The organism is Actinomadura fulvescens, from assembly GCF_039533225.1.
Taxonomy (GTDB): Bacteria; Actinomycetota; Actinomycetes; order Streptosporangiales; family Streptosporangiaceae; genus Spirillospora; species Spirillospora fulvescens.
Genome location: NZ_BAAATD010000001.1, coordinates 57,462 through 283,215 on the forward strand (window position 1 = coordinate 57,462; position 225,754 = coordinate 283,215).

The 225,754-nt window shown below is 71.5% G+C and carries 213 protein-coding genes, 5 tRNA genes, 2 pseudogenes and 1 riboswitch (2 of these 221 only partly in view); of the genes and pseudogenes, 138 read left to right on the forward strand and 82 right to left on the reverse strand.

Going from position 1 to position 225,754, the window contains the following annotated elements:
• The 3 genes in view from egtB to egtD are tightly spaced (at most 56 nt apart) and all read left to right on the forward strand, a layout consistent with a single transcriptional unit that may run on beyond the window.
• Positions 1–885: the 3' portion of an ergothioneine biosynthesis protein EgtB gene (egtB, locus tag ABD333_RS00255; protein WP_344538773.1), read on the forward strand. It extends 450 nt beyond the left edge of the window; the window shows 885 of its 1,335 coding nt (coding positions 451–1,335); its start codon lies beyond the left edge, outside the window; the stop codon is at positions 883–885.
• Positions 885–1,625: an ergothioneine biosynthesis protein EgtC gene (gene egtC, locus ABD333_RS00260; protein ID WP_344536509.1), complete on the forward strand. Its 741-nt coding sequence runs from the start codon at positions 885–887 to the stop codon at positions 1,623–1,625. The genes egtB and egtC overlap by 1 nt, the downstream gene beginning before the upstream one ends.
• A 56-nt stretch (positions 1,626–1,681) precedes the next feature.
• Complete coding sequence (egtD, locus tag ABD333_RS00265; protein ID WP_344536511.1) at positions 1,682–2,632, forward strand: L-histidine N(alpha)-methyltransferase; 951 nt, start codon at positions 1,682–1,684, stop codon at positions 2,630–2,632.
• A 14-nt stretch (positions 2,633–2,646) separates the two neighbouring features.
• On the opposite strand, the gene ABD333_RS00270 is transcribed toward egtD, so the two are convergent.
• Positions 2,647–3,444 carry an SGNH/GDSL hydrolase family protein gene (locus ABD333_RS00270; RefSeq protein WP_344536513.1) on the reverse strand — a complete coding sequence of 266 codons (798 nt, stop codon included), beginning with the start codon at positions 3,442–3,444 and terminating at the stop codon, positions 2,647–2,649.
• 174 nt (positions 3,445–3,618) lie between these two features.
• Between ABD333_RS00270 and ABD333_RS00275 the strand changes: the two genes are divergently transcribed.
• Both ABD333_RS00275 and ABD333_RS00280 read left to right on the forward strand, forming a co-directional pair.
• Positions 3,619–4,050 carry an SRPBCC family protein gene (locus tag ABD333_RS00275; protein WP_344536514.1) on the forward strand — a complete coding sequence of 144 codons (432 nt, stop codon included), beginning with the start codon at positions 3,619–3,621 and terminating at the stop codon, positions 4,048–4,050.
• A 183-nt stretch (positions 4,051–4,233) separates the two neighbouring features.
• Positions 4,234–4,911: a TetR/AcrR family transcriptional regulator gene (locus tag ABD333_RS00280; RefSeq protein WP_344536515.1), complete on the forward strand. Its 678-nt coding sequence runs from the start codon at positions 4,234–4,236 to the stop codon at positions 4,909–4,911.
• On the opposite strand, the gene ABD333_RS00285 is transcribed toward ABD333_RS00280, so the two are convergent.
• From ABD333_RS00285 to ABD333_RS00295, 3 genes are all read right to left on the reverse strand, one after another.
• Positions 4,832–5,473 carry a TetR/AcrR family transcriptional regulator gene (locus ABD333_RS00285; RefSeq protein ID WP_344536517.1) on the reverse strand — a complete coding sequence of 214 codons (642 nt, stop codon included), beginning with the start codon at positions 5,471–5,473 and terminating at the stop codon, positions 4,832–4,834. The genes ABD333_RS00280 and ABD333_RS00285 overlap by 80 nt on opposite strands.
• Before the next feature lie 96 nt (positions 5,474–5,569).
• Positions 5,570–6,145, reverse strand: a complete 576-nt coding sequence (locus ABD333_RS00290) for a cysteine dioxygenase (RefSeq protein ID WP_344536518.1) — start codon at positions 6,143–6,145, stop codon at positions 5,570–5,572.
• Entirely contained in the window at positions 6,135–7,040 is a 906-nt protein-coding gene (locus ABD333_RS00295; RefSeq protein ID WP_344536520.1) for an amidohydrolase family protein, read from the reverse strand. Before ABD333_RS00295 ends, ABD333_RS00290 begins: the two co-directional genes overlap by 11 nt.
• Positions 7,041–7,158: 118 nt before the next feature.
• Between ABD333_RS00295 and ABD333_RS00300 the strand changes: the two genes are divergently transcribed.
• On the forward strand, positions 7,159–8,172 hold the full coding sequence (locus tag ABD333_RS00300; protein WP_344536521.1) for a LacI family DNA-binding transcriptional regulator: 1,014 nt from the start codon (positions 7,159–7,161) through the stop codon (positions 8,170–8,172).
• On the opposite strand, the gene ABD333_RS00305 is transcribed toward ABD333_RS00300, so the two are convergent.
• The gene (locus ABD333_RS00305; RefSeq protein WP_344536523.1) at positions 8,169–9,641 is read right to left on the reverse strand and encodes an aromatic amino acid ammonia-lyase; all 1,473 of its coding nucleotides are present in this window, start codon (positions 9,639–9,641) and stop codon (positions 8,169–8,171) included. The genes ABD333_RS00300 and ABD333_RS00305 overlap by 4 nt on opposite strands.
• 180 nt (positions 9,642–9,821) lie before the next feature.
• On the opposite strand from ABD333_RS00305, the pseudogene ABD333_RS00310 reads away from it, so the two are divergent.
• The 4 genes and pseudogenes from ABD333_RS00310 to ABD333_RS00325 form a co-directional block, all read left to right on the forward strand.
• Positions 9,822–10,568 (forward strand): annotated as a pseudogene (locus ABD333_RS00310) (ABC transporter ATP-binding protein); the annotation flags it as partial.
• Positions 10,569–10,639: 71 nt separating this feature from the next.
• Positions 10,640–11,368, forward strand: coding sequence for an ABC transporter permease (locus ABD333_RS00315; RefSeq protein WP_344536525.1), 729 nt, complete (start codon positions 10,640–10,642; stop codon positions 11,366–11,368).
• Positions 11,365–12,063: an ABC transporter permease gene (locus ABD333_RS00320; protein ID WP_344536527.1), complete on the forward strand. Its 699-nt coding sequence runs from the start codon at positions 11,365–11,367 to the stop codon at positions 12,061–12,063. Before ABD333_RS00315 ends, ABD333_RS00320 begins: the two co-directional genes overlap by 4 nt.
• Before the next feature lie 48 nt (positions 12,064–12,111).
• Positions 12,112–13,026: an ABC transporter substrate-binding protein gene (locus ABD333_RS00325; protein WP_344536529.1), complete on the forward strand. Its 915-nt coding sequence runs from the start codon at positions 12,112–12,114 to the stop codon at positions 13,024–13,026.
• 116 nt (positions 13,027–13,142) lie between these two features.
• Here ABD333_RS00325 and ABD333_RS00330 read toward each other — a convergent pair whose 3' ends face one another.
• Positions 13,143–13,937, reverse strand: a complete 795-nt coding sequence (locus tag ABD333_RS00330; RefSeq protein WP_344536531.1) for an IclR family transcriptional regulator — start codon at positions 13,935–13,937, stop codon at positions 13,143–13,145.
• Positions 13,938–14,029: 92 nt separating this feature from the next.
• Between ABD333_RS00330 and hutH the strand changes: the two genes are divergently transcribed.
• The 4 genes from hutH to ABD333_RS00350 are packed head-to-tail and all read left to right on the forward strand — an operon-like array spanning position 14,030 to position 19,859.
• Positions 14,030–15,574, forward strand: coding sequence for a histidine ammonia-lyase (gene hutH, locus ABD333_RS00335; protein WP_344536533.1), 1,545 nt, complete (start codon positions 14,030–14,032; stop codon positions 15,572–15,574).
• 29 nt (positions 15,575–15,603) lie between these two features.
• Positions 15,604–17,262, forward strand: coding sequence for a urocanate hydratase (hutU, locus tag ABD333_RS00340; RefSeq protein ID WP_344536535.1), 1,659 nt, complete (start codon positions 15,604–15,606; stop codon positions 17,260–17,262).
• A gap of 16 nt (positions 17,263–17,278) precedes the next feature.
• Positions 17,279–18,481: an allantoate amidohydrolase gene (locus ABD333_RS00345; RefSeq protein WP_344536537.1), complete on the forward strand. Its 1,203-nt coding sequence runs from the start codon at positions 17,279–17,281 to the stop codon at positions 18,479–18,481.
• 10 nt (positions 18,482–18,491) lie between these two features.
• Positions 18,492–19,859: a formimidoylglutamate deiminase gene (locus tag ABD333_RS00350; protein WP_344536539.1), complete on the forward strand. Its 1,368-nt coding sequence runs from the start codon at positions 18,492–18,494 to the stop codon at positions 19,857–19,859.
• Here the strand turns inward: ABD333_RS00350 and aztA are convergent, their stop codons facing one another.
• The gene (gene aztA, locus ABD333_RS00355; RefSeq protein WP_344536541.1) at positions 19,860–20,552 is read right to left on the reverse strand and encodes a zinc ABC transporter ATP-binding protein AztA; all 693 of its coding nucleotides are present in this window, start codon (positions 20,550–20,552) and stop codon (positions 19,860–19,862) included.
• Between the two features lie 38 nt (positions 20,553–20,590).
• Between aztA and aztB the strand changes: the two genes are divergently transcribed.
• Genes aztB through ABD333_RS00380 form a run of 5 tightly spaced genes read left to right on the forward strand, consistent with a single transcriptional unit; the run spans position 20,591 to position 27,018 of the window.
• Positions 20,591–21,430: a zinc ABC transporter permease AztB gene (aztB, locus tag ABD333_RS00360; RefSeq protein WP_344536543.1), complete on the forward strand. Its 840-nt coding sequence runs from the start codon at positions 20,591–20,593 to the stop codon at positions 21,428–21,430.
• Positions 21,427–22,575 carry a WD40 repeat domain-containing protein gene (locus ABD333_RS00365; protein WP_344536545.1) on the forward strand — a complete coding sequence of 383 codons (1,149 nt, stop codon included), beginning with the start codon at positions 21,427–21,429 and terminating at the stop codon, positions 22,573–22,575. Before aztB ends, ABD333_RS00365 begins: the two co-directional genes overlap by 4 nt.
• Entirely contained in the window at positions 22,569–23,486 is a 918-nt protein-coding gene (gene aztC / locus ABD333_RS00370) for a zinc ABC transporter substrate-binding protein AztC (protein WP_344536547.1), read from the forward strand. Before ABD333_RS00365 ends, aztC begins: the two co-directional genes overlap by 7 nt.
• Positions 23,483–24,631 carry a zinc metallochaperone AztD gene (aztD, locus tag ABD333_RS00375; protein WP_344536549.1) on the forward strand — a complete coding sequence of 383 codons (1,149 nt, stop codon included), beginning with the start codon at positions 23,483–23,485 and terminating at the stop codon, positions 24,629–24,631. Before aztC ends, aztD begins: the two co-directional genes overlap by 4 nt.
• Positions 24,632–24,657: 26 nt before the next feature.
• On the forward strand, positions 24,658–27,018 hold the full coding sequence (locus ABD333_RS00380; RefSeq protein WP_344536551.1) for a DUF6042 family protein: 2,361 nt from the start codon (positions 24,658–24,660) through the stop codon (positions 27,016–27,018).
• Between the two features lie 34 nt (positions 27,019–27,052).
• Here ABD333_RS00380 and ABD333_RS00385 read toward each other — a convergent pair.
• Positions 27,053–27,149 (reverse strand) — tRNA-Sec (locus ABD333_RS00385).
• 97 nt (positions 27,150–27,246) lie between these two features.
• Between ABD333_RS00385 and hutI the strand changes: the two genes are divergently transcribed.
• Positions 27,247–28,410 (forward strand): imidazolonepropionase, encoded by a 1,164-nt coding sequence (gene hutI / locus ABD333_RS00390; protein ID WP_344536553.1) that lies wholly within the window; start codon positions 27,247–27,249, stop codon positions 28,408–28,410.
• Positions 28,411–28,425: 15 nt separating this feature from the next.
• Here hutI and ABD333_RS00395 read toward each other — a convergent pair whose 3' ends face one another.
• From ABD333_RS00395 to ABD333_RS00415, 5 genes are read right to left on the reverse strand one after another with little or no spacing between them, the layout of a single operon-like run.
• Entirely contained in the window at positions 28,426–29,040 is a 615-nt protein-coding gene (locus ABD333_RS00395; protein WP_344536555.1) for a Uma2 family endonuclease, read from the reverse strand.
• Between the two features lie 31 nt (positions 29,041–29,071).
• Positions 29,072–29,554 (reverse strand): flavin reductase family protein, encoded by a 483-nt coding sequence (locus tag ABD333_RS00400; protein ID WP_410557793.1) that lies wholly within the window; start codon positions 29,552–29,554, stop codon positions 29,072–29,074.
• An 8-nt stretch (positions 29,555–29,562) separates the two neighbouring features.
• Positions 29,563–31,266 (reverse strand): signal peptide peptidase SppA, encoded by a 1,704-nt coding sequence (sppA, locus tag ABD333_RS00405; protein WP_344536559.1) that lies wholly within the window; start codon positions 31,264–31,266, stop codon positions 29,563–29,565.
• A gap of 17 nt (positions 31,267–31,283) precedes the next feature.
• Complete coding sequence (locus ABD333_RS00410) at positions 31,284–31,754, reverse strand: PaaI family thioesterase (protein WP_344536560.1); 471 nt, start codon at positions 31,752–31,754, stop codon at positions 31,284–31,286.
• A gap of 48 nt (positions 31,755–31,802) precedes the next feature.
• A complete protein-coding gene (locus ABD333_RS00415) occupies positions 31,803–33,275 on the reverse strand; it encodes a serine/threonine-protein kinase (RefSeq protein ID WP_344536561.1) in 1,473 nt (490 codons plus the stop codon).
• Positions 33,276–33,362: 87 nt separating this feature from the next.
• Between ABD333_RS00415 and ABD333_RS00420 the strand changes: the two genes are divergently transcribed.
• On the forward strand, positions 33,363–34,238 hold the full coding sequence (locus ABD333_RS00420) for an NUDIX domain-containing protein (RefSeq protein WP_344536563.1): 876 nt from the start codon (positions 33,363–33,365) through the stop codon (positions 34,236–34,238).
• Here ABD333_RS00420 and ABD333_RS00425 read toward each other — a convergent pair.
• Both ABD333_RS00425 and glgB read right to left on the reverse strand, forming a co-directional pair.
• Positions 34,219–34,599 (reverse strand): ACT domain-containing protein, encoded by a 381-nt coding sequence (locus tag ABD333_RS00425; RefSeq protein ID WP_344536565.1) that lies wholly within the window; start codon positions 34,597–34,599, stop codon positions 34,219–34,221. The genes ABD333_RS00420 and ABD333_RS00425 overlap by 20 nt on opposite strands.
• Positions 34,596–37,070, reverse strand: a complete 2,475-nt coding sequence (glgB, locus tag ABD333_RS00430) for a 1,4-alpha-glucan branching protein GlgB (RefSeq protein WP_344536566.1) — start codon at positions 37,068–37,070, stop codon at positions 34,596–34,598. Before glgB ends, ABD333_RS00425 begins: the two co-directional genes overlap by 4 nt.
• Positions 37,071–37,236: 166 nt before the next feature.
• Between glgB and ABD333_RS00435 the strand changes: the two genes are divergently transcribed.
• Positions 37,237–37,734: a SigE family RNA polymerase sigma factor gene (locus ABD333_RS00435; RefSeq protein WP_344536567.1), complete on the forward strand. Its 498-nt coding sequence runs from the start codon at positions 37,237–37,239 to the stop codon at positions 37,732–37,734.
• Complete coding sequence (locus ABD333_RS00440; protein WP_344536568.1) at positions 37,731–38,972, forward strand: hypothetical protein; 1,242 nt, start codon at positions 37,731–37,733, stop codon at positions 38,970–38,972. Before ABD333_RS00435 ends, ABD333_RS00440 begins: the two co-directional genes overlap by 4 nt.
• A 12-nt stretch (positions 38,973–38,984) precedes the next feature.
• Here the strand turns inward: ABD333_RS00440 and ABD333_RS00445 are convergent, their stop codons facing one another.
• From ABD333_RS00445 to ABD333_RS00460, 4 genes are all read right to left on the reverse strand, one after another.
• On the reverse strand, positions 38,985–40,079 hold the full coding sequence (locus ABD333_RS00445; RefSeq protein WP_344536569.1) for a GNAT family N-acetyltransferase: 1,095 nt from the start codon (positions 40,077–40,079) through the stop codon (positions 38,985–38,987).
• A gap of 50 nt (positions 40,080–40,129) precedes the next feature.
• Positions 40,130–41,410: a cytochrome P450 gene (locus tag ABD333_RS00450; protein ID WP_344536571.1), complete on the reverse strand. Its 1,281-nt coding sequence runs from the start codon at positions 41,408–41,410 to the stop codon at positions 40,130–40,132.
• Complete coding sequence (locus ABD333_RS00455) at positions 41,407–42,792, reverse strand: xylan 1,4-beta-xylosidase (RefSeq protein ID WP_344536573.1); 1,386 nt, start codon at positions 42,790–42,792, stop codon at positions 41,407–41,409. The genes ABD333_RS00450 and ABD333_RS00455 overlap by 4 nt, the downstream gene beginning before the upstream one ends.
• 402 nt (positions 42,793–43,194) lie before the next feature.
• A complete protein-coding gene (locus ABD333_RS00460; RefSeq protein WP_344536574.1) occupies positions 43,195–43,413 on the reverse strand; it encodes a hypothetical protein in 219 nt (72 codons plus the stop codon).
• 147 nt (positions 43,414–43,560) lie between these two features.
• Between ABD333_RS00460 and ABD333_RS00465 the strand changes: the two genes are divergently transcribed.
• Entirely contained in the window at positions 43,561–44,319 is a 759-nt protein-coding gene (locus ABD333_RS00465; RefSeq protein ID WP_344536575.1) for a GntR family transcriptional regulator, read from the forward strand.
• 34 nt (positions 44,320–44,353) lie between these two features.
• On the opposite strand, the gene ABD333_RS00470 is transcribed toward ABD333_RS00465, so the two are convergent.
• The 10 genes from ABD333_RS00470 to ABD333_RS00515 form a co-directional block, all read right to left on the reverse strand.
• The gene (locus ABD333_RS00470) at positions 44,354–44,713 is read right to left on the reverse strand and encodes a hypothetical protein (protein ID WP_344536577.1); all 360 of its coding nucleotides are present in this window, start codon (positions 44,711–44,713) and stop codon (positions 44,354–44,356) included.
• Positions 44,710–46,908: a hypothetical protein gene (locus ABD333_RS00475; protein WP_344536579.1), complete on the reverse strand. Its 2,199-nt coding sequence runs from the start codon at positions 46,906–46,908 to the stop codon at positions 44,710–44,712. Before ABD333_RS00475 ends, ABD333_RS00470 begins: the two co-directional genes overlap by 4 nt.
• Before the next feature lie 7 nt (positions 46,909–46,915).
• Positions 46,916–48,271 carry a lipopolysaccharide biosynthesis protein gene (locus tag ABD333_RS00480; RefSeq protein WP_344536581.1) on the reverse strand — a complete coding sequence of 452 codons (1,356 nt, stop codon included), beginning with the start codon at positions 48,269–48,271 and terminating at the stop codon, positions 46,916–46,918.
• On the reverse strand, positions 48,264–49,076 hold the full coding sequence (locus ABD333_RS00485) for a polysaccharide deacetylase family protein (RefSeq protein WP_344536583.1): 813 nt from the start codon (positions 49,074–49,076) through the stop codon (positions 48,264–48,266). The genes ABD333_RS00480 and ABD333_RS00485 overlap by 8 nt, the downstream gene beginning before the upstream one ends.
• Positions 49,076–50,131 (reverse strand): glycosyltransferase family 2 protein, encoded by a 1,056-nt coding sequence (locus tag ABD333_RS00490; RefSeq protein ID WP_344536584.1) that lies wholly within the window; start codon positions 50,129–50,131, stop codon positions 49,076–49,078. Before ABD333_RS00490 ends, ABD333_RS00485 begins: the two co-directional genes overlap by 1 nt.
• Positions 50,128–51,204, reverse strand: coding sequence for a GNAT family N-acetyltransferase (locus ABD333_RS00495; RefSeq protein WP_344536586.1), 1,077 nt, complete (start codon positions 51,202–51,204; stop codon positions 50,128–50,130). The genes ABD333_RS00490 and ABD333_RS00495 overlap by 4 nt, the downstream gene beginning before the upstream one ends.
• Before the next feature lie 13 nt (positions 51,205–51,217).
• Positions 51,218–51,994, reverse strand: a complete 777-nt coding sequence (locus ABD333_RS00500; protein ID WP_344536587.1) for a glycosyltransferase family 2 protein — start codon at positions 51,992–51,994, stop codon at positions 51,218–51,220.
• 411 nt (positions 51,995–52,405) lie between these two features.
• Positions 52,406–53,818: a maltokinase N-terminal cap-like domain-containing protein gene (locus ABD333_RS00505; protein ID WP_344536589.1), complete on the reverse strand. Its 1,413-nt coding sequence runs from the start codon at positions 53,816–53,818 to the stop codon at positions 52,406–52,408.
• Positions 53,819–53,820: 2 nt separating this feature from the next.
• Positions 53,821–55,605 carry a maltose alpha-D-glucosyltransferase gene (treS, locus tag ABD333_RS00510; RefSeq protein WP_344538775.1) on the reverse strand — a complete coding sequence of 595 codons (1,785 nt, stop codon included), beginning with the start codon at positions 55,603–55,605 and terminating at the stop codon, positions 53,821–53,823.
• 71 nt (positions 55,606–55,676) lie between these two features.
• Entirely contained in the window at positions 55,677–57,761 is a 2,085-nt protein-coding gene (locus ABD333_RS00515; RefSeq protein WP_344536591.1) for an alpha-1,4-glucan--maltose-1-phosphate maltosyltransferase, read from the reverse strand.
• A 236-nt stretch (positions 57,762–57,997) separates the two neighbouring features.
• On the opposite strand from ABD333_RS00515, the gene glgP reads away from it, so the two are divergent.
• Entirely contained in the window at positions 57,998–60,592 is a 2,595-nt protein-coding gene (gene glgP / locus ABD333_RS00520) for an alpha-glucan family phosphorylase (protein ID WP_344536592.1), read from the forward strand.
• Here glgP and ABD333_RS00525 read toward each other — a convergent pair.
• Positions 60,589–61,200 (reverse strand): hypothetical protein, encoded by a 612-nt coding sequence (locus tag ABD333_RS00525; RefSeq protein ID WP_344536593.1) that lies wholly within the window; start codon positions 61,198–61,200, stop codon positions 60,589–60,591. The two genes, glgP and ABD333_RS00525, sit on opposite strands and share 4 nt — an antisense overlap.
• A complete protein-coding gene (locus ABD333_RS00530) occupies positions 61,197–61,448 on the reverse strand; it encodes a helix-turn-helix transcriptional regulator (protein WP_344536594.1) in 252 nt (83 codons plus the stop codon). Before ABD333_RS00530 ends, ABD333_RS00525 begins: the two co-directional genes overlap by 4 nt.
• A 137-nt stretch (positions 61,449–61,585) precedes the next feature.
• On the opposite strand from ABD333_RS00530, the gene ABD333_RS00535 reads away from it, so the two are divergent.
• The gene (locus ABD333_RS00535) at positions 61,586–62,722 is read left to right on the forward strand and encodes a sensor histidine kinase (protein ID WP_344536596.1); all 1,137 of its coding nucleotides are present in this window, start codon (positions 61,586–61,588) and stop codon (positions 62,720–62,722) included.
• Between the two features lie 139 nt (positions 62,723–62,861).
• Complete coding sequence (locus ABD333_RS00540) at positions 62,862–63,083, forward strand: DUF5957 family protein (protein ID WP_344536598.1); 222 nt, start codon at positions 62,862–62,864, stop codon at positions 63,081–63,083.
• 13 nt (positions 63,084–63,096) lie between these two features.
• On the opposite strand, the gene ABD333_RS00545 is transcribed toward ABD333_RS00540, so the two are convergent.
• Positions 63,097–64,254: a lipase family protein gene (locus tag ABD333_RS00545; RefSeq protein ID WP_344536599.1), complete on the reverse strand. Its 1,158-nt coding sequence runs from the start codon at positions 64,252–64,254 to the stop codon at positions 63,097–63,099.
• A 246-nt stretch (positions 64,255–64,500) separates the two neighbouring features.
• On the opposite strand from ABD333_RS00545, the gene ABD333_RS00550 reads away from it, so the two are divergent.
• The 4 genes from ABD333_RS00550 to ABD333_RS00565 all read left to right on the forward strand — a co-directional run bounded on the left by ABD333_RS00550 (position 64,501) and on the right by ABD333_RS00565 (position 66,559).
• Complete coding sequence (locus ABD333_RS00550) at positions 64,501–64,641, forward strand: hypothetical protein (RefSeq protein ID WP_344536600.1); 141 nt, start codon at positions 64,501–64,503, stop codon at positions 64,639–64,641.
• 64 nt (positions 64,642–64,705) lie between these two features.
• On the forward strand, positions 64,706–65,236 hold the full coding sequence (locus ABD333_RS00555) for a TlpA family protein disulfide reductase (protein ID WP_344536601.1): 531 nt from the start codon (positions 64,706–64,708) through the stop codon (positions 65,234–65,236).
• A gap of 4 nt (positions 65,237–65,240) precedes the next feature.
• Complete coding sequence (locus tag ABD333_RS00560) at positions 65,241–65,720, forward strand: S26 family signal peptidase (protein ID WP_344536602.1); 480 nt, start codon at positions 65,241–65,243, stop codon at positions 65,718–65,720.
• Positions 65,717–66,559: a M55 family metallopeptidase gene (locus ABD333_RS00565; protein WP_344536604.1), complete on the forward strand. Its 843-nt coding sequence runs from the start codon at positions 65,717–65,719 to the stop codon at positions 66,557–66,559. The genes ABD333_RS00560 and ABD333_RS00565 overlap by 4 nt, the downstream gene beginning before the upstream one ends.
• On the opposite strand, the gene ABD333_RS00570 is transcribed toward ABD333_RS00565, so the two are convergent.
• Entirely contained in the window at positions 66,550–67,368 is an 819-nt protein-coding gene (locus tag ABD333_RS00570; protein WP_344536606.1) for an SWIM zinc finger family protein, read from the reverse strand. The two genes, ABD333_RS00565 and ABD333_RS00570, sit on opposite strands and share 10 nt — an antisense overlap.
• Positions 67,368–70,388, reverse strand: coding sequence for a DEAD/DEAH box helicase (locus ABD333_RS00575; RefSeq protein WP_344536608.1), 3,021 nt, complete (start codon positions 70,386–70,388; stop codon positions 67,368–67,370). The genes ABD333_RS00570 and ABD333_RS00575 overlap by 1 nt, the downstream gene beginning before the upstream one ends.
• Positions 70,389–70,505: 117 nt before the next feature.
• On the opposite strand from ABD333_RS00575, the gene ABD333_RS00580 reads away from it, so the two are divergent.
• The 8 genes from ABD333_RS00580 (at position 70,506) to ABD333_RS00615 (ending at position 79,632) form a co-directional block, all read left to right on the forward strand.
• A complete protein-coding gene (locus tag ABD333_RS00580) occupies positions 70,506–71,288 on the forward strand; it encodes an enoyl-CoA hydratase/isomerase family protein (protein ID WP_344536610.1) in 783 nt (260 codons plus the stop codon).
• A 69-nt stretch (positions 71,289–71,357) separates the two neighbouring features.
• A complete protein-coding gene (locus ABD333_RS00585) occupies positions 71,358–72,152 on the forward strand; it encodes an SDR family NAD(P)-dependent oxidoreductase (RefSeq protein WP_344536611.1) in 795 nt (264 codons plus the stop codon).
• Positions 72,153–72,400: 248 nt separating this feature from the next.
• Positions 72,401–73,360, forward strand: a complete 960-nt coding sequence (locus ABD333_RS00590) for an acyl-ACP desaturase (RefSeq protein ID WP_344536613.1) — start codon at positions 72,401–72,403, stop codon at positions 73,358–73,360.
• Between the two features lie 94 nt (positions 73,361–73,454).
• A complete protein-coding gene (locus ABD333_RS00595) occupies positions 73,455–74,327 on the forward strand; it encodes a serine/threonine-protein kinase (RefSeq protein WP_344536614.1) in 873 nt (290 codons plus the stop codon).
• Positions 74,328–74,378: 51 nt separating this feature from the next.
• Entirely contained in the window at positions 74,379–76,277 is a 1,899-nt protein-coding gene (locus ABD333_RS00600) for a serine/threonine-protein kinase (protein ID WP_344536616.1), read from the forward strand.
• 26 nt (positions 76,278–76,303) lie between these two features.
• A complete protein-coding gene (locus ABD333_RS00605; protein WP_344536618.1) occupies positions 76,304–77,620 on the forward strand; it encodes a protein kinase domain-containing protein in 1,317 nt (438 codons plus the stop codon).
• A 260-nt stretch (positions 77,621–77,880) separates the two neighbouring features.
• The gene (locus ABD333_RS00610; RefSeq protein WP_344536620.1) at positions 77,881–78,660 is read left to right on the forward strand and encodes an electron transfer flavoprotein subunit beta/FixA family protein; all 780 of its coding nucleotides are present in this window, start codon (positions 77,881–77,883) and stop codon (positions 78,658–78,660) included.
• A 21-nt stretch (positions 78,661–78,681) separates the two neighbouring features.
• Positions 78,682–79,632, forward strand: a complete 951-nt coding sequence (locus ABD333_RS00615) for an electron transfer flavoprotein subunit alpha/FixB family protein (RefSeq protein WP_344536623.1) — start codon at positions 78,682–78,684, stop codon at positions 79,630–79,632.
• A gap of 123 nt (positions 79,633–79,755) precedes the next feature.
• On the opposite strand, the gene ABD333_RS00620 is transcribed toward ABD333_RS00615, so the two are convergent.
• Both ABD333_RS00620 and ABD333_RS00625 read right to left on the reverse strand, forming a co-directional pair.
• On the reverse strand, positions 79,756–81,000 hold the full coding sequence (locus tag ABD333_RS00620; protein WP_344536625.1) for an MFS transporter: 1,245 nt from the start codon (positions 80,998–81,000) through the stop codon (positions 79,756–79,758).
• A 170-nt stretch (positions 81,001–81,170) separates the two neighbouring features.
• Entirely contained in the window at positions 81,171–81,692 is a 522-nt protein-coding gene (locus ABD333_RS00625; RefSeq protein ID WP_344536626.1) for a TetR/AcrR family transcriptional regulator, read from the reverse strand.
• A 109-nt stretch (positions 81,693–81,801) separates the two neighbouring features.
• Here ABD333_RS00625 and ABD333_RS00630 point away from each other — a divergent pair, with 109 nt between their 5' ends.
• Positions 81,802–82,965, forward strand: a complete 1,164-nt coding sequence (locus ABD333_RS00630) for a cysteine desulfurase family protein (RefSeq protein ID WP_344538777.1) — start codon at positions 81,802–81,804, stop codon at positions 82,963–82,965.
• Positions 82,966–83,042: 77 nt separating this feature from the next.
• On the opposite strand, the gene ABD333_RS00635 is transcribed toward ABD333_RS00630, so the two are convergent.
• The gene (locus tag ABD333_RS00635; RefSeq protein WP_344536628.1) at positions 83,043–83,951 is read right to left on the reverse strand and encodes a phytanoyl-CoA dioxygenase family protein; all 909 of its coding nucleotides are present in this window, start codon (positions 83,949–83,951) and stop codon (positions 83,043–83,045) included.
• A gap of 154 nt (positions 83,952–84,105) precedes the next feature.
• Here ABD333_RS00635 and ABD333_RS00640 point away from each other — a divergent pair, with 154 nt between their 5' ends.
• The 3 genes from ABD333_RS00640 to ABD333_RS00650 all read left to right on the forward strand — a co-directional run bounded on the left by ABD333_RS00640 (position 84,106) and on the right by ABD333_RS00650 (position 87,628).
• A complete protein-coding gene (locus tag ABD333_RS00640) occupies positions 84,106–84,819 on the forward strand; it encodes a response regulator transcription factor (protein WP_344536630.1) in 714 nt (237 codons plus the stop codon).
• A gap of 12 nt (positions 84,820–84,831) precedes the next feature.
• Positions 84,832–86,667 (forward strand): sensor histidine kinase, encoded by a 1,836-nt coding sequence (locus ABD333_RS00645; RefSeq protein ID WP_344536631.1) that lies wholly within the window; start codon positions 84,832–84,834, stop codon positions 86,665–86,667.
• A gap of 112 nt (positions 86,668–86,779) precedes the next feature.
• The gene (locus ABD333_RS00650) at positions 86,780–87,628 is read left to right on the forward strand and encodes a DUF1206 domain-containing protein (protein WP_344536632.1); all 849 of its coding nucleotides are present in this window, start codon (positions 86,780–86,782) and stop codon (positions 87,626–87,628) included.
• Positions 87,629–87,793: 165 nt separating this feature from the next.
• Here the strand turns inward: ABD333_RS00650 and ABD333_RS00655 are convergent, their stop codons facing one another.
• Complete coding sequence (locus tag ABD333_RS00655; protein WP_344536634.1) at positions 87,794–88,828, reverse strand: DUF695 domain-containing protein; 1,035 nt, start codon at positions 88,826–88,828, stop codon at positions 87,794–87,796.
• Positions 88,829–88,891: 63 nt separating this feature from the next.
• On the opposite strand from ABD333_RS00655, the gene mnmA reads away from it, so the two are divergent.
• The 4 genes from mnmA (at position 88,892) to ABD333_RS00675 (ending at position 95,960) form a co-directional block, all read left to right on the forward strand.
• Complete coding sequence (gene mnmA / locus ABD333_RS00660) at positions 88,892–89,968, forward strand: tRNA 2-thiouridine(34) synthase MnmA (protein WP_344536635.1); 1,077 nt, start codon at positions 88,892–88,894, stop codon at positions 89,966–89,968.
• A 58-nt stretch (positions 89,969–90,026) separates the two neighbouring features.
• A complete protein-coding gene (locus tag ABD333_RS00665) occupies positions 90,027–91,028 on the forward strand; it encodes a methionine synthase (RefSeq protein WP_344536637.1) in 1,002 nt (333 codons plus the stop codon).
• A 108-nt stretch (positions 91,029–91,136) separates the two neighbouring features.
• Positions 91,137–93,311, forward strand: coding sequence for an NAD-dependent DNA ligase LigA (ligA, locus tag ABD333_RS00670; RefSeq protein WP_344536639.1), 2,175 nt, complete (start codon positions 91,137–91,139; stop codon positions 93,309–93,311).
• 495 nt (positions 93,312–93,806) lie between these two features.
• Positions 93,807–95,960, forward strand: a complete 2,154-nt coding sequence (locus ABD333_RS00675; protein WP_344536641.1) for a putative bifunctional diguanylate cyclase/phosphodiesterase — start codon at positions 93,807–93,809, stop codon at positions 95,958–95,960.
• Positions 95,961–96,187: 227 nt separating this feature from the next.
• On the opposite strand, the gene ABD333_RS00680 is transcribed toward ABD333_RS00675, so the two are convergent.
• Complete coding sequence (locus ABD333_RS00680) at positions 96,188–96,448, reverse strand: DUF6458 family protein (RefSeq protein WP_344536643.1); 261 nt, start codon at positions 96,446–96,448, stop codon at positions 96,188–96,190.
• 165 nt (positions 96,449–96,613) lie between these two features.
• On the opposite strand from ABD333_RS00680, the gene gatC reads away from it, so the two are divergent.
• From gatC to ABD333_RS00700, 4 genes are all read left to right on the forward strand, one after another.
• The gene (gatC, locus tag ABD333_RS00685) at positions 96,614–96,913 is read left to right on the forward strand and encodes an Asp-tRNA(Asn)/Glu-tRNA(Gln) amidotransferase subunit GatC (protein WP_344536644.1); all 300 of its coding nucleotides are present in this window, start codon (positions 96,614–96,616) and stop codon (positions 96,911–96,913) included.
• Positions 96,913–98,421 carry an Asp-tRNA(Asn)/Glu-tRNA(Gln) amidotransferase subunit GatA gene (gatA, locus tag ABD333_RS00690; protein WP_344536646.1) on the forward strand — a complete coding sequence of 503 codons (1,509 nt, stop codon included), beginning with the start codon at positions 96,913–96,915 and terminating at the stop codon, positions 98,419–98,421. Before gatC ends, gatA begins: the two co-directional genes overlap by 1 nt.
• Before the next feature lie 14 nt (positions 98,422–98,435).
• Complete coding sequence (gatB, locus tag ABD333_RS00695; protein WP_344538779.1) at positions 98,436–99,920, forward strand: Asp-tRNA(Asn)/Glu-tRNA(Gln) amidotransferase subunit GatB; 1,485 nt, start codon at positions 98,436–98,438, stop codon at positions 99,918–99,920.
• Between the two features lie 102 nt (positions 99,921–100,022).
• Entirely contained in the window at positions 100,023–100,646 is a 624-nt protein-coding gene (locus ABD333_RS00700; protein WP_344536647.1) for a Uma2 family endonuclease, read from the forward strand.
• Positions 100,647–100,649: 3 nt separating this feature from the next.
• On the opposite strand, the gene ABD333_RS00705 is transcribed toward ABD333_RS00700, so the two are convergent.
• The gene (locus ABD333_RS00705) at positions 100,650–101,723 is read right to left on the reverse strand and encodes a PQQ-dependent sugar dehydrogenase (protein ID WP_344536648.1); all 1,074 of its coding nucleotides are present in this window, start codon (positions 101,721–101,723) and stop codon (positions 100,650–100,652) included.
• Positions 101,724–101,733: 10 nt separating this feature from the next.
• Positions 101,734–102,801, reverse strand: a complete 1,068-nt coding sequence (locus ABD333_RS00710; protein WP_344536650.1) for a PQQ-dependent sugar dehydrogenase — start codon at positions 102,799–102,801, stop codon at positions 101,734–101,736.
• Between the two features lie 492 nt (positions 102,802–103,293).
• Here ABD333_RS00710 and ABD333_RS00715 point away from each other — a divergent pair, with 492 nt between their 5' ends.
• From ABD333_RS00715 to ilvC, 4 genes are all read left to right on the forward strand, one after another.
• On the forward strand, positions 103,294–106,392 hold the full coding sequence (locus ABD333_RS00715) for a putative bifunctional diguanylate cyclase/phosphodiesterase (protein WP_344536652.1): 3,099 nt from the start codon (positions 103,294–103,296) through the stop codon (positions 106,390–106,392).
• Positions 106,393–106,458: 66 nt separating this feature from the next.
• On the forward strand, positions 106,459–108,435 hold the full coding sequence (locus ABD333_RS00720) for an acetolactate synthase large subunit (protein ID WP_344536654.1): 1,977 nt from the start codon (positions 106,459–106,461) through the stop codon (positions 108,433–108,435).
• Between the two features lie 5 nt (positions 108,436–108,440).
• Positions 108,441–108,965 carry an acetolactate synthase small subunit gene (ilvN, locus tag ABD333_RS00725; protein WP_344536656.1) on the forward strand — a complete coding sequence of 175 codons (525 nt, stop codon included), beginning with the start codon at positions 108,441–108,443 and terminating at the stop codon, positions 108,963–108,965.
• Positions 108,966–109,048: 83 nt separating this feature from the next.
• Entirely contained in the window at positions 109,049–110,032 is a 984-nt protein-coding gene (gene ilvC / locus ABD333_RS00730; protein ID WP_344536657.1) for a ketol-acid reductoisomerase, read from the forward strand.
• 183 nt (positions 110,033–110,215) lie between these two features.
• Here ilvC and ABD333_RS00735 read toward each other — a convergent pair whose 3' ends face one another.
• A complete protein-coding gene (locus tag ABD333_RS00735) occupies positions 110,216–111,046 on the reverse strand; it encodes a hypothetical protein (protein WP_344536659.1) in 831 nt (276 codons plus the stop codon).
• 137 nt (positions 111,047–111,183) lie between these two features.
• On the opposite strand from ABD333_RS00735, the gene ABD333_RS00740 reads away from it, so the two are divergent.
• From ABD333_RS00740 to ABD333_RS00770, 7 genes are all read left to right on the forward strand, one after another.
• Positions 111,184–111,783, forward strand: coding sequence for a PadR family transcriptional regulator (locus ABD333_RS00740; protein ID WP_344536661.1), 600 nt, complete (start codon positions 111,184–111,186; stop codon positions 111,781–111,783).
• Positions 111,780–112,541: an ABC transporter ATP-binding protein gene (locus ABD333_RS00745; protein ID WP_344536662.1), complete on the forward strand. Its 762-nt coding sequence runs from the start codon at positions 111,780–111,782 to the stop codon at positions 112,539–112,541. Before ABD333_RS00740 ends, ABD333_RS00745 begins: the two co-directional genes overlap by 4 nt.
• Positions 112,538–115,237, forward strand: coding sequence for an FtsX-like permease family protein (locus ABD333_RS00750; RefSeq protein WP_344536664.1), 2,700 nt, complete (start codon positions 112,538–112,540; stop codon positions 115,235–115,237). The genes ABD333_RS00745 and ABD333_RS00750 overlap by 4 nt, the downstream gene beginning before the upstream one ends.
• Before the next feature lie 185 nt (positions 115,238–115,422).
• The gene (locus tag ABD333_RS00755) at positions 115,423–116,949 is read left to right on the forward strand and encodes a DUF2079 domain-containing protein (RefSeq protein WP_344536666.1); all 1,527 of its coding nucleotides are present in this window, start codon (positions 115,423–115,425) and stop codon (positions 116,947–116,949) included.
• A gap of 322 nt (positions 116,950–117,271) precedes the next feature.
• Positions 117,272–117,904, forward strand: a complete 633-nt coding sequence (locus ABD333_RS00760; protein ID WP_344536668.1) for a thymidylate synthase family protein — start codon at positions 117,272–117,274, stop codon at positions 117,902–117,904.
• A 375-nt stretch (positions 117,905–118,279) separates the two neighbouring features.
• Positions 118,280–119,869, forward strand: a complete 1,590-nt coding sequence (gene serA / locus ABD333_RS00765) for a phosphoglycerate dehydrogenase (RefSeq protein WP_344536670.1) — start codon at positions 118,280–118,282, stop codon at positions 119,867–119,869.
• 886 nt (positions 119,870–120,755) lie between these two features.
• Complete coding sequence (locus ABD333_RS00770; RefSeq protein WP_344536671.1) at positions 120,756–121,424, forward strand: (2Fe-2S)-binding protein; 669 nt, start codon at positions 120,756–120,758, stop codon at positions 121,422–121,424.
• Here the strand turns inward: ABD333_RS00770 and ABD333_RS00775 are convergent.
• Both ABD333_RS00775 and ABD333_RS00780 read right to left on the reverse strand, forming a co-directional pair.
• Positions 121,370–122,119 (reverse strand): CbtA family protein, encoded by a 750-nt coding sequence (locus ABD333_RS00775; protein ID WP_344536672.1) that lies wholly within the window; start codon positions 122,117–122,119, stop codon positions 121,370–121,372. The genes ABD333_RS00770 and ABD333_RS00775 overlap by 55 nt on opposite strands.
• Positions 122,119–122,343 carry a CbtB domain-containing protein gene (locus ABD333_RS00780; protein ID WP_344536674.1) on the reverse strand — a complete coding sequence of 75 codons (225 nt, stop codon included), beginning with the start codon at positions 122,341–122,343 and terminating at the stop codon, positions 122,119–122,121. Before ABD333_RS00780 ends, ABD333_RS00775 begins: the two co-directional genes overlap by 1 nt.
• 30 nt (positions 122,344–122,373) lie before the next feature.
• Positions 122,374–122,519, reverse strand: a riboswitch (cobalamin riboswitch).
• Between the two features lie 123 nt (positions 122,520–122,642).
• On the opposite strand from ABD333_RS00780, the gene ABD333_RS00785 reads away from it, so the two are divergent.
• The 4 genes from ABD333_RS00785 to ABD333_RS00800 all read left to right on the forward strand — a co-directional run bounded on the left by ABD333_RS00785 (position 122,643) and on the right by ABD333_RS00800 (position 127,362).
• Positions 122,643–123,698, forward strand: a complete 1,056-nt coding sequence (locus ABD333_RS00785) for a 3-isopropylmalate dehydrogenase (RefSeq protein WP_344536676.1) — start codon at positions 122,643–122,645, stop codon at positions 123,696–123,698.
• Positions 123,699–123,873: 175 nt separating this feature from the next.
• Positions 123,874–124,977, forward strand: a complete 1,104-nt coding sequence (locus tag ABD333_RS00790) for a branched-chain amino acid aminotransferase (RefSeq protein ID WP_344536678.1) — start codon at positions 123,874–123,876, stop codon at positions 124,975–124,977.
• A 481-nt stretch (positions 124,978–125,458) separates the two neighbouring features.
• The gene (cimA, locus tag ABD333_RS00795) at positions 125,459–127,036 is read left to right on the forward strand and encodes a citramalate synthase (protein WP_344536679.1); all 1,578 of its coding nucleotides are present in this window, start codon (positions 125,459–125,461) and stop codon (positions 127,034–127,036) included.
• A 44-nt stretch (positions 127,037–127,080) separates the two neighbouring features.
• Complete coding sequence (locus ABD333_RS00800) at positions 127,081–127,362, forward strand: GNAT family N-acetyltransferase (RefSeq protein WP_344536681.1); 282 nt, start codon at positions 127,081–127,083, stop codon at positions 127,360–127,362.
• A gap of 3 nt (positions 127,363–127,365) precedes the next feature.
• On the opposite strand, the gene ABD333_RS00805 is transcribed toward ABD333_RS00800, so the two are convergent.
• Together ABD333_RS00805 and ABD333_RS00810 are read right to left on the reverse strand one after the other, a co-directional pair.
• A complete protein-coding gene (locus ABD333_RS00805) occupies positions 127,366–127,725 on the reverse strand; it encodes an antibiotic biosynthesis monooxygenase family protein (RefSeq protein WP_344536683.1) in 360 nt (119 codons plus the stop codon).
• Positions 127,726–127,805: 80 nt separating this feature from the next.
• The gene (locus ABD333_RS00810; protein WP_344536684.1) at positions 127,806–129,560 is read right to left on the reverse strand and encodes a cyclic nucleotide-binding domain-containing protein; all 1,755 of its coding nucleotides are present in this window, start codon (positions 129,558–129,560) and stop codon (positions 127,806–127,808) included.
• Positions 129,561–129,884: 324 nt separating this feature from the next.
• Here ABD333_RS00810 and ABD333_RS00815 point away from each other — a divergent pair, with 324 nt between their 5' ends.
• Positions 129,885–130,205 carry a ribbon-helix-helix domain-containing protein gene (locus ABD333_RS00815; protein ID WP_344536686.1) on the forward strand — a complete coding sequence of 107 codons (321 nt, stop codon included), beginning with the start codon at positions 129,885–129,887 and terminating at the stop codon, positions 130,203–130,205.
• Between the two features lie 15 nt (positions 130,206–130,220).
• On the opposite strand, the gene ABD333_RS00820 is transcribed toward ABD333_RS00815, so the two are convergent.
• Both ABD333_RS00820 and ABD333_RS00825 read right to left on the reverse strand, forming a co-directional pair.
• Positions 130,221–130,961: a GNAT family N-acetyltransferase gene (locus tag ABD333_RS00820; RefSeq protein ID WP_344536687.1), complete on the reverse strand. Its 741-nt coding sequence runs from the start codon at positions 130,959–130,961 to the stop codon at positions 130,221–130,223.
• A 172-nt stretch (positions 130,962–131,133) separates the two neighbouring features.
• Positions 131,134–131,991 (reverse strand): GntR family transcriptional regulator, encoded by an 858-nt coding sequence (locus tag ABD333_RS00825; protein ID WP_344536689.1) that lies wholly within the window; start codon positions 131,989–131,991, stop codon positions 131,134–131,136.
• Between the two features lie 316 nt (positions 131,992–132,307).
• On the opposite strand from ABD333_RS00825, the gene ABD333_RS00830 reads away from it, so the two are divergent.
• The 4 genes from ABD333_RS00830 (at position 132,308) to ABD333_RS00845 (ending at position 135,603) form a co-directional block, all read left to right on the forward strand.
• Positions 132,308–132,625: a hypothetical protein gene (locus tag ABD333_RS00830; protein ID WP_344536691.1), complete on the forward strand. Its 318-nt coding sequence runs from the start codon at positions 132,308–132,310 to the stop codon at positions 132,623–132,625.
• Between the two features lie 334 nt (positions 132,626–132,959).
• Positions 132,960–133,352: a hypothetical protein gene (locus ABD333_RS00835; RefSeq protein ID WP_344536693.1), complete on the forward strand. Its 393-nt coding sequence runs from the start codon at positions 132,960–132,962 to the stop codon at positions 133,350–133,352.
• 202 nt (positions 133,353–133,554) lie between these two features.
• The gene (locus tag ABD333_RS00840; RefSeq protein ID WP_344536695.1) at positions 133,555–133,893 is read left to right on the forward strand and encodes a hypothetical protein; all 339 of its coding nucleotides are present in this window, start codon (positions 133,555–133,557) and stop codon (positions 133,891–133,893) included.
• A gap of 942 nt (positions 133,894–134,835) precedes the next feature.
• Positions 134,836–135,603, forward strand: coding sequence for a cellulose binding domain-containing protein (locus ABD333_RS00845; RefSeq protein ID WP_344536697.1), 768 nt, complete (start codon positions 134,836–134,838; stop codon positions 135,601–135,603).
• Positions 135,604–135,606: 3 nt separating this feature from the next.
• Here ABD333_RS00845 and ABD333_RS00850 read toward each other — a convergent pair whose 3' ends face one another.
• Positions 135,607–136,074 carry an SRPBCC domain-containing protein gene (locus ABD333_RS00850; protein WP_344536698.1) on the reverse strand — a complete coding sequence of 156 codons (468 nt, stop codon included), beginning with the start codon at positions 136,072–136,074 and terminating at the stop codon, positions 135,607–135,609.
• A 160-nt stretch (positions 136,075–136,234) separates the two neighbouring features.
• Here ABD333_RS00850 and ABD333_RS00855 point away from each other — a divergent pair, with 160 nt between their 5' ends.
• The 4 genes from ABD333_RS00855 to ABD333_RS00870 all read left to right on the forward strand — a co-directional run bounded on the left by ABD333_RS00855 (position 136,235) and on the right by ABD333_RS00870 (position 138,027).
• On the forward strand, positions 136,235–136,999 hold the full coding sequence (locus ABD333_RS00855) for a fumarylacetoacetate hydrolase family protein (protein ID WP_344536700.1): 765 nt from the start codon (positions 136,235–136,237) through the stop codon (positions 136,997–136,999).
• Between the two features lie 16 nt (positions 137,000–137,015).
• Positions 137,016–137,651, forward strand: a complete 636-nt coding sequence (locus ABD333_RS00860) for a DUF2461 domain-containing protein (protein ID WP_344536702.1) — start codon at positions 137,016–137,018, stop codon at positions 137,649–137,651.
• A gap of 117 nt (positions 137,652–137,768) precedes the next feature.
• Positions 137,769–137,840 (forward strand) — tRNA-Gln (locus tag ABD333_RS00865).
• A gap of 114 nt (positions 137,841–137,954) precedes the next feature.
• Positions 137,955–138,027: transfer RNA gene (locus tag ABD333_RS00870), tRNA-Glu, on the forward strand.
• Between the two features lie 120 nt (positions 138,028–138,147).
• On the opposite strand, the gene ABD333_RS00875 is transcribed toward ABD333_RS00870, so the two are convergent.
• Positions 138,148–139,389 carry a PucR family transcriptional regulator gene (locus ABD333_RS00875; RefSeq protein WP_344536704.1) on the reverse strand — a complete coding sequence of 414 codons (1,242 nt, stop codon included), beginning with the start codon at positions 139,387–139,389 and terminating at the stop codon, positions 138,148–138,150.
• Between the two features lie 349 nt (positions 139,390–139,738).
• Here ABD333_RS00875 and ABD333_RS00880 point away from each other — a divergent pair, with 349 nt between their 5' ends.
• Positions 139,739–140,761, forward strand: coding sequence for an AraC family transcriptional regulator (locus tag ABD333_RS00880; RefSeq protein ID WP_344536706.1), 1,023 nt, complete (start codon positions 139,739–139,741; stop codon positions 140,759–140,761).
• Between the two features lie 81 nt (positions 140,762–140,842).
• Here ABD333_RS00880 and ABD333_RS00885 read toward each other — a convergent pair.
• From ABD333_RS00885 to ABD333_RS00895, 3 genes and pseudogenes are all read right to left on the reverse strand, one after another.
• Positions 140,843–142,228 (reverse strand): annotated as a pseudogene (locus ABD333_RS00885) (cation:proton antiporter domain-containing protein); the annotation flags it as partial.
• Positions 142,225–143,574, reverse strand: coding sequence for an aspartate aminotransferase family protein (locus ABD333_RS00890; RefSeq protein WP_344536707.1), 1,350 nt, complete (start codon positions 143,572–143,574; stop codon positions 142,225–142,227). The pseudogene ABD333_RS00885 and the gene ABD333_RS00890, both read right to left, overlap by 4 nt.
• Positions 143,575–143,590: 16 nt before the next feature.
• The gene (locus ABD333_RS00895) at positions 143,591–144,667 is read right to left on the reverse strand and encodes a zinc-binding dehydrogenase (protein WP_410558344.1); all 1,077 of its coding nucleotides are present in this window, start codon (positions 144,665–144,667) and stop codon (positions 143,591–143,593) included.
• Between the two features lie 360 nt (positions 144,668–145,027).
• Here ABD333_RS00895 and ABD333_RS00900 point away from each other — a divergent pair, with 360 nt between their 5' ends.
• The 13 genes from ABD333_RS00900 to ABD333_RS00960 are packed head-to-tail and all read left to right on the forward strand — an operon-like array spanning position 145,028 to position 156,122.
• Positions 145,028–146,821: an AMP-binding protein gene (locus ABD333_RS00900; protein WP_344536711.1), complete on the forward strand. Its 1,794-nt coding sequence runs from the start codon at positions 145,028–145,030 to the stop codon at positions 146,819–146,821.
• Entirely contained in the window at positions 146,818–147,678 is an 861-nt protein-coding gene (locus ABD333_RS00905; protein WP_344536713.1) for a PaaI family thioesterase, read from the forward strand. Before ABD333_RS00900 ends, ABD333_RS00905 begins: the two co-directional genes overlap by 4 nt.
• Positions 147,675–148,697 carry a ribonucleotide-diphosphate reductase subunit beta gene (locus ABD333_RS00910; RefSeq protein WP_344536715.1) on the forward strand — a complete coding sequence of 341 codons (1,023 nt, stop codon included), beginning with the start codon at positions 147,675–147,677 and terminating at the stop codon, positions 148,695–148,697. The genes ABD333_RS00905 and ABD333_RS00910 overlap by 4 nt, the downstream gene beginning before the upstream one ends.
• A gap of 55 nt (positions 148,698–148,752) precedes the next feature.
• A complete protein-coding gene (locus ABD333_RS00915; protein WP_344536717.1) occupies positions 148,753–149,019 on the forward strand; it encodes an acyl carrier protein in 267 nt (88 codons plus the stop codon).
• Positions 149,020–149,042: 23 nt separating this feature from the next.
• Positions 149,043–150,122: a hypothetical protein gene (locus ABD333_RS00920; protein ID WP_344536718.1), complete on the forward strand. Its 1,080-nt coding sequence runs from the start codon at positions 149,043–149,045 to the stop codon at positions 150,120–150,122.
• A gap of 17 nt (positions 150,123–150,139) precedes the next feature.
• On the forward strand, positions 150,140–151,033 hold the full coding sequence (locus tag ABD333_RS00925; protein ID WP_344536719.1) for a diiron oxygenase: 894 nt from the start codon (positions 150,140–150,142) through the stop codon (positions 151,031–151,033).
• Complete coding sequence (locus ABD333_RS00930; RefSeq protein ID WP_344536720.1) at positions 151,021–151,302, forward strand: acyl carrier protein; 282 nt, start codon at positions 151,021–151,023, stop codon at positions 151,300–151,302. Before ABD333_RS00925 ends, ABD333_RS00930 begins: the two co-directional genes overlap by 13 nt.
• Positions 151,283–152,170 (forward strand): class-II aminoacyl-tRNA synthetase family protein, encoded by an 888-nt coding sequence (locus ABD333_RS00935; protein ID WP_344536721.1) that lies wholly within the window; start codon positions 151,283–151,285, stop codon positions 152,168–152,170. The genes ABD333_RS00930 and ABD333_RS00935 overlap by 20 nt, the downstream gene beginning before the upstream one ends.
• Positions 152,160–152,981: a class I SAM-dependent methyltransferase gene (locus ABD333_RS00940; protein WP_344536723.1), complete on the forward strand. Its 822-nt coding sequence runs from the start codon at positions 152,160–152,162 to the stop codon at positions 152,979–152,981. Before ABD333_RS00935 ends, ABD333_RS00940 begins: the two co-directional genes overlap by 11 nt.
• 26 nt (positions 152,982–153,007) lie before the next feature.
• Positions 153,008–154,402, forward strand: a complete 1,395-nt coding sequence (locus tag ABD333_RS00945) for an NAD(P)/FAD-dependent oxidoreductase (protein ID WP_344536725.1) — start codon at positions 153,008–153,010, stop codon at positions 154,400–154,402.
• A 40-nt stretch (positions 154,403–154,442) separates the two neighbouring features.
• Positions 154,443–154,715 (forward strand): ferredoxin family protein, encoded by a 273-nt coding sequence (locus tag ABD333_RS00950; protein WP_344536727.1) that lies wholly within the window; start codon positions 154,443–154,445, stop codon positions 154,713–154,715.
• Complete coding sequence (locus ABD333_RS00955) at positions 154,712–155,410, forward strand: SGNH/GDSL hydrolase family protein (RefSeq protein WP_344536729.1); 699 nt, start codon at positions 154,712–154,714, stop codon at positions 155,408–155,410. Before ABD333_RS00950 ends, ABD333_RS00955 begins: the two co-directional genes overlap by 4 nt.
• Before the next feature lie 16 nt (positions 155,411–155,426).
• Entirely contained in the window at positions 155,427–156,122 is a 696-nt protein-coding gene (locus ABD333_RS00960; protein ID WP_344536731.1) for a class I SAM-dependent methyltransferase, read from the forward strand.
• 168 nt (positions 156,123–156,290) lie between these two features.
• On the opposite strand, the gene ABD333_RS00965 is transcribed toward ABD333_RS00960, so the two are convergent.
• The gene (locus tag ABD333_RS00965) at positions 156,291–157,439 is read right to left on the reverse strand and encodes an acetyl-CoA C-acetyltransferase (RefSeq protein ID WP_344536733.1); all 1,149 of its coding nucleotides are present in this window, start codon (positions 157,437–157,439) and stop codon (positions 156,291–156,293) included.
• 203 nt (positions 157,440–157,642) lie between these two features.
• Here ABD333_RS00965 and ABD333_RS00970 point away from each other — a divergent pair, with 203 nt between their 5' ends.
• The 3 genes from ABD333_RS00970 to ABD333_RS00980 are packed head-to-tail and all read left to right on the forward strand — an operon-like array spanning position 157,643 to position 160,350.
• A complete protein-coding gene (locus ABD333_RS00970; RefSeq protein WP_344536735.1) occupies positions 157,643–158,314 on the forward strand; it encodes an MOSC domain-containing protein in 672 nt (223 codons plus the stop codon).
• Positions 158,311–158,919 carry a TetR/AcrR family transcriptional regulator gene (locus tag ABD333_RS00975; RefSeq protein ID WP_344536737.1) on the forward strand — a complete coding sequence of 203 codons (609 nt, stop codon included), beginning with the start codon at positions 158,311–158,313 and terminating at the stop codon, positions 158,917–158,919. The genes ABD333_RS00970 and ABD333_RS00975 overlap by 4 nt, the downstream gene beginning before the upstream one ends.
• Before the next feature lie 21 nt (positions 158,920–158,940).
• On the forward strand, positions 158,941–160,350 hold the full coding sequence (locus ABD333_RS00980; RefSeq protein ID WP_344536739.1) for an MFS transporter: 1,410 nt from the start codon (positions 158,941–158,943) through the stop codon (positions 160,348–160,350).
• A 1,547-nt stretch (positions 160,351–161,897) separates the two neighbouring features.
• Here the strand turns inward: ABD333_RS00980 and ABD333_RS00985 are convergent.
• The gene (locus ABD333_RS00985; RefSeq protein ID WP_344536740.1) at positions 161,898–162,146 is read right to left on the reverse strand and encodes a hypothetical protein; all 249 of its coding nucleotides are present in this window, start codon (positions 162,144–162,146) and stop codon (positions 161,898–161,900) included.
• A 116-nt stretch (positions 162,147–162,262) separates the two neighbouring features.
• A complete protein-coding gene (locus tag ABD333_RS00990) occupies positions 162,263–163,273 on the reverse strand; it encodes a hypothetical protein (protein WP_344536742.1) in 1,011 nt (336 codons plus the stop codon).
• Positions 163,274–163,459: 186 nt separating this feature from the next.
• On the opposite strand from ABD333_RS00990, the gene ABD333_RS00995 reads away from it, so the two are divergent.
• The gene (locus ABD333_RS00995) at positions 163,460–163,924 is read left to right on the forward strand and encodes a hypothetical protein (protein WP_344536744.1); all 465 of its coding nucleotides are present in this window, start codon (positions 163,460–163,462) and stop codon (positions 163,922–163,924) included.
• Between the two features lie 5 nt (positions 163,925–163,929).
• Here the strand turns inward: ABD333_RS00995 and ABD333_RS01000 are convergent, their stop codons facing one another.
• The 7 genes from ABD333_RS01000 to ABD333_RS01030 all read right to left on the reverse strand — a co-directional run bounded on the left by ABD333_RS01000 (position 163,930) and on the right by ABD333_RS01030 (position 168,105).
• Positions 163,930–164,292, reverse strand: a complete 363-nt coding sequence (locus ABD333_RS01000) for a hypothetical protein (protein ID WP_344536745.1) — start codon at positions 164,290–164,292, stop codon at positions 163,930–163,932.
• Between the two features lie 158 nt (positions 164,293–164,450).
• The gene (locus ABD333_RS01005) at positions 164,451–165,182 is read right to left on the reverse strand and encodes an alternative oxidase (protein ID WP_344536747.1); all 732 of its coding nucleotides are present in this window, start codon (positions 165,180–165,182) and stop codon (positions 164,451–164,453) included.
• 152 nt (positions 165,183–165,334) lie between these two features.
• Entirely contained in the window at positions 165,335–165,733 is a 399-nt protein-coding gene (locus ABD333_RS01010) for an NUDIX hydrolase (protein WP_344536749.1), read from the reverse strand.
• 41 nt (positions 165,734–165,774) lie between these two features.
• A complete protein-coding gene (locus tag ABD333_RS01015; protein WP_344536751.1) occupies positions 165,775–166,086 on the reverse strand; it encodes a DUF202 domain-containing protein in 312 nt (103 codons plus the stop codon).
• A complete protein-coding gene (locus ABD333_RS01020) occupies positions 166,083–166,469 on the reverse strand; it encodes a YidH family protein (RefSeq protein ID WP_344536752.1) in 387 nt (128 codons plus the stop codon). The genes ABD333_RS01015 and ABD333_RS01020 overlap by 4 nt, the downstream gene beginning before the upstream one ends.
• 131 nt (positions 166,470–166,600) lie before the next feature.
• Complete coding sequence (locus ABD333_RS01025) at positions 166,601–167,230, reverse strand: MerR family transcriptional regulator (protein WP_344536754.1); 630 nt, start codon at positions 167,228–167,230, stop codon at positions 166,601–166,603.
• 155 nt (positions 167,231–167,385) lie between these two features.
• Positions 167,386–168,105, reverse strand: a complete 720-nt coding sequence (locus tag ABD333_RS01030) for an IclR family transcriptional regulator (protein ID WP_344536755.1) — start codon at positions 168,103–168,105, stop codon at positions 167,386–167,388.
• 97 nt (positions 168,106–168,202) lie between these two features.
• Here ABD333_RS01030 and leuC point away from each other — a divergent pair, with 97 nt between their 5' ends.
• From leuC to ABD333_RS01050, 4 genes are all read left to right on the forward strand, one after another.
• Positions 168,203–169,600: a 3-isopropylmalate dehydratase large subunit gene (gene leuC / locus ABD333_RS01035; protein WP_344536756.1), complete on the forward strand. Its 1,398-nt coding sequence runs from the start codon at positions 168,203–168,205 to the stop codon at positions 169,598–169,600.
• A 14-nt stretch (positions 169,601–169,614) separates the two neighbouring features.
• On the forward strand, positions 169,615–170,202 hold the full coding sequence (gene leuD / locus ABD333_RS01040) for a 3-isopropylmalate dehydratase small subunit (RefSeq protein ID WP_344536757.1): 588 nt from the start codon (positions 169,615–169,617) through the stop codon (positions 170,200–170,202).
• Positions 170,203–170,285: 83 nt separating this feature from the next.
• Complete coding sequence (locus tag ABD333_RS01045) at positions 170,286–170,519, forward strand: SCO5555 family protein (protein ID WP_344536758.1); 234 nt, start codon at positions 170,286–170,288, stop codon at positions 170,517–170,519.
• 155 nt (positions 170,520–170,674) lie between these two features.
• The gene (locus ABD333_RS01050) at positions 170,675–170,953 is read left to right on the forward strand and encodes an HU family DNA-binding protein (protein ID WP_344536760.1); all 279 of its coding nucleotides are present in this window, start codon (positions 170,675–170,677) and stop codon (positions 170,951–170,953) included.
• Between the two features lie 289 nt (positions 170,954–171,242).
• On the opposite strand, the gene ABD333_RS01055 is transcribed toward ABD333_RS01050, so the two are convergent.
• Complete coding sequence (locus ABD333_RS01055) at positions 171,243–171,449, reverse strand: cold-shock protein (RefSeq protein ID WP_344536762.1); 207 nt, start codon at positions 171,447–171,449, stop codon at positions 171,243–171,245.
• A 9-nt stretch (positions 171,450–171,458) separates the two neighbouring features.
• Positions 171,459–172,142, reverse strand: a complete 684-nt coding sequence (gene cofC / locus ABD333_RS01060; RefSeq protein ID WP_344536764.1) for a 2-phospho-L-lactate guanylyltransferase — start codon at positions 172,140–172,142, stop codon at positions 171,459–171,461.
• A gap of 83 nt (positions 172,143–172,225) precedes the next feature.
• On the opposite strand from cofC, the gene ABD333_RS01065 reads away from it, so the two are divergent.
• The 4 genes from ABD333_RS01065 to ABD333_RS01080 all read left to right on the forward strand — a co-directional run bounded on the left by ABD333_RS01065 (position 172,226) and on the right by ABD333_RS01080 (position 176,576).
• Complete coding sequence (locus ABD333_RS01065; protein ID WP_344536766.1) at positions 172,226–173,122, forward strand: lysophospholipid acyltransferase family protein; 897 nt, start codon at positions 172,226–172,228, stop codon at positions 173,120–173,122.
• Between the two features lie 17 nt (positions 173,123–173,139).
• Entirely contained in the window at positions 173,140–174,129 is a 990-nt protein-coding gene (locus tag ABD333_RS01070) for an NAD(P)H-dependent glycerol-3-phosphate dehydrogenase (RefSeq protein ID WP_344538781.1), read from the forward strand.
• A gap of 13 nt (positions 174,130–174,142) precedes the next feature.
• Positions 174,143–175,387 carry a trans-sulfuration enzyme family protein gene (locus tag ABD333_RS01075; RefSeq protein ID WP_344536768.1) on the forward strand — a complete coding sequence of 415 codons (1,245 nt, stop codon included), beginning with the start codon at positions 174,143–174,145 and terminating at the stop codon, positions 175,385–175,387.
• Positions 175,388–175,460: 73 nt separating this feature from the next.
• The gene (locus ABD333_RS01080) at positions 175,461–176,576 is read left to right on the forward strand and encodes a D-alanine--D-alanine ligase family protein (protein WP_344536770.1); all 1,116 of its coding nucleotides are present in this window, start codon (positions 175,461–175,463) and stop codon (positions 176,574–176,576) included.
• A 122-nt stretch (positions 176,577–176,698) separates the two neighbouring features.
• Here the strand turns inward: ABD333_RS01080 and ABD333_RS01085 are convergent, their stop codons facing one another.
• A complete protein-coding gene (locus ABD333_RS01085; protein WP_344536771.1) occupies positions 176,699–178,534 on the reverse strand; it encodes a beta-propeller domain-containing protein in 1,836 nt (611 codons plus the stop codon).
• 253 nt (positions 178,535–178,787) lie between these two features.
• Between ABD333_RS01085 and ABD333_RS01090 the strand changes: the two genes are divergently transcribed.
• Positions 178,788–179,252, forward strand: a complete 465-nt coding sequence (locus ABD333_RS01090) for a GNAT family N-acetyltransferase (RefSeq protein ID WP_344536772.1) — start codon at positions 178,788–178,790, stop codon at positions 179,250–179,252.
• On the opposite strand, the gene ABD333_RS01095 is transcribed toward ABD333_RS01090, so the two are convergent.
• From ABD333_RS01095 to ABD333_RS01110, 4 genes are read right to left on the reverse strand one after another with little or no spacing between them, the layout of a single operon-like run.
• Positions 179,203–179,589, reverse strand: a complete 387-nt coding sequence (locus ABD333_RS01095; RefSeq protein ID WP_344536774.1) for a carboxymuconolactone decarboxylase family protein — start codon at positions 179,587–179,589, stop codon at positions 179,203–179,205. The genes ABD333_RS01090 and ABD333_RS01095 overlap by 50 nt on opposite strands.
• Positions 179,582–180,418 (reverse strand): NAD(P)-dependent oxidoreductase, encoded by an 837-nt coding sequence (locus ABD333_RS01100; RefSeq protein WP_344536775.1) that lies wholly within the window; start codon positions 180,416–180,418, stop codon positions 179,582–179,584. The genes ABD333_RS01095 and ABD333_RS01100 overlap by 8 nt, the downstream gene beginning before the upstream one ends.
• Positions 180,415–181,149: an SDR family oxidoreductase gene (locus ABD333_RS01105; protein WP_344536777.1), complete on the reverse strand. Its 735-nt coding sequence runs from the start codon at positions 181,147–181,149 to the stop codon at positions 180,415–180,417. The genes ABD333_RS01100 and ABD333_RS01105 overlap by 4 nt, the downstream gene beginning before the upstream one ends.
• 10 nt (positions 181,150–181,159) lie before the next feature.
• Entirely contained in the window at positions 181,160–182,635 is a 1,476-nt protein-coding gene (locus ABD333_RS01110) for an aldehyde dehydrogenase (protein WP_344536779.1), read from the reverse strand.
• A gap of 23 nt (positions 182,636–182,658) precedes the next feature.
• Between ABD333_RS01110 and ABD333_RS01115 the strand changes: the two genes are divergently transcribed.
• The 4 genes from ABD333_RS01115 to ABD333_RS01130 all read left to right on the forward strand — a co-directional run bounded on the left by ABD333_RS01115 (position 182,659) and on the right by ABD333_RS01130 (position 187,022).
• Positions 182,659–183,339: a hypothetical protein gene (locus ABD333_RS01115; protein WP_344536780.1), complete on the forward strand. Its 681-nt coding sequence runs from the start codon at positions 182,659–182,661 to the stop codon at positions 183,337–183,339.
• Between the two features lie 145 nt (positions 183,340–183,484).
• Complete coding sequence (locus tag ABD333_RS01120; protein ID WP_344536782.1) at positions 183,485–184,363, forward strand: metal-dependent hydrolase; 879 nt, start codon at positions 183,485–183,487, stop codon at positions 184,361–184,363.
• Positions 184,360–185,475, forward strand: coding sequence for a PDR/VanB family oxidoreductase (locus ABD333_RS01125; RefSeq protein ID WP_344536783.1), 1,116 nt, complete (start codon positions 184,360–184,362; stop codon positions 185,473–185,475). The genes ABD333_RS01120 and ABD333_RS01125 overlap by 4 nt, the downstream gene beginning before the upstream one ends.
• A gap of 71 nt (positions 185,476–185,546) precedes the next feature.
• Positions 185,547–187,022, forward strand: a complete 1,476-nt coding sequence (locus ABD333_RS01130; RefSeq protein WP_344536784.1) for a protein kinase domain-containing protein — start codon at positions 185,547–185,549, stop codon at positions 187,020–187,022.
• A 66-nt stretch (positions 187,023–187,088) separates the two neighbouring features.
• Here ABD333_RS01130 and ABD333_RS01135 read toward each other — a convergent pair whose 3' ends face one another.
• The gene (locus ABD333_RS01135; RefSeq protein ID WP_344536785.1) at positions 187,089–187,538 is read right to left on the reverse strand and encodes a hypothetical protein; all 450 of its coding nucleotides are present in this window, start codon (positions 187,536–187,538) and stop codon (positions 187,089–187,091) included.
• A gap of 367 nt (positions 187,539–187,905) precedes the next feature.
• On the opposite strand from ABD333_RS01135, the gene ABD333_RS01140 reads away from it, so the two are divergent.
• Both ABD333_RS01140 and ABD333_RS01145 read left to right on the forward strand, forming a co-directional pair.
• Positions 187,906–187,979, forward strand: a tRNA-Leu gene (locus tag ABD333_RS01140).
• Positions 187,980–187,995: 16 nt separating this feature from the next.
• Positions 187,996–188,079, forward strand: a tRNA-Tyr gene (locus ABD333_RS01145).
• 20 nt (positions 188,080–188,099) lie between these two features.
• Here ABD333_RS01145 and ABD333_RS01150 read toward each other — a convergent pair.
• Positions 188,100–188,624, reverse strand: coding sequence for a hypothetical protein (locus ABD333_RS01150; protein WP_344536786.1), 525 nt, complete (start codon positions 188,622–188,624; stop codon positions 188,100–188,102).
• A gap of 135 nt (positions 188,625–188,759) precedes the next feature.
• Here ABD333_RS01150 and ABD333_RS01155 point away from each other — a divergent pair, with 135 nt between their 5' ends.
• Together ABD333_RS01155 and ABD333_RS01160 are read left to right on the forward strand one after the other, a co-directional pair.
• Positions 188,760–189,419: a response regulator transcription factor gene (locus ABD333_RS01155; RefSeq protein WP_344536787.1), complete on the forward strand. Its 660-nt coding sequence runs from the start codon at positions 188,760–188,762 to the stop codon at positions 189,417–189,419.
• Positions 189,419–190,615: a sensor histidine kinase gene (locus tag ABD333_RS01160; RefSeq protein ID WP_344536788.1), complete on the forward strand. Its 1,197-nt coding sequence runs from the start codon at positions 189,419–189,421 to the stop codon at positions 190,613–190,615. Before ABD333_RS01155 ends, ABD333_RS01160 begins: the two co-directional genes overlap by 1 nt.
• Positions 190,616–190,644: 29 nt before the next feature.
• On the opposite strand, the gene ABD333_RS01165 is transcribed toward ABD333_RS01160, so the two are convergent.
• Complete coding sequence (locus tag ABD333_RS01165) at positions 190,645–191,583, reverse strand: hypothetical protein (RefSeq protein ID WP_344536789.1); 939 nt, start codon at positions 191,581–191,583, stop codon at positions 190,645–190,647.
• 96 nt (positions 191,584–191,679) lie between these two features.
• Here ABD333_RS01165 and ABD333_RS01170 point away from each other — a divergent pair, with 96 nt between their 5' ends.
• From ABD333_RS01170 to ABD333_RS01180, 3 genes are all read left to right on the forward strand, one after another.
• The gene (locus tag ABD333_RS01170) at positions 191,680–191,862 is read left to right on the forward strand and encodes a hypothetical protein (protein ID WP_344536790.1); all 183 of its coding nucleotides are present in this window, start codon (positions 191,680–191,682) and stop codon (positions 191,860–191,862) included.
• A gap of 246 nt (positions 191,863–192,108) precedes the next feature.
• Positions 192,109–192,738: an HNH endonuclease family protein gene (locus ABD333_RS01175; protein ID WP_344536791.1), complete on the forward strand. Its 630-nt coding sequence runs from the start codon at positions 192,109–192,111 to the stop codon at positions 192,736–192,738.
• A 127-nt stretch (positions 192,739–192,865) separates the two neighbouring features.
• Positions 192,866–194,134: an MFS transporter gene (locus ABD333_RS01180; protein ID WP_344536793.1), complete on the forward strand. Its 1,269-nt coding sequence runs from the start codon at positions 192,866–192,868 to the stop codon at positions 194,132–194,134.
• Here ABD333_RS01180 and ABD333_RS01185 read toward each other — a convergent pair.
• From ABD333_RS01185 to ABD333_RS01200, 4 genes are all read right to left on the reverse strand, one after another.
• Complete coding sequence (locus tag ABD333_RS01185) at positions 194,131–195,651, reverse strand: beta-N-acetylhexosaminidase (protein ID WP_344536795.1); 1,521 nt, start codon at positions 195,649–195,651, stop codon at positions 194,131–194,133. The genes ABD333_RS01180 and ABD333_RS01185 overlap by 4 nt on opposite strands.
• A gap of 10 nt (positions 195,652–195,661) precedes the next feature.
• A complete protein-coding gene (locus tag ABD333_RS01190; RefSeq protein WP_344536797.1) occupies positions 195,662–196,630 on the reverse strand; it encodes an MBL fold metallo-hydrolase in 969 nt (322 codons plus the stop codon).
• 67 nt (positions 196,631–196,697) lie between these two features.
• Positions 196,698–197,141 carry an SRPBCC family protein gene (locus ABD333_RS01195; protein WP_344536799.1) on the reverse strand — a complete coding sequence of 148 codons (444 nt, stop codon included), beginning with the start codon at positions 197,139–197,141 and terminating at the stop codon, positions 196,698–196,700.
• Entirely contained in the window at positions 197,138–197,485 is a 348-nt protein-coding gene (locus ABD333_RS01200; protein WP_344536801.1) for an ArsR/SmtB family transcription factor, read from the reverse strand. The genes ABD333_RS01195 and ABD333_RS01200 overlap by 4 nt, the downstream gene beginning before the upstream one ends.
• A 70-nt stretch (positions 197,486–197,555) precedes the next feature.
• Between ABD333_RS01200 and ABD333_RS01205 the strand changes: the two genes are divergently transcribed.
• The 7 genes from ABD333_RS01205 (at position 197,556) to ABD333_RS01235 (ending at position 202,739) form a co-directional block, all read left to right on the forward strand.
• Positions 197,556–198,002: a DUF1579 family protein gene (locus ABD333_RS01205; RefSeq protein ID WP_344536803.1), complete on the forward strand. Its 447-nt coding sequence runs from the start codon at positions 197,556–197,558 to the stop codon at positions 198,000–198,002.
• Positions 198,003–198,101: 99 nt separating this feature from the next.
• A complete protein-coding gene (locus ABD333_RS01210; RefSeq protein ID WP_344536805.1) occupies positions 198,102–198,665 on the forward strand; it encodes a TetR/AcrR family transcriptional regulator in 564 nt (187 codons plus the stop codon).
• Between the two features lie 10 nt (positions 198,666–198,675).
• Positions 198,676–199,890, forward strand: a complete 1,215-nt coding sequence (locus ABD333_RS01215; RefSeq protein ID WP_344536806.1) for a cytochrome P450 — start codon at positions 198,676–198,678, stop codon at positions 199,888–199,890.
• A complete protein-coding gene (locus ABD333_RS01220) occupies positions 199,890–200,669 on the forward strand; it encodes an SDR family oxidoreductase (protein ID WP_344536807.1) in 780 nt (259 codons plus the stop codon). The genes ABD333_RS01215 and ABD333_RS01220 overlap by 1 nt, the downstream gene beginning before the upstream one ends.
• Positions 200,666–201,997, forward strand: coding sequence for a cytochrome P450 (locus tag ABD333_RS01225; protein WP_344536809.1), 1,332 nt, complete (start codon positions 200,666–200,668; stop codon positions 201,995–201,997). Before ABD333_RS01220 ends, ABD333_RS01225 begins: the two co-directional genes overlap by 4 nt.
• Positions 201,994–202,191 (forward strand): ferredoxin, encoded by a 198-nt coding sequence (locus ABD333_RS01230; RefSeq protein WP_344536811.1) that lies wholly within the window; start codon positions 201,994–201,996, stop codon positions 202,189–202,191. The genes ABD333_RS01225 and ABD333_RS01230 overlap by 4 nt, the downstream gene beginning before the upstream one ends.
• On the forward strand, positions 202,188–202,739 hold the full coding sequence (locus ABD333_RS01235; protein ID WP_344536813.1) for a nuclear transport factor 2 family protein: 552 nt from the start codon (positions 202,188–202,190) through the stop codon (positions 202,737–202,739). The genes ABD333_RS01230 and ABD333_RS01235 overlap by 4 nt, the downstream gene beginning before the upstream one ends.
• A 10-nt stretch (positions 202,740–202,749) precedes the next feature.
• On the opposite strand, the gene ABD333_RS01240 is transcribed toward ABD333_RS01235, so the two are convergent.
• Together ABD333_RS01240 and ABD333_RS01245 are read right to left on the reverse strand one after the other, a co-directional pair.
• On the reverse strand, positions 202,750–203,229 hold the full coding sequence (locus tag ABD333_RS01240) for a DUF3515 domain-containing protein (protein ID WP_344536815.1): 480 nt from the start codon (positions 203,227–203,229) through the stop codon (positions 202,750–202,752).
• Positions 203,230–203,242: 13 nt separating this feature from the next.
• A complete protein-coding gene (locus ABD333_RS01245) occupies positions 203,243–203,476 on the reverse strand; it encodes an Lrp/AsnC ligand binding domain-containing protein (RefSeq protein ID WP_344536817.1) in 234 nt (77 codons plus the stop codon).
• 87 nt (positions 203,477–203,563) lie between these two features.
• Between ABD333_RS01245 and ABD333_RS01250 the strand changes: the two genes are divergently transcribed.
• The 3 genes from ABD333_RS01250 (at position 203,564) to thiD (ending at position 206,256) form a co-directional block, all read left to right on the forward strand.
• Positions 203,564–204,505: a thiamine-phosphate kinase gene (locus ABD333_RS01250; protein WP_344536818.1), complete on the forward strand. Its 942-nt coding sequence runs from the start codon at positions 203,564–203,566 to the stop codon at positions 204,503–204,505.
• Positions 204,506–204,606: 101 nt separating this feature from the next.
• A complete protein-coding gene (locus tag ABD333_RS01255; protein ID WP_344536820.1) occupies positions 204,607–205,434 on the forward strand; it encodes a cellulose binding domain-containing protein in 828 nt (275 codons plus the stop codon).
• A gap of 30 nt (positions 205,435–205,464) precedes the next feature.
• Positions 205,465–206,256, forward strand: a complete 792-nt coding sequence (gene thiD, locus ABD333_RS01260) for a bifunctional hydroxymethylpyrimidine kinase/phosphomethylpyrimidine kinase (protein WP_344536822.1) — start codon at positions 205,465–205,467, stop codon at positions 206,254–206,256.
• A 220-nt stretch (positions 206,257–206,476) separates the two neighbouring features.
• Here the strand turns inward: thiD and rpmB are convergent, their stop codons facing one another.
• Positions 206,477–206,671: a 50S ribosomal protein L28 gene (rpmB, locus tag ABD333_RS01265; RefSeq protein ID WP_208263556.1), complete on the reverse strand. Its 195-nt coding sequence runs from the start codon at positions 206,669–206,671 to the stop codon at positions 206,477–206,479.
• 208 nt (positions 206,672–206,879) lie between these two features.
• On the opposite strand from rpmB, the gene ABD333_RS01270 reads away from it, so the two are divergent.
• The 15 genes from ABD333_RS01270 (at position 206,880) to smc (ending at position 224,361) form a co-directional block, all read left to right on the forward strand.
• On the forward strand, positions 206,880–208,466 hold the full coding sequence (locus tag ABD333_RS01270; protein ID WP_344536826.1) for a DAK2 domain-containing protein: 1,587 nt from the start codon (positions 206,880–206,882) through the stop codon (positions 208,464–208,466).
• Positions 208,467–208,491: 25 nt separating this feature from the next.
• The gene (gene recG / locus ABD333_RS01275; protein ID WP_344536828.1) at positions 208,492–210,678 is read left to right on the forward strand and encodes an ATP-dependent DNA helicase RecG; all 2,187 of its coding nucleotides are present in this window, start codon (positions 208,492–208,494) and stop codon (positions 210,676–210,678) included.
• Between the two features lie 177 nt (positions 210,679–210,855).
• Positions 210,856–212,295, forward strand: coding sequence for an MFS transporter (locus ABD333_RS01280; RefSeq protein ID WP_344536830.1), 1,440 nt, complete (start codon positions 210,856–210,858; stop codon positions 212,293–212,295).
• Positions 212,296–212,432: 137 nt separating this feature from the next.
• On the forward strand, positions 212,433–213,350 hold the full coding sequence (locus ABD333_RS01285; RefSeq protein ID WP_344536832.1) for a HEAT repeat domain-containing protein: 918 nt from the start codon (positions 212,433–212,435) through the stop codon (positions 213,348–213,350).
• Between the two features lie 116 nt (positions 213,351–213,466).
• Entirely contained in the window at positions 213,467–214,030 is a 564-nt protein-coding gene (rsmD, locus tag ABD333_RS01290; RefSeq protein WP_344536834.1) for a 16S rRNA (guanine(966)-N(2))-methyltransferase RsmD, read from the forward strand.
• Positions 214,031–214,168: 138 nt separating this feature from the next.
• Positions 214,169–215,611: a penicillin-binding transpeptidase domain-containing protein gene (locus ABD333_RS01295; protein ID WP_344536836.1), complete on the forward strand. Its 1,443-nt coding sequence runs from the start codon at positions 214,169–214,171 to the stop codon at positions 215,609–215,611.
• Between the two features lie 156 nt (positions 215,612–215,767).
• Entirely contained in the window at positions 215,768–216,247 is a 480-nt protein-coding gene (gene coaD, locus ABD333_RS01300) for a pantetheine-phosphate adenylyltransferase (protein ID WP_344536838.1), read from the forward strand.
• Positions 216,248–216,346: 99 nt separating this feature from the next.
• Entirely contained in the window at positions 216,347–216,931 is a 585-nt protein-coding gene (locus ABD333_RS01305; RefSeq protein ID WP_344536840.1) for a YceD family protein, read from the forward strand.
• A gap of 3 nt (positions 216,932–216,934) precedes the next feature.
• Positions 216,935–217,114, forward strand: coding sequence for a 50S ribosomal protein L32 (rpmF, locus tag ABD333_RS01310; protein ID WP_344536842.1), 180 nt, complete (start codon positions 216,935–216,937; stop codon positions 217,112–217,114).
• A 330-nt stretch (positions 217,115–217,444) separates the two neighbouring features.
• Positions 217,445–218,260, forward strand: a complete 816-nt coding sequence (gene rnc / locus ABD333_RS01315; RefSeq protein ID WP_425546896.1) for a ribonuclease III — start codon at positions 217,445–217,447, stop codon at positions 218,258–218,260.
• A gap of 10 nt (positions 218,261–218,270) precedes the next feature.
• Complete coding sequence (locus ABD333_RS01320) at positions 218,271–218,471, forward strand: DUF1737 domain-containing protein (protein ID WP_344536846.1); 201 nt, start codon at positions 218,271–218,273, stop codon at positions 218,469–218,471.
• Positions 218,464–219,363, forward strand: coding sequence for a bifunctional DNA-formamidopyrimidine glycosylase/DNA-(apurinic or apyrimidinic site) lyase (gene mutM, locus ABD333_RS01325; protein ID WP_344536848.1), 900 nt, complete (start codon positions 218,464–218,466; stop codon positions 219,361–219,363). Before ABD333_RS01320 ends, mutM begins: the two co-directional genes overlap by 8 nt.
• Positions 219,364–219,415: 52 nt before the next feature.
• The gene (locus tag ABD333_RS01330; RefSeq protein WP_344536850.1) at positions 219,416–219,697 is read left to right on the forward strand and encodes an acylphosphatase; all 282 of its coding nucleotides are present in this window, start codon (positions 219,416–219,418) and stop codon (positions 219,695–219,697) included.
• Positions 219,698–219,875: 178 nt separating this feature from the next.
• Entirely contained in the window at positions 219,876–220,073 is a 198-nt protein-coding gene (locus ABD333_RS01335; protein ID WP_151571373.1) for a hypothetical protein, read from the forward strand.
• Positions 220,074–220,692: 619 nt separating this feature from the next.
• On the forward strand, positions 220,693–224,361 hold the full coding sequence (smc, locus tag ABD333_RS01340) for a chromosome segregation protein SMC (RefSeq protein WP_344536854.1): 3,669 nt from the start codon (positions 220,693–220,695) through the stop codon (positions 224,359–224,361).
• Positions 224,362–224,371: 10 nt separating this feature from the next.
• On the opposite strand, the gene ABD333_RS01345 is transcribed toward smc, so the two are convergent.
• Together ABD333_RS01345 and ABD333_RS01350 are read right to left on the reverse strand one after the other, a co-directional pair.
• A complete protein-coding gene (locus ABD333_RS01345) occupies positions 224,372–225,058 on the reverse strand; it encodes a hypothetical protein (protein ID WP_344536856.1) in 687 nt (228 codons plus the stop codon).
• A gap of 25 nt (positions 225,059–225,083) precedes the next feature.
• Positions 225,084–225,754 carry the 3' portion of a hypothetical protein gene (locus ABD333_RS01350; RefSeq protein ID WP_344536858.1) on the reverse strand. 472 nt of this gene lie beyond the right edge of the window, so only the last 671 of its 1,143 coding nucleotides appear in the window; its start codon lies off the right edge, out of view — the gene reads right to left on this strand; the stop codon is at positions 225,084–225,086.

Consider the following 225,754-nt stretch of genomic DNA (forward strand, 5'->3'; position numbering starts at 1 on the left):
ACCATGCTCGCCACCCACCAGCTGCGCAAGGGCGCCCCGGCTCTGCTGGAGCCGCCCGGCGAAGCGCCGCCGGTGTCGCCCGCCGGGGGCGCTGGGGGCGAGGTGCTGGTCGAGGCCGGGCCGTTCCAGATGGGCACCTCCGACGATCCGTGGGCGTACGACAACGAACGCCCAGGCCACATCGTCGATCTGCCGTCGTACTACATCGACGCGGAACCGGTGACCAACGCCGCGTACCTCGCCTTCATGGAGGCGGGCGGCTATGACGACCCGCGCTGGTGGGACGCGAAGGGCTGGGAATGGCGGACCGCCGGAAACAAACGCGCCCCCGCCTTCTGGACGCGTGAGGAGACGGGATGGGTGCGGCGCCGCTTCGGCCGCGTCGAGCCGGTGCCGCCTACTGAGCCGGTTCAGCACGTCTCCTGGTACGAGGCCGACGCGTACGCCCGGTGGGCGGGCAAACGCCTGCCGACCGAGGCCGAATGGGAGAAGGCGGCGTGCTGGGACCCGGTCGCCGGGCGTTCCCGCCGCTACCCGTGGGGTGACGTGTACGAGGACGACCGGGCCAACCTCGGGCAGCGCATGCTCAGGCCGTCGGAGGCCGGGTCGTACGAGAAGGGCGCCTCCGCGTACGGCGTGCGGCAGATGGTCGGGGACGTGTGGGAGTGGACGTCTTCGGACTTCCACGGCTACCCGGGGTTCCGCTCGTTCCCGTACAAGGAGTACTCGGAGGTCTTCTTCGGCCCGGACTACAAGGTGCTACGCGGCGGGTCGTGGGCGACGCATCCGCTGGCCGTCCGGGGCACGTTCCGTAACTGGGACTATCCGATCCGGCGGCAGATCTTCACCGGGTTCCGCTGCGCGAGGTCGGCGGTGGCCGCCTGATGTGCCGTCACCTCGGTTACCTGGGACCGGCACGCACGCTCAGCTCGCTGCTCTACGAGGGCGAGCACTCGATGGAGCAGCAGTCGTACGCGCCGCGCATGACCCAGGGCAACCTGCTCAACGCCGACGGCTACGGCATCGGCTGGTACGACATCGATGGTGGGGCGGCCAGGCGTTTCCGGCGGTCCCAGCCGATCTGGACCGACGTCTCGTTCCGCGAGGTGGCCGGCGCCGTGCGCGCGGGCTGCGCGGTGGCCGCGCTCCGGTCGGCGACCTCGGGATTCCCGGTGGACGAGTCGTGCGCCCAGCCGTTCCGGGCGGGGACGCGGCTGTTCAGCCACAACGGCAAGGTCGAGGGATTCGCCGGGGTCGAGGCCAAGCTCCGCGAACTGGCCGGCGACCTCGCCGAGGTGCCCGACGCGCGGGCGCCGGTCGACTCGGCGCTGCTGTTCGCCTTCGCCGCCCGGCGGTGGCGCGAGGGCGCGGCGCTCGGCGAAGGCTTGGCCGAAGTGACCCGTGCGGTGTCCGGGCTCGCCCCGGGCCGCTACAACCTGCTCGCCGCCGACGGTGCCGCGCTGGCCGCCACCACCTGGGGCGACTCGCTCTTCGTCCGGACGACCGGGGAGGCGATCTGGCTCGCCTCCGAACCCGTCACCGAGGAGGCCGGCTGGGAGACCGTGCCCGAACGTTCGCTCGTGACCGCCGACCTCGCGTCCGGCGTGCGCATCGACCCGCTTTGAACTTCTAGCCCCGTTCGGGGGGCGTGGGGGTGTCTCCCCCACAAGGAAAGGGATTCGTGGATCAGTATCTGACCGCAGACGACCTTGCCAAGACGCTTCGCCAGGACGTTCGCGAGGGGCTCACCGGCACACCGAAGACGCTGCCGCCCAAGTGGTTCTACGACGAGCGGGGCAGCGCGCTCTTCGAGGAGATCACCCGGCTCGCGGAGTACTACCCGACCCGGCGCGAACGCGAGATCCTCGTCGCGCGGGCACCCGAGATCGCCGCGGTGACGGGCGCGGAGACCCTGCTCGAACTCGGCGCGGGCTCGGGGGAGAAGACGCGGCTGCTGCTGGCCGCCCTGAGCCCCACGCTCCGCTCGTACGTGCCGGTGGACGTGAGCGGCGACTTCCTGGCCGAGGCCGCCGGGCAGATCGCCGCCGACCACCCGGGGCTGGCCGTGCGGCCCGTCGTCGCCGACTACGAGCAGCACCTGCGGCTGCTGCCCGCCGGCGAGCGGCGCCTGGTCGCGTTCCTCGGCGGCACGATCGGCAACATGCCGCCCGCGACCCGCGTCGGCTTCCTCGGCGGCGTGCGCGCGACGATGGGCGCCGACGACGCGCTGCTGCTGGGCGCCGACCTGGTCAAGGACGAGGAACGGCTCGTCCGGGCCTACGACGACGCGTCCGGGGTGACGGCGGAGTTCAACCGCAACGTGCTGCGCGTGATCAACCGTGAGCTCGGCGCCGACTTCGTGCCCGAGGCGTTCGAGCACGTCGCGCGGTGGGACGCCGGCGAGGAGTGGATCGAGATGCGGCTGCGCTCCACGCGCGACCAGACCGTCCGGGTGGGCGACCTCGACCTGGAGGTCGCGTTCGCCGCCGGGGAGGAGATGCGGACCGAGATCTCCGCCAAGTTCCGGCCCGAACGGCTGGAGGCCGAGCTGGACGCGGCCGGGCTCAAGCTCGCCGAGTTCTGGACCGACGAGGCGGGGGACTTCTCGCTCTCCCTCGCACGTCCCGCCTAGCTACTGCTTGCGGGTTACTGCTTGCGGCCGGGGTGCGCCAGGCCGAGGCGCTTGATGTCGTTCACCAGCCTGGTGGCCAGGTAGCGATGGCCCTCGATGGTCGGGTGCACCCCGTCCGCCTGGATGTACCCGGCCGCGTTGCCGGTGCCGGTGGCGCGGTTGCCGGTGATCCACTGTTCGGCGATCGGGTCGATGAACGGGACCTTGAGCTCCCGCGCCACGGCGCTGAGGGCGTCGCGGACCGCGAGCGCGGTCGTCGGCGGCGTGTCGTTCCCCCAGATCGGGCCGATCACCACCACCTGGGTGCCCGGCCAGCGCTGCTTGGCGCGGGCCAGCAGCTCCCGGGCGGCCTGCCCGGACTGCTCGGCGGGATACTTGCGGTCGTTGTGGCCGCCGGAAATGATCAGCAGGTCCGGGGCCGGGCGCCAGCCGAGCTGGCTCTCGAAGAGGGTCAGGAACGGCTGTCCGACCGACCGGGCCGTGCCCGAGCCGTTGGTGTGGCCGCCCTTCTGGCGGCGTGTGCCGTTGGCGACGAAGCCGGTGCCGGCCTTGCCCGCCGTGACCACCTGCCAGCCCAGCAGCCGTGCCGCCGCCGGCGCGTAGGTGGCCTCCGGCCTGCTGCCGCGTTCGCCCACCGTGTAGCTGTCGCCGAGGACCATCACGACCGGCGCGCCGCCGCCGGACCCGCCCCGCGCCTGGGACGCCTCGCGCCGGACGGAGTCGCCGCTGAACTCACCGCACGCGGTCGCCGGTAGGAGACCGAGGCACAGCGACATGAGCGCCGCGCCGCGGCGGGCGCGGCGAGATGACATGAAGGGACCACCAAAGTGTCTACGGGAAGGCGTCGCCGCATCTTATCGAGGAGCGGCATAACGCGGACCTAACGTTATGAGCATGGCGCTGGTGTGGTCTACGTCACCTCGTCACATACCTCGCGCGCGGTCCGTCATGTCGGTGACGAGACTCCGTCCCGGCGAGGAGGAATCATGGCGCCGTTCGTGTCCCAGATCGAGATCGCCCGTCCGGCGGACGAGGTGTTCGCCTACGTCACCGACCCCGCGCGGTTCCCCGAATGGCAGCACGACGTCGTGGACGTGCGGCTAGGCGCGGGGGAGACGTTCACGACCAGGCGCAGGATCGGGCGCCCGGAACGCACGATGACGCAGCGGGTCACGGTCAACGACCCGCCCCGCCGCTGGGCCGTGCGCGCTCTCGACGGCCCCGTCCGGCCGAACGCGGAGATCACCGTGGAGCCGCTCGGTGACCGTTCGCGCGTCACGTTCAGCCTCGACTTCGAGGGCCGCGGCATCGGCAGGCTGCTCGTGCCCCTCGTCGTCCGCCGCGGCGCCCGCAAAGGCGCCCCGGTCAGCTACAGGCGCCTGAAGGAACGGCTGGAGGGCGTCCGTCATACCCGGTGACGCTGAGTGCGCCGCTTCGGCGGCGCGGGCCGAGCCCGGTGTGCCAATCTGGTGTCCGGCCTGGTGTCCGTGACCGGTGGCCTGGATCGGTCGCGGACGGACGGCGTGCCGTCAGGTCCACGTCATAGGCTGGATTTCGAGGCTCAGCGACGGACCGCTCACCGGAGGCGAATCATTTCGGACGTGGTGCTGCCCGGGTCCCGTTCGGCACGCGAGCCCGACCGGGGCATCAAACGAGGCCGTCATGGCCTGACCCCGGAGACGGTGGCGGAAAACCAGCGTGACCGGCTGGTCGACGCCTTCGTGGAGGTGGTGGCCGAGCACGGCTACCCGCAGGCCACGATCAGCCGGATCACCTACGCGGCGGGCGTGACCAAGAAGGCGTTCTACGAGCATTTCGATGGCCGCGACGACTGTTTCCGCGTCGCCTACGAGCAGGGCACCGACCTGATCGTGGCTCGCGTGGAGGAGGCCCGCAAGCGGGCCGGGTCCTGGCCGGAGGGCGTGCTGGCGGCGATGCGGACGCTGCTGGAGACGCTGGCCGGGCAGCCGCGGTTCGCGCGGGTGGCGGTGGTCGAGATCAACTCGGCGTCGCCCGCCGTGCGGCGCGCGCGGACCCGCTGGCTGGAGGGTTTCCGGACCCTGCTGACCGATCCCGAGGCCGGTGTGGCGGGCGTCCCCGAGGCGGTGGCCGACGCGGTGATCGGCGGCGTCTACAGCGCCATCTACCTGAAGGTCGACGCCGACCGTGCGGCCGAGCTGCCGGAGCTGGTCTCCTCGCTCACGTATTTCGTGTTGCTTCCCCTGCTGGGTAAGGAGGGCGCCGCCCAGGAGCTGGCGCGGATGGGCCAAGCTCCCTGAGGGCGTCGCCGATGTCGGTGTAGGGCAGCAGCGTGAAGCACGTCATCGCCGGGAGCAGGCCGGGCAGCTCGGTCGTGCGGCCGGTGTCCACGTAGTCGTAGATCGTGCCGTAGATGCCGCCGATGATCGCGTCGCGGATGGCGTCCGGGATGCCCGGATGGCCGGGACACGCCAGGAACGCCCGGTATCCGGACATCGCCCGCAGCCGGGCGCGGCGGACCCGCGGCCCGGCCGAGGTGGCCTCGACGACCGACATCCGGGTGAACGCCGGAGCGCTCGCCATGACCTCGAACATGACCCGCAGCCCGGCCCGGATCCCGTCGTGCCAGGTCGGCTCCGCACGGTAGGCGTCGCTCACCCGGCCGTAGAGGACGCCGCAGCCGTACTCGTACGCGGCGAGGAAACAGTCCTCCAGGTCGCTGAAGCAGGCGTGGAAGGCCTGCTCGGGCAGCCGGGCCTCGGCGGCCACGGCGGCGGCGCTCGTCCGGGCGAAGCCCCGGTCGGCGGCCACCCTGACGAAGGCGTTGATGAGGCGAACGCGCCGGTCCGGCTCTTCCGGCATCCGGGCCTCCCGTCTGGCCGACCCCGTCCGATCACCCCGCCCACCCAAGCTAGCCCTCGGTGCTCGGTTGTGGCCAGGCTCGGTTGCGGGCCGGCGTCAGGCGGGCTCCGGCTGCGCCATTGGTCGCGGCTCGTCCAGGGGGCGCAGTTCGTCCGCGTAGCTCACCGAGACGCGGCGCATCACGCCGTCGTCGTCGATCGAGTACTGCCCGAGCCGCCAGAGCGGCGGCGAATAGGCGTGGATCGAGACGCTCGCCGCGTCCACGCCGACGAGCCGGTGGATGTGGTCTGCGCTGAACGAGAACGACGCTCCCTCGGGAATGACCGTCCTGACGTGGGCTCCGCCGATCCGCGGGTTGCACTCCTCCAGGGCGCCCGCGACCACCCGTACGGCTCCGGAGGAGACGTCGTGGTCGTGCCAGCCGGTGTCGTTCTCCGGGGTCCAGCACAGCAGCCAGACGTCCACGTACTCGTCGCGATGCAGTGAGGCGTAGTGCCGCTCCCCGTCGGAGAAGGCGACGTGCTGCCGCCAGAGTTCGGGCCGTTCGGCCAGATCGTCCACCAGCGCGCGCAGTTCGCGGCGGTCGAGCGGCCGGTCGGGCAGGTTCTCCAGACGCTGGTCTCCGAGACGCGTGGTGGTGCTCCGGACGCAGGTCGAGACCTCAGGCGGCATTGGTCGGCTCCTTTCCTAGCAATAGGCGGTGCGGGTTGGTCACGCGGAACGCGTGGTGCGCGGCCTCGCCAAGGGCGAGGTCGGCGGGTCCGGCGTACGGCCGGTCGGTGCCGTGCACGATCACGTCGACGCCGAGCGCGCGGACGGCGGCGTCGGCGGCGCGCGGCCCGTACGACGAGGTCTCGACGAACGCGCCGGGGTCGACCTCGCCCCGGCCGCCGCCCCGGGCGGCCAGCCGCTCGCCGTGCAGGGGCGCGAGGCCCGCGAGCATGGCGAAGCACACGCGCAGGCGGGGATGGCGCGGCCGGCCGAACGCGCGGAACGCGAACCAGGCGGCGTGCATCTGCTGGACGTACGGCACCAGCGCGGGCCACCACGCCGGTCCGGCGGCGGCGTCAGGCGCGGGACCGGGGTGGACGAGGAGGGGCAGGCCGCGCTCCTCCAGGACGTCGAGCAGCGGGCCGCAACGCTGGTATCCGGCGGCGTCGGCCAGCGCCGTGGCGGGCAGCTGGAGCCCGGCGAAGCCATGATCGAGATCGTCTGCGAGCCGTCCGGCGTCGATCTCCCGTACGGAGGCGGCGGCCCAGGAGCCGAACGGGTCGGGGAGCTCGGCGGCCCCTTCGTGGTAGGCGTCCAGCAGCGGCCGGGCCTCGCCCGCCGGAAGCCATTCGACGCCGAGCGGCGACGAGAGCGAGACCAGCGCGAGGTCGATCCCGTCGGCCTCGGCTTGGCCGGCCCGCACGGCCACGTCATGATCGGCCGGATTCACCTCGTAGGGCGGCTCGCCCGTCAGGTGCAGGGTCCACCCGTCCAGATACGGGGGCGTGCGACGCTCGCGGAGGGCCTCGACGAAGGGGGCGCTCCACAGATGCTGGTGCACGTCGATGTGTCGCATAGCTCCTGGAAGGGGTTACTGAACCGCATCAGTTAACCGTTTCAGTGAACCGGTTCAGTACCGATGTCGTCAAGTCGGATGCCCTGGAAACGACGGCCCGACCCCATAGGGTTGAGAGGTGCCGAGCAGGCGCAAGCGCGCGACGATCAGGGAAGTGGCGCAGGCGACCGGGTTGTCGCCTGCCGCCGTGTCGTACGCGCTGCGCGGCATCCAGACCTCCGAGGAGACCCAGGAACGCGTCCGCGCGGCGGCCCAGGAGCTCGGCTACGAGGCCCATCCGATCGCCCGTGCCCTGGCCAGCGGCCGCACCGGCATGGTCGGGCTGCTCTGCGGCTCGCTCGGCGACTACTGGCAGCAATCGCTCGCCGTCGGCATCGGCCGCGAGCTGCTCGCCCGCGACCGCTACGCCCTGATCGTCGACGCGGGCAACGACCCCGACCGCGAGCGGGTCCTCGCCCGCCAGCTGCGCGACCAGCGGGTGGACGGGCTGATCGTCCAGCCGCTCGACCCGTCCGCCGAGCTGTGGGCCGAGCTGGCCGAGACGATCCCGGTCGTGTCGATCGGCGACGCGCTGCGCGGCGACCACTCCCAGGGCGAGGTCGTCTTCGACAACCGGCGCGGCGTCACGCTCGCCCTGGAGCACCTGCACGCCCTCGGCCACCGCCGCGTGGCCGTCTTCAGCCCCACCCTCGCCAGCACCCCCGACCGGCCCGCCGACGTGCACGTCAACGCCGAGGCCGAGCGGCTGGGCCTGACCGTCGACCTCATCGTCGCCCCGCAGAGCCTGCCGGAGGCGACGGAGGTGGCGATCCGAGTCCTCGCCGGCCGCGACCGGCCCTCCGCCGTCTTCTGCTTCTCCGACTCGATCGCCTACGGGGTCTACGCGGCGACCCGCGAGCTCGGGCTCGCCGTCCCCGGCGACGTGGCCGTCTGCGGCTACGACAGCCATCCGATGTCGGCGCTGCTCACCCCGCCGCTGACCACCGTCGACTGGGACATCGACGGCATCGTGGCCGCCGCCGTCCGGCTGATCGTCGAGGTCATCGACGGCACCCCGCGCCACCGCCGCGTCGTCCGCGAGCCGGCCCTCCGCGTCCGCGCCTCCACCGGCCGGGGCGCGCCGGACCGCTAGGGACCTTGGGGAAGGAGCCTGGCGAGGTGCGGGAGCAGGTCGGCGGCCACGGCGATGTCGGCGTCCAGTGGGCGGTCCTCCATCCGCGGGTCGAGGACCCCGGTGGCCAGGTCGTGCGCCGCCTTCAACGGCCCGCCCGAGGGGATGCGGCCCTGCATGCGCAGCGCCCGGGTCGCCGCGACCAGCTCGCAGCCGAGGCCGATGCGGTACGCGGCGAGCGCGTCGGTCGTGGCCCGCGCCGACTGCGTGGAGAAGCCCGCGTGCTCCTCCACACCGCGCGACAACACCGCTCCGCCCAGGGCGGCCGGGGTCGCGAAGCGGCGGACGTCGGCCAGCGCGGAGTGCGCCACGTACTCCAGGACCATGATCCCGGAGGACGCCTCGGTGGCCGCCTGGAACGGCGGCAGCCCCGTGAACGACGGCTCGGTGAGCGTGCCGAGGCGCGCCGTGGAGAGGGCCATGGTCTGGAAGAGCGCCGCCCGGCACGCGTCGAGCGCCAGCCCGACGTAGGCCGTGTGGAAGTTGCCGTTGTGCCAGACCGTGCCGGCCGCCCGGTCGATCAGCGGATTCTCGGCCGCCGCGTTGATCTCCCGGGTGACCACGTTCTCGGCGTACGCGGCGCTCTCCACAGCGGGGCCGTGGACCTGCGGGAACGCGCGATATCCGTACGGGTCCTGGATGCGGCCTGGCGCGGGATGGTCGAACGCCAGCAGCGCGCGCATCGCCGTGGCGACCTCGGCCTGGCCCGGATGGGGGCATGCCTCGTGCACGCACGGCGCGTACGGCTCCTCCGACCCGCGTACCGCGAAGAGGGACAGGGCCGCGACGACCGTCGAGGCGCCGAGCAGCATGCGCAGGTCGGTCGCCGCCAGCGCCGCCTCGCCCAGCGTGGCCGCGTTCGAGCTGATGAACGCCAGCGCGTCGGCCGACCGCAGCCGGAAACCCGGCCCGCGCTCCTGCCCGCCGTCCGCGCCGGAGAGCCACGACCGCTCGCCGAGCAGGCACAGCGCGGTGGAGGCGAGCGCGGTGAGGTCGCCGGTGCCGATCGCCCCGTAGAGCGGCACGGGCGGCAGCAGCCCCAGATTGAGGACGTCGGCCAGCGGCTGCAGGACGCCGGGGTCCACGCCGGAGCCGCCGGCCGCGACCTGGTTGAGCCGGACGAGCAGCATCGCCCGGACGATCTCCGGGCTGACCAGCGGTCCCGCGCCCGCGGCATGGCTGCGCAGCAGGCGCAGGCCGTGCGCGTCGGCGTCCTCCCACTCGACGTCGACGACGCGGTTGGCCCCGACGCCGGTCGTACGGCCGTACACCGGGCGCACCGCGGCCACCTGGCGGGCGACCCGCCAGGCCTCCCCGGCGCGCTTGACCCCTTCGGCCGCCATGGAGACCGTCACGTCGCCGCGGGCCACCCGGGCCACCGTGCGACAGGTCAGCGTGGCGCCGTCGATAACGATTCGGCTGTCGTCCACGGACAAACGTTACTTTCCGTAGTATTCAGATCGGTATGCTTTGAAAGCGATGACCGGCCAGGCCGGGACATTGGGCCGAGGATAACGATTGACTACTGTGGGGTAGAGGCCGAGTCCGATCTTCATCATCCACACCACGAGCTGAACGACGGCGTTGTACAGGCGCCCGACGAGGACGTGATGATCACCTTTGAGGGCGTGACCAAGCGCTATCCGGACGGCACCGTCGCCGTCGACCATCTCGATCTTGAGATCGCCGCCGGGCGGATCACCGTGCTGGTCGGGCCGTCCGGCTGCGGCAAGACCACCTCGCTCCGCATGATCAACCGCATGGTCGACGCCACCGAGGGCGTCGTCGCGGTGGACGGCAGGAACGTGCGCGAGATCGACCCGCCCACGCTGCGCCGCGGCATCGGCTACGTGATCCAGCAGGCGGGCCTCTTCCCGCACCGCACGATCATCGACAACATCGCGACCGTGCCGTTCCTGCTCGGCTGGGACAAGAAGAAGGCCCGCGCCAGGTCGCAGGAGCTGATGGACCGCGTGGGGCTCGATCCCAAGCTGGCCCGGCGCTACCCGGCCCAGCTGTCGGGCGGGCAGCAGCAGCGCGTGGGCGTGGCCCGGGCACTCGCCGCCGACCCGCCGATCATGCTGATGGACGAGCCGTTCAGCGCGGTCGACCCGATCGTGCGGGCGGGCCTGCAGGACGAGTTCCTCCGGCTGCAGAACGAGCTGGAGAAGACGATCGTCTTCGTCACCCACGACATCGACGAGGCGATCAAACTCGGGCACAAGATCGCGGTCTTCCAGGTCGGCGGCAGGCTCGCGCAGTACGCCACGCCCCAGGAGCTCCTCGACGCCCCGGCCGACGACTTCGTCCGCGACTTCCTCGGCGGTGAGCGCGGCATCAAGCGGCTGCGCTTCTTCCAGGAGCTCGACGCCGAGGAGGCCGCCGAGCGGCGCGCCGAGACCCGCCCGGCGGCGGAGCGGTGAGCCCGATGGACGCGCCGCTGGCGATCGGCGACGGCGAGCCCCTGATCCGCTGGGACTGGATCACGCGCAACTGGAACGACGACATCATGGAGGGGCTCAAGGAGCACCTGATCCTGTCGTTCACCCCCATCCTCCTGGGCTTTGTGATCGCGCTGCCGCTGGGCATCGCGTGCGCCCGGTGGCGGCGGTTCTACCCGCCGGTGCTGGCGGTCACCAGCGTGCTGTACGCGCTGCCCGCCATCGCGCTCTTCGTGGTGCTGGTCGCCTTCACCGGGCTGACCTACACCACGGTGATCATCCCGTTGACCCTCTACACGCTCTCGGTGCTCGTGCCGAGCGTCGTGGACGGCCTCGGCTCGGTGCCCGACCACGTGCGCAAGTCCGCCACCGCCATGGGCTTCGGCGATACCCGGCGGATGGTGCAGGTCGAGCTGCCGATCGCCATCCCGGTCGTGATGGCCGGGCTGCGGGTCGCCACGGTCTCCAACATCAGCCTGGTCAGCGTCGGCGCGATGATCGGCATCGGCGGGCTGGGCGAGCTGTTCACCGACGGCCTGCGGCGCGACTTCCCGACCCCGCTCGTCGTGGGGATCGTCCTCATCATCGCGCTGGCGTTCGTCTCCGACCTGGTGCTCCTGGTGATCCAGCGGCTCCTCACCCCGTGGGAACGCACCCAGGGCATCCGGCGCAAGACGCAGGACCAGGCCCTGATGCCCGGTGGAGGTACGGCGTGAACGCGATCCTCAACGCGCTGAAGTGGTTCGGCGAGTCCGAGCAGTGGACCGGCGTCGACGGCATCCCGCACCGGCTGCTCGAACACCTGTGGTACTCGCTGCTCGCGTTCGCCCTCACCGTCCTGATCGCGCTGCCGCTCGGCCTGCTGCTGGGGCACGTGCGCCAGGGGCGGTTCGCGGTGGTCAGCGGCTTCCTGGTGACCTCCTCGGCCAACGCGGCGCGGGCCCTGCCGACGCTCGGCCTGCTCATCCTGGCGGTGATCCTCACCTCCGCGGGCGACCTGGTCCCCATCCTCATCCCGCTGATCGTCCTCGCGGTCCCGCCCGTCCTGGTCAACGCCTACGCGGGCGTCCAGCAGGTCGAGCCGGGCCTGCGCGACGCGGCGGAGGGCATGGGCATGACCGCCCGGCAGGTCATCCTGCGGCTGGAGCTGCCGGTGGCGCTCCCGCTGGTCCTGCTGGGCCTGCGCACGGCCGCGATCCAGATCGTGTCCACCGCCACGCTGGCGGCCTACGTCGGCCTGGGCGGCTTCGGTCGCTACATCGTCGACGGCTACGCCCGCCAGGAGTACGACCGGATGGCGGGCGGAGCCATCCTGGTCGCCGTGCTCGCGGTGCTCATCCAGGTCGTCTTCACGGCGCTGCGCCGCTTCGTCGTCTCGCCGGGGACCCGGCTCCAGTACGCCGGGTCCTGATCACGGCATCGAACGGGCTCTGTGAGGCCCTTGAGGAAGGAACGAGATATGTCCCGGTTCATTCGAGGCGCCGCGGTCGCCCTGGCCGCCACGCTCGCGCTCGCCGCGTGCGGCGACAGCGGTGGCGACGACCCGCTCAAGGGCGGTGACAAGGGCGGCGCCGGAGGGACCATCACGGTCGGCTCCGCCGACTTCGGCGAGAGCGAGCTCATCGGCGAGCTCTACGCGCAGGCCATGGAGGCCAAGGGCGTCAAGGTCGAGCGCAAGTTCAAGATCGGTGCCCGTGAGGTCTACTACGGCCAGGTCGAGAGCGGCGCGATCCAGGTGTTCCCTGAGTACAACGGCGCGCTCCTGGCGCGGGTCGACAAGAGCAACCCCGCGTCCACGACCGAGGAGGTGGACGCCGCGCTCAAGGCCAAGCTGCCGGCCACGCTGGAGATCCTCAACCCCTCCAAGGCCGAGGACAAGGACGCCCTCGTGGTGACCGCCGACACCGCGAGCAAGAACAAGCTCAAGACCATCGAGGACCTCAAGCCGGTCGCGACGAACATGGTCGTCGGCGGCCCGCCGGAGTTCAAGACCCGCCAGCAGGGCATGGTCGGGCTGGAGAAGGTCTACGGCCTGAAGTTCAAGCAGTTCAAGTCCCTGGACACCGGGCCGATCACCCTGTCCAACCTCACCAAGGGACAGATCCAGGCCGCCAACCTCTTCACCACCAACCCGTCCATCGCCAAGCAGAAGCTGGTCGTGCTGGAGGACCCCAAGAACGTCTTCGGCGCCCAGAACGTCCTGCCGCTCGTCTACAAGTCCAAGGTGAACGAGACCGCCCGGGCCGCGCTCAACGCGGTCTCGGCCAAGCTCACCACCCAGGACCTGCTCGACATGAACGGCAAGATGGAGACCGAGAAGGCCGACCCCGAGGACGTCGCCAAGGACTGGCTCCAGAAGTCGGGCCTCATTTAATTGCTTTCACGACTTCAGCCCCGAGCCTGGCGGCTCGGGGCTGAATCGTGCAAGCGGCGAGCGCGACATCGCTTCGCGATCTTCGCGTGAAGCTTCGCCTGGCGGCTCGCTCCAGCTCAGTCAGCGCGCTCGCGGTGGCTGGTGTTCATACCCGCCGGGGCATGGCCGCCCAGGCGGGCCGTGAGGTCGGCGGCGGTGGTGCGGATGCGGGTTGCTAGCTGCGGCCAGGTGTCCTCGGGGCGCTTCTCCCGGCGGAACGTGACGGTGATCGCCGCGGTGGGGTGGCCGGTGTGGTCGAACGAGCAGGCGGCGATGCTCGCGAAGCCCTCGGTGACGTAGCCGTCCTCGACCGACCAGCCGCGCCGGGCCTCCTCGGCGAGCTCGCGGCGGAGCTCTCGGAGGGACGACGGGCCTTGGCCCGTGCGGTCGACGAACGGGCCGGGGAAGAGGGCACGGACCTGGGCGGCGGGCAGGTGGGCCAGCATTGACCGGCCGCTGGCGGTCAGCTGTGCTGGGATTCGCACGCCTACGTCGGTGACGAGGGTCGCGTGCCGTCGTGGTTGTTCTTTCAGCAGGTAGAGGGTCTCGGCGCCGTGCAGGACGCCGAGCTGGGCGATCTCGCCGAGGCTGTCGACCAGCCGGCGCAGCAGCGGGCGGGCCAGGCGTTCGAGCGGGCCGTGGCGCAGGTAGGCCGAGCCGACCTCGAACGCGCCGACGCCCAGCCCCCAGCGGCGTTCCTCGGGCAGGTAGGAGACGAAACCGTCCTCGGCCATGGCTGTGAGCAGGTGATACGTGCTCGATCGGGGCAGGCCGAGGGAACGGGCGATCGTTGAGGCCGGGAGGGGGCCGGCGGAACCGGCGAGCAGGCGCAGCACGGCCAGGGCGCGGCGAGCGGCGGGCACCTGAGACATGGGCCCATTGTCTCGCATTTCAGACACATCGGCCCAAGGGGCCCTAGGGGGGCGGCGATCCACGCGATCCAATGGTGGGTATGAGTTTCGGCATGGGGGACACGAACATCGAGGTCGGACCGGAACCTCTGGCCTTCGATCAGGTCGTGGCGGTGGCCCGCGACGGCGCACCGGTCACGCTCACCGGCGACGCGCTCAAGGGCATGGCGGCCACCCGGTCGCACATCGACGAGCTTTCGGCGCGGCCCACGCCCGTCTACGGCGTCTCCACCGGCTTCGGCGCGCTGGCCACCCGGCACATCGCGCCCGAACTGCGGGCGAAGCTCCAGCTCAACATCGTGCGTTCACACGCGGCCGGGTCGGGCCCGGAGGTCGAGCGCGAGGTCGTCCGGGCGATGATGCTGCTGAGGCTGCGCACGCTGGCGTCCGGCCGGACCGGCGTGCGGCCGGCCACCGCCCAGGCGCTGGCGGCGCTGCTGAACGCGGGCATCACGCCGATCGTGCACGAGCACGGCAGCCTGGGCTGTTCCGGAGACCTTGCCCCGCTCGCCCATGTCGCGCTGGCCCTGATCGGCGAGGGCATGGTGCGGGACGCCCAAGGCGAGCTGCGGCCCGCCGCCGACGCGCTGGCCGAGGCCGGGATCTCCCCGGTCGCGCTCGGTGAGAAGGAGGGCCTCGCGCTGCTCAACGGCACCGACGGCATGCTCGGCATGCTGGTGCTCGCGATCCGCGACCTGCACCGCCTGCTCACCGCCGCCGACGTGGCCGCCGCGATGACCGTCGAGGCACTGCTCGGCACCGACCGCGTCTTCGCCGCCGATCTGCAGGACCTGCGCCCCCACCCGGGCCAGGCCGTCTCGGCCGCCAACCTGCGCGCCCTGCTCGACGACTCGGAGATCATGGAGTCGCACCGCGGCCCGGACTGCACCCGCGTCCAGGACGCGTACTCGCTGCGCTGCTCCCCGCAGGTCCACGGCGCCGCCCGCGACACCCTCGCGCACGCCGAGCTGGTCGCCTCGCGCGAGCTGGCCTCCGCCGTGGACAACCCGGTGGTCCTGCCCGACGGCCGCGTGGAGTCCAACGGCAACTTCCACGGCGCCCCCGTCGCGTATGTACTGGACTTCCTGGCCATCCCGTCGGCCGACGTCGCCTCGATGTCCGAGCGCCGCACCGACCGCATGCTCGACAAGGCCCGCTCGTTCGGCCTGCCGCCGTTCCTGGCCGATGACCCCGGCGTCGACTCCGGCCACATGATCGCCCAGTACACGCAGGCCGCGATCGTCTCGGAGCTGAAGCGGCTGGCCGCCCCCGCCAGCGCCGACTCGATCCCCAGCTCTGCGATGCAGGAGGACCACGTCTCGATGGGCTGGAACTCGGCGCGCAAGCTGCGCCGGGTCGTCGACGGGCTCGCCCAGGTCGTCGCCGTCGAGATCCTCACCGCCGCCCGCGCCCTCGACCTGCGCACACCGCTGCGGCCCGGTCCCGCGACCGGCGCCGTGGTCGCCCGGCTGCGCGAACGGGTCCCCGGCCCCGGCCCCGACCGGTACCTGGCACCCGAGATCGCGGCCGCCACCGAACTCGTCCGCGACGGCGCCATCGTCGCCGCCGCCGAAACCGTCACCGGCCCGCTCTCCTGAGCTTCCCCACCTGGAATAGGAGCACCCGCATGTCTGGTCCTCGCCCTGTGCGCGCACCGCGCGGCACCTCACTGACCGCCGCGAAGGGGTGGCCGCAGGAGGCCGCGCTGCGCATGATCCAGAACAACCTCGATCCCGAGGTGGCCGAGCACCCCGATGAGCTCGTCGTCTACGGCGGGACCGGGAAGGCCGCGCGCGACTGGAACTCCTTCGACGGCATCGTCCGCTCGCTGAGCGGGCTGGAGGGCGACGAGACGCTGCTCGTCCAGTCCGGGAAGCCGGTCGGGATCTTCCGTACGCACGAGTGGGCGCCGCGGGTGCTCATCGCCAACTCCAACCTGGTGCCGCAGTGGGCGACGTGGGAGGAGTTCCGGCGGCTGGAGTCGCTCGGGCTCACGATGTACGGCCAGATGACCGCCGGATCGTGGATCTACATCGGCACCCAGGGCATCCTGCAGGGCACGTACGAGACGTTCGCCGCCGTGGCCGCCAAGCGCTTCGGCGGCTCGCTGGCCGGGACGATCACGCTGACCGCCGGGCTCGGCGGCATGGGCGGCGCCCAGCCGCTGGCCGTCACCATGAACGGCGGTGTCGCCATCTGCGTCGAGTGCGACCCGTCCCGCATCGACCGCCGTGTGGCGCACCGCTACTGCGACGTGCGGGCCGACTCGCTGGACGAGGCGCTCCGGCTCGCGGAGGAGGCCAAGGCGGCCCGCCGCCCGCTGTCGATCGGCGTGCTCGGCAACGCCGCCGACCTCGTGCCCGAGCTGCTGCGCCGCGGCGCCCCGATCGACATCGTCACCGACCAGACCAGCGCGCACGACCCGCTGATGTACCTGCCGCGCGGCGTGGCGTTCGAGGACATGGTCGCCGCCCGCGACAAGGACCCCGAGGGCTTCATCGCCAAGGCCCGCGAGTCGATGGCCGTGCACGTGGAGGCCATGGTCGGCTTCCAGGACGCGGGCGCCGAGGTGTTCGACTACGGCAACTCGATCCGCGGCGAGGCGCAGCTGCACGGCTACGCCAGGGCCTTCGACTTCCCGGGCTTCGTGCCCGCCTACATCCGGCCGCTGTTCTGCGAGGGCAAGGGCCCGTTCCGCTGGGCCGCGCTGTCCGGTGACCCCAAGGACATCGCCCGCACCGACCGGGCGATCCTGGAGCTGTTCCCCGACAACGAGCCGCTGACCCGGTGGATCAAGATGGCGGGGGAGAAGGTGCACTTCCAGGGCCTGCCGTCCCGCATCTGCTGGCTCGGCTACGGCGAACGCGACAAGGCGGGCGAGGTCTTCAACGACCTCGTCGCGCGCGGCGAGATCAGCGCGCCGATCGTGCTCGGCCGCGACCACCTCGACACCGGCTCGGTCGCCTCGCCCTACCGCGAGACCGAGGGCATGCTCGACGGCTCCGACGCGATCGCCGACTGGCCGCTGCTGAACGCGATGCTCAACACCTCGTCGGGCGCCACCTGGGTCTCGATCCACCACGGCGGCGGCGTGGGCATCGGCCGTTCGATCCACTCCGGGCAGGTCTGCGTGGCCGACGGCACGGCGCTGGCGGGCGAGAAGCTCCAGCGCGTCCTGACCAACGACCCGGGCTCGGGCGTGATGCGGCACGCGGACGCGGGCTACGACCGCGCCAAGGAGGTCGCCGCCGAACAGGGCATCCGCGTCCCGATGTCCGAGATCTGATCAACCGGGGAGAACCGTGAGCTTCGAGGAGATGTGGGCGGCACTGCTGCCGGTCGGGCGCGATCCCGAGGGCGGTGGTTACCGGCGGTTCGTGTGGACCGCGCCCGAGCTGGAGTGCCGTGCATGGTTCCTCGACGAGGCGCGCGGGCGTGATCTGGAGGTCGAACGCGACCGCAACGGCAACCTCTTCGCCTGGTGGTATCCCGACGGCGTCGACCGCTCTGCCAAGGGCGTGCTGACGGGCAGTCACCTGGACTCGGTGCCCGGCGGCGGCGCGTTCGACGGCCCGCTCGGCGTCGTGTCCGCGTTCGCCGCCGTCGACCGGCTGCGCGAACGCGGCGCACGGCCGGACCGGCCGATCGGGATCGGCGTCTTCGCCGAGGAGGAGGGCGCGCGGTTCGGCGTCGCCTGCCTGGGCTCGCGGCTGCTCAGCGGTGCCATCGACCCCGCCCGGGCCAGGGGCCTCACCGACGCGGACGGCCGGTCGTTCGCCGAGGTGGCCGCCGAGCACGGCATCGACCCCGACACGATCGGCCCGGACGAGGAGCTGCTCGGCCGGATCGGCTGCTACGTCGAGCTCCACGTAGAGCAGGGGCGTGCGTTGGCCGATCCGGTCGGGGCTGCCAGCTCGATCGTCCCGCACGGGCGGTGGCGGTTCGACTTCGCCGGGGAGGGCAACCACGCGGGCACCACCCGGCTGGCCGACCGGCACGACCCGATGCTCGCGTTCGCCTGGATGGTGCTCGCCGCCCGCAGCGCTGCCGAACGCCACGGGACCGTCGCCACGGTCGGCAAGGTGGACGTGACGCCCGGCGGGGTCAACGCCATCCCGTCCCACGTCGCCGCCTGGCTCGACAGCCGAGGCCCGTTCGAGGACGTCGTCCGGCGCACGGTGGCGGAGGTCCACGAGGCGGCGCGGGCCCGGGCCGCGGCGCACGGGGTGACCGTGGAGCTGGCCGAGGAGTCCTACACCGAGGTCGTCGACTTCAACCTCGACCTGCGTGACCGGGTGGTCAAGGCACTCGGCGGCGTGCCCGTCCTGCCGACGGGCGCCGGGCACGACGCGGGCATCCTGGCGGCGCGCGTACCGACCGCGATGTTGTTCGTGCGCAATCCGACCGGTGTGTCCCACGCGCCCTCGGAGTACGCCGAGGAGGACGACTGCCTGGCCGGAGTTGAGGCCCTCGCGACCGTACTCAACGACCTTGCTTGCGGGTAGAGGTCCCAGTATGCGATGGCATGCCGAGTACGCCTGGCTCGGAGACGGAGTGGCCGCCGATGTGCTCATCGAGGCCGACGGAGAACGTTTCACCAGCGTCATGCCCGGTGTCCCGGCCCCGCCGGACGCCGCCCGGCTCCCCGGCCTGACCCTTCCGGGCCTGGCCAACGCCCATTCCCACGCCTTCCACCGCGCTCTCCGCGGCCGCGTCCAGGCCGGCCGCGGCACGTTCTGGACGTGGCGCGAGCAGATGTACAAGGTCGCCGAACGGCTCGATCCCGTCTCGTACCGCGCCCTGGCCACCGCCGTGTACGCGGAGATGGCCCTCGCCGGGATCAGCTGCGTCGGTGAGTTCCACTACCTGCACCACGGTCCGGACGGCGAACCCTACGGCGAGCCGAACGCCATGGGGGAGGCGCTGATCGCCGCCGCCGCCGACGCGGGCATCCGGATCACGCTCCTGGACGCCTGCTACCTGACGGGCGGGATCGGGCAGCCTCTCAAGGGGCCGCAGCTGCGCTTCGGCGACGGGACCGCCGGCAACTGGGCGCGCCGCGTCGACAGCCTCTACGAGGCGACCGGCAAGACCGCCCGCCCGCACGCCCGGGTGGGCGCCGCGATCCACTCCGTGCGCGCCGTGCCGCGCGAGCAACTCGCCTCGGTCGCGAGCTGGGCCAAGCAACACCGGGCGCCGCTGCACGTCCACCTCTCCGAGCAGCCCGCCGAGAACGAGGCGTGCGAGGCCGAGTACGGGGTGACGCCGACCCGCCTCCTCGCCGACTGCGGCGCGCTCGGCGCCCTCACCGTCGCAGTGCACGCCACCCATCTGACCGAGGAGGACATCGGGCTGCTCGGCACCACGACGACGGGCGTGTGCATGTGCCCGACGACCGAGCGCGACCTCGCCGACGGCATCGGGCCCGCCCGCGACCTGTGCGACGCCGGTGCGCCGATCTGCCTCGGCTCGGACCAGCACGCGGTGATCGACCTGTTCGAGGAGGCGCGCGCGGTCGAGCTGGACGAACGGCTGCGCACCCGGCAGCGCGGGCACTGGAGTTCCGGTGAGCTGCTCGCCGCCGCCACGTCCACCGGCCACTACGGCCTGGGCTGGCCGGAGGCGGGGCGCCTGGAGCCGGGCTCGTACGCCGACCTGGTCACGATCGCGCTCGACTCGGTGCGCACGGCGGGCGCGGGGGCGGAGTTCGCGGCCGAGGCCGCCGTGTTCGCCGCCACGGCCGCCGACGTCCGCAATGTCGTGGTCTCGGGCCGCGAGATCGTCCGCGACGGCCGTCATCTCCTGGTGGCGGACGTCCCGGCGGCACTGGCGGCCGCGATCGCCGAGGTGACCGCTGAACCCGAAACCGAGCCCGAGGACTGATCACTTTCCGCTGGAGGGTGCCGCCAGCACCTCCTCGGGACGTCCTTCGGCCCGGACCCGCCCGTCCCGCAGGAGCAGGCAGTGATCGGCGCGGCGGGCCGCGTCGCCGTCGTGGGTGGCGTGCACCACGGTCGTGCCCGCCGCCGTGATCTCATCGATGAGGTCGAGGACGCGTTCGCGCGCGGCGGCGTCCAGTCCGGCGCCGGGCTCGTCGAGCAGCAGCACGTCCGACTCCTGCGCCAAGCCCTGCGCGATGAGGACGCGCTGACGCTGCCCTCCTGACAGGTCGGCGAACCGGCGGCGGGCCAGGTCGGCGGCGCCCACCCGTTCCAGGCAATCCCGGACGACGGCGCGGTCGCGGGCGGTCGTCCGGCGCCACCAGCCGCGGCGTTCCCACCGTCCCACCATGACCGCGTCACGGACCGACAAGGGCAGGGCGACGCTGGCGGCCGTGTGCTGGAGGACGAGTGCCGGACGCCGTTCGCCGTCGCAGTGCACGGTGCCTGCCCACGGCGCGTGCAGGCCCGCCAGGACGCCGAGCAGCGTCGACTTCCCTGACCCGTTGTGCCCGAGCAGGGCGGTGGCCCGTCCGCGGGGCAACTCGGCGGAGACGCCCGTCAGTGCCCGTTTCCCGCCGTAGCCCGCGTCGACTCCGCGCAGCTCGATCGCCGTTCCCACCCATCCACCACCCATGTTGCAAACGATAACGGTTTTCATTATAGGGTGCCGCCATGGATTGGCTGTTCGCACCTTTTGGTGTGTCATTCGTTGAACGTGCGCTGTGGGGCGGTTTGTTGGTCTCCGGCATCTGCGCCCTCGCCGGGACGTGGGTCGTCCTGCGCGGCATGGCCTTCCTCGGCGACGCGATGTCCCACGGGATGCTGCCGGGAGTGGCCGTGGCCTCGCTGCTGGGCGGCGACCTGCTCGCCGGTGCCCTCGCCAGCGCGGTCGCGATGGCGTTCGGCGTCACCGCGCTGTCGCGGTCACGCCGGTTGTCGCAGGACACCGCCATCGGGCTGCTGTTCGCCGGGATGCTCGCGCTCGGCGTGATCCTCGTCTCGCGGTCGGACGACTTCGCCGTCGACCTCACCGCCTTCCTCTTCGGCGACGTGCTCGCCGTCCGGACCCGTGACCTGGTGCTGCTGGCCGTGGCCCTCGGCATCGCGGCCGTCCTCGCCCTCGTGGGGCACCGCGCGTTCCTCGCCCTGGCCTTCGACCCGCGCAAGGCCGCCACTCTCGGGCTGCGCCCCCGGCTGGCGCACGGCCTGCTGCTCGCCCTGCTGACACTCGCGCTCACCGCGTCCTTCCACGTGGTGGGCACGCTCCTCGTCTTCGGCCTGTTGATCGCGCCGCCTGCCGCCGCCGTGCTGTGGGCGCGCAGCGTTCCCCTCGTCATGGCCGGAGCCGCGCTGGCCGGGTCCGCCGCCACGGTCATCGGGCTGCTGGTCTCGTGGCACCTGCGCACGGCGGCCGGGGCGACCATCGCGGCGACGGCCGTGGGCATCTTCTTCCTGTCCGCCTCGCTGTCCGCCACGGTGGCGCGGCTACGCGGCGCGGAGCACGCCTCATGAGCGCGCACCGCATGGCCATCACTCTCGCGGCGGCCGGACTGCTGGCCACCGCGTGCGGCTCCGGAGCGGCCCAGGCCCCGGCGGAGAAGCCGCACGGCTACGTGGAGGGAGCCGAGGAGACCTCCGAAGCGCAGTGGCGGCTCGTTCTGACCGGTGACGACGGCCGCGTCCGCCTCCTGGACCCCGCCACCGAGAAGGTCACCGAGGCGGCCACGGCTCCCGGTGTCACCGGGGCGGGCAGCGACGGGCGCTTCGCCTACGTGACCGTGCCGGGCGGGATTCGCGTGATCGACACCGGGGTCTGGACCGTCGACCACGGAGACCACGTCCACTACTACAAGACCGCCGTCCGCGACGTCGGAACCCTTCCGGGCGCTGCCGCCGCCATCACCGGAGACCCGTCGGTCACCGCGATCTCGGACGGGACCACCGTCCGCGTCCTCGACCGCAAGGCACTGGAGAGCGGCAAGCTCCCGGCCGCCCGCGAGCTCCCGGGCAGCGCCGCCGTCGCGTACGCCGAGCATCTCGTCATCGCCGGGCGTGACGGGACCGTACGGGTGCACGACCGTCAGGGCGCGGAGAGATCCCGCCTCACCGAACGGTGCCCGCAAGCGCGAGGCCACGCGGTGACCAGGCGCGGAGCCGTGCTGGGCTGCGCGGACGGCGCCCTGCTGGTGACCGGGCGGGGCGGCCGCCTGACCGGAACCAAGATCCCCTACCCCGGCCGCGTCCCCGAGACGGAACGGGCGACCGGCTTCCACCACCGGCCGGACACCCCGATCCTGGCCGCCAAGGCGGGCGATCGCGGACTGTGGATGCTCGATCTGGCCGCCCGATCGTGGAAACGCGCGGGCTCGGCTCCCATGGTCGCCGTGAGCGGTACCGGCGAGGATTCTCCCGTCCTGGCGCTCGACGCCGACGGCACGCTGCGCTCCTATGACGCGACCACCGGCAAGGAACGCGACCGCACCGCCGTGCTGAAGAACCCCGCCACGCCGGTGATCCAGGTCGACACGGCACGCGCCTACGTCAACGACTCCGCAGGCCGCCGGGTCATAGAGATCGACTATCGCGACGGGCTCCGCCGTGCCCGCACGTTCGACCTGCCGTCCGCCCCCGCGCACCTGGTGGAGACAGGATGGTGACCCGCGCCGCCGCCGCGTTCCTGCTGCTCCTCGCCCTCACCGGGTGCTCGGCGCTCGGCCCCGACCGTACGGGCATCGTCGTCACCACCAACATCCTCGGTGACGTCACCCGAGCCATCGCCGGCACGGAGAGCACGGTCACGGTGCTGATGAAGCCGGGCGCCGACCCCCACTCGTTCGGCGTCTCCGCCCAGGACGCCGCGCGGATGGAGAACGCGGCGCTGCTGATCCACAACGGGCTCGGCCTGGAGGAGGGCGTGGCCCGCAACGTCGAGGCCGCCCGCGAGTCCGGCGTCCCGGCCCTCGACGTCGGCGCGGGCATCGGCCCGCTGCCCTACCGGACCGGCGCGAACGCGCGGCGGCCCGACCCGCACTTCTGGACCGATCCCGGCCGGATGCTCAAGGCCGTCGACCTGATCACCGCCCGGATCGTCGAGCACGTGCCCGATGCCGACACGGCCAAGATCCGCGCGAACGCCGCCGCGTACCGCGCCCGGCTGACCGACCTGGACCGCTGGATGACGGAACGCTTCGCGACGCTCCCCGCCGACCGCCGCAACCTGGTCACCAACCACCACGTCTTCGGCTACCTGGCCGAACGGTTCGGCTTCACCGTGATCGGCGCGGTCATCCCGAGCGGCACGACCCTCGCCTCACCCTCCGGCGCGGACCTGAAGTCGCTGGCCGACGCCGTCCGCCGCGCGGGCGTCCCGACGGTCTTCGCCGACTCGTCCCAGACCGACCGGCTCGTCCGCGTCATGGCGGCCGAGACGGGCCTGCGCATCCGGGTCGCCTCGCTCTACTCCGAATCGCTCACCGCCGCCGACGGCGGCGCCCCCACCTACCTGCGGATGATGCGCGCCAACACGGGCGCCATCGTCTCCGGCCTCACACAGGAAAGAGAACAATGAAGCGCCTGCTCCTGGCCCTCCCGATCACCCTTGCCCTCGCCAGTTGCGGCGGCGGCTCCGACACCAAGACGTCCACGGCCGCCGCCGCGAAGGCACCGGTGAAGGTCGCCGACCCGCTCGTCACGACCTACGAGGGCGGCCTCCAGATCCTGGACCGCGCGACGCTCAAGGTCGTGCACGACATCCCGCTGCCGGGCTTCAACCGCGTCAACGCGGCCGGTGACGGCCGCCACGTGCTGGTCTCGACGGCCACCGGGTTCCGGGTGCTCGACGCGGCCGGCGCGACTCTGCGAGCCGAGGAGTTCGCCGCTCCCAAGCCCGGCCACGTGGTCCGGCACGCGGGCAGGACCGTGCTGTTCTCCGACGGCACCGGCAAGATCATGACGTTCGACCCCCGCGAGCTCGGCACCGCCCTGCCGAAGGTCACCACCCACACCAGCGAGCATCCCCACCACGGCGTCGCCATCCAGCTCAAGAACGGCGAGCTGGTCTCCACCCTCGGCACCGAGGACAAGCGCACCGGCATCCGCGTCCTGAACCCCCAGGGCACCGAGATCACCCGCAACGAGCAGTGCCCCGGCGTGCACGGCGAGACCACGGCCAAGGACGAGACCGTGGTCATCGGCTGCGAGAACGGAGTACTCATCTACGCCGACGGCAAGATCACCAAGGTCGCGTCCCCGGACGAGTACGGCCGCATCGGCAACCAGGCGGGCCACGAGGAGTCCCCGATCGTCCTCGGCGACTACAAGACCGACCCCGACGCCGAACTCGAACGCCCGGAACGCATCTCCCTCATCGACACCACCACGAACCAGCTCCGCCTGCTCGACCTGGGCGCCAGCTACACCTTCCGCTCCCTCGGCCGAGGCCCGCACGGAGAGGCCCTCGTCCTCGGCACCGACGGCGCGCTGCGCGTCATCGACCCCGAAAAGGCCAAGGTCACCAAGACCATCAAGCTCCTCGCCCCGTGGAAGGAGCCCACCGACTGGCAGGACGCCCGCCCGGCCCTCCACGTCCGCGACCACACCGCCTACGTCACCGACCCGTCCACCAAGAGGCTCCACGCGGTGAACATCGAGACCGGCAAGATCGAAGCCACCGCCGACCTCCCCCAGGCCCCCAACGAGATCACCGGCACCTGACGGCGGGATTGGTATCTTCGGGCGGTATGTCTCTCTTGCGGGTGCACGAGACCGATGACTACTGGCCCGAGTACTCGACCCTGATGATTCGTGATCATTGGGATCACGACCTCGAGGTCGAATCGCGGCCGGAGCTGGAAGCGCTCAGCGAATTTCTTGATCACGCTCAGCCCTGCGGGTCGGTCGCGCGGGCCGGGGACGGCTGGCTGCGGGCCGGCGCCCGGGACGCCGACCGGCAGGTGCGGCTGGAGGTCCACGACCAGGCACCACCCGACGATCTCAGCGACTGGGACGACGTCGTGGAGACCCCTTATCACTGCGGCGTCGGCTCGGTCGTGCTGGACACGGTGATCCCAGGGGACGGGTACGACCATCCCCTGGAGCTCGGTCCACCGGGTTTCTACCGGGCCAGGGTCTCACGCAAGTGCACACCGTCGCAGGTCCCTGGCTTCCAGGCCGAGGAAGGCGATATCTGGCGGGTGCAGTTCTGGCCCGCGCCCGGTGCACCGCAGCCGCCCCGCTGGCTGGCGCGCAGCGAACCGGCTCTAGCCGACGATGGCGACGGCTGGGCCGACATCCTCGCGTGCGTGGGCGGTGACGTCCTCTATGCCGCTCGGGCCGCCACCGCGGTGCGTCCAAGCGGAGCGACCGCGGAGGAGATCGACGCTGCCTTCTTCGCGGGGGAAAGGCCGACCGGGCGACTGGACGAACCCATCTGGCAGGTTCCACCGGAACCGCTGCCGACCGGCCATGCGGATCTGGATCAGAACGAGGCCGACATCTATCAGACCGTGCTGGCGGACACCGAAGCCGAACGGGCCGAGCTTGCGGAATGGGCCGGCCAGCTCAGCGCTCCAACGCCCGCCACTCGGCGAGACCTGCTGTCGTTCCTGGTGGCCGCCGGAGTCCTCACTGCCAGCGAGACCAGCGGCACCATCCGATACCAGGTCGTCCCCGAACCGCCCCGGCCTGAGAACGTCCTGCGGCTGCCAGAAGACCGGCTGTTTGAGATGCGGCAGCAGAACGTCTTCTACCGCTACGCCGAACTGGCCGCCGACATCGTGTCGGTAGCTCAATGGTCCCCGGACTGCACCGCCACCGTCGATGTGCCGGCCCTGGCAGAACGGCTGCTCGCCTCGCCCGAGCTGGTCCAAAGTGCGCTGCAGTACGCGCAGGATGAAAGCCTCCTACTCGTCGACGGCACGCGAATGACCGCGTTGCCACAAGAAGAAGACCAGAACGACAGCGAGCCACTGCCCTTGGCCGCACCCGCCGGACCTCCCTGGACAGCCGGAGACGGACTCGACTCCGAGGACGCAGATGAACTTGGTCTCAAGGATGGCTGGGAGGAGCCCGATTGGAACGAGTCGTTCGCGCTGGAGCAGATCTCCGACTCGGGTGACACGATCGTCCTCACCGACGGTGTGGCGACCACGGAGTTCTTGGTCGTGGGGACGTCAGGGCCGACGGCACGCTCGGGCTATCGGCCACCGCTCGGTGAACCCGCACGGGCGGGCTTCGTCAGCGAGGACGGTGAGCTGGTGGTGTGGCGCGGCGGCCGCCCGGTCACTCTGGCTCGACTCCCCGGCGAGTGCGTGGACCATGCGCTCGAGACCGCGTACGGGATCGTCCTCCACCAGGCGGGCCACAGGGCGATCCTGGTCCGGCCGGACGGCCATGTCCAGCACCTGGCCGACGAACCCGACCACGCGTTCGCGCTCGCCGAAGACGGCCGCCACCTCGCGGTCAGCCGATCGCACGACGGCCGCCGCTCCTCCACCCATCGCCTGCTGCTGATCGATCTGGCCGACGGATCGACCACCACGCTGCCCTGGCCGCGAGCCCGCCAGATCCGGCTCGCGGCGTTCCACCGGGGAGCCCTTTACCTCACCGCCGACGACGAGGACAGTCTGCGCTTGGTCCCCGGGGCCGAGCCCGAGCGGCTGCCCTACACCCCCATCCAGCTCGACCCGCTGAGCGGCACTCTTCTCGCCCACTCCGAGGAACCCGGCCAGCTGGTGATCCTCCCGGACGGCACCCGCCGGCAGATCCGTGTGCACTCCGCCGAGGGTCTCGCGCCAGGCGGAAGCGCCCTTTACGAGTTCCGGTACGAGCCGTCGGCGGTCACCCTCTTCGGCTTGGAGACCGGAGCCTCGGATCCACACGTCTTCTGGCTCCCGCCGGGCACGGAGACCAGCACCCTCGTTCCCGGCCGCCCCGTCTGGGAAGACCGCGACACCTTGCTCTTCACCGTCCCGGACGGAAACTTCGGCGCCGTACGCCTCGACATTCGCACCGGCGAGTTCCAAGAGGTCCCGCTGGTCGGCGGCGCCGACCAGCGGCCGGCTCTGGTCCAACCCCTGCTCACCAAGCACGAGTCCAACTGACGCCCACTGACGGCCGTCCTCAGAAGCTGCGGCGTGGCGGAGGCGAACGGGAATCGAACCCGCCGACCCGAGCTACTCGGATCCCATCGGTTTTGAAGACCGGGAGGGCCACCAGGCACCCAATCGCCTCCGTCGCGGACGATACACGGTCCCGATCTGTCTCGGATGCGAGACGGATCGAGCCGGGGCGGCGTCCGGAACGGAGGGCGCGGATGCGATCCTGGCCGGGTGAGCACTCTGATCCACAACATCGGCGAACTGGTCACCAACGAGCCGGAGCTGGGCGAGGGACCGCTCGGGCTGCTCCGCGACGCGGCGCTGGTCATCGAGGACGGCCAGGTCGCCTGGGTGGGACCCGCGTCGGCGGCGCCCGCCGCCGACGAGTCCCACGACGCGGGCGGCCGGGCGGCGCTGCCGGGATTCGTCGACTCCCACGCGCATCTGGTGTTCGCGGGGGAGCGCGCGGAGGAGTTCGCCGCCCGGATGAGCGGGCAGCCGTACAAGGCGGGCGGCATCCGGACGACGGTGGCGCGGACACGGGAGGCCTCCGACGACGAGCTGCGGGCGAACGTGCGGCGGCTCGTGGACGAGATGGCGCGGCAGGGCACCACGACCGTGGAGTGCAAGTCGGGGTACGGGCTGACGGTCGACCAAGAGGAACGCGCCGTGCGGATCGCGGGGGAGTTCGCCGACGAGGTGACCTTCCTCGGCGCGCACGTGGTCCCCTCGGAGTACGGCGACGACACGCAGGGGTACGTGCGGCTGGTGTCGGGCGAGATGATGGCCGCCTGCGCTCCGCACGCCCGCTGGGTCGACGCCTTCTGCGAACGCGGCGCGTTCGACGCCGACCAGACCCGCGAGGTGCTGGAGGCCGGGATCAAGGCCGGGCTCACGCCGCGACTGCACGCCAACCAGCTGGGCCACGGCCCCGGCGTGCGGCTGGCGGTGGAGCTGGGCGCCGCTGCGGCCGATCACTGCACGTTCCTCAGCGACGACGACGTGGCCGCCCTCGCGGACTCGGAGACGGTGGCGACGTTGCTGCCGGGCGTGGAGTTCTCGACGAGGCAGCCCTACCCCGACGCGCGGAGGCTCATCGACGCCGGGGCCACGGTCGCCTTGGCGACGGACTGCAACCCCGGCTCCTGCTACAGCTCCAGCATGGCGTTCTGTATCGCGGTCGGCGTGCGGGACATGAAGCTGACCCCGGCCGAGGCCGTGTGGAGCGCGACGGCCGGAGGCGCGAAAGCCTTGCGGCGGACCGACGTGGGTCACCTGGCCGTAGGAGCGCGCGGGGACGTGCTGGTGCTCGATGCCCCCTCGTACATCCACCTGGCCTACCGTCCCGGCGTCCCGCAGGTGGCAGCGGTCTTCAAAGCAGGACACCGAGTCTGACCCGTGGCCATCGGCTCAGATCGGCAGACCGATATCCAGCTCCGGCCAGCCGACCTGAATGTCGAAGGGCACGGTCACGTTCAGTGCCCAAATATCACGGTCCCGATGGGTGATGCCGATTTTGGAGTAGCCCGGCTGGGCGCCCAGGAGACCGTAATGCTCGACGATCGTCGCACCCGCCTCATCGAATTGGACGATCAGGTAGTGCGGAATGCCTGCCTTGGCATATTCGCCCATTTTATGAATGCGGTCGCGTGACTCCGACCAGCGCGAGATCACCTCGGCCACGACAAGGGCGTCGGCCGCTTCGAGCGTCTCGAATTGGTTTCGGCAGCGGTGCACGATGACGTCCGGTTTGCGCGTCGCGGGTGGGACGTTCCAGAGGACGACGTTCACCTCGGTGTTGACCTCGTAGCAGGGCGGATTGCCGGTGGAGTACGACTGGCGGTGCTTGCGGACGGCCGCCTCCAGGGCGTTCGCCAGACGGAACGCCGTCTTCTGGTGCGCTCTTCCGCGCTGCTCTCGCTGGACGCGGATGCCGTCGACCAGCTCGGTCTCGCGCTGGATCTCTTCGTCGAGAGCCAGATATTCGTCGAGGGTCAGCGGATCTGGGTGTTCCGGCCAGTTCATTGTCATTGGCCTATCGTGTCGGCTGGATCGTTTAGGGGCCGAGGTAACGGCGGTTTACGCGGATTAGGGGTTTTTCGCGGCGGGCTATGTAGTCGGCGGAGAGGACCTCGGCGACGAAGAGGTGGTGGTCGCCCGCCTCGATGCGCTGGCGGGTCTCGCATTCGAGGGCGGCCAGCCCGTTGTCGAGGATCAGTGCCTCGGACAGCGGGCCGCGGTGGTGGGGCTCGCTGGCGAGCAGAAGGCGGGCGCTCGGGCGGCCCTCGGCGGCGAAGCGGCCTGCCAGGGCGCGCTGGCCGGTGCTGAGGACGGTCGCGGCCCAGCGGTCCTGGCGGCTCAGCACCTCGCTGAGGTAGGAGGTGGACGAGACGCCCGCCAGGACCATCGGCGGCTCCATCGACACCGACATGAACGAGGTGACGGTGGTGCCGAGGTCGTCGCGGCCGTCGCGTATGGTCAGCACGACCACGCCCGTCGCGAATCCGGCGACGGCCTCGGTGTAGTCCGTGGCGTTCAGCTCCACCGTCAGCGGATCTCCCAGCTGCCGGGCAGGGTGAGCGGGCCGGCGGCGGGCAGGCCGAGACGGGCGGCCATGCCGCCGAGCGAGCCCCAGCCGTCGAAGCGGGCGGTCGCCGCGGTGCGGTCCTCGCTGGACTCCGGCGGGCGCAGCCGTTCGAGCGGCGAGGTGTGCGGGTACGGGCGGACCGGCGCGTCGGCGGCCAGCCCGCCCTTCTTGCGGGCCAGGTCGAGCGCCAGGTCGAGGCCGCCCAGCTCGTCCACCAGGCCGTGCTCCTTGGCGTCGGCGCCGGTCCAGACACGGCCGCGCGCCAGCTCGTGCACGCGTTCCTGGGACAGGCCGCGGCCCTCGGCCACCTTGCCGGTGAAGTCGGCGTAGATCTGGTCGAGCGAGGCGTTGACGCGTTCCCACTCCGAGTCGCTGAAGTCCTTGGTCGAGCTGAACATGCGGGCGTGCTCGCCCTCGGCGACGGTGCCGAGCCCCACCCCGACCCGGTCGAGCAGGCCGTTGACGACGGCCTTGCCGACGACCACGCCGATCGAGCCGGTGATGGTGCCGGGCTGCGCGACGATCGTGTCGGCGGCCATCGCCACGTAGTAGCCGCCCGAGGCCGCCACGTTGCCCATCGAGACGATGACCGGCTTGCCCGCCTTGCGGGCCAGGACGACCTCGCGCCAGATCGCGTCGGAGGCCACCGCCGAACCGCCGGGGCTGTTGACGCGGAACACGATCGCCTTGACCCGGTCGTCCTTCACTGCGGCGCGCAGCGCGGCGCCGATGGTGTCAGAGCCCATCGCCACGCCCTGCGTAGGAAGCGGCCCGCCTCGGCCGCTGCGCCCGAGCCTGATCGGGCCGTGCCCGTTGATCAGCGCGACGACGTCCTGCCGTCCGGGCTGGGGCAGCCGCCGGGAGAGCCCGTGCGTGCGGTTGTAGCGCGCCACGTACCGCAGCAGCGCCTGGTCGCCGACCTCCTCGCGCAGGTCGGCGTAGACCTCGTCGCGGTAGCCGAGCCGGTCGACCAGCCCCGCCTCCAGGGCCTCGGCGGCCAGCAGCGGACCCCGGTCGGTCAGCTCGCGGACCCGGTCGGCCGGCAGTCCGCGGGCCGCCGCGATGCCCTCGGTGATCTGCTCGCCGAGCGAGGTGACCAGACGCCGGGACGACTCTTCGTGCTCGGGGGTGTAGGCCTTCTCCATGAAGGTGTTGGCCATCGTCTTGTATTCGTGGCGCTTGGCGAACCGTGGCTGGACGCCGAGCTTCTCCAGAGCGCCCGCGAAGAACGGCTCCTCCAGCGCGATGCCGGTCATGCCCAGCTCGCCGGTCGGCTGCAGGTAGACCCGGTCGAACGCGCTGGCCAGGTAGTAGGGGACGGTGCCCCGGCCGCCCTCGCCGAACGTCTCGGCCCACGCGACGGTGTGCTTGCCCGCCTCGCGCACGGCCGTCACGGCCTCGCGCAGCTCCTGCACCATGGCCAGCCCGAGACCGCCGGTGATCTTGACGACGAGCGCCCGCACCCGGGTGTCGGAGCGGGCACGGCGCAGGCCTTCGAGCACGTCCCGCAGATGCGTGCGCCGCATGGACAGGAGCGCTGCCAGCGGGTCGGCCGGCGGCGTCTCCACGATGCCGTCGGTGAGGTCGAGCTCCAGGACCAGCGGTGCCGTCCGCCGGTCCCGGGCCTGCTTGATCGCGCTGACGACTGAACCCGGATCCACCATGGACCCACCTTATGCGCTCAGCGCGCGAAGGCCTGGTTGGGCACGGTGCTGCCGCTCGCCTGAGCCACCGGACGGCCCTGGACGTCGGTGATGAGGGCGGTGGAGACCAGGCGGGTGCGGCCCGGCTTCACGCAGGTGCCGACGACCGTGTACGTCTCGCCCGCCTGGACGCCGCGCAGGTAGTCGATGGTGAGGTTGAGCGTGAGCTGCGGGACGAAGTGCGCGCCGGTGCTCGCGCCCGCGAAGCAGACCGTGTTGTCGAGGATCATCGCGATGTAGCCGCCGTGCACGCCGCCCGCCGGGTTGCACAGGTGCTCGCCGGGCGTCCAGGCGAGCTCGACGCGGCCGGGCTCGGCGGCCACGATCCGCTGGCCGAGGTGCTCGTCGACGTTGCTCAGCTCCGGGAACCGGCCGTCCCCCATGGCCTGGATGAGCTCCGCCCCGCTCAGGGAATTCCACAGGTCGGCGCTCGCCTGGTCGATGCTCAACGGGTCAACTCCAAATGATCAGTTACCTCTCGTTCGCAAGGGTAACGGTCACCCGGATCTGCTCAGCGTCCCGGTGCTCGTGCCCGTCGCGCCGCCCCCGGCGGTGTACTTGAGCGAGCCCGACTGGAGCGTCAGCGTCAACGCGCCGCCGAAGCAGAAGCCCGTCGTGCCCTGGCTGTCCTTGGGCGTCTCCTGGAACTCCAGCCTGCTCCCGGACGCCTTCATGACCTTCAGGGTGAAATGGCAACCCCAGGTCTCGTAGTCAGCGGTGCCGTCGCTCTTGCCCGCCGCCAGCCGCACCGTGACGCCCGTGGAGGAGCTCCCTTCGACGGTGATCCCGCCGGTCTGGGTGATCGTGCCCTTCCACGTTCCCGCGAACTCCGCCGGAACGGTGTCACCGCCCGTCTGCGCGGGACTCCCGGACGTCGACGGTGGCGGGGACTCGTTCTTGGGCGTCCCGCTCGTGGACGTCGTGCCTCCGGCGCCGGGACGGCCGCCCTTGCCGTCGTCGTCGCCGACCCCGAGGAGATACGCGATGACGCCGACGAGCACGACGATGACCGTTCCGGCGCCCGCGATCGCGAGTGCGGCCCGGCGCGAGCGGCGCGGGGGCTGGTCGACGGGTGACGTCGGCATGGCGGGCGAGTAGACGCCCGGCGCGGGCTGCGGCGAAGGGGCCTGCGGCGGCGCGGCCTGCGGTTGAACGGCCTGCGGCGGAACGCTGTGGCCCGCCGGATCCACCAAGCGGACCATCAGATCGCGTGCCGACGGGCGAGCGGCCGGATCTTTACGGAAGCACTCCGCCAGCAGGCCGGACAGGGACGGCGGGACTCCGGTCAGATCCGGCTCGCCGTTGGCGATCCGGTGCATCACCGCCGGGATGCTGGCGGCCTTGCCGAACGGCGGGCGCCCCGTCGCCGCGAAGACCATCGTCCCCGCCCAGGCGAAGACGTCGGAGGCGGGCGTCGGCGCGTGCCCGGCCAGCCATTCGGGCGCGAAGTACGCGGGCGTGCCGACGAGCTGTGTGTGCGTCTCGGCGTCGATGGCACGGGCGATGCCGAAGTCCACGACGCGCGGCCCGTCCGGCCCCAGCAGCACGTTCGCGGGCTTCAGGTCGCGGTGCACGATCCCCGCGCCGTGGATGGCCGCGAGCGCGCTGGCGGTGTTGACCGCGAGCCGCTGGAGGTCGCCGTGGAGCAACGGGCCCCGCTCGTCGACCCGTTGCTGGAGCGACGGCCCGTCCACGTACTCGCTCACCACGTACGGATGCGCCCCGTCGGCGGCGGAGCCCAGGACCGCGGCCGTGCAGAACGGCGCGACGCGCCGGGCCGCCTCCATCTCCCGCGCGAAGCGCGCCCGCGCCGCCGCGTCGGTGGTCTTGAGCATCTTGACGGCGACGCGTTCCCCGGACGGCCCTTCGCCGAGGTAGACCACGCCCTGGCCGCCCTCGCCGAGCCGTCCCGTCAGGCGGTAGCGGCCCGTCTCACGCGGGTCGTCGGGTTCGAGGGGCAGGACCGCCATCGGGATTCCTCCAGGGCATGCCTAACTGGCCACCCCCCGAGTGACGACACCACCGTACTTTGATCGGTCAGCGGATATCGTCCCCATATGGGAGACGGCGATGGCTGGGGCCGCTGCGAACTGGGGCACACGCACTGGGGGCGGTTCGGGGCGGCGGGGCTGCTGCCGTTCCACCGCGGCACCGACGGCGTGGTCCGGGTGCTGCTCCAGCAGCGTGCGTGGTGGGGCCTCGGCGGCGGTACGTGGGGCATGTTCGGCGGCGCCCGGCACAGCCACGAGGACCCGGTGGCGGCCGCGCTGCGTGAGACGTCCGAGGAGTGCACGCTGGACACCCGGGTAGTACGGGTACATGGCGTCAGCACCGAGGACCACGGCGGCTGGGACTTCGTGTCCGTGGTCGGCTCCGTTCCCCGCATGGTCGCCGTCCGGCCCGCCTCGATGGAGACCCGCAGGGCCGCCTGGGTGCCCGTCGACGAGGTCACCGGCAAGCGCCTCTTCGAGCCGTTCGCCCGCTCCTGGCCCCGGCTGCGGTACGCCATGAGCCGGCTCGTGCTGGTCGTGGACGGCGCCAACGTCGTGGGCTCGCGGCCCGACGGATGGTGGAAGGACCGGGCCGGCGCCAACAGCCGGCTCCGCGACGAGCTGGTGGCGCTGAACGAGGGCGTCTCGGGCCTGCCGGAGAGCCTGGCCGATCTCCTGCCGTTCGACCGGGTCTTCCCCGACGTCGTCCTGGTGGTCGAGGGTGCCGCCAGCGGTGTCGAGAGCGTCGAGGGCGTCGAGGTCGTGGCCGCCCCGCGCAGCGGCGATGACCAGATCGTCGAGCTCGTGCGCGATCCCGAGCCGGACACCAGCTATCTGGTGGTGACCGCCGACCGGGAGTTGCGCAGCCGCGTCGCCGAGCAGGGCGCGGCCGTCACCGGCCCCGGCTGGCTGCTCGACCGGATCAGGCCGTCGCGGAACTGACCTCGTGGCCGGCCTCTTTCAGGACGGCCGTCGCCTCCGCGAGCCGGCGCTCGGGCACCAGCACCAGGTCGGCGTGGTACGTCGAGGCCACGAAGACCGAGATCCCGGCGTCGCCCAGCGGTCCCACGATCGCCGCCAGCATCCCCGGCACGTCCAGCCCGTGCGCGCTCGCGCCGCCGTAGAAGCCGACCCAGCGTGCGGCGTCCGAGTACGGCGCCGCCTCACGGATCACGGTCAGCCCCTCCGGCGCCCGCACCAAGGCGATCCACTCGTCGTCCTCGGGAAACGTCGCGTTCGGCACGTGCTCCACCATGAACTGTGAGGGCACGACTTGGAGCTTCTGCGCGGCAGGAGAGGTCACTCGGGCAGTCTAGGCGGCTCCTTCGGCTCGGCCAGGCCCCCGGCGAGTGAGCCGGACGAGCTGCCGGGCGGCATGTCGATCGGTCCGCCCGCCGTTCCACCCGCCGGGACTCCGGCGGGTGGGCTGTCGGGGGCCTCGGCCGGGGCGTTGGCATGGACGCCGGAGGGGGCGGCGGGAAGGTCGTTCTCGACGGTCGCGGTGACGGCCTCGGGGAGGTCGTCCACGATGCCCTCCGCGGGGTCGTCCGGGACGAGCCAGACGGCGCCCATCGGGGGAACGCGGAGCAGGGCCGACGCAGGCTGGGCGTGCCAAGGTTCGTCGGTGGCCTCGACCAGGCCCATGTTGCCGACGCCGCTGCCGCCGTACTCGAAGGCGTCGGTGTTGAGCACCTCGCGCCACGGGCCCGCGTGCGGCAGGCCGAGCCGGTAGTCCTCGTGCGGGTTGCCGGAGAAGTTGATCACGCAGGCCACGACCGGTGCGCGTTCACCCCCGGCGTCCGTCCCGCGGCGCAGGAACGACAGCACGTTGCCCGCCGCGTCGTTGGCGTCGATCCACTCGAAGCCCTCGGGCTCGTTGTCCCTGGTCCACAGCGCGGGATGGGTCCGGTAGTCGCGGTTGAGGTCGCGGACGAGCCGCCGCACGCCGATGTGGGCGGCGCCGTCGGCGGCGTCGTCCAGCAGCCACCAGTCGAGCGGGCGCTCCTCGGCCCATTCGGCGCCCTGGCCGAACTCGCCGCCCATGAAGACCAGCTGCTTGCCGGGGTGCGACCACTGGTAGGCCAGCAGCACCCGCAGCCCGGCGAACTTCTGCCAGCTGTCCCCGGGCATCTTGCCGAGCAGCGACCCCTTCAGGTGCACGACCTCGTCATGGGAGAGCGGGAGCACGTAGTTCTCGGAGAACGCGTACACCATCGAGAACGTGATCTCGCCGTGGTGGTAGTGCCGGAAGACCGGCTCGTGCCGCAGGTACTCCAGCGTGTCGTGCATCCAGCCCATGTTCCACTTGAAGCCGAAGCCGAGCCCGCCGAGGTGGGTGGGCCGGGTGACGCCGGGCCAGGCGGTCGACTCCTCGGCGATCGTCATGATCCCCGGATTGCGCTTGTAGGCCGTCGCGTTCATCTCCTGGAGGAACGAGATGGCCTCCAGGTTCTCCCGGCCGCCGTAGACGTTGGGCGTCCACTGGCCCTCCTCGCGCGAGTAGTCGAGGTAGAGCATCGAGGCCACGGCGTCGACCCGCAGCCCGTCGATGTGGAACTCCTCCAGCCAGTAGCACGCGTTGGCCACCAGGAAGTTGCGCACCTCGGCTCGCCCGAAGTTGAAGACCAGCGTCCCCCAGTCGGGGTGCTCGCCGCGCGCCGGGTCCTCGTGCTCGTAGAGCGCCGTACCGTCGAAACGGGCCAGCGCCCACTCGTCCTTGGGGAAGTGCGCGGGCACCCAGTCGACGATGACGCCGATGCCCGCCTGGTGCAGCCGGTCGACCAGGTGCCGGAAGTCGTCCGGGTCTCCGAACCGCGAGGTGGGGGCGTAGTACGACGTCACCTGGTAACCCCAGGACGGGCCGTACGGATGTTCGGCGACCGGCAGCAACTCCACGTGCGTGAAGTTCATGTCGTGGACGTACTCGGTGAGCTCGTCGGCCAGTTCGCGGTAGCCGAGGCCGGGACGCCACGAGCCTAGGTGCACCTCGTACACGCTCATCGGCTCGGAGACCCACGACCGCTCCTTGCGCCGGTCCATCCAGTCGCCGTCGCCCCACTCGTACCGTGAGGTGAAGACGCGGGAGCCGGTCTTGGGCGGAGTCTCGGTCGCCTGCGCCATGGGGTCGGCCTTGGCCCGCCAGACCCCGTCCGCGCCGAAGACCTCGAACTTGTAGACGGCGCCGTCGGTGACCTCGGGGACGAAGACCTCCCACACTCCGGTCGAGCCCAGCGACCGCATCGGATGGGTGCGCCCGTCCCAGTGGTTGAAGTCGCCCAGCACCCGGACGCCCCGCGCGGTGGGCGCCCAGACCGAGAAGCCGGTGCCCGTCACGGGTCCGAACGCGGAGGCGTACGTACGGACCCGCGCGCCCAGCGCCCGCCACAGCTCCTCGTGCCGTCCCTCGCTGATCAGGTGCAGGTCCAGCTCGCCGAGGGTGGGCACGTGGCGGTACGGATCGTCCTGGACGACCTCGTGCCCGCCCGCGTACCGGACGGCGAGCCGGTAGTCGGGGACGGCGAGCGGCGGCTCCTTCTGCCCGGATCCGGACAGCGACGCCTCCGGGGGGAGGGTGACGGTGAACACACCCTCGTGGAAATGGCGCATCCGGTGCCGGTCGCCGTTGGGCAGGACCACCTCGACGTTCTCCGCCATCGGGCGCAACGCCCGCACCGTGACGCCGTCCCGACCGGGATGGGCACCCAGGATGCCGTGGGGGTCGTGGTGGTCTCCGCCGACGAGCCGGTCGATCTCAGCGCGCGTCACCCGTGCCATGGATTCATGGCCTCCTCACCGCAGGGGGTCGGACTTCAAGGTAGGACTGCCCGTAGATCGGCATATCTCACTTCTCCGGACCGGTCAGGTTTCGGGGCAACCCGTATGTGCTCTCATGTGTCCTTGAGTGGGTGAGGCCGCCGACGGCCTCGTTGGGAGCTGACGGTTGGACGCGGATTTCCGGGACTGGGCGGCGGCGCGCGTGCCCGCCCTGCTGCGCTACGCGCACCTGCTCACCGGGGACGCCCACCGGGCCGAGGACATCGTGCAGACGGCCCTCACCAGGACGTTGCTGGCGTGGCCGCGGGTCCAGCGCAAGGACGACCCCGAGGGCTACGTGCGGCGGACGATCGCGCGGCTGGTGATCAACGACAGGCGGCGGGCCTGGCGCGAGCTGCTCACCGCCGCTCCGCCCGAGCCGCCGCCGCACCGCGCCGAACCGGAGGAGGGCTGGGCCATGCGAGACGCGCTGGCGGCGCTGCCTCCCCGGCAGCGTGCCGTGATGGTGCTGCGCTACTACGAGGACATGACGGAGGCCCAGATCGCCGACACGCTCGGGTGCTCCCAGGGAACGGTCAAGAGCCAGGCCAGCAAGGCGCTCGCCAAGCTGCGGGCCCGGCTGGCGGCCGCCGAGGCCGCCGAGGCCGCGGAGGTGACACAGTGACCGGTGACCGGACGACCGATCTTGACGGGCGGCTCCGCGCGGCCCTGCGCGACGAACGCTGGGCGTTGCCCGCCCCACCGGACGTGCTCGACGAGATCGAGACGGGCGCCCGGCGCCTGCGCCGCCGCCGGACCTCGCGCACCGCGGCGGGGGCGGTCGCGGTGGCCGCCGCGATCATCGTGGCCGTCGCGCTGACCGGGATGCCCGGCGGCGGGGACGGCGCCCGGCCGCCCCGCCCGATGACCTCGGTCACGCTGCCGCTGCCGGTTCCCGGCGGCCACGCCGACCAGCTGATCGCCACGTCCGACTCGCTCTACGTGCGGGGCGGCGGACGCGTGTACCGCCTCGACCGGGCCGCCGGCCGGTTCGTGGCGGTGTCACCGCCGTCGACCGCGTCGCCGAAGGATCAGCTGCTGGTGGCGGACGGGCGCCTGTGGGTCGCCCCGCGCATCACGACCCCCGGCCGACCCCACAACCTCGATCGGCTCGACCCGTACAGCCTCAAGCGCGGCAACCGGACCCGGCTCGACGCCGGCGACCGGACGACCGGCACGACAGAGGCGACCGGGCCGACCTGGACGACCGGTACGACCGGTACGACCGGGACGGCCGATGGCAGCCTGTGGACGGCCGGGTCGGCGAGCGCGGCGTCGGCCCCGCGACGCCGGGTCTTCACCCTGCGTGATCCCGCCAGCGGACTTCCCCGCCGCGTCGTCCACACTCCCTGGGGGTGCTTGGGGATCGGTGGCGTCGTCGACGTCGACGCGGAGGCCGACAGGGCCGTGGTGTGGTGTGTCATACGGCCCAGCGAGAGCCGCATGGCACTGCTCAGCATGACGGCCGACAGCGCCATCCAGCAGCTGCCGTGGCCGGCGACCCTTGACGTCGTCCCCGCCTGGAACCGCCATCTGTGGCGCGTCGAGCACGCGGGCTGGGGGCTGCGCTTCGTGCATCTCGTCGTCGGCGACAAGGTGGCGGAGGCTCCGGGCGGGGATCTCGGCGCCCTGCCCGCGCCGCCGGACGTCCAGGCCCATGGGCTGGGCTCCAGGCTCTGGATCTACTCGCCGGAGCAGCACCGGCTGAGCTGCTTCGACCGGCGGACCGGCGCGAGGCTGGCGACCTATCCCGCGCCGTACGGCAGCGGGAAGCTCGCGCTCGCGGGCGATGAGAAGGGGGTGTACTTCGCGCACGACGGCAAGCTCACGATGTTGGACGGACCGGACGCCTGTCTCTCCTGAGCGGCCCGTGTGTCAGTTCTGCTCACCCGACCGTGCCCGCCACCGGCCGTAGCGGCGCATGGTGCGGTCGGCCAGGCCGTAGAGGGTCTTGTTGTTGAGGATCAGGTCGCGGGTGCGGGCGACGGGCTCGCGGCGGAGCCAGTGCGCCGCGCCCGCGGCCGTCGGGCGCCGGACGACGCCTTCGGCGACCTCGTGGGAACGGGTCTGGAGCTCCTGCTTGTAGCGCCAGCCGACGGACGGGCCCATGTCGATGTCCTGGACGCCGAGCGCGGCGGCCTGCTCGGCCATGTGCAGGTGCAGCGCGAGCCCGGGGGAGTACTTGGCGAACTGCGGGTCGTACACCGGGAACCACGTGACGAGCGTGCGGTCGCTGCGCAGCCCGAAGTGCCCCGCGACGGGACGTCCGTCGGCGTACAGCATGGACAACGATCCGGCGAAGTGCTCGCCGTGGGTGTGGTGCAGGCGTTCGACGAGTTCGGCCACCCACGGTTTGGCGAAGCGGTCGGCGCGGCCCATCGCGCGGTACTGGTCGGACTTCCACGCGCGGACGAGCGCCAGGGACGTGTCGTCGCGCACGTCGAAGGCGAACGTGACCTCGCCGACGTCACGGCCGAGCTTGCGCTCCTTGTACCGCGTCTGCTTGACGACCTTGGAGCCCTTCGCCTTGAGCCGGCCTGTGAAGCCCTCGAAGCCGCCGCGCAGGTCCATCACGGCCGAGTCGAGCCGTTTGGTGGCGTACGGAGCGAACCACGGCTGGTCGCCGACGAGCGTGCCGAACTCCCAGGCGGCGAGGCCGCAGCTGCGCAGCAGCCACCGGGCGTCCAGCTCCAGCCCGGAGGCGTGCACGAGGCCCTGGCCGAGCGACAGCCACCCGCCGATCGCGCCCGCGGTGGCGCGGCCGTGCTTCTCGAACGGGAAGAAGCCCACGATGTCGGCGCCCTCGGTGAGCACGGCGACGCGGGCGCCGTCGATGACGTGGTCGACCGCGATCGAGTAGCCGGCCGACAGGAACGGGTTGGCCAGGTGGGGCTGATCGGCTTGCATCTTGCGCCAGGCGGTCAGCTCGGTGTCACCGAGTTCGCGCGGACGGACGACGGACACGTGCATTGGGCGTCTCCTGTTGGCGGCGCGGGGAGGGCCGTTCGGGAAGGGACGGGCTAGCGGGAGTAGGTGAAGGGCAGGCGCGTTATGCCGTTGTCGAAGTTCGAGAGCAGGTAGGCGGGCTCTCCGCTCGCGCGCAGGCCGGGCAGCCGCGTGAACAGCTCCCGGAACATGATCTTCAGCTCCATGCGGGCGAGGTTGGCGCCCAGGCACAGGTGCGGTCCCGGTCCGCCGAACGCCACGTGCCTGCCCGGCTCGCGGGTGATGTCGAAGCTGTCGGGGTCCTTGAACGCCTCCGGGTCGCGGTTGGCGGCCGGGTAGAACAGCACGACCTTGTCACCGGGCCGGAACGTGTGCCCGCCGAGCTCGTACTCCGTGGTCACCGTCCGCCGGAACTGGATGATCGGCGACACGTACCGCACCAGCTCCTCGATCGCGCCGCCGATGTGCGCGTCGTAGTCCGACAGCAGGAGGTCACGCTGGTCCGGATGGTCGGTGAACAGCTTCAGCCCGTGCGTGAGCGTGTTGCGGGTCGTCTCGTTGCCCGCGACCAGCAGCAGGTCGAAGAACGAGCCGAGCTCGCGGATCGACAGCCGTTCGCCGTCGGGGTTGGCGTTGACCAGCGCCGACACCAGGTCGTCCGCGGGCCGCTCGCGCCGGACGCGGCCGAGCCTGGCCACCAGCCGGTGCAGGTCGACGATGGCTCTGAGATTGCCGTAGAGCAACCGCAGCGTGCGGGGGCTGGCCAGCGAGCCGCGGACGCCCGAGTACTCGGTCATGGCGTCCACCCGCGACAGGACGTAGGGCCTGGCCTTCTCGGGGATGCCCATCATCGCGCAGATGACGGCGAGCTGGAACGGCGCGGCGACCTGCGCGACGAAGTCACGCGGACCCTCCTCGACCACCGTGTCGACGACGCGGCTCGCGATCGCCTGGACCTCGTCCTCGATCCTGGCCAGCATCTTGGGGGTGAACGCGCGGAACACGATGCGCCGCAGCCGGGCGTGCGCCGGGTCGTCCATGTTGACCATCGGCGTGCCGAACAGCTTGGCCAGCCACGGCGGCGGCTCGGGCGACGTGGCCGCCGGCTCGCTGGAGAAGACCTTGGCGTTGCGGCTGGCCTCGACGACGTCGGCGTGCCTGACCAGCGCGTGGAAGCCCTTGCCCGCCCGGACGAGCGGCACGCGCGGCTCGGCGAAGTAGACCGGTGCGCCGAGCGCCCGGAGCCGGGCGAAGTCGGCGAGCCGGGCCTCGTGCGGACGGTCCCAGAACGCGATGTCGACCAGGTCGATGCCGAGCTCGCGCGCCCGGGCGGCGGAGTAGGGGGCGACGGTCATCTGCTGATCCACTTCACCTCGTACGGGCCGAGGGTGAGCGGGGCTCCCTCAAGCTCGGTCTGCGCGGGCCGGTCGGCAGTGTTGACCACGACGAGCTGCCGCCGCTGCGCCAGGACCCGTACCGCCGGGTTGGACGACCGGACATCGGCGAGCGGGGTGCCGGGCGGGAACCAGCGGGCGAAGTTCTGCAGCATCCCGAGGGTCGGGGTCGCGCCGCCGCCCGCGCTGCCCGACCACAGGCAGCCCGCGCAGCCGGCGGTGGCCGCGGTCTGCGCGTTCCAGGGCGTCTGCGGGCTCCAGTAGTAGGCGCCGGCCGCGCCGCCGCGGACGAACTCCATCATCGCGGCGGTGTGCACGGCCCCCCGGCGCTCGTCGGTCCAGTCCGACGGCACCGGCTCGACGTACCACTCGGCCCACCACACGGGCAGGCCGCCGCCGAGGGCGCGCAGCCACCGGGTCAGGTCGGAGAACTTCGACAGCACCTGGAACTCGTTGAGCCGGACCTCCTTCTGGACGGGCATGCTGTGCCCGTCGACCACGAGGAAGTCGGCGCCCTTCTTGTGCTTCATCCAGTATTTGATCGCGTCGAGATCACGTTGGTCCATCCGTCCCCAGGGGCCGGTCAGCTCGGAGGGACGGTTCTGGCGGCCGGGGGCGTCGCTGTTCAGGACCATGTACGGACCGCCCACCTTGATATCCTTGTTGACCTTTTTAAGGGTGGTATAGACCTTGTTGTAGAGCTTGGTGTAACCCGCGTAGTCCCAGCGATTGCGGGGCGGATACCAGAATCCCTTGAACTCGTTCCACACCGTGTAGTAGCGCACATCCGGATAACGCTTCGCGACCGCCCCGGCGAGTGCGGCGAAGTCGTCGAAATGATCGGGTTCCACCGCCAGTTCGAGCCGGCTCCAGTCGGTGTCGCCCGCCGGACCGCCCTTCATCCAGTCGGGGGCGCAGCACAGCGTGATGACGGGGGCGCCCTTCGTCTGCCGGATGGTCGCCATCCGCCGGTCGAGCGAGCTCCAGTTGAACTCGCCCGGCCGTGGTTGCGGGTTGTCGACGCCCCAGCCCATGATCGGCGTGACCTGCGGCATCGGCTGCGCGGACAGGTCGGTGAGCGCCTGCTGCGGCCCCTGCTGGAGATCCACGGAGTTCTGCGTGTGGGTGAAGCCCCAGGCAGGCCACCCGCCCGGCACCCCGGCGCCCACCCTGGTCGCGGGCGCGGCCGGCGCGGTCACCCCGGGCTCGCCTCCGCCCGGTCGCCGGCCGGTCACCGCGAGCACGATCGCCCCGATCAGCAGCCCGGCCAGCGCGGCGCCGAGCGCGATGAGGATCAGGCGCCGCCGGGGACGGCCGTGGCGTCCGTGGCGATTGCGGAACAACGCCGGACGATCTGGGGCACGGCTTGTTTCCGTGCGGGGGTGGACGTCCAAAGGGGCCCTCCTGGAAAGGGGTGGCCGGGTGTGCCGGTAAGTGAATCTGGCACAACTGTTAGAACGCCAGGAAGAGGTTGGGAGTTCAGCCTCCCGTTCACTTTTCTGTGCCCGCGGGAAGCGAATCCGAGATCAGCGACCGCACGGGCGGCACGACACTGCGTCGGGGGGTCGCGCCATTTGCCGTCCGTGCGGTCACGTCCTCCTCGCCCGGTGGGTGATATCCACCCCACCGACCGGGTCTCTACTCCTGTGTCACCTCAGCGACAGAGGTCCCTTCCGTACCGGAAATGACCCCGGCCCGGTCCGCCCCCGTCAGCGGATCGGGCCGCCGGGCCTCCCCTCCCCGCATCAGTCCCCTTCCGTGTCCTTGCGCGCTTGCTCGACGAGGAGCTCGCGCAGCTCGCCGGAGTCGTCGGCGGCGACGGTCATCGCATATCCCGCCTGGAGTTGGGCGTCGGTGAGGTCTCCGCTGCGGGTGGCGTACCAGCGACCGGCGTCGCTGCGCCAGACCAGCCACCCGGGGAACTCCGACTCGATGGCCGCCTTCAACTCGTCGAAGTCGCCCATCAAGGTCGTCCTTTCCCCGAGGCGGATGTTTCGTATACACAAGTCTTACTCGGTTATAAGTGGTGTCAAGCTGTCCGTAAGCGGACCGTCCCCCTGCGGATAGCGGGGAAGTTGGTCCCGGGGGCGCGACGAGGGGAGGTGGCGCCTATGCCGGACCGTCCGGCGTACCTCCGGATCGCCGACACGCTGCGCGACCAGATCCGGGCCGGTACCTACCCGCCGGGCTCACGGCTGCCGACCATGATCGACCTGTGCGCGAGCCACGGCGTCTCGGAGATCGTGGTCAGGCAGGCCATCGCGCTGCTGCGCGGGGAAGGGCTCATCGAGACCCGCCGCGGCGGCGGCACCATCGTCAAGATCTCGCCGCCCGCGCGCCGGGTGGCGATGGACCGGTACCGCGCGGTCTCCCGGCCGCTCGCGGTGCCCGCGACCACGTTCACCCACGACCAGAGGATCGGCTGGAGCGAGTACCGGCTCGACCGCCACTTCACCCGGACGAACGCCGACGCCGAGCTGGCGTCCCTCTTCGAGCTGCCCACCGGCGTCGAGCTCCTCCGCCGCCACTTCGTCTTCTTCGCACGCGGCGAGCCGCAGCAGATCTCGGTCAACTACCTGCCGTGGGACGTCGTCGGCGACAGCCCGGTCTCCGATCCCGCACGCGAACCCTGGCCCGGCGGCACCGTCGCCCAGCTCGAATACCTGGGGCATCCGCCGACCCGTGTCGAGGAGGCCGTGCGGGCCCGCATGCCCACCCCGGAGGAGGCCGAGACCCTGCACATCTCGTCCGGCGTTCCCGTGCTCGGCATCACCCGCCGCATGATCTCCCGCGCCCGGGTCATGGAGGTGTGCCGGGAGATCGTCATCCCCGCCGACCGTGTCGTCCTCGACTACTCGATCGATCTGTGAGCCGGATCGGGAAGCGGATCGGGGAGAGCCGGGATCAGTCCTGGTAGAGCCAGTCGTCGTCGTCCTCGTCCCGGCGGCGGACGGGCAGGTCGCGCCTGGTGACGTTCGCCGATGCCCGGGCCGGTGGGCGCGGGATGTGGAGCTGCCCGAGGCTTCGGGGGCGGTGCAGGCGGGCCAGACCGGCCACCAGGCCGCTCAGGAGCAGGACGGCGACCAGTCCCGAGCCGGGGGACCAGAAGCCCGCCATGAGCAGGATCTGGGCCGCGCCCGCGACCGTGACGATGCTCGCGGCGGTGGAGACGACGAGCCTGCCGACCGGGTCGAAGCCGCGCATCAGCGACCAGAACGCCGCGCCGGGAACGGCGAAGAGCAGCAGGGCCAGCACGATCGTCACGAGATGATCACGAACCTCTCGACGATGACCGCGACCACGCTGATCAGCAGGGGGATCGCGAGGACGGTGAGCGGGCGGAGGCGCCGCAGCTCGCCCGGCGGCAGCCGCAGCCGCCGCAGCTCGCGCGCCAGCAGCACGCCGAGCAGGACGGGCAGGTAGATGAGACCGGCCGGGGTCCAGGGCGAGTTGCGCATGCCGAGGCCCGCGGGCTCGGGCACCGTGGGCCGCGGTTCGGCGGGCGGGTTCTTGAGGCGGTAGACGGCGGCGTCCTTGTCGGCGAAGACCGTCGTGAGCTCGGGCGAGGCGGCCATCGCGCGCCGCATCCTAATCGCGTAGTCGGGGGCCAGACCCCCGGAGAGCACCTGGTAGTCCTCGTGGCTGCGGGTGGTGACGAAGAAGCCGCCAGGCCCCTGCTCCTTGAGGCGCTGGACGATCTGCGAGAGGTCGGCCGGGTCGGCGCGGTTGGCGACCACGGGCGTGCGGGTGAAGCGTTCCCAGCTCCGGTACGACCAGGGCATCACCGGTTCGCCGCCGACGAGCTCGGGGTTCTCGGCGCTCAGCCACACGACGCCCACCGCGCCGTCCGTCGAGCGCAGCATGACGTCGAACGCCTTCACGTCGCTCTTGCGCACCTGCTCGTACTTCTCGTTGCCGTAGCGGACCGACAGGAAACCGCCGGTGAGCAGCAGGGCGAAGACGGAGGCGGCCGCGACGGCGGGCCAGTGCCGGCGCGAGCCCGTGCGCAGGCGGCCCAGCCAGAGCCTGACCTTCGGGTCGCGCACGCGCGGGGCGTCGAACGGCGCCGGGAAGAACAGATAGGAGATCAGCAGGCAGGCGGCGGGCAGCATGAAGAAGTAGATGCGCAGCGCCAGCTCGCCGCCGTAGTTCTGCAGGCCGAACGAGGAGAACGGGACGAGCAGCAGCACGAGCGCCACGCGGTCGTCGATGCCGCGGGACCGCCGCCGCAGGAGGCCGGTCACGGCGAGGCCCACGACCACGACCGCGATCAGGATGCGCAGCATCTGGATGTCCTGGGTGGCGCCGGAGACGTTGCCGATCCGGCCGCCGGTGCTCTGCTGCACGTTGGTGAAGATCTTGCCCAGCCCGCCGAAGAGCTCGCCCTTGCGGCTGGACCAGTAGCCCACGGTCATGAAGCTGATCCACGCCGCGTACACCACTCCGGCGATGAACGGCAGGCCGCGCAGGTTGCAGCGGCGCACGAGCACCAGCCCCGCGCAGGACGCCGTCATCAGGAACGGGGTGAGCTGGTGCGCCGCGGTGCCCACCAGGATCAGGACGAACAGCAGGACCAGGAGGATCGACTGCTCCCGCACCCCCACCGGCTTGGCGGGCAGCTCGCCGGGGTCCTTGGCCCCGAACAGCCAGTTGTAGAGCCGCCAGAACCCACCCTTGCGTTCACGGGTGTCGCGAGTGCGGCGGCGTCCCGAACCGGTCGTCGTCTCGTCGTGGTGCCGGAACCAGTTGACCAGGATCGCCACGAAGAAGAGATAGAGCAGGTACGCGAACGCCTGGGGCGACAGGTAGTCCTGGCCGACCCAGTTCGCGGCGATGAACAACCACGCCGCGAACCACTTGGCCCGCCAGGTCGCCCTCAGCACCCGCAGGATCAGGATGTAGGGGACCAGGTAGAGCAGGTTGGTGACGGCGGGCGCCCAGCGCAGCAGCGGCTCGATGTCGTTCTGGCCGACCGCCTTCATGACGAACGCGATGAACGCGAAGAAGCCCGGAGTGGAGAAGCGGGCGTCCAGGTCCCAGCTGACCGTGTGGTTGCGCGTCACGTACTCGATGAAGCCCGCCGTCTGCCACGCGGTGGGGAACCGCGCGTTGGGCTCCAGCGCCAGCGTCACGCCGTGCAGCGCGAGGATCAGCAGCAGGATCTGTGCGGCCAGCAGCAGCCGGTAGGGCCGGCCCAGTGCCAGCGTCGCCATGAACGTGAGCACGAGCAGCGCCGCGCCGAGCAGGGTCGCGGCGGGCAGCACGCCGATGAGCCCGTAGCCGTCCATGGCTTCGAGGTCGACGCCGCGCAGCGGCGACCAGAAGAGCGCGAGGCCGAGCGTCAGCGTCGCGCACAGGGCGATCAGCACCGGCCGCGGCGTCCGTGGCGCCGGCGGCTGAACGGCCTGCTCGTCGCGGGGAACGTCCCCCTCGCTGGGCGAGGCCTGGCGAACCGTCACACGTGTTTCACCCCCCATGGCCGCTCCCCCCGTCCTCAAGAGATATCCCGCCCTCAGAGGCGGGGGAAGGCTTTGGCTTGGCCGCCCTCAGCAATCCGGGAAGGATCGCCGCCGCGACCACCACGTTCACCGCGACGATGATCAGGCCGATCGTGGCCAGGTGCTCGGAGTCGAAGAGCGCCAGGATGAGCGCCAGCACCCCCGCGAACCGGACGGCCTGCAGCAGCGCGATGAGGCGGGTGCGGTTCACCACGCGCAGCACGCCGATGTAGAGCTCGATGAGCGCCTTGGGCAGCACCGCGAGGGCCAGGATCTGCAGGAGCGGCGCGCCCTTCTCGCTGTAGTCGTGGCCGAAGAACTCCAGCGCGAACGGCGCCGCCACGATCACGACGACCACGACCGGCGTCATCAGCGTCAGCGTGCGGCGCAGGGCCGCCCGGGTCGACTCGGCGAGCCGCTCGCGCTCGAACGAGCCCTCGACCGTCAGCGACATCGACAGCGTGAGCGCCAGCAGGTCGAGCATCATGCCAAGAGCCCAGGCCATCTGGAAGTAGGCGTTGGCCGTCTCGCTGATGTGCGCGGCGACCACGACCGGGATGAGGCTGATCGAGGCGTACTGGAACGCGCCGCCCACGTACGCGCCGCCGACGTACCGGCCGATCTCGCCGTAGGTGGGACGCGGCCCGCGGCCGAAGTTCTCCCGGCTGTGCGCCGGGATCATGCGGCCGAAGATCAGGAAGCTGACCGGGACGATCGCGACCATCACCGGCACGAACCACGACAGCGTCACGCCGTCGTCGGGGAACGCCGCCGCGAGCGCCACCAGCATGACCAGCTTGGTCGCGCCGAAGACGGCGTTGACGACCGGCACCCAGCCGGCGTGCCGCAGCCCGGTGAACACGCCCTCCTGCTGGTTCCACAGGTTCCAGGCGACGGCCATCACGAGGAACCAGACGGCCGCCTTGCCCTCGTTCAGGTGCTGGAACGACGGCCCCCAGACCTCCAGCGTCGCGAGGAAGGCGAGCGCGAGCAGGGCCGCCGCCGCCGTCCCGGTGCCGTAGCAGACCAGGACCAGCGCCCTGGTGCCCCGCGCGGTCTGCGGGATGAACCGGATCAGCAGGAAGTTGAGCATGGTCACGCTGCCGACGAACATGATCGCCTGGATCACGGCCCAGTTGCGGCCGACGTCGTCGGGGGCGTAGAACTTGGCGCCCAGCGCCCAGTAGGCCAGCCCCAGCAGCCCGGTGAGGCCACCGTTGGCGACGAGCGCGTAGGCGTTGCGGAACAGCGGGTTGGACAGCTCTCGGCGCAGCCACCCCGGCTGCCCGGGGGGTTGCGGCGCGAGGACCCCGGGATCAGACACGGCGCGTCACCCGCCGCACCGCGTAGCGCGTCCGGCGGACGACGGCGAACCCGCGCGTGAGGGCACGATCCTTGAGATAGATCAGGGGGATGCCCCTTCCGTCCGCGACCCGTTCGAACGTGTCGAGCGAGGTGGACATGCGGACGGTCAGGCGGGGGATCGCCAGCGTGTCCGCACGGCCCTCCCGGCCGGCGCCGCCGAGCTTGTTCTCGACCGAACACGCGGCGTCATACCCGGCCGCCCGGACGGCACGCCGGACCCGCACGCTGGAGTAGCCGTACGGATAGGCCATCGTGATCACCGCGCGGCCGAGCCGGTCTTCGAGCAGGCCGCGGTTGCGGGTCAGCTCCGAGCGCAGGTCGGCGTCACCGAGCTGGTCGAGCTGCGGATGGCTGTGGCTGTGCCCGCCGATCTCGATGCCGTGCGCGGCGGCCTCGCGGACCTGCTCCCACGCCAGCATGCGGTCGAGCGGGCGCCCGGCCGCGTCGGCCCCGGCGTCGGCCAGCCAGCCGGTGGTGACGAAGACCGTGGCGGTGAAGCCGTGCGCGTCGAGGACGGGCAGCGCGTGCTCGTGGAAGTCGGCGTACCCGTCGTCGAACGTGATGGCCACCGGCTTGCCTGGCAGATCGCCCGCCGCGCCCGCCGTGCCCGCCGCGACGGCCGAGAACGGAACGGGCGTGAAGCCGCGATCCTTCAGCAGCGCCATCTGGTCGGCGAACGCACCGGGCCGCACCGCGAGCGCCGCCGTCGAGGGCGGAGGCCGCTCACAGACGGAGTGGTACATCAGCACCGGAACCCCGGTCATCAGACGACTCCTTCGCCGCCCGGCCGTCCACGGGTGGCCATCGCGCCCTGGTCGCGGCGGGCGCGGCGGGCCTGGCGGGCGCGGCGGCGTGCGGCGCCGAGCCCCACCCCGTAGCCCCACGCCGTCCAGGCGAGCCCGACCGTGATGGCGCCCGCGCGGCCGATCCCGGCCGGCTCGCCGCGGAAGGCGTCGCCGACGCCCTTCATCGCGCCGCGCGGGAGGGTCTTGAGCGCGTGGGCGCGTTCGCTGGCGAGCCCGTCCTGGCTGCCGACGCTCTGCGTGACCAGGGCCTTGGACAGGCCTTCGGCGTAGCAGCGTTCGCGGAAGTAGGAGAAGCGCGCGCGCTCGGGCGGCACGCGGTGCCAGATCACCGCCTCGTCATCGAAGACCAGCTCCGACCGCGGGCTGCGCTGGCGTAGCCGGATGCAGAACTCGGTCTCCTCGCAGCCCAGCGGCCGTTTGTGGAAGCCGCGCCCGATCCCGGTGCTGAAGCCGCCGGCGACGGGGAACATCTCGCGGCGGAACGAGGCGTTGCCGCCCATGAGGTTGCGGATGGGGCCTGGCCGCATGCCGCGGTACGTGCATCCGACGGTCCAGTCGAACTCCTCGGGGAACCAGCCCGGCCGCGCCCCGGTCGTCTCCGGCACGGGCGCCGAGACGAGCACGTTCGACGGAGTGGAGCCGGGCCACATCGGCAGGGTCAGGCCGCCGACCCCGGCCACCGCCGGGTCGTCGTAGTGGCGCGCGAACGCCTCCAGCCAGCCGGGCGCGGCGACCGCGTCGTCGTCGAGGAAGGCCACCACGTCGCCGCGAGCGACCGCGACGCCGGTGTTCTTGCCGCCGGACAGGCCGCGTCCCTCGCGGTTCTCCACCACCGTGACGCCGGTCAGCGACTCCCGAAGCCGGGCGTACAGCGCGGGGTTGTGGTCGACGACCACGATGATCTCTTCGGGCGCGTGCAGTTGGGCGCGCACCGAGGCCACCGCCGCGTGCACGTCGTCCCAGCGCCGCTCGGTGTAGGCGCAGATCACCACGGAGAATCCGATGCCGCTCATCCGGCCCGCCCCTTCAGCCTGGCGTAGGTCTTGAGCACCCGGTCGGCGCGCTTGTAGAGAGCGGGGTTGTCGAGCACGGCGCCGCGCGCCTTGTTGAGCGGCGTGGTGCGGAGCCAGTGCACCCCGGCGCCGGGCGTGGTCCGCGCGACCCGGCCCTCGGCGATCGGGATCTCGCGGCTCGTGAGGCCCTCCTTGAACTCCTTGCCGCCGCGCCCCATCGCGATCTCGGTGATGCCGTGCCCGGCGCAGCCGCGCGCCAGGTGGACGTGCCCGATCATGCCGGGGGAGTACTTGCCGAAGCGGAGGTCGTAGGCCGGGAACCAGCCCGCCATCACGTGCCCGTTGCGCAGCCCGAAGTGGGACGAGACCGGCTCGTCGCCCGCGTACAGCACGCTGAGCACGCCGAACCCCGTCTCGTGGAAGTGTTGGACGAGCCTGACGATCCATGGCCGCGCGAAGCGGTCGGTGCGGCCCGTACGGGTGTATTGGGCGGACTTCCACTCCATAAGCCGCCGCAGGTCGGCTCGGTCGTCGGAGGAGAAGACGTAGCGCACCTCGCCCACGTCGCGGCCGAGCTTGCGCTCCTTGTAGCGGATCGTCTTGTGCGTCTTGGGCGCGGCCTGCCGGGCCTTGTCGGCGAACGCGTCGAAGCCGCCGCTCAAGTCCATCACCGGCTCCACCCGCCGGACGCTGTGGAACGGGGCGAACGTGGGCTGGTGGGCCAGCAGGTGGTCGAAGTCCCAGACGCCGAGGCCGCAGGCGCGCAGCAGGGCGCGCGCGTTGAGCCGCAGGCCGGGCGGGGCGATGATGCCTTGCAGGTCGGTCAGGCCGAACCCGACCGGGTGACCGGTGCCGAGCGCGCCGCGTTCGTACGGGAAGAACGCGACGATGCCGGTGGCGTCCTCCACGACCGCGACCCGGACCGTGCACTCCGCGCGGAAGCGGTCGACGCCGATGGCGAACTCCGGCGCGAGGAACGGGCTCGCCAGGTCGGGGTGGGTCAGCTGGAGGTCACGCCATCGCTTGACCTCGGCCTCGCCGAGGTCGCGCGGGCGGATGATGGAGATCTTCACCGCGGGGGTGTCCCTACTCGGTACCGGTCCGGCTCAACGCCGCCGTCTGGAAGTGCAGCGGAAGGGGCTCGAGTGGGAGCGGCTCGGGCGGGCTGTCCAGGCGGCGCGCGAAGCGCAGCCGGACCATCGTCTTCAGCACGCGCCAGCCGTCGCGCCAGGTGTTGAGGTTGGACTCGCCGTGGCGTCGCTCGGTCTCGTGGCTGGCGACCTCGGCGATGCGCAGGCCGGCGCGGACCGCGTTGACGCACATCTCGGTCTCGATCTCGAAGCCGGTCGACTCCAGCTGGAGCCGCTCGACAGCTTCGCGGCGCAGGGCCACGTAGCCGTAGCACAGGTCGGACCAGTTCTGCCGGTAGAGCCGGTTGGCCAGCCCGGTGAGGGCGGAGTTGCCGAGCCGGCGCAGCCCCGTCAGGTCGTCGGAGCCGCCGCCGCAGCCGTACCGCGTGCCCTTGACGAAGTCGTAGCCGCGGCAGAGCAGGGCCAGGAACGAGTCGAACTCGGCCGGGTCCATGCTGCCGTCGGCGTCCAGCATGATGATTATTTCGGAGGTCGCCGCGGCCATTCCCGTGCGCATGGCGGTGCCCTTGCCGGTCGGGGGCTCGACGATGACGCGCGCGTCCGGCCGTACGGACAGCACGTACTCGACGGTCCCGTCGGTGGACTCGCCGTCGACGATCACGATCTCGTCGACCGCGGTGAGCCGCGGCATGAGCCATCGGAGGTTGGCGGCCTCGTTGAGCGTGGGGATGACCGCGGTGACGGTCGGCCAGCGCCGCGTGTGGCCCGACACGGACAGAACGTTGGCGGGACGCGCGTGGTTGAGGGAGGCTGCCCTCGACGCGGCGTCGACATGCCCCGAGCCGCGTGCCGTGGCACGCACGGAGTCAGGAGTTTGCATCGGAGTCCCCGTTAATGGTTGGCGTCTTGAACGGTTAGATGGCGGGTGAGCTCATCATGTTCAGGCCGCTTGCGCGGGGACTCCCGTAAGTTGCGCAGGATCGGCTACGTACCTGGTACGGCTCCAATTGGTAAGGGCCTCGTCACGTACCGCCTCACCGGTCATTCGGCATAATTCGGAAGAACTCATGATCGTTGATGTCCGCATGTGGCCAGAACAAATGATCGTCCTGACTTCGGCGCGATGAGATCACGGTGATTCGATCCGGCGAATGGCCAGAAATGGGGCATAGAGGCCTTGTGATCAGCCCGTTCGTTCACCGAGATGTGCGAGTGAACGCAGTGGCACATGAAGCCAGGACGGCCGATTCCGGGCCTCATAACGCACCTCGTACACCGCCTTGTCGAGCTCGAATGCGCGGACGAGCACCGAATGCGCCGCGGGATCGGCGCCGCCGGCCGCGGCATAACCACGGCAGAATGCCGCGCGGTTGCGCGCCGCCCAGGCGTGCGCGCGCATTTCGAGTTCGCGTGCGCCCTCGGCGGAGGTGTGCTCCTCGTCGGCGAGCAGGAAACGCGCCGCGTATTCGAAGGACCGCAGCATGCCCGCCACGTCCCGCAGCGGATGCGAGACCGCCCGGCGTTCGCCCGGCGACCGGGCGGGTTCGCCCTCGAAGTCGAGCAGCACCCAGCCGGTGTCGGTGCGCATGGCCTGGCCGAGGTGGAGGTCGCCGTGGATCCGCTGGAACGGCGGCTCCCCGACCAGCCCGGCGAACGCGTCGAAGGCGGCCGTGATCGCGCCGGCGTACGGCCCGATCTCCGGCACCTCCCGGCACACCTCGGCGAGCTGGCGGTGCATGCCCTCGGCCGCCGCCCGCATCCCGGCGACCGGCTGCCGCGTCACGCCGAACGCCGACGCCAGGTCACGGTGCACCGCCGCCGTCGCGGCGCCGAGCCGCTCCGACTCGGCGGCGAAGTCGCCTCCGGCGAGCCCCGGGTCGGGCTCGGCGCCCGGCGGCAGCGACCGCGCGAACCAGTCGCGGACGCTGGTGATGGCGAGCTGCCAGCCGTCGGTGCCGGTCCGCAGGAACTCCGACAGCAGGGCGAGCGTGGCGCCCTCGTCGTCGGCCAGCCCGGGACCGCCGGACCCTTCGAGCTCGATCCAGCCGTGCACGGCCGGAATGTGGGCGCAGCCCAGGTTGGTCAGCGCGAGGTTCACTTCGAGGTCGGGGTTGATGCCAGGGGACAGGCGCCGGAAGAGCTTGCAGATGTAGGAGTCGCCGAAGATCACCGAGGTGTTGCTCTGCTCGGCGGTGCCGACCACGCCGTCCAGGCCGGTCTCGACCGCCATGCCGGGCGCGTGGTGGAACCGCAGCGGCCCGACCACGCCGCCCTGCGCCATGAGCGCCAGCAGGTCGCGGGTCGCCCGCGGGTCGTGCGCGGCGTCGTAGAGCCACGGCCCGTTCGGCCCGGACATCCGTCCGATCTCGCCGGGCCGCAACCGGTCGGGCAGCTCGCCGCGCATGCCGAGGAGCAGCTGGTAGCGGTCCACGTCCTCGCCCTGCCGCACGGCGAGGACGAGATGGTGCAGCGCCGGATCGGCGGCCCGCAGCTCGGTCGCCGTCGCGATGGAGATCTCGTCGATGGCGCGGCCCTTGCCGGCGAACCACCGCTGCCGGGGCAGCCAGCCGGCGAGCAGCTCGGTGACGGGTTCCATGCCTACCTCACCTCGTCTGAGCGAGAGTCGTGACCGTCGTGCGGCGGCGGAAGCAGGAACCAGTAGAAGCCGTGTCCCGGCAGCGTCAGCAGGTACGGCAGCTCCCCGATGGCCGGGAACTGCACGCCGCCCATGCATTCGATCGGGGTGGAGCCCTCGAACCGCCGCAGATCCAGCTCCACCGGCTGCGGGAACCGCGACAGGTTGTTGACGCACAGGACCCTGTCGACCCCGCCCCACTGGTTGCCCTGCTCCGTGCCCATCTGGCCGCCGTTGATCTCCCGGACGAACGCCAGCACGCTGGGATTGGAGGCCGACAGCTCCACGTACGAGCCGACCCCGAACACCGGGTGCCGCTGCCGGATCTCGATCATCTTGCGGGTCCAGTGCAGCAGCGAGCCGGGGTTGTTGCGCTGGGCCTCGACGTTGACGGCCTGGTAGCCGTAGATCGGGTCCATGATGACCGGCAGGTAGAGCCGGGCCGGGTCGCACTTGGAGAAGCCCGCGTTGCGGTCGGGCTCCCACTGCATGGGGGTACGGACGGCGTCACGGTCGCCCAGCCAGATGTTGTCGCCCATGCCGATCTCGTCGCCGTAGTACATGACGGGTGAGCCGGGCAGCGACAGCAGCAGCGCGGTGAACAGCTCCAGCTGGTCGCGGTCGTTGTCGAGCAGCGGGGCGAGCCGCCGCCGGATGCCGATGTTGGCCTTCATCCGGGGATCTCTGGCGTACTCGGCGTACATGTAGTCGCGCTCTTCGTCGGTGACCATCTCGAGCGTGAGCTCGTCGTGGTTGCGCAGGAAGATGCCCCACTGGCAGTTCTCAGGGATCTTGGGAGTGGACGCCATGATCTCGGAGATGGGATAGCGCTGCTCGCGCCGTACCGCCATGAAGATGCGCGGCATCACCGGGAAGTGGAAGGCCATGTGGCACTCGTCGCCGCCGACCCCCGGATCGCCGAAGTACTCCACGACGTCCTCCGGCCACTGGTTGGCCTCGGCCAGCAGCACCCGGTCGGGATAGAGGCGGTCCACCTCGGCGCGGACCCGCTTGAGGTAGGCGTGGGTCTCCGGGAGGTTCTCGCAGTTGGTGCCCTCCCGTTCGTACAGGTACGGCACGGCGTCCAGCCGGAAGCCGTCGATGCCGAGGTCCAGCCAGAAGCGCAGCACCTCCAGCATCGCGTCCTGCACCGCCGGGTTGTCGTAGTTGAGGTCGGGCTGGTGCGAGAAGAAGCGGTGCCAGTAGTTCTGGCCGCGCACCGGGTCGTAGCTCCAGTTGGAGGTCTCGGTGTCGACGAAGATGATCCGGGCGTCGGAGTAGGCCTCGTCGTTGTCGGACCAGACGTAGAAGTCGCCGAACGGCCCGTCGGGATCGGACCGGGACGCCTGGAACCACGGGTGCTGGTCCGAGGTGTGGTTCATGACGAGATCGGCGATCACGCGGATGCCGCGCGCGTGCGCCTGGTCGATCAGCTCCACGAAGTCGCCGAGCTCGCCGAACTCCGGAAGGATCTTGGTGAAGTCGCTGATGTCGTACCCGCCGTCGCGCAGCGGCGACTGGTAGAGCGGCAGCAGCCAGAGGCAGTCGACCCCCAGCCATTCCAGGTAGTCGAGGCGCTGGATCAGCCCGCGCAGGTCGCCGACGCCGTTGCCGTCGGAGTCCTGGAAGCTGCGCACCGCCACCTCGTAGAAGACGGCGGTCTTGTACCAGTGCGGGTCGCGGGGCGTTCCGGGGCTGAACGAGTCGGGGACGGGCTCGGAGGTGACGGGGACGGCCTCGGGAGGCAGTTCGGGAATCGGTTCGTCGCGTGGGATTGGCCCTGGTGCGGGAGTGAAGGGGGAGGAAGAGGCAGGAGGGTTCAACTCTCGTTTCTCCGGAGCGTGAAGATGTGGGCCGGCTGGACGTGGGGATCGAGGCGCACGTAGTTGGCCTGCCGCCAGGTGTAGGTCTCGCCGGAGAACTCGTCGGTCACGGCGAACTCCGCGTCGGGGGCGAGCCCGAGTGCGGGCAGGTCGAGGTGCACGGTCGCCTCGCGGACCTGATGGGGATTGAGATTGACCACGGCCAGCACCACGTCGTCGTGTCCCGTCAGGGGGGACGACCCCCCTGTACCCCCCGGCCGCGCTTCGCTGCGGGGAATGGTGAGCTTCTTGGAGAAGCAGATGAGCTCGTGCTGGTCGACGGAATGGAACCGCAGGTCGCGCAGCCTGCGCAGCGCCGGATGCGCTCGCCGGAAACCGTTGAGCCGGCTGATGAGCGGCGCGATGGTCGTGCCCTCGCGTTCGGCCCGCTCCCAGTCACGCGGACGGTACTGGTACTTCTCCGAGTCGCGGTACTCCTCACTGCCGGGACGGACGGGCGTGTTCTCGATCAGTTCGTAGCCGGAGTAGACACCCCAGGTGGGCGACAGCAGGGCGGCGAGGATCGCGCGGATCTCGAACGCCGGGCGGCCGCCGTGCACCAGGTACTCGTTGAGGATGTCGGGGGTGTTGACGAAGACGTTGGGCCGCATGTAGGCGGCGGCCGGGCCGGCCAGCTCGCTGAAGTACTGCTCCAGCTCCCACTGGGAGTTCTTCCAGGTGAAGTACGTGTACGACTGGTGGAAACCGATCTTGGCCAGGGTGTGCATCATGGCCGGCCGGGTGAACGCCTCGGCCAGGAAGAGCACGTCGGGGTCGGTCTCGGCGACCTCGGCCAGCAGCCGTTCCCAGAACGGCACGGGCTTGGTGTGCGGGTTGTCCACGCGGAAGATCCGTACGCCGTGGTCCATCCAGAGCCGCACCACCCGCAGCACCTCGCGGTAGATGCCCTCCGGGTCGTTGTCGAAGTTGAGCGGGTAGATGTCCTGGTACTTCTTGGGCGGGTTCTCGGCGTAGGCGATGGTGCCGTCCGCCCGCTTGGTGAACCACTCGGGGTGCTCGGTGACCCACGGGTGGTCGGGGGAGCACTGCAGCGCCAGGTCGAGCGCGACCTCCATGCCGAGGTCGGCCGCGGCCTCGACGAAGGCCTTGAAGTCGGCGAACGTACCGAGGTCGGGGTGGATCGCGTCGTGGCCGCCCTCGGCCGAGCCGATGGCCCAGGGAGAGCCGGGGTCGTACGGCCCGGCTTCGAGGGTGTTGTTGGGACCCTTGCGGAACGTTCCGCCGATCGGGTGGATCGGCGGCAGGTAGACGACGTCGAAGCCCATCTCGGCGATGGCCGGCAGGCGCTTGGCCGCCGTCCGGAACGTGCCGGACATCGGGCCGCGGCGGCCGAGCGGGTCGAACGTGGAGCCCTCCGACCGAGGGAAGAACTCGTACCACGATCCGGTCAGGGCCCGTTCACGGTGGACGACGAGCGGGAACCACGGCGAGTCGGTCACCAGCTCGCGCAGCGGATGGCGTGCCAGGACGTCGAGCACGTCGGGGCGGCCCGCCGCGTCGAGCCGCTCCATGGCGTCGACGGTCACGTCGGCGAGCTGTTTCGCGAGCCGGGTGAGACGTGGCCGGTCCTTGGGCGGCATGCCCTTGGCGGCGCGCTCGAAGAGCAGCGACCCTTCGGTGAGCATCAGCTCGACGTCCTGCCCGCGCGGCACCTTGATGAGCGCGTCGTGGTGCCAGTGCGCGATCGGGTCGCCCCAGGCCTCGACGCGGTAGTGCCAGTGGCCGGGGCCGGTCGGTGTCACCTCGGCGCTCATCCGGTCGGTGCCGTCGTCGTGTCCGGTCATCGTGGCCGGGGCGAGCACCTCGCCGTCCGGCGTCCGCAGTACCACCGCGGCACCGAGCATCTCGTGGCCCTCGCGGAACACCGTGGCGGAGACCGTGAAGGTCTCGCCGACCACGGCCTTGGCGGGCCACTCGCCGCAGGTGCGATGGGGCTCGACGTCCAGGATGGGGATGCGGCCGATCCTCGGCACCGGCTTCGACGAATCAGGCTTGCCGGACATTCTGGACTCGACACGCATGCGCCACCTCTACCCGCTCGCGATTTCCAAAACCGTCCATGCCCGCGATCGGGCCCTTACCGTCCTGTAGCTTTCGATAACTTTGTGCGACTTGTCGGAAGCCGCCCGTGACGTCGCCCACCTGTGGCCGGGTCCTCCGGCATGGGGATTTGTGAGGACTCGGATAGATCCGTCTGGTGACGTTGTCGTGATGCGGGGTCGCGTTTCGAGGCGTTCTGCGCCTAGCGTTGCGGTACGTGAAGGCAATCCGACGATTCACCGTACGTTCTGTCCTTCCCGCACCGCTGCGCCGGCTGGAGCAGCTCGTCCTCAATCTCCGCTGGTCGTGGCACCACGAGACCCTCGACCTCTTCCGTGCCGTGGACCCCGAGCTGTGGGAGGCGGTCGGCCATGATCCGGTCCGCCTGCTCGGCGAGGTCTCGCCGGAGCGGCTGTCGCTGCTCGCGGTCGACCGGCGGTTCCTGCGCCGCCTGCAGGACGCGGCCGACGACCTGAACGAATACCTGACCGCGCCGCGCTGGTACCAGGACCTCGACGACGCGCCCGACGCCGTCGCGTACTTCTCGCCGGAATACGGGATCACGGCCGCGCTGCCGCAGTACTCGGGCGGCCTGGGCATCCTGGCCGGGGACCACCTCAAGACCGCCAGCGATCTCGGCGTGCCCGTCATCGGGGTCGGGCTGCTCTACCGGCACGGCTACTTCTCCCAGTCGCTGTCGCCGGACGGCTGGCAGCTGGAGCGCTACCCCACGTTCGACCCCAACGGGTTGCCGCTCGCCCTGCTGCGCGACCAGGACGGCGCGCCGGTACGGGTCACCATCGGCCTGCCGCAGGGACGCGATCTGCACGCCCAGGTGTGGCTGGCCCAGGTCGGGCGCGTGCCGCAGCTGCTGCTCGACTCCGACGTCGAGGACAACGACCAGGCCGCCCGCGACGTCACGGACCGGCTGTACGGAGGCGGCGGCGACCACCGGCTCCTCCAGGAGATGCTGCTCGGCATCGGCGGGGTCCGCGCCATCCGCGCGTACTGCCGCATCAGCGGGCATCCGGCGCCCGAGGTGTTCCACACCAACGAGGGGCACGCGGGCTTCCTCGGGCTGGAACGCATCCGGGAGCTGGTGTCGGAGTCCGGGCTGACCTTCGACGAGGCCCTCGAAGCGGTGCGCGCGGGCACCGTGTTCACCACGCACACGCCGGTGCCGGCGGGCATCGACCGGTTCCCGCGCGAGCTGATCCACAAGTACTTCGGCGGGGTGAACGAGGAGCCCGACGTGCCCGTGGACCGGGTGCTCGCCCTGGGCGCGGAGGACTACGCCGACGGCGACCGCACCGTGTTCAACATGGCCGTGATGGGGATGCGGCTGGCCCAGCGCGTCAACGGCGTCAGCGAGCTGCACGGCGAGGTCAGCCGGGAGATGTTCGGCGGCCTGTGGGGCGGGTTCGACACCGCCGAGGTCCCGGTCGGATCGATCACGAACGGCGTGCACGCCGGCACCTGGGTGGCCCGGGAGGTGCTCGACCTGGCCGCGCGCGAGGTGCCGGACGTGGTGGAGTCATCGCGCGGCTGGGAGGGCGTCCGGGACGTTCCCGAGAACGAGATGTGGCGGGTGCGCCGGACGCTGCGCGAACGCCTCGTCCGGGACGCGCGGCGGCGGCTGCGCGAGTCATGGCGGCAGCGCGGCGCCAGCGGGGCCGAGCTGTCCTGGGTAGAGGGCGCGCTCGACCCCGACGTGCTGACGATCGGGTTCGCGCGCCGCGTCCCCTCGTACAAGCGGCTGACCCTGATGATGCGCGACCCCGAGCGGCTCCGCGCGCTGCTGCTGCACCCCGAGCGGCCCGTCCAGATCGTGATCGCGGGCAAGGCGCACCCCGCCGACGAGGGCGGCAAACGCCTGATCCAGGACATCGTGCGCTTCGCCGACCAGGAGGACGTGCGGCACCGGATCGTCTTCCTGCCCGACTACGACATGGACCTCGGGCGCTCCCTCACCCAGGGCTGCGACGTGTGGATGAACAACCCGCTCCGGCCGCTGGAGGCGTGCGGCACCTCCGGCATGAAGGCGGCGCTGAACGGCGGGCTGAACCTGTCGATCCGGGACGGCTGGTGGGACGAGTGGTACGACGGCCAGAACGGCTGGGCGATCCCGTCCGCCGACGGGCTGGCCGCCCCCGACCGCCGCGACGCGATCGAGGCCGGGGCGCTGTACGAGCTGATCGAGGACCACGTCTCGGTGATGTTCTACGACCGCGACCCCGCCGGGCTGCCGCGCCGCTGGCTGGAGATGGTCAAGCACACCATCGTCACGCTCGGGCCGAAGGTACTGGCGTCCCGGATGGTCCGCGACTACGTCCACGACCTCTACGCCCCGGCGGCCCGGTCGGGCCGGGCGATGGCCGCCGGGGACCACGCCGGCGCCCGGGCGCTGGCGGCGTGGAAGCAGAAGGTCATCAAGGCCTGGCCGGGCGTCGCGGTCGAGCACGTCGAGACCAGCGGGGAGGAGAGCCCGCACGTCGGCGCGAACCTGCCGGTACGGGTCGTCGTGGACCTCGGCGGGCTGGACCAGAAGGACGTCGCCGTCGAGGTCGCGTACGGCCGGGTCGACGACACCGACGCGCTGGTCGATCCCGCCTATCTGGAGCTCACCGGCGGCGATCCCGTGGAGAACGGCCTGCTGCGCTATGTCGGCGAGGTCCCGCTGGTCAGGAGCGGCGCGTTCGGCTACAGCGTGCGCGTCGTGCCCCGGCATCCGATGCTGTCCGGTCGCGCGGAGATGGGCCTGGTCGCCCTGCCGCCACCGCCGCACGGCATGACGAACGGAGACCTCCGCTAGGCGGCGTGTCCGGCCGCGTCCGCCGGGTCCTCGTCGTCCTCGGCGGGAGGGTCGGGCAGCTGCCAGGTCGCGACCACCAGCGGCAGGAGCGCGTGGGTGACCAGGAGCGCGAACAGGATCAGGAACAGCGCCGCCGACGGCACGTGCAGCTCGTCGTCGCGGTCGGAGAACATCGTCGCGGCGGTGGCGACGACGATCAGCGCCGTCGTGCACTTGTACGCGGTCGAGAACGCGCGGAGCCGGGCGAGCTGCTGGCGCTCGTCGAGCTCGTGCTCGCGCTTGGAGGTCACGCCGCGGGTCACCGCGATGAGCTGGCCGGCCATCGGCAGCCCGAGCACTATGAGGACGCCGAGGATCACGAAGTTGGCGATCATCGCGGTGTCGGAGGGGGCCAGCGCCCACGAGATGGCCGCGTCCGCCCAGAGCAGGCCGAGCAGGGCCGCGCCCGTGCCCGCCAGGAGGCGGCGGTTGCGCCGCCGGGCGTAGCGGCCGGGCATGCGCCGCTCCAGCTCGGCGTCCAGCTTCTGGAGGCGCTCGGCCCGCCTGGCCTGTGACCTGCCGCGTCGCTCGCTCCAGCGGCCCGCGCCATCGTGTGCCTTGGAGTTCATCGTGCTGTGCTTCCAATCCGGGGGAAGGGGTTGAGGGAGAAGACGACCTCGACGGGGACCTCGAAGTACTCGGCGATGCGCAGCGCCAGATGCAGGCTGGGGCTGTATTCGCCGCGTTCGAGATAGCCGACGGTCTGGTAGTGGACGCCGAGCGCGGTCGCCAGGTCGCGGCGCGAGACGCCGCGCTCGGCCCGGAGCATCGGGATCCGGTTGTGGACGTGCTCTTTGTCGTCCTTGCTGGGGGACATCGGCCGGGCTGCGCCCCTCTCTGTACGGTTCTCACGACGGTATTCAGTAGCTCTGTATCTGTTGATAGCAGTTGTACTACATATACTCGCAGGAGTGCAACAGACTGTTGAACGTGCACGCCTGGCAGGATTGAGCCGTGAGCAGGAGCTTCTCGCCGCGCGGACGCGTCGCCGACCTCGTGCTGGCGCTGGTGCTGTTCGCCGCCATCGCCACGGCGACGGCGGTGCAGATGGTGGAGAACAGGGAGCGCGCGCCGGTGCCCGGCATGGGCTGGCTGCTCATGATCGTCGGCTGCGGCGCGCTCGTGTGGCGGCGCACCCACCCCGTCGCGGTCGTGATCGTCGCCGGGGCGGCGAGCGCCGCGTACTATCCCGTGACCGAACCCGACGGGCCGATGATGACGACGTTCATCGTCGCGCTCTACTCGGTCGCCGCCGCGGGCCGCCTGGTCGTCGCCTCGGTCATCGGCCTGGGGGCGATGGCGGCTACCGCGTACGGCGAGATCAACAGCAAGGTCAACCATCTCGCGGACGCCGCGCTCTACCTCCTCGCCGGCTGGTTCGTCGCGGTCATCGCGGTCGGTGCCGTCGTCCACAACCGCCAGGCGTACCTGCGCGAGGCCGAGCTGCGCGCCGTCGAGGCCGAGCGGGGCCGCGAGGAGGAGGCGCTGCGGCGGGCCACCGAGGAACGCCTGCGCATCGCCCGCGAGCTGCACGACGTGCTCGGCCACAACATCTCGCTGATCAACGTGCAGGCCGGCGCCGCCCTGCACACCAAGGACCCCGCCCGTTCCGGCGAGGCCCTCGCCGCCATCAAGGAGACCAGCAAGGAGACGCTCCGCGAGCTGCGCGCCACCCTGGGCGTCCTCCGCCAGGTGGACGAGGCCGCCCCCGTCGTCCCGCCGCCGGGACTGGACCGGCTGAAGGAGCTGACCTCCCGCGCGCTCGGCCCGGACATCCGCACCGAGACCGAGGGCGACCCGCGTCCCCTCCCGCCCGAGGCCGACCTGGCGGCGTTCCGCATCGTCCAGGAGGCCCTCACCAACATCACCAAGCATTCCGACGCCACCGCGGTGACCGTGCGGATCCGCTACACGCCCACCGCCGTGCGGCTTCAGATCGACGACGACGGCCACCCCGAGCCCGCCGCCGCGCCGGGCAACGGCATCCGCGGCATGACCGAACGCGCCGAGGCCCTCGGCGGCACGCTCACCGCCGGCCCGCGCCCCGGCGGCGGCTTCCGGGTCGAGGCGAGCATTCCGCTCCTGGACTGACCTACATCCCGCGATGTACGGAAGCGGAGGGGCTGCATCCGAAGCGGTAGGCGGATTGTCCTCTCACGCGGGATTCGCGGCCCGCCACCGGCCGCGCACAATCGGTTCGTCCCTTCCGCGAGCCGACGGAGAACGAACGATGAGAACGGTCGCAGCGGTCCTCCTGGGCCTGATCGCGGGCCTCTTCGCGGGTTTCGCCCTGGAGGTGCTCATCGGCGCCGCCGGGCACTTCCTGCTCGACAGCCCCGACTGGCTCAAGGTGGTCGCGGTCCTCCCGCCGCTCCTCGCCGCGGCGGGCGCCGTCGCGGGCCCGTTCGTCGACCGGAGGCAGGCCCGCGACCCCGCCGACCGCCGGGCTTAGCAGTCCCGCCGGCTCAGCGGGCGAAGAGCGCGGCCACGAACCTGGTCGTGTCGGGCAGGGACGCCGCCATCGTGCCGCTGTGGTCGGCGCCCGCGTAGGCCTTGAACGTCAGGGGCGCGCCGCGCGCCTTCAGATCGGCGGCGAGCTTGAGCGTGAGGGGGATCGGGACGGTGAGGTCGGCCATGCCCTGGGCGATGTACAGCGGACGGGTGTGACCGGTGAGCGGCACCTCCATGACCCCGCGCAGCGCGTTGAAGAACGCGGCGTCGAAGAGGGACCGGTTGAGCAACTGGCCGATGCCGATGCCGTTCGTGCGCTTGACCATGTCGGCGTAGCAGAGCTCACCGGCATCCCTCACCACTTCCTTGCCGAGTGGGGTGAGGTAGCGGTCGAGGTCGAACGCGGGCCTGGCCGCGCGCAGCCCGGCGAGGATGTAGGCGGTGTAGGCCGTGAGATCGGGGATCGGGATCGGCGGGATGTACGGACCGGCCAGGGAGACGATGCCTTCGAGGTTGGAGGGCGGGCCCGTCGCCACCGCGCCGCGGAAATCCAGCTCGGGCGCGTACCGCGCGGCCAGCACCGAGGTGAACAGGGCCGCGTGGCCGCCCTGCGACTGGCCGATCACCACCCACTTCGACGCCAGCGAACGGTCCACGCCCCGGGCGGCGCGCACCATGTCGGCGGCCGAGTACGCGGCGGACCGCCCGTCCAGGTACGGATGGCCGCCGGGCGTGCCGAGCCCCACGTAGTCGGTGGAGACGATCGCGTACCCCTTCGACATCCACGTCGTCAGGTAGGTGATGTCCCGCTGTGAACGCCCGGCCGTCGAGGGCGCGCACGCGTCGCCGAGGCCGACCGTCCCGTGGGTCCAGGACACCACCGGCCACCCGCCGGCCGGCGGGGCGCCCTGGGGAACGAACATCGCCCCGCTGCTGATCGCGGGACCGCCGGTAGGCCCGGTCGAGGTGTAGGTCAACCGGTACGCCTTGCCCGTGCCGGGCAGCCAGAGCGAGGCGGGCAGCGGCGCCACCGAAACGACCACACCCTTGCCGGACTGCCGGACGGCGGTCCGCGACGCGTCCGCGGCCGACGCGGCGGCGGAGGGCGCGGAGGGCGCGGCCAGCGTGGTGGCGAGCAGGGCGGCCCCGAGGGAGAGGGCGGTTCGGCGCATGGCGACCTCCGTCTGGCCGGGCGCCGCGGACCGGGGGCGCGGTCGCCGAGATCACCGTCACCGTAGCGTGCGCGGCGCCGTCCGGTAAGGCCCGCCATGTCAAGATCACAAGCTGTCGAACGGGACGAGCGATCGTCGGCGAAGGTGCCCGTACTCGGGTGCTCGGGGCGAGCTCATTGTGAGGGCGGAACGTTCCCCGACCTGGGAGGCCCAGTGATCCGTGCCCTGAACAAGCTGGGAGATCGAATGCTCGCGACGGTCCTGCCCTCGGCGAAGGCCGCCGCGGTGTGCTGGACCGACTGGTGCTGCAACGGCAAGTTCTGCCGGACCTGCTGCTACCACGACCATAACGGACAGACCAGCTGCGGTTCGTTCGACTACTGCTGATCGCAGACGGTGCCCGCCCGGCCGCGACGCCGGCGGGCACCGTCGCCGCCCCAAGGAGAACGTCATGTCCGTCCTCGTCGTAGCAGTCGTTCTCGTCGGCGCACTGGGCCTGGCCAACCTGATGCTGACCATGGCCGTGGTCCGCCGCCTCGGCGCGCACTCGATCCGCCTCGCCGAACTCGGCCCGCCCCAGTCGCGCATGGTCGCGCCCGGCACGCCGCTCGCCGCCTTCGAGGCGACCTCCCTGGACGGCTCGCCGGTGACGCGGGAGTCGTTCTCCGGGCAGACCCTGGTCGGCGTCTTCTCCACCGACTGCGCGTCCTGCCACGAAAGGGTCCCCGAGTTCGCGGCGTACCTGCGCGACACCGCGCCCGAGCGGGCGTTCGCCCTCGTGACCGGCGATCCGGAGCAGATCGGAGTGTTCGCCGCGCAGCTCGAACCGGTAGCCACGGTCGTCGTCGAGTCGCTCGGCGGCCCGATGGGCAAGGCCCTGCAGATCTCGCAGTTCCCCAGCTTCTATCTGATCGACGGAGAGGCCGTCATCGTCGCCGCCGAGACCGACCCCGGGCGGCTCCCGGTGGCCGCGCGTCCGTAGCGGGATGGGGAAAGCGGGAATGCGGTACGCCCTCGGCTTGCTCGCCGCCGTGCTGGCGGCGGTGACGCTGGCGCGGCGCTGGTTCGTCGTCGTCCGGGTGATGGGCACGAGCATGGAACCGGCGTACAGCCCCGACGACCGCGTCCTGGTACGCCGCCGTACGGGTGAACGGGCCGGCCGCGGCGAGGTGGTGGTCCTGCAGACCGCGTTGCCCGGCGGGGTCTGGCGCACCACGCCGCTGCCCGAGCCCGGCGCGGCCACGTGGTTCCTCAAACGGGTCGTGGCCGTGTCCGGCGACCCGGTGCCGGCCGCCGTCGCGGACCGCGTCGGGGCGGCTCCGGGAACCGTGGTCCCCGCCGGGCACCTCGTCGTGCTCGGCGACGGGCCGGTCAGCGAGGACTCGCGGGTCTGGGGTTACGTTCCCGTCCACCGCGTCCTCGGCGTGGTCGTCCGCAAGCTCGCGCATGGGACCATCACGCCATGAAGGTCTTCGTCTCGGTCGACATGGAGGGGATCTCGGGCCTCACCGATCCCGAGGAGATGCGCGCCGGTGGCCGCGGCTACGAACGCGGCTGCGAGCTGATGACGGGCGACGCGAACGCCGCGATCCGGGCCGCGTTCGACGCCGGGGCCACCGAGGTCGTCGTGACCGACTCGCACAGCTCCGGCAAGAACCTCCGCGCCGACCTGATCGACGAGCGCTGCACGCTGATCCGCGGCCCGTACAAGCCGATGCGCATGGGCGAGGGCCTCGACCCGTCGTTCGACGCCGCGCTGTACGTCGGCTACCACGCCCGCGCCGGAACGCCCGGCGGTGTGCTCAACCACACGTGGATGGGATCGGAGATCCGCGACCTCTACCTCAACGGCGAGATCGCCGGGGAGATCCGCCTGATGGCCGCGTACGCGGGCTCGCTCGGCGTCCCGGTGGCCCTGGTCGCGGGCGACGACGCGGCCTGCGCCGAGGCGCGCGAGGTGCTCGGCGACGTCACGACCGTCGCGGTGAAGAAGGGGTGCGGCCGGTACGCGGCCGAGCTGATCCCGCCCGCCCGCGCCCAGCAGCTGGTCTACGACGCGACCGGCCGGGCGCTGGCCGGCCTCGACCGGGCCCGCCCGTACACGGTGCCCGCGCCCTACACCCTCGGCGTCGATTGGGCCTCCACCTCGATCGCCCACGCGTGCTCGATCGTCCCCGGCGTCAAGCTCGCCGGGCCGCGGATGACCGAGTTCACGACGGACGACTACGAGCAGATCGTCGGTCTCCTAGGTGTCTGGTCGACCATCGCGGGCGAGGTCGGCTGCACCGGCCTGCACTACGGCTGAGGACCCTCGGGCGCCAGCGCGTCGTAGGCGGGGGCGAGGGCGTCGGCCAGGTCACGGCGGCGGACCCGCACCGGTGGCGGCGTCGCCACCTGGAGGACGAACCCGGGCGGCACCGGGGGAGCGGGCCGGCGGTCGCGCAGCCGCGCCAGGCCGGACGGCGGCGTCCAGAAACCGGCGGCGGTGAGCGGTTCGTCGTCCTCGGCCTCGAACGGGTCGGGCTCGGTCGCGTTGCGCCTCCGCAGGGCCCCGAGCAGCTGCTCCTTGGTGCGCCCGTTCCAGGTCAGGATGAGGAACGGGTCGTCGTCGAACGCCTCGGCGAGGAGGTAGAGCACGGCGGCGCCGTGCTTGCACGGGTCGCCCCAGTCGGGGCAGCTGCACATCAGGTGCAGGTCGTCGGCCGACTCCGGGAACAGGCACAGCCCGAACTCGGCGAACACCCACTCGATCTCCGGCGGCATCTCCCCGGCCAGCAGCCGGGCGCGGAAGACGGCGCGCGAGGCCAGCTCGGACTCGACGGCCCGCCAGTCAGGATCGTCGATGGCGTCGATGCCGAGCGCCACCTCGTACGGCTCCTCACGTGAGCCCTGCACCCGCGCGGTCACCTCGTACGGCGCGACCTTCAGATCGATGACCTGGCCCTTGCGCGCGTAGGCCCGCCCACGCTGCAGCCGTCCGGTGTCGGCGAACGACTCGACCAGATCGATGAACCGCCGCGACCACCACTGCGCGCCGATCGAGCCGCGCCGCGACCTGGCCCTGATGCCGTCCTCGACCGGAATCGGCGGCCCGTACTCGCTGAAGTCGGCCATCAGCCGCTCACCGCCTCGGGGGAGAGCCGCAGCACGTCGCGCAGCTCGGCGACCGACAGCTCGGTCAGCCAGTCCTCCCCGGTGCCCACGATCGACTCGGCGAGCGCCTTCTTGCGTTCGATCATCTCGTCGACGCGCTCCTCCATCGTGCCCACGCAGATGAACTTGCGGACCTGCACGTTCCTGGTCTGCCCGATCCGGAACGCGCGGTCGGTCGCCTGGTCCTCGACGGCGGGGTTCCACCAGCGGTCGACGTGCACCACGTGGTTGGCCGCGGTCAGCGTCAGCCCCGTGCCCGCCGCCTTGAGCGACAGCAGGAAGATCGCGGGCTCCGTCTCACCCTGGAACCGCTGCACGAGCTCGTCGCGCTGCCGCTTGGACGTCCCGCCATGGAGCCACAGCACCGGCCGCTCCAGCCTCGCCGCCAGATAGGGCTGCAGCATCGACCCGAACTCGGCGTACTGCGTGAAGACCAGCGCCTTCTCGCCCTGCTCCAGGACCTCCTCGCAGATCTCCTCCAGCCGTTCGAGCTTGCCGCTGCGCCCCTGCAGCCGCGACCCGTCCTTCAGCAGATGGGCCGGGTGGTTGCAGACCTGCTTGAGCTTGGCCATCGTCGCCAGCACCAGCCCGCGCCGCTGCTTGTCGTCGGCCTCGGCGATCTGCGCGAGCATGTCGTCGACGGTGGCCTGGTAGAGCGACGCCTGCTCGGTCGTCAGGTTGCAGTAGAGCTTGATCTCCTGCTTGTCCGGCAGGTCCGAGATGATCGACTTATCGGTCTTCAGTCGCCGCAGGATGAAGGGCTGCGTGGCCCGCTTGAGAGCCAGCGCCGCCTGCTCGTCCCCGTCCCGTTCCACCGGCACCGCGAACCGCTCCCGGAATGCCGTCCGCGGCCCGAGCAGCCCCGGATTGGCGAATTCCATGATCGACCACAGCTCGGTCAGATGGTTTTCGACCGGGGTGCCGGTCAGCGCGATCCGGCTCCGCGCCGGGATGCTCCGCACCGCCCGCGCCTGCCGGGTGCCGCTGTTCTTGAGGGCCTGCGCCTCGTCGCAGACGAGGCGTTCCCACTCGATCCCGGCGAGCATCTCCGCGTCGCGCGCCGCCGTGCCGTACGTGGTCAGCACCAGATCGGCCCGCCGCACGGCCTCGACCAGCTCCTCGCCGCGATGCCGCCCGGTGCCGTGATGCACGTACACCCGCAGCTTGGGCGTGAACCGCGCCGCCTCCCGCTGCCAGTTGCCCACCAGCGACATCGGCAGGATCGCCAGGGTCGGCCCCGGCGCCGCGCCGTTCTCCCGCTCGTGCACGAGCAGCGACAGGATGGAGATCGTCTTGCCCAGTCCCATGTCGTCGGCCAGCAGCGCGCCGAGGCCCAGCTCGTTCATGAACGCGAGCCACGCCAGGCCGCGCTCCTGGTAGGGCCGCAGGCGCGCGTCCAGATCTTCGGGAGTGGTCAGGGGGGTGAGGCGGCGGTCGGCCTCGCCGGAGAGGAGGTCGCCGAACGTGCCGTCGGCGTCGACCTCGACGAGGGGGAGGTGCTCCTCGCCCGCGTGGATGACGGCCTGCATCGCCTGCGCGGCCGTCATGCGGCCCTGGCGCGGGTGGCGCAGGAAGTCGAGGGCCGCCTGGAGTTGCTCCTCGTCGAGCTCGACCCACTGGCCGCGCAGCCGGACGAGCGGGGTCTTGAGGCGGGCCAGCTCCGCCAGCTCGTCCTCGTCGATGCTCTCGTCGCCGATGGCCAGGTCCCAGCGGAAGCTGACCATGCCGCGCAGGTCGAAGCCGGACGAGGTGGCGGCACCGGAGCCCTCGCCCTCCTCGGTGCGGGTGGTCAGCTTCATGCCGAGCTTGGCCTTGCCCGCCCACTGGGGGAGCAGGACGCCGAAGCCCGCCGCGGCGAGAAGGGGCGCCGCGCTGCGCAGGAAGCGGAAGGCGCCCGCCGTGTCGAGGATCACCTCGGCGGGGACGGGCGAGTCGAGCGCGGGCGCCAGGTCGGGGAAGAGCCGCAGCGCCTTGCCGAGACCGGCGAGCAGCGTCTCGTCGGCCCCTTCGACGAGCCCGGCCTCGCCCGCCCAGATCAGGGAGGCGGGCAGGTAGAGGCTCGGGTCGTCGGTGCCCTGCAGCGCGAACTCCACCCGCCACGCGTCGGACGGGGGCTCCTGCTCGCCGGTCTCGGGCGCGGCGAACTCCTGCTCGTACTCGTCGGCGCCGGGCTCGGCGAGCCGGAAGCAGACGCGGAGCGGGCCGGAGGGACACCGGGCGGCGGCCGCCCAGGCCTCCAGCTCGGCGATCAGCTCGTCGGCGTTGTCACGGGGCTCGCGGCGGACGACGGGATCGGGGCCGGTGAGGGCCTCGAACCAGCGTTCGGCGAGCGGGATCCGGTCGGGGACCTTGCCCCGGCGCGGCGGCAGGAGGGGATGGGGCACCAGGCCGCGGACCGTGGTGTCGACGAGGCCGCGGAGCGCCTCGCGGAGCACGTGGGCGGCGGGCCGGCCGCCGTCGGCGGCGCGGCAGGCGGCGGGCATGGCGCGGACCAGGTCACGGAAACGCGCCGGGTCGTCGATCACCGGATGCCAGCGGGCCACCAGATCGCCGTCCTCGCGCACCAGGGCGGGCAGGACGAGGCCGCGGCCCGCCAGCTGCGCCGCCTCGTCGGCGAGCAGGCAGAGGAAGCGCAGGTCGGTGCCGGGGACGACGTCACCGGCGTGCTCGGCCGCCTGCAGCAGCGCCATCGCGGGGAACGGCTCCAGCACCAGGGCGGGCACCCGCCACGTGCGCAGCTCCGGCTCGCCCTCGAACGGCTCGGGCCCGAGCTCGGCGGACGGCAGCGGATGGTCTCCGTGGCTGGGGAGCGCCATCGTCAGCTCGATCCGGGACGCGTCGCGGACGAGCGGCTCGTAGGAGGTGCCGGTGAAGTCGCGGGTGGCGAACGGATGCGTCTCGGGGTCGAGATCGTGCGGGCCGCCGCGTTCGGCCCACAGGCACAGGGCAGCGCCATGCCAGGTGGCGTGAGCGACGAGCATGAACGTTATCCCCGGTAGAGCTGTGACGACCGGGTCCCGAAGGTACCAGCGTGGTCCGACAGCATGACCGCGTTAGGCTCGGGAGCGTCTACCCGGATGTGATGGCTGGAGGTCGTTGTGGGCGAGTTCGTGCGGGTCGAGGTCGAGGACGGGATCGGGACGATCCGGCTGGACCGGCCGAAGATGAACGCCCTCAACGCGCAGGTGCAGCGGGAGCTGATCGAGGCGGCCCGGCAGGTCACGGCGGACGAGACGGTGGCCGCGGTGGTCCTCTACGGGGGCGAGCGCGTCTTCGCGGCGGGCGCGGACATCAAGGAGATGGCCGAGCTGTCGTACGCGGGCATGTCGGGCGGCCCGTCGCAGCTGCTGCAGGAGTTCACCAAGGAGCTGGCCGCCATCCCCAAGCCGGTGATCGCCGCGATCACCGGCTACGCGCTGGGCGGCGGCCTGGAGGTCGCGCTGACCGCCGACTTCCGGGTGGCCGGCGAGGGCGCCAGACTCGGGCAGCCCGAGATCCAGCTCGGCATCATCCCCGGCGCCGGCGGAACGCAGCGGCTCGCCCGGCTCGTCGGCCCGGCCAGGGCCAAGGACCTGGTCTTCTCCGGCCGGCACGTCAAGGCCGACGAGGCCCTGTCGATCGGCCTGGTCGACCGGATCGTCCCCGACGCGGACGTCTACACCGCGGCCCGCGCGTGGGCCGCCACGTTCGTCGGCGGCCCGGCGCTGGCCCTGCGCGCCGCCAAGCAGGCCATCGACGCCGGCCTGGAGGTCGACCTGCGGACGGGCCTGGAGATCGAGCGCGTGCAGTTCTCGGCGCTGTGGGCGACCGACGACCAGCGCGACGGCATGAAGAGCTTCATCGAGGAAGGCCCCGGCAAGGCCAAGTTCAACGGCCGCTGAAGAACACGACCCGGCGACGGAGAGGCTTATCGGGTCAAACGGGCGCCCGGGTCGCTACGATCTCCGGCCATGCGACAGGCCTACCGAACGGCGCTGGTCACCGGCGCGTCCAGCGGCATCGGCGAGAGCTTCGCGCGCCTTCTCGCGGGCCGCGGCACCGACCTGGTGATCGTCGCGCGCCGGGCGGACCTGCTCGACCGGCTGGCGCGCGACCTGGTCGAGCGGTACCGGGTCGGCGTGGAGGTGCTGGCCGCCGACCTGACCGACCCCGCCCAGCGCGGCGAGGTCGAGGAACGGCTGCGCGCCGATCCGCCGGAAGGCCGGTCGGGCCGGGGCCAGATAGAGCTCCTGGTCAACAACGCCGGGTACGGGGCGTTCGGCTCGTTCGCCGAGTTGCCGATGGACGACCAGCTCGCGGAGGTCGAGCTGAACGTGGTGGCGCTGACGCGGCTCACGCACGCGGCGCTGCCCGGCATGATCGCGCGGGGCCGGGGCGGGGTGCTGAACGTGGCGTCGATGGCGGGATTCGCGCCGTCCCCGGGCAGCGCGGTGTACGGCGCGTCCAAGGCGTACGTCGCCTCGTTCTCCGAGAGCCTGCACGCCGAGGTGACGGGCAAGGGCGTGCACGTGACGGCGCTGTGCCCGGGATTCACGCGTACGACCGAAGAGGAAGAGCCCAACCTGCTCTGGCTGCGCCGAGATGACGTCGCGCGGGCGGGGCTGGACGCGGTCTCGGCCGGCCGGGCCATGTGCGTTCCCGGCCTCCAGTACAAGGCGGCGCTACCCGCGTTGAAACTCGCGCCGAGATCGTTGCTGCGAGCCGCTACCAACCGCATGTGGCGACAGGCCGCTGACACTCAGTGACAAAGTCCCGGTTGTGCGCACAAAGTCGTCTCCTTTTGGTACTCGGATGACAAGCGCGGGCACTCGCATACCTACAAGAATCCGGATGTGTTGGTTGTGACTTGAGTGCCTTGACGTCAGTCGTGCCAGAACGCGAGCATTGAACTTACGGTTTCGTAGGTTATGCGTTCCCGCCGGCTCCACCGTGTTGGTGACACGGCGCGTCGCACGGCACATCTTCACCACGTCGTCCAGCGAAGGAAGCAGGCATGCCTGTATCACCCGAGGCGAAGTTCCAGAACGGCCTGATGCTCGAACTGGAGGGTCTGGTCGAGAAGGAGGTCGACCGTCACCTGTCCATGGCCAAGGAGTGGTTCCCGCACCAGTACGTACCGTGGGGGCAGGGCACGGACTTCGACGGCCCCCTCGGCGGTACGGGATGGACGCCCGAGGACTCCAAGCTGAGCACCGAGGCGCGCGAGTCGCTGATCGTCAACCTCCTCACCGAGGACAACCTGCCCGGCTATCACCGCGCGATCGCCGAGGTGTTCGGCCGTGAGGGCGCGTGGGGGTTCTGGGTCAACCGCTGGACCGCCGAGGAGAACCGGCACGGCATCGTCATCCGCGACTACCTCACGGTGACCCGCGCGGTCGACCCGATCGCGCTGGAGCGGGCCCGCATGCACCACATGCAGGAGGGGTACGAGGCGCAGCACGGCACCGAGTTCCTGCACGGCGCGGCGTACGTCTCGTTCCAGGAGCTGGCCACCCGCGTCGCGCACCGCAACACCGGCATGGCCTCCGGCGATCCCATCTGCGAGCAGATGCTCACCCGGGTGGCGGCCGACGAGAACCTCCACATGATCTTCTACCGGAACCTGCTCGGCGGCGCGCTGGAGGTCGCCCCGAACGAGACCATGAAGGCGATCACCGAGGTCGTCAAGACGTTCCAGATGCCCGGCCACGGCATCGAGGGCTTCCTGCGCAAGTCCGTGATCATCGCGAACGCGGGCATCTACGACCTGCGGCTCCACCACGACGACGTGCTGCGCCCGGTGCTGCGCAAGCTCGGCGTCTTCGAGATGGAGGGGCTGAGCGGCGAGGGCGAGCGGGCGCGCGAGGAGCTCGGCGCGTTCCTGGACGAGCTCGACGCCGCGGCGACCAAGTTCGAGACCCGCCGCGAGGAGCGGCGCGCCCGCCAGGCGGCCCGGGCGGCGAGCAACGCCTGACCGCCCGCGGCCCGTCCGCGGCTCGTCCGACAAAGATCCATAACGGGCGGGTCACGGCCGGAACGCGGGCCCGCCTCCTGGCGTCAAAGGGTGTATGGGGACTCATCGGCGGCTGGGCGCGTATCGGTTGCTGGGCGAGATCGGCCGGGGGAGCACGGCCGTCGTGCGGCTGGGCATCGACCCGGCCGGACGCGAGGTGGCGATCAAGGAGCTGATCGACGACGTCGCGGGCGAACCCGAGGCGCGCCGCCGGCTGGCCCGCGAGGTCGCCGCACAGGCGCGCGTCGACAGCCCGTACGTGGCGCGCCTGCTGGACGCGGGCGTCGCCGATGACCGGCCGTACGTCGTCCTGCAGTACGTGCCGGGGCTCGCGCTGGGCGACCTCGTCGAGGCGTACGGCCCGCTGCGCGGCGACCGGCTGCTGCGGTTCGCGCGCTCGCTGGCCCTCGGGCTCGCGGCGGTCCACGACGCGGGAGTCCTGCACCGGGACGTCTCGCCGGGCAACGTCATCGTGCTGGGCGACCGGCCCACCCTGATCGACTTCGGGATCGCCCAGGAGGCCGGGGCGCGCCAGATCACCCGGCCCGGGATGGTCATCGGCACGCCCGCCTACCTCGCGCCCGAGCTGATCGAGGGACAGCCCGCCTCCACGGCCTCCGACGTCTTCTCGTGGGCGGCGACGGTGGCGTACGCCGCGACCGGCCGCCACCCGTTCGGCCGCGGCACGCTGCACGGTGTCTGCTTCCGCATCCTGCGCGGCAAGGCCGACCTCGACGGCGCGCCCGAGCCGCTCGCCCCGCTGCTGCGCCTGGCGCTGCGGCGCGACCCGGCCGAGCGCCCGACGGCCCGCTGGTTCGCCGGGAGCCTCGCCCAGCGGAGCGCGGGCACCCCCGCGCGCCGCCCGGCACGGGCGTTCGCGGAGAGAGATCGGCAGGTCACGGTGCGGTACGACGGCGCGGCGGCCTGATGTCCGCCAGATCCACCCGGTGTCATGGGCGGCGGTAGGGTTTCGGAAACGATGGAGGGGGTTGTCACGTCCGGGGACAGGATCGGCCACTATCGCGTGCTCCGCACCTTGGGGGAGGGCGGCATGGGCGTCGTGTATCTCGGCGCCGACCCCGAGGGGCGCAACGTGGCCATCAAGGTGCTGCGACCGCAGGTCGCCGGCGACGCCACGGCCCGCCGCCGGCTGGCCCGCGAGGTCGACTCGATGCGGCGGGTGCACAGCCCGCACGTCGCGGAGATCCTCGACGCCGACGTCACGGCCGACCGGCCCTACATCGTGACCCAGTACGTGCCGGGCCGCACCCTCGAAGAGATCGTCGAGGAGAACGGCCCGATCTTCGGCCAGGCGCTGCAGCGTCTCGCGACCGGACTGGCCGCGGCCCTGTCGGCGATCCACGGCGCCGGCATCGTGCACCGCGACCTCAAGCCGGGCAACGTCATGCTGGTCGACAGCGAGCCGGTCGTGATCGACTTCGGTATCGCGCAGGGCGCGGACGCCACCCGGCTGACCGCCACCGGCATGGTCATCGGCACGCCCGGCTACCTCGCACCGGAGATCATCGAGGGTGAGGACGCCGGTCCCGCGTCCGACGTGCACGCCTGGGCGGGCACGCTGGCCTACGCCGCGACCGGGCGCCCGCCGTTCGGCTCCGGCACGTTCGAGTCGATCTTCTACAAGATCATGCAGGGCACGCCGGACCTGGACGGCATGCCCGAGGCGCTCTACCCGGTCGTGCGGTCCGCGATGGTGCGGCACCCGGCCGAACGCCCCACCGCGGTCAACCTGGTCCAGCTCACCCGCCGCATCCACCTCGAAGCGACGATCACCGACCAGACCCGCGTGGACGAGCACTACACGCGTCCCGACAGCACCTCCCAGCCGGTGGAGCAGCCGCCCCCGGAACGGATGGACCAGGCAAGGCAGTTCGCCATGCCCTCCACTGGCCCCGCCCCGGCACGGCCGGCCACCGACCCGGTCACGCCACCACCGGCCCCGGCACCCACCCCGGTGCCGATGCCCGCGCCCGTGCCCACGCAGCAGCCCAAGGACTTCGTCGGCCAGTTGCCCCCGGCCGCGCCGCCGCCCGTACCGCCGCCCGCTCCGGGCCCGTACGAGCAGCCCAACACCTACAGCGGTTACGCGCAACAGCCGCCGGCCCGCCCGCGCCGTGGCGGTCTGCAGCCGCGGCAAGACACACCGCCGCCCGTCCCCTACAACGGCGGCGCGCAGCCGAGCCCGGAACGCCGCCCCGAACGCCCGCCGGCGCCCGCTACGCCCGCCGCGCCCGCCGCGGAGCAACGCAAGCCGTACGGCTGGTACCGCCTGCTCAGCCTCCTCGTCCTGGTCGCGCTCCTCGGCTTCGCCAGAATCGCGCCAGTCCTCGCGGTCGCCGTCACCACCGTCGGCGTGCTCGTCCTCCGCGCGGGCGACAAGGCCGCCAAGGGCATGGAGGGCAAGCGCACCCGGCGCGGCCCGCGCGCGGGCGACGCGGTCGCGGCGACGCTCAAGTCGCCGCTGCACCTGCCGGGCGCGCTGCTGGTCACCGCCCTCCTGGCGGCGCTGGCCGCGCTCGCGGGACTGGTCGTCCTCGGCGTCCTGATGTTCGCCAACGACACGATGAGGGCCTCCGAGGCCATCGCCTACTCCGCGATGCTGATCATCGGCCTGCTGTGTCTCGCACCCGGCAGCGGCGCCCCACGGCGCCAGATGGCGCGCCTCTGGGGCGCCGTCCTGCCGCGGACGGAGGCCGCCGTCGGCGGCGCGGTGGTGATCGGCCTCTTCGCCGCGATGCTGGTGCTGCTGTCGCAGAAGCAGCCGCCCGACACCACACCGGTGGACGGGATGAGCCAGAACCTCGAAGACCTCCGCGGCGATGTCCGCGACCTTCTCGGCGGTCTCCCTTTCATCTGACGCCGTCCCGATAGGGTGGCGAGCCGATGAGCGAGGAACACATCGGCGCCTACCGTGTCCTGACGCGCCTCGGTGCCGGCGACGTCCACCGCGCCGCGGGCCCCACCGGCCGCGACGTGGCGATCCGCCTGCTGCCGGACGAGGCCCGTGACCGGCTCCGGGCCGACCTCGACCGCATGCGCGCCGTCCGCAGCCCGTACGTGGTGGACGTCCTCGACGGCGATCCCGAGGCCGTCCGGCCCTACGTCGTCTCGCGCTTCGTCCCGGGCCGTTCCCTGGACCGGTTCGTCGCCGAGCAGGGCCCGCTGGCCGGAGCCGCCCTCCACCGGCTGGCCCTCGACCTCGCCAAAGCCCTGGCCGCCATCCACGAATCGGGCCTGGCCCATCGGGCTCTCCGTCCCCAGGACGTCCTGGTCGTGGACGGCTCCCCGGTCATCATCGACTTCGCGCTCGCCGCCCCCGCCGAGCCGGCCGCCGACATCCAGGCATGGGCGGCCGTCGTCAGCCACGCCGCCGGGGGCGCCGTCCCGGCCACCCTCCAGCCGCTCCTGGAGGCCGCCGCCGCCCCCGCCGAGACGGCCCGCCCCACGGCCAAGACCCTGGTAGAGGCCGTCACCCAGTTGGAACCACCCCCGGCTCCAATCCCGGCCGCCGCCGCACCGTCCGTCGTGGCTGCCGCATCCCGGGCTGTGCCTCTGCCTGTGCCTGCGGGCGTTGCGCCGTCCACGAGCGCGTCCGCGACCGCTTCCATCTCCGGGGTCGCGACGGGCGGTGCTGGAGCGAGGCGTTCGGGGAACGGTTCCGGGCCGGTCGGGACTGCCGTCGTCCAGGCCTGGGCTCGGCTGCTGGCGGCGATGGTGGTGGTCGCCGCCGCGGGGTTCGCGGTGATGTTGCCGGTCGTGGGGGCCGTGGTGTCGGTCGTCGCGGTCGTGCTCCTGCGCGGGGCCGCCGGGCGGGGATGGGCCATGGCGGTGGGGACGACGGTCGTCACGGTGCCCTACGCCGGGGTGTTCGCGCTGGTGGTGACGTTGGGACTGGCGTCCGGCTCGGCCGTGGGCGTCGAGGTCGATCCGCTCGCGGCCTGTGCGGTCGGGGTGGGAGCCGGAGTGGCGGCCCTGTGGGCGGCGCCGGGGATCTCCGGGCCTCGGCGGGGATTGCAGCGGCTGGTGGCCGGGGTCGCCGGGACGCCGCGGGCCATCGCGGTGGGCGGCGTGCTGCTGGGGGTCGTGGCGTTCCTGGCGGTGGTGGGCGCCATCTCGATGACGCCGAGCTTCGGGCCGATGTACGGATTGCAGAGCTCGCTGGAGAGCGCGGTCAGCCAGTTGCAGACGAGGCTGCAGTGATGTGCGTCACGGCGGGTGCGCGGCGGCCGGCGACGCGTTCGCCGGGCGCGGCGTGCGGAATGTCTCAGGAACTGGGATTTGCCAGCAGGTTACTGCCCGGTAATATGTGCCTCGCACGGCTGAATCAGGGACCCGGAGCCGAAGCACGTTCGGGTGTTTGGCAGGCTGTGAGCATCAGCCCGCGTCGACCCGCCCTGGGCGGCGCCCCTCTGTCCGCTGCCCCAGCGGCCAACTGATAGCAGGGAGGTCGGCCACCGGCCATGAACATCGTCGTCCTGGTGAAGCAGGTTCCCGATACGGAGAGCCCGCGCAAGCTCAAGTCCGATGACAGCACGCTCGACCGTGCCGCCGCGGACGGTGTGATCAACGAACTTGACGAGTACGCCATCGAAGAGGCGCTGCGCATCAAGGAGGCCCAGGGTGGCGAGGTGACCGTCCTCACCATGGGCCCCGACAAGGCGACCGAGTCGATCCGCAAGGCGCTGGCCATGGGTGCGGACAAGGCCGTGCACCTCGTCGACGACGCCCTCGCCGGCTCCGACGCGCTGCAGACCTCGTACGCCATCCAGCAGGCCCTCGGCCGCACCGGTTTCGACCTGGTGGTGCTGGGCTCGGAGTCGACCGACGCGCGGACCGGCGTGCTCGCCGCGATGCTCGCCGAGCGGCTCGGCGTGCCGCAGCTGTCGCTGGCCAACAAGGTCGAGATCGACGGCTCCGCCATCAAGATCCAGCGGCAGACCGACTACGGCTTCGACAAGGTCGAGGCCGTCCTGCCCGCGGTCGTCAGTGTGGTGGAGAAGATCAACGAGCCCCGCTACCCCTCGTTCAAGGGGATCATGGCGGCCAAGAAGAAGCCGGTCGACACGATCGGCATCGCCGACGCGGGTATCGACGCCGCGCAGGTCGGCCTGGCGAACGCCGCCACCGAGGTCGTCGACTTCGCCGAGGCCCCGCCCCGGGCCCAGGGCCAGATCGTCACCGACGAGGGCGACGGCGGCGTGAAGATCGCCGAGTTCCTCGCGTCGAAGAAGTTCGTCTGAGCGAGGAAGGGAACAGGAACAATGGCTGAGATTCTCGTCCTCGTCGACCACGTCGACGGTGAGGTCAAGAAGGTCACGCTCGAACTGCTCACGGCCGCGCGCCGGCTGGGCGAGCCGGCCGCGGTATGGATCGGTCCCGGCGCCGAGGGCGCCAAGGACAAACTGGCCGAGTACGGCGCGGCCAAGGTCTACGTGGCCGCCGACGAGGAGCTGACCTCCTACGTGGTGGCCCCGAAGGCCGCCGTGCTGGCCCAGCTCGTCGCCGACAAGTCCCCCGCCGCGGTGCTCGTCTCCGCGACCGGTGAGGGCAAGGAGGTGGCGGGCCGCCTGGCGGTCAAGACCGGCTCCGGCGTGCTCACCGACGTGGTCGACATCGCCGAGGGCGCCGTCGCCGAGCACTCGATCTTCGGTGGCGGTGTCATCGCGCACGCCCGGGTCAAGACCGGTACGCCGATCGTGGCCGTCCGCCCCAACTCCATCGCGCCCGAGGCCGCCCCGGCCGCCGGTGCGGAGGAGGCGGTGTCGGTGACCCTGTCGGACGCCGACAAGGCCGCGAAGATCACTGAGAAGGTCGTCCAGGAGAAGGGCGAGCGCCCGGACCTCACCGAGGCCGCGATCGTCGTCTCCGGTGGCCGCGGTGTCGGCGGTGCGGAGAACTTCAAGATCATCGAAGGGCTGGCCGACTCGCTCGGCGCGGCGGTGGGAGCGTCCCGCGCCGCGACCGACGCCGGCTGGTACCCGCACTCCTTCCAGGTCGGCCAGACCGGCAAGACGGTGTCGCCGCAGCTCTACATCGCGGTCGGCATCTCCGGCGCCATCCAGCACCGGGCCGGCATGCAGACCTCGAAGACGATCATCGCGATCAACAAGGACGCCGAGGCCCCGATCTTCGAGCTCGTGGACTACGGCGTCGTGGGCGACCTGTTCCAGGTCGCGCCGCAGCTCACCGAGGAGATCAACAAGCGCAAGTAGGCGCCACCGGTCGACTCCGGACGCCCCGCCACCCGCATCAGCGGGCGGCGGGGCGTTCGCCGTTCAGGAGCTCAGGACCGGATGGGGGACGGGGCCGTGGCGGGCTTGTACGGGGGAACGCGGTCAGGCCGCGACGGGCTCGCGGTCGCCGCCGACAGGAGCGGCGGCGGTCTCGCCCACGGCGTCGAGGGCGTCGGCGGCGTGCCCGGCGGTGCCGCCGGAGACCGCGACGTCACCCGCGCCGAGCGGCACGAAGCGCGCCCCGAAGGCGATCATCAGGGCGAGCACGACGACGATTCCGACGCCGAGCCGCAGCGACGTGGCGTCCGACAGGAAGCCCACCACGACCGGGCCGAGCAGGAGCCCGCCGTACCCCATCGCCCCGACCTGGGCGACCGCGGCGGCGGACTGGCCGGGCGCGGCCGAGCCGGCCAGCGAGATGGTGGTCGGGACGACCGTGCAGACCATCAGCCCGGTGAGGAAGAACCCGGCGATGGCGAACGGCGCGGACGGCGCCAGCACGACGACCGTCATGCCGAGCGCGGTGCCGGCTCCGGCGGCGGTCAGCAGGCGCCGGGTGCCGAGCCGGGTCCGCAGCCGGTCGCCGGTCAGCCGGCCGATCAGCATGGCGAGCTCGAACATCGGGTAGCCGAGCGCCGCCACCGCCTGGGTGGCGCCGAGCTCGTCGTGCAGCAGCAGGCCGCTCCAGTCGGCGATCGACCCCTCGGCCATGAACGCGATGAACGCGAGCACGCCGACCAGGTAGACCGCGACGGGCATCCGGGCACGCCGCCCGCCGCCAGCCGGGACGGCCGCGGGCGGGTCGGCCAGGTAGGTGCGGCCCAGCGCCAGCCCGAGCGGCAGCGCGACGATCGCGGCGACCAGGACGGTCGCCGTGAAGCCGAGCCCGGCGGCGGCGGTCGCGACGCCGAAGAGCCCGCCGCTCATGGCGCCGACGCACCAGCCGGCGTGCATGCCGCTCATGATCGGCCGCCGGTGGGCCTGCTCGACGACGGTGCCCTGCGCGTTCATCGCGATGTCGGTGATGCCGAACGTCATGCCGAACAGCGCGACCGCCATCAGCAGCGTCCCGTAGGTGGGGGCGAGCGCGACGAAGACGTACGAGGCGCCGGTCAGCGGGAGGGCGACCCGCAGCACCGACCGGCTGCCGGCCCGCGCGATGACGGCGCGCAGCCCCTGCATCGCCACGATGGCGCCGAGCCCCCAGATGAGGACCACTATGCCGATCTCGCTCTCGCTGGTGCCGAACTTGGCTGCCAGGGCGGGCATACGGGCCACCCACACGCCGCAGAGCAGACCTGCCAGCGCGAAGGTCAGGAACGTTCCAAGGCGAGCGCGGAACAGCATGGTTCACCTCTTTCATCTCTTGGCGGGGCGTGCGCGCACGGCGCGGCCCCGGACGCAGGGGGAAGCCGTGCGCGGTGGCCGGAGACGGTCGTGTGCGCACGGCGTGGTGGTCGGTCGTTGTGATCAGGACGTGGACGAGACGGGGCCGGCGTGCGGCCCGGCCCCCGCCGTCAGCGTTCGAGCAGGGCCAGCAGCCGCTCTCTCAGCGCCGCGAGCTCGGCCTCGCCGTAGAGCTCGGGACTGTGGCTCATCACTTCCCAGAGGCCCTCGGCCGCCAGCCGGACGATCGTGCCGGTGACGGGGTCGCGGTCCTCCGCCGGGTCGCGCCGGTGCCAGCGCGCCATCGCCTCGTTGAGCGGCTCGGCCAGCTCCGGGTCGGTGGCGGCGGCCGTGATGGCCGACCATCGCCGGTAGGTGCGGGCGCCGTCGGTGAACACCTTGAACGTCGCCTCGACGTAGGCCCGGCTGTAGGAGCCGGGCGACCCGTCGTACGTCTGGCCGATCAGGTCGTCGAACTCCTCGATGACCCGCGTCACCAGCGCCTTGACCAGGGCTTCCTTGGTGGGGAAGTGGTAGAGCAGCCCACCCTTGCTCACGCCCGCGCGGTCGGCGACCGCGGTGAGCGTGAGGGCCTGCGTGCCGTGCTCGCTGAGCACGGCCTCGGCGGCGTCGAGGAGGGCGTCCTTCTTCATGGCCCCTCTACTGTACCGACCGGACGGTACAGTTTCAACCGTCCGAAATGTGACCCGCCGCACCGCGCGCGGAAGGAACCGGCGCCGCGCGGATAGTGTTGAGCGCGTGGTGACCTACCTCGATCATGCGGCGACGACCCCGATGCGCCCCGAGGCCATCGCCGCGATGACGGCGGAGCTGGGCGAGCTGGGCAACCCGTCCTCACTGCACGCCGTGGGCCGCCGGGCCCGCCGGGTGGTGGAGGAGTCCCGAGAGATCATCGCGGAGGCCTTTGACGCCCGGCCGAGCGAGGTGATCTTCACCTCCGGCGGCACCGAGGCCGACAACCTCGCGGTCAAGGGGATCTTCTGGGCCCGCCGGGGCGCCGACCCCGCCCGTACCCGGGTGCTGGCGGCCGCCATCGAGCACCACGCGGTGCTCGACACCGTGCAGTGGCTGGCCGACCACGAGGGCGCCAAGATCGAGTGGCTGCCCTGCGACGAGCTCGGCCGGGTCGGCCCGGAGACGCTGCGCGCCGCGATCGGCGCCAACCCCGGCGACGTGGCGCTCGTGACGGTCATGTGGGCCAACAACGAGGTCGGCACCGTCCAGCCCGTCGCCGAGCTGGCGGCGATCGCCCGCGAGCACGACATCCCGTTCCACACCGACGCGGTCCAGGCCGCCGCCCACCTGCCGGTCGGCTTCGCCGCCAGCGGCGCGCACGCGCTCGCTCTCAGCGGCCACAAGCTCGGCGGCCCGCTCGGCGTCGGCGTCCTGCTGCTGGGCAAGGGCGTGGACCCGGTCCCCGTCCTGCACGGCGGCGGTCAGGAACGCGACGTCCGGTCCGGGACGCTCGACACCCCGGCCATCGCCGGGCTCGCGGCAGCGGTCCAGGCCACTACCGCCCACCGCGACGAGCAGGCCCGCCGGCTGGCCGCGCTGCGCGACCGCCTGATCGGCGAGGTCCGCGCGGCGGTGCCGGGCGCGATCCTGAACGGCGATCCCGACGACCGGCTGCCCGGCAACGCGCACTTCTCGTTCCCCGGCTGCGAGGGCGACGCGCTCCTCATGCTGCTGGACGCGCGCGGCATCGAGTGCTCCACCGGCTCGGCCTGCTCGGCGGGGGTCTCGCAGCCGAGCCACGTGCTGCTCGCCATGGGCGCCGACCCCGCCCGCGCCCGCGGCTCCCTGCGGTTCACGCTCGGCCACACCTCGACCGACGCCGACGTCACCGCGCTTGCCGAGGCGATCGCCCCCGCCGTCGAACGAGCCCGCCGCGCCGGGCTGACCTGACCTGACCTGACCAAGCCAAGCCGCGTGGTCGGCTGAGCCGCGCGGGCCCGGGTGGGCGGAGGGGCCCGCGCGGCGGTCTAGCGGAGGAACTGGCGGCTCCGGTCGAGCAGCCCCCGGGCCTTGAGCTCGGCGCGCAGCGGGATCTCGTCGTCCCAGACGCCGCCCAGTTCCCGCGAGATCCCGAAGTAGGTCGCCGTCCCGTCCCCGTCGCCGAGGAGCTGGCGGCGCAGCGGGCTGAGCCCGCGCCACCAGTCGCTGTGACGGTCGATGGCGACGTCGTCGTACCAGCGGATCCAGCGGTAGGTGTAGCAGAGGAAGATCATCTTCCGGGTGACGGTGGAGTGGTTGAGCGACCGGGAGTGCCACAGGCGGCGGTCGAAGATGAACGCGTCGCCGGGGTTCGCCCTCAGCTCGACCGTGCCCGGAGGCGGCGGGTGGACGCCGCCGGGTCCCGGCTCGGTGCGGTCCAGGGTGTTGCTCAGGTGGGCACCCGGCAGGACGAGGGTGCCCCCGCGGCCCTCCTCCGACAGGTCGCTCAGCACGTACGCGACCTTGATGGACAGCATCGGCCGCGGGTCCATGTCCAGGTCGGCGTTCTGCCGCTTGCCGTCCTGGTGCCACAGCCAGCCGGGCGCGGGCGGGTCGAGGACGGGCGGGTTGACGTCGACGTGGCTGTGGTTGACGTAGATGTTCCAGCCGAGGTGGCCCCACAGGTGCCGGAACGTCGCGGGCAGATCCAGCAGTTCGAGGAAGGTCTCGTCGCGCAGCACCCCGCCGAGCGCGTGGATCTCCCCGTTCGGGCCGAGGCGCCCCGCCCTGCGTTCGGCGTCGTAGACCCGGTCGACCGCCTCCTCCATCCGGGCCCGCCTGGGTTCGTCCAGCGCCCTCGGTATCAGGAGACAGCCCTGGTCCTCGAACGTGCGCCGCTCCTCCTCGCTGATGGCCGTGTAGGGTCCGGCGACCTCCCGGTCCGTCATCTGGGTCATGAGCACGCTCCTCGATGATCTTCTCTGCGGTGGTGCGCCACTCAAGCCGACGGCGTTGAAGAACCTGTGAAGAACCGATCCGGAACCGATCTTTCTTGGCGCGGGCGACGTCGACCCGAGGTGCGGGCGGGTGTCACTTGGTACCTTCCGGATCATGTGGACGGCCCCTCGGATCCTCGTCGCGGAGGACGATCCCAAGCAGGCCCGGCTCATCCGGATCTATCTGGAACGCGAAGGACACCAGGTCACCGTGGCGGCCGACGGCCGTCAGGCGCTGGAACGAGCCCGCGCGCTCAGGCCGGACCTGCTGGTGCTCGACGTGATGATGCCCGGCCTCGACGGCCTTGACGTCTGCCGTGTCATCCGGGCCGAGGCGTCGGTCCCGATCCTGCTGCTGACGGCGCGTTCCACCGAGGACGACATGCTGCTCGGCCTCGACCTCGGTGCCGACGACTACCTGACCAAGCCCTACAGCCCCCGCGTGCTGACGGCACGCGTCCGCGCGCTGCTGCGCAGAGCCGGCGTCGGCGGGGCACCGGCCGCCGCCTCCGCGGAACCGGTGCTGCGGGTGGGCGACCTGGAGGTGGATCCCAACCGCTTCGAGGTCCGTACGGCCGGACGCCGGGTCGAGGTGACCGCGAAGGAGTTCGGGATCCTGCAGACGCTGGCGGCCGAGCCGTCCCGGGTCTTCACCCGCGCGCAGATCCTCGAACGGGCCTTCGGCTTCGACCACCACGTGCTCGAACGCACCGTGGACGCGCACGTGATGAACCTGCGGCGCAAGATGGAGCGGGACCCGGCGGACCCGGTGTACGTGCAGACCGTCTACGGCCGCGGCTACCGCCTCGGCCCCGCTGTCGAGGGCTGAACGATGCCGTTCGTGGGATTCCGTGCCCGGGTGTTCGCCATCGTCACGCTCGTCACGCTGGTCGCCATCGCCACCACCGCCTGGCTGACCGTGCGCACCACCACGGCCGAGTTCACCGACTCGGCGGCCGCGGCCGCCCGCGACGTCGACACGATCGAGGCCGATCTGGTCAGGTACGGCAGCGTCCACGGCACCTGGGAGGGCGTGCCGCACCTGGCCGAGGAGCTGAAGGGCAGGACCCGCCAGCGCATCCGGCTCGCGGGCCTGTCCGGCGACGTCATCGTGGACACCGACACCCTGGAGGGCCGGACCGCCCGGCCCACGACGAGCCGTCCGGCCTCGGTCCTGGACCCGCGCCGCGAGCTGGTGGCCGGGGCGTTCGCCATGCCCGCGTCCGGCCGGCGGACCGACACGCCTCCGGGAGCGTTCTCGAGCGATCCTCCGGCCAAATCGAACGATCCCTCTGCCGACCCGAGCGCTGTGGTGCTCGATCCGTCACGGCGTCCCGGAGATTCGCCGGTCAGCGTACGGATCGGCCCTAGGGCCCTGCTGGCGAGGCTGAGCTTCTACCGGTCCGCCATCCGTCTCCGGGCCTGCTACACCCGTGAAGGGGTGCAGATGCGGGTCAGGCAGCCGATCATCTGGTCTCGGAACCCGGCCGCCGCGTACGTGGCGGGTATCGACGACGACCGGCCCGCGAAGTGCGCGGCCCAGGCCAAGAGCACCAAAGCCGAGCGGGCGGCGGACCACGAGGCGGCCCTGGCGTGCGGCGCCGGACGCACCGAAGCCCTCGGGGTACAGGACCCGTCCCTCGTCCCCGAGGAGACCTGCGAAGGCCGGGTCTTCCTGCAACGGCTGGAGAGCGTCGCGCCCGAGCCGCTCCTGATCTGGCTCGGCCACAGCGAGCCCCAGCGCGGCGCGGTCCGGATCCCGCTCTTCAGGGTGGCCACGGCGGCGAGCGTCGTGGCGGTGCTGCTGGCCGCCGGGACACTGCTGCTGAGCCGCCGGGTCCTCGCCCCGATCGCGACGCTCCGGGTGGCCTCCGGCCGGCTGGGCGCGGGCGACCTGTCGGAACGGGTCAGGGTGCGCGGCCACGACGAGATCGCGGCGCTGGGCCGCACGTTCAACCGCATGGCCGACTCGCTGCAGCGCAGCGAGGAGGCGCAGCGGCGCATGATCAGCGACATCGCGCACGAGCTGCGGACGCCGCTGTCCACCATGCGCGGCTATCTGGAGGCGCTCCAGGACGGTGTTCTGAAGCCCGACCAGGAACTGCTGGCCTCCCTGCACGAGGAGGCGGTGCTCCAGCAGCGGCTGATCGACGACCTGCAGGACCTGGCGCTGGCCGAGTCGGGCGCGCTGCGCATGCGTCTCGAACCGCTGGACGCGGTGGAGCTCCTGGAGACGTACGGCTTCACCCACCGGGTCGCCGCCGAGTCGCGGGGCGTCCTCCTGCTGGTCGAGACGGCCCCGGTCCCGCCGGTGAACGGCGACGCCGACCGGCTGCGCCAGGTGGTCGGCAACCTGGTGACGAACGCGCTCGCGGCCACGCCGCCCGGTGGGACGATCACGCTGCGCGCCGGGCCGGCGGACGACGACGGCGTGCTGATCTCGGTGGCCGACACGGGCCACGGCATCGGCGCCGAGGACCTGCGGAACGTGTTCGACAGGTTCTGGCGGGCGGACGCCGCGCGCGGCCGGGGGACCGGCGGGCGCGGCCTCGGCCTCTCGATCGCCAAGGGCATCGTCGCGGCCCACGGCGGGACCCTCTCCGCCGAGAGCACCACGGGCGCGGGTTCGACGTTCACCGTCCGGCTGCCGCCGATGCCGCCGCCGGACCGCGGCTGAGCCGGGCGCGGCTGAGCCGGATCGCGGCTGCGGCGCACCGCGGCTGCGGCAGGCCGTGTTTGGCCCTCTCTCCTGCGGGGACGGCATGTCCGTTCGTGAGAAAGGGGAGACGATGACGGCGAACGTGGCCCGGAACGGTACGGGCGGGCTCGGCAGGCAGACCGCCGGGCACCCTTGGTTCCATCGGCTCTCCAGGGCGGGTCTGGCCGCGCGTGGCGTGCTCTACCTGCTGGTCGGCTGGCTGGCGGTCCGGGTGGGGATGGGCCACGGCGGCGGCAAGGAGGCCGACAAGGGCGGCGCGCTCCAGGAGATCGCCGGCAGGCCCGGCGGTACCGTCGTGCTGTGGCTGCTGGTCATAGGGCTGGCGGGGCTGGCGCTGTGGGGATTCTCGGAGGCGCGGTACGGGCAGCCCGTCCCCGACGGGCACAAGGCCCGCAAACGGCTGGCGGCGTTCGGCAGGGGACTGGTCTACTCGGTGGCCTTCGCCGGGACGCTGGCGTTCGTGCTCAGCCACAAGCAGAGCTCCAGCGACCAGGAGTCCAGGTCGTTCACCGCGCGCGCGATGAGCGAGCCCGGCGGGCGCTGGCTCGTCCTCGCGGTGGGCATCGGCGTCGTCGCCTGGGGCCTGCACCAGATCTGGCACGGCGCGGGACGCAACTTCCGCGAGGAGCTGAAGACGTTCGGCATGGACCAGCGGGTGCAGCGTGCCGTCGAGGTGCTCGGCGTGGTGGGCCACATCGCCAGGGGCATCGTGGCGATCGGGTTCGGCGTGTTCCTCGGGTACGCGTTCGTCACGTTCGACGCGGGCAAGGCGAAGGGACTGGACGGCACGCTGCGCGAGCTCGCGAGTACCCCCGCCGGGCCGTGGCTGCTGGTCGCGGTCGCCCTCGGCCTGGTGGTCTTCGGGGCCTATTCGCTGTGCGAGGCGCGCTGGCGCAAGGTCGAGGCCGTGCGCGCCTAGGGCATGTCTCGAAGTCAGCTGCCCTACTACGCGACGCCCAGGCACGCACCTCGCGGAGTTGTCGTCAGTCGACGGCCAAACCCGGGCCGACTCCCTCCTCCGCCCCCGCGATGCACGCACCTGGACGCCGCTCGCTACGGGCGCCGACTTCGAGACACGCCCTAGTCAGGGCTGGAACGGGGCGAGGCTCCGCCAGCCGGGGTCGGCGGTGGAGGCCACCTTGGCCTTGCCCTCGCTCCAGCCCGCGGCGAGCTGGTCGAGCTCGGCGATGACGCCAGAGTCGGGGTCGGCGTACAGGTGGAACACCCGCAGCCCGTCGCCGGTCTCCCGGACGGCCAGCACCGCGCGGTCGCCGAGACCGGACAGCTTCTTCTCGAACTTGCGCAGCGCCCCCGCCGAGGGGTCGACCGGCAGGCGGTCCGGGTTGCTGTGGGAGTACGGCACCGAGATCGCCACGTGCTGGTCGCACAGCGGGTAGTCCTGGCGGTGCAGCGGGAACCGGGCCCGCAGCTGCGAGGGGTGCCCGCGCGGCGTCCGGCCCTCGCCGGAGAGCCAGGCCGGCTCGCGGAAGTCCTCGGTGACCTGCTCGACGACGACCGGCAGCATCGCGGGCGGCAACGCGTCCATCGGCGTCTCGGTGGCGATGCGGACCTCGCCGACCCAGCGGGCCACGTCGTCCTCGCCGAGCGCCCAGTCGAGGACGTGCAGGGCGACCTGGACCTGCTGCTCCTCGGAGACGAACAGGAAGTCGGGGTGGTAGGCGCCGATGTCGACCCGGCCGCGGAGCTGGTCGGCGCGCATCCCGAACCGCACGTACTCCAGGTCGAACTCGTGGTCGCCGAGCAGCAGCTGCTGGCCCAGCATCTCGTGATCGGCCTGCCGCGCCGGGTGGAAGCGCCAGCCGGTGCCGGTGGGCGCGGCGCGGTACCAGCGCTCGGACAGCCCGCGCAGCTCCGGATCGCCGCCGCCCGTCACCGTGAGGGACGGGCCGTCCTCCTCCGAGCCCCCGATCTCCCACTGGAGCTCGGGGTGGATCTTGCTGACCCGGTGCGAGAGCTCCTCGACCAGCTCGGTCGAGAGCCCGTCACCGAGCGCGGCCTCGATCGAGGGGCGGGCCTGCCCCCACCACTCCCAGAAGTCGATGATCGCAGGAAGCGGGGTCGCGGATGGCGTGTCGCGGGGACGGCGAAAGATTCCCATGGCGGGCATCATCGTACGCGGATTTCCCGTCCGCCCGCCCACGCCGCTTACCCTTGAGAAGTTATGACTCTCCGCGTACTGGCCGCCATGTCGGGCGGCGTCGACTCTGCCGTGGCCGCCGCCCGGGCCGCCGAGGCCGGCCACGACGTCACCGGCGTGCACATGGCCCTGTCCAACAACCCGCAGTCCTACCGCACCGGCGCCCGTGGCTGCTGCACCCTGGAGGACTCCCGCGACGCGCGCCGGGCCGCCGACGTGATCGGCATCCCGTTCTATGTCTGGGATCTGGCCGAACGGTTCCACCACGACGTGGTCGAGGACTTCGTGGCCGAGTACGCGGCGGGCCGCACGCCCAACCCGTGCCTGCGCTGCAACGAGAAGATCAAGTTCGAGGCGCTGCTGGACAAGGCCCTGGCGCTCGGCTTCGACGCGGTCTGCACCGGGCACTACGCGCGCCTGGCCGACGGCGTTCTGCGGCGCGGCGTGGACGCGGGCAAGGACCAGTCGTACGTGCTGGCGGTCTGCACGCCCGAGCAGCTCGCCCACGCGATGTTCCCGCTCGGCGACACCACCAAGGCCGACATCCGCGCCGAGGCCGAACGGCGCGGGCTGCAGGTGGCCGACAAGCCCGACAGCCACGACATCTGCTTCATCGCGGACGGCGACACCAAGGGTTTCCTGGCCGAACGCCTCGGTGCGGCCCCCGGCCCCATCATCGACGTCGACGGCAACCAGGTCGGCGAGCACGAGGGCTCGTACGGCTACACCGTGGGCCAGCGCAAGGGCCTGCGCCTGGGCACCCCGGCGCCCGACGGCAAGCCGCGGTACGTCCTGGACATCTCGCCGGTGACCAACACCGTCACGGTCGGCCCGCGCGAGGCCCTCGACGTGACCGAGATCACGACCGAGCGCCCGGTGTGGCTCACCGAGACCCCGGCGGGCCCGTTCGGCTGCCAGGTCCAGCTGCGTGCGCACGGCGAGGTCTACGACTGCGTGGCCGAGCCGGACGGTGACCGGCTGGTCATCCGGCTCGCCCGCCCCGCCCGCGGCGTCGCGTCGGGCCAGGCGGCGGTGCTGTACGAGGGCGACCGCGTCCTCGGCTCGGCCACCATCGCCGAAACCACCCGCGTCCCCGCCTAGCCGTCGTAGCCATGGCCGCCTGTTCTGACGTTCCATGAGGTCCCCCTAGGGTTGTGGTGTGGACTTTCCTTGGGAGGCCGGGAGCGCGACCGGCGTTGGCTCGTACCCGGGCACCGACTCCGCCGAGGCTCTGCGGGTCGTGCTGGGCGAGTTGCCCCGGCTGCCGCATCTGCCCGAGCTCCCCGCGCGCGGGCCGGGCGCCGACCTGATCGGGCGTACGGCGGGGCTTCTCGTCGATCTCGCCGTGCACGTGGAGCCCTCCGGCTGGCGGTTCTCCGACCGGCCGGGGCGCGACACCCGGCGGTCCCACGATCATCTCGGCCGCGACCTGGACGTGCTGGAGGAGGTTGCGGGCGGGCACGACGGCCCGTTCAAGATCCAGGTGTGCGGGCCGTGGACGCTCGCCGCCGCGATCGAGCTCAGGAACGGCGAGCGCGCGCTCAAGGACCCCGGCGCGGTGCGCGACCTGACCGTCTCGCTGGCCGAGGGCATCGCCGGGCACGTCGCGGACGTACGCCGGCGGCTGCCGCACGCCGAGCTCCTGGTGCAGTTCGACGAGCCGGGGCTGCCCGCGGCGCTGGCCGGGACCGTGCCGAGCGCCAGCGGGTTCGCGCGGCTGCGGCCGATCGAGGCGCCGATCGCCGAGGAGACGCTCCGGCAGGTCATCGACGCCGCCGGAGCGTTCCCGATCGTGCACTGCTGCGCGCCGAACGTGCCGTACCGGCTGCTGCGCGGCGCCGGGGCCAAGGCGATCTCCGTTGACCTGAGCCTGGTGCCCCAGCGGGACGACGACGCGGTGGGAGAGACCATCGACGCGGGAGTCGGCCTCCTGCTCGGCGTGGTGCCCGGCACGGATGTCTCGCTGCCGCCGCTACAGGCGACCGCCACCCCCGTACGGGACCTCTGGCAGCGGCTAGGCTTCCCGATCGCTCAGCTGGGCGAGCAGGTGGTCGTCACGCCGTCCTGCGGCCTCGCTGGCGCGTCCCCCTCGTACGTACGGGCTGCCCTCAAACGCTGCCAGGAGACGGCCCGTACGTTGCACGAGGCTCCCGACGCCTGACCGGGCGGCCAGGGGAGCGGCGGGACGCCGGGAAGAGGCCCGTCCTCGCTGGTCAGAATGTGCGTGCGGCGTTGTTGGAATGTCGGTGCCGCACGACAGAATGAGGTCATGAGCATCGAGGGTGTTCCGACCGAGGCGGCGCAGCGGCACGCGCGGCTGAGCCAGGAGATCGACGAGGCCAACTACCGCTACTACGTGCTCGACAACCCCACGTGGACCGACGCGGAGTACGACCGGCGGCTGCGCGAGCTGCAGGCGCTGGAGGCCGACCACCCGGAGCTGGTCACGCCCGACTCGCCGACGCAGCGGGTCGGCGCGCCCATCGTGACCGACTTCGCGACCGTCGCGCACCTGGAGCGCATGCAGAGCCTCGACAACGCGATGAGCGCCGACGAGCTCCTCGCGTGGGACGAACGGGTCGTCAAGGAGGTCGGCGAGATCGCCGGCTACCTGTGCGAGCTCAAGATCGACGGCCTGGCCATCGCGCTCGTCTACGAGAACGGGCGGCTGGTGCGCGGCGTCACCCGCGGCGACGGCCGCACCGGCGAGGACGTCACCAACAACATCCGCACCATCGCCGACGTCCCGGCGCGGCTGGCGGGCTCGGGCTGGCCCGAGACGCTGGAGGTCCGCGGCGAGGTCTTCCTGCCGGTCGAGGGGTTCGAGCAGGTCAACGCGGGCCTGGTCGAAGCGGGCAAGGAGCCGTTCGCCAATCCCCGCAACGCGGCGGCCGGGTCGCTGCGGCAAAAGGATCCGCGCGTCACCGCCAAACGCCCGCTCGGCATGCTGGTGCACGGCTTCGGCGAGTGGGCGGGAGGCGACAGTAAGCGCCCGGAGAGCCAGTCCGAGGCGTACGAGATGATGCGCGGCTGGGGGCTGCCGGTCAGCGACCTCTACAAGGTCGTCGGCGGGCTCGACGCCGTCCGCGAATACATCGCCCACTACGGCGAGCACCGGCACGACCCGGCCTACGAGATCGACGGCGTGGTGGTCAAGGTCGATCAGTTCGCGCTGCAGCGGCGGCTCGGGTCGACGTCGCGCGCGCCGCGCTGGGCGATCGCCTGGAAGTACCCGCCGGAAGAGGTCAACACCAAGCTCCTCGACATCAAGGTCGGCGTCGGCCGCACCGGGCGGGTCACCCCGTACGGCGTGATGGAGCCGGTCAAGGTCGCCGGGTCCACGGTCGCCTACGCCACGCTCCACAACGCGAGCGAGGTCAAGCGCAAGGGCGTGCTGATCGGCGACACCGTCGTGCTGCGCAAGGCCGGTGACGTGATCCCCGAGATCGTCGCGCCGGTGACCGGGCTGCGGGACGGGAGCGAGCGCGAGTTCGACATGCCCACGCGGTGCCCCGAGTGCGACACCGAGCTGGCGTACGAGAAGGAGGGCGACGCCGACATCCGCTGCCCCAACGCGCAGTTCTGCCCGGCCCAGCTCCGTGAGCGGCTCTACTTCCTGGCCAGCCGCAACGCGCTCGACATCGAGGCGCTCGGCTACGTGGCGGCGACGGCGCTGACCCAGCCACTGGAGCCCAGCGACCCGCCGGTCAAGAACGAGGGCGACCTGTTCCATCTCACCGTCGAGGAGCTGCTGCCGATCCGGACGGTGGTCCGCGAGCAGCGCACCGGGCTGCCCAAGATCGACCCGAAGACCGGCGAGCAGAAGGTCGTCACGTTCTTCGCCAACAAGGACGGCGAGCCCAAAAAGACCGTCGACAAGCTCTTCGAGGAGCTGGAAAAGGCCAAGCAGCAGCCTCTGTGGCGCGTGCTGGTGTCGCTGTCGATCCGCCACGTCGGCCCGCGCGCGGCGCAGGACCTGGCGCGCGAGCTGCGTTCGCTCGACCGGATCGCCAACGCGACCGAGGAGGAGCTCGCCGCCGTCGACGGGATCGGTCCGGCCGTCGCCGCCTCGATCAAGGCGTGGTTCGAGGTCGGCTGGCACCGCGAGATCGTCGACAAGTGGCGGGCGGCCGGCGTCCGGATGGAGGACGAGGGCGCCGAGGCGGGGCCGCGGCCGCTGGAGGGCGTCACGGTGGTGGTCACCGGGTCGCTGGAGGGCTTCAGCCGCGACTCGGCGACCGAGGCGATCCAGGCGCTCGGCGGCAAGGTCACCGCCTCCGTCTCCAAGAAGACGGGCTTCGTGGTCGTCGGCGACAGTCCAGGGTCGAAATACGACAAAGCCGTCAAGCTTGGCGTTCCGGTGCTGGACGAGGACGGATTCCGCGTTCTGCTGGCCGACGGGCCAGATGCGGCCAAAGCCGTAACCCTGAGCGGGGAGGAATGACGGGCCGTGGTCGTTGCACAGATAACCAGCTAGGAGTTACCCAACGGTACTGTTCCACTACCCACTGGTGGCGTTAGGGTGCGGAATGGGCATAACGGAACGTACGCAATCGGTTTCGCGAAGTTGAGCAAACGTCGTACTCTCCCTCTGGTCACACACTCCGATCCTCCGGCGGTGTGAACGGGCGGGGAACACGGCGGCAACACCCCGGTGACATCGGCCGGGGGACCCCGGGCCGCACGGCCCGGCGCCCGACCCGGACTCCGGGCCACAGCGGCCAGGAGGACGCACAATCCTGCCCCACGGTCATGCCGGCCGAGGGGACGCCCGGTTCTCGCAGGCGCCCCCCGGCGTCCGACGCGGACCGACCTCCCGACCCACCGGCCGTGTTCGAGCCGGGAGTACGACCCCGGGGCCGCACCGGCCACCGGGGACGACCCCCCGTACCCCGGCCCACCGGCCAGGGGACGAACCTCCCGCACCCCCGAGGATGTGATGAAGGACCCGAACAACACGCGGAACACGATGCCGCGCAGAGGCTCGCCGCTGTGGATCTTCTTCGTCGTGGTCATCTCGCTGGGCGCCGCCGCGTTCGTCGTCACGCTCACCCGGCTGACCGGGCGGGATCTGGACACGCTCGTCCACATGCCGGTCATCCTGATCCTCGGCGCCTTCATCGTGTTCGGCGAGCTTCGGCCGATCATCACGCCCGGCTCCACCGAGAACAACGGCGCCACCACCTCCACCACGTTCTCGTTCGCCGCGCTGCTCTACGCCGGACTGCCGATCGCGGCGGTGCTGCAGGCGGTGGCGGTGATCACCTGCGGGGTCTTCCGCGGACGCACGCCGCACCGCATCGCGTTCAACGTGGCGCAGTACACCCTCAGCCTCTCCGCCGCCCAGCTCGCCCTCCTCGCCTGCGGCATCCGCGGCGTGCCCTCCGAGACATGGGTACCCGACGGCAAGGACCTGCCGGCCATCGCGCTGGCGGGCGCGGTCTACTTCATCTGCAACGACGCCCTCGTCGGCGCGGCCGTCGCCCTGCACGAACGTGTGTCGCTGGTCAAGGCGCTGCGCTGGGACCTCGGCTACCAGGTCCTCGTGCACCTGGCGCTGCTCGGCCTCGCGCCGCTGATGGTCGTGGCGATGGACCGGTCGGCCTGGTTCCTGCCGCTCGTCGTGCTGCCGTTCATCGCGGTCTATCTGAACGCCTCCGTCTCGGTACGCCGGGAGCACCAGGCCCTGCACGACGGGCTGACCGGGCTGCCCAACCGCAAGATGCTGATCGTCCGGACCGAGGAGGCGCTCGCCGAGGTGCGCGGCGCCACCACCCGCAGGCTCGGCGGGATGGTCGGCGCGGCCCGCCGCCCCGAGAGCGGCCGCGCCGGGCTGTTCCTGCTCGACCTCGACAGGTTCAAGGAGGTCAACGACACGCTCGGGCACCCGACCGGCGACCGCCTGCTCCAGCTCGTCGCGCACCGCCTCACCCACAGCGTGCGCCCCGGTGACCTGGTCGCCCGGCTCGGCGGCGACGAGTTCGCCGTGCTGCTGCCCACCGTCCGCGACGCGGCGGCCGCGCGCGAGGTGGCCGCCCGGCTCCGCGCCGCCCTCAGCGAGCCCGTACGGCTCGACGGGCTCTCGTTCGACCTGGAGGCCAGCGTCGGGATCGCGCTGTTCCCCGACCACGCGCCCGACTTCGAGCTGCTGCTCCAGCGAGCCGACGTCGCGATGTACGTCGCCAAGGAAAACCGCACCGGCGTCGAGGTCTACTCGCCCGGCAAGGACCGCAACTCGCCCGCCCGCCTCGGCATGCTCGGCGACCTGCGCCGGGCCGTCGACCGCGGCGAGCTGGAGCTCTTCTATCAGCCCAAGATCTCACTGCACGACGGCCAGCTGGTCGGCATGGAGGCGCTGCTGCGCTGGCGCCACCCCGAGCAGGGCCTGCTCGAACCCGAGCACTTCCTGTCCGTCGCCGAGCAGACGTACCTCATGCGGGCGATCACCCACTACGTCGTGGACGCGGCGCTCGCCCAGGCCGCCCGCTGGTGGCAGGAGGACCTGACCGTCCAGGTCTCGGTCAACGCCTCCGGCCGCGACCTGCTCGACACCGGCCTCGCCGAGACGATCGAGACCGGCCTGCTCGAACACGGCCTGCCCGCCGCCGCTCTCCAACTGGAGATCACCGAGCGCATCCTGATGAACGAGACGGCCTACGCCTCCGACACCGTGGCCGCCCTCGCCGAGCTCGGCATCCCGCTCAGCCTGGACGACTTCGGCACCGGTTACTCCTCCCTCGTCCGGCTCAAACGCCTCCCGGTCGAAGAGCTCAAGATCGACGCCTCGTTCGTCCAGCGGCTGACGGCCTCCGCCGAGGACGCCGTGATCGTCCGCTCCATCGTCGACCTCGTCCGCACCCTCGGCCTCCGTTCGGTCGCCGAAGGCGTCGAAGATCCCCAGACCGCCCGCCTCCTACGCGAAATGGGCTGCGACGCCGCCCAAGGCTGGCACTTCGGCCGCCCCATGGACCCCGCCACAGCCACCGACTGGCTGTATCTAAAAGGCTTCCCCGGCCTCAGGTCGTCGCCTGGCGGCTCGGACCCGAACCGTGAAAGCGGCGAGCGCGACATCGCTTCGCGATCTTCGCTCTGAGCTTCGCTAGCGCTCGCTCAAAGCTCAGCGCCGCGCTGTATTTATGGCTTTCACGGCCTCGAACCCTCGCCTGGCGGCTCGGGATCGAACCGGGAAGGCGGCGAGCGCGACATCGCTTCGCGATCTTCGCGGGTAGCATCGCCTTCGGCTCGCTCCCCGCTCAGCGCCGCGCGCTCGCGGTGCGTATGCAGCGCCGGGCCTGGGTTCGAAATTCAGCCTGCTCGGCCTCAGTAGCGGCGACGGCGGACCGGGGGTTCTACGTAGGTGGGGTCCTCGTAGTAGGGCTCTTCGCGGACGGGCGGTGGGGGTGCGACGACGCGGCGGCGGGCGGAGGCGATGCGGGCGATGCCGATGATGAGGCCGATCAGGCCGCCGAGCATCAGGATGATGCCGACCACGCGGATGTCGACGCCGCTGAACTCGTGGTTCACGGCATAGGTCAAGATCGCACCAATGATGATCAGGGCGATGCTGCCACCGATGGTCACGGCGCTCTCCTCTCGTTCGTCCTCGGACGTACGGGGGTTCCGTTCCCTGCGTGGCGGTATGAAACAGATCGCCGGTCGCGTGGCGGCGTAAAGCGGTCGGCCCGAGGTCGGCGCGGCCCATAGGATGGTCGTCAATCCAATCGATCGCCAGAAACGGTTTCCGACATGTCCGCCATCACCCGTGACGAGGTCGCGCATCTCGCGCGGCTGTCCCGGCTGGCGCTCGGCGAGGACGAGCTCGATCACCTCGCAGCCCAGCTCGATCAGATCATTTCCGCGGTCGCCCGGGTGCAGGAGGTCGCCGCGGAGGAGATCCCGCCGACCTCGCACGCGCTGCCGCTGACCAACGTCTACCGGGCCGACGAGGTCCGGCCGTCCCTGCGTCCGGAGCAGGCCCTGGCGGGTGCCCCGGCCGCCGAGGAGCAGCGTTTCCGGGTCCCGCGGATTCTGGACGAGGAGGCGTGATGGCGGAGCTGACCAGGAAGTCGGCGGCGGAGCTGGGCGCGCTGATCGCGTCCGGCGAGACGTCCGCGGTGGAGGTCGCCCAGGCGCACCTGGAGCGGGTGCGGGCTGTGGACGGTCAGGTGCATGCCTTTCTGCACGTCGATGACGAGACCGTGCTGGCGCAGGCGCGGAAGGTGGACGAGCGGCGGGCCGGCGGGGAAGAGCTCGGGCCGCTGGCCGGGGTGCCGATCGCGCACAAGGACGTCTTCACGACCTCGGACATGCCGACCACGGCGGGGTCCAAGATCCTTGAGGGTTGGCGGCCCCCGTACGACGCGACCATCACGGCGCGGCTGCGCGAGGCGGGGCTGGTGATCCTCGGCAAGACCAACATGGACGAGTTCGCGATGGGCTCCTCCACGGAGAACAGCGCCTACGGCGTGACCCGCAACCCCTGGGATCTCTCGCGCGTCCCGGGCGGTTCGTCCGGTGGCTCGTCGGCCGCGGTGGCCGCGTACGAGGCGCCGCTGTCCACCGGCACCGACACCGGCGGATCCATCCGGCAGCCGGCGGCGGTCACCGGCATCGTGGGGACCAAGCCGACCTACGGGGGCTCGTCCCGCTACGGGGTCATCGCGTTCGCCTCGTCGCTCGACACGCCCGGCCCGTTCGCACGGAACGTGCTTGACGCGGCGCTGCTGCACGAGGCGTTCAGCGGCCACGACGTGATGGACTCCACGTCGATCGACCGTGCTGTGCCGCCGGTCGTCGAGGCCGCGCGGCGCGCGGACGTCAACGGGCTGCGCGTCGGCGTCGTCAAGGAGTTCGCCGGCGAGGGTTACCAGGCCGGTGTGCTCAACCGCTTCAACGAGGCCGTCGAGCTGCTGGAGTCGCTGGGGGCCAAGGTCGTCGAGGTCGCGTGCCCGGCGTTCGCCTACGCGCTGCCCGCCTACTACCTGATCGCCCCGTCCGAGGCGTCGTCCAACCTGGCGCGCTTCGACGCGATGCGGTACGGCCTGCGCGTCGGCGACGACGGCACCCGCAGCGCCGAGGAGGTCATGGCGCTGACGCGGGAGCAGGGCTTCGGCGCCGAGGTCAAGCGGCGCATCATGCTCGGCACCTACGCGCTCTCGTCGGGCTACTACGACGCGTACTACGGCAAGGCGCAGCAGGTCCGCACGCTGATCACGCGCGACTTCGACAACGCCTTCGAGCAGGTCGACGTGCTGGTCTCGCCGACCACGCCGACCACCGCGTTCCCGATCGGCGAGCGCGCCGACGACCCGATGGCGATGTACCTCGCCGACCTGTGCACGATCCCGTCCAACCTCACCGGCAACGCGGCCATCTCGGTGCCGTGCGGACTCGCCGACGAGGACGGCCTGCCGGTCGGCCTGCAGATCATGGCCCCCGTCCTCGGCGACGACCGCGTCTACCGCGTCGGCGCCGCGGTCGAGCAGGCCCTGGAAGACCGCTGGGGCGGCCCGCTGCTGGCCAAGGCCCCCGAGCTCGCGGAGGCTGCCAAGTGACCACGCCGACCATCGTGAAGTACGACGAGGCGCTGACCCGGTACGAGCCGGTGCTGGGCATCGAGACCCACATCGAGCTCGGCACGAACTCGAAGATGTTCTGCGGCTGCCCGACCGCGTTCGGCGCCGAGCCCAACACCCAGGTCTGCCCGGTCTGCCTCGGCCTGCCCGGCGCGCTGCCGGCGACCAACCACGCCGCCATCGAGGGCATCATCAAGATCGGCCTGGCGCTCGACTGCGACATCGTCGAGTGGTGCCGGTTCGCCCGGAAGAACTACTTCTATCCGGACATGCCGAAGAACTTCCAGATCTCGCAGTACGACGAGCCGCTCTGCGTGGACGGCCACCTGGACGTCGAGGTCGACGGCGAGACGTACCGGATCGAGATCGAGCGCGTCCACATGGAGGAGGACACCGGCAAGTCGCTGCACGTCGGCGGCGCCACCGGCCGCATCCAGGGCGCCCTCCACTCGCTGGTCGACTACAACCGCGCGGGCATCCCCCTCGTGGAGATCGTCACCAAGCCCATCACGGCCACCGGTGACAAGGCCCCCCTCGTGGCCCGCGCCTACGCCACCGAGCTGCGCGAGCTGGTCCGCTCCATCGGCGTCTCCGACGTCCGCATGGAGGAGGGCTCCATGCGCTGCGACGTCAACGTCTCCCTGATGCCGCGCGGCGCCTCCGAGTGGGGCACCCGCACCGAGACCAAGAACGTCAACTCCCTGCGCTCGGTCGAACGTTCCGTCCGTTCCGAGATCGAGCGCCAGGCGGGCGTGCTCGACGCCGGACAGCGCGTCATCCAGGAGACCCGCCACTTCCACGAGGACACCGGCGTCACCACCAGCGGGCGCAGCAAGGAAGAGGCGCAGGACTACCGCTACTTCCCCGAGCCCGACCTCGTCCCCATGGCCCCGTCCCGCGAATGGGTCGAGGAGCTGCGCGCGACGCTGCCCGAGCTGCCCGCGGCCCGCCGCAGGCGCGTCCAGCAGGAGTGGGGCCTCTCCGACCTGGAGCTGCGCGACGTCGTCAACGCCGGCGCCCTCGACCTGATCGAGGCCACCATCGCCGCGGGCGCCGACGCCGCGTCCGCCCGCAAGTGGTGGATGAACGAACTGTCCCGCCGCGCCACCGAGCAGGGCGTCGACCTGCCGTCCCTGCCCATCACGCCCGAGCAGGTGGCCCGTATCCAGGCCATGGTCACGGCCGGCGAGCTCAACGACAAGCTGGCCCGCAAGGTCTTCGAAGGCGTCCTCGCGGGCGAGGGCACCCCGGACGAGGTCGTCGCCGCCCGCGGCCTCAAGGTCGTCTCCGACGACGGCGCCCTGGCCGCGATCATCGACCAGGTCATCGCCGACAACGCCGCCGTGGCCGACAAGGTCCGCGCCGGCAAGGTCGCCGCCGCCGGCGCCCTCGTCGGCGCCGTCATGAAGGCGAGCCGAGGCCAGGCCGACGCGGGCCGCGCCCGCGAACTCATCCTGCAAAAACTAGGCGCCTCCTGACGGCGTGGGACGTCGCCGTTCCGTGACGCCACCCGGAACGGCGGCCCGCCCCATATTCTGCTTGTGGCCACCTTCTCCAAGAGATTCACGAGGGATGCCAGGATGCCGGCGTTGCCGGAGGACAGCTGGTTGTTGAGTATTCGGCAGCAGGTCGCTCCGGTCACCGCGGAGGAGTACGACGCGCTGCCAGAAGACATCGCAAGGGTGATCGAGGTCGTGGACGGCTACGTCGTTTATTGTGAGCCGCCCACGCCCGAACATCAGATCGCAGGTCGACGGCTCGCCAATCTGATCGAAGGTCATGCGCGGGCGGCGATGAGCCGTGGGCACGACTGTCTCACCGTGAACACCGACATTGACCTACGGCTTCGGGATGTACCTCTGCTCAACCGGCGCCCTGATGTCGTGCTGTACCGTTGTCTGGATCGTGATCTTGGAGAGCGCCTCCGGCCGGAGTATGTCTCGCTCGTCGTTGAGATCGTGTCGCCGGGGTCCGAGACCCAGGACAGTGCGGACAAACTCGGCGAGTACGCCAAGGCCGGAATTCCGCACTACTGGATCGTCCGGCTCGACGCGACCGGTGTATCGATGATCGAGCGTCATCAGCTTGACCGGGCCGCCATGCTCTACAAGCACGTGGGCACTCTCATGAAGGATGAGGGCGGTACCCCTGAGCTCGGCAATCCCATTCCCTTGACGATCGAGTGGCAGGAACTTGAGTTCTGAGCCTCAGTCGACGGGGAGGCTGATGACGCGGTCGTCTCCTTGGCGGGGGTCGCCTCGGCCGTCCTTGTTGCTGGTGGTGATCCAGAGGGTCTTGTCGGGGGCCTGGACGACGGCGCGGAGGCGGCCGTAGCGGTCCTGGAAGTGGGGGACGGGGCGGGCCACCTTGCCGTTGGCGGTGAGAGGGATCTGCCAGAGGCGCTCGCCGCGGAGGGCGGCGGCCCAGAGGGAGCCCTTGGCGTAGGCCAGGCCTGACGGGGACGACTCGTCGGTGGTCCAGGTCAGGAGGGGGTCGGTGTACTGGGGTTTCCCGCCGACGCCCTCGACCTCGGGCCAGCCGTAGTTCTTGCCCTTCTCGATGCGGTTGATCTCGTCGTAGGTGTTCTGGCCGAACTCGGTGGCGTACATGCGGCCCTTGTCGTCCCAGGCCAGGCCCTGCACGTTGCGGTGGCCGTAGGTCCAGACGCGGGACTTGAACGGGTTGCCCGGGGCCGGTTCGCCCTCGGGGGTGACGCGGAGGATCTTCCCGCCCAGGGAGTCCTTGTCCTGGGCCAGCTCGGTCTTGTAGACCTCGCCGGTGGCTATGTAGAGGTATCGGTCCGGGCCGAACGCGATGCGGCCGCCGTTGTGGTTGTCGCCCTTCGGGATGCCGGTGACGACGGGCTGGAGCGGGCCGATCCCGTTGTCGTAGCGGAAGCGGACCACGCGGTTGTCCTTGGACGCGGTGAAGTGCAGGTAGACGAGGCGGTCTTGGGCGAACGTGGGGGAGACGGCCACGCCCATGAGGCCGCCCTCGCCCGCCGCCGCGACGCCGGGGACCGTGCCGATCGGGGTGGCCTTGCCCTGGGACGTCACCAGCAGGAGGCGGGCGCTGTCGCGTTCGGTCACCAGGGCCTCGCCGGACGGCAGGAACGCGATCGCCCAGGGCACGGCCAGGCCGGTGGTGACGTCGCGGGGCTGGGCGGGGGACTGCGGTGACGTCGCCGGGGCCGCCGGGGTGCTCGCAGTGCCCTCACCACCGCCGCCGCCGGACGAGCAGGCCGCCAGCGGCAGGAGAAGGATCAGCGCAAGTCTTCGCATGAAGGCTCCGTCAGGTCAGAGGTACGACGATCACACCATCGTCCTCGTCGTTGTCGGTGGTGAGCCAGAGCGACGTGCCGTCTGGTGCCGGAACGACCGCGCGAATGCGTCCGAATCGTTCCTTGAAGTGTGCGATGGGGCGTCCCGCGGCGCCGTTGCGCGTGAGCGGGATCTGCCAGAGGCGCTCGCCGCGGAGGGCGGCGGCCCAGAGCGAGCCCTGCGCGTACGTGAGCCCGGACGGGGAGGCCTCGGCCGGGGTCCAGGTCAGCACCGGCCGTTTGAACCGGATCGTGTCGCCGCCCATGCCCTCGACCTCGGGCCAGCCGTAGTTGCGTCCCTTCACGATCTGGTTGACCTCGTCGAACCGGTCCTGGCCGAACTCGGTGGCGAACATGCGGCCCTGCGGGTCCCACGCCAGGCCCTGGACGTTGCGGTGCCCGTAGGTCCAGACGAGGGTGCCGAACGGGTTGCCGGGGGCCGGGTCTCCGGTGGGCGTCATCCGGAGGATCTTGCCGCCAAGGGATTTCCTGTCCTGGGAGAGTTTTTCGCGGCCCGTCTCCCCGGTGGAGGCGTACAGCATCCGGTCCGGTCCGAACGCGAGGCGCCCGCCGTTGTGGTTGCCGCCCTTGGGGATGCCGGTGACCAGCGTCTGGAGCCTGCCGATGCCGTTCTCGTAGTGGAACCGCGCGATCCGGTTGTCCGAACGCGCGGTGAAGTAGACGTACACGAACTTGTCGCTCTCGAAGCCCGGGGACACCGCGACCCCCAGCAGCCCGCCCTCGCCGGCCGCCGACACGCCCGGGATCTTCCCGATCTCCGTGACCCGGCCTTTCGGGGTGACGCGGAGCAGCTTCGCGCTTTCCCGTTCGGTCACCAGGGCGTCCCCGCCGGGCAGGAACGCCAGGCCCCAGGTGACCTTGCGGCCCTTGACGAGCGTGCGGGGCTCGCCGGGGCGCGCCGTGCCGGTGGGCGAGGACGACGGCTGCGCCGAGTCCTGGTCGGTGGACGAGTCGTCACCGGACGTTCCTGATCCGTCGCCGTCCGCAGTGCAGGCGCCCAGAACGAGCAAGACGGTCATCAGGGTCGTGAGAGCGGAAGTGCGGCGCATAGGGCAATCAAGGCACAGTGGCGCGTGCGATACAACGACCTTGCCGGACGTAACGGCACCGTGCCCTACAGAGTGTGACGTGGGACAACCCGTCGCTTAGACGGCCAACCACGGCGAGACTTCGCAGTATGAAGGCCCGACAAGGATGTTTGTCGCCGGGTGGACGCTGAGCCTCAATCGCTCCGTGACCTACGGAACGTACATTGAGCATCACGGTGATCCCGCACTGCAGCAACGTCGCTGTCCGATGACCGGCGCAGCGGATGTGCCCGCCAGCTCCCCCGGCGCACAACCTGCGCAGGGCACGTTCCACTACGCACGGAGCGTTGTCCGAGCGGCCGGGCGAGGTATTCGGGGTCTGGGGTTCGCCCCCAGGCGACGCCTCGGGACGAACATTCCATAGGTGCAGCGGAGTGGCTGCGGGAGCAGACGCTCCCACAAGGCAGGAAGGGACACGGCGCGATGGGCGGCGAGAACGCTCTGCGGGCGGTGGAACGGGATCGCGACCGTGAGGCGCGGTGGCCGTCCCGTCGCGTGCCGCCCCCGGCGGTGCCCATCGGCATCGTCGCGATCATCGGTGTGCTGTACACCATAGGCTCCCTGCTCGGGTGGGGCGGCGCGACCTTCACGGCGTGGGCCGAGGTGGCCGCCGCGGCCGCCGCGACCGGCTCGCTGCTCGTCGCGGCCCGCCGGCCGTCCGGCGCACGCACGGCCGGCCTGGACGCGGGGCGCCCGGATACCGGCCATCCCGCGGACATCCTGATCGACGACGTCGAGCGGGACGTCCCCGGCCTTGCGGGCGACCTGCCGGACGACGCCCGCCTGCTCCAGCCCGACCCGGGCGGACCGGCCGTCCTTCCCGTGGACGACGGCCCTGACACGTCCGGGCGCGTCCAGGGCGAGACCCGATGGCGGGCCGCCTGGCGGTGGTACGGGATCGCCGCCGCCTGCTGGCTCGTCGGCGCGATCGGCTCGGCGATCTCGCCGTCGCCGGGCCGCAGCGCGATGTCGGCGTCGGTCTTCGACCTCTTCTACCTGGCCGCCGTGATCGCCCTCGTGATCGGCCTGGTCGTGCCGATCCGGCTGCCCCGCGACGCCCGGACCTGGCTCCGGTACGCCGCCGACACGTACGTGTGCGTGTGCGCGCTCTTCGTGCTGGGCTGGGTGGCGCTGCTCAGCGATCTCTACCGGCGGTCGGACGAGACGCCCGCCGAGTTCCTGCTCGAACTGCTCTACCCGCTGGTCGCCGCCGTCCTGGTCTGCGGCGCGCTGTCGTTCGTCCTCGGCGCCGCGCGCGGGCACCGGCGGTCGGCCTGGACGGGGTACGTGGCGCTCGTGGCGTTCGCCGCCGCCGACGTGGTCAGCCTGGCCGTCCGGCTGCGGGGCGGCGCCGTGACCGACGACCCCGCCGACATCCTGCGCATCGGCGGCCTGCTGCTGCTCGCCCTCGTTCCCTGGACCGGTCCGGACGGCGTCGCCGCTGCCGACGGGGGCAGAGGGCGCGAGCCGGCCGACCAGCCCGGCCGGATGATCGGTCCGGGTATCACACCGGCCGCCGTGGCCGCCGCCGCCACCCTCTTCGTGGCGGGCCGCGGGCTCGCCGGGACGGACGGGCTGGAGCCCGTCGTCTCGCTGGTCGCGGGGTCGGCGACCATCGTCCTGCTCGTCCGCCTGGCCGGGCTGCTGCGCGAGAACGACGGCCTGCGCCGTGCCGTGGGCACCGGCGAGGAGCACTTCCGCGCCCTCTCCGAGAGCATCAACGACGCGGTGCTGATCTGCGACCTCGACGCCGTCGTGCAGTACGCCAGTGCCGGGGCCCTGCGTACCTACCGCTACGCCCCGGAGGAGCTGCTCGGCCGACCGCTGCACGAGATCATCCACCCCGAGGACCTGCCGCACGTCCAGGACGTCTTCACCGAGTTCCTGCGCGCCGAGGAGGGCACGGCCGCGGCCGACGACGACCCGGTGCCCGACACGCTGCGGGTGTCGTGCCGGGTCCGGGCGGCGGACGGCACCTGGCTGCCGACCGAGTCGACGATCTCCCGCTACAGCGGCACGGGGGAGGCGCCGGGCCGGATGCTGGTCACCACCCGCGATCTGAGCGAGCAGGCCGCCCTGCGACGCCAGGTCACGCACCTGACGTTCCACGACGGACTGACGGGCCTGCCCAACCGCGCCTACTTCGAGGAGCGCACCCGAGATGTGCTGTCCCGGCAGGAGTGCGGCGGCAAGGTGGCCGTGGTCTTCGCCGATCTCGACGGTTTCACCGCGGTGAACGACTCCGCGGGGCACGCGGCGGGCGACCAGGTGCTCGCGCAGGCGGCCCGCAGGCTGCGCTCCACGGTCCAGGCCGACGACACCGTGGCCCGCTGGGGCGGCGACGAGTTCGCCGTCCTCGTGGAGAACCCCACCGAGACGCAGACGGCGGTCGAGCTCGCCGAACGGCTGCTGCGCGTCCTGTCGGTGGAGCCCTACCGTGTCGGCGGCAAGGGCATCGTGCTCACCGCCAGCGTCGGGATCGCCTTCGTCGACGACCAGGAGCCGGGCGCCGAGCCGTGCGCCGAGACGGGCGTGGCGGTCGCGGGCGAGACGGCCCGGAGACCGAACGCGGGGCGGCTGCTGCGCCGGAACGCCGCGGAGCTGATCCGCAACGGCGACCTGGCGATGGCCCGCGCCAAGGAGCTGGGCGGCGGCCGGGTCGAGGTCTTCGCGCCGCACATGCACGCCGACGTCGTACGGCGGCTGGAGCTCGGCAGCGACCTGCAGCGTGCGCTCGCCGAGGAGGAGTTCACCGTCGAGTTCCAGCCGGTGGTCGAGCTCGCCACGTCGAGGGTCACCGGCGTGGAGGCCCTGGTGCGCTGGTGGCGCGGCAACGACGCCGTGCCGCCGGAGGAGTTCATAGGGCCCGCCGAGGTGTCCGGGCTGATGATCCCGCTCGGTGACTGGGTGCTGCGCGAGGCCTGCCGCGAGGTCGCGCGGTGGCGGCGGGAGTCCTGGGACGTGGGCCTGTCGGTCAACTTCACGGCCCGCCAGATAGCCGCGCCGCGGTTCGTCGAGTCGGTGGCGGCGGCGCTGGAGGAGACCGGGCTGCCGCCGCAGGCCCTCACCGTCGAGGTGAAGGAGGAGGTACTGGTCGAGGACGCCGGGCAGAGCGTGGAACGCCTGTCGGCGCTGCGCGACCTGGGCGTCCGTCTCGCGATCGACGACTTCGGCACCGGCTATGCCTCGCTGGCCTACCTCGGCCAGCTCCCGGTGGACATCATCAAGATCGACCCGTCGTTCGTGGCCGGGCTGGGCTCCGACGAGACGCTCACCCTGCTCACCCGGACGATCGTGCGGCTCGGGCGTGACCTGGGGCTCACCGTGGTCGCCGAGGGCATCGAACGGCCCGAGCAACTGGAGCTGCTGCGCGAGATGGACTGCCCGCGCGGGCAGGGCTTCCTGGTGGCCAGGCCCATGGCCGCCGGACGCGTCGAGTCCCTGGTCCGCACCAATCTCGGTGCCCCGGAGCTGGGCGGGGCCTCCCTTCCCCTGGAAGGAACGGCGCTCTCACCAGGCTGATCCGGCTGCGGGAGACTCGCATGGGCGAGTCTCCCGCTGTTCTCTGCCCATTGTCCGTCGTCTCATATGCCGAGACAATACGTCCAAGGATTTGACCGGCGCGGTGAAGTCGGCGAAAGTGGCTTTCGTGCAGAGCGGTTCCATCATTCTCGTAGTACTTGGTCGGCGCGCAGGCTGATCAAGCACTTCCACCTGCGCGCGCCCCTCGACCGCCAACCGGCGGCGGGGGTTTTTTGTTGGCCGCAAGTTCTTCAGCCCGACTCTCCCCAAGGAAACAGGAACATGACGACCGAACAGATGACGGGAGCCCAGGCGCTGGTCCGCGCGCTGGAGAACGTCGGCGTCGATACGGTGTTCGGCATCCCCGGAGGGGCGATCCTCCCGGCATACGACCCGCTCTTCGACTCGAAGAAGCTGCGCCACATCCTCGTCCGGCACGAGCAGGGCGCCGGGCACGCCGCGCAGGGCTACGCGATGGTCACCGGCAAGGTCGGCGTGTGCATGGCCACCAGCGGCCCGGGCGCGACCAACCTGGTCACGCCGATCTCCGACGCGTACATGGACTCGGTCCCCATGGTGGCGATCACCGGCCAGGTGCCCAGCGCCTCGATCGGCACGGACGCCTTCCAGGAGGCCGACATCGCCGGCATCACGATGCCGATCACCAAGCACAACTTCCTGGTGACGAAGGCGGAGGACATCGGCCGCACGATCGTCGAGGCGTTCCACATCGCCTCCACCGGCCGCCCCGGCCCGGTCCTGGTCGACATCTCCAAGGACGCGCTGCAGTCCACGTTCGGCTTCGAGTGGCCGGTGCAGATGCAGCTCCCGGGCTACCGGCCCGTCACCCGGCCGCACTCCAAGCAGGTGCGCGAGGCGGCACGGCTGATCGTCGAGTCGGAACGTCCCGTGCTGTACGTCGGCGGCGGCGTGATCAAGGCCGGTGCCTCGGCCGAGCTCAAGATCCTCGCCGAGCTGACCGGCGCGCCCGTCGTCACGACCCTGATGGCCAAGGGCGCGCTGCCCGACAGCCACCCGCTGCACATGGGCATGCCGGGCATGCACGGCAGCGTCGGCGCGGTCGGCGCCCTGCAGAAGGCCGACCTGCTGGTCACCCTGGGCGCCCGCTTCGACGACCGGGTCACCGGCAAGCTCGACGGCTTCGCCCCGTTCGCCAAGGTCGTGCACGCCGACATCGACCCGGCCGAGATCTCCAAGAACCGGCACGCCGACGTCCCGATCGTCGGCGACGCCCGCGAGGTCATCGCGGATCTGATCGTCGCGGTGCAGAACGAGCACGAGAGCGGCCGCAAGGGCGACTACGAGGACTGGTGGCGCCAGCTCAACGCCTGGCGCGAGACCTACCCGCTCGGCTACGACAAGCCCGGCGACGGCTCGCTGTCGCCGCAGCAGGTCATCGAGCGCATCGGCCAGCTGGTCGGCCCGGAGGCCTACTACGTCGCGGGCGTCGGCCAGCACCAGATGTGGGCGGCGCAGTTCATCAAGTACGAGCGGCCCGGCGCGTTCCTCAACTCCGGCGGCGCGGGCACCATGGGCTACGCGGTCCCGGCCGCGATGGGCGCCAAGGTCGGCGCGCCCGGTACCCAGGTGTGGGCGATCGACGGCGACGGCTGCTTCCAGATGACCAACCAGGAGCTGGCCACCTGCGCGATCGAGGGCATCCCGGTCAAGATCGCGGTCATCAACAACGGCAACCTCGGCATGGTCCGGCAGTGGCAGACGCTCTTCTACAACGAGCGCTACTCCAACACCAACCTCCAGTCCCCGGCCATGCACGCCAAGCGAATTCCAGACTTCGTGAAGCTGGCCGAGGCGTACGGTTGCGTGGGGCTGCGCTGCGAACGCGCGGAGGACGTCGACGCCACCATCGCCAAGGCGATGGAGATCAACGACGCCCCCGTCGTGATCGACTTCGTCGTGCACCAGGACGCCATGGTCTGGCCGATGGTGGCGGCCGGCACCACCAACGACGACATCAAGATCGCGCGGGACCTGGCGCCCGACTTCGAGAACGGAGACTGACCGAGATGAGCCTGCACACTCTCTCCGTCCTGGTGGAGAACAAGCCCGGCATCCTGGCACGGGTCGCGGCCCTGTTCTCCCGGCGCGGGTTCAACATCGAGTCGCTCGCGGTCGGCACCACCGAGCACCCGGAGATCTCCCGGATGACCATCGTGGTGAACGTCGCGGAACTGCCGCTGGAGCAGGTCACCAAGCAGCTCAACAAGCTGGTGAACGTGCTCAAGATCGTCGAGCTGGACCCGACCCAGTCGGTGCAGCGCGAGCTGGTCCTGGTCAAGGTGCGCGCCGACTCCGAGACCCGTTCGCAGGTCCTGGAGACCGTCCAGCTGTTTCGCGCCAAGGTCGTCGACGTGGCCCCCGACGCCGTCACCATCGAGGCCACCGGCAACCGCGACAAGCTGGAGGCCCTGATCCGGGTGCTGGAGCCGTTCGGCATCAAGGAGCTGGTCCAGTCGGGCATGGTGGCCATCGGCCGCGGCGCCCGTTCGATCACCGACCGCTCGCTGCGCGCCATCGAGCGCAGCGCGTGAGCCTGCGCACGACCCCTGAAGTACGACCCATCACCGAAAGCCCCATCACCTAAGAATCGAAAGGCAGCACCACAGTGGCTGAGATGTTCTACGACAACGATGCCGACCTGAGCATCATCCAGGGCCGGCACGTCGCCGTGATCGGGTACGGCAGCCAGGGGCACGCGCACGCGCTCTCCCTGCGCGACTCCGGCGTGGACGTCCGGGTCGGCCTCGCCGAGGGCTCCAAGAGCCGGGAGAAGGCCGAGGCCGAGGGCCTGCGGGTGCTGACGGTCGCCGAGGCGGTCGAGGAGGCCGACCTCATCATGATCCTCACGCCGGACCACCTGCAGCGCGGCATCTACGAGGAGCACATCAAGCCCAACCTGGTGGAGGGCGACGCGCTTTTCTTCGGCCACGGCCTCAACATCCGCTACGGCCTCATCGAGCCCCCGGCGGGCGTCGACGTCTGCATGGTCGCGCCGAAGGGCCCGGGTCACCTGGTGCGCCGCCAGTACACCGCGGGCCGCGGCGTGCCGGTCATCGTGGCCGTGGAGCAGGACCCGTCCGGCAACGGCTGGCCGCTGGTCCTGTCGTACGCCAAGGCCATCGGCGGACTGCGCGCGGGCGGCATCAAGACGACCTTCACCGAGGAGACCGAGACCGACCTGTTCGGCGAGCAGGCCGTGCTGTGCGGCGGCCTGTCCGAGCTGATCAAGGCCGGGTTCGAGACCCTCATCGAGGCCGGCTACCAGCCCGAGGTGGCCTACTTCGAGTGCCTGCACGAGGTGAAGCTGATCGTCGACCTCATGTACGAGGGCGGCATCTCCAAGATGTACTGGTCGGTGTCCGACACCGCCGAGTACGGCGGCTACAGCCGCGGCCCGCGCGTGGTCACCGCCGACACCAAGGCCGAGATGAAGAAGATCCTCGGTGAGATCCAGTCCGGCCAGTTCGCCAAGGAGCTCGTCGCCGAGTTCGAGGGCGGCCAGGTGCAGTTCCGCAAGTACCGCGAGGAACTCGCCGAGCACCCCATCGAGAAGACCGGAGCCACCCTCCGCCCGATGATGAGCTGGCTGAACGACTGACCCAGCGCCCCACCCGAAGCGGGGACGCCCACCCGGGCGTCCCCGCTTCGCACGTGCGGGGTCGGGCGCGGCGGCTCTGCCCCCTGGGCGCCGATAGAGCGGTCGTGGCGGGTCGTCCGTAGCAAGGCCAGGCCCGGCGGCTCGGGCGTGGCGGGTCGGGCGTGGCGGGTAGGGCGTGCGGGCTCAGCTGCGGCGGGACAGGGGCCAGCGGCTCAGGGCGTGGCGGGCCAGGGTGCGGCGGGACAGGCGGCGGAGGCGGGTGCGGAGCGGGGAGCGCCGGCGGTCGCTGCGGATCAGGACGGCGAGGTGCCCGCCCTTGGTGAAGTAGATCTTCGCCGTGCAGGCCCCGTCGAGGCCGCGGCGTTGCGGCTCGGTCTTGATCCGGTCGCCGCGGATGGTGCCGAAGCGGGCCGCGCGGGTGACGCCGAGAGCGGACGCGGCCACGTGCACGTCCCAGCGGCCGGGGCCGACGGCGGACGCGCTCAGGTCGGCGACGGCCTCGAAGCCGCCGTCCGCGGCCGGGTCGGCGTGGAAACGGTGCTCGACCCCGGTGTGGCGTTCGCGGAGCAGCACCTCGACCTTGGTCTCGCGCGCCTCGATGCGTTCGATGCGCGCGTGGCCGCGGACGCGGAGCTTGCGGCCCTGCCATGAGACGGCGTCGAGCCGGTGCTCCACGCCGACCTCGTTCGTCAGGTCGGCGTCCTGCCGGGGGACGCCGCGCAGGTACGGATGGACGGCGTAGACACGGCCGCCCACCACGACGGCGCCCGCCTTGACGCCTTCGACCTCCTCCCGGATCAGCCGCTCCAGCTCGTCCTCCAGGCCGTGCAGGATGCAGAACGCGCGCAGCCGGTAGGCGACGGGCAGGTCGGCACGGGCGTCGTCGCCCAGCCCCTCGCCCAGGACCTGCCGGGTGCCCTGGATCAGGCGGTCGCGTTGCGGGCCGTCCATGGCGAGGAACCGGTGGTCGTACACGCGGAGGAGGTCGTGGAGCACACTGCGGTCTGAGGTCACAAGGCTCTCCTGAAGGCGGGGACATCCGTTACGGTAAGGCTCCGGCAGATCGCCCACGGTGAAATCCGAACAGCGTGTCGCCGGGGATGCATACTCGGTATTGCGCACGGCATACCTGGTATGCATACTTGGTACGCATGTCGATCCGTCACGGTCTGCTGGCGCTTCTCGCCCAGGGGCCCCGCTATGGCTACCAGCTGCGCGCCGAGTTCGAGTCGTCCACCGGGTCGACCTGGCCGCTCAACATCGGGCAGGTGTACTCCACGCTCTCCCGGCTCGAACGGGACGAGCTCGTCACCCGGGTGGGCGCCGACGACGAGGGCCGCTTCGTCTACCGGATCACTCCGGCGGGCGAGGAGGACGTGCGGCAGTGGTTCGCCACTCCGATCGCCCGTGCCGACCGTCCCCGCGACGAGCTCGCCATCAAGCTCGCCATGGCGGTCACGACCCCCGGGATCGACGTTCGCCAGGTGGTCCAGGCTCAGCGCACAGCGACCCTGAGGTCGCTCCAGGACCTCACCCGGCTCAAGGCCGACGCCCCCGCGATCCCGGTCGACGCCGGTGACCGGGCCTGGCGGCTGGTCCTCGAATCCATGATCTTCCAGGCCGAGGCCGAGGTGCGCTGGCTCGACCACTGTGAGGCCTACGTCATCCGCGCCGAGCACGTGGACCGACCCGTTCCCGTGCAGGCCGAGGAGTCCGGTACTCCCCAGACCGCGAAGGGGGGACGCCGATGAGCGTCCTTGCCAGTGAAGCGCCCAACGTCGCCAGTGAGGCGCCCAACGTCCTCGACATGCACGAGGTCTCCCGTGACCACGGCGCCGGCGCCAACCTCGTGCACGCCCTGCGGGAGATCAGCTTTTCCGTGGCGGCCGGGGAGTTCGTGGCCGTGATGGGCCCGTCCGGGTCCGGCAAGTCCACGTTGCTCACCCTCGCGGGCGGCCTCGACAGGCCCACCGCGGGCCGGGTCGTCGTCGAGAGCGCCGACCTCGGCACGCTCGGCACGGCCGGGCTCGCGGCGCTCCGCCGCCGCAGCATCGGCTACGTCTTCCAGGACCTCAACCTGATCCCGAGCCTCACCGCGGCCGAGAACGTGATGCTGCCGCGCGAGCTCGACGGCGTCCGGGCACGCCAGGCCCGCCGCGAGGCGGCCATCGCGCTGCAGGAAGTGGGCATCCCCGAGCTGGCCGACCGCTTCCCCGACGAGATGTCCGGCGGCCAGCAGCAGCGGGTGGCGATCGCCCGCGCCCTGGTCGGCGACCGCCGGCTGGTCCTGGCCGACGAGCCGACCGGCGCGCTCGACAGCCAGACCGGCGAGGACGTCATGCGCATCCTGCGCGCCCGCTGCGACGCCGGGGCGGCCTGCCTCATGGTCACGCACGAGTCCCGGCACGCCGCCTGGGCCGACCGGGTGATCTTCCTGCGGGACGGCCGGATGGTCGACGCCACCGGCGGGCGGCCCGGTCCCGAGTCTCTCCTGCAGGAGACCCGGTGAGCGGTCGCGGCGCCGGGTACGGCGTCGCGCTGCGCATCGCCCGGCGGGACGCCCTGCGCTCCAAGGGCCGCACGATCCTCGTGCTGTGCATGATCGGGCTCCCGGTCATGGCCATTGTCGCCCTGTCGGTGCTGTTCAAGACCGGTGAGTGGTCGGCCCGCGAATCGCTGCCGTACGACCTCGGCCGGGCCGACGCGCGGTTCACCGGCGTGGCGCGGTCACCGGTGACCCAGAACCCCGCCGACACCACCTTCGGCGGCGCCGGCATGGACGAGGCGCCCAAGCCGTGGTCCACCGAGGAGATGACGCGGCAGGTCCGGGCCAAGTACGGCCCGGACGCCAAGGTCCTGCCGTACGTCGTCGGCAAGGCGGCGGGGATCAGGACCGAACGCGGCCTGCTGCAGGTGGAGGTCACCGAGGTCGATCTGCGTGATCCGCTGACCGCCGGCCTCGCCATGCTCCGCAAGGGACGGCTGCCCGCCACGGCCGACGAGGTCGCGCTGCCGTCCAAGTTCCAGGAGCGCGGCTTCCGGCTCGGCTCGACGGCAGTGGTCGAGGCGACCGGGGCGAACAAGCGCGTCGTCGGCTTCGTCGCGGACCCGCTGACGGCGGAGCGTCCCCTCGCGGTCGCGCTTCCCGGCGCGTTCCCCGAGCAAACGGGGGGCCGGCACCCGGGGGCGTCGGCCACCAACTCGCAGTGGCTGGTCGGCACCGGCGGCAAACCGGTCACGTGGGCGGACGTGCAGGCGTTCAACAAGCTCGGCATCACGGTCCTCTCGCGTGCCGTGGTGAACGACCCGCCGTCGGCCGACCAGATCCCGACGTCGAGCCGGTCCGAAACGGCGGTCGACAACGCCACCGTCGCGATCGCCGCCATGATCGTTGCGATGGTGGTCCTGGAGGTCGTGCTGCTGGCGGGTCCCGCGTTCGCTGTCGGGGTGCGGCGCCAGCGGCGCCAGCTGGCGCTGGTCGCGGCCAGCGGCGGTGACGCCCGGCACCTGCGCACCGTCGTGCTGGCCGGGGGCATCGTCATCGGCGGCGCCGCCGCCCTGATCGGCGCCGTCGCGGGCATCGGCCTCGCCGCCGCGGCCGGACCGGTGTACGAGGCGTACTCCGACACCACCCTGGGCCCGTTCGAGATCCCGTGGGTCCTCATCACGGTGCCGATGGTGCTCGGCGCGGTCAGCGGGCTGGCCGCGGCGTACGTGCCCGCGCGCCAGGCCGCGCGGATGGACGTCGTGGCCGCCCTCGGCGGCCGTCGCGACCAGGCCAGGTCCCGGCGCGGCTGGCCGATCGCCGGGGGTGCGCTCATCGCCGGCGGCATCGTCCTCTGCCTGGTCGGCGTCCGGCTCTGGAGGGAGTTCGGGGCCGCCATCGGCGCGGTCGCGATCATCATCGGCTGTGTGATGATCGGGCCGTGGGTGGTCGGCGTGGCGGGCCGCACCGCGAGCCGCTTGCCGCTGCCCATGCGGCTGGCGGTCCGCGACGGTGCCCGCAACCGGGGCCGCGCGGCGCCCGCCGTCGCGGCGATCATGGCCGCGGTCGCCGGGATCACGGCGCTCGCCATCGGAGGCGCGAGCGACTTCGCGCAGAACCGCGACGAGTACCGCGCACGCCTGCCGATGGGCACCACGATAATCCAGGCGAACGCCTACGAGGGCGACCAGAACGCGCTGGCCGAACGCATGCGCCAGGCGGTCGCGCGGGAGATGCCGGGCGTGCCCGCCATACCGTTGCGGAGCCTGCCCGGCCAGGACCGGATCTGCATGGGGCAGGGGCCCGGCAAATGCCCGTTCGCGACGTTCGGGAAGGGCTACCGCGGACCCGAGCCGATCACGATCGACCACCTGGTGGGCGGGCCGCGGGAGGCCCGGTTCCTGCTCGGCCGCGACGATCCCGCCGTGACCGCCGCCCTCACCGCGGGCAAGATCGTCCTCTTCCACGTGAAGCCGCCGGCCGGCGGCACGGTCCCCGTCGCGGTGAAGGAGTACGCGGAGGACAGGGAAAAGGTGATCCGGTCGTTCGGCAGACTGCCCGCGATCGCCGTGCCCGACGCGACCGGCGTCCGCACCCTGGTGCCACCCGCCGTCGCGACGCGGATCGGGCTGCCCATGGAGAACGTCGCGCTCGGCATCGACCGGGCCGACCACCGGGTGACCGAGGACGAGGAGTCGCGCGTCCAGGAGCGGCTCGACGGGATCACGGCGGACCTCAACTCGGCCTCGATCTACGTCGAACGCGGCTTCACCGAGTCGTTCAGCCAGATCCTGCTGTTCCTCGGCCTGGCCGGCACGCTGATGGTGCTGGGCGGTTCACTGATCGCGACCGGGCTCTCGGCCGCGGACTCCCGCCCCGACCTGGCCACGCTCGCCGCGGTGGGCGCCCGGCCGCGCACCCGCCGGCTGCTGATGATGGGGCAGGCCGGGTTCATCGCGATCCTCGGCTGCTGGCTCGGCATCCTGGCCGGACTGGCGCCGGGCATCGCCGTAGCCCGGCCCCTCACCGCGCCCACCCAGGGGGGCGCCAGCGCCGACTTCAGCGGCGGCTCCATCAACACGACCGACCACGGCACCATCGTCGCCATCCCCTGGGAACTCCTCGGCGCCATCGGAATCGTCGTCCCCTTGATCGCGATGCTGGCCGCGGGCCTCTTCACCCGCTCCCGCCTCCCCATGGTCCGAAGGACCGCCGCCTAACCCAACGTGTCGCGCGGTCGCCCTAACGGCAACCGCGCGACACGCCCACCCTGACCGTCCCGAGGCACACGCAAATGGGCGGGATGGCTGGGCGGAGTTGGTGGGTTGGATGGCGTACGTGTTGTGGTGGGGTGGTTACGTGATCGGGCAGAGTGGGCGGGCGGGGACTGGTAGCCTTCTGGCGCGTGACTGAGGCGGTTGCGGCGGGAGAGCTGGTGGACGGCGGTGCTGAGACGCCTGTTCCCCGGCGTGTTCCGGGTCTCGCTGTGCTGGTCGCCGTGGCGTCGGTGTTCTACGCGACCTATTCGTTGTTGCGGATTCACACGTTCCGCGCGAGCACGTACGATCTCGTGATCTTTGATCAGGCGATCCGCTCGTACAGCCGGTTCGAGCTGCCGGTCGCCATGGTCAAGGGTGTGCACAACGGCTTCGGGCCCGACTTCTCGATCCTCGGCGACCACTTCTCGCCGATGCTGGCGGTCCTGGCCCCGCTCTACTGGGTCCACGACGGGCCGGAGACCCTCGTCATCGCTCAGGCGGTGCTGCTGGCGCTGGCGGTCGTGCCGATCTGGCGCTACACCGAGCGCCGGCTGGGCTCCGCCGCGGCGTACTGCGTCTGCGGCGCCTACATGGTGTCGTGGCCCATCGCCGAGGCGCTGGCCTTCGACTTCCACGAGGTCGCGTTCGTGCCGTTGCTCTCGGCGTTGCTGGTCGAGCGGTACGACGCGGGGCGGCGGGGACAGGCGGCGCTCGTGGCCGGTCTGTTGCTGCTGGTCAAGGAGGACATGGGCCTGCTGTTGGCGGGGTTCGGCCTCTTCCTGTTGACCAGGCGGGGGGAACGGTGCGCCGGGGCGGTCCACGTCGCCGTCGGCCTGGTCGCGACGTGGGTGAGCTCACGGCTCCTGATCCCGGCTTTCGGCGGCGACGACGACTACTACTGGGCGTACGGCTCGTTCGGGCCCGACCTGCCGAGCGCCGCCCTGCACCTGCTGACCCACCCGTGGGACGGGGTGACGGCGCTCGGAACCCCGTCGATCAAGCTGACGACGATGGCGCTGCTCGTCCTGCCCCTGCTGCTGCTCCCGCTGGCGTCACCGCTGACGCTGACGGCCGTCCCGTTGCTGGCCGAACGGATGCTCGCCGACCGCATCCCCAACTGGTGGGAGCCCCGCTACCACTACAACGCCTTCCTGATCGCGGTGTTGCTCCTCGCGTCCGTGGACGGGGCGCTGCGGCTGCGCAGGTGGCTCGCCGGGCGCGCCCCCCGGACGGCCCCGGCCGCCGGGCTGCTGGTCGCCGCGGTCGTGACGGTGCCGTTCTTCTCGTTCGCGGAGTTCGGCGACGCCTCGTTCTACCGGCGGAACGAGCGGGCGCGGGCGGCCGCGCAGGCGGCGGCCCTGGTGCCCGACGGGGCCTTGGTCGAGACGGTCAATCCGCTCGGGCCGACGCTGTCGACGCGCACCCGCGTGCTGCTGTGGGACTGGCAGCCCCGCGACGCTCCCTGGGTGATCGGCGACACCCGCCAACGCCAGTTCCCGTTCGCCTCCCGGGACGAGCAGATACGCCGCGTGGAACTGCTGGTCGCGAGCGGCTACCGCCGGGTCTTCCAGCGGGCGGGCTTCGTCGTGCTGCACCGGCCGGGACCCGACCCGGCGAACATCCCCCGGAGCGATCGCAAGCAGGCGGCCCTTACCGCACGCGATGTCCAGTAAGGAACGAGGATCACTCTGGTCAGAAACCCAGTGAAGTTGTGGCTCCCGACATTTGCCCTACACTTTTCGGGCTCTTTGCCCGATACTTGAGGAAAGTCGCAACGGCGGGCGGCCAGCCTTCCGCACCTGGGCAAACACTCAATGTGACCGCAGCCGTGGTGGCGGTGGGGCGGAGTCATGAGTGTTGATCATCGTCGGGAGACAAGGGCAGAGGTGCCGGCCCGCGGGGCGGAATATATTCTCCCCCGCGCTTTGTCCGCGGCAGGTAATTGCCTGATTACCGGCCCCCGCTCGGGGGTGACAATTGGCAGGGAGTCGTGACGTGGCGGGCGGAGTGGATCGGTCCGTCCAGCGGTGGGAGACCTGCGGGCGGGCGTGGATCGCCGTACTGCGCCACGTATGGGCGGCCGGCGAGGCCGGCATGGAGGACCACGGCCCGATCATCGAGGGCCCCCCGATCCTCTTCGAGATCGCCTCGCTGAGCTGGGAGGATCCCATCCTGCGCGAGTACGGCGACGGCGCGCGGATGTCCCGCTGGGCGCAGGACAGGCCGCGGCGGACCATGGACGGCGAGCTCGGCGAGCGGTTGCGGGACATGAACGGCGTGCACCAGCTGCACTGGGTGGCCGACCTGCTGCGGTCCCGGCCCTGGACGACCAGCGCGTGGATCTCGCTGACCGTGCCAGGTGAGGGCGCCGAGGGCGTGCCGACTCTCGCGGCGCTGTCGTTCCGCATCAGGGACTACCGGTTGATCATGACCGCGATGTTCCGTTCGCAGAACGTCTACCGGGGCTACCTGGCCTACGTCCCGCTCCGCGGCATCCAGCTGGAGGTCGCCGACGACCTCGGCCTGCCGCCGGGACCGTTGCGGGTGTTCATCGACGTCCCGCACATCGAGGTGGCCGACGCCAACGGCGTGGCGACCGTGCTGGCCGCGATGCCCGAGGCGGCTTAGTTTTTGGCTTTCGCGGCCTCGGCGGCCTCGCCTGGCGGCTCGGCCGCCGAACCGCAAAAGCGGCGACTGCGACATCGCTTCGCGATCTTCGCGCGGAGCTTCGCTGGCGCTCGCTCCGGCTCAGGTAGCGCAGTCGCGTGCGGGGCCGGGCTTGCCGCGGACGCGACGAGCCTCAGCCGTCACGCGGTCGCGTACGAGCCGCCAGGTGAAGCTCCACGGGGAGATCGCGAAGCGATGCGCGGCTGCCGCTTTCTCGGCTCGGTGGCCGAACCGTGAAAGCAATCAGCGGAGACGACTAGACTGTCTCTGCGCGGGGGCACGACGGGGTGGACTCGCAAATCACCTGCACACACTCCATTTCAAAGGACTGTTCCCTTGGGCAAGCCTGTCGTCCTCGTCGCTGAAGAACTCTCCCCGGCCGGCATCGCGGTCCTGGAGTCCGACTTCGAGGTGCGTTCCGTCGACGGGGCCGACCGCGGGCAGCTGCTCGCGGCCGTCACCGACGTGGACGCGCTGATCGTCCGCAGCGCCACCAAGGTCACCGCCGAGGTGTTCCAGCACGCCAAGAAGCTGCGCGTGGTGGCGCGGGCCGGCGTCGGCCTCGACAACGTCGACGTCGAGTCCGCCACCAAGGCCGGCGTCATGGTCGTCAACGCGCCGACCTCCAACATCGTCACCGCCGCCGAGCACGCGATCGCGCTGCTGCTGGCGACCGCCCGCAACGTGCCGCAGGGCCACGGCGCCCTCAAGCAGGGCGAGTGGAAGCGGTCCCGCTACACCGGCGTCGAGCTGCAGGGCAAGACCGTCGGCGTGCTCGGCCTCGGCCGCATCGGCGTGCTGGTCGCCCAGCGGCTGGCCGCGTTCGACATGAACGTGATCGCCTACGACCCGTACGTCCAGGCCGCCCGCGCCGCCCAGCTCGGGGTCAAGCTCGTCACCATCGACGAGCTGCTGCGCGACAGCGACTTCATCACCGTGCACCTGCCCAAGACGCCGGAGACCCTCGGGCTCATCGGCGACAAGGAGCTGCACCGCGTCAAGCCCAGCGTGCGCATCGTCAACGCCGCCCGCGGCGGGATCGTCGACGAGGAGGCTCTCGACCTGGCGCTCAAGGACGGCAGGGTGGCCGGCGCAGGCATCGACGTGTTCAGCACCGAGCCGTGCACCGAGAGCCCGCTGTTCCACCACGACAACGTCGTGGTCACCCCGCACTTGGGGGCCAGCACCCACGAGGCGCAGGAGAAGGCGGGCACCCAGGTCGCCCGTTCGGTCAAGCTCGCGCTGTCCGGCGAGTTCGTGCCCGACGCCGTCAACGTGCAGGGCGGCGCGGTCGCCGAGGACGTCAAGCCCGGCCTCCCGCTCGCCGAGAAGCTCGGCCGCATCTTCACCGCGCTGGCCGGCGGCGTGCCGGTCCGGCTGGACGTGGTGGTGCGCGGCGAGATCACCGGCCACGACGTCAAGGTGCTGGAGCTGGCCGCGCTCAAGGGCGTCTTCGTGGACGTGATCGAGGAGGCGGTGACGTTCGTCAACGCCCCGCTGCTGGCCCGCGACCGCGGTGTCGAGGTCACGCTCACCACGAGCGAGGACTCGCCCGACTGGCGCAACGTGGTCCAGGTCCGCGGCACGATGGGCGACGGCTCGGTGGTGTCGGTCTCCGGCACGCTCACCGGCCCCAAGCACATCGAGCGGATCATCGAGATCAACGGCTACGACATGGAGCTCGTGCCGACCGAGCACATGGCGTTCTTCACCTACACCGACCGTCCCGGCATCGTCGGCGTCGTCGGCAAGCTGCTCGGCGAGAGCGGCGTCAACATCGCCAGCATGCAGGTGGGCCGCGCCGCCAAGGGCGCCCAGGCGCTGATCGCGCTGACCGTCGACTCGGCCATCCCGACCCAGCTCGTCGACGGCATCAAGGCCGAGATCGGCGCCGAGATGGGCCGCCGGGTCGACCTGGAGGCCTGACCGCTTCACGAAGGCCGTGATCCCGCCACGGGATCACGGCCTTTCGCTTTCCGCAGGTGAACGCGTGATCGTCTCACCATGCGAGAATTTCGGCCACGGGTCGGGACACTTTCCGGCTCCACGGGTACCGTGGAGTGAGTTATGCGGCGCTTCGTAGTAATCCTTCGCTGCCGCAGCGGGGCCTGAACGGCAGGCCATACCCCGCTGCGGAGTGGGGTGATGGCCGTAAGTCCTGTTCGGCGCCGGACCGTGCGAACCACGGTGACCCGGCGGCCTCGGCACAGCAGCCACCAGAGACCACGGAGCAGATCATGAACGACACCTTCGCCGCACCCGCCGACGACCAGGACGAAGCGGCACGCGCACTGCAGACCGCCCTGGACCGCCGCGACAACGGCGGCCAGTCCGGCCGCTGACGAACGCGACCTCGAAACCGCCGTGACCGACCACCGGTCACGGCGGTTTTCGCGTCCGCACACAACAAGAACGCCCACAGACCCCAAACCCCGGGGGCCGTCCTGCGATAACGACGCCTGTCACCCCCTTTGACCCGGCCGACGCGCCCGAACGTCGGGCGTCACACCGAACGGCGGACATCAACACCCCAAGCCAGCCGTCAACACCGACGGCGTCGGCACCGGGCGGTGTCAGCGCCGGACGGCGGGCATCAGCACTGGACGGCGGGTGTCGGGATCGGGCGGCGGCGTCGGCACCGGGCGGGACGTCGGTGCCTGATGGCAACCGTCGGCACTGTATGACGGGTGTTGACACCGGACGGGGGCGTCAGGGTCGAGGGCGTCGGTAGCGTGGGTGGGTGTGTATGCCACTCTCGGGGAGGCGACGGAAGGGGATTCGTGGCGGTCGGGAATGGGTGGGCGGGGCGCTGATGACGGACGTGATCGCGGCGTTGGGCGCGGCGGCGGCGCTGGGGCCGTATTTCGAGATCGTCACCGATCCGGCGGAGGAGGCCGATCCGACCTGGCGTCCTCTGCCCGAGAAGGACCCGGAGCGGCTGCTCGGGCTCGTCGACGCGTACGCCCAGCGGCTCGGCACCGGCGAGCGGCGTGTGGCCGCCTCGATCCTCTTTCAGGGCCTGGCGTCGCGCCTCTGGTCGCCCGCGGTGGCGGCAGCGGCGGTCGGCGCCGTGCCGGACCTGTCCAGCCTTCACTGGCGCTGGGCGCCCGGCGCGCCGATCGCGCTGTGGCTCGCCGAGCCGTCGGGGTGGCCCCGCTCGGCCGACCGCCTCCACGAGACGGTCGTGAACGGCCAGCTCCGGCCGCTGCGCGAGACGATGCTCCAGGTCGTCAGCCTGGCCGACGGCCTGCTCTGGGGGAACGCGGCGTCGGCCCTGGCCGGAACGCTCCGCGCTGGAACCCTCCGGCCGGGCCTGGCCGCGCCGCTCGACAGCCTCGTGCGGGACCTGTTCTCCCGTGAGCCGATCGCCGGGACGGGCACGTTCGAACAGGGGCGGGGCTTCGTGCGGCGCAGCTGCTGCCTCTACTACCGCGTCCCGCCCGGCGGCGAGATGTGCGGTGACTGCGTGCTGGTCCGCTGATCCAGCGAGCGCTCGGTCAGGGCTCCGAAAAGCAGGCCCAGCGTCGCCCAGAGCACCACCTGGATGCCCAGTGACGCCATCCGGAAGTCCCACAGCACGGTGGCAGGGAAGCCGTCCGCGACCGCGTCCGGCTTGGGTGTGAACCGGTAGACGACCGCCACGACGACGGCGAAGCCCGCCGTGGCCGCGATCGTCGCGTTCCATGTCCCGAGTCTGGGCAGCAGGCGGCGCTGGACGATCACCGCGGCGGTGGTGGCGAGGACGCCGAGCGCCACCATGCCGAAGTAGAGCGCCGTCCGGCTGCCGATCGTGTCCGGGTTGCCGACCGCCGGGGGCGTGGGCGGGTACTTCAGGAACGGCACGCCCACGATCGCCACGAAGCCGCCGAGGGCGACCAACGCCGCCGTCGCGCGCGCGCCGAGCGCGCCGATCCGGCCGTAGGCGAACGCGAACGCGATGGCGAAGAGCCCGCCGACCGCGACGCCGTAGAAGACCATCGCCGTGATCAGGCCGGTGGTCTTCTGGACGGTGCGGCTCACCACCTCCTCGCCGTGCTCGTGCGCGGCGGCACGGGACTCCTCGAACGAGATGGCGTGGCCGACCTGCGGTTCACCGTAGATCCAGGCGATCATGAGCGCGAGCGCCGCCGCCGCGACGCCGGCGAGCATGCCGCGGATGAGAAGGGTGCGCATCATCAGTGGCAGGGGAACCCGAGCAGGTGCCGGCCGTCGTGCGTGAACTCGTGCACCCAGGTGCCGCTGAACAGCGAGGTGGCGCCCTGTTCGGCACCGACGAAGTAGAGGAGGGCGAGGCCCAGGACGGCGGCGAGGACCGCCCACGGCAGGATCTCGCGAACGGGGACGCGCAGCGGAACGGGCGGCTCCTGGACCTGCGTCGACGGCATGGCTGACTGGGCCATTGGGTCTCCTCACGGGGTGCACTCGCCCCGGTAACGGGAGGACGGCAGGTCAGTTCCTGACTTCCGCGGCCCGTGCGGGCCGACCGGACACAGTGGCGGGACCGTCCTGGAATCGCACCAGGTTCCTGCGCACTGCCGCCTCGATTGTGAACTTGTCCTGCCGAGCGTCCACTCAGCATGGGCGCCGCGTCAAGTCGGGCCGCGGTGACAAAATCCGGGCCGGTTCACGGTGCCGAGATGGCGGTCTCGGATGCTGAGACCGGTGCTCAGGGGCTGAGACGTTGCGGTAGAGTGCGCCCATGGCTTCCCGCAACATTCGTCTGGCCGTCATCCCGGGGGACGGGATCGGCCCCGAGGTCGTCGCCGAGGGTCTGAAGGTCCTTGAGGCCGTGGCCCCCGCGTCCGGCCTGGCGTTCGAGCAGACCACCTACGACCTGGGCGCCGCGCGCTGGCACCGGACCGGCGAGGTGCTGCCCGACTCGGTGCTGGACGAGCTGCGGGGCCAGGACGCCATCCTGCTCGGCGCGATCGGCGACCCGAGCGTGCCCAGCGGGACGCTGGAGCGCGGGCTGCTGCTGCGGACCCGCTTCGAGCTCGACCACTACGTCAACCTGCGGCCCGTCAAGCTCCTTCCGGGCGCCGCGACCCCACTGGCGAACGTCGCGCCCGAGGACATCGACATGGTCGTCGTCCGCGAGGGCACCGAGGGCCCCTACACCGGGGTCGGCGGCGTGCTCCGCAAGGGCACCGAGCACGAGGTCGCCACCCAGGAGAGCGTCAACACCGCGCACGGCGTCGAGCGGATCATCCGCTACGCGTTCGAGCAGGCCGCGGCCAGACCGCGCAGGAAGCTCACGCTCGTCCACAAGGACAACGTCCTGACCTTCGCCGCCGGGCTCTACCAGCGTTACCTCCGGCAGCTCGCGGCCGAGTTCCCGCAGGTCGAGACCGACTACTGCCATGTCGACGCGGCCACCATGTTCTTCGTCAACCAGCCGCGGCGGTTCGACGTGATCGTCACCGACAACCTGTTCGGCGACATCATCACCGACCTCGGCGCCGCCGTCGCGGGCGGCATCGGGCTGGCCGCCTCCGGCAACATCAACCCGACCGGCGCCGCGCCGTCGATGTTCGAGCCGGTGCACGGCAGCGCCCCCGACATCGCGGGGCAGGGCAAGGCCGACCCGACCGCTACGATCCTGTCCGTCGTCATGCTGCTGGACCACCTTGGTGCCGCCGAGACCGCGCGGCGCGTCGAGCAGGCCGTCGCCGACGACCTGCTGGAGCGCCCGGGGCTGGGCGCCCGGTCCACGTCGCAGATCGGCGACGCGATCGCGAAGCGAGTATCCGGCTAGGGGCGCGCCGCCCTGGCCACAGGGCCGACTCCGGGTGCGCCTCGCGGGCGCGCCCGGATTTTTTCGTGCGCGCACCGTGATCGAGGAGTGGGACTAGACGAAGTACGACAATAGGCATTAAGGAATGCCGAGCGGCAAAGGGGCCGCGGTGGCGATCCGGGAGAGGACCGAGACGATGAGCAGCACCCTGGACTTCGAGATCATCCCTAACGAGCAGCCGACGCCGGCCGAGGAGCGCGAGCGCATCGTGGCCGACCCGGGATGGGGGGTGCACTTCACGGATCACATGATCACGATCCGTTACCAGGAGGGCAAGGGCTGGTACGACGCGCGTCTGGAACCCTACGGGCCGATCCCCATGGACCCGGCCAGCCAGGTCCTGCACTACTCCCAGGAGCTGTTCGAGGGGCTCAAGGCCTACAAGCAGGCCGACGGCTCGGTCGTGACGTTCCGTCCCTACGCCAACGCCGCCCGGATGAACCGCTCCGCCCGCCGCATGGCCATGCCCGAGATCCCCGAGCAGCTGTTCGTGGACGCGCTCGAACTGCTGGTCCGCACGGACCGGGACTGGATTCCCGGCAAGGAGGGCCAGAGCCTCTACCTGCGGCCGTTCATGTTCGCCACCACGCGCGCCCTCGGCGTCAACCGGCCCGCGAACGAGTTCCTCTTCATGGTCATCGCCTCCCCGTCCGGGCTCTACTACCCCCGGGGCATCAAGCCCGTCTCGGTCTGGCTGTCGCGCGACTACGTCCGGGCGGCCCCCGGCGGCACCGGCGAGGCCAAGACCGGCGGCAACTACGCCGCCTCGTTCGCCGGCCAGGCCCAGGCGGTCGCGCACGGCTGCGACCAGGTGGTCTGGCTCGACGCGATCGAGCACCGCTGGGTCGAGGAGGTCGGGTCGATGAACCTGTTCTTCGTGTACGGCTCGGGCTCCGGCGCGCGGCTGCTCACCCCGGCGCTGAACGGGGCGCTGCTCGCGGGCATCACCCGCGACTCGATGCTCAAGCTCGCCCCCGACCTCGGCCTCCCGGTCGAGGAAGGCAAGATCAGCATCGAGGAGTGGCAGGCCGGCTGCGAATCCGGCGAGATCACCGAGGTGTTCGGCTGCGGCACCGCCGCGATCATCAGCCCGGTCGGCCACGTCAAGGGTTCCGACCGTGAGTGGAACATCGGCACCGGCGAGCCCGGCCCGATCTCCATGAAGCTCCGCGAGGAACTCATCGGCATCCAGTACGGCACCCGCCCCGACCCCTACGGCTGGGTTTGCAAGCTGTGTTGATTGGCTTTCGCGGCCTCGGGGGGCTCGCCTGGCGGCTCGCCCCCCGAACCGCAAAAGCGTGCGAGCGCGACATCGCTTCGCGATCTCTCGGGAAGCTTCGCCTTCGGCTCGCTTCCCGACCCGTTAGCGCGCTCGCGTGACGGCTGAGGCGGTGGCGTCTCAGTATTGGACCCCGATCCCGCAAGAGCGCTGCCTGGCGAAGCTTGTCCTTTGAAAGGGCGGCTGGGTGGGGGCTCGCTCCGGTTCAGGTGGCGCGCTCGCGTGACGGCTGAGGCGGTGGCGTCTCGGTATTTGAGATCGATGTCTTATTCGGTCGGATGGTATGGCATGCTTGCTCGCATCATGCGCTACAGCCTCGTCATTATCGGCTGGCGCGCCGGCAGCTAACGGGACACAGCCGGCGCGCAGACCTCTCACGTCCGTGAGGGGTTTTTTGCTTTCCAGGGGCAGTGCACGCCAGCCATACCGCGAGGGGGATTCGATGCAGGGCGACGGTTTCCACGTCTACGACACCACGCTGCGAGACGGCTCACAGCAGGAGGGGCTCAACCTCTCCGTGGCCGACAAGCTGGTCGTCGCGCGCCACCTCGACGAGCTCGGGGTCGGCTTCATCGAGGGCGGCTGGCCGGGCGCCAACCCCAAGGACACAGAGTTCTTCCGGCGGGCTCAGACCGAGCTCGACCTGAAGCACGCGCAGCTCACCGCGTTCGGCGCGACCCGCCGGGCCGGTGTGCGGGCCGCCGACGACCCCCAGGTGGCCGCCCTGCGCGACTCCGGCGCTCCTGTCGTGACCCTTGTCGCCAAGAGTCACGACAGGCACGTCGAACTGGCCCTCCGCACGACGCTGGAGGAGAACCTCGCGATGATCCGCGACACCGTCTCCCACCTGCGTGCGGAGGGCCGGCGAGTCTTCCTGGACGCCGAGCACTTCTTCGACGGCTACCACGCCAACCGCGCCTACGCGCTGGAGGTCGTCCGGACCGCCGCCGAGGCCGGGGCCGACGTCATCGCGCTCTGCGACACCAACGGCGGGATGCTGCCCGACGAGCTCGCCGACGTCGTCCACGAGGTGGTCGGGGTCGGCGCCCGGGTCGGCATCCACTGCCACGACGACTCCGGCTGCGCGGTGGCCAACTCGCTCGCGGCCGTACGCGCCGGGGCCACGCACGTCCAGGGTTGCGCCAACGGTTACGGCGAGCGCAGCGGCAACGCCAACCTGTTCACGGTCATCGGCAACCTCCAGCTCAAGCGCGGCATGCGGCTCGTCACCGACGACCAGCTGGCCGAGATGACCCGGATCGCGCACGCGGTGTCGGAGGTCACCAACGTCACGCCGAGTTCGCAGCAGCCGTACGTGGGGCTGTCGGCGTTCGCGCACAAGGCGGGCCTGCACGCTTCGGCGGTGAAGGTCGACCCCGCTCTCTACCAGCACATCGACCCGGCCGCAGTCGGCAACGACATGCGCATGCTGGTGTCCAGCATGGCCGGTCGCGCCTCGGTCGAGCTCAAGGGCCGGGAGCTGGGGTACGACCTGTCCGGCGACAAGGCCAAGAACGTGGTCGACCGGGTCAAGGAACTGGAGTCCACCGGTTACACGTTCGAGGCCGCCGACGCCTCGTTCGAGCTGCTGCTGCGCGAGGAGCTGACCGGCGTCCGGCAGCGGCACTTCGAGGTCGAGTCGTGGCGCGCCATCGTCGAGCGCCGTCCCGACGGCTCCATGGTCAGCGAGGCGACGGTGAAGTTGCACGCCAAGGGTGAACGGATCGTCGCCACCGGCGAGGGCAACGGCCCGGTCAACGCCCTCGACAACGCGCTGCGGATCGCGCTGGGCCGGCTCTATCCCGAGCTGGCGCGGCTGGAGCTGGTCGACTACAAGGTCCGCATCCTGGAGGGCTCGCACGGCACGAACGCGCGGACCCGCGTGCTCATCGAGTCCAGCGACGGCACCCGCGAGTGGGGCACGGTCGGCGTCGAGGACAACGTGATCGCCGCGTCCTGGCAGGCGCTGGAGGAGGCCGTCACGTACTCCCTGCTGCACGCCGGTTACGAGGCCGGCTGAGGCCCCGGGGGAATGTCCGCCGCAGGGCGGGCATTACCCAGGTCATGAGCAGAGAGATCACCGACAACGCCCAGCAGAACCGCTTCGAGCTGCACGAGGGCGGCATCCTCGCGGGTTTCGCGGAGTACGAGCGCCGGCCCGGCCAGATCGTCTTCACCCACACCGAGGTCGATCCGGCCTACGAGGGCCAGGGCATCGGGAGTGCCCTGGCCCGCGGCGCGCTGGACCACGTGCGGACCGAAGGCGGCCTGTCCGTGGTCCCGAACTGCAGGTTCATCAAGGGCTGGATCGACAAGCACCCCGAGTACCAGGACCTGGTGGCCTGACCGTCAGGCCTTGGGCCCGGCGCTCTGGATCACCTCGAACGACCACAGCTCGGCACCGGCGGACGCGGGGCCGCCGTGGCCGTGGCCGTGTCCCGTCTTCGGGGCGGCGTCCTTGGCGTCCTTGGCGGCCTGCGCGTGACCGTGCTTGAACGCCTGGCTCTCGGTCCAGCGCTGGAAGTCCTCGTCGCTGCGCCATTGCGTGACGACGAGGTAGCGCTCGATGCCCTCCACCGGACGGAGGAGCTGGAAGCCCTCGAAGCCCTCGGCGGACTCCACCAGGCCGGCCCGGCCCGCGAAGCGCCGCTCCAGCTCCTCGCGGTTCTCCGCCGGTACGGTCAGTACGTTGATCTTGATAACGGACAAGTCGGTCTCCCTAGCTCGGCAGGTGCGCGTCGTTCAGCGAAAACGTTAACGCGCACCGCCGGCGGGGGACCGGCGGGGGATCACACCGCGCGCAGCGCGGAGCCGCCCGCGAGGTACATCCAGCCCGTGAGGGCGGACTCCTTCACCTTGATCTCGACCGGCAGGTAGCAGGCCGGGTCGACGAACCCGGGGCCCTGCTGGATGACCGTCTCGTAGACGAACGTCGAGGCGATGAAGCCCAGGTCGGCCCCCGTCTCGGCGAGCCTGCTCTTGAGGACGGGCGCCTCCAGGAGCCGGGCGGTCTGGATGATGGCGGTGCCCGACACCCCGCGCCGGTCCCAGGTGACCGGGCCAACGTGGAGGGCGACCCGCAGCTGGAGCCGGGTCGCCTCGCCGGCGCGCCGGTTGTGGCGGCGGAGCGCGGCCTCCAGCCGGGCCAGCGTCGGATCGACGACCGACCGGGTCGGGGTGTCGGGCGGGACGATGATCAGGGCGCCGTCGCCGCGGTCCTCCTGGTAGTAGTCGGCCTCCCCGAGCCCCGATCCGGCGAACGCGTCCTGGAGCATCTCGTACATCGAGTCCCGGACGACCATCCGGTCGTCGTCGTCGCGGCCGTGCCCGCCGAATCCGGCGATGTCGGTGAGCAGGATCGAGCAGTTGCCGCCCGACCAGGCGGGCACCTGCGGCTGTGCGGAGCGGCCCGGCCAGCCGAGCGGCCCGGGCCACCCGTACGGGTCCGCCCACTGCGGGGCGCCGCCCAGGACCTGCGAGCCCGCCCAGGCGGAGGCGTCCGCGCGGGCGGGGGCGGCCTGCCGCGGCGGCACCTCGACGAGCCGGTCGTACACCTGCCTCTCCAGGACCGCCTGCACGCGCGGATGCTCGGCGAGGAAGTCGAGGAAACTCTCGGTACGCGTCTGGAACGCGCTGATCTGCGTCTCCGCGGTGACCATCGCCGAACGCGCCCGTACGAGCAGCGCCGCCCGTTCGCCCACCAGGTCGCCGGGTCCTCGCAGGGCGATGTCGCGGATGCCGTCGGGCTCGTGGACCCACACTTTCGCCCAGCCGGACACGATGACGATGACGTGCTCGGCGGGCCGTCCCTCGCGGCACAGGACGTCTCCGGGCTGGTACGTCGTCTCGTGTGCCCGTGCTCGCAACGTCCGGCGTTCCTGGGCGGTGAGCGCCTGCCAGAAGGTCGGCCGGGGCTCGGCCATGGGCAGCCTCCCGTCGGGGCCAGCCGCCCCGGCGGTATCGCCGCCGGGGGAGCGCGTCCCGTTCTTGCTCGGCTCGCCCGTCCCGGCGGCGGGACGGCCGGGAGCCGATGTCGGCGCGGACCCGCCGTTGCCGGTGAGATCCGTCGTGGAGAAACCTGCCGCGGAGGGACTGGTCTCTGGGTGACCGGCCTCGTTCAGGCAGGTCTCGTTGAGGTCGGCGTCGTTGAGGCCGGTCTCGTTCAGGCCGGTCTCGTTCATGCCGGTTTCGTTCATGCCCGGAACGGACGTGAGGACCGCCCAGTGGCGCACGTCCCCCGTCGTCTCGTTCCGGCTGTTGCTGGCCGGTTCCAGCGCCGTCTCGCGGGCGGACGACCCGCGTGTCGGGCGGAAGATGGCCGTGAGCGGTCGCGTGAACGCGAGCTGGTCGCTCGACTTGAGCGCCTGGATCTCCTCGACCGTGGTGGCCAGCGAGCGGCCCTTCCTGGTCAGGGCGATCTGGTCGTAGGTGAACCCCGCGATGGGCACGGCGACGAGCGCCAGCAGCGCCGCGATGATCCCCCGTACTCCGCCGACCAGGACGGCCCCCACGATGACCAGCATCGAGAGGCCGATCAGAGCCATCGAAAGGCTCGCCTTGATCGGCCGGCGCGGCGGCGTGCCCGGAACCCGGAGGGCACCGGTCCTGCTCCGCCGCCTTCTGTCTCGCACTCTGTTCACTTTCCGCCTCCCTTCCCCTGGGAGGGAACCCGGGGCTTGGCTCGGGCTCGGATGTGGCAAGCGTATGACGAGACGCATACGATGTACATGCAATCCGCGCATCAAATTCTGGTGCAACTTACACAGAAGCCTGATGTTTCGAGACTCACATGTGATGTTCAGGCAGGTTTCCGTCCCATAGAGTGAGGGAACCACCTGAGTCGAGAGCATGCGAACAGCAGACGTTCGATGTTGGAGGCGAACCCGCTCATGAAGAACTCCGGAGCAGCCTCCGAGACGCACAGCGCGCGCCCGTCCGCCCGGCGTGACGTCGACGACAGGGACGCCGCCCCCGCGGGACCGGTGGGGGAACGGGTCACCGTCAACCTCAGCCTGAAGGCGCGCGATGCCCTCGAGGAGATCATGGCTCTCACCGGCATCAACAAGACCGACAGCATCAGCCGTGCCCTCGTGGTGTACGCCGAGATCGAGCGCATGGCCGGCAACGGCGGTTCGATCTACTGCCGCGAGAGCCCCGACGGTGACCTCATGAAATGGAAGATCGTCTGAAGAGACCCCGGCGACTCAGTGCACCTTGAGCACGAAAAAGATCATCATGGTGGCCAGCGCGCCGACCGTGACGCCCACACCGCCGAGCGCGGTCTGAGCCGGTCCCCGCCCGCCCAGCCATCTCGCCCCCCGCTCGCCGCGCGGCGCCGGCGCGGTGCCGATCCGCGGCGTTCCGGACCACGGCGTGCTGCGGATGCGCTTCTCGAACAGGGCGCCCGACGGGCAGTCGTCACCGACCGTGCGGACGGCCACGTCGCGAAAGCCCTGACGGCGATAGTAGGCGTGCAGCTCGTGGTTGTCGGTCCAGACGTCGATGCGGATCAGCTTCGCCCGGGCGGTCCGGCGGCGGCCCTGCCGGCCCGCCCAGCGGATCAGCTCCGCGCCGAGCCCCGTCCCGGCGTACGCGCGGTCGATCACGAGCCGGTGGATGTAGACCGCGTCCGTGCGCTGCTCGTCCTCGGTCCAGAGGTCGTTGCCGAACGGGTTGATCGTCACTGAGGCGGCGGGGGTGGCGCCGTCCCACAGGATCCAGGTCAGCCGGTTGACGACTCCCTCGTACACCCGTTTGTCCCGGCCCTCCCGGTCGGGCCAGGGGGTGTTCCACTGCTGCGTGTCCTTCTCCTCGCGCAACCAGTCGGCGGCCTGTTCGATGAGCCCGATGACGATCGGTATGTGCTCGACCTCGGCGAGGCGGATCTGAAAGCGCGGCCCCCGTTGGCGGATCCGCAACCGGCGGACCCCGGTGTTGACGTTCACGTGGATTCCTGTGCTCCGAAAGTGAGAGCCCCCACCTCCCCGGCCCGCGTACGCCGGGAACGGCGGCAGGAACGGAGAAACGGGGGTTACCGGACATGTGTTGTGCCGTCCCGCTCCCGGCGCGGTGTCCCGTCGGCTGGACGGGCTCCGGAACGGGGCGGGGTCGTGCGGGTCAGGTGCCCTCGTCTCCGTTCGGAGACCGTCTGGAGGACCTGCGGCTCGGCGCCTTCATCACCCTGGTCGGGACCTCGCCCACGTTGTAGTGCAAGCGGTTGCGGTCCGCCGGCCATACCGTCACGGTGAGACGGAATGCCTTGCCCTCGACGCCGTACGCGGTGCGGGTGGTCTCGAAGACCACGTCCGCCGCCGAGTCACCGAGCGCGAAGAAGCGTTTCTCGTTGTCGTCGGGAGCGCGGGCCCTGATCTCGTCGTGGTAGCCCACCTCCTTGTAGCCCAGCGTCTTGCCGAGGTACTTCACCGCGCCTTCGGGGATGTCGTGGGCCTCCAGAAGCTTGCTGGCGCCGCCCTTGAGCGCGAAGTCCAGCGGGTAGTAGGAGGTCTGCAACGACCACGGCTCGTCGTCGAGGTAGATCTGCTGGTGCCGGGACACCACCTGCGTGGCGGGCTCGACCTGCAGGTACCAGGCGAGCTGCTCGGACACGACCTGGATCTCGACCCGCGGTACCGAGCTCGTGGGCTCGCGGTTCTGCACGGCGGCGTCGCGCTTGTACCACTGGCCCTCGCCGCCGCCGGGGCCGACGCCCAGCTCGGTGGCCGACAGGGTCACGTGCACCGGCTCCGGCCGGAAGACGATGAACGTCCCCTTGCCCTGCTCGGAGACGACGTGGCCGCGGTTGGCCAGGAAGTCCAGGGCCTCACGGATCGTGTTGCGGGACGTCTCGTAGTGGCTCTGCAGCTCACTCTCGGGCGGGAGTTTGCGCCGCCCGCCGTCCTTGTCCCGCGGGAAGTCACCGTCGCCGATGCGCTTCAGCAGATCATCGGCGACTTCGCGCCAGCGCCGCGCTGCCATCCGGTCCGCTCCTTTCCCGCCCACACGGGGTGAGACTGCCGCGTCGCGCCTCCGGTTCGTCCCACTGAGCTAGATCTTCTACTTTGCCGGGCTTGCCCTGCAAGTAGATGAACCGTAAGAGATGAACCGTTTCGGAGGTGTAAGTCCTCACCAAGAGGGTATCACTGGACCACCGAACTTGTAGGTACAAGTCGACGAGCGAGGCGAGTGGGGCAAGGTTACCAGCTGAGTCACCAGATGTTCGGAATTCGTTCCCAGCGGAGACAGGTGATCGGACTGGAACAACGAAGAGGGCGGACGACCTAAGGAGAGGTCGGTGGAGAAAAGCCGGGTGGAAGACACCCCAGTCACGGGCGGCGACGACCTCACATTGACCGAGGGCAGCCCGACGGTAAGGGCGGACCCGGTGTTCGTCACCGAACCGGTGGCCGCCGGCGACGCCTCGCCCAGGGCCTCGTACGGATTCGCGGTCGTGGTCGCGGCCGGGCTGACGGGCCTGGTGACGACGGCGGTCGTCGGGCGCTGGACGCACGCTCCGGCGACGTGGACGCTGGCCGGCTCGGTCGTGGTGTTCGCGCTCGTTCTCGCGGCGGGTGTGTTCGTGCCCGGCCTCGGTCTCGCCAGGCGTACCTGAGAGGTGTGAGTGCTTCATGGGACGGGGGAATCAGAGGCGGAGGAGCATGGCCGGATCCGGCCATTGCCTGGCCGCCTCGAATTCCTGTGTTCCGCCTACCGCCGGTGAAAGGAGGAATGCGTTCTGTTTCAGCAGGGCAGGTGGATCCCGCTAGGGCAACACGCTTTCGCCTGACCTGATCAATACCTCCGTCTCATGGGGTCAGGGACGGAAGGGGGGCGAGTGGCTGATGTGGCCTGTGTCCAAATCGGTCTTTCGTCATGAGGCGCAGAGAAAGGGACATCTTGCAATTTATCCCTCATAATGCTTGCAAGCTGCAGAGAGGGACATTGCCGTGATCGCCCCGACTCGCCCCCTGCCACACGTCCTCCCGCAGGTGGACGCCATCCGCGGCTACATCACTCAGGTGGCCGAAGCGTTCGATGCGCGGAACCTGGACGTACGCAACGTCTGGCTCGATCCCATGAACCCCCGAGACGCCACGTTCATCTTGCGCACCCACGCCGTGGTGTGGAACGAGTCCGAGGGGTTCGTCAAGGGACGGTTCGTCTCCGGCGCCCCCGGTGAGCGCACCGTCCTGGCCGACCCCGTCAAGCTCGGCGGTGGCGTCCTCCTCGAACCCGGCCACGCGGCCTGGCTCCTGGAGAGCGACCGCGTCGAGCGGCCGACCGTCCACCGCCCCTACACCGCGCGGGACGGGCTCGACGACAGTCTCGCCGGCTACTGACCGGCGGGTATCGCCCGTACGCTGACAAACTCGGGAAAGTTGCGTAAACCGGTGGCGGAGGCCGGAGGAGACCGTCACCATTGGTGGCCACGACCTGACCATGAAGGGCGGGTGCGCGTCCGCACCCGCCGGGTCTCCCGAGTTCGACGTCCGGAGTGATCGCATGCCCGTCCGACCTTGGCGCCTGGATACGACAGGGCGCTTGTCGGGAGGTTCGCTCGCGGACCTGGCCTACCGGTTCGGCGAGCAGCACGAGCTCGAAGGCGACCTTGAGCGGGCGGCCGAGTGGTTCCGCCGCGCCGCGGAGTCGGCCCGGCCCGACGCCGCGCTGCGGCTCGGCGACGTGCTGGGCCGCCTCGCCGACGAGCAGCCCGCCGGCTCGCCGGACTCCTCCGAGCAGCTGCTCGCCGAGGCCACCCGCTGGCTGTCCGGCGCGCAGGGCGTCACCACACCCGACGCGATCGAGCTCGTCACCGACATGCTCAACCGGCACCAGCGCCAGGCCGCCCGCCGCGGTCTCGAACCCGCCACCGCGGGCTGACGCGCCCCCCGGTTCCGCGAAACGCCGCCGACCGCGTGAACCGAACCGCTCCGCCCGTCGTCGGACACCAGTGAGATCGAGGCACTGGAAGGTGACGTGGTGAGCGGTCAGGAGCCCGGGTACGTTCCCCCGGACCACAAGACAACCGCGGAGTTCCGGATTCCCGGCAAGGACTCCGGAGCCGAGTCGACCATCGTCGACCAGCCGGTGGACGACCCGCCGCCCGCGACCATGACGGACTTCGCCGTCGAGCAACCCGAGACGGTCACCGACCTCACGGTCGACGAAGACACACCCCCGCCGACGATCGTCGAAGAGGCGACAGCCCCCCAGTCAACGAGCGCCCAGCCTCCCGTCCCACCCCCGAACGCCCCTCCCGCCCCGGACCCCCATCCGCCAGTACCAACCGAGCAGCCAAGCGCCGCAATCGGGCAACCGCCCATGGCGAACGAGCAGCCGAGCGTGCCGAGCGGGCAGCCGCTGGTGGCGAACGAGTCGCCGGGTGTCTCGGGCGGGCAGCCGCCCATGGCGGGTGGGCAGCAAGGCGTTCCGAGTGGGCAGCCGGTGGCAATCGAGCAGCCGCACGTTGCGGGCTCCCATCCGCCTGTGGCGGTCGAGCAGCCGGACGTTGCGGGTGGGCGGCCGCCTATAGCGAGTGGGCAGCCGGGCGTGCAGCCGCCTATGGCGGGTGGGCCAGGCGCTGCGGGTGGGCAGCCGAGTGCCGCGAGCGGGCAGTCGCCTGTGGCGGGTGGGCAGCCAGGCGCTGCAGGTGGGCAAGTGCCTGTGGCGAACGAGCAGTCGAGTGCTTCGGGCGAGCAGCCGTCTCTCGCGAGTGAGCAGCCGGGCGTTGCGGGTGGGCAGTCGCGCGCCGTGAGTGAGCAGCCGGGTGTTGCGGGCAGCCATCAGCCTATGGCGGGGGTTGCGGGTGTGCAGGCGGGTGGGGTGAGTGCGGAGCAGGTTGTTCCTGATGAGGACGATCTGTGGACGGCGCATTTTGGTGCCGAGGAGACTGCGCCTCGGCAGGCGGCGGCGTTGGGTGGAGGGGCGCCGCCGGTTCTTGCGCCGCCGACTCCTGACGTTCACCGGCAGGCCGCCATGCCGCTTGGGTCGGGTGGTATCCCGCCGCAACAGCCGGTGCGTGGCAGGTCTCGGCGGCCGGTTGTGCTGATCGCGGTCGGTGCGGTGGTGCTGCTCATCGCGGCGGCTGTGGTGGGTGCCGTGGTGTTGCAGCGGGACGGCGGCACTGAGAAGGCCGGTACCGTGCCCTCGGTTACGCCTTCGGCGAGCGCTACGCCGAGTGGTGCGGCTACGCCGACGCCTACCGGCGCTGTGCCACCGGTGCAGCAGACCCCGGCGCCGGTGGCGCCGACGCCGAGCGTGGCGCCGGTCGGGCCTGTGAAGTCCGGCAACGGGATCACGTACCAGCTGATGCAGCAGGACCCGGGCTACTACGAAGGCCGGTTGGTGTTCACCAATCGGACCGGCAAGCCGATGACGGCGTGGAAGATCACGTTCGACGCGCCCGGTGCCAACGTCAAGAACATCTGGGGCGGCAGGCTCGTGCGCAAGGGCGACCGGGTTGAGATCCAGAACCTCAAGGGCGCCCCGCCGGTGCCGCCGGGCGCCACCTGGGAGGTCCAGTACGGGGCGGAGGGCGTCGCGGCGGACCCGAAGGGCTGCAAGATCAACGGGCGGGCGTGCGGCTTCTGACGGTCAGCCGGCCTCGGCCACGGCCGCGAAGCGGCCCAGGATCAGGCTCCAGGCCTCGCCGATGTCGCCGGGCACGGCTGCCAGTTGTTCCGGCGGGAGCTTGTCGAAGCCGCGGTGCTCCAGCTCGACGCGCGTCAGGTTGGGGCCGAGCGCCGCGAACCGTACCTCGATCTCCGTACCGGCGGCGGGTGGGAGCTGCCAGGTGAAGGCCAGCCTGGCCGGCGGCTCCCAGGCGGTGACGCGGCCCCAGTCGTGCTCGGTGCCGTCGGCCCGCGTCTCGTGGATCCGGCCGCCGAGCGCCTCGTCCATGTGGACCGTGTCGGGCCTGCCTTCGCCGAACGAGAAGGGACGGCCCGGCCACCAGCGTCCGACGCCCCTGACGAACACCTCGAAGGTGTGGGCGCGGTCGCTGCGGACGATCGTCACCTGCTGGACGGGCTCGGTGCGAGCCCCAACGTTCGGCTGGGCCATGGGCGAGGGACCTTCCGGCGGGCGTTCTCGGGGTCTGTGACGATGCCGTCCATGCTTCCAGCCCCGGCCGGAGAAGGGTAGCTTTCGGGAATTTCGTCCCATGATCTGGGGGTATCCGGGCGAAGCTGTGGCCACGAAAAGCCGTACTAGGCTTTTGACCATGCGTATCGCGAGGTTCTCCGCCGAGGACGGCATGTCGTTCGGCGTGGTCGAAGAGAACACCATCGCCGCCGTCGCGGCCCATCCGTTCGGCGAGCTCACCTTCACCGGGCAGCGGTTCCCGCTGGCCGACGTGCGGCTCCTGGCGCCGATCCTGCCGAGCAAGGTCATCGCGATCGGCAAGAACTACGCCGAGCACGCCCGCGAGATGGGCGGGGAGGCGCCCGCGGAGCCGGTGCTCTTCAGCAAGCCGTCCACCGCGGTGATCGGTCCCGGCGAGGCGATCTCCTACCCGGAGAAGCTCAGCCAACGTGTGGACTACGAGGGCGAGCTCGCCCTCGTGATCGGCCGGATGTGCCGCGAGGTGCCCGCCGCCCGTGCCGCCGACGTGATCCTCGGCTACACCTGCGCCAACGACGTGACCGCCCGGGACCTGCAGAAGAAGGACGGCCAGTGGACCCGGGCCAAGGGCTTCGACACGTTCTGCCCGCTGGGCCCGTGGATCGAGACCGACGCCGACCCGGCCGATCTCGCGATCTCCACCACGGTCAACGGCGAGGTCCGCCAGGAGGCGCGGACGTCGCAGCTGACGCACGACATCCCCATGCTGGTCGAGTACGTGAGCCAGGTCATGACCCTGCTGCCCGGCGACGTGATCCTCACCGGCACCCCGGCCGGCGTCGGGCCGCTGGAGATCGGCGACGAGGTCACGGTGACGGTCGAGGGTGTGGGCGCCCTCACCAACCGGGTCGTCGCGCGCGACTGAGCGAGGAGTACCCCCCATGGCGTTCACCGGCTTTACCGACGAGGCCTTCGCGTTCTACGAGGGGCTGCTCGCCGACAACAGCAAGGCCTACTGGACCGCGCACAAGCAGACCTACGAACGCCGCGTGCGCGATCCCCTGATCGAGCTGTTCGCGGAGCTGGAGCCGGAGTTCGGCCCGGCCAAGATGTTCCGGCCCTACCGGGACGTGCGCTTCAGCCACGACAAGTCGCCCTACAAGACCCACCAGGGCGGCCACACCGGCAACGGGTTCTACCTCCAGGTCGACGCCGACGGCCTCATGGTCGCGGGCGGCATGTACGCGCCCACGCCCGAGCAGCTGCGGCGCTACCGCGCCGCCGTGGACGCCGAGAGCAGCGGCAAGACGCTGGAGGTGATCGTCGAGAGCCTCCGCGGCGGCGGCATGGAGATCGCCGGCGACCGGCTCAAGACCCGGCCGCGCGGGTTCTCCGGAGATCATCCGCGCATTGAGCTCCTGCGCCACCGGTCCCTGTACGCGCACGAGGGCTGGCCCGCCGACCCCTGGATGCGCACTCCCGAGGTCGTCGACCGGGTCCGCGAGTCCTGGCGCCGGCTCCGTCCGCTCGTGGAGTGGGGCGGCGAGCACATCGGCCCGCCCGACTTCGCCCGATAGCCGCCGGTCGCGCCCGGGCACGAGCCCAGGGGGGCCTGGGCAATCGGTTTTGGTCCAGGTCCCCGGGTCCTGTATTCTCGTCGAGGCGCGAGCGACCGGAAGGCCGCTCTACCGCACTGGGGTATGGTGTAATCGGCAGCACGACTGATTCTGGTTCAGTTAGTCTAGGTTCGAGTCCTGGTACCCCAGCTGCTCCCCTCGATCGAGATGGCTTCGCGAGAAGCCGGTTCGAACAGGGGGACATCGTCCGGTAAGCTGGGCGAGGCCCGAGCGGGAGATCGCGAAGGCCGAACGAAGATCCAGGCCCCCGTCGTCTAGTGGCCTAGGACGCCGCCCTCTCAAGGCGGTAACGGCGGTTCGAATCCGCTCGGGGGTACGTAAGAAAAGGTCCGGCGGTTCACACCGCCGGACCTTTTTCCGTTGGGGCGGCTTTTCTTCTGACTCTTTTCACGCCGGATTCCCGCGCCGTTCCCGGCACGGTCATCGGTCATGGCGATTAGCGCCGTACGCCGCTGCGCAGGTCGAACGCCTCAAGCGCCAAAGTGACCTCGACGAGGTCCTTCGGATTGTCGAGCGAGCGTTTGGTGAGCAGTTCCAGTCGGCGCAGCCGGTTGAGCACGGTGTTGCGATGGCAGTAGAGCGTCTCCGCCGCCCGGGTGGCCGATCCTTCCGCCTCAAGCCAGGCGGCGAGCGTGTCGAGCAGCAGGTCGCGGCTCGGCTGGTCGAGGGCCAGGATCGGGGCGAGCACCCGCAGTTCGAGCTCGCGCGCGAGGTCGGGGCGGACGGTCAGCATGGTCGCGGGCAGCCGTTCGTCGAGGGTGGCCAGACCGTGCCCGTTGGAGAGCGTGCGCGCCGCCAGCTCCGCGAGCTGGCGGGCGCGGCCGAGTTCGGTCAGGCCGTCGACGGCGACGCTCACCCCCGCGCGCCGGCCGTCGCGAGGCTGCAGTGCGGCGCCGAACGCGGCGGCCGAGAGCTCACCGAGAACGACCACGCCGACCGCGCTCTCGCCGTGCATCCGCCAGACCACCCGGGTGCCGTGGACCCGTACCGGCAGCTCCGTCGGCTCCAGCGGCGGGGCCGGGCCGTCGGCGGGCCGCTGCACCACCACCGCGTAGCGGCCGTCCTCGGGCAGGGAGAAGGCCCGGGCCACCACGGCCGCGGTGGCCCGGTCGGTCTCGCCGTTGAGCAGGGCGTCCAGCAGCGCGGACGCGACCTGGCGGCCGGGCAGCTCGCCCTCGGTGGCGCGCAGCGCGTCGAGCGCGGCGGAGGAATGCCGGTCCACCACGTCCCACGCGTCGTCGATCAGCGAGATGCTGTGCTGGGGCGCCAGGCCCTCTTCGAGCCCCCATTGGGTGAACGCGTCGCAGATGACCTTTCCTCCGATGTGGTAGGCGCGCAGGAGTGCCTGCATGGGCACGCCCTGGCGGGCGCGGCGCTCGCCGAGCCTGCGAGGCCAGTCGAGGGTCTCGGCGCGTTCCTCGGGCGCCATCCGGAGGGCGTCGAACGCCAGGTCGATCGATCGTCCGATCCACAGCGGCGGCTCCTGCGGGGGGATGCCGCCGTGGCGGTAGGCGGGTTCCGCGGCGCGCAGCGCGCTCACGACCAGCTCGGTCAGATCCGGCAGGCGTCCGCGCAGCGTTCGCAGCCCCCGCTCGCGATAGACCGCCGATTCCTCTCTGGACGCCGGGGCGGTGACTGGTCTTCGGAGTGATGTCGCATCAGTCCGGCCGGTCGTCATGTCCCTCTCCACTCTGTCTGTCTTCACATTTGGAGTAGCGGGAAATGAATGCCTCGGGGGTGGCGTTCACGACATTGGGTCGCGAGTCCAAGGACATCCAGCGGGGGGATGGCAATCACCGGTTGTGTCGATCGTTCTGACCGGGTTTGTACGAGAAGGTTACATCCCGGGACCCGGGATTGTTATTGTCGGCAGAGGCCAAGGACTTGCTTGCTGCGGCCAATCGCCACGCCGTCTCGCAGTTCTTGGGATCGGCTCCGCCGTTCGACGAGGTGGCGATCTGGCGGCATTCCGCTGACGGGGGCAAGGGGGCGTGATGCGCCTAGCGCGCCCAGACGGAGCCGGTGGTGTGAACGCGAAGCCGGCTCTTCCTTCCCGGCTGCCCGTGCTCGGAACGGTCAGCGCGCACGTCATGGTGCAGGTCGCGGGGGAGCACGGCGTGCCCCAGGACCGCTGCCTGGCGGGCACCGGCATCGAGCCCGCCGTTCTCGCGGACGCCAAGGCGACGATCCGGCTGGAGCAGGAGCTCGCGCTCGCCCGCAACGTCATCCGCGAGCTCGCCCACATACCCGCATTGGGCCTGGTCATGGCGGGCCGCTACCGGCTGAGCGTCTACGGCGCGCTCGGCTGGGGGATGCTCTGCTCGCCATCGGTCCGCGACGCGCTCGCGTTCGCCAACCGGTATCTGGATCTGACGTACTCGTGCTGCGGCATCACGATGGAGGAGGCCGCCGACGCGCTCGGACTGCGGATCAGCGGCGCGCGCCTGCCCGCGGACGTGCGCGGGTTCTTCGCCGAACGCACGCTGAGCGCGACCATCCGGCTGCTGGGCGACCTGATCTCGGGGGACGGCTGGCTGCTCGGCGTGGAGATGGCCGGACCGCGGCCCCCGCACGCACGCCTGTACGAGGACACGTTCGGCGTGAAGGTGACGTTCGGCCACGCCGGGCACCTGGTGCGGGTCGACCCGGCCGTGCTCGGCGAGCCGATGCCGCTCGCCAACCGGCCGATGCTGGACATGATCGAGGACCAGTGCCGGCAGCTGCTGCGGCAGCGCCGGGCGCAGCTCACGCTTCCGGACGTGCTCCGCGAGCACGTGCTGCGGCGGCTCCCCGTGCTGCCGAGCATGGGCAGCGCGGCGGGCGAGCTGGGCATGAGCGAGCGGACGCTGCGCCGGCGGCTGGCCGAGGAGGGCAGCTCATTCAGCGCCATCGTCACGGAGGCCCGGCGCGCGCTCGCCGAGGAACTGCTGCTCCAGGGCGTCCCGTCGCTCCAGGTGGCCCGCCAGGTCGGGTTCGCCGGCCCCGCGGCGTTCACCCACGCGTTCAAGCGCTGGACCGGCTCGTCCCCCAGCGAGTTCGCCGGCCGCTGAGCCGCCACGGCCCGTGCCGGGCTCGTCGTCGGTGCCGGGCGCCGGTGCGGACGGGCGCAGGCCGGCGGCCCGCAGCAGGGGAGCGGTCATGAGGGTGGTGATCAGCGTGACGATGACCAGGACGGTGAACAGCCGGTCGTTGACGATGCCCGCCTCGCGGCCGGTCATCAGCACCACGATCTCGGTGAGGCCGCGGGTGTTGACGAGGATTCCGAGCGCGACCGAGTCACGGCCGGGCACCCCGGTCAGGCGGGCGCAGAGCGCCGCCCCGAGGAACTTGGTCGAGATCGCCATCACCAGCAGCAGCCCGGTCAGCCCCGCCGTCGCCCAGCCGAACCCGGCCGCGCCCAGGTCGAACGTGAGGCCGAACAGCAGGAAGTAGAACGGCAGCAGCACGGGCCGGGTCACCGCGTTCGTCCGGTCGGCGGCGTCCGCGGCCGGCCGGCCGGGCGGCCAGACGAGCCCGAAGAGGAAGGCCCCGATGAGCGCGTGCAGCCCGAGCGCCTCGGTGATCGCCGCGGACACGGCCGTTCCGGCGACGAGCAGGATCGTCGCGGCGGGGCCGGAACCCGGGCCGGGGCCGCGCAGCGCGGGCAGCGCGAGCAGCACGCGCCGTCCGGCGCCGAGCAGGAGCGCGCCGTAGGCCACCGCCCCGAGCGCGGTCAGCGCCAGCGCCGCCGGGCTCCGGCCGCCCGCCGTGGCGAGCGCGACGGCCAGCATCAGCCACGCGACGCCGTCGCCGCCGGCCGCCGCGAAGAGGCTCATCCGCCCCGGCAGCGTGCGGGTCAGCCCGAGGTCGGTGAGGATGCGCGCCAGCACGGGGAACGCGGTGACGCTCAGCGCGACGCCGAGGAAGAGGGCGAACGCGGCGGGCGTGCCGGCCGGACCGGCGCCCGAGCCCGCGAGCAGGGGAGCGGCGGCCATGCCGGTGGCGAACGGCACGGACATCGACGCCACCGCGACCAGCACGAACGAGTGGGCCGCGCCGCGCAGCCGTACGGCGGCCAGTTCCCTGCCGACCTCGAACATGAAGAGCACCAGGCCGAGCTGTGCGAGCGCCGACAACATCGGCCGTACCTGGTCGGGGAACAACCACCGCATCGTCTCGGGGGAGAGCACGCCGAGCAGTGAAGGCCCGAGCGCGATCCCGGCGACGATCTCACCCATGACCGGGGGCTGGCCGAGCCGGACGGCCAGCCTGCCGCCGGCCCACGCTGCCAGCAGGACCAGCGCGGCGGCGAGCAGGAATTGCGCCACCACCCCGAGTCCCTGGTGGCCGCCGCCGCCCTCGCGGCCGTCCGCGCCGAGCGTGGTCAGCACGGCCGCCGCGACGGCGACCGGAATCCCGGCGAACGCGACGCTCACCGACACCAGGCGCCGCCGCCCCGGCGGCCTGATGTGCGACGGGTGATCCGCCTCGCTCTCCGTCGCGCTTTCTGCCGTGGGGTCTGTTGTGCTCTCGGTCATGCGGGGGTCTCGTCGGAGTCGGCTAGCTGGGCCATGGCCTCGCCGACCGCCTCGGCGAACCAGTCGACCTCGGCGTCGCTGAGCATGGCGGGCGGGGTGAAGCGCACCACGGTGTCGGTGCCGAGCGAGTGCGCCGCGATCACCCGGCGGGCCAGCAGCTCGCGCATGAACCGTCCGGCGACGCGCGGATGGGACAGCTCCACCCCGATCAGCAGCCCGCGCCCGCGCACCTCGCGCACCAGCTCGGGCCCGGCGGCGTGCGAGGCCTCGACGACGTGCTCGTACAGCCGCTTGCCGAGCAGCTGCGCACGCGCCGGGATGTCCTCGCGTTCGATGGTCTCCAGTGTCGCGGTGACCGCCGCCATGCCGAGCGGGTAGCCGGAGAACGTCGAGCTGTGCAGCCGCGGGTTGCGGTCGAGGGGCGCGAACGCGGCCTCGGTGGCGACGACGGCGCTCACCGGGACGCACCCGCCGCCGAGCCCCTTGCCCGTCAGCAGCAGGTCCGGCCGTACGCCCTCGGCGTCGCAGCCCCACCAGCCGCCGAGCCGGCCGAGCCCCGTCTGGATCTCGTCCAGGATCAGCATCGCGCCGGCCCCGCCGCAGGCGGCGGCGACCTCGCGCAGGTAGCCGGGCGGCGGGATGCGGACGCCGCCCTCGCCCTGCACGGGTTCGAGGATCACGCAGGCCTTGCCGCCGTCGGCGGCCAGCGCCTCGCGCAGCGCCTCGGCGTCGCCGAACGGCACGGTCGTGATGTCGGGGAGCAGCGGCCGGAACGGTGCCTGGAACGCGAGCCGGTCGGTGACGCTCAGCGCGCCCAGCGTCTTGCCGTGGAAGCCGTTCGCCATCGTGATGACGCGGCGTCGGCCCCCGGCGCGGGCGAGCTTGAGCGCGGCCTCCACCGCCTCGGCTCCGGTGCAGGCGAAGTAGACCCGTTCCAGCCCCTCGGGAGCCGCGGCGGCCAGGCGCCGCGCCGCCACGGCCAGCTCGTCGGACAGGAGGCTGCGCGTGGCCAGCGGATGCCGGTCGAGCTGCCGCCGGACCGCGTCCAGGACGGCGGGATGCCGGTGGCCGAGGATGAAGACGCCGTAGCCGCCGACGTCGAGATACGAGCGGTCCTCCTCGTCCCAGACCAGGGCGCCTTCGGAACGCACCTCGACGGGCTGGCCGGTCTGCCCGGCGAGCCGGGCCGCCGCCCGGCCGATGTGCCGCTCGTAGTCCGCGACGATCGCCTCGCGGGAACGCGTGCCGGTGGGCTCGGCCGCGGGTTCGGCCGTGGCCGTGGGCTCGGTCGTGGTTTCGGTCGCGTTCTTGGTCGCGTTCTTGGTCTTGTGTTTTGTCGCTCGCATGGGGAGTCGCCTCCGGTCAGGGAATGAGCAGGGTCCGGGCGCCTTCGCCGCGCGCCAGCGCCTCGGCCGCCGCGCCGGCGTCGGCGAGCGGGGAACGCGCGGTGACCATGGCGGCGGGATCGAGCTCGCCGGTGGCCGCGAGAGCCGCGTAGGCGGGAATGTCGGCCGCAGGGTCGACCGAGCCGTAGACACAGCCCTGCAGGCTGCGCGCTTGCAGGAAGAGTTCCTGCGCGCTGAACCGCACGAAGTCGTCGCGGGCGCCCGCGCCGGCCACGACCACGCGGCCGCCGCGCCGGGCCAGGCCCCACGCGCTCCGGATCGTCGTCGCGCGCCCGACGCATTCGATGACGTGGTCGGCGCCGCGCCCGCCGGTGACCTTGCGCAGCCTGCCGCCCATCGCCAGCGTGGGCGCGCAGGTGTGGGTGGCGCCGAGACGCGCCGCGAGCTCGCGCTTCTCCTCGGACGGGTCGACGGCGAAGACGACCTCGGCGCCCGCGATCCGCGCCCCCTGGACGGCCGACAGGCCGACGCCGCCGAGCCCGATGACGGCGACCGACTCGCCCGCCGCGACGCGCGCCGTGTTGAGCACCGCGCCCACCCCGGTGGCGACCGCGCAGCCGAGCAGGCCCGCGACGTCGAGCGGCAGGCCGTCCGGCACCGGTACGGCCGCCGCGGCGGGCACGACGGTCTCCTCGGCGAAGGCCCCGACGCCGAGGCCCGGGTAGAGCGGCGTGCCGTCGCTGAGCTCGGCGAACGGTGCCGGGGGTTCGCCGACCTGGGAACACAGGTGCGCCTCGCCGTGCGCGCAGTGCCAGCACTCGCCGCAGGGCGGGCTCCAGGTGAGCACGACCCTGTCGCCGACGCGCGGCGACCCGACCCCGCGGCCGGCCGCGACGACCGTGCCCGCGCCCTCGTGGCCGAGCACCGCGGGGAACACGCCCGGCAGGGTCCCGTCCGCGAACGAGAGATCGGAGTGGCAGAGACCCGCGCCGGCGACCCGCACCCGCACCTGTCCCGGTCCGGGCCCGGCGAGCACGATGTCCTCGGTCTTCCACGGTCCGCCGGACTCGCGAACGACCACCGCCATTACCATGCCGTCTCCTCGGAATTCGTTGTAGCGGCCGGAGTCGATTCAATGTAGGGCGAAAATCCGGGATTGCTCAAGGTTGTTTCTCAACCTGATTGACTTCGCACAATTGGCGCGTTCCAGAATGCGGTCGCGGCTGGCAAGAGTGACTGTATGCCCAGGTGAACGATGATTTTGGTGGCCTGGTTGTGTGGCCGCACAATCAGGGGCCGGTTTTTGTGCGGCGGCACAGAAATGGTCGCATCGTGGCGGTATCAAGTGGTGGGCATTGACGCTCGAAGAAATGCCGTGACAACGTTCTGACTCGTGGTCGGCGGACTTGTGGCCGATCGGAGTACAGATATTCACTCAGGACGGGAATCCACAGTGGGGCTACTCGACTGGCTGGAAGCACCGGACGAATCACACGGGATCAGGCTGGCCCTGCCAGGCGGCGGCTGGCGGTTCCACTCCTATGCGGGGCTCGCCACGGACGTGCGGCGCCTGGCGGCGTTCCTGCGGGACCGGCGCGTCCCGGCGGGGACGCCCGTGTCGCTCATGTTGTCGAACCCGCTCGACTTCGCGGCGGGGTTCGCGGGCTGCCTGCTGGCCGGTCTCACCCCGTCGCCGATCGCCACGCCGCTCACGTTCGGCGGCCGGGCGCAGTACGCCGAGCACGTCGCGGGCGTCCTGCGGGTGGCCCGGCCCTCGCTCGTCCTCGCCGACGGTGAGCTGTACGACGTCGCGGCGGAGGCGGCACAGGCCGCGGGGTTCGAAGACGCCCTCGTACGCCTGCCCGAGCCGGCGGATCTCCCCGAGCCGGACGACGCGCCCGCCCCCGCGAGCGCATCCGGCCCCGCGAGCCTGGGCGCCTCCGGCCCCGCGCGTCTGGGCGGCTCGCGGCCGGACCTCGCGCTCCTGCAGTTCACCTCGGGGTCGAGCGGCAGGCCCAAGGGCGTGCGCGTCACCTGGGACAACCTCGACGAGAACATCACCGCGTTGCGCGCCTGGTCGCGGTGGGGGCCGGGCGACTCGTTCGCCAGCTGGCTGCCGCTCTACCACGACATGGGCCTCATCGGCGGGCTGCTCACCCCGCTCGTGTCGCAGGCCGACCTGTGGCTGATGACGCCGGACCAGTTCATCCGCTCCCCGCTGCGCTGGCTGGAGTGCTTCGGGTCGCTCGGCGCCACGATGACGACCGCGCCGACGTTCGGCTACGCCTACACCCACCGCCGCGTCCGCGAGCAGGACATCGCGGAGATGGACTTCTCCGGCTGGCGGGTGGCGATCTGCGGGGCCGAACGCGTCGACGCCGGCGAGCTGGCCGAGTTCACCGCGCTGCTGCGGCCTCGCGGGTTCCGCAGCGAGGCGCTGATGCCCGCGTACGGCCTGGCCGAGGGCACGCTCGGCGTGACCGGCGTCGAGCCGGACGTGAGCTCGCCGGTCGTACGGCTGGGCGAACGGGCCCTGACGCCGGGCGAGCCGGTCCGGGTGGCCGAGACCGCGACCCTCGGCGTCGACCGGGTCAAGGGCGCGGGCTGGCTCACGGCCTGCGGACCCGAGATGCGGGGCGTACGGGTCCGGATCGTCGACGAGGAGGGCGTGCCCGTTCCGGAGGGCTCCTTCGGGGAGATCCAGATCGGCGGGTCCTCGGTGGCCCCGGGCTACGCCACCGTCGACGGCACCATCGACTTCGACCAGGACGGCTGGAGCACCGGCGACTCGGGCTTCCGGCTGGACGGCCATCTCTACGTGGTGGGCCGGATCGGCGACAGCCTCAAGGTGCGCGGCCGCCGCGTCCACGCCGAGGACCTGGAGGCGGAGCTGGCCCGGGTCGACGGGATCAGCGCCGGCCGGTGCGCCGTGGTCTTCGGCTCCCACCATGCCGTGGACGTCGCGGCGGCGGTCGTCGAGAGCTCCGGCGAGGGCTGGCTGGAGGACACGGTCGCGCGGCTGCGCGCCGCCACCTCCGACTCGGTGGCGATCGCGGTCTTCAAGGGACGCCGCGGGACCATCCCGCGCACCTCCAGCGGCAAGACGCGGCGGAGGTTCCTGTGGAACGCGCTGCGGACCGGCAGGTCGGGGGCCGAACCCGTGTACGTCGCGGCGGACGCCGAAGGCCGCGCCGACCTGCCGTGGCAGCTCACCGTGTCCGAACCGCAGGAGGAGACCGCCTCATGACCGTGACGACCGAGACCCCGTCCACGGAGATCGACCCTGCCGACCGCATCACCGCGCACCACCCCGGCTGCTTCGGCTGCGGCGGCGGCAACGAGCGCGGGCTGGCGATCCGGCCCGCCTGGCAGGGCGAGGAGATGCGTTTCCAGCACACCCCGCCCCCGACCGCCGAGGGCGGCCCGGGCATCACCCACGGCGGCTACCTGTCGGCCCTCGCCGACGAGGTCATGTCGATGGTCGCCGCCGAACAGGTGGGCGGCCCGGTCATGACCCGGCGGATGCAGGCCGACTACCAGGCGCCCGCGCTCGTGGAGATCCCGCTGAGCGTCCGTGCCTGGGTGGACGAGGTACGGCGCAGGTCGGTCGTCGTCCGGCTGGAGGCGACCTCGGGCGAGGCGGCGCAGCCGTGCTTCGAGGCGCGCGGGGTCTTCCTTCAGGTGCCGCGCGAGCTCTGGGTCAAGGCCATGGAGGGGCGCAAACGCGGCCCCGACACCATCGACTGGAGCAAGGGCGACCCGTCGGCGTTCATGCGCTGGCAGATGAACGGCGGGCTGCAGGAGATCTTCCAGCCGGGGCGCCTCACCGCCCCGCTGCGGGTGGCCGTGCGCTTCGCGGACGCGCGGCCCGCCGACTGGCTCGTCGAGGCCGACGAGCGGGAGCTGCGGACCGCCCCGCTGGCCGAGGACCGGCCCGGCGGCTGGGACGCCAGGTTCCACGGCACCTTCCAGCAGTGGCAGCGGCTGATCCGCGGCAAGGCGCCGCTCGCCGACCTGCTCACCCGGCCCGGCACGCGGGTCGAGGGACGGCCGGAGGCGCTGACCGAGCTGGCCGTCGCCCTGGACTACAGGAGGTTCGCATGAGCACCACGACCGTCGACGGCACGAACGCCGGCAGCACGACCACCGAGACCGCCAGCATCACCGACGCGGCCGACGCCGAGGACGTGTCGCTGCCCGCGTTGCCCACCACGCGGGAGCTCTACGGCCGCTGGGAGAAGCAGCAGTGGGCCGTGGCCGACGTGAAGGTCGAACGCGACGCCCCCATCTGGCGCGAGATGCGGCCGTTCATCCGGCAGGAGCTGCTCGCCGCGCTCGCGGAGCTGGAGGTCGGCGAGGTCTGCGTCGTGCAGACGCTGAGCTCGCTGGTCGACCACGCGCCCAGCGAGGACGACCGTATCTACCTGGCCACGCAGCTCGCCGACGAGGGCCGGCACGTGCGGTTCTTCCAGGACTACCTGGGCGGCGCCGCCGGGGTCGACCTGGACGATCCCGCCGACGGCAAGGCGCTGGAGGCGGCCGCCTCGTACGGCAACCTCTTCGAGCCCACCCTGCGGCGCTCGACCGCCCGGGTGCGCGAGCCCGGCGAGGGCGGCGCCACCGCGTGGTACCAGGCGCTCGTCCAGTACCACCTGATCACCGAGGGCGTGCTCGCGGCGACCGCGCTGCGCACGATGCGCACGCTGGCGCGGCGGGCCAAGCTCCCCGCGCTCACCGAGGGCCTCACGAACGTGACCCGCGACGAGACCCGGCACGTCACGTACGGCCTCATCGCGGCCCGGCACGGCGTGACCGCCGGGCACCGCGACACCGTCGCCGAGACCTACCTCGCGGGTACCCGGCTCGCGGCCCGCGTGATGGTCGCGCCCGAGACCCGCGCCGTCACCCCCGTCCTGCGGGTGGCGCTGCGCAGCCGCGCGGCGCAGCTCACCGGGCAGTGGGACATGGCCCGCGACCGGATGTTGCGCCAGCTCGCCGTGATCGGGCTGCCCGAGCTGCGCACCGAGGCCGCGCGGACCTGGCAGACCGGCTGCGACGAGGCGATGGACGAGTACCACGAGCGCTGGGACACCCAGCACCCCGTCCGCCGCGCCGCCGCCTGACCTTCCCCATTCGTCGACAGACCGGCAGACCGACAGACCACTGAGAGAGGCGTACATGGAGACCACGGAGACGACCGAAGACCTGGGACGGCGCGTGCGGGACCTCATCGGCCGCATGTCGCCGCTGGGCGAGCGGACCGCCGAGTCCCACCACGACGTGATGAACGACCTGGGCTACGACTCGGTGGCCATCGTCGAACTCGCGCTCGTTCTGGAGTCCGAGTTCGACCTGCGGCCGATCGACGACGAGCAGGCCTTCGACGTCGTCACGGTCGGCGACGTGGAGCAACTGGTGCGACGGCTGTCGGCCGCCGGCGCCTGACCTGGAACTTGGGAGGGGGCGCCATGCGGCTCGACACGTCCCGTACGCCCGTGGCCGGTGCGGACGCCGGCACTCCGGCCGGTGCCGGAGGCTGGCTGGCGGCGCTCGAACAGCTCTTCACCATCCCCGCGGAGTACCGCGAGGAGGTCGTGAGCCGCGAGGGCGCGCTGGAGATGTTGCGGTGCGGCGACGGCGTGCTCGACGCCCTCGTCGCGGCGGGCCTGCCGTGCGGCGGCCCGCCGGGCGCCGAGCTGTTCGACCGGTACGACCTGTTCAACCTCGCGCTGGCGTCGGGCTCGGGGGCCTCGGTGCCCGAACGGAGCATCGAGTTCGCGCTGCGCTGGATGAACGGGGAGGAGGACTCGTGGTTCCAGCCCCTGGAATGGCGGTTCTCGGTCGAGCTGGCGTGCCCCCGCCCGGAGGGGTGCGGCGACGATCCGCGATGGCGGCTGGCCACGCCGCGGCCGGAGGATTTCGACGGCGCGGTCCTGATGCTGGAGACCTCGCCGGCCGACGCCGGGCGCGGGCCGGAGTGGATCACGGCGGGCGGCGCGACCGGGCTCGGGGTGCGCGGGCGGCTGCGGACCCGGGGACGTCCCGGCACGCTGCGGTCGCCGGTCATCCGGGACATCGTCGAGGACTTCATGGCGGCGGGCCGCACCTGGGCGCGGATGCCCGAGGCCCTGCAGTGTGAGGACGAGCGGGTGCTCGCCCACGGCGTCGCGCCCTGCATCTCGGCGAGCCTGCACCTGGAACGGCTGCTCCGCGCCGCGGGGTTCGAGTCGGTCACCCGGCGCGGCTGGATCCTCGGCATGCTCGACCTGGCGCACGCCTGGGTCGAGGTGGTCGACGAGGACGGCGTGCGCAAGCCGATCGACCCGATCTTCGTGCTGCTGTCGGGCTACGCGCGCGCCCCGCATCCGCGGTTCGCCGAGGCCTGCCTGGGCTCGCGGCTGAACCGGCTGCTCGCCACCGGCCTGCCCGCCGGCTCCCTGCTGGCCTACCACAGCTGCGGCGGCGACGAGCACGTCCCTGTCCGTCGGACGGTGATCCGCAGAGCCGCCGGTCCCTCCGGTCCCGCCGGAGCCGTGCCTACATCCTGACCTCCAGAGGAGCGGAGATGCCACCGGACCTTGCCACCGACGAGCGGTTCAAGACCGTGCTCGACCGTTTGGTCACCATGTCCCAGCGGGACTACTACGACCCCTACACGCTGTTCGACTGGCCCGAGTCGCTGCCCGAGGACGCCTGGTGGATGTCTCCGGAAATGCTGAGCCTGCATGGCACCGCGTACGGGAAGACGCTGACCGAGAAGAAGCTGCGCGCGGTCAGCCGCTGGGAGAGCCTCAACTTCTACAGCCTCAACGTGCACGGCATCCGTGAGCTGCTCACCGAGATGGTGGCGCGCATCCACACCGACGAGTTCGCCCTCCCGTCGGAGTACTTCCACCACGTGATCGGCGAAGAGAACGAGCACATGTGGTTCTTCGCCAAGTTCTGCCTCAACTACGGGCGCATCTATCCCAACCGGGCCATGGCGTTCCAGGGACCCGGCATCCCGGAGGCCGACCACTTCCTGGTGTTCTCGCGGCTGCTGATCTTCGAGGAGATCGTGGACGTGTTCAACCAGAAGATGGGCGTGGACGACCGGCTGCATCCCACGATCCAGCAGGTCAACCAGGTCCACCACCAGGATGAGTCGCGGCACATCGCGTTCGGCAGGCAGGCCGTCGCGCTGCTGCACGCGCGGCTCCGCGAGACCCTCGGCCAGGCCGAGCTGGACGAGCTGGAGCGCTACCTCAAGCAGTACATGCGGTCCTCGGTCGACTCGATGGTCAGCCCCGCGGTCTACCGCGACGCCGGGCTGCCCGAGCCGTACCGGGTCCGCCGCGAGGTCCTCGCCGACCCCGCCCACGAGGACTACACCCGCACGGTCCTGCGGCGCTCGGTGAGCTTCATGGTGAACGAGAAGATCTTCTCCGACGACAGGATCCCACCGGCATGCCCGAACTGACCAACGAGCCGACCACCGCGCACAATCCAGTCGGCATCGCGTTCATCGTCGACTACCTGCTGACCAAGCGTCCCGACCTGGGATCGATCGATCCCGACCTGGACCTGATCGAGAGCCGGGTGCTCGACTCCCTCGGCTTCGTGAACTTCCTGTACGCGCTGGAGGAGCACACCGGCCGGGAGATCAGCCTCGACCAGGTCAGCCCCGAAGACTTCCGCACCGTCAACCGGATCGCCAAGAGGTTCCTCCATGACGTCACCGACGACTGAGGCCCGGACCGGCGCGGCCCCCACCGCCTGGGACACCGGGCTGAAGGTCCAGGACGGCCTGGCCACGCTGGGCCCGGACGCGCTGGCGCTGCGTTCGGCGCTGGACGCCCGCTTCGCGGCGTGGGGCGAGGCCGGAGGCGCGCGCGCCATGGCGTACCCGCCGCTCATGGCGGCCGCCGACCTGGCCAAGGTCGACTACTTCGCCAACTTCCCCCACCTCGGAATGCTGGCGGGGGGACTGAGCCGCGAGGCCATCGAGTCGGGATACCCCGGCGAGGAGCCCGTGGACTCGGTGCCGGGCGGGCGGCTGGCGGCAGCGGCCCACGTACTGCCGCCGGCCGCCTGCTACGGCGTCTACTTCGACCTCGCCGGCGAACGGCTGGACGACGGGGCGCGGCGGGTCACCACCGTCGCGACCTGCTTCCGCCGCGAGGACCACTTCGACGGCCTCCGGCGGCTGCGCGGCTTCACCATGCGGGAGATCGTGTGCGTGGGCGACCGCGACAGCGTGCTGGCCCACCTGGGGCACTTCAAGCAGCTGCTGCTCGACCACGTGGCCGCGCTCGGGCTGCCGCTGGAGGTGGAGGCGGCGACCGACCCGTTCTTCGACCCGAACGGGGCGCGCGCCCTGTCGCAGAAGCTCTTCCCGGTCAAGGAGGAGTTCGTCTACGGCGGCTCGCTCGCGATCGCCTCGGTCAACTTCCACCGGAACTTCTTCGGCGAGCGCTGCGCCATCGGCACCGGCGACGGCGAGCCCGCCTACACCGGCTGCGTCGCGTTCGGGCTCGAACGCTGGCTGAGCGCGCTCGGCGACCACTTCGGCGACGATCCCGCCGCCCTGCTCCAGAGGATCAACAGTGTCGAATGAGAAGCGGCCGGACCAGGGTTACGTCCTGTCCAACGCCGACGAGGGCGAACGACGGCGTCTGGAGGCCATCGAGGCGGCCTACGACCCGCGTACGTGCGACCGCCTGAGCCGGCTCGGCGTGGTGCCGGGCGCGCGCGTGCTCCTGCTCGGTGCCGGCGGCGGCAGCGTCGCCCGCTGGGCGGCCGAGGAGGTCGGCCCGAGCGGCCGGGTCGTCGCCACCGACGTCGACCCGCGGTTCCTGGAGTCGCTGGCCGACAAGTACCCGCAGCTCGACGTGGTGCGCAACGACGCCGTCAACGAGGAGCTCCCGGCCGGGCCGTACGACGTGGCCCACGCGCGGCTGCTGCTCGGCCACCTTCCGCAGCGCGAGGACGTGCTGCGCAAGATGGCGGACGCGCTCGTGCCCGGCGGCGCCGTCCTCGTCGAGGACTTCGACTGGGGCTCGTACGGGCCCGCGCTGCCGAACGAGGCGGCGGCCGAGGCGATCGGCGTGGTCTCCGACTTCCTGCGCGCGGTCGGCTTCGACACCGCGTTCGGGCGGCGGCTGCCCACGCTGATGCGCCGGATCGGGCTGGCGGAGGTCGACGCGGAGGGCCTGGTGCTCACCCTGCGCGGCGCCACGTTCCCGCTGGAGCCGATGTACCGGCAGACGTTCGACCGGCTGCTGCCGATGCTGATCGACGGCGGGCAGATGACCGCCGAGAGCGCCCGCGCCCTGCACGAACGTTTCGACGACCCCGAGCACGACATGGTCACGCAGACCCTCATGTCGGTCTGGGGCCGCCGCCCGTCGCCCACGAACGAACGTTGACGAAGAACAGCGAGCGAGGAGAGCAGATGCGCAGTTCCACCCGGGTATTGGTGATCGGCGGTGGCCCGGCCGGATCGACGGCCGCCACACTGATCGCGCGGCAGGGCTTCGAGGTCACGCTGCTGGAGTCCGCCACCTTTCCCCGCTACCACATCGGCGAGTCGATCCTGCCGTCCGCACTCCCCGTCCTGGACCTCCTCGGCGTACGGGGGAAGGTCGAGGAGCACGGGTTCGTGCGCAAGGGCGGCGCCTACTTCGAATGGGGGCCGGAGAACTGGGAGCTGAACTTCGACCACCTCCAGGGCTCGGACTCCTACAGCTACCAGGTCGTCCGTTCGGAGTTCGACAAGCTGCTCCTGGACCACGCCCGCTCGCAGGGCGTGGACGTGCACGAGGGCGTGAGCGTCCGCGAGCTCCTCTTCGACGGCGAACGCCCGATCGCCGCCCGCTGGGCACGGACCAAGGACCGTGACGAGCACGGCACGATCTCGTTCGACTTCCTGGTCGACTGCTCGGGCCGCGCCGGCGTGATGGCGACCAAGTACCTGAAGAGCCGCCGCTACCACGAGGTGTTCAAGAACATCGCCACGTGGAGCTACTGGCGCGGGGTCAAGCCGCTCGACAAGGGTCCCGAGGGCGCCATCGCGGTCTGCTCGATCCCGGACGGCTGGTTCTGGGCCATCCCGCTGCACGACGGCACGTACAGCGTCGGGCTGGTCAGCAAGGCCCAGGCGTTCGCCGCGAAGCGCGAGGAACTCGGCGGCCTGCAGGGGGTCTACGACGACGGCATCGCCCGCTGCCCGCGGATCAAGGACATGCTGGCGGACGCCGAGCAGGTCGCGGAGATGAAGGCCGAGCAGGACTACTCCTACGTCTCGGAGAGGTTCTCCGGCCCGGGCTACGTGATGGCCGGAGACGCCGCCTGCTTCCTGGACCCGCTGCTCTCCACGGGGGTACACCTCGCCACGTTCAGCGGAATGCTCGCCGGGGCGAGCGTCGGCAGCGTCCTGCGGGAGGAGTTCACGGAGGAGGAAGCGCTGTCGTTCTACTCACAGGCCTATCGACAGGCCTACGAACGTCTGCTCATCCTGGTGTCGTTCTTCTACCGCAGCTTCAGCCGCGAGTCCCAGTTCTTCGAGGCCGACAAGCTCACCCGACGGGAACGCCACATGCTCAACCTGTATGAGTCGTTCCTGTACGTGGTGTCGGGCGTGGAGGACCTGGAGGACGCCAAGGACAGCGCGCTGGACGCCGTGGCGGCACGGCTGCAGGAGTCGGGCCAGCTCTTCGCCGGCGAGAACGAGGCGATGGCGGCCATGCCGACCTCCGAACAGAACGCGGTGGGCGGGGTCTACCTCACCTTCGAGCCGCAGCTCGGCCTCCGGCGCCGAGCCAAGGCCGAGGAGCTGGTAACCGGATGACGTACTCATTGCCGCGCCTCAGTCCAGGGCGGGGGCCGCGATGACCTACGTGATCGCCCAGCCGTGCGTGGGGGTGAAGGACGGTTCGTGCGTGCAGGTGTGCCCGGTCGACTGCATCCATCCGGCACCGGGAGAGCCGGGCTACGACGAGAGCCCGCAGCTCTACATCGACCCGCTGGAGTGCATCGACTGCCACTCGTGCGCCCAGGCCTGCCCCGTTGACGCGGCGCTGCCCGAAGAGGACCTGCCCCCGGAGTGGGGGTCGTCCCTGGAGGCCAACGCCGCCTTCTTCACCGAGAGAGGACCACTATGACCAACCCCGAGAGCCTCGTGCCCGCCGATGGGGACTACGCCAAGGAGGAGGCGGACGAGTACCACCTCACCCTGGCCGAGGCCGACCGTCTCCTGGAGAAGGCGCCGTGGCGGCGGTTCGCCGTGATGGGCGACAGCCTGGCCGAGGGCCTGGGAGAGGAGTCGCCCGGCTACCGTTCGGTGACGTGGAGCGACCGCACCCGTGAGGCGCTGACCCGGCACGTGCCTGACCTGGCTTTCCTGAACGTGGGGTTGCGCGACCTGATCGCCTCGGAGGTGCGCGAACAGCAGCTCGGCAGGGTGCTGGAGTTCAGGCCGGACCTGGTGGCCCTGGTGGCCGGCGGCAACGACCTGTTCCGCGCGGACTTCGACCCCGCCAAGGTCGAGGCGGAGCTCGACCAGATCGTCGGCCCGCTGCGCGCCGCGGGCGCCGACGTCGTCACGTTCGCGCTGATGAACATCTCCGCCGCGATCCCCGAGGTGGCGGCACTGAAGCCCAACATGGAGCTCTTGAACGAACGGATCCGGGCGGTCTCGGCCCGGCACGGCGCACTCCTGGTGGACATGTGGAACCACCCGGGCTGCGCGTCCAGGGACATGTTCAGTTCCGACCTGATGCACTCCTCGATGCGCGGCCACGCACTGCTGGGGGCGGAGACGATCCGCCGCCTGGGCGTGTACCTGGCGTCCAGGTGAGGGAGGCGATCGACAGATGGTGAGCACGAACGGCAGCGGAGCCGCGCCCTCGGTGGTCAGCGGCAACTGGCAGACCAACAAGCGGCTGGCCACGGTCTGGGACCGCGGCGTGAAGAGTCGCCCGGTCGCCATGCTCTACGGCGCGGTGGTCTTCGCCACCGACAACCGCAAGATGTACCGGCACATGGCGTCGGCGGTGGCGCTGCCAGAGGGAACGTCCGTCCTGGACATCCCCTCGGGCGGCGGCGTGGTGCTCCTCGGCCTGCGGTCCGGGAGGCGGCTGCGGTACGTGGCGGCCGACATCTCCGACCTGATGCTGGACCGGGCGCGGGCCGAGGCGGCCCGGCGGCACCTGGACTTCGTGGAGTTCGAGAAGGCCGACGCGACGGCGCTCCCGTTCAAGGACGAGGAGTTCGACGTCGTGGTCTCCTACAGCGGCCTGCACTGCGTGCCCGACCCGGCGGCGGCCGTACGGGAGTGGTCCCGCGTCCTCAAGCCCGGCGGCGCCGTCAAGGGCAGCGTCGTCGTACGCGGCGCCTCCTTCATCCCCGACCGCTTCATCAACCTCTGGGTGAAGCTGCGCATCCTGGACGTGGTGACGCCGATGGAGGAAGTACGCGGCTGGTTCCGTGACGCGGGCCTGCGGGTCGTCCGCACCGAGACCTCGGGCGCCGTCCTCTACTTCGAGCTGGAAAAGCCGAAGGACGGCTGAGCTTTACAGGAAAACCGGAGGGCGCCTGACGGGCCAGGCGCCCTTACGGGGGACGTGGCGTGTCCCGGGGATACCGCTGGAAAATCACCAAATCCCCGGGACACGTCACGGGCCTTGAAGCCTTGAAGCTCAGCTGATGCGCTCGATGTTCACTGATGCGCTCGATGTTCAGATGATGCGTTCGATGACGGTCGCGTTGGCCTGGCCGCCGCCTTCGCACATGGTCTGCAGGCCGTAGCGGCCGCCGGTGCGCTCCAGCTCGTGCAGCATCTTGGTCATCAGCACCGCGCCGGTGGCGCCGAGGGGATGGCCGAGCGCGATGGCGCCGCCGTTGGGGTTGGTCTTCTCCAGCGAGGCTCCGGTGTCCTTGGCCCAGGCGAGCGGGACGGGGGCGAACGCCTCGTTCACCTCGAAGACGTCGATGTCGTCGATCTCCAGCCCGCCCTTCTCAAGGACCCGGGCGGTGGCGGGGATCGGGCCGGTCAGCATGTAGACGGGGTCGCTTCCCGCGAGGGCGAGCGCGTGCACCCGGGCCCGCGGGACGAGGTTGTGGTGCTCGATCGCGGTGGCCGAGGCGATGAGCACCGCGGCGGCGCCGACCGAGATGGGGGAGGAGACGGCCGCGGTCATCCGGCCGCCCTCGCGGAGCGGCTTCAGCGAGGCCATCCGCTCCAGCGTGGTGTCGCGGCGCGGTACCTCGTCGTGCTTGACGCCCGCGTACGGGGTGATCTGGTCGTCGAACCGGCCCTGGTCGATCGCCTCGACCGCGCGCCGGTGGCTCTCGACCGAGAACTCCTCCAGCTCGATCCGGCTGAAGCCCCACCTCTCGGCGATCAGCTCGGCGCCGCGGAACTGCGAGATCTCCTGGTCGCCGTAACGCCGGGCCCAGCCCTCGCCCGAGACGTAGGGCATGCCCTTCTCCAGGCCGAGCGTCACGTTCGACCCCATCGGGACCATCGCCATGTTCTCGACGCCGCCGGCCACGACCAGGTCCTGGGTGCCGGACAGCACGGCCTGGGCGGCGAAGTGCACGGCCTGCTGCGACGAGCCGCACTGCCGGTCGATGGTCGTGCCGGGCACGTGCTCGGGCAGCCCGGCCGAGAGCCAGGCGGTGCGCGCGACGTTCAGCGACTGCGGGCCGACCTGGCCCACGCAGCCGAGGATCACGTCCTCCACCGCCGCCGCGTCGACCTCCGTGCGGTCGACGAGCTCCTTGAGCACGTGCCCGGCCAGATCGGCCGGATGCGCGCCCGCGAGCCCGCCCTTTCGCGTCCCGACCGGGGTGCGGACCGCGCCGACGATGTAGGCCTCCGCCATGTCGTCCCTCCTTCGTGACGGCCCGGCGCCTGGTCCGAACCGGATTCGCATGGCGACGGTAGCCCTGGGCCGGACCCGCGAACAGGCCCGCCGCCGGGTGATCCTTGTCACATTAACTGATCGAACGATCGTACTAATAAGCGGTCTGGCTGGGAAGGTTGCGCGTTGACTTTATAGAACGACCGTGCATACAGTTTTGCGTTGTGAATGACACCGAGCTGGAACTGGGCGGGCTGTTCGTCGGGCGGCCGGCGCCGCTCGCCGACGGAGACCGGGAAGTGCTCAGCGCGATCCGCAAGCAGCGGGTCGCGGAGGAGCACGTCGAGCTGTCGGCGACGCAGCTGGCCGGCGACCGGCAGGCCGACATGGTGTCCCACGGCGGACGCGACAAGGCGGTCTACATGTACCCGGCCGCGCACTACACGTTCTGGCGCTCGCTGGGCTACGAGCTGGAGCCGGGCGGTGTGGGGGAGAACGCGTCGGTCACCGGCCCGGACGAACGCGAGGTCCGCATCGGGGACGTCTGGTCGTGGGGTCCCGCCCTCGTGCAGGTGTCGCAGCCCAGGAGCCCGTGCTTCAAGTTCGGCATGAAGCTCGGGCGCAAGCAGGCCGTCGCGCAGATGATCGAGAGCGCCCGGTGCGGCTGGTACCTGCGGGTGCTGCGCAGCGGTGCCGTGCCCGCGAGCGGGACGCTGCGGCTGATCGACCGCGACCCCGCGGCGCCGACCGTGCGCGAACTGTTCACCGGCTCGTTCGCGCGCGGCGCGGACAACGACCCCGAGAGGCTGCGGGAGATGATCGGTACGCCGGCGCTGGCGGAGCAGTGGCGCTTCGCGTGCCAGGACAAGCTGGCCCGCCTGGAGGCGAGCCGATGACGACCGACGGCCGCCTGGTCCGCGGCGACCACACCCGCCGGCGCATCCTGTCGCGCGCCATGGACATCGCGTCCCTCGAAGGCCTTGAGGCCCTCTCGATCGGGCGGCTCGCCGGGGAGCTCAAGGTCAGCAAGAGCGGCGTCTTCGCGCACTTCGGCTCCAAGGAGGAGCTGCAGCTCGCCGTGATCCGCGCGGCGAAGTCGGTGTTCGCGTCCCGCGTCGTGGAGCCCGCGTTCGCCGAGGCCCCCGGACGGCGCCGCCTGGAGGCGCTCTGCGACGGCTGGCTCACCTACTCCGAACGCCGTGTCTTTCCCGGCGGCTGCTTCTTCTTCTCCGTCGGCGCCGAGTTCGACGCCCGTCCCGGCCGGGTGCGCGACGTTCTCGCCGAGGCCCGCCGCGAGTGGCTGGCGCTGTACGCGCAGACCATCCGCGACGCCCAGCAGCTCGGCGAGCTCGACGACAGCGTCAACCCCGCACAGCTCGCGTTCGAGCTCGACGCCTTCGCCACCGCCGCCAACTCGGCGGCGCTCCTGCTCGACGACGCCACCGCTTACGACCGCTCACGCACCGCGATCCGCTCAAGGCTGGCCGCGCTGAAAACCTGAACTGAATATGGAGGTAGCCGGGTGACTTCAGATACCGAGACCACGACCGCGAGTCCCCCCAAGGTCAACCCCGGACTGGTGTTGCTGCTCTGCTCGGGCGCGACGTTCATGGCGTTCCTCGACCTGTCGGTCGTGAACATCGCGTTCGTCGACATCCTGGCGGACTTCCCGGGCACCGAATCGTCGACGCTCACCTGGGTGGTGAGCGGTTACGCGGTGACGTTCGCCGCGTTCCTGACCCCCGCCGGCCGGCTGGCCGACACACTCGGCAGACGCGAGGTCTTCTTCGGCTCCCTCGCGGGCTTCACGGTCGCGTCCGTCATCTGCGCCGCCGCCCCCAACCCCGAGGTGCTCATCGCGGGCCGCGTCGTGCAGGGCGCCTTCGCCGCGGGGATGATCCCGGCGGCGCTGGGGCTGCTCATCCAGCACATCCCGTTCGAAAACCTGATCAAGGCCATCGGCACCTGGTCGGCGGTGGGCGGCTTCTCCGCGGTCGTCGGCCCGATCGTGGGCGGTGTCCTGGTCGACGCGTTCGGCTGGCGATCGGTCTTCTACGTGAACGTCCCGGTCGGCATCGTCCTCGTTCTCGGCACGCTGTCCGCGATGCCGCGCATCCATCCGCCCGCCGGGCTCCGGCACCCCGACCTTCTCGGCAGCCTGATCCTCGTCCTCGGCATCGGCGGCGTCGTGGCCGCCCTGACCGAAGGCGAGAACTGGGGCTGGACCGACACGCGCACCCTCGCCCTCCTCATCGGCGGCGTCCTGCTCGGCCTCGTCGCCCTCGTCCGTTCCCGCGGCCACGAGGCCCCCGCGATCGCCACGAACCTCTGGGCGAGCAGCCGCTTCGCCGTCGTCAACCTCGCCTCCCTGATCTTCGGTGTCGCGATGTTCGCGTGGCTGCTCACCGGTCCGCTGCTCACCACCCAGGTGTGGCGCTGGAGCATCATGGAGAGCGCGGGCGCCCTGTCCATCGGCGCCGTCGTCTCGATGGTCGCCTCCGTCGCCGCGGGCCGGGTCAGCGACCCGACGAAACACCGCTGGGTGATCGCCCTTGGCTCACTGCTCTTCGCCGGGTGCAACTTCCTCATGGCCAGCGACCTCTTCGGCACCGAACCGCGTTTCTGGGACGCCTGGGTCCCCGCGTCCATCCTCGGCGGCGCCGGCCTGGGCCTCGGCGTCGCGGCCCTCTCCGCAGCCGCCGCCACCGCCCTCCCGCCCCTCCAGTTCGCCGCAGGCGTCGGCATGAACATGACCGCCCGCCAGCTGGGCGGCGCCCTGGGCATCGCGGGCATGGCCGCGATCCTCACCGCCGGTGGCGGCACCCGCGCCATCGACGCCTTCCACGACGTCTACCTCGCCTGTGCGGCCGTGGCCATTGTCGCCGCGATCGTGGCGGTGTTGCTCCCCGCTCCCGCCACGGCCGAACAGTGACCGAACGGGCCGCGGCCTCAGGGCCGCGGCCCGTTCTGTCAGATCAGTGACAAAACACCCGCAAGATCCGCGCCACGAAACACATTCCCCCCAGCCCCCACCAAGAGCACAATCGCCTCCGGCAAAACCTGTGCTGGAGGTCCGGTGCCCAACCCACAACGTGACCAGGACCGCAGGCTCGCGGAAGCACTCCGCGACCAGCGGCCGGGGGCGGTCGCGCACATTTACAACTCCTACGGCCCACGCCTGTTCGACTACGCCGAGGCACTCCTCGACGACCGCGACCTGGCCGTGGAAGCCGTCCGCGCCGCCCTCCTCGTCACCCGTACCAAAGAGCTGCCCGACGACACCCGCTTCCGTGCCTGGCTCTACTCCCTGGTCCGCGACGAGTGCCTGAGCCGCCTGGGCAAACGCCCCCGCCCACGCGCCGAGCCCCCCGCCCCGCCACCACCCCGCCTGGAGCCCGGCCGCCTGGTCTTCCACTACGCCATGGACGACCTGGAACGTGAACTGGCCGACCTCAAACACCACCACGGCCTGGCCATCATCGAAGTGGCCGAGATCCTGGGCATCACCCTCCAGCAAGCCGCCGAACTAGAAGCCAACACCCCCACCCCCGAAGAACCCCCCACACCCCCACCCGCGCCCGCGCTTTCTGCTGCGCCGAGCACGCCTCCCGCCGCGTCCACGCGGCCTGCCACGCCGGATGCACCTGCCGCACCAACCGCGCCCGCTCCTGCGCACCAGGTCAAGCCCGACACACCTGCCGCCGTGCCTGCGCGCCCAAGCGCACCTGCTGCCGCGAAGGCGTCTGCGCAGGCCGCCGAGCAAGCCGCGTCTGCGCAGCCGGCTAAGCCGAGTGCCTCTGCTGCGGCATCCGGACGGCCTGCCACGCCGGATGTGCCTGCGCCTGCGTCCACCCCGCCGACCGTTCCGGCTGCTGCCCAGCCTGCGAAGCCGAACACAACTGCCGCCGCGTCCGCGCAGGCTGCGGAGCCGAGCGCGCCTCCCGCCACGTCTACGCGGTCTGCCACGCCGGGCGTTCCTGCGCCTGCCACACCAACCGCGTCCGTTCCTGCGCACCCTGTCAAGCCCGGCACGCCTGCCGCCGCATCTGCGCAGCCAAGCGCGTCTGCTGCGAAGTCGTCCGGTAAGCGAGGCGCGTTTGTTGGGGGGCGGGCTAAGTCGCAGGGGACTGCGCCTGCGGGTGTTAAGGCGGGTGCGGATCTTTCTCGGCATTCCGATGATGTGCAGGTGGCGCCGCTGGGGCATGGGCGCGTCATGATGCGGTCGGATGGGCGGCGCAAGAAGCTTGTGGGCGCCACGGCCGGGGCGGCGGGGGTCGTCGTGCTGGCCGCTGGTGCGTTGTCGTTGATGGTGTTGCAGCCGTTCTCGAACGAGGGCGGGGGCGCGATCGGGCCGCAGTCGGCGGGGGGTGGACGTACGCCGGACACGCGGTTCGAGACGCCGACGTCGCCGCCGCCGGTGTCGCCTGGTCAGAAGCCGAGCTCGGCGCCGTCGGCCAAGCCGAAGGATTCGGCACCGCCTCAGAGCAGGCCGCAGACCAAGCCGAGCAAGCGCAAGAAGGCGCCGCCGCCGCGCAACGCGAGGGCCACGGGGACGTTGCGGGTGAGTGATGGGAGTTGCCGGGGGATCGCGGCGCCGATCTCGCGGAGCTGCACTCTCTCGCTGACCGCCGTCGGCGGGGCCGTGCGGTGGTCGGTGGCGGGGGTCAACCCCGGCATCGCCCGGGTGTCGGCGGGCGGGGGAGGCACCCTGGCCAGCGGGCGGAGCACGACCGTGACGGTGACGATCAGACCTACGGTGATTTGTTACGCGCGGGGCTTCGGGAGCGCCACCGTTTCGTTCGCGCCCGGTGGCAGCGCGAGGGTGTCTTACACCTGCTGGTAGTTCACCAGTCGGTGCAGGCGCGGAGGCGGGTCAGGGCCTCGGCCGGGCTGAGGCTCGGCAGCGACAGCGCGGTCTCGCCCTGCGTGATCGTTCCGGTGCTGTCGATCGTGCAGGTGGTGCCGTGCGGCCACGCGCCGAACATCAGGCCGACCAGGTTGCCGCGCCGGACCAGGGGCAGGACGACGTCGTCGTCCTGGCCCGGGGTGGAGATCCAGTACGTGGGGACGGCGCGGCCACGGGTGGGACTGAGGTCGGGGTTGGCCTGCTCGGCCTCGGCCATGAGCAGGTCGAGTTCGAGGTGCTCGATCGCCTCTTCGAGGAGCTCGCACACGTGCAGGGGTGCCAGGGCCTGGCAGAGGGACTCCTCCAGGTCGCCCTCGAAGAGGCGGTTCAGCTCGTTGCGGGTGATGACGACCTTGGTGCCGCGGGTGACGAGTTCGACCAGCACGGCGCGGACGAAGCCGTTGGCGCCCGGGCCGACCACGCCCAGGCCCGTGGGACTGGCGAGCCGTTCGGTGGCCTCAAGGACGGGTTCGGGACGGGGTGTGAGCTGCGGGATGGGCGTCGGGCGGCGGATCAGTGACTGGTGGAACGCGAAGCCCATCAGGAGCAGCATGGCCGCGACGATGCTGGGGAGCACGCCCTGCGGCAGGCCGTCCGAGGGTTCGGGTGGGATCGCCTGGGGCGGCGGGGGCGTGATGGTCCGGGTGGGCTGCGGTGGGCGTTTCTTCTTGATGCGCCTCGGCGGTCGCTTGACCGGGCGTACGGGGCGGCGGTCCACGGTTCTGGCCGACTCGCGGTGCGGTCTGCGGGTCGACTTGCGGAGGGCGCGGCCGAGGTTGGGTCTCTTGTGGGTGAACTCGTGGCGCAGGTGGTGGCAGAGGGAGTAACGGTCGAACAGCGCACGGGCGGGGCCGCGGAGCTTCACGCAGTCCGCCGTCGCCGGGGCCGCCCCGGTGAGGCAGAGGAACGTCAGCGCGAGGCCAAGGAACATGCGCCTACGGAACGTCACAGGTGGCCACCTCCCCCGATGATGACCTGCGCGTTCGATGTAACCAGGGAGGTGGGCGGCCGGAGGTGGACCGACACGGGAGGATGGCGAATCCGTGATCACTCCGATACCGAGCGTGTCCCCAGCTGACGAGCGCGGAGCCGGTCAACTAAAGTCATCGGGCACGGGGCGCATGGAAGGTGGCAGGTGACAGAGGATCGGACGGGGGTCTCCCCCGCGGCGACGCTCGCAGAGAAGATCGAATGGCTGATCCAGAACATGTGGCCCCTGGGGGTGCCGCCCGCCCGCAACAACGTGGAGACGGCCGCGGCCATCCACACGGCCACGGGAGAGGACATCTCCTCGACGACGGTCTGGAAGCTGCGGACGGGGCGGCAGGACAACCCGCAGCTGCGCACGCTCACGGCGCTGGCCAACTTCTTCGGGGTGCCGATCGGCTACTTCGGCTTCCCGGGCGAGGCCGACCCGATCGACGACGACCTGACGTTCAAGGCGCTGCGGCGTGAGGTCGCGGTGGGCGTGGTGCGCCCGGAGGTACTGCGCGCGCTCGTCGATCTGTCGCCGGAGGCGCGCTGGGTCGTGGACGAGATGATCCTCGCGGCGGCGCAGGCCGATCGGGTGCGGCACCGGAAGGAACGCGCCGCCGACTGACCCCGTCACGACAGGGCGTCGTGGACGCGTCCGGCGTGGCGGGCCGCCTGGAGGCAGGCGACCCGGTCGGCCGGGTCGACGGCGCGTGAGGTCGCGACGACCAGGGCCTGGGTGACCAGCAGGGAGAACGTCGCGAGCGACTCGTTCGGTTCGGCCTCTTCGAGCCGCCGCAGGGACGGGGCGCGGGAGAGCGCACGCCAGGCGTCGCTCGCCTCGTTCACCGCCGTGGCGTACGCGGGGGACCGGTCGGCGAAGGCCGAGGCGGCGCGTTCGACCAGTTCGAGGCCGGCGAAGGCGGCGGCGAGCAGTGTGGGCAGGTCGCAGGCCGAACGGATCCGGCCGGTGGCGTACGCGATGTGATCCTGCATGTGATTCCCCGTTCACTCAAGATGTCAGCGCGCTTAGTCTGTCCATCGTGGGAGACGGGCGTCAATCATGATTGCTCGCGTGTCGTGAACGTTGATGGAAGTTGAGGCAGCGGCAAGGGCCGGAGCGACCAGAGTCGCTCCGGCCCGCAGGCACCGGCTCACCGTGCCGGTGCGTCCTGGAAGCGGGGTGCGCGCATGTTCACGAGGCTGTCGAGCTTGTGGACGCGCTCGTCGTGGCCGATCTGGCGAAGCAGGTCGGCCACCGAGTCGTAGCGGCCGTACTCGGCGGCGTACGTCGTGGGCGCCGGCCGGTCCTCCAGTTCGGGATGCTCGGCGACGAAGCTCATGTACTCGTGCTCCGCGTGGTCCTCGAAGTCGGCGTTGAGGCGGTAGCTCAGCTCCGGCCTGACAAGGAACAGCAGCCAGGACACGTGGTAGTAGAAGAACGCGACCAGCCACGGCGCGACCCGGTGCAGCAGGAACGACTGCCGGTGGCCGTCGCGCTGGACGAGGTCCTGCAGGATCAGCAGGTGCCACTGCTCGTTGTCCTGCTCCTCGCGGGTCTCCTCGATCCGCTCGTACACCCGCTTGGCGACCGTCGACCGGCGGCGGTGACGCGAGAGCGCGAAGTAGCCCATGCGCTCCCAGGCCTGGTACGGAACGCGGGCGATGAACTCCAGCATCGTGAACTTCACGAGCGTGCGTTCACGTCCGTACACCAGGTCCATCTGCTTGAAGAGCATCCGCGCGAGCAGCCCGTAGCGCAGCCGCGGCGCTTCGAGCGTCTCGATCTGTGCGGCGCGCAGCTCCCAGGGAGAGAGTTTGGGCGGGCCACCGTGGGGCTTGGCATGCGTTTCGACGGCGGGGGCGGCGGGGGCGGTGATCGTCATGGTTTCGTTCCGTTCGTGAGGCCTGTTGTGATCTGCCTCGATCTTGGGCGTACGGAACGTGGTGCCGCGTCGGCCGTGGAGAGGCACTTGGGGTACTCCTGGAGACAGCCGTCCGCCCGTGCCCCTACGGCTCTCGGCGTAGGGGATCACCCCTACGGGTACAGGAGACCGTGCGTTTTCGCGAGGTCGAGCGCCGCCTGCGACGCGGGGGCGAGCAGGTCACGGTTCTCGTGTCCCACGTACCGGAACTCGTCGACCTCACCGGTCGGGACGATGTCGCCGTCGTAGCCCGCCGTGAAGCACGCCATCCGCACGTACTCGTATTCGGGCTGGTCATGCGCCGGAGCCCGCACCACGCCCAGCCGCCGGAATGTCGCCGGAACGAGCTCGACCGCCAGTTCCTCGCGGACCTCGCGTGACAGGGCCGACCAGTCGTCCTCGCCCTGTTCGCGCTTGCCGCCGGGCAGGTAGAGAACGTCACGGCCGCGCGATCGGACGGTCAGCATCCGCCCTTGCGCGGCGTACACCCAGGCGACGACATCGAGCTCCACGCGATCAGTCTCCCAGGACGACGACGGTGGGCTCCACGCGATCAGTCTCCCAGGACGAAGATCAGGCCGAGCAGGGCCAGCAGCACGGTGACGGCCGTGGCCAGCAGGACCGAGCCCGGATCGGCGACCGGCTCGCCCGCGTGGAGGCGCCGGCCGCGGCGGCGGTGCTGCGCGCGGACGCGGCGGACGTGGAGCGCCGCCGCCCCGGAGACCACGGCCGCGGCCAGCGCCGCGCCCATGGACGAGGGCGCCAGCCGTACGCACACCAGCCCGGCGACGATGATCGACAGGTTCGTCCGGGACCAGGCCAGCGAGGTGCGTTCGGGCTGGGCGCCCGGGTCCCACAGGGTCACCGGGTCACCAGCAGCGCCGCGACGAGGCCCACGGACAGGGCGGCCAGCCCGTAGGAGATGATCGGCGCGAGCGTGGGCAGCGGCAGCGGCTCGGCGCGCCGCAGGGCGCGTTCGGTGCGGAGCCAGCGCCGGAACGCCATGACCGCGACCAGTGCCCCGGCGACCGAGCACCCGGCCGCGAGCCCGTTCCGCAGCGGCGCCGCGATCAGCTGTCCGCTGAGCGCCAGCCCGATCCCGCCGGCGATCATCGCCAGCGCGGTGCGGATCCAGGCCAGGAACGTGCGCTCGTTGGCGAGGGTGAAGCGGGGGTCGGGGTCGGTGCCCTCGGCGAGCAGCCGGTCGGTCCATCGGCCGGACGGTTCCGGGGGCTGAACAGCGGTCATCGATCACCTTGCGAGGTCGGCGGCTGGGCGCGCCCATGCTATGCGCGGCGCCATTTGACGACCCAATCGATGTGGATTTCAATTCCGACTGCAAATACCGGGAACTAATGGCTCCTCTGCAGGTCAGAAGGTCATTCGCTCCCGTAACGGCGTGCGGAGGCGTCTTCCTGGGCGAGCCGGTGAAGGGCCGTGAGCACCTGTTCGTACAACACGGTGGACACCAGCATGGAATGCACGGTGCGGCTGCGCGGCGCGTCGCCGGTGACGCGGCCGATCTCGTGCTCGGCGACGGTGACGGCGGCCCGGACGTACGGGCGCAGATCGGTGAGCGTGATCGGGAAGCCGAGGCGGCGCAGCGCCACGAACGTCTGCGCGAGCAGGTCGCGGGCGGGCGCCTCGCCGGCCACCCGCCAGCCGAGCTCGCGGATCAGGGCGTCGACGTCCTCGCGGGCGGCCCGCCAGTGCGGGTCGTCGGGCGGCAGGACGTGCGGCCCGATGGCGTGCTGCGTCGTGCCGAACAGCTCGTGCATGCCGACCGTGTCGTCGTCCACCGCGGCGACGATGCGCTTGATCGCCGCGACCGGCAGGTCGCCGACCTCGCGCAGCGCGCGGATGAGCCGCAGCCGTTCGAGATGACGTTCGTCGTACTCCGACCGGGTGCTGCTCGCCGCCGCGCCCTTGGGGAGCAGCTCCTCGCGGATGTAGAACTTGATCGTCTGCACGGTGAGGCCACTGCGGTCGCTGAGCTCGGAGATCTGCACGACGCACCCCCTTGGCTGGATACCAACACTATCCAGGACTCCTGGTTGGATACCGCCGCTATCCAGCCACCGGGTACTTTCCCGCCTACAGTGCGTCAGCATCGGGTGCGCCGCACCCGGGGCATCGGCACCCGGGGCATCGGCACCCGGCGGCGTCAGGTGGTCGTGCGGCGCATCGACTCGGAGATCTTCTCGGCGGCGGCCATGACCGGGCCCGCGTGCAGGCGGCCGGGGGAGCGGGACAGGCGTTCCAGGGGACCCGACACCGAGACCGCGGCGATCACCCGGCCGCCCGCGCCCCGGATCGGGGCGGAGACCGAGCCCACGCCCTGCTCGCGTTCGCCCACGCTTTGCGCCCACCCGCGGCGGCGGACCGAGGCCAGCGTGGTGGCCTCGAACTTCGCCCCGCGCAGGCCGCGGTGCAGCCGGTCGGGCTCTTCCCAGGCCAGCAGGATCTGGGCGGCGGAGCCCGCGGTCATCGGAAGCGCGGCGCCGACCGGGATCGTGTCGCGCAGGCCGCTCGTGCGTTCGGCAGAGGCCACGCACACGCGCACGTCGCCCTGGCGGCGGAAAAGCGAGGCGCTCTCGCCGGTGAGATCGCGGAGCTGGGCCAGGATCGGCTGGGCGATGGCCAGCAACCGGTCTTCGCCCGCCGCCACGGCCAGCTCGGCCAGGCGCGGTCCCAAGATGAAACGGCCCTGCGTGTCCCGGTGAACGAGACGGTGGTGCTCCAGCGCGACGGCGAGCCGGTGCGCGGTGGGCCGCGCCAGTCCGGTGGTCTGCACGAGCTGCGCCAGCGAGGCCGGACCGGCCTCCAGGGCGTTCAAGACGAGAACCGCTTTGTCAAGTACGCCGACTCCGCTAGAGTTGTCCATGTCTTGATATTGCCGTCTCGTAATTTGAGATGCAAGTCAGGGCCGACCGGGAGCCGGCGCATCGGCGCGCCGGCGATGACACAGGTGAGGTGGAGCGATGGGCCGCACATTGGCCGACAAGGTGTACGACGCGCACGTCGTGCGACGTGCCGAGGGCGAGCCGGATCTCCTCTACATCGATCTTCACCTGGTGCACGAGGTGACCAGCCCGCAGGCGTTCGACGGCCTGCGCCTGGCCGAACGCAAGGTCCGCCGGCCCGATCTGACGATCGCCACCGAGGACCACAACGTCCCGACCACCGACCTGCTCAAGCCGATCGCCGACCCGGTGTCGCGCACGCAGGTCGAGACGCTGCGCAAGAACGCCGCCGAGTTCGGCATCCGGCTCCATCCGATGGGCGACGACGGCCAGGGCATCGTCCACGTCATCGGCCCGCAGCTGGGCCTGACCCAGCCGGGCATGACCGTGGTGTGCGGCGACTCGCACACCTCCACGCACGGCGCGTTCGGCGCGCTGGCCCACGGCATCGGCACCAGCGAGGTCGAGCACGTGCTGGCCACCCAGACGCTGCCGCAGGTCAAGCCGAAGATGATGGCCGTCACGGTGAACGGCTCGCTGCCCGCCGGCGTGACCGCCAAGGACCTGATCCTGGCGATCATCGCCGAGATCGGCACCGGCGGCGGCCAGGGCCACATCATCGAGTACCGCGGCCAGGCGATCCGCGAGCTGTCGATGGAAGGCCGCATGACGGTCTGCAACATGTCCATCGAGGCGGGCGCCCGCGCCGGGATGATCGCTCCGGACGAGACCACGTTCGCCTACCTCAAGGGCCGTCCGCACGCGCCGCGGGGCGAGGACTGGGACAAGGCCGTCGAGTACTGGACGTCCCTGCGCACCGACGACGACGCCGTCTTCGACAAGGAGGTCGTCATCGACGCCTCCACGCTGGCCCCGTTCGTGACCTGGGGCACCAACCCCGGCCAGGGCCTGCCGCTGACCGAGTCCGTGCCCGACCCCGCCGCGTTCGACGACCCCACCGACCGGCAGGCCGCCGAGCGCGCCCTGGAGTACATGGGCCTCACCGCGGGCACGCCGCTGCGCGAGGTCGAGGTCGACACGGTGTTCGTCGGCTCCTGCACCAACGGCCGCATCGAGGACCTGCGCGCCGTGGCGGACGTACTGGCCGGGCGCAAGGTCGCCGACGGTGTCCGCATGCTGGTCGTACCCGGCTCGATGAAGGTCAAGAAGCAGGCGGAGGAGGAGGGCCTGAACGAGGTCATCTCCGCCGCGGGCGCCGAATGGCGGGAGGCGGGCTGCTCGATGTGCCTCGCCATGAACCCCGACAAGCTCACCCCGGGCGAACGCAGCGCCTCGACGTCCAACCGCAACTTCGAGGGCCGTCAGGGCCCCGGCGGCCGCACGCACCTGGTGTCGCCCGCCGTCGCCGCCGCCACCGCCGTCACCGGCCGCCTGACCGCGCCCGCCGACCTCTAAGGACGACCAGAACGATGGAAGCGTTCACCACGCACACCGGGCGCGCCGTGCCGCTGCGCCGCAGCAACGTCGACACCGACCAGATCATCCCGGCCGTCTGGCTCAAGCAGGTCAGCCGCACCGGCTTCGACCAGGGCCTGTTCTCGGCCTGGCGCGAGGACCCCGGCTTCGTCCTGAACCAGCCGCAGTACGAGGGCGCCAGCATCCTGGTCGCCGGCCCCGACTTCGGCACCGGCTCGTCGCGCGAGCACGCCGTCTGGGCGTTGCAGCAGTACGGCTTCAAGGTCGTCATCGCGCCGCGCTTCGGCGACATCTTCCGCAACAACTCCACGAAGATGGGGCTGCTGCCGGTGATCCTGCCCGCCGAGACCGTCGAGGCCCTCCAGACACGGGCCGAGCAGGACCCCGAGGCCGAGATCACCGTGGACCTCGGCAGCCGCGAGGTCCGCGCCGGCGACCTCGTGGCCTCCTTCGAGATCGACGACTACACCCGCTGGCGGCTCATGGAGGGCCTGGACGACATCGGCCTCACCCTCCGCCACGCCGACGACATCACCGAGTTCGAGTCCCGGCGCATCGCCTGGATGCCGACCACGGTCTGAAGGCCCCCCGGATTGACGGGCACGTCTCCCCACAGAGGAGAATCCCCTCAGTGGGGAGACATGCTCGACCGTTGGGGGGCTCCATGAGTGCGCGACCGTGGACCGGACCCGAGTGGGACGACCCGGCGCTGACCGACCTCGCGCTCCGGCTGCGCGACGCGCACCGGCTCGTCGCGCCGCTCCCGCAGACGACGCGGCGAAGGCTCATCCGGCACCTTCTGGCGATCACAGATCTGGCCAAGCGGGACCCTGACCTGGCCGCCCGGCGGCTGGAGACCTTCCTCGCCGATTTCCGCGGGACGCCCTACGGGAGATAGCGTGCTCGTGGCCGGATTCGGTCCGGCGCCCGGCGAGACAGGGCGAAAACGACAAAAACGTCAGCGACACGGCAACTCTTGCTGTCTGGTGATTGTGCCGATGCCGCGCCTCCCTTAGTTTCGTTCGGGCAAGGGGGGAACTAGAGGAGTAACCCATGAACAAGCGTGAGCTGGTCGACGCCATCTCTGACCGGCTGGGCAGCAAGAAGGCCGCAGCCGAGGCCGTCGATGCGATCCTGGACACGATCCAGACCGCCGTCGCCAAGGGCGACAAGGTTGCGATCACCGGGTTCGGTTCGTTCGAGAAGGCCGACCGGCCTGCCCGCACGGCCCGCAACCCCGCAACCGGCAAGACCATCGAGGTTCCCGCGACGTCCGTGCCCAAGTTCAAGGCGGGCGCCGACTTCAAGAACCTCGTAGCCGGCAAGAAGTAACGCACCCGCACAGCGCCCGGGCCGTCTAGACGGCCCGGGCGCTGTGTTTATTTGCTTTCACGGCCTCGGGTCCTCGCCTGGCGGCTCGGACCCGAACCGCAAAAGCGGCGAGCGCGACATCGCTTCGCGATCTTCGCGGGGAGCTTCGCCTGCGGCTCGCTCCCCGCTCAGCGCAGCGCGCTCGCGGTGCGTCCTGAGGTTGTGGGGAACGGTCGTCGGCCTGGCCGGTACGAACGCGCGGAGGTCCGCGACCTGATCAGCAACGCAGGGCGGTCGCGAGTGGCGGCGGTCAGTGCGGGAGGGGGAAGGTCGACAGGGTGATCACTGATACCCGGTCGGTGGGGTCCAGGGCCAGGTTGACGCGCTGGCCGAAGCGGAGCATCCGGAGGCCGCCCGCGTCGAAGGCGGTGGCGTCGAAGGGCAGCTCGGTGCCGTCGTCGAGGAGCACGCTGCCCGAGCGAGTCGCGGCGTCGTAGGTGCGCACGGTGCCCTGCATGGGAGCACCTTATCCCGCGGTCCCCACGGAGTCGCCGAGAGCGGGCAGGCGTGCGGCCACCGCGGTCGTGCGGGGGCCCAGGCCGAGGGTCAGGGCGGCCTTCAGGTCGTCGAGCGTGTCCACGTCGCGGCGTACGCTGTCGATGCCGTCGAGGAGGAGTTCCCCGGCTCCTCGGGCGCGATGGGCGGTGCGGGAGTCGCCGCCGAAGGCCGGGGAGAACGGGACGCCCGGGCGGGCGGTGTAGAGCGTGGTGCCGACTCCGGCCGCGTCGGGCACGAACGCGACGGGCAGGCGGGCGGCGGCGTCGAGCACGCGGGCCAGTTCGTCGGGGCGCAACGCGGGAAGGTCGGCCGAAATCGCTCCCACGCCCGTGTGAGGCGCGATCGCGCGGGAACGCTGCGCCCCGTGGACCAGGGCCGGATTCAGTCCGGCGTCCGGTTCGTCGGGCACCACCGCGGCGCCGAGGGCGGCCAGTTCGGCGGCGGGGAGGGGATCGTCGGTGACGACGATCACACTCTGCACCCGGTCGCAACGCAGCGCGGCGGCGACCGTGTCGGCCGCGACGGCGAGGGCCAAAGCCTCCCGGTGCGGGCCTGCGGCCGCCGACAGGCGGGTTTTGGCGCGGGCGAGGACCTTCACCGGCACGATGAGCGACCACTGGAGGCGTGGCGCACTGAGCTCTGCTGTAGACATGGCAACTCGACACTATGCGCACGCAACCGCGACACTTGAGGACACCCCTCGTTCACGAGGGGATTGACCTAGGAGGGCCACATATGAGTGAGCGGAGCGAACGCTCCGGCGGGGATGGGGGATCGTCCCCCCGCACCCACCAGTATTCGCCGGCCTGGCGGAAGCTCACGATCGTCATCCTGCGGCCGCTGCTCTACGGGCTGCTCAAGCGGGACTGGCGCGGCCAACGGAACGTGCCCCGGGACGGCGGCCTGATCATCGCCGCCAACCACATCTCGGAGTCCGACCCGCTCGCCCTCGCCCATTTCGTGTACGAGGCCGGGCGCTACCCGGTCTACCTGGCCAAGTCGACGCTGTTCGACGTGAGGTTCCTCAAGGCCGTGCTGCGCGGGACCGGCCAGATCCCGGTCTACCGCGACCGGACGGACGCCGCGCTCGCCCTGCGGGACGCCGAGCAGGCGCTGCTGGACGGCGAGTGCCTGATGTTCTACCCCGAGGGCAGCTGCACCCGCGACCCCGAGTTGTGGCCGATGACCGGCCAGACCGGCGTGGCGCGGATGGCCCTCAAGACGGGGGCCAAGGTCGTGCCGGTCGCCAGCTGGGGCGCCCACGAGCTCCTCCCGTACAAGAAGGGAGAGCAGAGCGGGCTGCGGGGCCGCCTGAAGAAGGGCTTCCACCCGTACCCGCGCAAGACCATGAAGGTGATCGCCGGGCCGCCGGTGGACCTGTCGGGCTACGCGGGCAAGCCGCTCACCAAGAGCGTGCTGCGCGAGGCGACCGACGAGATCATGCGCGCCATCGCCGACCTGCTCGGCGAGCTCCGCGAGGAGCAGCCGCCCAAGGAGCTGTACGACCACCACAAGGTCCAGGAGGAACGCCGCAGGCTTACGGGCGCCGAGCCCGGCGAGGGCCTCGGCGGCCACAAGGGACAGCGGAGCACGGACGAGGCCTCCGGCCCGGAGAGCGGGGCCGGCTCGTGACTGTGCGTTCGGCCGTGATGGGCGCGGGCTCGTGGGGCACCGTGGTCGCCAAGCTGCTGTGCGACGCGGGCGGCGAGGTCACGCTGTGGGGCCGCCGGCCCGAGGTCGTCGACTCGGTCAACGAGCGGCACGAGAACCCCGACTACCTGCCCGGGATCGCCCTGCCCGACGACCTGCGGGCCACGCTCGACCCCGCCGAGGCGCTGGAGGGGGCCGAGTTCGTGATGCTCGCCGTGCCCGCGCAGACCCTCCGCGAGAACCTCACGCGCTGGGTCGCGCACCTCCCGGAGCACGCGGTGCTCGTCAGCCTGATGAAGGGCGTCGAGATGGGCACCTGCCGCCGCATGTCGGAGGTGATCCAGGAGGTCGCCGACGTGCCGCAGGACCAGGTGGCGGTGTTCTGCGGCCCCAACCTGGCCCGCGAGATCGCCACCGGCCAGCCGGGCGCCGCGGTCGCGGGCTGCACCGACGAGGCCAACGCGCGGCGCCTGCAGGCCGCCACGATGACCCCGTACTTCCGCACCTACACCTCCACCGACGTGATCGGCTGCGAGCTGGGCGGCGCCGTCAAGAACGTCGTCGCGCTCTGCGTGGGGATGTCGGTCGGGCTCGGCTTCGGCGACAGCACCCAGGCCCTGCTGATCACGCGCGGGCTCGCCGAGATCACCCGGCTCGGCGCGGCCCTCGGCGCCGACGAGCACACCTTCGCCGGGCTCGCCGGAATGGGCGACCTGGTCGGCACCTGCATGTCGCCGCTGTCGCGCAACCGCACGTTCGGCGAGAACCTCGGCCGCGGCATGACGCTTGAGCAGGTCGTCGCGGTCACCAAGCAGACCGCCGAAGGCGTGAAGTCGTGCGAGGCGGTGCTGGAGCTGGCCCGCAAGCACAACGTGGAGATGCCCATCACCGAGTCGGTGGTCGACGTGCTCTACCACGGGGTCCCGATCAAGGAGGCGGGCATTTCGCTCATCTCGCGTTCTCCCAAACCGGAGCGCTACGGGGTGTGACATGCTGTGAGCGATGCGTAGAGACACCCGTAGGCAGGGTGAGAACACCCGTGCCGTCCATCTGCCGTCGCCTCCCGCACCGCAGCAGTCCCCGGTGGGCCTCCCGGTCTGGCGTACCAGCGCGTTCGCCTTCGCGGACGCGGCGGAGCACGCCGGCCTGGCGAGCGGCCATGTGGCCAATCCGACCGCTGAGGCGTTCGCCGCGGGCCTCGCGGCGCTGGAGGGCGCGGGGCTCGACGGCGACCCCGTCGAGGGCGAGGCGTTCGGCTCCGGCATGGCCGCCGTCACCGCGGTCTTCCTCGCGTTCGCCCGCTCCGGCGCGCACGTGGTCGCGCCTTCGTCGATGTACGGGGGTACACGCGACCTGCTGACCGGCACGCTCGGCCGGTTCGGCGTCGACACGACGTTCGCCGATCTGGGCGACGCTGACGCGGTCCGTGCCGCGATGCGTCCGGCCACCCGGCTGGTGTGGGCCGAGACGCTCGGCGCGTCCGGCCTGGAGGTGCCCGATCTGCCCCTGCTGGCGGAGCTGGCGCACGAGGCGGGTGCGCTGCTCGTGGCCGACTCCACCCTCGCCACGCCGGTCGTGTGCCGCCCGCTGGAGCACGGCGCCGACCTGGTCGTGCACGCCGCCTCCACGTTCATCGGCGGGCACGGCGACGCGACCGGCGGCGCGGTGATCGGCCGTCCCGAGCCGCTGGAGGCGGTACGCCGCGTCCGGAGCGAGACCGGCTCCGTGCTGGCGCCGGACGAGGCGTTCCTGCTGCGCCGCGGGCTGGAGACGCTGCCCGTCCGGGTACGGCGCCAGTGCGACACCGCCAACCTCTTCGCCGCCGCGGTCGCCGGGCACCCGGGCGTCCGCGCGGTGGACTATCCGGGCCTGCCCGGCCACCCCGGTCACGAACTGGCCCGCCGGCTGTTCACCGCCGGGCCCGAGGGCACGCGTTTCGGCGCGGTCGTCACCGTCACCCCGCACGGCGGGCGCGACGCGGGGCCGGCCCTGGTCGACGCGCTCCGGCTGCCGCTGGTCGCGGCCTCCCTCGGCGGTACGCACACCACCGTGGCCCATGTCGCCTCGACCACCCATCCCCGGCTCGACGAGGCGGCGGTCCGCTTCTCCATCGGCCTGGAGGACGTCGACGATCTCGTCCGCGACGTGACCGAGGCCCTCGACACCATCGGCCGCGCTCTGGGTTCCGCGGCCCCGCCGTCCCCGAGGCCGCCCGCCCAGACGCGGCTGGCCGCCGAGCCGCACTGACCGGCCTCCCACCGGCACCGCGGCCGCGCCCTTCGTGGCCGGTTCGTGCTGATCACCGGTAGGGTCGGCAATCATGTCCCAGCAGTCTTCAAAGATCCGTGTGGCCGTGGTGTTCGGCGGGCGCAGCTCGGAGCACAACATCTCGTGCGTGACCGCCGGTGCCGTGATGGCGGCCATCGACCGGGACCGGTACGAGGTGGTGCCGGTCGGCATCGCCCGCGACGGGCGCTGGGTGCTGGCCCCCGCCGACCTGAACCTCGCCATCGAGGACGGCCGGCTGCCCGAGGTCTCGGGTGACGGCGAGGCCCTGGCCCTGCCGTTCGATCCCGAGAGCCGCGGCCTCATGGTCGTCGGCCCGCTGGAGGCGCCCTCGGCGGCGCTGGTCGGCGTGGACGTGGTGCTTCCCGTGCTGCACGGCCCGTACGGCGAGGACGGCACCATCCAGGGCATGCTGGAGCTCGCCGGGGTGCGCTACGTCGGCGCCGGGGTGCTGTCCAGCGCGGTCGGCATGGACAAGGGCTTCATGAAGCTCGTCTGGGAGGCCCAGGGCCTGCCCATCGGCCCGTACGTGATCATCACCGACCGCGAATGGCGCCGGGAGCGCAAGCGGAAGATCGACGAAGTGCGGGAGCTGGGCCGGCCGGTGTTCGTCAAGCCCGCGCGCGCCGGATCGAGCATGGGGATCAGCCGCGTGGAGTCCGAGGCGGATCTGGAGGCCGCGGTCGAGGCGGCCCGCGAACACGACCCCAAGGTGATCGTCGAGGCGGCGATCGTGGGCCGTGAGATCGAGCTGGGCGTGCTCCAGGGCCTGGACGACGGTCCGCCCGAGGCCAGCGTGCCCGCCGAGGTCGTGATGGATTCCGGCGCCGGCTTCTACGACTTCGAGACCAAGTACCTCGACAGCTCGCTGCGGATGGACATCCCGCCGGACCTCGACCCCGCCGCGATCGAGGAGGCCCAGCGCATCGCCGCCCTGGCGTTCGACGCGCTGGACTGCGAGGGCCTGGCCCGCGTCGACTTCTTCTACACCGCCGACGGCGAGTGGATCCTGAACGAGATCAACACCATGCCCGGCATGACCCCGACCTCGGCGTTCCCGCAGATGTGGGCCGCCGGCGGGCTGGACTACCCGGCGCTGGTCGACCGGCTCATCCAGACGGCGCTCCGGCGCGCCACCGGCCTGCGCTGAGCGCCAACGGCGACCGGCAGCGGCGCCGCTGAAAGACAGTGGCGACCGGTTGCGGGACTCGCCGCCAGATCACATTGATCGGGCGCTGTCCCGCAACCGGCCACCAGGGCTGCGGCATCCCCTCAGAACCGCAGCCAGCCCTGGTCGTCGAGCGTCGCGGCGCTGGTCGCGCGGGCGCCCTCCGACGAGATCGTCCACAGCGTGTCGCCGACGACGAGTGAACGCAGGATCTGGACGGGCACCTCGGATCCGGCGTCGGGGTGGCGCACCGTACCGGACCTGTCGATGCCCTGGGGGCCGACCTTCAGCACCAGCGCCTCGCCGCCGCCCGTGGTGTGGCGTGACACCGGGATCACCGTGAGGCCGGACTTCGCCCAGTAGAGGAACGCGTGCGGGTCGAACTCGGCCGCCGCGCTCGACTGGGGCAGCCGGAACGTGTCCACCCGTCTCGGCGCCCCGGCGACGTCGAAGAGCGACACCTGCGTGCCCAGCGTCCGTCCCTTGGTGTCGGCGTCCTGGCCGACGCCGAGCAGCTTCCCGTCGGCGGTCGGATGCAGGTACGCGGAGTATCCGGTGATCTTGAGCTCGCCGGTCGGCCGCGGCCTGGCCGGATCGCTCAGGTCGAGCACGTACAGCGGGTCGATCTGGCGGAACGTCACCACGTACGCCTTCGGGCCGATGAACCGCACCGAGTAGATCCGTTCGCCCTTGCCGAGCCCGCCGGCCTCACCGACCGCCGTCAGCCTGGCGCCCCGCTGCGCGAGGACCCGGACGGCGCTCGCGGAACGCGGCGCGGCCGTCGACGCCGTCGGGGAGTCCGGGGACTCCGGGGACGTCATCGGCGTGGTCGTCGTCGCGACGCGCAGATGGCCCGCGTGCTCGGACATCGAATACTGGTTGAGCAGATCGCCCTGCACCGAGCCGGACGCCACGTAGCGCGGCCGTCCCTGCCCGCGCACGTCGAACTTGTGGATGTCGGTCCGCGTCTCGACGGGCTTGGGCGTGGCGTTGCCCCAGGTGATGACCTGCGGCGGCGTCCCGGTCACGTAAAGGCTCGCGCCCGTTCCGTAGACGGTCTGCCCGTCGGCCACGACGCCCGCCGGTTCCGGATCGCCGAGGCCCTTGCCGAGGTCGACGGTCAGCACGCTGAGCATCGTGGTGCCGGTGTACGAGGCGGGTCGGCTGACCTGGCCGCACGGCATCGTGTACGACTTCACGTCCGCGCCGTTCCGTACCTCGAACTTCGGCAGCCACGCGTTGAGCGGAGCCTGCCGCACCAGCTGCCGGTTGCGCTCGACCGCCTTCTGTTCCGAACGGCCGCCGTGAGGCTCGACCGGGAAGTCGATCCGGGGCCGCGACTTCACCACGACGCGTGCCACCGACCCGGTCTGCCGGGCGTCCACGAACTCGGTCTCCGACGTCATCGATCCGATGACCTTCGGAGTCCCCGCCAGATCGACCAGCGTGAGCCGTGTGCGCGGGCGCGTGTGGCCGGGCACCGGCTTGACGCGGTCCGGCTGCCGTTCGAAGCCCATCGGGTACTCGCGCGTCAGGACCAGGGCGCGGTCGCCGCTCAGCAGCAGTTGCGAGTCGCCCCCGCCGCCCGGATACCTTTCCGGCTGCCGCCCAGGAAGGTCGAGCCGGTGGGCGACCTTCCTGGTGGCCGGATCGATGACCCGCAGCCCGTCGCGCGCGATCACCACGATGCGGCGGCCGTCCGTCTTCACCACATCGGGCTCGTCGGCCGCCGCCTCATGCACGTTCGTGCCGGAATGCTCCGGCGGCTGGGAGCCCTTGAGGGCCCGGCCGTTGGCCGACTCGGGTGCGGGGAGGGCGCCGTCCGGCACCTTCTGCAAGAGTGAAGGCCCGTCCAGTCCCCAGGGCGTCACGCGCTTGGCCGTCGCCGTCCGCAACCCGGCCAGGAGATCGTCGCAGTCGTCGTAGGCCACCAGCCTCATCGGCGGCGCATCGACGGCCGCAGTGCCTCTCGTATGCGCGTCACCTCCCGAGCAACCGGCCAGGAGGAGCGCGGACGCCACGGGCAGAGCGGGGACGTATGCACGGGGACGCATTGCAATTAGACGCTGGCTCTGACCCTCAGGTTCCCGCCCGGATCAAACTTTTTTCGCTTCCTTCGGCCACGGGGAGGCGCTCGCCGGGCCGCCCGGCAGCGGGACCGTCGATGCGGTGATTGTCGCTTAGGGTGGCTAAATGATTGTTCGTCCCGCTACCGTCGATGACATCCCGGAGCTGACGCGCCTGCGTGAGCTGTTGTTCCGCCGGTTGATCGATTCCGACAACCCGGCGCCCGCATGGGAGTGGCGCGAGCAGTTCGCGACCGACATGAAAGAGCGGCTGGGCGGGGGAGAGCTCGGCGTCTTCGTGGTGGACGGCGACGACGGCGAGCTGGCGGCGTGCGGGATCGGGGTCCTGCAATACCGGCTGCCCACGCCGTACCAGGCCAACGCGCTGGCGGGCTACGTGCTGGGCATGGTGACCGACCCCGCCTACCGCGGGCAGGGGTACGCACGGCTCGTGATGAAGGAACTCCTCAGGTGGTTCGAGGAGAACGACGTCGCACGCGTCGAATTGCATGCGACGCCCGAGGCCGCGCCGCTGTACCGTTCTATGGGGTTCCGGGATCACCAGATCGCGTTGACTTGGCACGCTCCTTAGCGATCAATCCGTCGATCTGGACGCTGAGCCTGGAGCCGAGCGGCCAGCCGATGTAGTGCGTCAGGAAGATGGCGATCTCGCGGAGTTCGGCGGGCGACAGCTCCTCGTTCTGGAGGGCCGCGGGGATCTGGATGTCGAGGACGTCGTTCAGGCCCTGACCGGCGAGCATGCCGATGAGGAGCAGCCGCCGGTCGCGCAGGGACAGGCCGGGCCGCGTCCAGATCTCGCCGAAGAGATGGTCCACGGTGATGCCGAAGAAGTCACCGGGCGCGTCGCCGATCTCCCACCCGTACACCTGGCGCATCATGTCCAGGCCGCGCGCGCGTCGTTCATCCATCAAGGTCCTCCAGTCCGAGGCCCGCGGCGAAGCGGGTGAGGGCCAGGCGGGCGAGGGGCGCGTCGACGCCGAGCTCGTCGGCCAGTTCGAGGGCGAACGTGAGGTCCTTCTCACCCAGCGCCCGCACGTGGCGCATGATGGCGTACAGCTCGTCATCGGGCGCCAGGGGAGCCGTCGTCGAGCGCAGCATGATCGACCCCGCGCCTCCCGTGAGGGCGTCGGAGTGGCGGACGACACGGGCGAGCTTGCGCAGCGACACCCCGGAGGCCTCGGCCAGACGCTGGGCTTCGGCCGCGGCGGTGAAGGCCACGAAGTGCAGCAGGTTGCGGGCCAGCTTGGTACGGGTGCCCGCGCCGACCGGGCCCATGTGGAGCACCAGTTCGGCCCAGGCACCGAACGGCTCCTCGCAGCGGGCGAAGGCCTCGGGCGTACCGCCGACCATGACGGCCAGCGTCCCGGCGTCCGCGCCCATGAATCCGCCGCTGACGGGCGCGTCGACGACCTCGATGCCGTACGGCCGGGCGCGTTCGGCCAGCTCCTGCGCCGTACGTGCGCGGATGGTGGAGTGGATCGCCAGGACGGTGCCGGCGCGCGCGGACGCCAGGATCTCCGCCGCGACCTCGTTCACCTGGTCGTCGTCGCGGACCATGACCGAGACGACGCCGGCGGCGCGGGCGACCTCGGCGACGCTGGAGGCCGCCGTCGCGCCCTTGGCCGTGAGCCCCTGGACCGCCTCGGCACGCGTGTCGTAGACGACCAGGCCCTTGCCGGCCAGATGCGCGGCCATCGGGGCGCCCATCTGGCCGAGGCCGATGAACCCGTACGTCATGAACGGAACACCTCGCCGCCGTCGACGTTGAAGATCTGCCCGGTGATCCAGCCCGCGCCGGGCGACAGCAGGAACAGGCACAGTCCGACGAGGTCGTCCGGGGTGCCCATCCGCTTGAGCGCCATCTTGTCCCGCACGATCTTCTGCGACATGTTCCCCGGTACGACGGTGCGGTTGGCCTCGGTGTCGATGGGGCCGGGCGCGATGGCGTTGACGCGGATGTTCATGCTGCCGAGCTCGTGCGCGAGCTGCTGGGTGAGGCCGTTCACGCCGACCTTGGCCAGGCCGTAGAAGCCGGAGTACTGCCAGGCCGCCGTGGACGACTGGTTGACGATCGCGCCGCCGCCGCGTGCCTGCATGGAGGGGTGGCAGGCGCGGGCGCACAGGAGCGCGCCGTCCATGTTCACGGCCATGAACCTCTTGTAGTAGTCCCAGTCGACGGTGAACAGGAAGTCCAGCTTCATGGTCCCGAAGATGGCGGCGTTGTTGACCAGGAAGTCGATGCCGCCGAAGCGTTCGGTGGCGGCGCCGGCCATGGCCTGCACGGACGCGGGATCGGAGACGTCGGTGCGCACGTACAGGCCCTTGATGTCGTCGGCCACCTCCTGGCCGCGTTCGCTCAGATCCGCGACGACGACCGAGGCGCCCTCGGCCGCCAGCGCCCGCGCGTACGCCTCGCCAATGCCGCCCGCCGCGCCCGTGACGATCGCGACCTTGCCCTCGAACCTCATGAGACTCCTCTCATCCCGCCCCACCGAACCCCTCCGGCTCTGCGATCGCCTTGGTCTCCAGGTACTCCTCGAATCCGGCCACGCCCATCTCGCGGCCGATGCCCGACTGCTTGTAGCCGCCGAACGGCACGTCCGCCGCGTACCAGACGCCGCCGTTCACGCTGACCGTGCCGGTGCGCAGGCGCGCGGCGACGGCCCGCGCGCGGCCGGGGTCGGTGCCGTGCACCGCGGCCGACAGGCCGTACGGGGAGTCGTTCGCGATCCGCACGGCGTCGTCGTCGCCGTCGTGCGGCAGGATCACCAGCACCGGCCCGAAGATCTCCTCACGGGCGGCGCGGTGGTCGTTGGTCAAGCCGGTGATCAGCGTCGGCTCGATCCAGAAGCCGCGGTCACGGCCCGCCGGGCGCCCGCCGCCGCACGCGAACGAGCCGCCCTCCTTGACCGCCAGTTCCAGGTACTTCTCGACGCGCTCGCGCTGGCGGGCCGAGATGAGCGGGCCGCACAGCGTCTTGTCGTCCTGCGGGTCGCCGACGCCGATCCGCCGCAGCGATCTGGCGGTGATCTCCACGGCCTCGTCGTAGGCGGCGCGCGGCACCAGCAGCCGCGTGGTGATGGCGCACCCCTGGCCCGCGTGCGTGGCGACGGCGAACGCGGCGTACGAGCAGGCCGCGCGCAGGTCGGCGTCGTCGAGCACGATGAACGCCGACTTGCCGCCGAGCTCCAGGAACACCTTGGTCAGCGACCGCGCGGCCGTCGTCATGACCGCGCGGCCGGTGGCGGTGGAGCCGGTGAACGAGACGACGTCGACCCGCGGATCGCCCGCCAGCCGCGCGCCGAGCGCGTGGTCGGAGGAGGTGACGACGTTGACGACCCCTGCCGGGACGTCGGTCTCCTCCGCGATCAGCGAGCCGAGGACGGAGGCGCACCACGGGGTGTCGGGCGCGGGCTTGAGCACCACCGTGTTGCCCGCGGCCAGCGCCGGGCCGAGCTTGGCCAGGTTGATCTGGTGCGGGAAGTTCCACGGGGTGATCGCGGCGACCACCCCGGCCGGTTCCCTGACCACGCGCCGCCGGCTCGGGATGCCCATCGGCTCGGCGCGGCCCAGATCGGTCGTCCACTCGTACGACTCGGCCAGGTCGGCGAACCACCCGAGGTCGGCCACCGGCGCGTCGAGCTGCGGGCCGTACGTGAGGAACCGTGGCGCGCCCACCTCGGCGATGGTGAGCTCGCGCAGCTCGGCTGAGTGGCGCTGGAGCGCGTCGCGCAGTTGCCGCAGGCAGCGCACGCGCAGCGCGAGGTCGGTGGACCAGCCCGAGGAGTCGAAGGCCTCCCGGGCGGCGCCGATGGCCTGGTCCATATCGGCGGTGGTGGCGTCGGCGGCCTCGCCGAGGACTTCTTCGGTCGCGGGGTCGAGGGTGTCGAACGTGCCGCCCGAGCCGGGGACGAGCCGTCCGTTCACGAGCAAGCGATCGGTTGTTCTGGACACGTGTCCAGACTACAGTTCGGGAGATGAGCGAAGGCAAGCCCCGTGCGGACTATTCGGGCGAATTCGATCCAGACTTCAAGTTCGAGGACCTGTCCAAGGAGGCGCTCGTCCGGCTCGTCCGGGAGTACGCGCTGATCGTCCACCTGCTCGACCGGTCCGCCCTGACCACCGTCGGCCTGCGCTACGGCCAGCAGGTGGTCGAGGAGATCGCCATCGAGGAGTGGAAGGGCGCGAGCCCGGTCTACACCGACCGGATCCGCGCGATCATGAAGATCGAGGACGACGGGGTCTCGGCCATCTTCAAGTGCCTGCAGCTCGACCCCGGGTTCGCGCAGCACTACATGGACGTCGAGTACGAGCTGATCTCCGAGACGCACGGCTTCTTCCAGCTGCGCTCGTGCGGCGCGCTGCTCGACGTCGAGCCCTTCGGCGAGCGTTCCATCAAGGGCATGTGCCACACGATCGAGGACGGCACGTTCGACATCACCGCGCAGGCCGTCAACCCGAAGGCGCGCATCCGGCCCGTGCACCGGCCGCCGCGCGTGCCCGCGGGCCGCGTGCCGCACTGCCGCTGGGAGGTCGTCATCGATGACGACACCGAGGTGCTGCCCGAGGCCGACATCACCCGCATGACGCGAGGCACGACCGCCGCCTCCCATCGTTTCCCCCCGATGCGCGACGGCACGCCGCACCTCCCCACCTGATCGCTGGGAGCCTTGATCGCGGCGTGACCTGGGTGACAAGGCTCACGGGTACGGTCCGTTGTTCGCCCGCACCGGCCGGGGTAACGTTCTGGACTGATCGTCAATAAGCCCCTCGCTTTCCCAGCCCACCCCGGGGGAGGCCGCGATGACCGCGCAGCTCGGTGAGCCGGAGAACATCGTTCTCCAGGCCCGCGACGTCACGTTCGACTGGTCCGGCGTCCCGTTGCACTGGATCCCGAACGACCCGGTCGCCACGCACCTCATCAACGTGCTGCACCTCCTGCTGCCCGCGGGCGAGGAGTGGTTCGTCAAGGTCTTCAAGGAGGCCCTGCCGTTCGTCAGGGACGACCGGATCCGCGAGGACGTGCTCGGTTTCATCGGCCAGGAGGCCATGCACGCCGCCTCGCACGACGTCGTCCTGGACCACTTCGTCGACCAGGGCCTCGACGTGCGCCCGTTCGTGCGCCAGGTGGAGTTCATCTTCGACGGGCTGCTCGGCGACCGGGACCTGACCGGCGAGCGCGCGCGGGCCTGGCTGTTCGAACGCGTCGCCATCATCGCCGCGATCGAGCACTTCACCGGCGTGCTCGGCGACTGGATCCTCAACGCCGAGGCGCTCGACCGGGCGGGCGCGCACCCGATGATGCTGGACCTGCTGCGCTGGCACGGCGCCGAGGAGGTCGAGCACCGGCACGTGGCCCATGACCTCTACATGCACCTCGACGGCTCGTACGCGGGCCGGGTGCGGGCGATGACCCAGACGATCACGATGCTGCTCACGCTCTGGCAGCGCGGGCACCGGTTCCTCATGGCCCGCGACCCGCTGGTGCGAGGCCGGATCAAGGGCGGCCTGTTCCATCTGCGGCGCACCGGCCCGGCCGGGCTCACGCCCACCGGCCGGATGCTCGGACCGTCGATCATGCGGTATCTGAAGCGTTCCTACAGCCCGCTGAACGAGGGCTCGACCAGCCAGGCGCTGGCCTACCTCGCCTCGTCCCCGGCCGCGCAGGCGGCGTTGCGGTGACGAGGAACGACCGCGGCGCGATCCCGCCCGACCTGTGGGGCCGCCGTTCCCGCGATCCGTTCTGGGTGGCGGTCAACGCGTTCTTCAACGGGGTCCAGCGGGTGCGTTCCCTGCGCACCCCGGTGATCCCGTACGTCCGGCCGGTCGACCGCGACCTCACCGTGGTCGTCCGGGAGGTGCGGCGGGAGGCGGCGGACGTCGTCAGCCTCCGGCTGGGCGCGCCCGACGGGGGAGTGCTGCCCGCCTGGCAGCCCGGCTGCCACCTCGACCTGCTGCTTCCCTCGGGCAGGCGGCGGCAGTACTCGCTGTGCGGTGACCCGGCCGACCGGCGTTCCTATCGCATCGCGGTGCGGCGGCTGCCCGGCGGCGGTGGCGGCTCGGTCGAGGTGCACGACGAGCTCTCCGAAGGCCGCACGGTCACGGTGCAGGGCCCACGCAACGCGTTCCCGTTCCTGGCGAGCGAGTCCTATCTCTTCCTGGCCGGGGGCATCGGCATCACGCCCATCCTGCCCATGGTCCAGGCGGCGGAACGGGCCGGCGCCGACTGGCGGCTCGTCTACACCGGACGTTCCCGCGAGACCCTTCCGTTCCTGGACGAGCTCGCGGAACTGCCGGCGAGCCGGGTCGTGGTCCGCACCGACGACGAGCACGGCCTGCCGGACGGCACCGAGCTCCTCCGCGACGCGGGCGCCGGGACCGCCGTCTACTGCTGCGGCCCCGCTCCCATGATCGACGTCGTCCGCGCCGCGTTCTCCCCCGGAACGTCGCGTTCCCCGGCCACGTCACGCTTCCCAGGCACGTCGCGCTCCGCGAGGACCCTGCATTACGAACGCTTCGCACCGGCGCCCATCGTGGACGGCCGCCCGTTCACGGTCGAGCTCGCCCGTACCGGCACCGTCGTCGACGTCCCCGCCGGCGAGTCCGCGCTGGAGGCGATCAGGAGAGCGGCGCCCTCCGTGGCGTACTCCTGCCGCCAGGGCTTCTGCGGAACCTGCCGCGTGGGCGTCCTGGACGGGACCGTCGACCAGCGCGCGGCCTCGGACCAGGGCGACGACTCCATGCTGGTCTGCGTCTCGCGCACCCGGGGCGGCCGCCTCACGCTGGACCTTTGATCACCGCACCGGACCCGTCTCGGATATGCGACGCTTGGGGTGCTTTCAGTCCTGCCCCCGAGGAGTAGACCGTGCCGGAGACGCCCCACCTCGACCTGCCGGCGCGCATCGGCCCGTACCGGGTGATGGACCGGCTGGGCGAGGGCGGCATGGGCGTCGTCTACCTCGGCGCCGACGAGTCCGGGCACAAGGTCGCCATCAAGGTGATCCGCCGTGAGTACGCGGCCGACCCCCAGTACCGGGCACGCTTCGAGTCGGAGGTCTCGGCGGCCCAGCGCGTGCGGCCGTTCTGCACCGCTCCCGTCCTCGACGCCGACCCCAAGGCCGACCCGCCCTACCTCGTCACCGAGTACGTCAGCGGCTCCAGCCTGGCCGCCGCCGTCGACCGCCAGGGTCCGCTGCGCGGCGCCGACCTGGAGGCGCTCGCCGTCGGCATGGCCTCCGCGCTGACCGCGATCCACGACGCGGGCGTCGTGCACCGCGACCTCAAGCCCGCGAACGTGCTGCTGTCGCCGTACGGCCCGCGCGTCATCGACTTCGGCATCGCCCGCGCGGACGACATGACCCGGCTCACCGCGACCGGCGGCCTGGTCGGCACTCCCGCGTTCATGTCCCCCGAGCAGCTGACCGGGGCACCCGCCACCGCCGCCTCCGACGTCTTCGCCTGGGGCGCGACCGTCGCCTACGCCGCGCGCGGCACGACCTGCTTCACCGGCAACTCGATCCCGGCGATGATCCACCAGATCGTCAGCGGCGAGCCCGAACTGCGCGGCCTGCAGGGCACCGTCCTGGAGGTCGTCGAGGCCGCCCTCGCCAAGGACCCCGCCAAGCGGCCCACCGCGCAGCGGCTCCTGGAACGCCTGGTCTCCAGCTCCTCCACCCGTTCGACCCGTTCGGCTGGTCCGGCCGTCTCGTCACCCCAGGAGCAGCCCGAAGCACCGAGCACCGCGCCGCCGTTCTCTCCTCCGCAGCCTCTTCTCCCGCCGCCCGCGGTGGGCACCGACCAGGCCGCGGCCTTGGTCGAACGGCAATACCGGGAGGCGGCTGAAGCGGGCGACACAGCGGCGATGTACAACCTGGGCGTCCTGCTGAGCTGGCGCGGCCAGACCGCCGAAGCCGACTACTGGTACCGCCGCGCGTCGGCGGCCCAATCCGGCTACGCACAGCCTGCCCAGTCCGGATACGGGCAGTCGTCCGGATACGGGCAGTCCGCCTATCAGTCGACGTACCAGCCCGCCTACGGTATGTCCGCCTACACCACGGCGCCGCCGCCCACCCGGTCGCGCTACAACCACCTGGCCATCTACGCGATCATCCTCGGGCTGGTCGGCCTGCTCACCTGCGGCCTGCCCTCGATCCCCGCCATCGTCACCGGGCACATGGCGTGGCGGCAGATCGGACGCACCCAGCAACGCGGCCTCGGCCTGGCCGCGACAGGTCTCGCCCTCGGGTACCTGATGGTCGCCGTCTGGCTGCTCGTCGCGTTGGGGGCCTCGCTTCCCGACGAGGACCCGAGCACCCCGCTGCCCACCCCCGCCGCGACATGACGACGGGCCCCGGCGGTCGCCGGGGCCCGTCGTTTCGATCGTCAGATCGTCACCGCGTCACGTGCGTCACTTCACGCGAACGATCTTGCTGGCCACCGGAGCGCGCTTGATCTTGTCGAAGACCAGGAACTTCTGCGCGTAGATCCGGGTCCCCAGTCCCGCGACCTTGAACGCGAACGGCTTGACCGCGCCCTTCTTGACCCGGCCGTCGGCCTTGTAGGTCTTGATGGCCTCGAGCTTCTTGGTCTTCGGGTTGAACTTGTAGAAGACGACCCGCGCCGACCCGATCTTGCTGGCGTCCTGGACGTAGCCCGAGACCACGACCGTCTTGGCCTTCGGCACCGCGCGCCAGTGCCCCGCGCTCTTGACGCTCACGGGCTGGATGGGCCGGTTGGCCTTGGTCTTGTTGAGGCTCCACTTGCCCTTCGTCGCCGGCTTGCGGTCGGCGCTGGCGGCCGGAGCCGTCACCCCGATCGCGAGGGCGGCGGCGGTTACCACGATCGCTGCCTTGCGCATGCGAACTCCCTTTATTCAGGTTGGTAAGCAAGGAAACACCTCGGAAACCTCCGAGGGGACTGATCACGCTAGCCAACTCCGTCGCCGTGATGCCTGCGATCGCGGAGAAATGTTGTCTATGTCATCCAGAACCGTTCATTCAGGACGAGCCGCCGCCGTTGTGATAAATCCGTTGCGGCGTCCGCGCCCGTGCTGGCACCGTGGATCTCGTCAGGCCGTCCACGGAGACGACGAGAGGAGGACCGGCCATGGAGCAGCTTCGCTATCGACTGCCCTGGGCGTCACTCGCCCGCCACGGCCGGTACCGCGCCTGACCGGTTCCCCGGCCTCCCGCCCGAGTGACGCCAGGTGACGCACTCGTCCCCACGCGGCTCTACTCCAATCGGTAGAGAGGCCAGTCTCAGAAACTGGATGTTCCGGGTTCGAATCCCGGGGGCCGCACGCCGTGCTCGCGCACGGGGCGGCGCCGACGTTCGGAGAGTCGGGCCTGGCTGTAACCCAGGTGCCTCGCGCTGAGTGGGTTCGAATCCCACCCGCCCCACCTGAACGGTTCCGGAGGAGCTAGGGAAGCTTGGGCGGCTCCGGGAAGTCCTTGGACAGGTCCGGTGCGTCCGGCCGGTCCGGAAGGCTCCCGCGCAGGTCCTGCATCTGCTTGCGCAGCTCCTTCATCCGGTTGTGCAGCTTGTCGAAGTTGAGCGGGTCGGTGATACGGGCGGCCGTACGGGACTCGCCGTCGCGAGGGCCGCCGACCATGACGGTGTCACCCACCGCCACGGACTTCCTGCGGACGTCGGTGTCGGCGTTGATGGCCCAGGTCCACGTCGTCCCGTCCGAGCTGCGGACCGTGATGGACGAGCCGGACTTCTGGGTCACCGTGCCGGTCTGCCACGTGTAGACGCGGTACTTGCCGTCGGCGTCCTTCGTCACCGACTCGCCGTGCGTCACCGATGGTGCCGCGGGGGTGGAGGGGGCGGACGGGGCGGAGGGCGCCGGGTCGGCCGAGGGGCTGGCGGACGCCGCGGCGGCGCCGGTACCGACGGCCCCGGAGATCACGGCGGCTCCGGCGATCAGTCTGAGCGGTTTCATCTCTGGTCCTTCCGTTGCCAGAACGTCTGACATCGGAATCGTGCTGCGCACCGGCTAACACGGAGGTAACACGCTTCACGTTATCCAGGAGTTATGCCGGGTTCGCGATGGTGGTCGTGGCAGACGGAGGTCGTGATGCGTGTGTTGGTGGTGGAGGACCAGGCGGACCTGGTCGAGATCCTCCTCGAAGGTTTGCGCGGTGCCGGGATGGCGGTCGACTCGGCCCTCGGCGGCGCGGACGCGCTGGAACTGCTCGCGGTGAACGAGTACGACGTGGTGGTGCTCGACCGTGACCTGCCCGACGTGCACGGCGACGAGGTGTGCCGGGAGCTGATCTCCGGCGGCGCGCTGACGCGGGTGCTGATGCTCACCGCCGCCGGTGCGGTGGACGACCGGGTCGAGGGGCTGAGCATCGGAGCCGACGACTACCTGGCCAAGCCGTTCGACTTCGCGGAGCTGGTGGCCCGGATCAGGGCGCTGGGCCGCCGCGCCCGGCCGCCGATCCCGCCGGTGCTGGTCGGCGGCGATCTGGTGATGGACACCGCGCGCCGGGTGGCGACGCGGGCCGGGCGGCCGCTGGCGCTGACGGCGAAGGAGTTCGGCGTGCTGGAGGTGCTGCTGGGGGCGGACGGCGCCGTGGTCACCTCCGAGCAGTTGCTCGAACGGGTGTGGGACGAGCACACGGACCCGTTCACCAACACCGTCCGGGTCACGATGATGCGGTTGCGGCGCAAGCTCGGCGAGCCCGGCGTCGTCGCGACGCTGCCGGGCGTCGGCTACCGGATCGCCCGCTGATGAGGCTGCCTCCCTTCACCCTCCGGCTCCGGCTGACCGCGCTCTACGGCGGGCTGTTCGTGGCGGTCGGCGCGTTGCTGGTCGCCATCACCTACGGCCTGTTCGCGAGCAGGTTGCAGGCCGCGGCGCCGCGCCGGCCGGAGCTTCCCCGGCTGCCGCCCGCGCCGTTCCGGCCGCAGAACCTCCGCGACCCCCAGGTGATGCTCGACGAGGCGCTGGCGCGGCAGCGGGACCAGGCCCTCGACCAGCTGCTCACCCAGTCGCTGCTGGCGCTCGCGATCGTGTCGCTCATCGCGGTCGTGCTGGGCTGGATGGTGGCGGGCCGTGCGCTGCGCCCGCTGCGCGACATCACCGCGACCGCGCGCCGGCTGTCGACCGACAACCTGGACGAACGCATCGCGCTCGGCGGGCCCCGCGACGAGATCAAGGAGCTGGCCGACACGTTCGACGCCATGCTCGGCCGGCTCGCCGCCGCGTTCGAGGCGCAGCGGCGTTTCGTCGCGAACGCCTCGCACGAGCTGCGGACGCCGCTGACGGTGCAGCGCGCCGCCGTGGACGTGGCGCTCGCCGACCCGGAGCCGACGCTGCGGTCGCTGACGGCGATGGCGGTACGGATCCGCGCCGCGACCCAGCGGCACGAACGCCTGATCGCCAGCCTGCTCACCCTCGCCCGCAGCGAACGCGGCGTGGAGCACTACGAGGACGTGGACCTCGCCGAGACCGTGCAGACCGTTCTCGTCGGCACGAACACGCGGGACCTGAAGGTCGTCCCGAGGCTGCGGCCCGCTCCCGTCCGCGGTGATCCGGCGCTGCTCGAACGGCTGGCCGTCAACCTGCTGGACAACGCGGTCCGCCACAACGACCCCGACGGCTGGATCGAGATCCGCGTCCGTGCCGAGAACGGGTCGGTGACGTTGCGGGTCGTCAACAGCGGGCCCGTCGTACCGCCGGAGAAGGTCGAAACGCTCTTCGAGCCGTTCCGCAGGCACGCGGCCGGGCGAGCGGCGGTGACGTCCGACGGCCATGGGCTGGGCCTTTCGATCGTCGCCGCCATCGCCGCCGCCCATGGCGGTACCCATACGGCCGCCGCCCGTCCCGAAGGCGGCCTCGACGTCACCGTGAGCCTCCCGGCGCGCGTGCCCGGCCGGGCGGCCGTCCACCCGCCCAGCTGGCCGGCGGCACCGGCGAGAGGCTGACCGCCGGCGAGGACGGCGCTGTTTCCTGCTCAGCCGGTCTTGTCCTCGTTCTCGATCAGCGTGAGGACGCAGGCGATGGCGAGCAGCAGCCCGGTGACCGCCCCGAACCGGTGGACGAGCTCGTTGAACCCTCCCGCCCCGCCCCCGAACAGACCCCACGAGAAGAGGAAGCCCGCGCCGGTCCACGCCGCCACCAGGGCGCCTGCCATCCGCCCGGAGCCGCGCCGGTGCACCAGCGCCAGGGTGCCCAGCGCCCCCGCGAACGCCAGCGGCCCGCCGATGGCGACGAACGTCTTCTGCGCGGCCGTCTCGAACCTCGCGTCGGCGCCAAGGTCGCCGCCGCTGAACGCCCAGACGATCTGGAGCACGCCGATCACCACGGCGGCCACGGCCGCGCCGTTGGCGAGCAGCATCTGCAGCGAACGGGTGGCGCCGGGCCGCAGCTCCCTGGCCGCCAGCTGGAACAGGTGCGGCCACCGTGCCCGCACGTGCAGCACGAACGCCCCCAGCAAAGTGATCGTCTGAAGGGTGAAGCCGCCGTAGACCACGGCGAACACCCAGTTCGCCATGTCGTTGCTGTCCTCGTTGTCCGGTACGGGCGAACCGCCGACGACCCCCTGGACGGCCATCCCCAGCGGGAGGCCCAGCGCGATCGGCGCGAGCAGGCCCGTGCCCACCCAGATGGGCACGAGAACGAGCCACGCCGGGATCCGCCGGCCCCAGGGATAGGTGAACGCGAAGGCGACCAGGACGCCGACCAGCTCCGCCGCCATGGTGACCGCGTTGGCCACTTCGTACTCGACGGTGTGCATCTCGGTCGCGGCGTCGCCGCTCACCCCGACGTTGCCGCCCGCCAGCCACACCAGCTTGAGGACGATGTAGGGAAGGCAGGCGGCGACCGTCGCGTAGCAGAACGCCAGCCGGAGGTTCCAGAAACGCCGGTCGGCGCCATGAGTCAAGGTCGTCATGCCGTCCAGGCTGGCCGTGGGCCGCTTGTCGCACCTCCCGCCCAGAGGTGATCCACATCCCCTGTGAGAGGGAGCTCGGCGGGTACGACCTTCGGCATGACAGACGAGCTCTACATCGTCGTCCGGGAAACGACGGCCGACGTGTGCCAGCCGGTGCAGATGCGGGTCACCCCGCCGATGCCGCATGACGAGGCCGTGGAACGGGCCAGGCGAGAGAACGAGACGGCCATGCCGGGCATCCGGCACACCGTCAAGCCGTGGAGCTCCTGGCAGGACTGAGCGGGGCTCGTTCCTGCCCACCGTGGGTTCACGCGAAGTTCATCGGCGATCACGCTCCGCTGGACGGCGCGTTCGCGCAGGTCAGTGATCGTCAGCGGCGTGATCTCACGAAGGTGATCCGCCCGACTGGGCAAGTCGTGACATTTGCCCACAAAGAGTGCAATGCAACCGTCCCTTCTGACCCGCCGTCCCCGTAGCTGACCGGGGTCCCCCTCCCGGCCGGGGCGCGGGCAGAAGGAGAGACTCGTGAAACGGGTCACCGCGTTCGCGCTGTCCGCCGCGGCGGCGCTCTGCCTCACCTCCGGTCTGGCGACGCCCGCCCACGCCACCCCGCCCAACATCCCTTCCGCGAGCACAGCCGCGTCCGAACTGGCGGCGCTCACCGTCGCCGCCGAGTCGCACGAATCCACCTACGACCGCGACCTGTTCCCGCACTGGGTCACGATCTCCGGCGCCTGCAACACCCGCGAGACCGTGCTCAAGCGCGACGGCGTCAACGTCGTCGTGAACTCCAGCTGCGCCGCGACCTCCGGCAGCTGGTCGTCTCCCTACGACGGCGCGACCTGGACCGCGGCGTCCGACGTCGACATCGACCACATGGTCGCGCTGGCCGAGGCCTGGCGTTCGGGCGCGTGGGCGTGGACGACGTCCAGGCGCCAGTCGTTCGCCAACGACCTCACCAACGCCCAGCTCTGGGCGGTCACCGACAACGTCAACCAGGCCAAGGGCGACAAGGACCCGGCCGAGTGGAAACCGCCGCTCACCTCGTTCCACTGCACCTACGCCAGGGCGTTCATCGATGTGAAGTACGAATGGGGCCTGTCGGTCGACAGCGCTGAGAAGTCGGCGCTGAGCGGCATGCTCGCCCGCTGCTGACCTTCCGCCGACGGCCGTCGCCCGCCCAGGCGGCGGCCGTCGCACTGAGCTTCGCCTACGTTTTCGTCGCTAGATCGTGTGTTCACGGACAACCCGTGGGGCGGGGACGGCCGGTACGCTCGCCCTGATGGGCGCGGCTATGCGGAAGGTTCCGGACGCATCGGCGGGGGCTCCGGACACGCCGGCGGCTTCGCCGCGCGGGTTCGCGGGTCTGCTGGCCGTCGCCAACATGGGGTTGTGGATCTCACTCATCCCGCCCGTGCTGGTGACGCTGCAGTTGCGGCTGGAGGAGCTCGACCCGGCCGCCAAGGAGCGCAACGCGGGCATCGTCCTCGGCGTCGGCGCCTTCCTCGCCCTGGTCGGCAACCCGCTCGCCGGACGGCTGTCGGACCGCACGGCCTCGCGCTTCGGCCGCCGCCGTCCCTGGCTCGTCGGCGGCATGGCCGCCGGGACGGCCGGGCTCGCCGTCGTCGCCCTGGTGCCGTCGTTGCCCGTGATCCTGGCGGGCTGGTGCCTGGCGCAGCTCTCGTTCAACGCCACGCTGGCCGCGCTCGCCGCGACCATCCCCGACCAGGTGCCGGCCGAACGGCGCGGATCGATGTCCGGCGTCCTCGGCCTCACCCAGATCATCGCCATCATCGCCGGCGTGGGCCTGGTCGCGGCGCTGCCGGGCCTGGCGGCCAAGTTCCTGGTGCCAGCGGTCCTCGGCACGGTGCTCGTCGCCGTGTTCGCGCTGCTGCTGCCCGACCGGCGCCTCAGCGAGCCCGCGGCCCCGTTCTCGCTCCGGGAGTTCGCCGGCACGTTCTGGGTCAGCCCTCGCCGGCATCCCGACTTCGGCTACGCGTGGCTCACCCGCTTCCTGGTCTCGTTCGGCGTGTTCGCGCCGCTGACCTATCTGGCGTTCTTCCTGCCCGACCGTGCCGGCGTCGCCGAGGACGACGTGGACGAGACCGTGGCGCTGCTGGTCGTCATCGGTCTCGGCTGCACCGCGATCACCTCGGTGCTGGGCGGCTGGCTCTCCGACCGGGCGGGCCGCCGCAAGCCGTTCGTGATCGGGTCCGGGGCCGTGCTGGCCGCCGGCATCGGCCTGCTGGCGCCCGCGACGGCCCTGCCGCAGGTCATCGTCGCCCAGATCGTCCTCGGCGTCGCGGGCGGCATGTTCCTCGCCGTGGACATGGCCCTGATCACCCAGGTGCTCCCCGATCCGGACACCGCGGCCAAGGACCTCGGCGTCATCAACATCGCCAACACCCTGCCGCAGTCGCTCGCCCCGGCCGTCGGGTCCCTGTTCCTGGGCCTCGGTGGCGGCGAGAACTACCCGGCCTTCTACGCGTTCGCCGCCCTTTGCGCGTTGGCCGGAGCCGTCTTCGTCACCCGCATCAAGGGCGTCCGCTAGGCCATGCGCCACGTTCGGCGGGGCTTGTTATGCATGCGTCCGGGAACGCCGGGGCGCCGCTGCCAGGGGAGCGGACCTGCGGGCGGGCGGTAGGCGACGCCCAGCGCGTCGAGGCGGGCGTAGTGGGCCGCGTTCATCCGGCGGTCGAAGTCCTCGAAGTCGCGTTCGTCCGGCGGCGGAAGCTGTGACCAGGCCACTTCGGCGAACGCGGCGAGCCGGGGGAACGCCTGGTAGTCGAGGCGGGCGCGGCTGTCGACGACCTCGGTCCACAGATTCGCCTGGGTGCCGATGATGTGGCTCGCCTCGGGTGTTCCGGCGAGGCTGGGCGGAACGGGCTCGAACCGGTAGACGTCCTCCAGCGTGTGCACCCAGCCGAACGGAACGGGCTCGTCGGGCCCCGGTGCCTGGACGTGGTCGAGGTAGACCTCTTGCTGGGGGCACATCACCACGTCGTGGCCCGCCTTGGCCGCCGCGATGCCGCCCTTGTACCAGCGCCAGCAGGTGACCGTGGCGCCCTCCGCCAGGCCGCCCTCCAGGATCTCGTCCCAGCCGACGAGGCGTCGCCCGCGCCCGGTGAGCCAGCGGTCGAAGTGACGGATGATCCAGGACTGGAGTGCGCTCTCGTCGTCGAGCCCCAGCTCACGCATCCGTTCCTGAGCCGTCGGCGATCGCCGCCACTGGTCCTTGACGCACTCGTCGCCGCCGATGTGGATGAAGCGGCTGGGGAAGATGTCGAGCACCTCCTCCAGCACGCCCTCGTAGAAGCGGAGCATGGCCTCGGTCGGGGCCAGCACGTTGGGATTGATGCCCCAGTCGGTCTTCACGCCCAGGGCTGAGGTGTCGATGACGTCGGCGTTGCCCAGTTCGGGGTAGGCGGCGATGGCCGCCTGCGAATGGCCGGGCAGATCGACTTCGGGGACGACCGTGATCTGCCGCTGCGCCGCGTACGCGACGATCTCGCGCAGGTCGTCCTGGCTGTAGTAGCCGCCGTGGGGACGCTCGTCCCACGTCAGCGGCTCGCCCCAGCCCAGGCGCGTACGCGGACGCCAGGCACCGACCTCGGTCAGCCGCGGGTAGCGTTCGATCTCGATGCGCCATCCCTGGTCGTCGGTCAGGTGCAGGTGCAGGACGTTGAGCTTGTGCGCCGCCAGCAGGTCGATGTAACGCAGGACGTCGTCCTTGGGCAGGAAGTGCCGTGCGACGTCGAGCATGAATCCCCGCCAGGCGAACCGCGGTGCGTCCTCGATGACCACGTGGGGCACGTCGACCGGCCCGGATTCGATGGGAGCGCGGCGGAAGGCGTCGGTGCCTCTCAGTTGCCGCAGGGTCTGGCCTCCCCAATGCACTCCCGCCTCGTCACCGCCCACGATCTCGGCGCCGTCGGCCGAGACCGTCAGCCGATAGGCCTCCGGCCCGAGTGCGGGGTCGACGCCCGTGCGCACCTCCCCGAGCGGACTCTCGCCCCCGGTGCGCACGAGACGGCGCGGCGCGGGGATCAGGTTCGGTTCTCCGGTCATCGGCCCCGCCTCACTGGTCTCGGTGGTTCTGGTGCTGCTCGGGCAGGTGGCTGTCGGGGTGGGCCCACAGCAGGACGTTCTCCAGCCCGGCGGTCTCCCGTTCTTTCTGGAAGAACGAGATGACCTCCTGGTCGGAGTGGCGAAGGCTGAAGTGAGTCAGGACGAACAGCGTCCCCGGGTGGGCCTCGACAACGGGCTTGAGGCGGCTCCACACGGTGTGCCCTACGCGGTTCGCGCGTTCCAGTTCGGTGTCGTGGAGGAACGTGCACTCGGTGATGACGACCGGATAGTCGAAAAGCCACGGGTTGCGGTCGAACACGTTCACATGCGTGTCGCCGAGGAACGCGAACAGCGGCCGGTGGAGCTCCTCCTCGACGACCACGCCTTCCTTGCGCTTCTGCCCGATGATCCGGCCGAACTCACCGCTCCGGCCCTCCCGCGCGAGGGACCCCCGCAGCTCCTCGAACTCCGGCCGCAACGCCTTACGCCTGTCGGAGAACGCGTAACCGACGCACGGCACCTTGTGCTCGCACTCGACCACCCGTACGTGGTGTTGTCCCCGGCGGCCGAAGACGAACTCGTCGTCCTGGCGTACACCGTGCAGGCTGTGGCTAGCCGCCAAGGCCGGGTCGTAGCCGGCGCCATGGTTGAGCTCGGCGGACGCCCGCAGATAGGACTCCACGTAGGGCACGGCCTTGTCCGGCAGGTAGATGGTCGCGCCGGAGGCCAGAAAGTCGAGGTCTTTGGAATGGTCGTGATGCGTATGGGTCAGGAAAACGGTGTCGACCCGCCTTCCTTCACAGAGCCCCGCGTCCAGGCTGCACCGGAGCTCGGGGATGTGGAAGAACGTCTTATCGTTGGCGCGTGAGTAGCCGGTGAGGGTCAGTTCGGTCCCCGGTATGCGCCAGGTCTTCCACTGACGGAACGGATGGCCTTTGTCCAGTGGTTCGGGAGCCGGCAGTTCGGGAAGCCGCGTCATCGGGGCCGTCCTCTCAGCACCGTCGTCGACGGCGTCCCTAGCCATCGATTCGCGCCGATCGTAGCGATCACCTTCCGGGCGTACGACCGGATTTCTCGTGGCGGCCCGCCGCGTCGCCGAGGCGCTGGAGCACCGAGGCCCAGCCTTCGGTCGTCTCGCCGCCGAGCCGGAACGGCAGGCCGCTGTGCCGCAGGGTGAGCGTCGTGCCCGCGCCGTCGGGAACGAGCGTGATCTCGACCCGCGAGGCACCGGGCGCCAGGGCGGGCACCCCGGGGGAGGGCTCCCAGCCGAAGGTGAAGACGATCCGTTCATGCGGCACGAGCTCGACGAACGTCCCGCGCATCACCGGGCGCGGGCCGTCCTGCATCTCCACCCGCAGATCACCGCCGGGGCGCGCCTCCAGCTCGGCCTCGCCCCACCACCGCGCCAGGTAGGCCGGGTCAGTGAAGAACCGCCACACCGTCTCCGGCCGGGCCTCGATCCGCATCGTCTGCTCGACCGTCGCGCTCACGATGACTCCCCCCTGATTCGCGCTGTCTCTTCGCCTGCGAGAGCCCGTTCCTCCCTTTCGGCCGCGTCCTTCAGACGGCGCAGCGGGCCTGGCCACATCGTCTGGAAGAACATCGCCGCCTCGGCGAGGCCGTCGGGACGCATCCGGTACAGACGGCGGTTGCCGTCGCGGCGGACGTCCAGCAGCCCGGCCGTGACCAGGATCCGCAGGTGCTGGGAGACCGCCGGGCGGCTGATGCCGGGAAACCGCGCGGCGATGTCGCCCGCCGCGACCTCGCCGTCGCGGACCAGCACCAGGATCGCGCGGCGGGTCGGATCGGCGACCGCCCGCAACGCCTCGTCCACCGGGGCCCTCCCTTCTCGCCGGAAACATGTGTAAGTATTTAAGCAACATCTTACATACCTTCAGGGAGGCATGATGGCGCCGAGGCCGGAGAACAAGCGGCTGGACGTACTGGTCGGCCGCTGGCGGTCGGAGGGGCGGACGGTCCCCGCCGACGGGGAGCCGCCGGTGCGGATCGCCGGATCGGACGTCTACGAGTGGCTGGCGGGCGGATTCTTCCTCGTCCATCACGTGGACGTGCGCATGGGCGGCGACACGGTCGAGGTCATCGAGATGATCGGCCCGTATGACCCGGCGACCGGCACCTATCCCATGCGCTCGTTCGACGACCAGGGCAACTTCACCACCATGCACGCGGCCGTGGACGACCGCGGCGTCTGGACGTTCACCGGCGGCGCCGAGCGCGCGACCCTGACGATCGCTGAGGACGGCTCCACGATGAGCGCCCGGTGGGAACGCACCGACGACGGCTCGACATGGCTGCACTGGATGGACATGACCTTCGCCAGAGAAGCCTGACGCGGCCCCGGGGGAACGCCGGCGGCGGCGCCGCGGGCTTGCCGTGGCCCAGTGTCTGAACTAATGTCTGGACATGTGTCCGGTAATCACCAGCAACTGATGACTGAGTCCACCCGGCGGCGGCTCACCGACCGGCAGGCCGACACCGTGCGGCGGCTCACCGACGCGGCGGTGGAGGAGGTGCGGGAGGCCGGCTACGAGGGGCTGACCGTGCGGAACGTCGCCAAGCGGGCGGGCGTCGCGCCGGCCACGGCCTACACCTACTTCGCCTCCAAGAACCATCTGATCACCGAGGTGTTCTGGCGGCGGCTGAGCGCCCTGGACCCGGTCGCGGTGGAGGGCTCGACGAACGAACGCGTCGGCGTCGTGCTCCGCGAGATCGCACTCCTGGTCTCCGACGAGCCCGAACTCGCGGCGGCGTGCACGACCGCGATGCTCGGCACCGACCCCGACGTGAAGGAGCTGCGGATCAGGATCGGCATCGCGATCCGCGAACGGCTCCAGGCCGCCCTGGGCGACGCCGCCGACGACAAGGTGTTGGGCGCGCTGGAGCTGGCGTACGCGGGTGCCCTGGTGCACGCGGGCATGGGCTACACCTCGTACGCCCGCATGGCCGACCGGCTTGTCGAGATGGCCGAACTCATATTGCCCGACTCCGAGTGAGGTGACGGCTGTGGGGCGTTCCCCCGAGTCCTCGTACAGCTCTGTCTCTTACAGCCCTTACGACTACGCCATCCACGAGAACCCCTACCCGACGTACGCCAGGTTGAGGGACGAGGCGCCGCTCTACAGGAACGAGGAACTGGGCTTCTGGGCTCTGTCACGGCACGCGGACGTGGCGGCGGCCTTCAGGGACCACGTGACGTTCTCCAGCATGAACGGCGTCTCGCTGGAGCCGAGCGCCTGGGGACCGCACGCCCACAAGACGATGTCGTTCCTGGCCTTGGACCCGCCCCGGCACACGCGCATGCGGGCACTGGTCTCCAAGGGCTTCACGCCCCGGAGGGTCAAGGAGCTTGAGAGCGGCATCCTCGACCTCACGCGGCGCTATCTCGACCCGCTGGTGGAGGCGGGCGAGGGCGACTTCATCGAGACGTTCGCGGGGAAGCTGCCCATGGACGTCATCTCCCAGATGATGGGCGTCCCGGAGTCCGACCGGGCCGAGGTTCGGCGTCTGGCCGACCTGGTGGTGCACCGGGAGGAAGGCCTCAACGACGTACCGCCCGCCGGGATGCACGCCGCGCTCACCCTGGCCGGCTACTACGAGCAGATGGTCGCCGAACGCAGGAAGCGCCGGACCGGCGACCTGACGTCGGCCCTGCTGGACGCGGAGATCGACGGAGACCGGCTGGCGGACCGCGAGATCATCGCGTTCCTGTTCCTGATGGTCGTGGCGGGCAACGAGACGACGACCAAGCTCCTGGCCAACGCCCTGTACTGGGGCTGGCGCAATCCGGCCGAGTCGCGCAAGGCGCTGGACGACGCCGGACGCGTCGACGACTGGATCGAGGAGACCCTGCGCTACGACACCTCCAGCCAGATGCTCGCGCGGACGGTGACGCAGGAGACCACCTGGCACGGGCAGGCGATCCCGGCGGGGGAACGGATGTTGCTGCTCGTCGGGTCCGCCAACCGTGACCCGAGGGTGTTCGCCAAGGCCGACTCCTACGACCTCGACCAGGACACCTCGCAGCTCATCAGCTTCGGCGGCGGGCGGCACTTCTGCCTCGGCGCCAACCTGGCACGGCTGGAGGCCAGCATCGCGCTGACCGAGCTCGTCCGGCGGGTGTCGGCGTACGAGGTGGACGGCGACCGGGCCCGGCGCGTGCACTCGGTGAACGTCAGGGGGTTCGCGACCTTGCCCGTACGGCTGGAGAGGCGGCGGTAGTGCCCAGATTCGATCCACATCCCGAACGGCGCCCGGCGCTGGTGGCCGGGGCGTCGTCCGGCATCGGCGAGGCCACGGCCACGGCTCTGGCCATGGCCGGGCATCCGGTGGCTGTCGGCGCGCGGCGCGCCGGCAAGTGCGAGGAACTGGCGGCGACGATCCGCGCGGGCGGGGGAGAGGCGTTCGCGCATCCGCTGGACGTGGCCGACTCCGACTCGGTCAAGGCGTTCGTGGCGGCGGCGCAGGACGCGCTCGGGCCGATCGAGGTCCTCGTGTCGGGTGCGGGTGACCTGGCCGCCGACCGTATCCACGAGCTGGACTCCGACGGATTCCTCGCGCAGGTGCAGGTGCATCTGGTGGGTGCGCACCGGCTGGTGTCGCAGCTCGTGCCCGCGATGGTCGAGCGGGGGCGCGGAGACGTCGTCTTCATCTCCTCCGACGTCGTACGGGCGCCCCGGCCCCGGATGGGCGCGTACGTCGCCGCGAAGAACGGCGTCGAGGGCATGGCGCGGGTCATGCAGATGGAGCTGGAGGGCACCGGCGTACGCGCGTCGCTCGTCCGGCCCGGCCCCACGGCGACCGGGATGGGCATGGGCTGGGACGCGGAGACGACCGGCGCGGTACTGGAGGACTGGGTCAAGTGGGGCCTGGCCCGGCATCCGTACTTCCTGCGCCCCTCGGATGTCGCGGCGGCCGTGGCCGCCGTGGTGGGAACGCCGCGCGGCGCGCACCTGTCACTGGTGGAAGTCCAACCCGAGGCACCCGTGGAGAAGCCATGACGATCCCTGTCGTGTCCGGCGGTCCCGACCACCTGGACGAGCTGCGGACCGATCCCATCGCGCTGATGCGCCGCGTCCGCGCCGAATGCGGCGACGTGGGCGAGTTCCGGCTCGCGGACCGGCGCGTGGTGCTGCTGTCGGGCGAGGAGGCCAACGAGTTCTTCTTCCGCGCCCCGGACGAGGAGCTCGACCAGGCCGAGGCGTACCCGTTCATGACGCCCATCTTCGGCGAGGGCGTCGTCTTCGACGCCACCCCGGAGGAACGCCGCGAGGCGCTGCACAACCAGGCGCTCAAGGGCGCGTTCCTCAAGGGCCACGCGGCGACGATCGCGGCCGAGGTGGACCGGATGGTCGCCGGATGGGGCGCCGAAGGGGAGATCGACCTGCTCGACTGGTTCGCCGAGCTGACCATCTACACCTCGTCCGCCTGCCTGATCGGCACGAAGTTCCGCGAGCAGCTCGACCGGCGGTTCGCCGAGCTCTACCACGATCTCGAACGCGGCACCGACGCGATCGCCTACGTCGACCCGTACGCGCCGATCGAGAGCTTCCGCAAGCGCGACGAGGCGCGGGCGGCGCTGGTCGAGCTCGTCCAGGGCATCATGAACGGGCGGCCGCCCAACCCGCCGAAGGAGGACCGCGACCTCCTCGACGTCCTCATGTCCATCAGGAACGAGGACGGCACGCCGCGCTTCGGCGCCGACCAGGTGACCGGGATGTTCATCTCGATGATGTTCGCCGGGCACCACACCACGTCCGGAACGGCCGCGTGGACGCTGATCGAGCTGCTGCGCCACCCGGACGTGCTGACCGGCGTCGTGACCGAGCTGGACGACCTGTACGCCGACGGCAGCGAGGTCAGCTTCCAGGCGTTGCGCGAGATCCCCAAGCTGGAGTCGGCGGTCAAGGAGGCGCTGCGGCTTCATCCGCCGCTGATCCTGCTGCTGCGGGTGGCCAAATCCGACCAGGAGGTGCTCGGCCACCGCATCCCCGAGGGCACGATGGTCGGCTGCAGCCTGGCGGTCTCCAACCGGATCGCCGAGGACTTCCCCGAGCCGGACGCGTTCCGGCCCGAACGCTACGCCAAGCCGCGCGAGGAGGATCTCGCGCACCGCTGGACGTGGGTGCCGTTCGGCGCGGGACGGCACCGCTGCGTCGGCGCCAACTTCGCGATGATCCAGCTGAAGGCGATCTTCTCGGTGCTGCTGCGCGACTGGGAGTTCGACCTCGCCCAGCCGCCCGAGACGTACCGCAACGACCACTCCAAGATGGTCGTGCAGCTGGCCCGGCCCTGCGTCGTCCGCTACCGCCGCAGGAGGCCGTCATGAGGGTCGAGGCGGACCTCGACCTGTGCCAGGGCCACGCGATGTGCGAACTGGAGGCGCCCGGCGTCTTCGAGGTGCCGCCCAAGGGCAAGGTCCGCGTCCTGAACGCCGAACCGCCGGGCGACCTGCGTGACGAGGTCGCCGCCGCGGTCCGTTACTGCCCCACCCAGGCGCTCACACTGAAGGAGACCCCGTGACCGGCTTTGCGCGCGAGGAACTCGACGACATGGTCCAGTACTGGCTGGACACCAACCGGCGCTGCGAGGAACTCGGCGACTGGCGGCCGCTGGCCGAGCTCTACACCGAGGACGCCACGTACGGCTGGAACATCGGCCCGAACCAGGACTTCATGGCCGTCGGCCGCGACGAGATCCGCGACCTGGCGCTGGGGTCGGAGATGGGCGGCCTGGACGGCTGGTCCTACCCGTACCAGAGCATCCTGATCGACGAGCGCAAGGGCGAGGTCGTGGGCTTCTGGAAGCAGGTCGCCGACGCCCGGCGGCCGGACGGCACTCCCTACGAGGTGGCGGGGATCGGTGGCAGCTGGTTCCGGTACGCGGGCGACCGGCGGTGGTCCTGGCAGCGCGACTGGTTCGACCTCGGCAACGTCACCTCGCTGTTCGTCGAGATGATGAAGGCCGAGGTGCTGTCGGACGGGATGAAGCGGCGGCTCGACCGCGCCGCCTCCGGCGAGCCGATCCCCGGCTACTACAGACGCGGCGAGAGCCCGGCGTCCCTCTGGTGACCCGGCGAGGTCAGATCTGGCCTTCGGGCTTCTCCGGGATCGTGGCGGTGATCGCCTTGCCGAACTCGATCAGCACGTCCCCGGGCGGTGCGTACTTGGCGGGCACCGTCACCTCGACGTACGCCTGGCGCGCGACCGCCGTCCAGGTCACCGGGCGGCCCGCCGGCTGACCGAACCAGTCGACGCCGTTGATGGTCATCAGCCGCGAGACGGGCCGCAACGCCGCGGGCCGCGGCACGCCGCAGCGCAGCGCGATCGCGGGCGAGCCCCAGGCGGCGGTCAGCGGCGAATCCGGGTCGGTGTCACGGCGCGACAGGCCGTTCACCTTCTCCGGCAGCCGCAGGCCCGCGCAGAGCCGCGCGGTCGCGGCGTCTGGGCTCGGCGGCGGCACCTGGACCGCGCCGTCCCCGCACCCGGCCACCGCGAACAGGGTGACCCCGAGCGACGCGAGCGCACGGCCGGGCGAGGTGAACGGGCGGCGGTGAAGCACAGAGGCGGAGCCCTCAGATGTGCACGATCGGGCAGGTGAGCGTCCGGGTGATCCCTTCGACCGCCTGGATCTGCGCGACGACGAGCTTGCCCAGCTCGTCGACATTGTTGGCCTCCGCTCGGACGATCACGTCGTACGGCCCCGTCACGTCCTCCGCCAGTTTGACGCCCGAGATACCGGCGATCTCACGGGCCACTGCGGCAGCCTTGCCTACCTCGGTCTGGATGAGGATGTAGGCCTGCACCATCACGTCCTCCCCGGGCGGAGAATTAGCCGTTGGAAGTTCACCGTATCGTGTTACGCGGCGCGGCGGGGAGCCGGGGGCGATCAAAGAATGCGGACGGAGCCGGAGACGTTGGAGACCATCGGGGAGCTGGGCGAGTTCGGCCTGATCGCCCGGCTGACGCGGCGGCTGCCGCGGGGTCCGGCGGTCGAGCTGGGGCCGGGCGACGACGCGGCGGTGGTCCGGGCGCCGGACGGGCGGACCGTGGCGACCACCGACCTGCTCGTGGAGGGACGGCACTTCCGCCTCGACTGGTCCGGCCCGTACGACGTCGGCCGCAAGGCCGCCGCGCAGAACCTCGCCGACGTCGTCGCCATGGGCGCGCGGCCGACCGTGCTCCTGATCGGGCTCGCCCTGCCCACGGACACGTCCGTGGAATGGGCCGAGCGGCTCTACGACGGCCTCGCGGACGAGTGCCTGCGGGCCGGGGCCTCCGTGGCCGGCGGGGACGTCGTGGGCGCGTCCGAGATCACGATCGCGGTCACGGCGCTCGGCGATCTGGGCGGCCGGCCGCCCCTGACCCGCTCCGGTGCCCGGCCGGGCGACGTCGTCGCCCTGCGCGGCCGGATCGGCTACTCCTCGGCGGGCCTGGCGCTGCTGTCCGGCGGGCTGGAGGGCCCGGCGGAGCTGATCGAGGCGCACCGGCGCCCGCAGCCGCCGTACGAGGCGGGGGAGGAGGCGCGGGCGCTGGGCGCGACCGCCCTGATGGACGTGAGTGACGGGCTGCTTCAAGACCTCGGCCACATCGCCTCCGCGAGCGGAGTGCGGATCGAGGTCGACAGCGCCGCGATGCCGGTGGCGGACGTGCTCGGTCCGGACGGGCTCGGGCACGCGCTGGTCGGCGGCGAGGACCACGCCTTCGCCGCCGCGTTCCCCGCCGGGGCAGCCCTCCCGCCCGCGTGGACCGTGATCGGGAACGTCACCGAGGGTGACGGCGTGGCCGTGGACGGGCGGCTCCACGGGGGTGGTGGCTGGGATCACTTCCGCAGGTGAACGCGGGTGAGGGCCCTGTCCTGGAGGCCACTCATTTAGCGATCCGGTAGGCATGTTTGATACGGGTTTGGTATACCTTCCTGTGATCGAAGAGGGATGGGATGGGACGACACACCAAGGCGCAGCAGCCGGATGACGAGGGGCCTCATCAGGCTCCGCCGTCGGCCGCCGCGGCACCCGTACCGCCTCCCGCGGCCGGGAGCCCGCCCGTCTCCCCCGGCGTGACCCTCCCGGACGTCAACGCCCTCTATCAGACCCGGGGGCCGTCCCCGGGGCCCGCGACCGACCGTCCCGCCGCCGCGGGCCGCCCGCCCGCGACAGGCAGGCCGGCCGTCCCGGCGCCGCCGGCCGGCGCGGCGACCGGAGCGCCCCGCCCGCCACGGGCCGCCACGCCCGAAGCCGGCCGCCCGGCGCGCAACTGGTCCAAGAAGCTCGTCATCACCCCGCTCCTGCCCGTGACCGCGCTCGTGATCGCCGTCGGCGTCGTCGCGTACGCGGGGAGCACCTCGCAGATCTCCCTCAACTTCGGCGGCGGCGCCCACGAGCCCGTCGAGTCCAAGGACGGCCAGGTCTCCGAACGCGAACAGGGCGGCCGCACCAGCCGCGCCGCGCGCGCGGCGGGCCTCGTCGTGGCGTTCCGGCCGGCGGGCTCCACCCCGACCGGGTTCCGGGGCACGGTCACCATCGGCAACCGGGGCGCCCGGCCGGTCGGCGACTGGGCGATCGCGTTCACGATCCCCAACGTCACGTTCGCCTCCGCGACCGGGGGCACGGTCGTCGAGACCGGCCCGCGGCTCTACGTGCGCAAGGCGCCCGGCGCGCCGGCGCTGGCGCCCGGCCAGCGCGTGCGCATCTCGTACGTGGCCGAGGGCGTCCTGCGCTCGCCCTCCGCATGCATGATCAACAAGCGTCCTTGTGTCCGGGTCTGACCCGTTTCGTTGCCGTCTAGAGTGAAGACCATGACGCCGAACCCTCCGCCCCGCGTGCTCACCATCGCCGGCTCCGACTCCGGCGGCGGCGCCGGGATCCAGGCGGACCTGAAGACGATGCTCGCCCTCGGCACGCACGGCATGAGCGTCATCGCGGCCGTCACCGCCCAGAACTCCCTCGGCGTCCAGGGCTACTGGGAACTGACCCCCGAGGCCGTCCGCGCCCAGCTCGACTCGGTGCTCGACGACATCGGCGCCCAGGCCGTCAAGACCGGCATGCTCGCCTCCACCGCGCTCGTCGAGACCGTAGCGGAACGGCTCGCCACGGTCGGCGCCCCCGTCGTCGTCGATCCCGTGGGCGTCTCCAAGCACGGCGACTCGCTGCTGGCCCCGGACGCCGTGACCGCCGTCCGTTCGGCCCTGCTTCCCGTCGCCACCGTCGTGACCCCCAATCTCTACGAGGTCGAGCAGCTCACCGGCATCAAGGTGGCGGACGAGTCCGGCCTTCGCGAGGCGGCCGAGGCCGTCAAGGCCCTCGGCCCCACCTGGGTGCTGATCAAGGGCGGCCACCTGCCGGGCGACCCCGTCGACCTGCTCTTCGACGGCACGACCGAGCACCGCTTCACCGCACCGCGCCACGACAACCGCCACACCCACGGCACAGGCTGCACCCTGGCCTCGGCCATCGCCTCGCACCTCGCCCTCGGCTCCGACGTCCCCACCGCCGTCACCAAGGCCAAGGCCTACGTCACAGGCGCCATAGCCGCCGGCTTCCCGCTAGGCGCAGGAATAGGCCCCGTAGACCATAATTGGCAGCGCTGACCGCTTTACCGGCCTCGACGGCCTCGCCTGGCGGCTCGGCCGCCGAACCGGCAAAGGGCGAGCGCGGCATCGCTTCGCGATCTTCGCGTGAAGCTTCGCCTGGCGGCTCGCTCCAGCTCAGGTCACGCGCTCGCGTGCGGGTTGGGCGCCGTTCATCACCGGGCAAAAGCAAAGTCGGCTCACCTGATTGGTGAGCCGACTGAGGCTTGGGATGTGACCGTCAGACGGTCGGCTTGGCCACTTTTCCGGCCTTGATGCAGGAGGTGCAGGCGTTGATGCGCTTGGTGCCACCGTTCACGACGGCGCGCACACGCTGGATGTTGGGGTTCCAGCGGCGCGGGGTGCGGCGGTGCGAGTGGGAGACACTCATGCCGAAACCGGGTCCCTTGCCGCAGACGTCGCAGACGGAAGCCACGGGAAACTCCAAAGTGGGTGTCGGTGCTCTGAACGGAACGCCCCCGGCCGGAGAGGCCGCTCGGAGCGCTCGCTGAAGGCGCCTCGGAGGAGGCGCATGGACCAGAGTAGCCGAGGTCGCGTCCGGGAGGCGAATCGGCGACGGGTTCCCAAGGGGACGCCTCGCGCGATACAGAATGATGCGGGCATGGCGGGAGAGGGGCGCGGGTGTGACTGAGGTCCTCGACGGGGCGGCGGTACGGCAGTGGTGCAGGCTCGCGGCCGAGGCGCTCGGCCGCACCCGGGGGGAGATCGACGCGCTCAACGTGTTCCCCGTTCCCGACGGCGACACCGGGACCAACCTGCATCTGACGGTCCTGGCGGCGGCGGAGGCCGCCGAGGCGCTCCCGGAGGGCGTCGGGAACGCCGAGACCTGGCGGGCGCTGGCGCAGGGGGCGCTGCTGGGGGCCCGGGGCAATTCCGGAGTGATCCTCAGCCAGGTCTTCCGGGGGCTCGCCGAGATCATGGGACGGCCGGGCATCCGGGTGGACGCGGAGGTCTTCGCCGAGGCCCTGGAGTACGCGTCGGTGCTGGCCCGCAACGCGGTCGAGCATCCGGTCGAGGGCACGATCCTCAGCGTGCTCCAGGAGGCGTCCACCGCCACCGAGACGGGCGACGGTCTCGCCGGGGCGGCGCGGGCGGCTGCGACCGGGGCCCGCCAGGCGCTGCGCAAGACCACCGGCCAGCTCGACGTGCTCGCACGCAGCGGCGTGGTGGACGCGGGCGCCGCGGGGCTCTGCGTGGTCCTGGAGGCGCTCGCCGCGGTGATCACCGAGGAGTTCCCCGAGCGGTACGAGATCCCCGCCCGCACCCACGGCGAGCCCGCCGTACGGGAGGAGCCGGAGAGCACCAGTCCCGCGTACGAGGTCATGTACCTCCTCGACGCCCCCGACGACACCATCCACGATCTCCGTGAGTCCCTGGACGGCCTCGGCGACTCCCTGGTCGTCGTCGGCGGTGACGGCCTGTGGAACGTCCACGTCCACGTGGACGACGCCGGAGCGGCCATCGAGGCGGGGCTCACGGCCGGCCGCCCGCACCGCATCCGGGTGACCTACCTGCACATGATCGACGAGGGGCAGCCGCACGCGCCCCACGTCGGGCGTGCCGTGGTCGCGGTCACCGCCGCCGACGGCCTCGCCGCGCTCTTCGAGGGATGCGGCGCCCGGGTCGTCCGCCGCGAGCCGGGCACCGTTCCGCCGCTCGCGGTCCTGGCCGAGGCGATCCTGGCCGCCGGAGACGAGGTGGCGGTGCTGCCGAACGAGCCCGAGGTGCTCGCCCTCGCGGAGGCCGCCGCGGAACGCGCCCGCGACGCCGGGGCCCGCATCGCCGTCGTGCCGACCAAGGCGTCCGTCCAGGGCCTCGCGGCGCTCGCGGTGCACGACCCGCTGCGCCGCTTCGCCGACGACGTGATCGCCATGACCCGGGCCGCGGGCGCGACCAGGTTCGGTCATCTGGAGGTCGCCGCGGAGGAGGCGTTCACCAGCGTGGGCCTCTGCCAGCCCGGCGATGTTCTGGGCCTGATCGACGGCGATGTCGCCGTGATCGGCTCTGAGCTCGCCGAGGTGGCCCGCCAGTGCCTCGGCCGGATGCTGTCCGGCGGCGGCGAGCTCGTGACCCTGATCGTCGGCACCCACGCACCGTCCGGCCTGGCCGAGGGCCTCGAAGACCACCTCCGCGAAGTACGCCCCGACGTCGAGGTCGGCGTCTACGACGGCGCCCAGGAGCTCTACCCGCTGCTCATCGGAGTCGAGTGACCCCGTCATGGGCTAGAAAAGACAGGTGGCCAAACTCGACGAGCCGTTGCGCAAGGTCCTCGGGGACAAGACCGCCAAGGTTCTGGCGAGCGGCCTCGACCTGCACACGGTCGGGGACCTGCTGCACCACTACCCCCGCCGGTACGCCCACCGCGGCGAGCTGACGCCCCTGAGCAGCCTGGCGGACGGCGAGCACGTCACCGTGATGGCCGAGGTCGTCAAGGTCCAGGGCCGAACGCTCAGCCGCAGCCCCGGCTACGTCCTGGAGATCACCGTCACCGACGGCACCGGCGAGCTCAAGCTGAGCTTCTTCGGCCGCAAGGGCTCGTACAAACCGGAGAAGGACCTCTCCCCGGGCACCCGCGCCCTGTTCGCCGGCAAGATCAGCACCTACCGCCCCCGCAGCGGCCGGGCGGTCCGCCAGCTCGCCCACCCCCAGTACAAGCCGATCCACGCCCGCGAGGACGCCACCGCCGCGCAGGAGTGGGCCGACGAGATCATCCCGATCTACCCGGCCACCAAGGGCCTGGACATCGACGCCATCACCAAGTCCGTCGGCATGGTCCTCGACCAGCTCCAGCTCCCCGATGACCCGATGCCCCGGCTCACCCTCAAGCGCTACGGCATGATCGGCCTCCGCGACGCGTACGAGGGCATCCACCGGCCCAAGGACTGGGAGGAGCTCGGCCGCGCCCGCAAACGCCTCAAGTGGGACGAGGCGTTCGTCCTCCAGATCGCCCTGGCCCAGCGCCGCCTGGCTGCCGCGGCCCTGCCCGCCAAGGCCCGTCCCGCGATCGAGGGCGGTCTCCTGGACGCGTTCGACGCCCGTCTCCCGTTCGACCTCACCGAAGGCCAGCGCGACGTGGGCCGCGAGATCGCCGAAGACCTCTCCCTGGAACACCCCATGCACCGCCTCCTCCAGGGCGACGTGGGCGCCGGCAAGACCGTCGTCGCGTTGCGGGCGATGTTGCAGGTGGTGGACGGGGGCGGGCAGGCGGCGCTGCTGGCGCCGACCGAGGTGCTGGCGCAGCAGCACTTCCGGTCGATCACCGGGATGCTGGGAGACCTGGCGCATGCCGGGCAGCTCGGCGGGGCCGACAACGCGACCAATGTCGCCCTGCTCACCGGGTCGCAGGGGGCCAAGGCGCGCAAGGCGGCGCTGCTGGACGCGGCCTCGGGGGCGGCGGGCATCGTGGTGGGCACCCATGCGCTGCTGCAGGACCAGGTGCGGTTCGCCGACCTGGGGCTTGTGGTCGTGGACGAGCAGCACCGGTTCGGGGTCGAGCAGCGGGACGCGTTGCGGGAGAAGGTGACCGGCGGCCGGCCGCACGTGCTGGTCATGACCGCCACGCCGATTCCCCGGACGGTCGCGATGACGGTGTTCGGCGACCTGGAGACGTCGGTGCTCGGCCAGCTGCCGGCGGGACGTTCGGAGATCAGGACGCACGTGGTGCCGCCGGAGAAGCCCGCGTTCCTGGCGCGCACGTGGGAGCGCATCAAGGAGGAGGCCGCCGCCGGGCGCCAGATCTACATCGTCTGCCCGCGGATCGGCGAGCAGGAGGGTGACGAGGGCGACGCCATCGAGGAGGACGGCGAGCGGCGGTCCCCGCTGGGGATCATGGAGGTGCTGCCCAAGCTGGAGGTCCTGCTGACCGGGCTGCGGCTTGGGGTGCTGCACGGCAAGCTCCACCCGGACGAGAAGGACGCGGTGATGCGCCGGTTCACGGCGGGCGAGCTGGACGTGCTGCTGGCGACGACCGTGATCGAGGTGGGCGTGGACGTGCCCAACGCCACCGTCATGGTGATCATGGACGCGGACCGGTTCGGAGTGTCTCAGCTGCACCAGCTGCGCGGACGGGTCGGCCGCGGGACGCTGCCCGGGTTGTGCCTGCTGGTGACGGACGCCGAGGCCGGGAGCAAGTCGCGGGAACGGCTCGACGCGGTGGCCTCGACGACGGACGGGTTCAAGCTGTCGCGCCTCGACCTGGAGCAGCGGCGCGAAGGCGACGTGCTCGGCGCGACCCAGGCCGGACGTTCGTCCAGCCTGCGCCTGCTGACCCTCCAGCGGGACGAGGAGGTCATCCTGCACGCCCGCGACGAGGCCACCCTGCTGGTCGAGGCCGACCCGGACCTGGAAGACAACCCGGGCCTCGCGGCCGAGCTCGCCTCCCTCCTGGACGAGGAACGAGCAGACTTCCTCGAAAAGGCCTAAGACCCGACCCCCCAAGAAAAACAGCCGGGCGGAGCCCGTCCTTTGTTGGTGGTGGGTGGGGGCTGGAGGACGGTGTGACGTAGGTCATTGCCGGATCGCTTACATACCCCCTGGGGGTTTGCTAGATTCTCGCCTCGTCAGTGAGAGATACCCCCTACTGGTATTGGAGGCGGAACGATGTCCGCGACCAGTCCCCGGCGGTGGTGGGCGCTTCTGGTGCTCGCCACGGCCCAGTTCATGGTGATCATGGACACGTCCATCATCGGCGTCGCGCTCCCCGACATGCAGCGCGACCTCGGCTTCTCGCAGGGTGACCTGCAGTGGGTGTTCAACGCCTACGTGATCGTCTTCGGTGGTCTGCTGCTCCTCGGCGGGCGGCTGTCGGACCTGCTCGGCGCCCGCCGGGTCTTCGCCACCGGCTGGGCCGTGCTCATCGGCGGCTCCGTGGTCGCCGCGGCGGCCCAGGAGGCCTGGGTGGAGATACTCGGGAGGGGTGTCCAGGGCGTCGGCGGCGCCCTCATCACCCCGGCCGCGATGACGCTGCTGATGACCATCTTCGGCGGAAACCCCAAGGAACTCGGCAAGGCCATGGCGCTCTACGGTGCCGCGGCTCCCGCGGGAGGCACGGCGGGCGTCTTCCTCGGCGGCGTGCTGACCGAGTGGCTCAGCTGGCCCTGGGTCTTCGTCATCTACATCCCGATCGGCCTGGCGACGCTCGCCGCGGTTCCGGCAGTGCTGCCGTCGGTGGGCTCCCGGCGCGGTTCGGTCGACCTGCTCGGCGCGGCCGCCGTGACCGCCGGTCTGGCCCTGGCGGTGTTCGCGATCGTTCGGGCGCCGGAGCAGGGCTGGGGTGATTCCTCGACGCTGCTCCAGCTCGGTGGCGCGGCTCTGCTGCTGGCGGTCTTCGTGGGGATCCAGCGGACGCTCCGGCAGCCGCTGATGCCGCTCTCGGTGTGGCGTACGCCCGGCCTGGCGGTCGCCAACCTGGTGTTCCTCCTGCTGGGCGGCGCGTGGATCCCGGCGTGGTACTTCCTCAACCTCTACCTGCAGCAGGTGCTGGGCTTCGGCGCGTTCGCCAGCGGGGCGGCGCTGCTGCCGATGACCGTCACCATCATGGTCCTCATGGTCGGCGTCACCGGCCGGCTGATGGGCCGGTTCGGGATGAAGCCCCTCACGGTGACCGGGCTCGTGGTGCTGGCGCTCGGGCTGGCGGGGCTGACGCTGGTGCGGCCGGACGGCAGCTTCGCGGCGGACGTGCTGGCCGCCTCGCTGGTCGCGGCTCTCGGCATGTCGCTGGCCTACATCCCGACGATGATGCAGGCGATCTCGGGGGTTCCGGCCGAGCAGAGCGGTCTGGCGTCGGGCATCGTCAACACCACCTACCAGGTGGGTTCGGCGCTGGGCCTGGCGGTGGCGACCGCGCTGGCGACCGGGCAGGGCGCCGGTGCGCTGGGGAACGCGGCGAAGCTGACCGACGGTTTCCAGGCGGCCTTCGTCGTCGCGGCCGTGGTCGCGGGAGCGGGCGCGGTGCTCGCCCTGGTCCTCCCGCGCGGCCGTGCGGCGGGTGCCGAGAGCGCGGACGCGCCGGTGGAACGGGCGGCGGAGCTGGCCGCGTGATCCCGTGTAGGCACGGCTGAGGGGACGCGCAGCCCGGCGCGTCCCCTCAGGTTCGCGGCTATTCCTACTTAACAGGTTGACTTTATAGGGAAGTTGGCCGAGCATGATCGGCGTACGTCAAGCCCGGAGGTCACCTCATGACGATCACCACACCCGTCCCCGCCCTCCTCGCCCGGGTCGTCGAGCTGCACCGGATCGTTCACCCGCAGGTGTGCGACCTTGAGCCCTACCTCCGCGACCCCGAGCCCGAGGTACGTGCCGCCGCGCTCAGCGTGCTCATCAGGAACGCGGGCGGCGGCGACGGGCCGCGCGGCTTCGGCGACGCGCTCGCCTGGGCGCTCGCCGACGAGGACGAGCAGACGCGCCGCCTGGCGGCCGAGGCGCTGCGCGACCTGCCCGAGGTCTGCCTCGGCGACGAGGGCGTCCGGGCGCTCCTGCTCGCGTCCGCGCGCGGACGCGACAGGCTCGTTCGCGAGGTCGCCACCGCGCTGCTCGTCGTCCTCACCGAGGGCGCCGGCGAGATGTACGAGCAGGGCCTGCACGACGGCGAGGTCCACGTACGCGTCCAGGCGATCCTCGGGCTCGTCGCGCTGCGCGCGGTCGGCGCGGTCGCCGAGGCCGCCGACGACCCCGCCCGCGAGGTACGGGTCGCGGTGGCCGACGGCCTGGCCCGGCTCGCGGTGCCCGCCGGCCTGCCCGTCCTCGAACATCTGCTGACCGACCACGACCCGGTGGTGCGGATGGCGGCGCTCGACGCGGCCGCCGAGCTCGGCGTGCCCGAGCCGCTGGAGGGCCGCGTCATCACCGCGATCGCGCACTCCGGCTGGCAGGTTCGCAAACGTGCCGTCCTGGCGCTCGGGCGGGCCGCGCCCGAGATCGCCGTCCAGCCGCTGCTCCACGCCCTGCGCGACCGCATCGTGGACGTGCGCCGCGCCGCGGTGCAGGCGCTGGAACAGTGGGCGTCGGACCGGCCCGAGGTCGTCACGGCCCTGACCGAAGCGCTCGCCGACCCTGACCCCGGGGTGCGAACTCAGGTTCGCTGGGCACTCGCCTGAGCCTTCGGTCGTCAAAGAGACGTGGGCGGGATGTTCCGGGGTGGGGGCATCCCGCCCGCCCCTTTCACGCGCCGGACGCCGTGCCGGGCCGTGCTGTGCGCGGCCATACTTGAGCCATGACCAGGGTCATCGCGGGAAGCGCAGGAGGACGGCGGCTGGCGGTCCCGCCGGGCCGGGACACGCGGCCGACCAGCGACCGTGCCCGCGAGGGCCTGTTCTCGACCGTCCAGGCGCTGCTCGGTCCGCTCGACGGGCTGCGCGTGGCCGACCTGTTCGCCGGATCCGGCGCGGTCGGCCTGGAGGCGCTCTCGCGCGGCGCGGCGCACGCCCTGCTGGTCGAGTCGCACCCGCGCGCGATCAAGACCGTCCGGGCGAACGCCGCGGCACTCGGCCTGCCGGGCGCGCGGCCGGTGGCCGACAAGGTGGAACGGCTCGTCCGGCAGCCTCCGGACGAGCCGTACGACCTGGTCTTCGCCGACCCCCCGTACGCGGTGACCGACGCGGCGGTGACCGACCTGCTGACCGACCTGCGCGACAACGGCTGGTACACGCCGGACGCGCTGGTCGTCGTCGAACGCTCGGTGCGCGGCCCTGCGCTCGAATGGCCGGACGGCTACACCGCCGAACGCGACCGCCGCTATGGCGAGGCCGTCTTCTGGTACGGCCGCGCCGACGGCTGAGACCGCCCGCGAAGGGTCCATTCCTTCAAGATCGATAGGCGGGGCGGGGGTCGCTGTGTGAGGCTGGGGTGATCGCTTTTGGAGAGCGCGCGTGACTACGATGGGTCATCGCGCTGCTTCGGGGGGTAGGGCACGGGCATGGACAAGGCGCTGGGACGCACCTGGATCCTGACGCTGCTGATGGCCCTCGCTCTCATGGTGAACGTGACGTACCTCCAGGGCTTCGAATACCAGAAGCTGCGCGACGACCCCCACAACGCGCGCCAGTACGAGACCCGCTCCAAGATCCAGCGAGGCCCGATCGTGGCCGACGGCCGGCGGCTGGCCTGGTCGGAGAAGACCGCTGGCAAGGAGTACCGCCGCCGTTACTGGAACAGCGAGGTCTTCTCGCCGGTCACCGGCTACTTCTCCGTCTTCTCGCAGAGCGCCCTGGAGAACGCCGAGAACCACTTCCTGGACGGCTCCGACCCGCGCCTGGCCACCAGCAACTTCCTGGACAAGCTGCTCGGCAGGAAGACCCCGGGCGGCACGGTGGAGACGACGATCGACGTGGAGGCGCAGCAGGCCGCCTACGCCGCGCTCCAGTCGAGCGGAGCCCGCCGGGGCGCCGCGGTCGCCCTCGACGCCAGGACCGGCGCGATCCTGGTGATGGCCTCCACCCCGTCGTACGACGCCAACGACGTGTCGACGCTGGACGGCGACACGGCGACGAAGCGGTTCGAGAGGCTGAACGACGACCCGCTGAAACCGCTGCTCAACAAGGCGCTGAACGAGGTCTTCCCGCCCGGCTCCACGTTCAAGACGGTGGTCGCCGCAGCCGCGCTCACCGCGGGGGACTCCGACGCCACCCGCGTCAGGGCGGGCCGCAGCTATCGGCCGCCGGGCGCCGGCCAGGCCATCAACAACGACGCGGGCGACATCGGCGGCCAGTGCGACCTGCGTGCCATTCCCCTGATCGACGCGTACGCGCAGTCCTGCAACACCACGTTCGCCTACATGGGCGCGGAGGAGCCGGGCAACACGGCGGTCGGCGACCAGGCGGCGGACTTCGGCTTCGACGACAAGATCGACGTCGCGGAAGGGAAGATGACCGCCGCCGCCAGCTCGTTCCCCAGGACCGACCAGCCGTCGCTGAGCGCGCTCGGCTCGATCGGGCAGGGCAGCACCGTCGCCACCCCGCTGCAGATGGCCATGGTCACCGCCGGCATCGTCAACGACGGCAAGGTCATGCGGCCCTTCCTGGTCGACAGGCTGCGCGCGCCCGACGGCTCGGTCGTCGGCGATACCGACCCGGAGACGCTGACCCGGCCGCTCACCGCGGAACGGGCGGAGCATCTGCGGGACATGATGAAGGCCGTGATCGGCTCCGGCACCGGCAAGAGCCTGCGGGGCTCGTCGGTCGCCGGGGGCAAGACCGGGACCGCCGACGTCGAGGGCAGGTCCTACAACGACCGGTGGTTCATCGGTTACGGCCCCGGCTCCGATCCGCGCTACGCGGTCGCGGTGATGACGGAGGCGGAGGGGTATGGGATCAAGTCCGGGCCGATCGCCGCGGAGATCATCGACGCGCTCGCGGGCTGACCGTCCCCACGTCCGGCGCCGGCGCAAGCCCGGTGCGGGACGACCGAATCCGATTTGGTACGGTCGCGCCGCGGGGCGCCACCTGCAAGAAAGGGCACCTTGCACAGAAAGCCAGACTCCTAGCCTCGGTAGTCTCGCAACGGATGGAGCCACCACGTGCGCCGTGTCGTTTGTCCGGGCTCGTTCGATCCCGTCACCAATGGGCACCTCGACATCATCAGCCGGGCCTCCCGCCTCTTCGACGAGGTGGTCGTCGCCGTCCTGATCAACAAGACCAAGCAGGGGCTCTTCACCATCGACGAGCGCATCGCGATGCTGGGAGAGGTCACCAGGGAGTACGGCAACGTCAAGATCGACAGCTGGCACGGCCTGCTCGTGGACTTCTGCCGGCAGAACGACATCCCCGTGATCGTCAAGGGCCTGCGCGCGGTCAGCGACTACGAGTACGAGCTGCAGATGGCCCAGATGAACCACCGGATGGCGGGCGTGGAGACCATGTTCATGTCCACCAACCCCCTCTACTCCTACCTCTCCTCCAGCCTCATGAAGGAGATCGTGAAGTACGGCGGCGACGTCTCCGGGCTGATCCCCGAGCTCGTCCACGAACGCCTCGTCGAACGCCTCCAGGAGAAGTAAGAGGCGGGCCCGGGTGGGGCTGACCGGGGACGAGTTGGGTCCGGGCGCCCGCGTTCGGTACCCTGGGGAGTCGGCCAGGACCGACGGCCGCGATTCGCCATGCCTCACGAAAGCAGGATTCCGCTGTCTCGCCTCGACCCCAACGCCCCGCTCGTGCTCGACACCCGAGCCCTCAGCAGGCAACCCGGGTCGTCCCGCGAGCAGACCCTGACCGTGCCGGCACCGGAGGATTTCGGCGTCGAGATGGTGGGCGTGCCCGAGGGCGCCGAGCTCGAACTGGATCTGCGGTTCGAGGCGGTGCTGGAGGGCGTGCTCGTCACGGGCACGGCGTGGGTCCCCCTGGAGGGGGAGTGCGCACGCTGCCTTGACCCGATCGCCTCGACCTTCGAGGCGGACTTCCAGGAGCTCTTCGTCTATCCTGACACCCGCTCCGGCGGGAACGCGGGCGACGACGAGCTCCGCCTTGAGGACGATCTGATCGACCTTGAGCCGGTGCTCCGGGACGCGGTGCTGCTCGCACTGCCGCTGTCCCCGCTGTGCCGGGATGACTGTCCCGGGCTCTGCTCGGAGTGCGGGGTGCGGCTGGCGGACGCCGGACCGGACCACCACCATGACGTCGCCGACCCCCGATGGGCGGCGCTGCAAGGCATCACAGACCTACGACAAGGAAAGCAGGAGGGCTGACCAGTGGCCGTCCCGAAGCGGAAGAAGTCGCGCAGCAACACGCGGCACCGGCGTGCGCAGTGGAAGACCGCGGCGCCGACCCTGGTCGAGTGCCCGACCTGCCGTGACCAGAAGCTGCCCCACACCGTGTGCGCGTCGTGCGGCACCTACGACCGGCGGCAGGTCGTCGCGCCGTCGGCTTGATTCGTTGATTCTCGGGGGGCGGGTCCGCGTGCAGGCGCGGCCGCCCCTCGAGGTGCTTTGGACCGACCACTCCGGCGAGTGACGCCGGCGTGGCGACCGGTACCGGGGCCGGCGCCCGAGGCCGTGGTGCACGCCGGGAGTGATCAACCGGCGCGCACCTCGTCTTCGCGGACCCTCCCTCGTGCCGCGCTCCCGCGTCGGCACCGTCGTCACACGCCGTAGCGGCCACCACACCGAGTGGTATGAGCCCTGCGAGGAGGGCCTGTGACCGGCAAGACCCACGACCCCGCGCCACCCCGCGCGGAGCTCACCCGCGCGCTCGGCATCGAGATGACCGACGAGCTGCTCGAACGCGCGCTGACCCACCGTTCCTACGCGTACGAGAACGGCGGCCTGCCCACCAACGAGCGCCTGGAGTTCCTGGGCGACTCGGTGCTCGGCCTGGTGGTCACCGACACGCTGTTCCGCGACCACCCCGACCTGCCCGAGGGCCAGCTCGCCAAGCTGCGGGCCGCGGTGGTCAACATGCGCGCCCTCGCCGGCGTCGCGCGCGGCCTCGGCGTGGGCGCGCACATCCGCCTCGGCCGGGGCGAGGAGGGCACGGGCGGCCGCGACAAGGCCTCGATCCTCGCCGACACGCTGGAGGCGCTGATCGGCGCGGTGTACCTCGACCGCGGGCTGGAGGAGGCCGCCGCCTTGGTGCACCGGCTCTTCGACGCGCTGATCACCCGTTCCGCCGGGCTCGGCGCCGGGCTGGACTGGAAGACCTCGCTGCAGGAGCTGACCGCGGTGGAGGAGCTCGGCGTGCCCGAGTACCACGTCGCCGAGAGCGGCCCCGACCACCAGAAGACCTTCCGCGCCTCGGTGCGGGTGGGCGGCACCACCTACGGCTCGGGCGAGGGACGCAGCAAGAAGGAGGCCGAGCAGCACGCCGCCGAGGCCGCCTGGAACGCCATCCGCGAGCTCGTCGTGGCCCGCGAGGCGGGGGAGGCCGCCAGGGGCGCCGACTCCCGTCCCAACGGGGCAGGCGCGGAGGCCGGGAGCAAGGCGGGCGGCGCGGGCGGCGCGGGCGGCGCGGGCGGCGCGGGCGGCGCCGGCAGTGCGGATGGCGCGGGTGACGCCGATCCCGCTGCTCAGCGCCCGTAATCTTGGTCCTATGGCAAAGACCTCCCGACTGCGCTACCGAATGATCACCGGCCCGGACGACGCCGAGTTCTGCAAGCGCGTGAGCTCGCTCCTCGACGAGGGCTACGAGCTGTACGGCTCGCCCACGATGAGCTTCGACGCCGCCCGCGAACAGACGATCGTCGGGCAGGCCCTCGTGCTCCGGGACGGGGACGGGCGCGCCGATGCCTGAACTGCCCGAGGTCGAGGTCGTCCGCCGGGGCCTGGAGAGCTGGGTGACCGGCCGCACGACCGGCGCGATCGAGGTGCTGCACCCGCGCGCCGTCCGGCGCCACACGGCGGGCGCGGACGACTTCGCGGGCCGCCTGACCGGCCGCACGATCGTCACTCCGCGCCGCCGCGGCAAGTACATGTGGCTGCCGCTGACCGAGGCCGGGCAGCCGGACGACAAGCCCGCGGAGGCGCTGCTGGCGCACCTCGGGATGAGCGGGCAGCTGCTGGTCGGCGAGCCCGGCCGCGAACGCGAGAAACATCTGCGGGTCCGGGTCGCCTTCACCGATGGCGGCCACGACCTGCGCTTCGTCGACCAGCGGACGTTCGGGCACCTGATGATGACCGACCTGGTGCCCGACCCGTTCGCCCCCGGGGGGCAGGTCCCCGAGCCGATCGCGCACATCGCCGCCGACCCGCTGGAGGAGGCGTTCGACGACGAGGCGTTCTTCCGCGCGCTGCGCCGCCGCCACACCGGGATCAAGCGGGCGCTGCTCGACCAGTCGCTGATCAGCGGCGTCGGCAACATCTACGCCGACGAGGCGCTGTGGCGCGCGAAGCTGCACTGGGCCCGGCCCACCGAGACGCTCACCCGCGCCGAGGTCTCCCGCGTTCTCACCGCCGCGCGCGAGGTCATGTCGGCGGCGCTCCACGTGGGTGGCACGTCCTTCGACAGCCTCTACGTCGACGTAAACGGGGACAGCGGCTACTTCGACCGTTCGCTGGACGCCTACGGGCGGCGCGACGAACCGTGTCGGCGGTGCGGCACCGCGATCCGGCGCGACGTGTTCATGAACCGGTCCTCCTATAGCTGCCCCACGTGCCAGCCGCGCCCGCGCCGGGCACGTTACTAGGCGTGCCGCCCGGATTAGATGCCATCAGGATCGACCGCCACCGAGGACCGATATGGACGACGAGAGCGTACGGCTGACCGCCTGGGCCCGCGGGCGGGTCCAGGGTGTCGGCTTCCGCTGGTGGGTGCGGGCCCGTGCGCTGGAGCTCGGCCTGGTCGGCAGCGCCACCAACCTGCGGGACGGCAGGGTCGAGGTGGTGGCCGAAGGATCTCGCGCGTCCTGTGAGCGCCTGCTGGAGCTGCTGCGGGGTCCGGGTACGCCCGGACGGGTCGCGGGCGTCACCGAACGCTGGAGCGAGCCGCGCGGCGGGCTCCCCGGTTTCCAGGAGAGGTGACCGGGTAGGGTTTTCCGGTTTGTACCTGCTAAACTAGTCACGACAGGTTGTTACCGGCCCGTGATGTCCATCTTGACCAGGACACCGGCCGGTGCGACTCTAGACGATACGCGCATCAGCTTCATTTGCTCTTTGTGCGCGATCCCTGCTGGTTACTCAGCGTGGAGGACCCTTAGTCATGGCGAAGGCTCTACTCGGCCACGTCGGCGGTCCCGACCCCCGGATGGTCGCGGAGATGCGGCGTCTTCAGCGGCGCGTACGTGATCTGGAGGCCGAGCTCGTACGGCTTCAGGCAGAGAACGACGCGCTGGCGACGGCGCCCGACGACGACATCGTGTCGCTCGGAGTGAAGGACCGCGAACCGGCGCTGACCTAGTTCGGCGTCTTCCTGGGCTGGAAGGGCGGAGTCCGGTCGCAAGCCTCGGCTTGCTCCCCGCCCCCCAGCCCTTTGTATTGCCCGGACGTGCTCGCCGTCGCACTCCGCGACCCTCGCGATTCCCGATCCGGGGGCTCCGCCTCCCCGCTCCCTCTTACGTGGGGCGAGCGACCCGTCCGTTTCGGCTACCCCGGGCGTTCGCCGCTACGTTCCGTCGGCATTCCGCAGCGACCGCGCCAACGCGATCCGCGACGCGCAGTCCGCGCTTCCCCACGGGCTATCAAACCAGCCGTAAAAAGGGCATATTGCCCGTTTTTCGTGCCTTTAGGTTAGAGATTACTTACCGGCGAGATCGGTGGGCCTTGTGATCGGTTCGATCGTCGCCCTGGCGTGTTCCGGGGGTCCACGGCGCGCAATCGGACGGATCATGGCACATTGGGAGGTGAACGAACGCGCGGATGCCGGGTCGCGGGGGCGCTGACCGGTATCGTTCGACAGGCTCCCAGGCGTACCACCAGGGCGCGACAGGGGGCCGGCCCTCCTGTGCACAAGAGGTGAACGGCCATGGTCCGGGGGCGGCCCCACCCGTGCGCGATCTCCGGAGGAGGACTCAGAGCGCGTGTACCTGAAGAGCCTGACGCTACGCGGCTTCAAGTCCTTCGCGTCCTCGACCACGCTGAAGTTCGAGCCGGGCATCACCTGTGTCGTCGGGCCCAACGGCTCGGGCAAGTCCAACGTGGTCGACGCGCTGTCCTGGGTGATGGGCGAGCAGGGCGCCAAGTCCCTGCGCGGCGGCAAGATGGAGGACGTCATCTTCGCCGGCACCGCGACGCGCCCGCCGCTGGGCCGCGCGGAGGTCGTGCTCACCATCGACAACGCCGACGGCGCCCTGCCGATCGACTACTCCGAGGTGACGATCAGCCGGCTGATGTTCCGGTCGGGGCAGAGCGAGTACGCCATCAACGGCGACTCCTGCCGGCTGCTGGACATCCAGGAGCTGCTGTCGGACTCCGGCATCGGCCGCGAGATGCACGTGATCATCGGGCAGGGCCAGCTCGACCGCGTCCTGCACTCGGGCCCCGAGGGGCGGCGGGCCGTCATCGAAGAGGCGGCGGGCGTGCTCAAGCACCGCAAGCGCAAGGAGAAGGCGCTGCGCAAGCTCGACGCGATGCAGGCCAACCTCACGCGCGTACAGGACCTCACCGGAGAGCTGCGCCGGCAGCTCAAGCCGCTCGGCAGGCAGGCCGAGATCGCCCGGCGGGCCGCCGTCATCCAGGCCGACCTGCGCGACGCGCGGCTGCGGCTGCTCGCCGACGACCTGGTGGCGCTGACGACCAGGCTCGACCAGGAGGCCGCCGACGAGGCGGCCATCCGCGAGCGCCGGGCCGAGACCGAGCGGGCCCTGGCCGGCGCACAGGAACGCGAGGCCGGGCTGGAGGCCGAGGAGGCCGCCGAGGCGCCCAAGCTGGCGCGGGTACAGGACACCTGGTTCCAGTTGTCGGCGTTGAAGGAACGGCTGCGCGGCGTCGCCGACCTGGCCGCCGAGCGGCACCGCAACGCCGCCGAGGCCCGCGAGGAGGAGCGGCGCGGCCGCGACCCCGAGGACATGGAGCGCGAGGCCGTCGCCGTCCGCGAGCAGGAGGACCTGCTCCGCGCCGCGCTTGAGGAGGCCCAGGAGGCGCTCGCCGGGGCGGTGGAGGAACGGTCCGTCGCCGAAGACGCGCTCACGCAGGAGGAACGCCGCCTGCAGACCGCGGCGCGCGCCGCCGCCGACCGCCGCGAGGAGCTGGCCCGGCTGCGCGGCCGGGTCGACGCGCTGCGCAGCAAGGCCCAGGCGGGCGAGTCGGAGATCGGGCGTCTCGCCGAGGCCCGGGCCGAGGCCGAGCAGCGGGCCGGCGCCGCGCAGGCCGAGTTCGAGGCGTACGAGGCGGAGGTCGTCGAGGACCCCGAGCTCGCCGCCGAGCACGAGGTGGCGCAGGAGCGCCTCGCCGTCGCCAAGGAGGCGTCCGAGGCCGCCCGCGCGGGAGTGGAAGGGCCGCGTGCGCAGCTGAAGGAGGCACGCGCGGCCGTCGCCGCCGCCCGTTCCGCCGACCAGGCCGCCCAGAAGCGCGTCGCCGCGCTGCAGGCGCGGATCGAAGCGCTCAACCTGACCCTCGCCAGCGCCGCCGACGGAGGCGAGGCGCTGCTGTCGGCGGGCGCCGACGGCTCGCTGGAGGGCGTGCTCGGCACGGTCGCCTCGCTGCTGACCGTACGGCCGGGCTACGAGACGGCCGTCGCGGCGGCGCTGGGCAACGCCGCCGAGGCCATCGCGGTGGGCTCGGTCGACACCGCCGAAGCCGCGCTGGCGTTGCTGCGCGCCCGGTCCGCCGGGCGCGCGGGCGTGCTGGTGGGCGGCGGCTCCGGCGGCTCGATGTCCCGGGTCGCGGGGGTCGACTACGCGATCGACGCCGTGACCGTTCCCGACGTCGTCCGGCCCGCCCTGGAATACCTGCTGCGCGATGTCGCGGTCGTGGCCGACCTGGCCGCGGCGGGCGAGCTCGTGAGGCGCGAGCCGGGCCTGCGCGCGGTGACGCGCGAAGGCGACCTGTTCGGTGCCCACTGGGCACTGGGCGGCGCGGCCGGTGGCGCGCAGAGCCTCCTGCAGATGCGGGCGACGCTCGACGAGGCCGCGCAAGACCTGGCCGCCGCCGAGACCGGTGCCGAACGCGGCGCCGCTGAGCTGGCCTCGGCCATGGAGGCCGAGCAGACGGCACAGGTCGCGCTCGACGCCGCGCAGGCCGCCGTCAACCAGGCGCAGTCGGGCGTCAACCAGGCACAGTCCGAGCTCGACCGGGTGCGGGGCAGGCTGCGCGAGTTCGAGGCCAGGGCCGCCCAGGAGGCCAAGCACGCGGCCCGGCTGGAGGCCGGAGTGCGCGCCGCGCGCGGCGAGGTCGAACGGCTGACCAAAGCGCTCGACGCCGCGAACGAGTCGCTCGAACGCGACGTCCACGCCGCCGAGGAACTGGCCGTCCGGCTCGCCGAGTCGGAGGAGGCCGCCGAGGTCGCCGAGGAGGCGGGCCACGAGACCGACGCGCGGGACGAGCTCGCCGAACGCTGCCGCAACCTGCGCTCCGCCGAGATGGAGGCCCGGCTGTCGGTGCGTACCGCCGAGGAACGGGTGCAGGCCATCGCCGGGCGCGCGGACGCCCTCGAACGCGGCGCCCGCCGCGAGCGGGAGGAACGCGCCCGCGCGGCACGGCGGCGGGCGCGGCGCGAGCGGCAGGCCAAGATCGCCGAGGCCGTGCTCAGGGGATCGCGGACCGCGCTGGACCGCATCGAGCTCTCGCTGGCGGCGGCGGTCGCCCAGCGCGAGGCGGCCGAGCGGGCACGGGCGGCGCGCGACGCCGAGCTCAAGGTCGTGCGCACGCAGGTGCGCGAGCTGTCCGGCACGCTGGAGCGCCTGGTCAACGTCGTGCACGGCAGCGAGGTCGCGCGGGCCGAGCAGCGGCTGCGGCTGGAGCAGCTCCAGCAGCGCGCGCTGGAGGAGTTCGGGCTTGAGGTCGAGGCCCTGGTGTCGGAGTACGGGCCGAACGTGCCGGTGCCTCCGGGGCCCGAGGCGGCCGAGGACGCGCAGCCCGTTCCCTACAAGCGCGTGGAGCAGGAGAAGCGCGCCAAGGCCGCCGAACGCCAGCTCAACCAGCTGGGCAAGGTCAACCCGCTGGCGCTGGAGGAGTTCGCGGCGCTGGAGGAGCGGCACGCGTTCCTGACCTCGCAGCTGGAGGACCTCAAGAAGACGCGGCGCGACCTGCTGACCGTGGTCAAGGAGGTCGACGACCGGGTGCAGCAGGTGTTCTCCGCCGCCTACGACGACACCGCGCGGGAGTTCGAGCGGATCTTCGCGCGGCTGTTCCCGGGGGGCGAGGGCAGCCTCTCGCTCACCGAGCCGGACGACATGCTCGCGACCGGCGTCGAGGTCTCGGCGCGGCCTCCGGGTAAGAAGGTCAAGCGGCTGTCGCTGCTGTCCGGCGGTGAGCGGTCGCTGGTCGCGATCGCGTTCCTGGTCGCGGTGTTCAAGGCGCGGCCGTCGCCGTTCTACGTGCTCGACGAGGTCGAGGCGGCGCTGGACGACACCAACACCCAGCGGCTGCTGAGGGTGTTCGAGGAGCTGCGCGAGTCGTCCCAGCTGATCATCATCACCCACCAGAAGCGCACGATGGAGGGCGCCGACGCGCTCTACGGCGTCAGCATGCGCGGCGACGGCGTCACCCAGGTCGTGAGCCAGCGGCTGCGGGAGCACGAGGCCGTCTGACCGCGCGAGGTCAGCCGTTGACCGGTGCCAGTGCCGGGCTGAACGTGTAGCCCCGCACCACCGCGCGAGCGCAGGCGGTGTGGACGGCGTGCCGCGTGCTCGGCGCGGTCCGGCTGACGGTGTCGATGCTGACGCACATCCCCTGGGAACGGGTGGCTACGGGCGACAGCCGGAAGACCGGCGCGGTGGCCAGCTGCTCGCCGGGAACGGGTTCGAGGACGAACCGCTGGCGCATCTGGTTCCGGGCGCATGGCCTGACGTGCAGGCGGGCTCCCTCCTCAAGGGAGTCGAGCGTGGTGCACCAGAACGTCGTGGCGCTCATCCGTACCTTGACCAGATAGGTGCGGACGGCGAGCGACTGGAGCCAGATGCGTTCCAGCTTGTTCTCGGCGTCACACCGATGCTGCGACAAGGTCGGTTCTCGCCGGTCGTCCTGGAGGACCGCGACGCAGTCCTGGTGCGGCCGGCCGGTGACGGGCTTGACCGTGTACCAGCCGTCCGGCGGCGGGGACGGCGCGGCGACCGGGCTCGCCGGGGCGGATCCGGAGGGCTCGGACCCCCGGTTCGCCGCGACGACCAGTGACACGGTGATCACGGCGATGGTGAAGATCGCGGGAGCGGCCACCAGGAGCGAGAGCGTGCGTCCGCCCGCTCTGCCGAGGCCCGGCTGACCGGTGGCGCGCCGTCTACCTGGCATCGATGGGTTCTCTGGCGGGCACGGATCAGCCGTCGCTGCTGTTCGTCGGGGCCTTGACCGGGGTGAAGATGTACCCCAGCACGCCGGACTGGCCGCAGTTGGTGTGGACGGTGTGCGCCGTCGCGGGGTGATCGACCTTGACGCCGACGCACATCCCGTTCTCCCGTGTGGACGACGCCTGCAGCCGGTAGATCCGGCGTCCGTGCGCGGTCGCGCCCGTCGCCGTCAGCACGAAGCTCTGCCGCGGGTCGCCGGAGACGCAGGGCCGCAACAGAACGCGCGCGCCGGGCTCGCGCGCGGCGAGCGTCGCGCACCAGATCTTGTCCCACGCGTTGAACGCCTTGATGACGACGGTGTCGGCGGAGCCGGCGGAGCCGCCGGAGCCGAGCGGCTGCAGCCGCACCCGCTGGAGCGGGTCCTCCGGCGCGCAGCGGTCCTGGCCGACGTTCGGCTCGTAGGAATCGTCGGGGAGGATCGACAGGCAGTCGTCCATCTCCGACTGTGCCGTGACCATCGGATTGACCACGTACCAGGCGTCCGCCGGGGGCGGGATCGCCGGCGGGTCGGCGGCCTTGGCCGTCCCGGCCTCGCGGCCCGGATCCCGGTCGCCGGCCGTGTAGATGGCCACCGCGACCACCGCGATCGTGATGAGGGCCGGGGCGGCGACCAGGAGCGAGAGCGGGCGGCCCGCGCCGG

Excerpts from the sequence above, each read along its gene's own strand:
- ABD333_RS00445 (WP_344536569.1), bottom strand. The coding sequence starts at position 40,079 with ATGCACGTGTCCGTCGTCCGTCCGCGCGAACTCGGTGACACCGAGCTG.
- ABD333_RS00325 (WP_344536529.1), top strand. The coding sequence starts at position 12,112 with ATGTCCCGGTTCATTCGAGGCGCCGCGGTCGCCCTGGCCGCCACGCTC.
- ABD333_RS01005 (WP_344536747.1), bottom strand. The coding sequence starts at position 165,182 with ATGACGATCACCGCCCCCGCCGCCCCCGCCGTCGAAACGCATGCCAAG.
- ABD333_RS00585 (WP_344536611.1), top strand. The coding sequence starts at position 71,358 with ATGCGACAGGCCTACCGAACGGCGCTGGTCACCGGCGCGTCCAGCGGC.
- ABD333_RS00860 (WP_344536702.1), top strand. The coding sequence starts at position 137,016 with ATGGCGTTCACCGGCTTTACCGACGAGGCCTTCGCGTTCTACGAGGGG.
- ABD333_RS01225 (WP_344536809.1), top strand. The coding sequence starts at position 200,666 with ATGACGATCCCTGTCGTGTCCGGCGGTCCCGACCACCTGGACGAGCTG.
- ABD333_RS00825 (WP_344536689.1), bottom strand. The coding sequence starts at position 131,991 with ATGGCAGCGCGGCGCTGGCGCGAAGTCGCCGATGATCTGCTGAAGCGC.
- ABD333_RS00875 (WP_344536704.1), bottom strand. The coding sequence starts at position 139,389 with ATGACGACCGGCCGGACTGATGCGACATCACTCCGAAGACCAGTCACC.
- thiD (WP_344536822.1), top strand. The coding sequence starts at position 205,465 with ATGACGCCGAACCCTCCGCCCCGCGTGCTCACCATCGCCGGCTCCGAC.
- ABD333_RS00950 (WP_344536727.1), top strand. The coding sequence starts at position 154,443 with ATGACCTACGTGATCGCCCAGCCGTGCGTGGGGGTGAAGGACGGTTCG.
- ABD333_RS00365 (WP_344536545.1), top strand. The coding sequence starts at position 21,427 with ATGAGCGCGCACCGCATGGCCATCACTCTCGCGGCGGCCGGACTGCTG.
- ABD333_RS00710 (WP_344536650.1), bottom strand. The coding sequence starts at position 102,801 with ATGACCGTCTTGCTCGTTCTGGGCGCCTGCACTGCGGACGGCGACGGA.
- egtC (WP_344536509.1), top strand. The coding sequence starts at position 885 with ATGTGCCGTCACCTCGGTTACCTGGGACCGGCACGCACGCTCAGCTCG.
- ABD333_RS01250 (WP_344536818.1), top strand. The coding sequence starts at position 203,564 with ATGCGGACGGAGCCGGAGACGTTGGAGACCATCGGGGAGCTGGGCGAG.
- ABD333_RS00975 (WP_344536737.1), top strand. The coding sequence starts at position 158,311 with ATGACGACCGACGGCCGCCTGGTCCGCGGCGACCACACCCGCCGGCGC.
- ABD333_RS00705 (WP_344536648.1), bottom strand. The coding sequence starts at position 101,723 with ATGCGAAGACTTGCGCTGATCCTTCTCCTGCCGCTGGCGGCCTGCTCG.
- rnc (WP_425546896.1), top strand. The coding sequence starts at position 217,445 with ATGACCGACGAGCTGCTCGAACGCGCGCTGACCCACCGTTCCTACGCG.
- hutU (WP_344536535.1), top strand. The coding sequence starts at position 15,604 with ATGTCTGGTCCTCGCCCTGTGCGCGCACCGCGCGGCACCTCACTGACC.
- ABD333_RS00625 (WP_344536626.1), bottom strand. The coding sequence starts at position 81,692 with ATGAAGAAGGACGCCCTCCTCGACGCCGCCGAGGCCGTGCTCAGCGAG.
- ABD333_RS00450 (WP_344536571.1), bottom strand. The coding sequence starts at position 41,410 with ATGACCGTCGCCCCCTACTCCGCCGCCCGGGCGCGCGAGCTCGGCATC.
- ABD333_RS01305 (WP_344536840.1), top strand. The coding sequence starts at position 216,347 with ATGCCTCACGAAAGCAGGATTCCGCTGTCTCGCCTCGACCCCAACGCC.
- ABD333_RS00890 (WP_344536707.1), bottom strand. The coding sequence starts at position 143,574 with ATGCGAGCGACAAAACACAAGACCAAGAACGCGACCAAGAACGCGACC.
- ABD333_RS00715 (WP_344536652.1), top strand. The coding sequence starts at position 103,294 with ATGGGCGGCGAGAACGCTCTGCGGGCGGTGGAACGGGATCGCGACCGT.
- ABD333_RS00415 (WP_344536561.1), bottom strand. The coding sequence starts at position 33,275 with ATGGCGGTCCTGCCCCTCGAACCCGACGACCCGCGTGAGACGGGCCGC.
- ABD333_RS00655 (WP_344536634.1), bottom strand. The coding sequence starts at position 88,828 with ATGGGAATCTTTCGCCGTCCCCGCGACACGCCATCCGCGACCCCGCTT.
- ABD333_RS00930 (WP_344536720.1), top strand. The coding sequence starts at position 151,021 with ATGCCCGAACTGACCAACGAGCCGACCACCGCGCACAATCCAGTCGGC.
- leuD (WP_344536757.1), top strand. The coding sequence starts at position 169,615 with ATGGAAGCGTTCACCACGCACACCGGGCGCGCCGTGCCGCTGCGCCGC.
- ABD333_RS01065 (WP_344536766.1), top strand. The coding sequence starts at position 172,226 with ATGAGTGAGCGGAGCGAACGCTCCGGCGGGGATGGGGGATCGTCCCCC.
- ABD333_RS01155 (WP_344536787.1), top strand. The coding sequence starts at position 188,760 with ATGCGTGTGTTGGTGGTGGAGGACCAGGCGGACCTGGTCGAGATCCTC.
- ABD333_RS00505 (WP_344536589.1), bottom strand. The coding sequence starts at position 53,818 with ATGGAACCCGTCACCGAGCTGCTCGCCGGCTGGCTGCCCCGGCAGCGG.
- ABD333_RS00570 (WP_344536606.1), bottom strand. The coding sequence starts at position 67,368 with ATGGCCGACTTCAGCGAGTACGGGCCGCCGATTCCGGTCGAGGACGGC.
- ABD333_RS01080 (WP_344536770.1), top strand. The coding sequence starts at position 175,461 with ATGTCCCAGCAGTCTTCAAAGATCCGTGTGGCCGTGGTGTTCGGCGGG.
- ABD333_RS00550 (WP_344536600.1), top strand. The coding sequence starts at position 64,501 with ATGCTCGCGACGGTCCTGCCCTCGGCGAAGGCCGCCGCGGTGTGCTGG.
- ABD333_RS00745 (WP_344536662.1), top strand. The coding sequence starts at position 111,780 with ATGAGCGTCCTTGCCAGTGAAGCGCCCAACGTCGCCAGTGAGGCGCCC.
- ABD333_RS00525 (WP_344536593.1), bottom strand. The coding sequence starts at position 61,200 with ATGAACTCCAAGGCACACGATGGCGCGGGCCGCTGGAGCGAGCGACGC.
- ABD333_RS00490 (WP_344536584.1), bottom strand. The coding sequence starts at position 50,131 with ATGAGCGGCATCGGATTCTCCGTGGTGATCTGCGCCTACACCGAGCGG.
- ABD333_RS00330 (WP_344536531.1), bottom strand. The coding sequence starts at position 13,937 with ATGTCTCAGGTGCCCGCCGCTCGCCGCGCCCTGGCCGTGCTGCGCCTG.
- ABD333_RS00855 (WP_344536700.1), top strand. The coding sequence starts at position 136,235 with ATGCGTATCGCGAGGTTCTCCGCCGAGGACGGCATGTCGTTCGGCGTG.
- gatC (WP_344536644.1), top strand. The coding sequence starts at position 96,614 with ATGTCCGCCATCACCCGTGACGAGGTCGCGCATCTCGCGCGGCTGTCC.
- ABD333_RS01210 (WP_344536805.1), top strand. The coding sequence starts at position 198,102 with ATGACTGAGTCCACCCGGCGGCGGCTCACCGACCGGCAGGCCGACACC.
- cimA (WP_344536679.1), top strand. The coding sequence starts at position 125,459 with ATGCAGGGCGACGGTTTCCACGTCTACGACACCACGCTGCGAGACGGC.
- ABD333_RS00555 (WP_344536601.1), top strand. The coding sequence starts at position 64,706 with ATGTCCGTCCTCGTCGTAGCAGTCGTTCTCGTCGGCGCACTGGGCCTG.
- ABD333_RS00285 (WP_344536517.1), bottom strand. The coding sequence starts at position 5,473 with ATGCCGGAAGAGCCGGACCGGCGCGTTCGCCTCATCAACGCCTTCGTC.
- ABD333_RS00925 (WP_344536719.1), top strand. The coding sequence starts at position 150,140 with ATGCCACCGGACCTTGCCACCGACGAGCGGTTCAAGACCGTGCTCGAC.
- ABD333_RS00800 (WP_344536681.1), top strand. The coding sequence starts at position 127,081 with ATGAGCAGAGAGATCACCGACAACGCCCAGCAGAACCGCTTCGAGCTG.
- ABD333_RS00350 (WP_344536539.1), top strand. The coding sequence starts at position 18,492 with ATGCGATGGCATGCCGAGTACGCCTGGCTCGGAGACGGAGTGGCCGCC.
- ABD333_RS00590 (WP_344536613.1), top strand. The coding sequence starts at position 72,401 with ATGCCTGTATCACCCGAGGCGAAGTTCCAGAACGGCCTGATGCTCGAA.
- ABD333_RS01165 (WP_344536789.1), bottom strand. The coding sequence starts at position 191,583 with ATGACGACCTTGACTCATGGCGCCGACCGGCGTTTCTGGAACCTCCGG.
- ABD333_RS01190 (WP_344536797.1), bottom strand. The coding sequence starts at position 196,630 with ATGACGCGGCTTCCCGAACTGCCGGCTCCCGAACCACTGGACAAAGGC.
- glgB (WP_344536566.1), bottom strand. The coding sequence starts at position 37,070 with ATGGCACGGGTGACGCGCGCTGAGATCGACCGGCTCGTCGGCGGAGAC.
- ABD333_RS00600 (WP_344536616.1), top strand. The coding sequence starts at position 74,379 with ATGGAGGGGGTTGTCACGTCCGGGGACAGGATCGGCCACTATCGCGTG.
- ABD333_RS01000 (WP_344536745.1), bottom strand. The coding sequence starts at position 164,292 with ATGCAGGATCACATCGCGTACGCCACCGGCCGGATCCGTTCGGCCTGC.
- ABD333_RS00910 (WP_344536715.1), top strand. The coding sequence starts at position 147,675 with ATGAGCACCACGACCGTCGACGGCACGAACGCCGGCAGCACGACCACC.
- ABD333_RS00530 (WP_344536594.1), bottom strand. The coding sequence starts at position 61,448 with ATGTCCCCCAGCAAGGACGACAAAGAGCACGTCCACAACCGGATCCCG.
- ABD333_RS01245 (WP_344536817.1), bottom strand. The coding sequence starts at position 203,476 with ATGGTGCAGGCCTACATCCTCATCCAGACCGAGGTAGGCAAGGCTGCC.
- ABD333_RS01100 (WP_344536775.1), bottom strand. The coding sequence starts at position 180,418 with ATGACGTACGGGTTCATCGGCCTCGGCCAGATGGGCGCCCCGATGGCC.
- ABD333_RS00610 (WP_344536620.1), top strand. The coding sequence starts at position 77,881 with ATGAACATCGTCGTCCTGGTGAAGCAGGTTCCCGATACGGAGAGCCCG.
- ABD333_RS00895 (WP_410558344.1), bottom strand. The coding sequence starts at position 144,667 with ATGGTAATGGCGGTGGTCGTTCGCGAGTCCGGCGGACCGTGGAAGACC.
- ABD333_RS00635 (WP_344536628.1), bottom strand. The coding sequence starts at position 83,951 with ATGACCCAGATGACGGACCGGGAGGTCGCCGGACCCTACACGGCCATC.
- ABD333_RS01135 (WP_344536785.1), bottom strand. The coding sequence starts at position 187,538 with ATGCGCAAGGCAGCGATCGTGGTAACCGCCGCCGCCCTCGCGATCGGG.
- ABD333_RS01105 (WP_344536777.1), bottom strand. The coding sequence starts at position 181,149 with ATGAGGTTCGAGGGCAAGGTCGCGATCGTCACGGGCGCGGCGGGCGGC.
- ABD333_RS00955 (WP_344536729.1), top strand. The coding sequence starts at position 154,712 with ATGACCAACCCCGAGAGCCTCGTGCCCGCCGATGGGGACTACGCCAAG.
- ABD333_RS00640 (WP_344536630.1), top strand. The coding sequence starts at position 84,106 with ATGTGGACGGCCCCTCGGATCCTCGTCGCGGAGGACGATCCCAAGCAG.
- ABD333_RS01120 (WP_344536782.1), top strand. The coding sequence starts at position 183,485 with ATGACCGCGCAGCTCGGTGAGCCGGAGAACATCGTTCTCCAGGCCCGC.
- ABD333_RS00915 (WP_344536717.1), top strand. The coding sequence starts at position 148,753 with ATGGAGACCACGGAGACGACCGAAGACCTGGGACGGCGCGTGCGGGAC.
- mutM (WP_344536848.1), top strand. The coding sequence starts at position 218,464 with ATGCCTGAACTGCCCGAGGTCGAGGTCGTCCGCCGGGGCCTGGAGAGC.
- ABD333_RS01205 (WP_344536803.1), top strand. The coding sequence starts at position 197,556 with ATGATGGCGCCGAGGCCGGAGAACAAGCGGCTGGACGTACTGGTCGGC.
- ABD333_RS00675 (WP_344536641.1), top strand. The coding sequence starts at position 93,807 with ATGAAGGACCCGAACAACACGCGGAACACGATGCCGCGCAGAGGCTCG.
- ABD333_RS00815 (WP_344536686.1), top strand. The coding sequence starts at position 129,885 with ATGTTGGAGGCGAACCCGCTCATGAAGAACTCCGGAGCAGCCTCCGAG.
- ABD333_RS00315 (WP_344536525.1), top strand. The coding sequence starts at position 10,640 with ATGGACGCGCCGCTGGCGATCGGCGACGGCGAGCCCCTGATCCGCTGG.
- ABD333_RS01335 (WP_151571373.1), top strand. The coding sequence starts at position 219,876 with ATGGCGAAGGCTCTACTCGGCCACGTCGGCGGTCCCGACCCCCGGATG.
- ABD333_RS00720 (WP_344536654.1), top strand. The coding sequence starts at position 106,459 with ATGCCGAGACAATACGTCCAAGGATTTGACCGGCGCGGTGAAGTCGGC.
- aztA (WP_344536541.1), bottom strand. The coding sequence starts at position 20,552 with ATGGGTGGTGGATGGGTGGGAACGGCGATCGAGCTGCGCGGAGTCGAC.
- ABD333_RS01050 (WP_344536760.1), top strand. The coding sequence starts at position 170,675 with ATGAACAAGCGTGAGCTGGTCGACGCCATCTCTGACCGGCTGGGCAGC.
- leuC (WP_344536756.1), top strand. The coding sequence starts at position 168,203 with ATGGGCCGCACATTGGCCGACAAGGTGTACGACGCGCACGTCGTGCGA.
- ABD333_RS00595 (WP_344536614.1), top strand. The coding sequence starts at position 73,455 with ATGGGGACTCATCGGCGGCTGGGCGCGTATCGGTTGCTGGGCGAGATC.
- ABD333_RS00605 (WP_344536618.1), top strand. The coding sequence starts at position 76,304 with ATGAGCGAGGAACACATCGGCGCCTACCGTGTCCTGACGCGCCTCGGT.
- ABD333_RS00275 (WP_344536514.1), top strand. The coding sequence starts at position 3,619 with ATGGCGCCGTTCGTGTCCCAGATCGAGATCGCCCGTCCGGCGGACGAG.
- ilvC (WP_344536657.1), top strand. The coding sequence starts at position 109,049 with ATGTTCTACGACAACGATGCCGACCTGAGCATCATCCAGGGCCGGCAC.
- ABD333_RS01115 (WP_344536780.1), top strand. The coding sequence starts at position 182,659 with ATGAGCGAAGGCAAGCCCCGTGCGGACTATTCGGGCGAATTCGATCCA.
- ABD333_RS00615 (WP_344536623.1), top strand. The coding sequence starts at position 78,682 with ATGGCTGAGATTCTCGTCCTCGTCGACCACGTCGACGGTGAGGTCAAG.
- ABD333_RS00905 (WP_344536713.1), top strand. The coding sequence starts at position 146,818 with ATGACCGTGACGACCGAGACCCCGTCCACGGAGATCGACCCTGCCGAC.
- ABD333_RS01045 (WP_344536758.1), top strand. The coding sequence starts at position 170,286 with ATGAGTGCGCGACCGTGGACCGGACCCGAGTGGGACGACCCGGCGCTG.
- ABD333_RS00290 (WP_344536518.1), bottom strand. The coding sequence starts at position 6,145 with ATGCCGCCTGAGGTCTCGACCTGCGTCCGGAGCACCACCACGCGTCTC.
- ABD333_RS01090 (WP_344536772.1), top strand. The coding sequence starts at position 178,788 with ATGATTGTTCGTCCCGCTACCGTCGATGACATCCCGGAGCTGACGCGC.
- ABD333_RS00620 (WP_344536625.1), bottom strand. The coding sequence starts at position 81,000 with ATGCTGTTCCGCGCTCGCCTTGGAACGTTCCTGACCTTCGCGCTGGCA.
- ABD333_RS00380 (WP_344536551.1), top strand. The coding sequence starts at position 24,658 with ATGTCTCTCTTGCGGGTGCACGAGACCGATGACTACTGGCCCGAGTAC.
- aztB (WP_344536543.1), top strand. The coding sequence starts at position 20,591 with ATGGATTGGCTGTTCGCACCTTTTGGTGTGTCATTCGTTGAACGTGCG.
- ABD333_RS01070 (WP_344538781.1), top strand. The coding sequence starts at position 173,140 with ATGGGCGCGGGCTCGTGGGGCACCGTGGTCGCCAAGCTGCTGTGCGAC.
- ABD333_RS01085 (WP_344536771.1), bottom strand. The coding sequence starts at position 178,534 with ATGAGGCTGGTGGCCTACGACGACTGCGACGATCTCCTGGCCGGGTTG.
- rsmD (WP_344536834.1), top strand. The coding sequence starts at position 213,467 with ATGACCAGGGTCATCGCGGGAAGCGCAGGAGGACGGCGGCTGGCGGTC.
- ABD333_RS00775 (WP_344536672.1), bottom strand. The coding sequence starts at position 122,119 with ATGATGCGCACCCTTCTCATCCGCGGCATGCTCGCCGGCGTCGCGGCG.
- ABD333_RS01180 (WP_344536793.1), top strand. The coding sequence starts at position 192,866 with ATGGGCGCGGCTATGCGGAAGGTTCCGGACGCATCGGCGGGGGCTCCG.
- ligA (WP_344536639.1), top strand. The coding sequence starts at position 91,137 with ATGAGCATCGAGGGTGTTCCGACCGAGGCGGCGCAGCGGCACGCGCGG.
- ABD333_RS00420 (WP_344536563.1), top strand. The coding sequence starts at position 33,363 with ATGGGAGACGGCGATGGCTGGGGCCGCTGCGAACTGGGGCACACGCAC.
- ABD333_RS00785 (WP_344536676.1), top strand. The coding sequence starts at position 122,643 with ATGGCTTCCCGCAACATTCGTCTGGCCGTCATCCCGGGGGACGGGATC.
- ABD333_RS00515 (WP_344536591.1), bottom strand. The coding sequence starts at position 57,761 with ATGCGTGTCGAGTCCAGAATGTCCGGCAAGCCTGATTCGTCGAAGCCG.
- ABD333_RS00650 (WP_344536632.1), top strand. The coding sequence starts at position 86,780 with ATGACGGCGAACGTGGCCCGGAACGGTACGGGCGGGCTCGGCAGGCAG.
- ABD333_RS00960 (WP_344536731.1), top strand. The coding sequence starts at position 155,427 with ATGGTGAGCACGAACGGCAGCGGAGCCGCGCCCTCGGTGGTCAGCGGC.
- ABD333_RS00700 (WP_344536647.1), top strand. The coding sequence starts at position 100,023 with ATGCCGGCGTTGCCGGAGGACAGCTGGTTGTTGAGTATTCGGCAGCAG.
- ABD333_RS01330 (WP_344536850.1), top strand. The coding sequence starts at position 219,416 with ATGGACGACGAGAGCGTACGGCTGACCGCCTGGGCCCGCGGGCGGGTC.
- ABD333_RS00575 (WP_344536608.1), bottom strand. The coding sequence starts at position 70,388 with ATGCTCGTCGCTCACGCCACCTGGCATGGCGCTGCCCTGTGCCTGTGG.
- hutH (WP_344536533.1), top strand. The coding sequence starts at position 14,030 with ATGGGGGACACGAACATCGAGGTCGGACCGGAACCTCTGGCCTTCGAT.
- ABD333_RS00270 (WP_344536513.1), bottom strand. The coding sequence starts at position 3,444 with ATGTCATCTCGCCGCGCCCGCCGCGGCGCGGCGCTCATGTCGCTGTGC.
- ABD333_RS00460 (WP_344536574.1), bottom strand. The coding sequence starts at position 43,413 with ATGGGCGACTTCGACGAGTTGAAGGCGGCCATCGAGTCGGAGTTCCCC.
- ABD333_RS01095 (WP_344536774.1), bottom strand. The coding sequence starts at position 179,589 with ATGGATGAACGACGCGCGCGCGGCCTGGACATGATGCGCCAGGTGTAC.
- ABD333_RS00770 (WP_344536671.1), top strand. The coding sequence starts at position 120,756 with ATGACGGACGTGATCGCGGCGTTGGGCGCGGCGGCGGCGCTGGGGCCG.
- ABD333_RS01345 (WP_344536856.1), bottom strand. The coding sequence starts at position 225,058 with ATGCCAGGTAGACGGCGCGCCACCGGTCAGCCGGGCCTCGGCAGAGCG.
- aztD (WP_344536549.1), top strand. The coding sequence starts at position 23,483 with ATGAAGCGCCTGCTCCTGGCCCTCCCGATCACCCTTGCCCTCGCCAGT.
- sppA (WP_344536559.1), bottom strand. The coding sequence starts at position 31,266 with ATGGTGGATCCGGGTTCAGTCGTCAGCGCGATCAAGCAGGCCCGGGAC.
- ABD333_RS00920 (WP_344536718.1), top strand. The coding sequence starts at position 149,043 with ATGCGGCTCGACACGTCCCGTACGCCCGTGGCCGGTGCGGACGCCGGC.
- ABD333_RS00465 (WP_344536575.1), top strand. The coding sequence starts at position 43,561 with ATGCCGGACCGTCCGGCGTACCTCCGGATCGCCGACACGCTGCGCGAC.
- ABD333_RS01075 (WP_344536768.1), top strand. The coding sequence starts at position 174,143 with ATGCGTAGAGACACCCGTAGGCAGGGTGAGAACACCCGTGCCGTCCAT.
- ABD333_RS01160 (WP_344536788.1), top strand. The coding sequence starts at position 189,419 with ATGAGGCTGCCTCCCTTCACCCTCCGGCTCCGGCTGACCGCGCTCTAC.
- ABD333_RS01185 (WP_344536795.1), bottom strand. The coding sequence starts at position 195,651 with ATGACCGGAGAACCGAACCTGATCCCCGCGCCGCGCCGTCTCGTGCGC.
- ABD333_RS01030 (WP_344536755.1), bottom strand. The coding sequence starts at position 168,105 with ATGGACAACTCTAGCGGAGTCGGCGTACTTGACAAAGCGGTTCTCGTC.
- ABD333_RS01170 (WP_344536790.1), top strand. The coding sequence starts at position 191,680 with ATGACAGACGAGCTCTACATCGTCGTCCGGGAAACGACGGCCGACGTG.
- ABD333_RS00295 (WP_344536520.1), bottom strand. The coding sequence starts at position 7,040 with ATGCGACACATCGACGTGCACCAGCATCTGTGGAGCGCCCCCTTCGTC.
- ABD333_RS00780 (WP_344536674.1), bottom strand. The coding sequence starts at position 122,343 with ATGGCCCAGTCAGCCATGCCGTCGACGCAGGTCCAGGAGCCGCCCGTT.
- ABD333_RS01280 (WP_344536830.1), top strand. The coding sequence starts at position 210,856 with ATGTCCGCGACCAGTCCCCGGCGGTGGTGGGCGCTTCTGGTGCTCGCC.
- ABD333_RS00540 (WP_344536598.1), top strand. The coding sequence starts at position 62,862 with ATGAGAACGGTCGCAGCGGTCCTCCTGGGCCTGATCGCGGGCCTCTTC.
- mnmA (WP_344536635.1), top strand. The coding sequence starts at position 88,892 with ATGACTCTCCGCGTACTGGCCGCCATGTCGGGCGGCGTCGACTCTGCC.
- gatA (WP_344536646.1), top strand. The coding sequence starts at position 96,913 with ATGGCGGAGCTGACCAGGAAGTCGGCGGCGGAGCTGGGCGCGCTGATC.
- ABD333_RS00945 (WP_344536725.1), top strand. The coding sequence starts at position 153,008 with ATGCGCAGTTCCACCCGGGTATTGGTGATCGGCGGTGGCCCGGCCGGA.
- ABD333_RS01295 (WP_344536836.1), top strand. The coding sequence starts at position 214,169 with ATGGACAAGGCGCTGGGACGCACCTGGATCCTGACGCTGCTGATGGCC.
- aztC (WP_344536547.1), top strand. The coding sequence starts at position 22,569 with ATGGTGACCCGCGCCGCCGCCGCGTTCCTGCTGCTCCTCGCCCTCACC.
- ABD333_RS01230 (WP_344536811.1), top strand. The coding sequence starts at position 201,994 with ATGAGGGTCGAGGCGGACCTCGACCTGTGCCAGGGCCACGCGATGTGC.
- ABD333_RS00565 (WP_344536604.1), top strand. The coding sequence starts at position 65,717 with ATGAAGGTCTTCGTCTCGGTCGACATGGAGGGGATCTCGGGCCTCACC.
- ABD333_RS00485 (WP_344536583.1), bottom strand. The coding sequence starts at position 49,076 with ATGACCGGGGTTCCGGTGCTGATGTACCACTCCGTCTGTGAGCGGCCT.
- ABD333_RS00850 (WP_344536698.1), bottom strand. The coding sequence starts at position 136,074 with ATGGCCCAGCCGAACGTTGGGGCTCGCACCGAGCCCGTCCAGCAGGTG.
- ilvN (WP_344536656.1), top strand. The coding sequence starts at position 108,441 with ATGAGCCTGCACACTCTCTCCGTCCTGGTGGAGAACAAGCCCGGCATC.
- ABD333_RS00395 (WP_344536555.1), bottom strand. The coding sequence starts at position 29,040 with ATGAACTGGCCGGAACACCCAGATCCGCTGACCCTCGACGAATATCTG.
- ABD333_RS00790 (WP_344536678.1), top strand. The coding sequence starts at position 123,874 with ATGAGCAGCACCCTGGACTTCGAGATCATCCCTAACGAGCAGCCGACG.
- ABD333_RS00545 (WP_344536599.1), bottom strand. The coding sequence starts at position 64,254 with ATGCGCCGAACCGCCCTCTCCCTCGGGGCCGCCCTGCTCGCCACCACG.
- ABD333_RS00810 (WP_344536684.1), bottom strand. The coding sequence starts at position 129,560 with ATGGCTCTGATCGGCCTCTCGATGCTGGTCATCGTGGGGGCCGTCCTG.
- ABD333_RS00560 (WP_344536602.1), top strand. The coding sequence starts at position 65,241 with ATGGGGAAAGCGGGAATGCGGTACGCCCTCGGCTTGCTCGCCGCCGTG.
- ABD333_RS01320 (WP_344536846.1), top strand. The coding sequence starts at position 218,271 with ATGGCAAAGACCTCCCGACTGCGCTACCGAATGATCACCGGCCCGGAC.
- ABD333_RS01285 (WP_344536832.1), top strand. The coding sequence starts at position 212,433 with ATGACGATCACCACACCCGTCCCCGCCCTCCTCGCCCGGGTCGTCGAG.
- ABD333_RS00740 (WP_344536661.1), top strand. The coding sequence starts at position 111,184 with ATGTCGATCCGTCACGGTCTGCTGGCGCTTCTCGCCCAGGGGCCCCGC.
- cofC (WP_344536764.1), bottom strand. The coding sequence starts at position 172,142 with ATGTCTACAGCAGAGCTCAGTGCGCCACGCCTCCAGTGGTCGCTCATC.
- ABD333_RS01255 (WP_344536820.1), top strand. The coding sequence starts at position 204,607 with ATGGGACGACACACCAAGGCGCAGCAGCCGGATGACGAGGGGCCTCAT.
- ABD333_RS00935 (WP_344536721.1), top strand. The coding sequence starts at position 151,283 with ATGACGTCACCGACGACTGAGGCCCGGACCGGCGCGGCCCCCACCGCC.
- ABD333_RS01020 (WP_344536752.1), bottom strand. The coding sequence starts at position 166,469 with ATGACCGCTGTTCAGCCCCCGGAACCGTCCGGCCGATGGACCGACCGG.
- ABD333_RS01055 (WP_344536762.1), bottom strand. The coding sequence starts at position 171,449 with ATGCAGGGCACCGTGCGCACCTACGACGCCGCGACTCGCTCGGGCAGC.
- ABD333_RS01150 (WP_344536786.1), bottom strand. The coding sequence starts at position 188,624 with ATGAAACCGCTCAGACTGATCGCCGGAGCCGCCGTGATCTCCGGGGCC.
- ABD333_RS00965 (WP_344536733.1), bottom strand. The coding sequence starts at position 157,439 with ATGGCGGAGGCCTACATCGTCGGCGCGGTCCGCACCCCGGTCGGGACG.